This is a genomic window from Porticoccus sp. GXU_MW_L64, assembly GCF_052983295.1.
Genome location: NZ_JBRKJK010000001.1, coordinates 170,262 through 400,947, shown reverse-complemented (window position 1 = coordinate 400,947; position 230,686 = coordinate 170,262). Strand labels below are relative to the sequence as shown.

187 protein-coding genes, 5 tRNA genes, 1 other RNA gene and 1 pseudogene (1 of these 194 running past the window's edge) are annotated in these 230,686 nt (G+C 53.4%); 129 read left to right on the top strand and 65 right to left on the bottom strand.

Going from position 1 to position 230,686, the window contains the following annotated elements:
- The 5 genes in view from ACVBEJ_RS01825 to ACVBEJ_RS01805 are tightly spaced (at most 45 nt apart) and all read right to left on the bottom strand, a layout consistent with a single transcriptional unit that may run on beyond the window.
- Nucleotides 1–103: the beginning of a TusE/DsrC/DsvC family sulfur relay protein gene (locus ACVBEJ_RS01825; protein WP_447127877.1), read on the bottom strand. 209 nt of this gene lie to the left of the window's left edge; only the first 103 of its 312 coding nucleotides appear in the window; it begins with the start codon at nucleotides 101–103; the stop codon falls past the left edge of the window.
- Nucleotides 103–375 (bottom strand): sulfurtransferase complex subunit TusB, encoded by a 273-nt coding sequence (tusB, locus tag ACVBEJ_RS01820; RefSeq protein ID WP_447127876.1) that lies wholly within the window; start codon nucleotides 373–375, stop codon nucleotides 103–105. The genes ACVBEJ_RS01825 and tusB overlap by 1 nt, the downstream gene beginning before the upstream one ends.
- The gene (gene tusC / locus ACVBEJ_RS01815) at nucleotides 375–734 is read right to left on the bottom strand and encodes a sulfurtransferase complex subunit TusC (protein WP_447127875.1); all 360 of its coding nucleotides are present in this window, start codon (nucleotides 732–734) and stop codon (nucleotides 375–377) included. Before tusC ends, tusB begins: the two co-directional genes overlap by 1 nt.
- 1 nt (nucleotide 735) lies before the next feature.
- Nucleotides 736–1,131 carry a sulfurtransferase complex subunit TusD gene (gene tusD / locus ACVBEJ_RS01810; RefSeq protein ID WP_447127874.1) on the bottom strand — a complete coding sequence of 132 codons (396 nt, stop codon included), beginning with the start codon at nucleotides 1,129–1,131 and terminating at the stop codon, nucleotides 736–738.
- A gap of 45 nt (nucleotides 1,132–1,176) precedes the next feature.
- On the bottom strand, nucleotides 1,177–1,884 hold the full coding sequence (locus tag ACVBEJ_RS01805; RefSeq protein WP_447127873.1) for a Bax inhibitor-1/YccA family protein: 708 nt from the start codon (nucleotides 1,882–1,884) through the stop codon (nucleotides 1,177–1,179).
- A 165-nt stretch (nucleotides 1,885–2,049) separates the two neighbouring features.
- On the opposite strand from ACVBEJ_RS01805, the gene ACVBEJ_RS01800 reads away from it, so the two are divergent.
- From ACVBEJ_RS01800 to ACVBEJ_RS01765, 8 genes are all read left to right on the top strand, one after another.
- The gene (locus ACVBEJ_RS01800) at nucleotides 2,050–2,175 is read left to right on the top strand and encodes a hypothetical protein (RefSeq protein WP_447127872.1); all 126 of its coding nucleotides are present in this window, start codon (nucleotides 2,050–2,052) and stop codon (nucleotides 2,173–2,175) included.
- Nucleotides 2,176–2,394: 219 nt separating this feature from the next.
- A complete protein-coding gene (locus ACVBEJ_RS01795) occupies nucleotides 2,395–2,670 on the top strand; it encodes a type II toxin-antitoxin system Phd/YefM family antitoxin (protein WP_447127871.1) in 276 nt (91 codons plus the stop codon).
- The gene (locus tag ACVBEJ_RS01790; protein ID WP_447127870.1) at nucleotides 2,667–2,963 is read left to right on the top strand and encodes a type II toxin-antitoxin system RelE/ParE family toxin; all 297 of its coding nucleotides are present in this window, start codon (nucleotides 2,667–2,669) and stop codon (nucleotides 2,961–2,963) included. The genes ACVBEJ_RS01795 and ACVBEJ_RS01790 overlap by 4 nt, the downstream gene beginning before the upstream one ends.
- Nucleotides 2,964–3,718: 755 nt before the next feature.
- Nucleotides 3,719–7,390 (top strand): DUF4132 domain-containing protein, encoded by a 3,672-nt coding sequence (locus ACVBEJ_RS01785; protein ID WP_447127869.1) that lies wholly within the window; start codon nucleotides 3,719–3,721, stop codon nucleotides 7,388–7,390.
- 13 nt (nucleotides 7,391–7,403) lie between these two features.
- Nucleotides 7,404–8,474: an ATP-binding protein gene (locus ACVBEJ_RS01780; protein WP_447127868.1), complete on the top strand. Its 1,071-nt coding sequence runs from the start codon at nucleotides 7,404–7,406 to the stop codon at nucleotides 8,472–8,474.
- Nucleotides 8,462–10,807: a DUF5682 family protein gene (locus tag ACVBEJ_RS01775; protein WP_447127867.1), complete on the top strand. Its 2,346-nt coding sequence runs from the start codon at nucleotides 8,462–8,464 to the stop codon at nucleotides 10,805–10,807. The genes ACVBEJ_RS01780 and ACVBEJ_RS01775 overlap by 13 nt, the downstream gene beginning before the upstream one ends.
- Nucleotides 10,792–11,907: a VWA domain-containing protein gene (locus ACVBEJ_RS01770; RefSeq protein WP_447127866.1), complete on the top strand. Its 1,116-nt coding sequence runs from the start codon at nucleotides 10,792–10,794 to the stop codon at nucleotides 11,905–11,907. The genes ACVBEJ_RS01775 and ACVBEJ_RS01770 overlap by 16 nt, the downstream gene beginning before the upstream one ends.
- The gene (locus tag ACVBEJ_RS01765; protein WP_447127865.1) at nucleotides 11,907–13,805 is read left to right on the top strand and encodes a hypothetical protein; all 1,899 of its coding nucleotides are present in this window, start codon (nucleotides 11,907–11,909) and stop codon (nucleotides 13,803–13,805) included. Before ACVBEJ_RS01770 ends, ACVBEJ_RS01765 begins: the two co-directional genes overlap by 1 nt.
- Here the strand turns inward: ACVBEJ_RS01765 and ACVBEJ_RS01760 are convergent.
- Together ACVBEJ_RS01760 and ACVBEJ_RS01755 are read right to left on the bottom strand one after the other, a co-directional pair.
- A complete protein-coding gene (locus tag ACVBEJ_RS01760; RefSeq protein ID WP_447127864.1) occupies nucleotides 13,793–15,439 on the bottom strand; it encodes a HEAT repeat domain-containing protein in 1,647 nt (548 codons plus the stop codon). The genes ACVBEJ_RS01765 and ACVBEJ_RS01760 overlap by 13 nt on opposite strands.
- Nucleotides 15,432–15,773: an ADP-ribosylglycohydrolase family protein gene (locus ACVBEJ_RS01755; protein WP_447127898.1), complete on the bottom strand. Its 342-nt coding sequence runs from the start codon at nucleotides 15,771–15,773 to the stop codon at nucleotides 15,432–15,434. Before ACVBEJ_RS01755 ends, ACVBEJ_RS01760 begins: the two co-directional genes overlap by 8 nt.
- Nucleotides 15,774–15,795: 22 nt before the next feature.
- Between ACVBEJ_RS01755 and ACVBEJ_RS01750 the strand changes: the two genes are divergently transcribed.
- The gene (locus tag ACVBEJ_RS01750; RefSeq protein ID WP_447127863.1) at nucleotides 15,796–16,494 is read left to right on the top strand and encodes a hypothetical protein; all 699 of its coding nucleotides are present in this window, start codon (nucleotides 15,796–15,798) and stop codon (nucleotides 16,492–16,494) included.
- Nucleotides 16,495–17,341: 847 nt separating this feature from the next.
- Here ACVBEJ_RS01750 and ACVBEJ_RS01745 read toward each other — a convergent pair.
- From ACVBEJ_RS01745 to rne, 8 genes are all read right to left on the bottom strand, one after another.
- Nucleotides 17,342–17,545 carry a hypothetical protein gene (locus ACVBEJ_RS01745; protein WP_447127862.1) on the bottom strand — a complete coding sequence of 68 codons (204 nt, stop codon included), beginning with the start codon at nucleotides 17,543–17,545 and terminating at the stop codon, nucleotides 17,342–17,344.
- Between the two features lie 310 nt (nucleotides 17,546–17,855).
- Nucleotides 17,856–18,443, bottom strand: a complete 588-nt coding sequence (locus ACVBEJ_RS01740; RefSeq protein WP_447127861.1) for a hypothetical protein — start codon at nucleotides 18,441–18,443, stop codon at nucleotides 17,856–17,858.
- Nucleotides 18,444–18,461: 18 nt separating this feature from the next.
- Entirely contained in the window at nucleotides 18,462–19,088 is a 627-nt protein-coding gene (locus ACVBEJ_RS01735) for a YagK/YfjJ domain-containing protein (protein ID WP_447127860.1), read from the bottom strand.
- Between the two features lie 138 nt (nucleotides 19,089–19,226).
- Nucleotides 19,227–19,682 (bottom strand): hypothetical protein, encoded by a 456-nt coding sequence (locus tag ACVBEJ_RS01730; RefSeq protein ID WP_447127859.1) that lies wholly within the window; start codon nucleotides 19,680–19,682, stop codon nucleotides 19,227–19,229.
- 380 nt (nucleotides 19,683–20,062) lie between these two features.
- Complete coding sequence (locus tag ACVBEJ_RS01725) at nucleotides 20,063–20,554, bottom strand: hypothetical protein (protein ID WP_447127858.1); 492 nt, start codon at nucleotides 20,552–20,554, stop codon at nucleotides 20,063–20,065.
- A gap of 90 nt (nucleotides 20,555–20,644) precedes the next feature.
- The gene (locus ACVBEJ_RS01720; protein WP_447127857.1) at nucleotides 20,645–21,709 is read right to left on the bottom strand and encodes a tyrosine-type recombinase/integrase; all 1,065 of its coding nucleotides are present in this window, start codon (nucleotides 21,707–21,709) and stop codon (nucleotides 20,645–20,647) included.
- A gap of 158 nt (nucleotides 21,710–21,867) precedes the next feature.
- Nucleotides 21,868–21,955 (bottom strand) — tRNA-Ser (locus tag ACVBEJ_RS01715).
- A 72-nt stretch (nucleotides 21,956–22,027) separates the two neighbouring features.
- Nucleotides 22,028–24,970, bottom strand: a complete 2,943-nt coding sequence (gene rne / locus ACVBEJ_RS01710; protein ID WP_447127856.1) for a ribonuclease E — start codon at nucleotides 24,968–24,970, stop codon at nucleotides 22,028–22,030.
- Between the two features lie 686 nt (nucleotides 24,971–25,656).
- Here rne and rluC point away from each other — a divergent pair.
- A complete protein-coding gene (rluC, locus tag ACVBEJ_RS01705; RefSeq protein WP_447127855.1) occupies nucleotides 25,657–26,631 on the top strand; it encodes a 23S rRNA pseudouridine(955/2504/2580) synthase RluC in 975 nt (324 codons plus the stop codon).
- A complete protein-coding gene (locus ACVBEJ_RS01700) occupies nucleotides 26,628–27,284 on the top strand; it encodes an HAD-IA family hydrolase (RefSeq protein WP_447127854.1) in 657 nt (218 codons plus the stop codon). The genes rluC and ACVBEJ_RS01700 overlap by 4 nt, the downstream gene beginning before the upstream one ends.
- Nucleotides 27,285–27,391: 107 nt before the next feature.
- On the opposite strand, the gene ACVBEJ_RS01695 is transcribed toward ACVBEJ_RS01700, so the two are convergent.
- The gene (locus ACVBEJ_RS01695) at nucleotides 27,392–27,970 is read right to left on the bottom strand and encodes a Maf family protein (protein WP_447127853.1); all 579 of its coding nucleotides are present in this window, start codon (nucleotides 27,968–27,970) and stop codon (nucleotides 27,392–27,394) included.
- Between the two features lie 145 nt (nucleotides 27,971–28,115).
- Between ACVBEJ_RS01695 and ACVBEJ_RS01690 the strand changes: the two genes are divergently transcribed.
- From ACVBEJ_RS01690 to ACVBEJ_RS01655, 8 genes are all read left to right on the top strand, one after another.
- Nucleotides 28,116–28,589: a YceD family protein gene (locus ACVBEJ_RS01690; RefSeq protein ID WP_447127852.1), complete on the top strand. Its 474-nt coding sequence runs from the start codon at nucleotides 28,116–28,118 to the stop codon at nucleotides 28,587–28,589.
- 77 nt (nucleotides 28,590–28,666) lie between these two features.
- Entirely contained in the window at nucleotides 28,667–28,849 is a 183-nt protein-coding gene (gene rpmF / locus ACVBEJ_RS01685) for a 50S ribosomal protein L32 (RefSeq protein ID WP_447127851.1), read from the top strand.
- 49 nt (nucleotides 28,850–28,898) lie between these two features.
- Nucleotides 28,899–29,951 (top strand): phosphate acyltransferase PlsX, encoded by a 1,053-nt coding sequence (gene plsX, locus ACVBEJ_RS01680; protein WP_447127850.1) that lies wholly within the window; start codon nucleotides 28,899–28,901, stop codon nucleotides 29,949–29,951.
- Entirely contained in the window at nucleotides 29,948–30,883 is a 936-nt protein-coding gene (fabD, locus tag ACVBEJ_RS01675; protein ID WP_447127849.1) for an ACP S-malonyltransferase, read from the top strand. The genes plsX and fabD overlap by 4 nt, the downstream gene beginning before the upstream one ends.
- 40 nt (nucleotides 30,884–30,923) lie before the next feature.
- Entirely contained in the window at nucleotides 30,924–31,670 is a 747-nt protein-coding gene (gene fabG, locus ACVBEJ_RS01670) for a 3-oxoacyl-ACP reductase FabG (RefSeq protein ID WP_447127848.1), read from the top strand.
- A gap of 176 nt (nucleotides 31,671–31,846) precedes the next feature.
- Nucleotides 31,847–32,083, top strand: a complete 237-nt coding sequence (gene acpP / locus ACVBEJ_RS01665) for an acyl carrier protein (protein WP_289155138.1) — start codon at nucleotides 31,847–31,849, stop codon at nucleotides 32,081–32,083.
- 154 nt (nucleotides 32,084–32,237) lie between these two features.
- On the top strand, nucleotides 32,238–32,525 hold the full coding sequence (locus tag ACVBEJ_RS01660; RefSeq protein WP_447127847.1) for a GIY-YIG nuclease family protein: 288 nt from the start codon (nucleotides 32,238–32,240) through the stop codon (nucleotides 32,523–32,525).
- Nucleotides 32,518–32,856 carry a DUF2288 domain-containing protein gene (locus ACVBEJ_RS01655; RefSeq protein WP_447127846.1) on the top strand — a complete coding sequence of 113 codons (339 nt, stop codon included), beginning with the start codon at nucleotides 32,518–32,520 and terminating at the stop codon, nucleotides 32,854–32,856. The genes ACVBEJ_RS01660 and ACVBEJ_RS01655 overlap by 8 nt, the downstream gene beginning before the upstream one ends.
- A 369-nt stretch (nucleotides 32,857–33,225) precedes the next feature.
- Here ACVBEJ_RS01655 and ACVBEJ_RS01650 read toward each other — a convergent pair whose 3' ends face one another.
- On the bottom strand, nucleotides 33,226–34,359 hold the full coding sequence (locus ACVBEJ_RS01650) for a patatin-like phospholipase family protein (protein WP_447127845.1): 1,134 nt from the start codon (nucleotides 34,357–34,359) through the stop codon (nucleotides 33,226–33,228).
- Between the two features lie 133 nt (nucleotides 34,360–34,492).
- Here ACVBEJ_RS01650 and ACVBEJ_RS01645 point away from each other — a divergent pair, with 133 nt between their 5' ends.
- The 9 genes and pseudogenes from ACVBEJ_RS01645 (at nucleotide 34,493) to ACVBEJ_RS01605 (ending at nucleotide 44,439) form a co-directional block, all read left to right on the top strand.
- Nucleotides 34,493–36,820: a DNA internalization-related competence protein ComEC/Rec2 gene (locus tag ACVBEJ_RS01645; RefSeq protein WP_447127844.1), complete on the top strand. Its 2,328-nt coding sequence runs from the start codon at nucleotides 34,493–34,495 to the stop codon at nucleotides 36,818–36,820.
- A gap of 343 nt (nucleotides 36,821–37,163) precedes the next feature.
- Nucleotides 37,164–37,766: pseudogene (locus ACVBEJ_RS01640) on the top strand (MotA/TolQ/ExbB proton channel family protein); the annotation flags it as partial.
- Nucleotides 37,767–37,891: 125 nt separating this feature from the next.
- Nucleotides 37,892–38,320, top strand: a complete 429-nt coding sequence (locus ACVBEJ_RS01635; protein ID WP_447127843.1) for an ExbD/TolR family protein — start codon at nucleotides 37,892–37,894, stop codon at nucleotides 38,318–38,320.
- 15 nt (nucleotides 38,321–38,335) lie between these two features.
- Nucleotides 38,336–40,219: a lipid A export permease/ATP-binding protein MsbA gene (gene msbA / locus ACVBEJ_RS01630; protein ID WP_447127842.1), complete on the top strand. Its 1,884-nt coding sequence runs from the start codon at nucleotides 38,336–38,338 to the stop codon at nucleotides 40,217–40,219.
- On the top strand, nucleotides 40,209–41,255 hold the full coding sequence (gene lpxK / locus ACVBEJ_RS01625) for a tetraacyldisaccharide 4'-kinase (RefSeq protein ID WP_447127841.1): 1,047 nt from the start codon (nucleotides 40,209–40,211) through the stop codon (nucleotides 41,253–41,255). Before msbA ends, lpxK begins: the two co-directional genes overlap by 11 nt.
- Nucleotides 41,256–41,340: 85 nt before the next feature.
- Nucleotides 41,341–42,114 (top strand): 3-deoxy-manno-octulosonate cytidylyltransferase, encoded by a 774-nt coding sequence (gene kdsB, locus ACVBEJ_RS01620; protein ID WP_447127840.1) that lies wholly within the window; start codon nucleotides 41,341–41,343, stop codon nucleotides 42,112–42,114.
- Between the two features lie 20 nt (nucleotides 42,115–42,134).
- Nucleotides 42,135–42,653, top strand: a complete 519-nt coding sequence (locus ACVBEJ_RS01615; protein ID WP_447127839.1) for a low molecular weight protein-tyrosine-phosphatase — start codon at nucleotides 42,135–42,137, stop codon at nucleotides 42,651–42,653.
- 22 nt (nucleotides 42,654–42,675) lie between these two features.
- Nucleotides 42,676–43,701, top strand: a complete 1,026-nt coding sequence (murB, locus tag ACVBEJ_RS01610; protein WP_447127838.1) for a UDP-N-acetylmuramate dehydrogenase — start codon at nucleotides 42,676–42,678, stop codon at nucleotides 43,699–43,701.
- A gap of 111 nt (nucleotides 43,702–43,812) precedes the next feature.
- Nucleotides 43,813–44,439, top strand: coding sequence for an alpha-ketoglutarate-dependent dioxygenase AlkB family protein (locus ACVBEJ_RS01605; protein WP_447127837.1), 627 nt, complete (start codon nucleotides 43,813–43,815; stop codon nucleotides 44,437–44,439).
- Nucleotides 44,440–44,661: 222 nt separating this feature from the next.
- Here the strand turns inward: ACVBEJ_RS01605 and ACVBEJ_RS01600 are convergent, their stop codons facing one another.
- The 6 genes from ACVBEJ_RS01600 to ACVBEJ_RS01575 all read right to left on the bottom strand — a co-directional run bounded on the left by ACVBEJ_RS01600 (nucleotide 44,662) and on the right by ACVBEJ_RS01575 (nucleotide 51,859).
- Nucleotides 44,662–46,320 carry a BatD family protein gene (locus ACVBEJ_RS01600; RefSeq protein WP_447127836.1) on the bottom strand — a complete coding sequence of 553 codons (1,659 nt, stop codon included), beginning with the start codon at nucleotides 46,318–46,320 and terminating at the stop codon, nucleotides 44,662–44,664.
- A gap of 159 nt (nucleotides 46,321–46,479) precedes the next feature.
- Nucleotides 46,480–48,315: a vWA domain-containing protein gene (locus ACVBEJ_RS01595; protein ID WP_447127835.1), complete on the bottom strand. Its 1,836-nt coding sequence runs from the start codon at nucleotides 48,313–48,315 to the stop codon at nucleotides 46,480–46,482.
- Nucleotides 48,308–49,315, bottom strand: coding sequence for a VWA domain-containing protein (locus ACVBEJ_RS01590; RefSeq protein WP_447127834.1), 1,008 nt, complete (start codon nucleotides 49,313–49,315; stop codon nucleotides 48,308–48,310). Before ACVBEJ_RS01590 ends, ACVBEJ_RS01595 begins: the two co-directional genes overlap by 8 nt.
- On the bottom strand, nucleotides 49,308–49,826 hold the full coding sequence (locus tag ACVBEJ_RS01585; protein ID WP_447127833.1) for a DUF4381 domain-containing protein: 519 nt from the start codon (nucleotides 49,824–49,826) through the stop codon (nucleotides 49,308–49,310). The genes ACVBEJ_RS01590 and ACVBEJ_RS01585 overlap by 8 nt, the downstream gene beginning before the upstream one ends.
- Entirely contained in the window at nucleotides 49,823–50,761 is a 939-nt protein-coding gene (locus tag ACVBEJ_RS01580; RefSeq protein ID WP_447127832.1) for a DUF58 domain-containing protein, read from the bottom strand. Before ACVBEJ_RS01580 ends, ACVBEJ_RS01585 begins: the two co-directional genes overlap by 4 nt.
- Before the next feature lie 99 nt (nucleotides 50,762–50,860).
- Complete coding sequence (locus ACVBEJ_RS01575; RefSeq protein WP_447127831.1) at nucleotides 50,861–51,859, bottom strand: AAA family ATPase; 999 nt, start codon at nucleotides 51,857–51,859, stop codon at nucleotides 50,861–50,863.
- Between the two features lie 247 nt (nucleotides 51,860–52,106).
- On the opposite strand from ACVBEJ_RS01575, the gene ACVBEJ_RS01570 reads away from it, so the two are divergent.
- Together ACVBEJ_RS01570 and ACVBEJ_RS01565 are read left to right on the top strand one after the other, a co-directional pair.
- Nucleotides 52,107–56,939: an NAD-glutamate dehydrogenase gene (locus ACVBEJ_RS01570; protein WP_447127830.1), complete on the top strand. Its 4,833-nt coding sequence runs from the start codon at nucleotides 52,107–52,109 to the stop codon at nucleotides 56,937–56,939.
- 295 nt (nucleotides 56,940–57,234) lie between these two features.
- Complete coding sequence (locus ACVBEJ_RS01565) at nucleotides 57,235–58,302, top strand: quinone-dependent dihydroorotate dehydrogenase (protein WP_447127829.1); 1,068 nt, start codon at nucleotides 57,235–57,237, stop codon at nucleotides 58,300–58,302.
- A gap of 23 nt (nucleotides 58,303–58,325) precedes the next feature.
- On the opposite strand, the gene rmf is transcribed toward ACVBEJ_RS01565, so the two are convergent.
- A complete protein-coding gene (gene rmf, locus ACVBEJ_RS01560; protein ID WP_447127828.1) occupies nucleotides 58,326–58,532 on the bottom strand; it encodes a ribosome modulation factor in 207 nt (68 codons plus the stop codon).
- A 180-nt stretch (nucleotides 58,533–58,712) separates the two neighbouring features.
- Between rmf and rlmKL the strand changes: the two genes are divergently transcribed.
- The 4 genes from rlmKL (at nucleotide 58,713) to ACVBEJ_RS01540 (ending at nucleotide 64,237) form a co-directional block, all read left to right on the top strand.
- Entirely contained in the window at nucleotides 58,713–61,001 is a 2,289-nt protein-coding gene (gene rlmKL, locus ACVBEJ_RS01555; RefSeq protein ID WP_447127827.1) for a bifunctional 23S rRNA (guanine(2069)-N(7))-methyltransferase RlmK/23S rRNA (guanine(2445)-N(2))-methyltransferase RlmL, read from the top strand.
- Nucleotides 61,001–61,237, top strand: a complete 237-nt coding sequence (locus ACVBEJ_RS01550; RefSeq protein ID WP_447127897.1) for a glutaredoxin family protein — start codon at nucleotides 61,001–61,003, stop codon at nucleotides 61,235–61,237. The genes rlmKL and ACVBEJ_RS01550 overlap by 1 nt, the downstream gene beginning before the upstream one ends.
- 178 nt (nucleotides 61,238–61,415) lie before the next feature.
- On the top strand, nucleotides 61,416–64,022 hold the full coding sequence (gene ppdK, locus ACVBEJ_RS01545) for a pyruvate, phosphate dikinase (protein ID WP_447127826.1): 2,607 nt from the start codon (nucleotides 61,416–61,418) through the stop codon (nucleotides 64,020–64,022).
- 2 nt (nucleotides 64,023–64,024) lie between these two features.
- The gene (locus ACVBEJ_RS01540) at nucleotides 64,025–64,237 is read left to right on the top strand and encodes an RNA-binding S4 domain-containing protein (RefSeq protein WP_447127825.1); all 213 of its coding nucleotides are present in this window, start codon (nucleotides 64,025–64,027) and stop codon (nucleotides 64,235–64,237) included.
- 69 nt (nucleotides 64,238–64,306) lie between these two features.
- Here ACVBEJ_RS01540 and ACVBEJ_RS01535 read toward each other — a convergent pair whose 3' ends face one another.
- Together ACVBEJ_RS01535 and ACVBEJ_RS01530 are read right to left on the bottom strand one after the other, a co-directional pair.
- Nucleotides 64,307–64,777, bottom strand: coding sequence for a J domain-containing protein (locus ACVBEJ_RS01535; protein WP_447127824.1), 471 nt, complete (start codon nucleotides 64,775–64,777; stop codon nucleotides 64,307–64,309).
- A gap of 41 nt (nucleotides 64,778–64,818) precedes the next feature.
- Entirely contained in the window at nucleotides 64,819–65,862 is a 1,044-nt protein-coding gene (locus tag ACVBEJ_RS01530; protein ID WP_447127823.1) for a sensor domain-containing diguanylate cyclase, read from the bottom strand.
- 161 nt (nucleotides 65,863–66,023) lie between these two features.
- Here ACVBEJ_RS01530 and ACVBEJ_RS01525 point away from each other — a divergent pair, with 161 nt between their 5' ends.
- Nucleotides 66,024–67,616, top strand: coding sequence for an AbgT family transporter (locus tag ACVBEJ_RS01525; RefSeq protein WP_447127822.1), 1,593 nt, complete (start codon nucleotides 66,024–66,026; stop codon nucleotides 67,614–67,616).
- A gap of 240 nt (nucleotides 67,617–67,856) precedes the next feature.
- Complete coding sequence (locus ACVBEJ_RS01520) at nucleotides 67,857–68,348, top strand: GNAT family N-acetyltransferase (protein WP_447127821.1); 492 nt, start codon at nucleotides 67,857–67,859, stop codon at nucleotides 68,346–68,348.
- Between the two features lie 88 nt (nucleotides 68,349–68,436).
- Here the strand turns inward: ACVBEJ_RS01520 and acnB are convergent, their stop codons facing one another.
- The gene (acnB, locus tag ACVBEJ_RS01515) at nucleotides 68,437–71,052 is read right to left on the bottom strand and encodes a bifunctional aconitate hydratase 2/2-methylisocitrate dehydratase (protein ID WP_447127820.1); all 2,616 of its coding nucleotides are present in this window, start codon (nucleotides 71,050–71,052) and stop codon (nucleotides 68,437–68,439) included.
- Between the two features lie 202 nt (nucleotides 71,053–71,254).
- Between acnB and ACVBEJ_RS01510 the strand changes: the two genes are divergently transcribed.
- From ACVBEJ_RS01510 to ACVBEJ_RS01445, 14 genes are all read left to right on the top strand, one after another.
- Entirely contained in the window at nucleotides 71,255–71,902 is a 648-nt protein-coding gene (locus tag ACVBEJ_RS01510; protein WP_447127819.1) for a glutathione S-transferase family protein, read from the top strand.
- Between the two features lie 177 nt (nucleotides 71,903–72,079).
- Nucleotides 72,080–72,730, top strand: a complete 651-nt coding sequence (gene miaE / locus ACVBEJ_RS01505) for a tRNA isopentenyl-2-thiomethyl-A-37 hydroxylase MiaE (protein ID WP_447127818.1) — start codon at nucleotides 72,080–72,082, stop codon at nucleotides 72,728–72,730.
- A complete protein-coding gene (locus tag ACVBEJ_RS01500) occupies nucleotides 72,727–73,191 on the top strand; it encodes a paraquat-inducible protein A (RefSeq protein ID WP_447127817.1) in 465 nt (154 codons plus the stop codon). The genes miaE and ACVBEJ_RS01500 overlap by 4 nt, the downstream gene beginning before the upstream one ends.
- A gap of 68 nt (nucleotides 73,192–73,259) precedes the next feature.
- Nucleotides 73,260–73,901: a hypothetical protein gene (locus ACVBEJ_RS01495; protein ID WP_447127816.1), complete on the top strand. Its 642-nt coding sequence runs from the start codon at nucleotides 73,260–73,262 to the stop codon at nucleotides 73,899–73,901.
- Nucleotides 73,902–74,047: 146 nt separating this feature from the next.
- Nucleotides 74,048–76,789, top strand: a complete 2,742-nt coding sequence (locus ACVBEJ_RS01490; protein WP_447127815.1) for a TonB-dependent receptor domain-containing protein — start codon at nucleotides 74,048–74,050, stop codon at nucleotides 76,787–76,789.
- Nucleotides 76,790–76,929: 140 nt separating this feature from the next.
- Complete coding sequence (locus ACVBEJ_RS01485) at nucleotides 76,930–77,469, top strand: RNA polymerase sigma factor (protein ID WP_447127814.1); 540 nt, start codon at nucleotides 76,930–76,932, stop codon at nucleotides 77,467–77,469.
- 3 nt (nucleotides 77,470–77,472) lie between these two features.
- Complete coding sequence (locus ACVBEJ_RS01480; protein ID WP_447127813.1) at nucleotides 77,473–78,492, top strand: FecR family protein; 1,020 nt, start codon at nucleotides 77,473–77,475, stop codon at nucleotides 78,490–78,492.
- A gap of 332 nt (nucleotides 78,493–78,824) precedes the next feature.
- Nucleotides 78,825–81,635 carry a TonB-dependent receptor gene (locus ACVBEJ_RS01475; RefSeq protein ID WP_447127812.1) on the top strand — a complete coding sequence of 937 codons (2,811 nt, stop codon included), beginning with the start codon at nucleotides 78,825–78,827 and terminating at the stop codon, nucleotides 81,633–81,635.
- Nucleotides 81,636–81,876: 241 nt separating this feature from the next.
- Complete coding sequence (locus ACVBEJ_RS01470) at nucleotides 81,877–83,427, top strand: tryptophan halogenase family protein (RefSeq protein WP_447127811.1); 1,551 nt, start codon at nucleotides 81,877–81,879, stop codon at nucleotides 83,425–83,427.
- A 2-nt stretch (nucleotides 83,428–83,429) separates the two neighbouring features.
- Nucleotides 83,430–84,152 carry a SapC family protein gene (locus ACVBEJ_RS01465; protein WP_447127810.1) on the top strand — a complete coding sequence of 241 codons (723 nt, stop codon included), beginning with the start codon at nucleotides 83,430–83,432 and terminating at the stop codon, nucleotides 84,150–84,152.
- Nucleotides 84,142–84,903, top strand: a complete 762-nt coding sequence (locus tag ACVBEJ_RS01460) for a DUF6445 family protein (protein ID WP_447127809.1) — start codon at nucleotides 84,142–84,144, stop codon at nucleotides 84,901–84,903. Before ACVBEJ_RS01465 ends, ACVBEJ_RS01460 begins: the two co-directional genes overlap by 11 nt.
- Before the next feature lie 172 nt (nucleotides 84,904–85,075).
- Complete coding sequence (locus ACVBEJ_RS01455) at nucleotides 85,076–86,479, top strand: sugar porter family MFS transporter (RefSeq protein ID WP_447127808.1); 1,404 nt, start codon at nucleotides 85,076–85,078, stop codon at nucleotides 86,477–86,479.
- On the top strand, nucleotides 86,470–87,432 hold the full coding sequence (gene glk / locus ACVBEJ_RS01450; protein ID WP_447127807.1) for a glucokinase: 963 nt from the start codon (nucleotides 86,470–86,472) through the stop codon (nucleotides 87,430–87,432). The genes ACVBEJ_RS01455 and glk overlap by 10 nt, the downstream gene beginning before the upstream one ends.
- Nucleotides 87,433–87,492: 60 nt before the next feature.
- Nucleotides 87,493–88,167 carry a TIGR04283 family arsenosugar biosynthesis glycosyltransferase gene (locus ACVBEJ_RS01445; RefSeq protein WP_447127806.1) on the top strand — a complete coding sequence of 225 codons (675 nt, stop codon included), beginning with the start codon at nucleotides 87,493–87,495 and terminating at the stop codon, nucleotides 88,165–88,167.
- Nucleotides 88,168–88,254: 87 nt separating this feature from the next.
- Here the strand turns inward: ACVBEJ_RS01445 and ACVBEJ_RS01440 are convergent, their stop codons facing one another.
- From ACVBEJ_RS01440 to ACVBEJ_RS01430, 3 genes are all read right to left on the bottom strand, one after another.
- Nucleotides 88,255–88,950 (bottom strand): tetratricopeptide repeat protein, encoded by a 696-nt coding sequence (locus ACVBEJ_RS01440; protein WP_447127805.1) that lies wholly within the window; start codon nucleotides 88,948–88,950, stop codon nucleotides 88,255–88,257.
- Between the two features lie 176 nt (nucleotides 88,951–89,126).
- Complete coding sequence (locus tag ACVBEJ_RS01435) at nucleotides 89,127–89,843, bottom strand: UDP-2,3-diacylglucosamine diphosphatase (RefSeq protein WP_447127804.1); 717 nt, start codon at nucleotides 89,841–89,843, stop codon at nucleotides 89,127–89,129.
- Between the two features lie 74 nt (nucleotides 89,844–89,917).
- Complete coding sequence (locus tag ACVBEJ_RS01430) at nucleotides 89,918–90,427, bottom strand: peptidylprolyl isomerase (protein WP_447127803.1); 510 nt, start codon at nucleotides 90,425–90,427, stop codon at nucleotides 89,918–89,920.
- Between the two features lie 235 nt (nucleotides 90,428–90,662).
- Here ACVBEJ_RS01430 and ACVBEJ_RS01425 point away from each other — a divergent pair, with 235 nt between their 5' ends.
- From ACVBEJ_RS01425 to ACVBEJ_RS01400, 6 genes are all read left to right on the top strand, one after another.
- Nucleotides 90,663–92,318: a glutamine--tRNA ligase/YqeY domain fusion protein gene (locus ACVBEJ_RS01425; protein ID WP_447127802.1), complete on the top strand. Its 1,656-nt coding sequence runs from the start codon at nucleotides 90,663–90,665 to the stop codon at nucleotides 92,316–92,318.
- 182 nt (nucleotides 92,319–92,500) lie between these two features.
- The gene (gene cysS / locus ACVBEJ_RS01420) at nucleotides 92,501–93,880 is read left to right on the top strand and encodes a cysteine--tRNA ligase (protein ID WP_447127801.1); all 1,380 of its coding nucleotides are present in this window, start codon (nucleotides 92,501–92,503) and stop codon (nucleotides 93,878–93,880) included.
- 159 nt (nucleotides 93,881–94,039) lie between these two features.
- Nucleotides 94,040–95,035 (top strand): D-cysteine desulfhydrase family protein, encoded by a 996-nt coding sequence (locus tag ACVBEJ_RS01415; RefSeq protein ID WP_447127800.1) that lies wholly within the window; start codon nucleotides 94,040–94,042, stop codon nucleotides 95,033–95,035.
- A gap of 199 nt (nucleotides 95,036–95,234) precedes the next feature.
- Nucleotides 95,235–96,623: an FGGY family carbohydrate kinase gene (locus tag ACVBEJ_RS01410; RefSeq protein ID WP_447127799.1), complete on the top strand. Its 1,389-nt coding sequence runs from the start codon at nucleotides 95,235–95,237 to the stop codon at nucleotides 96,621–96,623.
- 551 nt (nucleotides 96,624–97,174) lie between these two features.
- A complete protein-coding gene (gene gltS, locus ACVBEJ_RS01405; RefSeq protein WP_447127798.1) occupies nucleotides 97,175–98,380 on the top strand; it encodes a sodium/glutamate symporter in 1,206 nt (401 codons plus the stop codon).
- Nucleotides 98,381–98,409: 29 nt separating this feature from the next.
- Nucleotides 98,410–99,945 (top strand): TAXI family TRAP transporter solute-binding subunit, encoded by a 1,536-nt coding sequence (locus tag ACVBEJ_RS01400; RefSeq protein WP_447127797.1) that lies wholly within the window; start codon nucleotides 98,410–98,412, stop codon nucleotides 99,943–99,945.
- 335 nt (nucleotides 99,946–100,280) lie between these two features.
- On the opposite strand, the gene ACVBEJ_RS01395 is transcribed toward ACVBEJ_RS01400, so the two are convergent.
- The 3 genes from ACVBEJ_RS01395 to ACVBEJ_RS01385 form a co-directional block, all read right to left on the bottom strand.
- Nucleotides 100,281–100,772, bottom strand: coding sequence for a GNAT family N-acetyltransferase (locus tag ACVBEJ_RS01395; RefSeq protein WP_447127796.1), 492 nt, complete (start codon nucleotides 100,770–100,772; stop codon nucleotides 100,281–100,283).
- Complete coding sequence (locus ACVBEJ_RS01390) at nucleotides 100,763–101,026, bottom strand: type II toxin-antitoxin system TacA family antitoxin (protein WP_447127795.1); 264 nt, start codon at nucleotides 101,024–101,026, stop codon at nucleotides 100,763–100,765. The genes ACVBEJ_RS01395 and ACVBEJ_RS01390 overlap by 10 nt, the downstream gene beginning before the upstream one ends.
- Before the next feature lie 80 nt (nucleotides 101,027–101,106).
- Entirely contained in the window at nucleotides 101,107–102,036 is a 930-nt protein-coding gene (locus tag ACVBEJ_RS01385) for a LysR family transcriptional regulator (RefSeq protein WP_447127794.1), read from the bottom strand.
- Between the two features lie 161 nt (nucleotides 102,037–102,197).
- Here ACVBEJ_RS01385 and ACVBEJ_RS01380 point away from each other — a divergent pair, with 161 nt between their 5' ends.
- From ACVBEJ_RS01380 to ACVBEJ_RS01360, 5 genes are all read left to right on the top strand, one after another.
- Nucleotides 102,198–102,719 (top strand): hypothetical protein, encoded by a 522-nt coding sequence (locus ACVBEJ_RS01380; protein ID WP_447127793.1) that lies wholly within the window; start codon nucleotides 102,198–102,200, stop codon nucleotides 102,717–102,719.
- Between the two features lie 3 nt (nucleotides 102,720–102,722).
- Nucleotides 102,723–103,250, top strand: coding sequence for a helix-turn-helix transcriptional regulator (locus tag ACVBEJ_RS01375; RefSeq protein ID WP_447127792.1), 528 nt, complete (start codon nucleotides 102,723–102,725; stop codon nucleotides 103,248–103,250).
- Nucleotides 103,251–104,065: 815 nt separating this feature from the next.
- Nucleotides 104,066–107,035 (top strand): TonB-dependent receptor domain-containing protein, encoded by a 2,970-nt coding sequence (locus ACVBEJ_RS01370; RefSeq protein WP_447127791.1) that lies wholly within the window; start codon nucleotides 104,066–104,068, stop codon nucleotides 107,033–107,035.
- Between the two features lie 98 nt (nucleotides 107,036–107,133).
- Nucleotides 107,134–107,370 (top strand): AbrB/MazE/SpoVT family DNA-binding domain-containing protein, encoded by a 237-nt coding sequence (locus ACVBEJ_RS01365; RefSeq protein ID WP_447127790.1) that lies wholly within the window; start codon nucleotides 107,134–107,136, stop codon nucleotides 107,368–107,370.
- A gap of 151 nt (nucleotides 107,371–107,521) precedes the next feature.
- Entirely contained in the window at nucleotides 107,522–107,770 is a 249-nt protein-coding gene (locus ACVBEJ_RS01360; RefSeq protein ID WP_447127789.1) for a PIN domain-containing protein, read from the top strand.
- Nucleotides 107,771–107,783: 13 nt separating this feature from the next.
- On the opposite strand, the gene ggt (ACVBEJ_RS01355) is transcribed toward ACVBEJ_RS01360, so the two are convergent.
- Nucleotides 107,784–109,574, bottom strand: coding sequence for a gamma-glutamyltransferase (gene ggt / locus ACVBEJ_RS01355; RefSeq protein ID WP_447127788.1), 1,791 nt, complete (start codon nucleotides 109,572–109,574; stop codon nucleotides 107,784–107,786).
- Between the two features lie 266 nt (nucleotides 109,575–109,840).
- On the opposite strand from ggt (ACVBEJ_RS01355), the gene ACVBEJ_RS01350 reads away from it, so the two are divergent.
- The 5 genes from ACVBEJ_RS01350 (at nucleotide 109,841) to htpG (ending at nucleotide 119,145) form a co-directional block, all read left to right on the top strand.
- Nucleotides 109,841–111,160, top strand: coding sequence for a hypothetical protein (locus ACVBEJ_RS01350; protein WP_447127787.1), 1,320 nt, complete (start codon nucleotides 109,841–109,843; stop codon nucleotides 111,158–111,160).
- A gap of 189 nt (nucleotides 111,161–111,349) precedes the next feature.
- The gene (gene ggt, locus ACVBEJ_RS01345; protein ID WP_447127786.1) at nucleotides 111,350–113,110 is read left to right on the top strand and encodes a gamma-glutamyltransferase; all 1,761 of its coding nucleotides are present in this window, start codon (nucleotides 111,350–111,352) and stop codon (nucleotides 113,108–113,110) included.
- 216 nt (nucleotides 113,111–113,326) lie between these two features.
- Nucleotides 113,327–114,889, top strand: coding sequence for an N-acyl-D-amino-acid deacylase family protein (locus tag ACVBEJ_RS01340; RefSeq protein WP_447127785.1), 1,563 nt, complete (start codon nucleotides 113,327–113,329; stop codon nucleotides 114,887–114,889).
- Complete coding sequence (locus tag ACVBEJ_RS01335; protein WP_447127784.1) at nucleotides 114,879–116,972, top strand: CapA family protein; 2,094 nt, start codon at nucleotides 114,879–114,881, stop codon at nucleotides 116,970–116,972. Before ACVBEJ_RS01340 ends, ACVBEJ_RS01335 begins: the two co-directional genes overlap by 11 nt.
- A gap of 247 nt (nucleotides 116,973–117,219) precedes the next feature.
- Nucleotides 117,220–119,145 (top strand): molecular chaperone HtpG, encoded by a 1,926-nt coding sequence (gene htpG, locus ACVBEJ_RS01330; RefSeq protein WP_447127783.1) that lies wholly within the window; start codon nucleotides 117,220–117,222, stop codon nucleotides 119,143–119,145.
- A 96-nt stretch (nucleotides 119,146–119,241) separates the two neighbouring features.
- On the opposite strand, the gene ppk2 is transcribed toward htpG, so the two are convergent.
- The 4 genes from ppk2 to recQ form a co-directional block, all read right to left on the bottom strand.
- Nucleotides 119,242–120,225 carry a polyphosphate kinase 2 gene (ppk2, locus tag ACVBEJ_RS01325; RefSeq protein ID WP_447127782.1) on the bottom strand — a complete coding sequence of 328 codons (984 nt, stop codon included), beginning with the start codon at nucleotides 120,223–120,225 and terminating at the stop codon, nucleotides 119,242–119,244.
- A gap of 78 nt (nucleotides 120,226–120,303) precedes the next feature.
- Nucleotides 120,304–121,137, bottom strand: coding sequence for a PHP domain-containing protein (locus ACVBEJ_RS01320; RefSeq protein WP_447127781.1), 834 nt, complete (start codon nucleotides 121,135–121,137; stop codon nucleotides 120,304–120,306).
- 81 nt (nucleotides 121,138–121,218) lie between these two features.
- The gene (gene arfB, locus ACVBEJ_RS01315; RefSeq protein ID WP_447127780.1) at nucleotides 121,219–121,632 is read right to left on the bottom strand and encodes an alternative ribosome rescue aminoacyl-tRNA hydrolase ArfB; all 414 of its coding nucleotides are present in this window, start codon (nucleotides 121,630–121,632) and stop codon (nucleotides 121,219–121,221) included.
- The gene (gene recQ / locus ACVBEJ_RS01310; protein WP_447127779.1) at nucleotides 121,626–123,449 is read right to left on the bottom strand and encodes a DNA helicase RecQ; all 1,824 of its coding nucleotides are present in this window, start codon (nucleotides 123,447–123,449) and stop codon (nucleotides 121,626–121,628) included. Before recQ ends, arfB begins: the two co-directional genes overlap by 7 nt.
- 313 nt (nucleotides 123,450–123,762) lie before the next feature.
- On the opposite strand from recQ, the gene ACVBEJ_RS01305 reads away from it, so the two are divergent.
- Entirely contained in the window at nucleotides 123,763–124,335 is a 573-nt protein-coding gene (locus ACVBEJ_RS01305) for a lipid-binding SYLF domain-containing protein (RefSeq protein ID WP_447127778.1), read from the top strand.
- 8 nt (nucleotides 124,336–124,343) lie between these two features.
- Here ACVBEJ_RS01305 and ACVBEJ_RS01300 read toward each other — a convergent pair whose 3' ends face one another.
- A complete protein-coding gene (locus tag ACVBEJ_RS01300) occupies nucleotides 124,344–125,513 on the bottom strand; it encodes a methyltransferase (protein ID WP_447127777.1) in 1,170 nt (389 codons plus the stop codon).
- Between the two features lie 226 nt (nucleotides 125,514–125,739).
- Between ACVBEJ_RS01300 and ACVBEJ_RS01295 the strand changes: the two genes are divergently transcribed.
- The 4 genes from ACVBEJ_RS01295 (at nucleotide 125,740) to msrA (ending at nucleotide 130,471) form a co-directional block, all read left to right on the top strand.
- Nucleotides 125,740–126,657: an AAA family ATPase gene (locus ACVBEJ_RS01295; protein ID WP_447127776.1), complete on the top strand. Its 918-nt coding sequence runs from the start codon at nucleotides 125,740–125,742 to the stop codon at nucleotides 126,655–126,657.
- Between the two features lie 147 nt (nucleotides 126,658–126,804).
- Nucleotides 126,805–127,779, top strand: coding sequence for a DUF58 domain-containing protein (locus ACVBEJ_RS01290; RefSeq protein ID WP_447127775.1), 975 nt, complete (start codon nucleotides 126,805–126,807; stop codon nucleotides 127,777–127,779).
- A complete protein-coding gene (locus tag ACVBEJ_RS01285) occupies nucleotides 127,776–129,803 on the top strand; it encodes a transglutaminase family protein (protein WP_447127774.1) in 2,028 nt (675 codons plus the stop codon). The genes ACVBEJ_RS01290 and ACVBEJ_RS01285 overlap by 4 nt, the downstream gene beginning before the upstream one ends.
- Nucleotides 129,804–129,832: 29 nt before the next feature.
- Complete coding sequence (msrA, locus tag ACVBEJ_RS01280) at nucleotides 129,833–130,471, top strand: peptide-methionine (S)-S-oxide reductase MsrA (protein ID WP_447127773.1); 639 nt, start codon at nucleotides 129,833–129,835, stop codon at nucleotides 130,469–130,471.
- Nucleotides 130,472–130,580: 109 nt separating this feature from the next.
- Here msrA and ACVBEJ_RS01275 read toward each other — a convergent pair whose 3' ends face one another.
- The gene (locus ACVBEJ_RS01275) at nucleotides 130,581–131,399 is read right to left on the bottom strand and encodes a sulfurtransferase (RefSeq protein WP_447127772.1); all 819 of its coding nucleotides are present in this window, start codon (nucleotides 131,397–131,399) and stop codon (nucleotides 130,581–130,583) included.
- A 198-nt stretch (nucleotides 131,400–131,597) separates the two neighbouring features.
- Here ACVBEJ_RS01275 and ACVBEJ_RS01270 point away from each other — a divergent pair, with 198 nt between their 5' ends.
- The 4 genes from ACVBEJ_RS01270 (at nucleotide 131,598) to ACVBEJ_RS01255 (ending at nucleotide 136,949) form a co-directional block, all read left to right on the top strand.
- Nucleotides 131,598–132,626 (top strand): phospholipase A, encoded by a 1,029-nt coding sequence (locus tag ACVBEJ_RS01270; RefSeq protein WP_447127771.1) that lies wholly within the window; start codon nucleotides 131,598–131,600, stop codon nucleotides 132,624–132,626.
- Between the two features lie 84 nt (nucleotides 132,627–132,710).
- The gene (locus ACVBEJ_RS01265; protein WP_447127770.1) at nucleotides 132,711–133,037 is read left to right on the top strand and encodes a DUF4286 family protein; all 327 of its coding nucleotides are present in this window, start codon (nucleotides 132,711–132,713) and stop codon (nucleotides 133,035–133,037) included.
- Between the two features lie 34 nt (nucleotides 133,038–133,071).
- Nucleotides 133,072–134,091, top strand: a complete 1,020-nt coding sequence (locus ACVBEJ_RS01260) for a cytochrome-c peroxidase (RefSeq protein ID WP_447127769.1) — start codon at nucleotides 133,072–133,074, stop codon at nucleotides 134,089–134,091.
- Nucleotides 134,088–136,949, top strand: a complete 2,862-nt coding sequence (locus ACVBEJ_RS01255; RefSeq protein WP_447127768.1) for an EAL domain-containing protein — start codon at nucleotides 134,088–134,090, stop codon at nucleotides 136,947–136,949. Before ACVBEJ_RS01260 ends, ACVBEJ_RS01255 begins: the two co-directional genes overlap by 4 nt.
- A 112-nt stretch (nucleotides 136,950–137,061) precedes the next feature.
- Here ACVBEJ_RS01255 and ACVBEJ_RS01250 read toward each other — a convergent pair whose 3' ends face one another.
- The 4 genes from ACVBEJ_RS01250 to ACVBEJ_RS01235 all read right to left on the bottom strand — a co-directional run bounded on the left by ACVBEJ_RS01250 (nucleotide 137,062) and on the right by ACVBEJ_RS01235 (nucleotide 142,403).
- Complete coding sequence (locus ACVBEJ_RS01250; protein ID WP_447127767.1) at nucleotides 137,062–138,672, bottom strand: ABC transporter ATP-binding protein; 1,611 nt, start codon at nucleotides 138,670–138,672, stop codon at nucleotides 137,062–137,064.
- 279 nt (nucleotides 138,673–138,951) lie between these two features.
- Nucleotides 138,952–139,833: an ABC transporter permease gene (locus tag ACVBEJ_RS01245; protein WP_447127766.1), complete on the bottom strand. Its 882-nt coding sequence runs from the start codon at nucleotides 139,831–139,833 to the stop codon at nucleotides 138,952–138,954.
- Nucleotides 139,830–140,768: an ABC transporter permease gene (locus tag ACVBEJ_RS01240; protein WP_447127765.1), complete on the bottom strand. Its 939-nt coding sequence runs from the start codon at nucleotides 140,766–140,768 to the stop codon at nucleotides 139,830–139,832. The genes ACVBEJ_RS01245 and ACVBEJ_RS01240 overlap by 4 nt, the downstream gene beginning before the upstream one ends.
- 3 nt (nucleotides 140,769–140,771) lie before the next feature.
- The gene (locus ACVBEJ_RS01235) at nucleotides 140,772–142,403 is read right to left on the bottom strand and encodes a peptide ABC transporter substrate-binding protein (protein WP_447127764.1); all 1,632 of its coding nucleotides are present in this window, start codon (nucleotides 142,401–142,403) and stop codon (nucleotides 140,772–140,774) included.
- A gap of 287 nt (nucleotides 142,404–142,690) precedes the next feature.
- Between ACVBEJ_RS01235 and ACVBEJ_RS01230 the strand changes: the two genes are divergently transcribed.
- Genes ACVBEJ_RS01230 through ACVBEJ_RS01220 form a run of 3 tightly spaced genes read left to right on the top strand, consistent with a single transcriptional unit; the run spans nucleotide 142,691 to nucleotide 146,516 of the window.
- On the top strand, nucleotides 142,691–144,838 hold the full coding sequence (locus ACVBEJ_RS01230) for an EAL domain-containing protein (RefSeq protein ID WP_447127763.1): 2,148 nt from the start codon (nucleotides 142,691–142,693) through the stop codon (nucleotides 144,836–144,838).
- Between the two features lie 14 nt (nucleotides 144,839–144,852).
- The gene (locus tag ACVBEJ_RS01225) at nucleotides 144,853–146,079 is read left to right on the top strand and encodes a hypothetical protein (RefSeq protein ID WP_447127762.1); all 1,227 of its coding nucleotides are present in this window, start codon (nucleotides 144,853–144,855) and stop codon (nucleotides 146,077–146,079) included.
- 11 nt (nucleotides 146,080–146,090) lie between these two features.
- Nucleotides 146,091–146,516: a hypothetical protein gene (locus tag ACVBEJ_RS01220; RefSeq protein ID WP_447127761.1), complete on the top strand. Its 426-nt coding sequence runs from the start codon at nucleotides 146,091–146,093 to the stop codon at nucleotides 146,514–146,516.
- A gap of 85 nt (nucleotides 146,517–146,601) precedes the next feature.
- On the opposite strand, the gene ACVBEJ_RS01215 is transcribed toward ACVBEJ_RS01220, so the two are convergent.
- Complete coding sequence (locus tag ACVBEJ_RS01215) at nucleotides 146,602–148,695, bottom strand: prolyl oligopeptidase family serine peptidase (RefSeq protein ID WP_447127760.1); 2,094 nt, start codon at nucleotides 148,693–148,695, stop codon at nucleotides 146,602–146,604.
- Nucleotides 148,696–148,861: 166 nt separating this feature from the next.
- Between ACVBEJ_RS01215 and ffs the strand changes: the two genes are divergently transcribed.
- The 11 genes from ffs to ACVBEJ_RS01160 all read left to right on the top strand — a co-directional run bounded on the left by ffs (nucleotide 148,862) and on the right by ACVBEJ_RS01160 (nucleotide 157,915).
- An RNA gene (gene ffs / locus ACVBEJ_RS01210) (signal recognition particle sRNA small type) lies at nucleotides 148,862–148,958 on the top strand.
- Nucleotides 148,959–149,050: 92 nt separating this feature from the next.
- The gene (dnaX, locus tag ACVBEJ_RS01205) at nucleotides 149,051–150,796 is read left to right on the top strand and encodes a DNA polymerase III subunit gamma/tau (protein WP_447127759.1); all 1,746 of its coding nucleotides are present in this window, start codon (nucleotides 149,051–149,053) and stop codon (nucleotides 150,794–150,796) included.
- 8 nt (nucleotides 150,797–150,804) lie between these two features.
- Nucleotides 150,805–151,125 (top strand): YbaB/EbfC family nucleoid-associated protein, encoded by a 321-nt coding sequence (locus tag ACVBEJ_RS01200; RefSeq protein ID WP_447127758.1) that lies wholly within the window; start codon nucleotides 150,805–150,807, stop codon nucleotides 151,123–151,125.
- Between the two features lie 175 nt (nucleotides 151,126–151,300).
- The gene (gene recR / locus ACVBEJ_RS01195) at nucleotides 151,301–151,894 is read left to right on the top strand and encodes a recombination mediator RecR (protein WP_447127757.1); all 594 of its coding nucleotides are present in this window, start codon (nucleotides 151,301–151,303) and stop codon (nucleotides 151,892–151,894) included.
- Nucleotides 151,895–151,896: 2 nt separating this feature from the next.
- Nucleotides 151,897–153,036: a ribonuclease D gene (rnd, locus tag ACVBEJ_RS01190; protein ID WP_447127756.1), complete on the top strand. Its 1,140-nt coding sequence runs from the start codon at nucleotides 151,897–151,899 to the stop codon at nucleotides 153,034–153,036.
- Between the two features lie 7 nt (nucleotides 153,037–153,043).
- Nucleotides 153,044–153,334: a YcgL domain-containing protein gene (locus ACVBEJ_RS01185; RefSeq protein WP_447127755.1), complete on the top strand. Its 291-nt coding sequence runs from the start codon at nucleotides 153,044–153,046 to the stop codon at nucleotides 153,332–153,334.
- A complete protein-coding gene (locus ACVBEJ_RS01180) occupies nucleotides 153,335–153,775 on the top strand; it encodes a YcgN family cysteine cluster protein (protein WP_447127754.1) in 441 nt (146 codons plus the stop codon).
- Between the two features lie 137 nt (nucleotides 153,776–153,912).
- Nucleotides 153,913–154,299 carry a hypothetical protein gene (locus ACVBEJ_RS01175; RefSeq protein WP_447127753.1) on the top strand — a complete coding sequence of 129 codons (387 nt, stop codon included), beginning with the start codon at nucleotides 153,913–153,915 and terminating at the stop codon, nucleotides 154,297–154,299.
- 69 nt (nucleotides 154,300–154,368) lie between these two features.
- A complete protein-coding gene (locus ACVBEJ_RS01170) occupies nucleotides 154,369–155,118 on the top strand; it encodes a putative ATP-dependent zinc protease (protein WP_447127752.1) in 750 nt (249 codons plus the stop codon).
- Between the two features lie 24 nt (nucleotides 155,119–155,142).
- Nucleotides 155,143–156,684, top strand: coding sequence for an inactive transglutaminase family protein (locus ACVBEJ_RS01165; RefSeq protein WP_447127751.1), 1,542 nt, complete (start codon nucleotides 155,143–155,145; stop codon nucleotides 156,682–156,684).
- A 283-nt stretch (nucleotides 156,685–156,967) separates the two neighbouring features.
- The gene (locus ACVBEJ_RS01160) at nucleotides 156,968–157,915 is read left to right on the top strand and encodes an alpha-L-glutamate ligase-like protein (protein WP_447127750.1); all 948 of its coding nucleotides are present in this window, start codon (nucleotides 156,968–156,970) and stop codon (nucleotides 157,913–157,915) included.
- On the opposite strand, the gene ACVBEJ_RS01155 is transcribed toward ACVBEJ_RS01160, so the two are convergent.
- Nucleotides 157,905–158,336 carry an Rrf2 family transcriptional regulator gene (locus ACVBEJ_RS01155; RefSeq protein WP_447127749.1) on the bottom strand — a complete coding sequence of 144 codons (432 nt, stop codon included), beginning with the start codon at nucleotides 158,334–158,336 and terminating at the stop codon, nucleotides 157,905–157,907. The genes ACVBEJ_RS01160 and ACVBEJ_RS01155 overlap by 11 nt on opposite strands.
- Before the next feature lie 74 nt (nucleotides 158,337–158,410).
- Here ACVBEJ_RS01155 and ACVBEJ_RS01150 point away from each other — a divergent pair, with 74 nt between their 5' ends.
- The 3 genes from ACVBEJ_RS01150 (at nucleotide 158,411) to ACVBEJ_RS01140 (ending at nucleotide 160,851) form a co-directional block, all read left to right on the top strand.
- A complete protein-coding gene (locus ACVBEJ_RS01150; RefSeq protein WP_447127748.1) occupies nucleotides 158,411–158,674 on the top strand; it encodes a hypothetical protein in 264 nt (87 codons plus the stop codon).
- Between the two features lie 219 nt (nucleotides 158,675–158,893).
- The gene (locus ACVBEJ_RS01145) at nucleotides 158,894–160,090 is read left to right on the top strand and encodes an NnrS family protein (RefSeq protein ID WP_447127747.1); all 1,197 of its coding nucleotides are present in this window, start codon (nucleotides 158,894–158,896) and stop codon (nucleotides 160,088–160,090) included.
- 14 nt (nucleotides 160,091–160,104) lie between these two features.
- Nucleotides 160,105–160,851 (top strand): ferredoxin--NADP reductase, encoded by a 747-nt coding sequence (locus ACVBEJ_RS01140; RefSeq protein WP_447127746.1) that lies wholly within the window; start codon nucleotides 160,105–160,107, stop codon nucleotides 160,849–160,851.
- A 325-nt stretch (nucleotides 160,852–161,176) separates the two neighbouring features.
- On the opposite strand, the gene ACVBEJ_RS01135 is transcribed toward ACVBEJ_RS01140, so the two are convergent.
- The 5 genes from ACVBEJ_RS01135 to ACVBEJ_RS01115 form a co-directional block, all read right to left on the bottom strand.
- The gene (locus ACVBEJ_RS01135; RefSeq protein WP_447127745.1) at nucleotides 161,177–161,371 is read right to left on the bottom strand and encodes a hypothetical protein; all 195 of its coding nucleotides are present in this window, start codon (nucleotides 161,369–161,371) and stop codon (nucleotides 161,177–161,179) included.
- 41 nt (nucleotides 161,372–161,412) lie between these two features.
- Entirely contained in the window at nucleotides 161,413–161,784 is a 372-nt protein-coding gene (locus tag ACVBEJ_RS01130) for a hypothetical protein (protein WP_447127744.1), read from the bottom strand.
- Nucleotides 161,781–162,326, bottom strand: a complete 546-nt coding sequence (locus tag ACVBEJ_RS01125) for an RNA polymerase sigma factor (RefSeq protein WP_447127743.1) — start codon at nucleotides 162,324–162,326, stop codon at nucleotides 161,781–161,783. Before ACVBEJ_RS01125 ends, ACVBEJ_RS01130 begins: the two co-directional genes overlap by 4 nt.
- Before the next feature lie 31 nt (nucleotides 162,327–162,357).
- Nucleotides 162,358–163,041 (bottom strand): DUF6249 domain-containing protein, encoded by a 684-nt coding sequence (locus ACVBEJ_RS01120; protein WP_447127742.1) that lies wholly within the window; start codon nucleotides 163,039–163,041, stop codon nucleotides 162,358–162,360.
- A gap of 267 nt (nucleotides 163,042–163,308) precedes the next feature.
- Nucleotides 163,309–165,645 (bottom strand): Tex family protein, encoded by a 2,337-nt coding sequence (locus ACVBEJ_RS01115; protein WP_447127741.1) that lies wholly within the window; start codon nucleotides 165,643–165,645, stop codon nucleotides 163,309–163,311.
- 132 nt (nucleotides 165,646–165,777) lie between these two features.
- On the opposite strand from ACVBEJ_RS01115, the gene ACVBEJ_RS01110 reads away from it, so the two are divergent.
- Entirely contained in the window at nucleotides 165,778–166,563 is a 786-nt protein-coding gene (locus ACVBEJ_RS01110; RefSeq protein ID WP_447127740.1) for a class I SAM-dependent methyltransferase, read from the top strand.
- Here the strand turns inward: ACVBEJ_RS01110 and ACVBEJ_RS01105 are convergent.
- Genes ACVBEJ_RS01105 through ACVBEJ_RS01090 form a run of 4 tightly spaced genes read right to left on the bottom strand, consistent with a single transcriptional unit; the run spans nucleotide 166,550 to nucleotide 170,235 of the window.
- On the bottom strand, nucleotides 166,550–167,323 hold the full coding sequence (locus ACVBEJ_RS01105; protein ID WP_447127739.1) for an SDR family NAD(P)-dependent oxidoreductase: 774 nt from the start codon (nucleotides 167,321–167,323) through the stop codon (nucleotides 166,550–166,552). The genes ACVBEJ_RS01110 and ACVBEJ_RS01105 overlap by 14 nt on opposite strands.
- On the bottom strand, nucleotides 167,317–168,330 hold the full coding sequence (locus ACVBEJ_RS01100; protein WP_447127738.1) for a phosphotransferase family protein: 1,014 nt from the start codon (nucleotides 168,328–168,330) through the stop codon (nucleotides 167,317–167,319). Before ACVBEJ_RS01100 ends, ACVBEJ_RS01105 begins: the two co-directional genes overlap by 7 nt.
- Nucleotides 168,331–168,333: 3 nt before the next feature.
- Complete coding sequence (locus ACVBEJ_RS01095) at nucleotides 168,334–169,539, bottom strand: acyl-CoA dehydrogenase family protein (RefSeq protein WP_447127737.1); 1,206 nt, start codon at nucleotides 169,537–169,539, stop codon at nucleotides 168,334–168,336.
- Nucleotides 169,540–169,566: 27 nt separating this feature from the next.
- Entirely contained in the window at nucleotides 169,567–170,235 is a 669-nt protein-coding gene (locus ACVBEJ_RS01090) for a histidine phosphatase family protein (protein WP_447127736.1), read from the bottom strand.
- On the opposite strand from ACVBEJ_RS01090, the gene ACVBEJ_RS01085 reads away from it, so the two are divergent.
- From ACVBEJ_RS01085 to ACVBEJ_RS01070, 4 genes are all read left to right on the top strand, one after another.
- On the top strand, nucleotides 170,227–171,255 hold the full coding sequence (locus tag ACVBEJ_RS01085) for a LysR family transcriptional regulator (protein ID WP_447127735.1): 1,029 nt from the start codon (nucleotides 170,227–170,229) through the stop codon (nucleotides 171,253–171,255). The genes ACVBEJ_RS01090 and ACVBEJ_RS01085 overlap by 9 nt on opposite strands.
- Nucleotides 171,256–171,564: 309 nt before the next feature.
- Nucleotides 171,565–174,324: a TonB-dependent receptor gene (locus tag ACVBEJ_RS01080; protein WP_447127734.1), complete on the top strand. Its 2,760-nt coding sequence runs from the start codon at nucleotides 171,565–171,567 to the stop codon at nucleotides 174,322–174,324.
- Between the two features lie 144 nt (nucleotides 174,325–174,468).
- Complete coding sequence (locus ACVBEJ_RS01075; RefSeq protein WP_447127733.1) at nucleotides 174,469–175,821, top strand: MFS transporter; 1,353 nt, start codon at nucleotides 174,469–174,471, stop codon at nucleotides 175,819–175,821.
- A 35-nt stretch (nucleotides 175,822–175,856) separates the two neighbouring features.
- Complete coding sequence (locus ACVBEJ_RS01070; RefSeq protein ID WP_447127732.1) at nucleotides 175,857–178,574, top strand: GH116 family glycosyl-hydrolase; 2,718 nt, start codon at nucleotides 175,857–175,859, stop codon at nucleotides 178,572–178,574.
- A gap of 599 nt (nucleotides 178,575–179,173) precedes the next feature.
- Here ACVBEJ_RS01070 and ACVBEJ_RS01065 read toward each other — a convergent pair.
- Nucleotides 179,174–179,956 (bottom strand): IclR family transcriptional regulator, encoded by a 783-nt coding sequence (locus ACVBEJ_RS01065; RefSeq protein WP_447127731.1) that lies wholly within the window; start codon nucleotides 179,954–179,956, stop codon nucleotides 179,174–179,176.
- 344 nt (nucleotides 179,957–180,300) lie between these two features.
- Between ACVBEJ_RS01065 and ACVBEJ_RS01060 the strand changes: the two genes are divergently transcribed.
- The 13 genes from ACVBEJ_RS01060 (at nucleotide 180,301) to ACVBEJ_RS01000 (ending at nucleotide 200,044) form a co-directional block, all read left to right on the top strand.
- Nucleotides 180,301–182,799, top strand: a complete 2,499-nt coding sequence (locus ACVBEJ_RS01060) for a TonB-dependent receptor (protein WP_447127730.1) — start codon at nucleotides 180,301–180,303, stop codon at nucleotides 182,797–182,799.
- A gap of 187 nt (nucleotides 182,800–182,986) precedes the next feature.
- Complete coding sequence (locus tag ACVBEJ_RS01055) at nucleotides 182,987–185,737, top strand: GH116 family glycosyl hydrolase (protein ID WP_447127729.1); 2,751 nt, start codon at nucleotides 182,987–182,989, stop codon at nucleotides 185,735–185,737.
- Between the two features lie 44 nt (nucleotides 185,738–185,781).
- Nucleotides 185,782–187,161, top strand: coding sequence for an MFS transporter (locus tag ACVBEJ_RS01050; RefSeq protein ID WP_447127728.1), 1,380 nt, complete (start codon nucleotides 185,782–185,784; stop codon nucleotides 187,159–187,161).
- Complete coding sequence (locus ACVBEJ_RS01045; RefSeq protein ID WP_447127727.1) at nucleotides 187,158–188,030, top strand: SMP-30/gluconolactonase/LRE family protein; 873 nt, start codon at nucleotides 187,158–187,160, stop codon at nucleotides 188,028–188,030. Before ACVBEJ_RS01050 ends, ACVBEJ_RS01045 begins: the two co-directional genes overlap by 4 nt.
- A 225-nt stretch (nucleotides 188,031–188,255) precedes the next feature.
- Nucleotides 188,256–189,704 (top strand): aldehyde dehydrogenase, encoded by a 1,449-nt coding sequence (gene aldA / locus ACVBEJ_RS01040; RefSeq protein ID WP_447127726.1) that lies wholly within the window; start codon nucleotides 188,256–188,258, stop codon nucleotides 189,702–189,704.
- 3 nt (nucleotides 189,705–189,707) lie between these two features.
- Nucleotides 189,708–193,154 (top strand): indolepyruvate ferredoxin oxidoreductase family protein, encoded by a 3,447-nt coding sequence (locus ACVBEJ_RS01035; RefSeq protein WP_447127725.1) that lies wholly within the window; start codon nucleotides 189,708–189,710, stop codon nucleotides 193,152–193,154.
- Complete coding sequence (locus ACVBEJ_RS01030; RefSeq protein ID WP_447127724.1) at nucleotides 193,154–193,909, top strand: carbohydrate-binding family 9-like protein; 756 nt, start codon at nucleotides 193,154–193,156, stop codon at nucleotides 193,907–193,909. The genes ACVBEJ_RS01035 and ACVBEJ_RS01030 overlap by 1 nt, the downstream gene beginning before the upstream one ends.
- Before the next feature lie 107 nt (nucleotides 193,910–194,016).
- Nucleotides 194,017–195,171: an iron-containing alcohol dehydrogenase gene (locus ACVBEJ_RS01025; RefSeq protein WP_447127723.1), complete on the top strand. Its 1,155-nt coding sequence runs from the start codon at nucleotides 194,017–194,019 to the stop codon at nucleotides 195,169–195,171.
- A gap of 10 nt (nucleotides 195,172–195,181) precedes the next feature.
- Complete coding sequence (locus tag ACVBEJ_RS01020) at nucleotides 195,182–195,826, top strand: class I SAM-dependent methyltransferase (RefSeq protein ID WP_447127722.1); 645 nt, start codon at nucleotides 195,182–195,184, stop codon at nucleotides 195,824–195,826.
- A 146-nt stretch (nucleotides 195,827–195,972) separates the two neighbouring features.
- On the top strand, nucleotides 195,973–198,138 hold the full coding sequence (gene fadB, locus ACVBEJ_RS01015; RefSeq protein WP_447127721.1) for a fatty acid oxidation complex subunit alpha FadB: 2,166 nt from the start codon (nucleotides 195,973–195,975) through the stop codon (nucleotides 198,136–198,138).
- 2 nt (nucleotides 198,139–198,140) lie between these two features.
- Complete coding sequence (fadA, locus tag ACVBEJ_RS01010) at nucleotides 198,141–199,334, top strand: acetyl-CoA C-acyltransferase FadA (protein WP_447127720.1); 1,194 nt, start codon at nucleotides 198,141–198,143, stop codon at nucleotides 199,332–199,334.
- 231 nt (nucleotides 199,335–199,565) lie between these two features.
- On the top strand, nucleotides 199,566–199,754 hold the full coding sequence (locus ACVBEJ_RS01005; protein WP_447127719.1) for a hypothetical protein: 189 nt from the start codon (nucleotides 199,566–199,568) through the stop codon (nucleotides 199,752–199,754).
- On the top strand, nucleotides 199,739–200,044 hold the full coding sequence (locus tag ACVBEJ_RS01000; RefSeq protein WP_447127718.1) for a type II toxin-antitoxin system RelE/ParE family toxin: 306 nt from the start codon (nucleotides 199,739–199,741) through the stop codon (nucleotides 200,042–200,044). Before ACVBEJ_RS01005 ends, ACVBEJ_RS01000 begins: the two co-directional genes overlap by 16 nt.
- Before the next feature lie 340 nt (nucleotides 200,045–200,384).
- Here ACVBEJ_RS01000 and ACVBEJ_RS00995 read toward each other — a convergent pair whose 3' ends face one another.
- A complete protein-coding gene (locus ACVBEJ_RS00995; protein WP_447127717.1) occupies nucleotides 200,385–200,693 on the bottom strand; it encodes a hypothetical protein in 309 nt (102 codons plus the stop codon).
- A 167-nt stretch (nucleotides 200,694–200,860) separates the two neighbouring features.
- On the opposite strand from ACVBEJ_RS00995, the gene ACVBEJ_RS00990 reads away from it, so the two are divergent.
- The 7 genes from ACVBEJ_RS00990 to ACVBEJ_RS00960 all read left to right on the top strand — a co-directional run bounded on the left by ACVBEJ_RS00990 (nucleotide 200,861) and on the right by ACVBEJ_RS00960 (nucleotide 210,020).
- A tRNA-Leu gene (locus ACVBEJ_RS00990) sits at nucleotides 200,861–200,945 on the top strand.
- Between the two features lie 53 nt (nucleotides 200,946–200,998).
- Nucleotides 200,999–202,336, top strand: a complete 1,338-nt coding sequence (gene tig / locus ACVBEJ_RS00985; protein ID WP_447127716.1) for a trigger factor — start codon at nucleotides 200,999–201,001, stop codon at nucleotides 202,334–202,336.
- 127 nt (nucleotides 202,337–202,463) lie between these two features.
- Nucleotides 202,464–203,102: an ATP-dependent Clp endopeptidase proteolytic subunit ClpP gene (gene clpP / locus ACVBEJ_RS00980; RefSeq protein WP_447127715.1), complete on the top strand. Its 639-nt coding sequence runs from the start codon at nucleotides 202,464–202,466 to the stop codon at nucleotides 203,100–203,102.
- Nucleotides 203,103–203,194: 92 nt separating this feature from the next.
- The gene (gene clpX, locus ACVBEJ_RS00975; RefSeq protein WP_447127714.1) at nucleotides 203,195–204,484 is read left to right on the top strand and encodes an ATP-dependent Clp protease ATP-binding subunit ClpX; all 1,290 of its coding nucleotides are present in this window, start codon (nucleotides 203,195–203,197) and stop codon (nucleotides 204,482–204,484) included.
- Between the two features lie 627 nt (nucleotides 204,485–205,111).
- Nucleotides 205,112–207,550: an endopeptidase La gene (gene lon, locus ACVBEJ_RS00970; protein ID WP_447127713.1), complete on the top strand. Its 2,439-nt coding sequence runs from the start codon at nucleotides 205,112–205,114 to the stop codon at nucleotides 207,548–207,550.
- Between the two features lie 206 nt (nucleotides 207,551–207,756).
- Nucleotides 207,757–208,029 carry an HU family DNA-binding protein gene (locus ACVBEJ_RS00965; RefSeq protein ID WP_289153335.1) on the top strand — a complete coding sequence of 91 codons (273 nt, stop codon included), beginning with the start codon at nucleotides 207,757–207,759 and terminating at the stop codon, nucleotides 208,027–208,029.
- 116 nt (nucleotides 208,030–208,145) lie between these two features.
- Complete coding sequence (locus ACVBEJ_RS00960) at nucleotides 208,146–210,020, top strand: SurA N-terminal domain-containing protein (protein ID WP_447127712.1); 1,875 nt, start codon at nucleotides 208,146–208,148, stop codon at nucleotides 210,018–210,020.
- 153 nt (nucleotides 210,021–210,173) lie between these two features.
- On the opposite strand, the gene ACVBEJ_RS00955 is transcribed toward ACVBEJ_RS00960, so the two are convergent.
- Both ACVBEJ_RS00955 and gloB read right to left on the bottom strand, forming a co-directional pair.
- Nucleotides 210,174–211,703 carry a LysM peptidoglycan-binding domain-containing protein gene (locus tag ACVBEJ_RS00955; RefSeq protein WP_447127711.1) on the bottom strand — a complete coding sequence of 510 codons (1,530 nt, stop codon included), beginning with the start codon at nucleotides 211,701–211,703 and terminating at the stop codon, nucleotides 210,174–210,176.
- Between the two features lie 49 nt (nucleotides 211,704–211,752).
- Complete coding sequence (gloB, locus tag ACVBEJ_RS00950; protein ID WP_447127710.1) at nucleotides 211,753–212,550, bottom strand: hydroxyacylglutathione hydrolase; 798 nt, start codon at nucleotides 212,548–212,550, stop codon at nucleotides 211,753–211,755.
- Nucleotides 212,551–212,616: 66 nt separating this feature from the next.
- On the opposite strand from gloB, the gene ACVBEJ_RS00945 reads away from it, so the two are divergent.
- The 3 genes from ACVBEJ_RS00945 (at nucleotide 212,617) to dnaQ (ending at nucleotide 214,828) form a co-directional block, all read left to right on the top strand.
- A complete protein-coding gene (locus ACVBEJ_RS00945) occupies nucleotides 212,617–213,411 on the top strand; it encodes a class I SAM-dependent methyltransferase (RefSeq protein ID WP_447127709.1) in 795 nt (264 codons plus the stop codon).
- Nucleotides 213,398–213,829 (top strand): ribonuclease HI, encoded by a 432-nt coding sequence (gene rnhA / locus ACVBEJ_RS00940; RefSeq protein WP_447127708.1) that lies wholly within the window; start codon nucleotides 213,398–213,400, stop codon nucleotides 213,827–213,829. Before ACVBEJ_RS00945 ends, rnhA begins: the two co-directional genes overlap by 14 nt.
- 285 nt (nucleotides 213,830–214,114) lie before the next feature.
- Nucleotides 214,115–214,828: a DNA polymerase III subunit epsilon gene (gene dnaQ / locus ACVBEJ_RS00935; protein WP_447127707.1), complete on the top strand. Its 714-nt coding sequence runs from the start codon at nucleotides 214,115–214,117 to the stop codon at nucleotides 214,826–214,828.
- A 71-nt stretch (nucleotides 214,829–214,899) separates the two neighbouring features.
- Here the strand turns inward: dnaQ and nhaD are convergent, their stop codons facing one another.
- Complete coding sequence (gene nhaD, locus ACVBEJ_RS00930) at nucleotides 214,900–216,333, bottom strand: sodium:proton antiporter NhaD (RefSeq protein ID WP_447127706.1); 1,434 nt, start codon at nucleotides 216,331–216,333, stop codon at nucleotides 214,900–214,902.
- A gap of 154 nt (nucleotides 216,334–216,487) precedes the next feature.
- On the opposite strand from nhaD, the gene nudC reads away from it, so the two are divergent.
- The 3 genes from nudC (at nucleotide 216,488) to ACVBEJ_RS00915 (ending at nucleotide 219,416) form a co-directional block, all read left to right on the top strand.
- On the top strand, nucleotides 216,488–217,282 hold the full coding sequence (gene nudC, locus ACVBEJ_RS00925; RefSeq protein ID WP_447127705.1) for an NAD(+) diphosphatase: 795 nt from the start codon (nucleotides 216,488–216,490) through the stop codon (nucleotides 217,280–217,282).
- 45 nt (nucleotides 217,283–217,327) lie between these two features.
- A complete protein-coding gene (gene sohB / locus ACVBEJ_RS00920) occupies nucleotides 217,328–218,380 on the top strand; it encodes a protease SohB (RefSeq protein ID WP_447127896.1) in 1,053 nt (350 codons plus the stop codon).
- Nucleotides 218,381–218,537: 157 nt separating this feature from the next.
- Nucleotides 218,538–219,416 (top strand): alpha/beta fold hydrolase, encoded by an 879-nt coding sequence (locus ACVBEJ_RS00915; RefSeq protein ID WP_447127704.1) that lies wholly within the window; start codon nucleotides 218,538–218,540, stop codon nucleotides 219,414–219,416.
- Between the two features lie 3 nt (nucleotides 219,417–219,419).
- Here the strand turns inward: ACVBEJ_RS00915 and ACVBEJ_RS00910 are convergent, their stop codons facing one another.
- A complete protein-coding gene (locus ACVBEJ_RS00910) occupies nucleotides 219,420–220,625 on the bottom strand; it encodes a glycerol-3-phosphate dehydrogenase/oxidase (RefSeq protein ID WP_447127703.1) in 1,206 nt (401 codons plus the stop codon).
- Nucleotides 220,622–221,347 carry a glycerophosphodiester phosphodiesterase family protein gene (locus ACVBEJ_RS00905; RefSeq protein ID WP_447127702.1) on the bottom strand — a complete coding sequence of 242 codons (726 nt, stop codon included), beginning with the start codon at nucleotides 221,345–221,347 and terminating at the stop codon, nucleotides 220,622–220,624. The genes ACVBEJ_RS00910 and ACVBEJ_RS00905 overlap by 4 nt, the downstream gene beginning before the upstream one ends.
- A gap of 367 nt (nucleotides 221,348–221,714) precedes the next feature.
- Between ACVBEJ_RS00905 and ACVBEJ_RS00900 the strand changes: the two genes are divergently transcribed.
- From ACVBEJ_RS00900 to ACVBEJ_RS00890, 3 genes are all read left to right on the top strand, one after another.
- A tRNA-Pro gene (locus ACVBEJ_RS00900) sits at nucleotides 221,715–221,791 on the top strand.
- Between the two features lie 39 nt (nucleotides 221,792–221,830).
- Nucleotides 221,831–221,907 (top strand) — tRNA-Arg (locus ACVBEJ_RS00895).
- A gap of 42 nt (nucleotides 221,908–221,949) precedes the next feature.
- A tRNA-His gene (locus ACVBEJ_RS00890) sits at nucleotides 221,950–222,025 on the top strand.
- A gap of 145 nt (nucleotides 222,026–222,170) precedes the next feature.
- Here ACVBEJ_RS00890 and fusA read toward each other — a convergent pair.
- Nucleotides 222,171–224,258 (bottom strand): elongation factor G, encoded by a 2,088-nt coding sequence (gene fusA / locus ACVBEJ_RS00885; protein WP_447127701.1) that lies wholly within the window; start codon nucleotides 224,256–224,258, stop codon nucleotides 222,171–222,173.
- Nucleotides 224,259–224,469: 211 nt separating this feature from the next.
- Between fusA and folD the strand changes: the two genes are divergently transcribed.
- Complete coding sequence (gene folD, locus ACVBEJ_RS00880; protein ID WP_447127700.1) at nucleotides 224,470–225,312, top strand: bifunctional methylenetetrahydrofolate dehydrogenase/methenyltetrahydrofolate cyclohydrolase FolD; 843 nt, start codon at nucleotides 224,470–224,472, stop codon at nucleotides 225,310–225,312.
- Nucleotides 225,313–225,703: 391 nt separating this feature from the next.
- Here folD and ACVBEJ_RS00875 read toward each other — a convergent pair whose 3' ends face one another.
- Complete coding sequence (locus tag ACVBEJ_RS00875) at nucleotides 225,704–226,594, bottom strand: peptidylprolyl isomerase (RefSeq protein ID WP_447127699.1); 891 nt, start codon at nucleotides 226,592–226,594, stop codon at nucleotides 225,704–225,706.
- Nucleotides 226,595–226,614: 20 nt separating this feature from the next.
- Entirely contained in the window at nucleotides 226,615–227,709 is a 1,095-nt protein-coding gene (gene trmA / locus ACVBEJ_RS00870; protein WP_447127698.1) for a tRNA (uridine(54)-C5)-methyltransferase TrmA, read from the bottom strand.
- 67 nt (nucleotides 227,710–227,776) lie between these two features.
- On the opposite strand from trmA, the gene ACVBEJ_RS00865 reads away from it, so the two are divergent.
- The gene (locus ACVBEJ_RS00865) at nucleotides 227,777–228,184 is read left to right on the top strand and encodes a secondary thiamine-phosphate synthase enzyme YjbQ (RefSeq protein ID WP_447127697.1); all 408 of its coding nucleotides are present in this window, start codon (nucleotides 227,777–227,779) and stop codon (nucleotides 228,182–228,184) included.
- Between the two features lie 86 nt (nucleotides 228,185–228,270).
- On the top strand, nucleotides 228,271–230,217 hold the full coding sequence (locus tag ACVBEJ_RS00860; protein ID WP_447127696.1) for an SLC13 family permease: 1,947 nt from the start codon (nucleotides 228,271–228,273) through the stop codon (nucleotides 230,215–230,217).
- Nucleotides 230,218–230,686: the final 469 nt, after the last annotated feature.

Sequence of the window (230,686 nt, the reverse complement as noted above, 5' to 3'; positions counted from 1 at the left end):
GTGTAAGTTGAATGCTTTCCGCCTCCGCCAGGGCGATGGCTATGTCTTCCGACCAATCCTCAAGGTTGATCAAAAAACCCTCTTTGTCGGTAGCGAATGACATCAGTACCAGCTCTGCACGGCATTGGCATCGCAGGCCAATTGCACAAAATCCGGGTAGTCCACCAAGGTAACCTGTGGCGGTACTTTGTTGCTCAGTCCGCGAGCCTGTATGTCGCCTCTCAGGGCAAATACCTTATTGCTGGGCAGTTCTGTCAGTACCCCGTAAACACCGTCTTCCAACAATAGCAGCAGGTCATCGCAGGCCAGGTTGCGGCGGCAGCTTTGGTAGGCTTGATGGTCAAAGGGGGATTTGTTGACGGTGTGCAGAATCATCAAAAGCTCACAATATGGCGGCAGCTGGCCATTAATGTTTTTACGGCGTTGCTGTCCAGCACTTCAAAGCCCCGGTCGATATTGTCCGCAGGCAGATTGCGGGCGTTCAGGGAGTGCGCATCCACATAGCGCTGCTCGATGTCGTATATGGGCAGCGCCGCCGCCATCGCGCCGTTGTTTTTCTGGCCAATATGCGCCGGTTGTTGATCGTTAACCAGTTGGAAAACCCCATCGTCCATAAACAGCACCGACACGCTTTGCCCCAGTGAAGCGGCGGCGAGCGCCGCTTCCAGCCCCTCGCGAGCCAGGCTGGAACCGTAGGGTGCGGTGCGCAGGACAAATAAAAGCCCGTTACTCATGTTAGCGCCCAAAGGTAATGAGCCTGTCGGATTGCAAGGCGGCGTCTGCCAGCTCTCCCAAGCCCTGCAGTTTGAAATCCGGTTCGTCCAGATTGCCACTGTTGTAATCGTAGCGTTCGGCTTCTTCGCTATCGACAACACCGCGCCGCAGGGCAGAAGCGATGCACACAGTGAGGTGCACATTGTACTGTTGCTTGAGGGCTTTCCAGCCTTGGCGAATAGTTTTCTCCCCCTGAGGTGGCGTCAGCAGTTGCGAGCCGCTGTGAACGCCATCGTGGTAGAAAAATACCCGATAAATCTGGTGCCCGCTGGCAAGCGCGGCATTGGCAAAGTTCAGCGCAGATGTGGCAGCCTGGTGGCTGCCGGGTGCGCCTAATACGATCAGGGAGAATTTCATAAGGAGGGGGGAATGAAAAAAGCCCGGCGAACCGGGCTTTTTTGATCAGTCGTCCGCAAAGCCAATCAAATGCAGCAAACTGGTAAACAGGTTGTGTATGTCCAGATACAGGGCAACGGTTGCCATAATGTAGTTGCGCTCACCGCCATTCACAATGCGACTGGTGTCGTAAAGAATAAAGCCGGAAAACAGCAGCACACAAACCGCATTGATGGCCAGGAATGCGCCGGTCAGTTGAATGCCGAAAAAACCGGCGACAATCAGTGCCAGCATCGACAGCAACACAACAATCAGGCCGGTAAACAAAAAGCCCCGCATAAAGCTGAAGTCTTTTTTGGTGTTAATCACATAGGCGGACAGAATCAAAAACACCGCTGCGGTGCCACCCAGTGCCTGCATGATGATTTGCGAGCCGTTGGGCATGGCCAGGTAGTGATTGAGAATCGGCCCAAGGGAGAATCCCAGCAGACCGGTAAACAGGAATACCACCGGCAGGCCCGCTGCAGAGTTGGCCGTGCGAGGCAGTACGAACCAAACCATAACAATGGCAGCAATGCTGGCTCCCAGCGCCAGCCCACGGCTGACTTCCATGGTTGTGGAAAACCAGGCGGCGGCGGCACTGACAAGCAGTGTCATAGACAGCAGCAGGTAGGTGTTTTTCAGAACCTTGTTAATCTCACCCGCAGATTCAATACCGCGAGGTGCTGTAGTTGCAGTGGCTTTACTTGAAACAGAAATGTGTTGTTCCGCCATCTCGGACTCCATAAGGTAAATATCAGGCTTAATCATACAAACCCAAAGCGTTAAATCAAGAGAAATTAACGTTCATTTACCCGTAAAAAACCCTTGTCAGTGCAGGGATATATGAGGAAAACGTAGACAAGACGGTTTTCGTAAACCTGGCGAGGAGCAGTATCTATGGGGATGGCAGTTGATCGCACCGAATTTACGGGCAGCGACTGTAAAAATTTCAGTAAGAAGCTGAATCGCAACCTCACCGCGCTGAAACATTTACTGGGACTGCCGGTGGAGTATTCACAATAAAAAGCCGAGCTCTGGATTTCTCTAGAAGCTCGGCTGACTGTATGGCGGTGGGGCAGTCAGCAGCTAGCTAGTCTCTGGGATATATCAGGGTATATTTCCCTGCAAATGGTCGATTTACAGGGAAGATTTTCAATTTTCAGCCTTTTCTGTACTTGATATGCATCCGCCTACAGTGTAAAAACAGCTAATAATCTGATTATTTTCTGATTTGAGGCGTTTATGTTCCAAAGTACAGATATTCACACTGTTACAGAATTCAGCCGCAAACCAGCCGAGCACATTAAGCGGCTGGCCGAGAGCAAGCGGCCTGAAATCCTCACGGTTAATGGTAAAGCTGCTGTGGTTGTTCAAGATGTAGAAACGTATGAACGGATGGCTGCCTTGGCGGATTATGCCGAGAGTATTCAAAACATACGTCAGGCACTCTCTGAGCCCGGCAGGCCTTTGAGTGAATTCACCAGAGAGTTTGAAGCCAAGTATGGGATTAAGCGTTGAAGAAATATCGAGTAGAAATTAAGCCAACGGCAGAAAATGACATCATTATTCGATACCGACAAATTGCCGTGGACTCACCGCAAAATGCACATAACTGGTATTTCCATATTATTGAGGCAATTGAAAAGCTGGATATATTGGCCGAGCGATGTCCTATAGCTCCAGAAGATGCTGATATCCAGCTCGGTATTCGCCATTTAATCATTGGCAAATATCGAGCCCTTTACCGCATTGTTAATGATACCGTCGAAGTGCTTCACGTTCGCCACTCAAGTATGGAAAGAAAGCTCTGAGCAAAGTGCTCAACATGGAACAGTAGTTGATGAGCACATTCAATAAATAAACTGACGAGCTCAAGCGAATCAACCGGTAAATATTTGGTTTTAGATTGCTTGTTTAAAGTAAATCCAACCCGAGTTCGCAGCTGCCTGAATGGTCTAAAAATTTGTCTCAGTTTCTTCTGTCTGAAATTTTTTGTCTGGCAATAAAAAATCCGAGTTACATCAGCTGGTTATGGCCAAATCCAACCTCAAAATCGCAGTTTGAGAATAACGCGGTAAGTTCGCAGAAATGACGCCTCTAAGGTCAGTTTTGAGGCTTGTTGGAGAGGGTGAAGTGGTCGTAAGTTTTTGATAATTAAAAATAAAAAATCCGAGCTCTGGATTTCTCTAGAAGCTCGGCTGACTGCGTGGCGGTGCTGGCAGTCAGCAGCTAGCTAGTCTCAGATCCATAACAGGGTATATTTCCCTGTAAATGGCCCATTTACAGGGAAACTCTTCAGTTTTTGGCCTTTTCTAACCATAAATCCTCTTTTAGGGCGCTGATGGCGGGCTTTTCGAAAGAATTACCGTATTCTATAACAGGGAATATCACTTCCCTGTTCATGGGTTTCAGAGAGTGTTTTCAGTGAATACAAGTCTCAGTGAACGAGCTATTCTACAAGTTGCTTGAGACTTGCAGTAGACGCAGCTACAGTTTGCTTTAAACGGACTCGTGGGTCGTGTGAAACGGCGATGAGGAATTAAAAATTTCAATAGGGAGTAGTGCTGTGCTAAAGACACTTTTGGGGTTTGGTGGTCATAAGGACCACTCCAGCGTCGCTAACTGTTTTCAGCTATTGGACGGCTTTCAAAAAGGGCTGGCCAAGCGCATCGCAAACTATGTTGTCACTGGAGAGGATGTTGAGGTTCTAGAAGTGCTGAAGAACCTTACGCCAGATCAGTTTTACCATGCTGGTATATCCCTTGGGCCTAATTATATTTCTTACCATTCCAACCGAAACCAGAAAAAAGCTGAACTCGTAGCTAAACACTTTAAAGCTTTTGGCAACAACAAGTTGATAGCTGATTTTGACGTGGCCCGTCGCTTAGGTGCTGTACTCTCGTTTTCAAAACGACCCCAGTCTAATCCTGTTCCTACTAAGGCAATATTGCCAGCCTGGTTGGAGGGTTTGGTTGGCTCGTTGGACAATATTTGGAGTCCTAGCTACAGAAGCGTCAAGATACCGGAATTTATTGGTGGCCAATGGCTGATAGAGGTGGCAGAGCATAACGATGTGTCTACTGATGTCTGGTTGCGGGTCACACTCGAGAGGGCGGACTCTTGGGGAAGTGCTGACACCTTACTGAATCAATTTGTAAAACGACTGGACCCCATTACGCTGCTATCCCGGCCAGATGTGGTGGGTGCACTGGGGTCATTACACTTCAGTGGCCGTGTGACTCTGGCTCAGGCGCTGAATAGTTGTAACAACTTGGATCCAGTGCTTCCCGTGGTGGTGTCGCTGGTAGCAGATAAGAGCAAACAGGTGCGGGAGAAAGCTAAGCTACTGCTGGCCAAGGTGTCTGAAGATAAATTGTTGGCACATATTAAAGAATGTTTTGGCGGCTTGTCGGTTGCCCAACGCAAGGAGCTAGCACAGTGGTTGTCGGTGTTTCTTGAGGACAAAGCAGAGGCATTCCTACTTCGCCTACGCGATACTGAAAGTAGTAAGTCGGTGATTCAGGCCATCGATGATGCATTGGCCAACAAATTGGCGGCTGGCACTGAGTCGGTCGAGTTGAAAATCCCTGGGTTTGAGTCGTTGTCAGTGGATAACGAGTTGCCGAAAGAGTGGTTCGATTTACTTAAGAAGCAGTTAGCGAATCAAGTGCAGCAAGCCTACGAAAAGCTTGAAAGAGCCCGGAAGGAAAAGGAAATACAGGGACATACCCGATATCTGCAAAGTGAGTATAAGCGGCTACAGTCCATCAGTGGGCGGAGTATTGCCGATGCTTTGCAGTTTCTGTCAATTGGTAAAGGTCAAATTAGCAGGGACGTACAGAACCTGATACTCCAGTCGGGGTTGTTAGATAAACCTGAATTTAAAATCGGTTACATTGTCCGCTATATCAAAGCACAAAGAGATCACGGCTGGAGCTTTTCTCATGGTGCTTTTCCTCGTTGGTTACGCAGTCATGGAAATGAAATAACGGATTTACGTCAAGTAGCAGAGCTGATGCATCAAAATAAGATGGATGATAAGGCATTGGCTGACTGGATATTGACCACTCGCTGGGAAAGCGATTTTCGCCTGGTAGAAACTGGTGACATTACAATCTGGCCTTTTTTTGCTGAGAACCCCCAGTATCTGGATGAAGCATTTGGTTTAGTGGAAAGTAAGAGCCAGCAGTATCGACATTATGAGCTGGGCTATGGAATGCTGGTGCTGCGTCAGTTTCCCCAAATACCAGAAAAGTACCTACAACTGATTTATCAATACGCTTTGTCACCTGCCAAAACCTATGGCCCACTGGCCCGAGAAACACTCACTGAGTACGGTTTAGTAGAAGAGCGTGTGATTGCTGCTTTGGCCTCGTCCAAACAAGATGAACGAATCGTTGCGGCAAACTGGCTGGGAGAGTTGAAGTCGCAGGCAGCCGTCGAGCCTTTGGTGAAAGCGGCTCGTAAGGAAAAGCGCGAAACCCCAAAAGCGGCGATGTTAAGCGCACTGCACACCTTGGGGCAGTGTATTGAGGAATATTTGTCATCCCAGGTGCTAACGGATGAAGCGCTGGCGGGATTGAAAAAAGCAATGCCAAAGGGGCTCGCATGGTTCCCTTTTGACGGAATACCGCCACTTCATTGGAATGATGGTTCTCTGGTTGATCGGGCTGTGGCCAAGTGGTGGATTGTATTGGCCTGCAAGCTGAAGCAACCCGAAGGTAATCCGCTGTTCGATCTGTACCTGGCGCAGATCAAGCCGCAAGATCGTGAGGCACTGGGTAGCTTTATTCTGCAGGTGTTTATGGCGCGAGATGTGGTTAACCCCACCGATGATGAAGCCACCGAATACGCTCGCGCCAATCAACAACAGTTGTTCGATAACTGGCAGCAATGGGTACGGTATGACTGGGGCAAAGAGTATCGCGATAAAACCCTTGAAGATGCCTATCAGATTTTATTCCGGGGCCGCAAAGCGGAGTATCTGGGTTCTGCTATAAGCGAAAAGGGTGTTTTAGCGCTGGTAGGGTATGCGGGAGCCGCTGATGCGGTGCAATCCATCAGAGGCTACATGAAGGACCATTACACTCGCCGCCACCAGATAGAGGCCATGCTTAGCGCCGTTGCTCGCAGTGACGATCCGGTAGTTATTCAGTTATTGCTGTCGGTTGCCCGCCGCCACCGCACCAAGTCGGTTCAGGAAAAGGCGAAACTGCTTGTGGATGCAGTCGCTGAACGTAATCACTGGACCAAAGACGAGTTGGCCGATCGCACTATTCCCACGGCCGGATTGGAAGCAAATGGCGAGCAGGTTATTGAATTTGGCTCTCGAATGTTGACCGCCAGTCTCGACCCTGCTTTTAAACTGATACTGAAAAATGAGCAGGGAAAAACTCTTAAAGCTTTGCCAGCGCCGCGCCAAGACGATGACGCGGACTTGGTGAAACTAGCTAAAAAAGAGTTCTCCAGCAGCAAAAAGGAGCTCAAACAAGTTGTTGACTTGCAGGGAGCCAGGTTCTACGAGGCTATGGCCACCAAACGTTGCTGGCACTTTCCTGAATGGAGACGCTATCTGCTGGAGCACCCGGTTATGCGATTGATGATTCAGCGGCTGATCTGGCAGATCGAGGACGAACGTGAGTCGTACTGTGTCGCTATCACTCCCGAGCTGGAACTGATTGATCTGGAAGATGAAGAGCGTTCTCCCAGTGAGGGTGCCAAGATTCGAGTAGCTCACAGTAGTCTGGTGACTGAAGAAGAGGGGGTCGCCTGGCAGAAATATCTGAAAGCAGAGAAGGTCAAACCGCTATTCGAGCAATTTGGCCGCCCAGAGCATATTCTCAAGGAAGCTACACTAGAAGGTAAATTGCTTGATTATCATAAAGGTTGGCTAACCGATACCTTTACTTTGCGCAGTGTTCTCACCAAACGTGGTTACCAGCGAGGTCAAGCTGAAGACGGCGGTTATTTTACACACTACTACAAAGATTACTCGGCCGTGGATTTGCGAGTGATTGTGGAATTCAGTGGTAATGTAGTGCCTGAAGAAAATGTTGAAGCGGTACTGTTCAGTGTTGGCTTTACAGATGGCACTAATTACGGTTGGTTGTCGGATGATGATTATCTGCAGATAAACAAAGTAACTCCCAGTCTGCTGATTGAGGCAATGCTGGACTATGAGGCAGTGGCGGCTGTTGCGGCCTACGATCCCGAGTGGGAAAAGAAGACACCATGGTAAAAGGGGAATAGGAATGTCTGTTGTGATCAAGCAGTCGGCAGAGCTGTTGTACAAAGATGAGTTGGACAGGCTTCGGCAGGAAGATAGTGGTGATTGTCCTCCAGGCTGGCAATTGTCGGGTCAAGCCGTGTGCTCATTTATTTTGGGTGACAAAAAGTTAGGAATCACCCAGAAGTTTTATGGAGACGACGCTCTAGTAGAGCGAGCCGTTGTCACTTTGATGGGACACCAGAGCCTGCTGCTGGTGGGTGAGCCTGGTACCGCCAAATCACTTTTATCTGAGCTGCTAGGAGCTGCAATCAGCGGAGATTCCCAGAAAATTATTCAGGGCACAGCAGGCACGACTGAAGATCACATTAAGTATTCATGGAACTATGCCTTGCTTTTGGCGCAGGGGCCCAATGAGCAGTCCTTAATTCCTGGTGCAATCTACAATGCCATGTCCGAAGGGGCGATTGCCCGCTTTGAGGAGGTGACTCGATGCCCGCAAGAGGTGCAGGATGCTTTAATTTCTCTGATGTCAGAGAAGCAAATATATGTACCTGAACTTAGCAGGGCACAGAGTGCCAAGCCAGGTTTCAATATTATTGCCACCGCCAACTTGCACGATAAGGGCGTTAATGAAATGTCCAACGCATTGCGCCGCCGTTTCAATTTTGAAACGGTGCGACCCATCCGTGACCCTGAATTGGAAAAAACGCTGATCCGATCTCAACTTGCTAAGCGATTCGAAGGGGCTGCTCCGTCTGGCGAACTGGATGATGCCCTGCTGGATATTTTGGTCGCGGTCTTTAACGACCTGCGCGGTGATAAACAAGCAGCGGTCAAGTCGCTAGATGCGGTACTGTCTACTGCTGAAGCGGTGAACGTGGCCTACGCTTGTTGTTTACAGCACCACTATATGGGTGGCGAGCTCGACTCTGGTCATATTGCCCAACAACTGCAAGGTGTGGTCATTAAGGATAAAGAAGAAGAGCGCAAAAAGCTGGCTCACTACCTAGATGTGTTTGTGCGTGAACGAGCCAGAAAAGACGCTAAATGGAAAGCGTTTTTCCAATCAGGTAAATCTTTGTGGATGAACTGACCAGGCAGTTGGTCGCCAGTCGGGAGAAGCTACTGAATCCCGACGATATCAGCTGGGTTCCCATACGTCACCACAGTCCGGCGTGCGCCTTTTATCTGCAGCAACTGCTCGACCGGTATCAACCCGACAAAGTGTTTATTGAAGGTTCTGTGGATTTTAACCGGCAGGCAGCAGCACTTTGTGACCAGAAAACAGTTCCACCAGTAGCGCTCTATGGTGGCGATGGTTTCTACCCGCTCTGTGATACCAGCCCGGAATGGGTGGCGCTGCGTTGGGCTGGTCAGCAAGATAAGCCCTTTCGATTTATCGACCTTCCTCTTAATCACCCTGGCTGGAACCGGGAGCGAGAAGGCGAAGCTCGAGGAGGGTTTTTGCATGAATCCTATCTGCAACACAGTGAGTATGTCACCAGGTTAGCCAGCGAGCTTGGCTGCAGGCATGGCGATGAGTTATGGGAGCGTTGCTTCGAAAATAATGAGTTCGGCGATGCCGAACAGTTTTTTGAAACAGTATTTGATTACTGCACGCTGGCTCGGATGACCTATTCGGCAGAAGGGGTGGATGCTTCAGGTGACGCTACCCGAGAAGCTTTTATGGCGTCGGAAATTAAGCGCCAGTTAGCTCCCGGTGAGCGATGTGTAGTGGTTACTGGTGGTTTTCACAGCTATGGCCTAATGCAGCTCAGCACAGAATGTGATCGCCAGTCGGAAGAGGCGTGTGAAGAAGCACAATACAAGGATAGTTGGCTGATTCGATACAGTGAAGATCGGCTCAGAGCCGGTAATGGATACAGTGCCGGGATGCCTTCCCCGGGTTTTTATTCCAAGAGCCTAAAAGCGCGGGCTCAGCAAAAAGCCGAAGGTATTGAGTACCATTTCTTGTTGGATGTTCTTGCTTCGCTCAGTGAAGAAGAACCTTTAAAGAGCGCATTAAATACCGCATCTAAACAAGCCATTACACATCAGGTGATTGGTTTAGCCAGACTGAGATCTCACTGCCGGGTGGGGTATTTCGACTTGATGGATGGCTTGCAAAGTGTCCTGGTTAAAGGGGAGCTTCATGCACACAACCCACTGATCGCGAGAATTGAAGAGCGATTGGCCGGCAATCTGTTAGGCAGTGTCAGTGACGATCAACCACCATTGCCGCTGGTTGCAGACCTGCACCGGCGATTGAGGCAATTGAAGTTCAAGTTGGATTCTACTAACAAGAAAACCACCAAAATTTCTCTGTACGGGGCACCGGAGTTGTCGACGCGGCGCGCGCTGTTGTATCAGACTCAATTTTTGGAATTGGGATTTGCCGAAAAGGGCAGTGGGCCCAATTGGCGGGATGGAATCAATCTGAATAGGCAGCACGAGGAGTGGCAATATGCTTGGACTCCCTGGGTGGAAGCGCAACTGGTGGACTTAAGTCAGCAAGCTCCTACGTGGGATAAGCTCTTGCAGCAGCGTATTTCACAGCGATTGGATGAAGTAACCACTGAAGATCTGGCATCGCACCAGAGGTTGTTTACCCAGTTGTTGCTCATGAACAGCCTGCAGGATGCAAAGGGTGTCTGGGTGTTATTGGACAGCGCTGTAGCGGACTGTACTGATTGTGAACAGTTATCCCAATTGTTGACCTTGTTGCTCAGGCAACGCCAGGTGAATGCAACGCTATTTGAGACCTACGCTGAGCCGTTGAGGAAGCTTTCGCTTGCTACCTGGGAACAGTTGATGTTTGCCTTGCCAACAATCAATAAGTTGGAGTTGGAGGCCGGCTTGCGTGTGTTGCTGAGTATTCAGGAGCTGACTCGTGAGTTTGAGGGGCTATTTGCGGAGAGCTGGCTCATCCGATGGCAACAACGGCTGCAATGGTTAATTCGCTTTGGCGACCTGTCGTCCGGACTATTGTTTGCTTGCAAAGCGATATTGGCGGAGCACAGGGAAGCGAGCAAAGAGCAAGTAGTTGAAGAGCTGATGCAGCTTTTGGAGATTGACCAGGAATCTGCGTTCGATGCACTTTCTACTGTGATTAAGGTGTACCCTCAGTGGCTCAAGGATAGTGGTCAGGGAAGTGTATTGGCTATGCTGAACCAACTAATTGAGACCTGGCCCGAAGAGCGATTCCTGAAGGGTCTACCGGATCTTCGGTTTCTGTTTAGCCACCTGGACCCGGGACATGTTGAACAGATCAGTTCACAGCTTTGCGCGATCAATGGTTGGGCAACTACGCCAACACTATTCCATGAGGAGATAGACGGTCGGCAAGTCATGCAGGCGCAAAAGTTGTGGGGTGAATTGCTGGAGGAGCTGAGAAGTAGGGGGCTGGACCATTGGCTGGAGAGCTAGAGAGCCGCTGGCGCCTTGTACTGGGGCGCTTCGCTAATAAGAATCTTTCCGATGAGTCGTTGAGCAAAACACAGCGTGCTCAGGATAAAGTGCTTGAGCAATTGTACAAAAAGCGGTTGGAAGGCCGAGGCATGAACGCCTCTGGCACACTGGACGATACCCAGCTCCAGGTAGTGGATTGGTTGAGTAAAACGGATCGCTTGTTCCCCACAAAAGTGAGAGAGAAAATCCAGGCTCACGCGGTGGAGGAGTTTGGCATCAAGGAAGTGTTAAAAAATAAACAAGCCTTACAGCAGTTGGAGCCCAGCCTTGCACTGTTAAAACAGTTGCTCTCTATCCGGACTGAGTTGTCACCGGAACTGCTTCAGGAAGTGCGCCGCATTATCCGCCAAGTGGTTGATGAACTATACGCCAAGCTGAAACCGGTATTCGATCGGAAAATCAGTGGTCGGCTAAATCGCCACCAAAGCTCACCGCTGCCGGTAATGGCCAACCTTGATTGGAAAAAGACCATTCGTCATAACTTAAAGCATTACGACCTGGAGCGTCGCATGCTTATGATTCAACGGGTATTTTTCAGTGCTAGGAATCAGAGGCATATTCCCTGGCGGGTGGTGTTATGCATTGACCAGAGTGGGTCAATGATGGACTCCATTATCTATAGCGCAATCATTGCGGGTATTTTGGCGAAGTTGCCTTCTGTGGATTTTAAGTTGGTTCTGTTTGATACCAGTGTGGTGGACCTTTCGGATCAGGCAGATGACCCTGTTGAAGTGTTGTTGGCGACCCAGATGGGAGGCGGTACCCACATCAAGAAAGCTTGGCAGTATTGTGAATCGTTGGCTGAACAGCCATCCAGAACCATTGTGGCGACTGTCAGTGATTTCGAAGAGGGAGCATCGCCAGCAGAGTTGATTGGCCAGGGAAAGAGCATGATTGAGTCTGGCATAAAGATGTTAGGGATAACGGCCCTGACGGCGGACTCTGAGCCTTTTTACAACACTACCATGACTGCCCGGCTGTCTGCGGTAGGTATGAGTGTGGCATCGCTAAGTCCGGATACGTTTGCCGACTGGCTGGCTAAGGAGATGGAAATCTGATGATTAACTCTTCGCAGCTGGAAATGATTGCCAGTGCTGGAGCATTGCGTAGGGCCCGGAAGTCCCTCGATAAGGCGCCACTGACTTGGCTTGAAATCGATGATGCAAGTCGAAAGTTTGAGTTTGATGGTCACCAGGGAGTGATTTTTCTGGAGCACATTGAAACCAGCCAGTGTAGCTGCCCGGCGACTGGTGTCTGCAAACACATCGTTGCAGCGGCATTGGTACATCTCGATGACGAACCATCGGTTTCGTATGCGCCACCGGTGTTCGAGCTGCCGGAGCTGATACGTGAGTCTGGCAAGTTGGCTGGCCGATACGTATGGAAGCAGTGGAACAGTCGCTGGGAAAAACTATTTGACTCGCAGCAGTCTCCGGACCCTGTGCCTACAGAACAACTGATTCCCAAAGATCTGGACTTTGAACGCAGAGAGGATCATTGCCAGCTAGCCTGGGAAGAGTATAGAGCCGTGATAGGGGATGGAAATGGTATAGCAGCAGTTGTTCTGGAGCAGGGAGGGAATCAATACAAACTGTTGGCGGCTCTTTTGTATATGGCCTGTATGAGGCAAGAAATACACTGGCCGGACTGGTTGCGTCAGGAAGATATTACGAAACAACAATCAGAGGAAGAAAAGCTCAACAGTTGCCAAGCGGATTTAAAGTGGGAAGTGGTCAAACTCTGTGGCCACGGCAGCCGCAATATACGCAGCGATAATTTAATTGAGTTGCTCGCTATGGTGCCGAGACTCAAAACGGCTGGGGCCAAGTCTATGGCTAATAGCGTGTTGGCGTTAGCAGAGCAAGTTGAGAGGCGAGAAAGCGACAAGGGACTGGACCCGTCGACAAGAATTTTCAAGCAACTCGTTGAGTTGTACGCACAATGTGAGTCAACACATATGGTGGATAAGGCTCGTGATAGTGAAGTTGTGGATCTCCACTTACTGTGTCTTGGTGGAATATCCTGGCTATCTGAAAACGGCGCCTTGGGGTTGACCATGTTGTTTTTATCAGCGGATGGCAACTTACATAAAGCCAGCGTATCTAGAAGTCAGCCCGGTGGTGGTTTTTCGGTGAATAATACGTGGCAAAACACCGCTTTGTGGCAGGGTGCTCCGTTAAATCAGCTCATGCCAGGTAAGCAAATATTGCTGAAGCATGCCTCAGTTAACCAGTGGGGCTCGTTAAGCCTAAGTCAGAAAACAATATGTGAACCCATAGAGAATAAAGAGTTTGGTTTGGTTGCTATTGATGATTGGCAACAGCTGAAGAACATTGATGAATACGGGTATGCGTTATTGTCTGTAAAGCGCTGGTTGGCTTGCGATTTTCTGGAGTCTTCCCAGCAACTGGTGATGCAACTTGAAGATCAGAAGGGGCAGTTGCTCTTGGTGAAGCAACGATATTCAGCTGAATTCAAGGACCGAATTGCCAACCTGCAAACGGTGTGGGAGCAGCAACCAGATTATCTGGTGGTCAGGCATATTCGCGAAAGCAGCGAGCATATATTTGAACCTGTCATTATTCACCACAAAAGGTGGGTTTCTCTCGATTTTGAGGAAGCACCTAAGCATCGTCGATCTTTGCTCAACCGGTTCCTCGCCAGAATGGCTGCTAAAGGTGATTCACCGGCAGAGATCGGCGATGACTTGTCAGCGCTCTTTGAACACACTGTGAAGGTTTTGAGCGAGTATCCGGCTATTGCGAAAGAAGAACTACAGGGTATTGCTGAGCGGCTGAAGGCACTTGGTTTAAACGCTATGAGTGAAATCACAAACGATGTGAACTTTACCTCGGAGCAATGCTTACGCCTTGCTTACATGGCAAGTTCATTGTCGCGCCTTAATGCGAAGTGGCCGATTATAGTAGAGTCTCCTTGCAACGATCATGAATCGTAAAATAGCGTCAAAATACCTTTAATCTCTGTTAATGATGTGTCACTAAAAACAGAAGGCCGCCGTGTATTCATTAAGCACTTGAGATTATTAACTTGGTGTTCCTTAGGGGGAATAAACCAATAGCCTTTATTGTGTTTGTGTAACCACAGAGTTAACTCTTTCTCCAAACAGTTATCCTCTGTGTCAGGGGGTCTGTTGTCAGACACTAATATGGCGATAAGCCCTTCCCAACGATCACACCGTTCGATCAATTTACGGACAGTCTTGGCTTGGTAGTTGTCAGGTGCCTCTTCCAAGCTTTGCTTAAGGCGGTTTAGGTCGAGTGAGTCAGTACCAATTAATCCCTGTTTTGCAGCTTTCACCTCAGCAGGAATGCCATGAGTTAATTTTTGGTACAAAAGATCTTGATATCCTTCAACCTTAAATCTGCTGGCCGCAATCAAAGTGGCGTGCCGTATTTTGGGGCTGGCATGGTTAAGGTACGGTTGCAATAGTGGCCAGTCGGAGACACTACCTGTTTCGCCGAGACCTAGAACAGCTGGTAGAAGTTTAGGTGAGTCTTGAGCTAAATGATTTTTGTATAGGGAGTGGCCATTATCTGCACCCTGTTTCTTCAGGTAAAAGCGAGCACACTCTCTAACTCCGCGGCTCGTATCGAGTAAGCAATCGCGCAGTACACCGGTGCTTTGCGCCAGATATTGTTCTGCCAGTAAGTAAATAGATCGCTTACGGACAACATTTAACGGGTCTGACAGTTTATGGCATAGATGCTTGAACAGCTCATCTCCGCTCAATACCTCTGGTGCCAAGCTCAACCCCTTGATTCTGATAATTGGATTCCGACTTTCATTTGCTGCTACCAAAAGCGGCTGTTTGTCTGACAGTAGCCTGTCGCAAATGCCATAAGCCACTCGGGCCTCACGATGGTTGCCACTACTTACACAAAACAACAATTTGGGTTGTGCTTCGGGCGTAGCCAAATGGCTCTCTATGTGTTTGATCAGTTCATGGTGGTCAGTTCTGGATTGATGTTTTAGCTGATCCAGTAGTAGTAAGTATTTGAGTATCTGGTCTATCGACAGTACATCCAGTTGTTCTGACAGCGAGGTGTAGGCAACTAGCCGAATCTTGTTTACCCAGTCATTGGCGCGAACGAACAGCAGTGGAATTGCGTCATTAGGTGAGAGGGCAACCAGCTGTTTCAGCGCCTTTTCGCGAACACGGCCATTGAAATGGCATGACAGTAGAGTGAGAGCCGTTAATTGCTCTTGTCCACTCCAGTTAAATTCGTTGAGTTGTGAAGGTGCGAAGTTGTACCAGGGCTGTAATTTGGGGGATGAATAGCCATAGAAGCGCCGCCGCAAAGCTTCATCCAGCCAGCTCCACTCATGTGGGGGAAGCTTGGCCAATAGCGCCGTGGCTTTTCGCAAAACCGCTTGCTGTAGTTCAACATCTTGGGCCACTATTAGCGGTGCTATATCTGGTAGAGCTGCATAAGACGCCAGGTTGTTTAACAAGGCTACCCGATCTGTTGTTTTCGGCTTTCGAGTAAACAGTGAGGTAATGGTAGTTGGATTATCTTGATATAGCCTGTTTATAGCTGTTTTTTCATTTGATGTTAGCTGTCTATTCATGATCCGTATTGCTGTGAGTGACTTCCATTTGATCTGAGTGTTCGTTTAGCAGAGATAACGCCAGATCTCTTATCTCTTGATGCATGTGAAGCCGATTTAACCAGCCTGAGTTAATGCCTGCAACACCATAATAAGCCCCTGCAATCTGCCCGCATATGGCTGCAGTGGTGTCTGCGTCATTCCCGAGATTGGCTGCAGTCAGAATAGCCTCGTCAAAGCTCTGTGTATGCGCAAAACACCATAGCGCTGCTACAAGGCTTTCAACTACATACCCGGACCCTTTGATTTCATCAATAGCCTTGCTCAGGTAGGCGCCATCCGCTATTTCTTGAATCTTCTTTGTTTCTGGCTGATAGATGCTGCAAGAGAGTATTTCAAAACTGGGTAACGTAGTAAATGTGCCCAGCGATAAAATCGATCAGCCAGTCTTAAAGACTCTTTCTGGGTTACTCAGCAATAGTGGGCATCAGCTGTTAAATATGGCTGATCAGCTCAAATTGGAGGCTACGGAGCGGCAACGATTACTTACAGCTGGCCAAAAAGCGGCTGAAGTCCTTAAGGGATTAGATGTCAGTGTTCAGATTGAGCTGCTCCAGACTTTTAACGTTCGAGTGGAGGTGTCCTCATCTGAGATACGGGTTTCACTAAATCAATATGCTCTCATTAGTCACCTGCACAGTGGGCCTGATTCAAAGGAGCGAGAGCTGGCTGACATTAACTTCTCAATTCCAACCAAACTCAAAAGGGCTGGTATAGAAGAAAAACTGATCATTCCCTTTGACACTGAAGAGACTAACTCTCCAGATCCAACATTGGGCAAAGCTGTACTCAAGGCCTTTCAGTGGCTCCACCAGCTACTGACTGGACAGGTCAAATCCATTGAAGAGATAGCGGCTAAGGAAGGTCTCTGCTCGAGTTACATTGGTCACCGACTTCAGCTTGCGTTTCTATCGCCTCAGGAAGTCACTGCGCTTGTAGAGGGCAGGGCGATCAACATATCTTTGAAGTCATTAAAGGATAAGCAAAAGCTGCCACTCTCCTGGCAAGATCGCTAGCTCAATCCTCCCGTCATTCATCTACCCGAATACAGTTAGTCCATATCAAGTCAGCTCGAATTGGGCTACACGTTTTGCTGTTGCTCAGCTAGAGCAGAATGGCAAATCCAACCTCGAAATCGCGAACTGAGAATATGCGAAGATTTTGGCGGAATTGGCGCCTCAGAGGTCAGTGTTGGGGCTTTTTTGGGTGGGTATAACAGGGGTAAATTTTTGATAATTAAAATAAAAAAGCCGAGCTCTGGATTTCTCTAGAAGCTCGGCTGACTGCGTGGCGGTGGGGCAGGGATTCGAACCCTGGGAGGTATTACCCTCAACGGTTTTCAAGGGCGTCCCGCTACTCATTTGTACACAGCTAAATGCGCTGCAAACCAACTAGCTCCGATACTATCAACGGTCTGCGGTGAGAGTCAAAGAAATAATTTGAGTGAGTATGAGCCCACCTGTGGTACAAAACTGTGACAACTGCTATTTTTTGCTTATCAAGCGCTCAAAAGCGGTAGTCGAACAGCCCGCAGCTAAGAATATGGAGTTTCTTTATGGGAGATTGGATACTGATTTTCGGTGGGGCACTCATGGGCATATTTGCCTGGGAGCTTTACAAGCATGACCGAAAGCAAGAGAGGCGCAGGAAGGAGGATAATGGTCGCACCCTAGATTGGGATGACGACTAGCAAAGCTTGCTAGCCGCTTTGCTCGCGCCCGCTGCCGGTAAAGTCTTTGACTCTGACACCTGGCTTTCGCTCTCTTGGCGGAACAGCCTCACCATGCCGATATTTTACGATCCTTACTAATAGCCCCGGCTCTTTAATGCGGGCTTTCTTCTCAAGTGACCTGACTCTAGCTTTCATATTCTTTTCTCCAAATCATCAAGGCGCTTCTCAAGCTCTCTGGTTGAGCTCATGTCATGGAGGATCTTCAAGATGTAGGCGAACTTGCTGGCGTCTACGACTTCGATCTCACCGTTTCTGGCCTCTCTGAACACTCGCTCAAGATTGTGCTGAATGCCCTCAATTGTTTTAAGTGATGGCAAACGCTTCTTTGTACCCATAGTAAATCTCGATAACTCAGTAAATTAGGGGGCAGGGCAACGATTTGGTATGGGGAAAGCGACCGCTAAGGGCCGCTTTTCTCTGGCTATTCATCATTGTGAACTATCTTGGGGTTGACCACTTGAACACCCCCAGGGCGCAGCCTTCGCATTTCCCGCTCAACATACTTGCGGTAGTTCAGGTCACTACTCATTCGCCTGTTTCCGTACTCATCCTGTGCGAATTGCAGTCGCTTCAGGTAATCATCGTCAGACGTTGGCACTCCATCGATGTTCTGCTGTATTTGATTTAACTGAGATTCAACACTCATTACTTGGCCTCCAATGATTCAAACTCTGCGTCAATCTGCCGCCAGATGTTATTCAAGCTTTCCGCCAGGCTTCTCTGGCCACCAAATAGGTAATCGATAATAAATATTTCCACCCATCGGCCTTCGGTTAACTGGTTGCGGCGAGCCATTGGGTAGGATTTGTGACCCAGGTGCATGAGGAAGTTATCGAGATCAATTTTAGCTTCTGGCTGCCCTTGCTGGAGGCGTATTCTGGCCTCGGTGATTTCGACTCGCTTATTTTTTGCCTTTGCCTGGTAGCTGGTCATTAAACTATGAAACTCGTGGAGCTTCTGTTTAACCTCAAAAGGTGATGCGCCGAACGCCTCTAGCTGCAACTCAATTTCTTTCAGCTGCTCCTGGAGCTTGGGGCTTGGATCAATGGATGCTTGGGCCTCTATGCGAGATCTTTCCTGAATCAAGGCTCTTTCTTCGCCCCTTGCTCGTCGTGTCTCGATATCCTGCCACTGTTCTTTTTTGTTGCTGGCTTGCGATGCCTTACTGGCTAACTCTTTGGCCTCTGCCTTAAGCGCCTGTAATTGCTGAATATCAGCTGATGATAGTTTCATGTTGGTGCTCCTCATGGTTTAAGTATTGTTTTCTGTTGCACTGCGTTTGGTTGCCAGTAGTGCTTTTGACTTGAGCTTGCTGGCTGAGTAGCTCATACCCTGAATGTGAGCATTTTTGCTGCGCTCTTTGGTCAGGTATGAGCACCTGTAAACAGCTTTCTCAATAGCCTCTTTGTCGCCTCGCTTAATGTTCAAGTATGGGTTTGGCGGAATTTTCACCAATCCCAGATCCAGGCAGTCCTGCCAGCGATACCGGATCTTCGATATGACATAGTGCGATTGCTGAACCTTGTGGCCATCAAGCATCAGGGCCACATGCCAATGGATGCCTTTGGCCCTGCTTCTCTCAACGACCCAGAAGTGGCCAACATTTGTCATTCGGTAATGCCCCCTTAGCCATTGCTTAAGCCAACGCAGCAGACTTTCAACATCTCTGTTACTCACCTCTGAATCTTTGTGAGAATTTAGATCAACCCTAAGTAACAGCACTTTGCTGTGGTGCTCTAGGCTACGATTGAATTGTTCGATAAATCTGTCTAACAACATTGGTATGCACCGGTACTCATCATCAGCATTGATTGGATAGGATTTGCCTCCGTATTCGTGCAACTCCGATCGCTTTCTCTTAAATCTCGCTTCGCTCATTGGAACTGCTTTGCAGTGACTCCGTTTATGTGAACTTTAAATAACCTACCTTCGCAATCTTGCCGCTCAACCCTTAGCCCTTGGCATTAAAGGGGCGCAGCGCCAATTGCTTGGATTTTTTCGGTGTAAGATCTTTGTTCACATTTCTGCGCAGTTTTCTGTCAGAACTTTTTGCCTTTGCTTGTAAATTACTGGGTTAAATTCCCCATACCAGCGATGGAGCTGGGATGGCCTACCGTGCCTATTGATATGCCTACACGCTGGCAGATAGTTGAAAATTTCAATTCCAAACTTGATGCACTTTGGCCTCAGGTCTTTAACAACTTGCGGTACATTGATGGCCCCTGCACCCGCAGCTATTTCGTGGGTCAAATTAAATGGATTCGATAGGATGTATGCCAAAACGGATTTTTCTTGCTCTGACTCACCCAGGCTTTTTAGGCATTTCTCTAGTATTGGCTGTGGCACCAGCTTAAAATTACTCATATCGCGGCTACCCCTAATAGCAGTGATTTCTGAGTGGTCTGACTTGTGGCGAGTCAGGCCACTTTTCATGTGACGGTTTAAAAAGGCGTTGATCTTCCCTTTATTCACTGGCGCTCCGCTGCTTGTGTACACAGTTGAGGCACAGCGACTCGATAACTTGGGGTTAAGCTGATCGCCTTTGAGGCTCTGCCAGATATTCAGCAAGACCATCAATGTGGATCAAAAGAGTCTTTCCCATTCGGGAAGTAAACTTAGAAAAGCCGTTGTGCTCTCGATTTCTTAAAAGCCAGCGGAGTTGGTTTTCGGATGCGAGGTCAGGGTAGGTTTGAACAATGTGGTCAACTTTCTTCCACTTGCTCAGATCCTTGTAATCTATGGGGGAACTCATTTGTAAATCTCCTAAATCGTAGAGGTTCGGAACGTTCAGGTGATAATTTATGAGTTGATTAGAGCTAGATGTAGGGGGCGGACTGGACGACGGCCACCCCCTAATTGTGAGATTTTGAGTATGTGTTGATTCGTGTGGTGATGTCGGTTGTAGAAAATTCTACTTGCTTTAGCGCCTTGCCGTAGAGAATGGCAAGTCGGTGAAACGGGGAGTAGGTGTGGCACTTCTTGGGGACTTTCTTGCCCTGCATTTCCCACCAGGCAATGAGCTCTCCCAGCCAATCAGAATCGCAGGGCGAGGGTGCTTGCGGGAAACTGTCAGACAGTTTGTTAGCCTGCCTGACAACCTCTCGTAGCTGATTCATTTCCTCGTCAGTAATACGCCGTAGATGAGGCGGATAATTTTGATTTGTTGCTTTATTGGCGATGAGTAATTTTGTTGCCGACAACCTCAGATCTGCCACTGCTTCCGGAATGATAGAACCAAGCTGTCCATCTGCCTGACTTTGCCTCCGTTTACCCAATAGAGCGCCAGCGATAAGCAAACCTATTGCCGATTCCCAAGGTACTTTTTGTGTTTCAAACTCATTCAAGAGCTCCTCGCTGGATCGCAGATTGACTGGGATTCCGCTCCGATGAAGCTCTAGCAGTAATAGTTCGGCGTCTTCTCTAATGTGTTGCATTTATCCAAAAAGCTCCTGTACTGCAGCTTTAGCTTGATCCTGCTCAAGGTGGGCATATCTCTGTGTTGTGGCGATTGTTGTGTGCCCTAGAACTTCTTTCACTGTCGCCAGCCTTTCCCCGTTGTTCAGCAGTAGGGACGCCGTAGAGTGCCTGATGGTATGGAATCTAACGTGCTCATTAGGGTTGTCAGGATTCCACATCCCGCAGTCTATTCTGGCCCGCTTCCAGATTTCGTGAATTCTGGTTCTTGGCTGTAATGGATTGCGACCAGGGAATACAGGCAACCTGGAAAAGTTGATGGGGATGGCTGCCCCTTTGTCTTGTTGGCTAAACTCCTGTAGTAAATCGTATGCCTCGCCAATAATGGTCAATGTGCGCGGCTTTTTGGTTTTAGTTTCTCTAGTCAGGTAGATTGCACCGTTCTTGAAGTCCACCTGCCCCCAGCGCAGGCTCAGTAGTTCTCCTAAGCGCGCTCCCGTGCAAAGTGCAACACATACTAGAAGCCACATCCTGTCCCAGTGCTGGGCCACACAGGCCGTTCTAAGCGCGGGGATTTCATCAAGGGAGAGCCACCTTTCAAGGGTGTTGTTTTCCTTTCGGTTTTTGATGTCTCTGCATGGGTTTCGATCGAGCCAATCTTGGTCAACCGCATAGCTAAAAACGGCACTCAACTCTGTTTTGTACCGGTTGACTGTAGCAGGTGTGGGCAGCTTCTTGGTTTGCTTGCTTACAGTGGAGGCAATTCGATCTAGGTGATCTTTTATGACTCGCTTGTGTAGATCCTTGAGTTTTAAGGCTCCAATGGCTTCGTTCCAGTATGCGAGCCTGCCTATGGTGGGAATCGACCCCGAATGCGCTCTAATCGCGTCTGAGACGGTTTTGTCGCCACAGCCTAGGGTTGGGTCGTATTTGAGGGCTGTTAGCTCTCCCTCAGTTTTTTTAGCCCATTCCTGGGCTGCCTTTTTGGTGGGGAATGTCGCTGTGCGCTGACGAAAACCTTGCTTGCGGATGATTGCGCAATAAGAGACGCCTTTCTTGCCTTCGCGTTTACGGATGGTAGCCATTAGAACTGTCCTCAAAACTAATCAAATAATTTGAGGCAAATGACAGAACTGGCACGGTGGTGTGCCAAAAGTGTGACAAATGCCTCGCCTTGTTGGTTTGAACGTTCCGAACAGAACTAAGCATTTTTTTGTGTAGCCCTTGTAGTACAAGGGGTAAGTGGCGGTGGGGCAGGGATTCGAACCCTGGGAGGTATTACCCTCAACGGTTTTCAAGACCGCCGCTTTCGACCACTCAGCCACCCCACCGTAAGGTGCGCAATTATAGCGGGTAAAACGAAAGGCACAAGCTCAATTGCGCACGTGCTTGTGCCTTTTTTGTCAGCTCGCCGGGCTGTCCTGGCGCTTGGCGCGGGGGTCGTTGGCCGGGCGGGTGAATTCGCTGGTTTGGACCTGAACTGGCGCCGGTTTGCTGGTGTCCAGTGCCTGGGCGCTGGACTGGCTGGCAGTGATGTTGGTGACTTCTACCTTGGCAATTTTGCGCGGGTTTTTACGCGGGTCATTGCTGGGGCGGGTCAGTTCTTCAGTGGCTGCGGCTTCCACTTGCGGTTGCTCTGCTTCGGCTTGCAGTTGCTGGTCGCTGTCGGTGGTTTGTTCGGCTTCTGCGACTGTTTCCTCGGCACTTTCCTCTACACTCACCTCGGCGGCCACAGCTGCTGCTGGTGCAGATTTTTCTGTAGCTGGTTCCGCAGCTACTGGATCTGGCTCTGCTTGAGCAGGCTCGCTGAAAAGGTCGCTTTGGGTTTCCACCGGCTTTTGAACGGCTACTTCTGCCACATCCGCTTCTGGCTCGTTTTCTACAGCAGTTACAGGTGTTTGCGCTGTTGCTTCCTCGGCTGGCTGTTGTTCAGCGGTCGTTTCGGAAACCTGCTCAACAGGCATTTGTTCAGCAGGAGTTGATTCAGCTGCAGGCAGTTCTACTGGAGCTTGATCGGCAGGTGCAACCTCCACGACAGCTTCTTCAACCGGTGCTTCGGGAGCGGCTGTTTCGACAACGGGTGTTTCAGCTGCAGGAGTTGGTTTAGCTTCTACAGCAGCTTCAGGTTGTACGGACGGTGCTTTTTCGGTGGTGGCATCAGCGCTTGGTGCAGCGGTCATTGCCAGCAGCTCCGGGGACACGTCGCGGCGCTCGCGCTTGCGGCGCGGATTGCGGCGTTCACCGTTGGGGCGGCGTTTTGGCCCTTTATTCTGGCTCTGGCTGTTATCAGCCTGTTGAGTGTCAGCGGTGTTTTGTTGTTCTGGCTTGCTGACCTGTTGTTGGCTGCGCTTGTTTTGGCCTTGAGTGCGCTGTTCGTTCTGACGGCGGTTGTCGCGGTTCTGATTGCGGTCCTGGTTACGATCAGAGCTGCGATTCGAATTGCGATCTTGGCCGCGATCCTGGTTGCGGTTTTGATTGCGTCCACTGCGGTTGTCGTGACTCTGTGCCTGACGATTGCGGCTCTGGTTGCCACGGCGATTGCGATTGTCACCACGACGATTTTGCGAGTGGCGGTTACGGGCTTGCTGGTTGCGGCCCTTACCGCGATTGTTGCGGGTATTTTTCGGTTCTTCCTCTTTGCCAAACAGGGCATTGAGGATGCGCTTCAGCAGGCCGGGCTTTTTGTTGGTCGCTGCCTTGGTTTTGGCGGGCTGCTTTTCCGGAGTGGGTGCCGGTGCGGTGCGCACCATGCCCTGCACCGCAGGCTTGGGCAATTCTGTCGGGGTAACGGGCGCGGCAAGACTGTCGTTGGTAACGGTTTCCGGGGTGATGCTGTCCGCCAGTACGTAGCTGTATTCTTTGCTGACGCCATCCTGTTCGCGCAGGCGCTGCACTTCAAAGTGCGGGGTATCCATGTGGTTGTTGGGTATCACCACCACACGGATGTTGTTGCGCTTTTCAATATCGCTGATTTCGCTGCGTTTTTCGTTGAGCAGGAAGGTGGCGATTTCCATCGGGGTGATGGCGCGAATTTCCACGCTGAACTCTTTTTGCGCTTCTTCTTCCACCAGGCGCAGGATGGACAAGGCGAGAGAGCGGGTGCCGCGAATGGTGCCCTGACCGCTACAGCGGGGGCACACTTTGGAGGTGGTTTCCTCCAGAGAGGGGCGCAGGCGCTGGCGGGACATTTCCAGCAGGCCAAAGCGGGAGATTTTACCCACCTGGACGCGGGCGCGATCAATATCCAGGGCACGGCGCATGCGGTTTTCCACTTCCCGCTGGTGCTTGCTGGCGTTCATGTCGATAAAGTCGATAACAATCAGTCCGCCCACATCCCGCAGGCGCAACTGGCGGGCGATTTCATCGGCGGCTTCCAGGTTGGTCTGGAAGGCGGTTTCCTCGATGTCACTGCCTTTGGTGGCGCGGGCGGAGTTGATGTCGATGGAGATCATCGCCTCTGTGGGGTCGATAACGATGGAGCCACCGGAAGGCAATTTCACTTCCCGCTGGAAGGCGGTCTCGATCTGGTTTTCCACCTGGTAGCGGGTAAACAGGGGGGTGCTGTCTTCGTAATCGCGAATCTTGCTGTGGAAGTTGGGCATTACCTGCTGGATAAAGGCGCGCGCCAGGTTGCAGGCGTCCTGATTGTCGATGATGACCTCGCCAATATCCGGGCGCAGGTAGTCGCGAATGGCGCGAATGATGATGTTGCTTTCCTGGAACAAAAAGTGCGGCGCGCTGGAGCTGTCCGCCTCGTTTTTGATGGTGGCCCAGAGTTGTGCCAGGTAGTCCAGGTCCCATTGCAGTTCTTCCGCAGAACGGCCAATACCGGCGGTGCGAACAATGGCCCCCATGCCTTTGGGAATGTTGAGGTCGCGCATGGCTTCGCGCAGTTCGGAGCGTTCTTCGCCTTCAATGCGGCGTGAAATGCCGCCAGCGCGGGGGTTGTTGGGCATCAGTACCAGGTAGCGCCCCGCCAGGCTGATAAAGGTGGTGAGTGCCGCGCCCTTGTTGCCGCGTTCCTCTTTTTCCACCTGTACGATCACTTCCAGGCCTTCTTTAACCACGTCCTGAATGCGGATGCGGCCCTGGATTTCGTTGGGCTTTTTGCTGAAGTATTCGCGGGAAATTTCTTTCAGAGGCAGGAAGCCGTGGCGCTCGGCGCCGTAGTCCACAAAGGCGGCTTCCAGGCTGGGTTCTACGCGGGTGATTTTGCCTTTGTAGATATTGGCTTTTTTCTGTTCGCGGGTGCGGTTTTCAATGTCCAGGTCGTACAGTTTTTGGCCATCGACCATGGCCACACGCAACTCCTCCGGGTGAGTTGCATTGATTAGCATACGCTTCATGTTTGTGTCCTGTGTGCGTTGTTATGGCACAGCAGGCGGGGCTTACAGTCAGGAAAGAGGGCAGGGCAGAGAAGGCAACAGAGGGCACCATCGGGCAAAGTCGATGGCAATTGCATGGGTTAGTGATGCAGTTTGTCTGTGCTTCTTAACGTTGTTGTCATCTGGGTATTCAGTCGACTTTCGCTGTGATTCTCTGTTGTTGTCCGATGTCTTTGTCTGGGTCGCGCGCACTGGGCTATCTGAGCCCTGTTTACTGTTGTTGCATCGGCTGTATGCCGGGCATGTCGGTTGGCGCACTCGCCATCGGTTATGTCAGGGCAGTCAGCCAGATGTCATATTGTCTGCTGGCTTTCTGCGCTCTGTTTCTGCGTGTTATCTCTGTTTTCTGTTTCTGTTAGGCCCCGCACCTGTGTGCGGTTTCTTTTTGCGCCTGCCAGCGGTGTTCAGGGTGCGGGCAGGGGCGTTAAAATTTGTGTTAAGGGCACATGTTCAGTGATAAATGTGCCATACATTTTCTGTCGATTAACTGTCGCGTGGTCTTTTGGGATATAAACAGCGTCCAGAATCCACGGGACGGCCGACTATAACAACAATTGCTAACCCCTTCAATATAAAGAAGAAAAAACATCACCCAAACGGAGATACCTGTTAGAATGCGCGCCATTTTCAGCGGCCCGCAATAGACAGTGACCGACAGCGATATCCCCAACAAATTTGCCAATGGCCCAAACACTGGCGTGCGCCTGGTTGAAGTCACCGAGGACCAGGACGGTCAGCGCGTGGACAATTTTTTGTTGTCCCGCCTCAAGGGGGTTCCCAAATCGCGAATCTACCGCCTGTTGCGCAAAGGTGAGGTGCGGGTCAACAAGGGCCGGGTAAAACCGGAAACCCGCCTCAGCTGTGGCGATGTGGTGCGCATTCCTCCGGTTCGTGTTTCCGACAGGCCCGCCACTGCCGGCCCTGGTGTGGGTTTGCAAAAATTGCTGCAACAGTCCGTTGTGTATGAAGATGAGCGAGTGCTGGTGATCAACAAGCCCGCTGGTCTGGCGGTGCACGGTGGCAGTGGTATCAACCTGGGGTTGATTGAATGCCTGCGCGCCATGCGCCCACAGCAACACTTTCTGGAGTTGGTGCACCGCCTGGATCGGGATACCTCCGGCTGCATTATGCTGGCCAAAAAACGCAGTGCCTTGCGTTGGTTACAGGATGAAATGCGCAATCAGCGGGTGGTTAAGGAGTACACGGCCCTGGTGAAGGGGCGCTGGCCCGGCGACCGCAAGCGCATTGATGTGCCACTGCGCAAAAATGAACTCAAATCTGGCGAGCGCATTGTGAAAGTTGCCGCCGACGGCAAGGCCTCCGCCACCCGGTTTTCGGTGTTGCGCCGTTTTCAGCGGGCTACTCTGGTCAAAGCCAGGTTGGAAACCGGCCGTACCCACCAGATTCGTGTTCACAGCCAGTTTGCCGGTCACCCGCTGGCCGGGGACAGCAAATATGGCGATGAAGAATTTAACCTGTACATGAAGCAAGCCGGGCTGGAACGAATGTTCCTGCACGCCAGTACATTGCGTTTTCGCTTGCCGGACAGTGAGCAAATCTGTGCAGTAGAAGCGCCGCTGCCTCTGGAGCTGGCGACACCACTAGGGCAACTGAAAGAATGACCGAGCTGTTGATTTTTGACTGGGACGGCACCTTGAGTGATTCCCTGCCGCGCATTGCCTTTTGCATGCAGCGGGCCGCGGAAGACGGTGGTCTGGAGCCGCCAACCACAGAGGCGGTGCAGAATATTGTCGGCCTGGGTTTGTACGAGGCCATCGCCATCCTGTATCCGCAGTTACAGGACGATCGGGTTATTGAACAGTTGAAAACCGATTACTCCCGACATTTTCTGAGTAACGACAAAGTACCATCGCCGTTTTACCCTCGTGTGATGGGGACGCTGGAGCGGCTTCGGGAGCAGGGCTTTTTGTTGGCAGTCGCGACCGGTAAAAGCCGCCGGGGGTTGGATCGGGTACTGGCAGAGAAGGGCCTGGATGGTTTTTTTCACGGCAGCCGTTGCGCCGATGAAACCCGCTCCAAGCCCCATCCGCTGATGATTGAAGAGCTGCTGGTGGAATTTGGCGTGCAGTCCCGGCAGGCGGTCATGGTAGGGGATACGGAATACGACCTGGAAATGGCGGCCAATGCCCAGGTACCCGGGCTTGGGGTCAGTTATGGTGCCCACAGTGTGGAAAGGCTGGAAAAGCATGGCCCGTTTGCGGTAGTGGATTGCTTTTCTGAGGTTGAGGCGGCGATCCAGCGGCTTTGTTTATAAAGCAACGACTCAAAGACACTGGATTGCTTCGCTACGCTCGCAATGACGGCTGGGGAATTTATCCCGGGTAGCAGTGCGCCTGCGCGGGGATGACGAAGTGGCTGGAGTTAAGGTGTCGCTACACCGCTTTGCCGTAACATCTCACACAACCGAATCAACGGTAAGCCCACTAACGCCGTCGGATCGGAACTCTCCACTTTCTTAAACAATGACACACCCAACTGCTCTACCTTAAAACTGCCGGCGCAATCGTAAGGCTGTTCACGGTGCAAATAGCGTTCAATTTCCCCGTCACTTAACTGGCGAAAATACACCGTTGTTGTCACCACGTCTGTTTGTGACTCTCCGCTGGCGCTGTTGTGCAGGCACAGGCCGGTGTGAAAGCGCACGGTATTGCCGGATTGCTGCCGCAGTTGCTGTCTGGCGGTGTCAAAGTCGCCGGGTTTGTGGAGGATCGCGCCATTGCACTCCGCCACTTGGTCAGAGCCGATAATGCAGTGGTTGGGGTGCTGCTCTGCCAATGCGCGGGCTTTGGTTTGGGACAGCCTCAATGCCAGATCGATGGGGGATTCATTGGCCAGTGGTGTTTCATCCACCTGCGGAGACCGGCACTGAAAAGACAGGCCGAGGCGCTCCAGCAGTTGGCGGCGATAGGGTGAAGACGAAGCGAGCAGGATTTGGGTCATTCGGGACTCATTTTTTGGGGCTATTCTAACTGCCAAAACGGTCAAGATAGGCTTTGACTTATGATAGGCAGATCACTAGAATTGCGCGCCTATGTCAACACCCCCCCCGAACAGAGCTCTCCCGGCCATAGTTGATGCACGAAAATTGACTGGTCAGGGTGTGCGCCTGACGGGGTGTTTTGTCGCTTCGCAACTGCCCCGGTTGGCCAGTGCAGTTGCGGCTCTGCCGGAGCCTGTAGAGGTGAGCCTGGATTTCGCCACCGACGAGCAGAATCAACGGGTGGTTACCGGACGGGTAAGCGCCAATGTAACCGTTAACTGCCAGCGCTGCATGCAACCCATGGAACAGCAGTTACAGGCAGAGGTTGCACTTGGTCTGGTGTGGAGTGAGGAAGATGCGCCGCGCCTGAACCGGGATTTGGAACCCTGGGTGGTGGCGGACGACAGCGCTTCTCTCAGCGATATGGTGGAAGACGAATTATTACTGGCGCTGCCCTACGTGAATTATCACCCGCTGGGTGAGTGTTCGGCGTCCAGCCACTACTCTACCGGAGAGGTGGAGGTGGAAGAAAAGCCCAACCCCTTCCAGGTGTTAGAGCAGCTGAAAAAGAAATTGTGAATTGAATAGGCCATGGTGCCTTTTGATTCATATATAGAAAGTACATATAGATAGTAAATAGTCATCAGGAGAACATCATGGCTGTACAACAAAACCGTAAAACCCGCTCTCGCCGCGGTATGCGCCGCTCTCACGATGCGCTGGGCGAAGCCACCCTGTCTACCGACGCAGTAAGCGGCGAAAAGCATCGCCGCCACCACGTGACTGCCGACGGTTTCTACCGCGGTCAGAAAGTGGTTGAAACCGGTCGCGACGACTAAGTTAAGCTCTCCTTTTGCCTGATCGGTCACTGATTGCGGGCACATTTCTTTGACGGGCTTAATCAGTCTCGCTATCGACGCCATGGGCGGGGATTTCGGTCCCCGCGTCACGGTTCCTGCCGCCGCTGATTTTCTCAGCCGCAACCCCAATGTTGGTGTCAGCCTCTATGGTGACGAGGCGCAGATTCGCGCCTGCCTGCAAAAACTTTCCTCAACCTCAGCCTCAACCCCCGAGCGCCTTACCGTTGTGCACTGCGAACAGCAGGTGGACAACGACGAAAAACCTTCTCAGGCGCTGCGCCACAAGCGTGATTCCTCCATGTGGCAGGCGATTAGTGCGGTGGAGCAGGGCGATGCAGATGCCTGTATCAGTGCGGGCAATACCGGTGCTTTAATGGCCATGGGGTTGATACAGTTACGCCTGTATCCCGGTATCGAACGGCCCGCCATCTGCGCCGCGCTGCCCGCGTTAACACGCCGTACCTATCTGTTGGATGCTGGCGCCAATCTGGACTGCACGCCACAACAATTGCACCAGTTTGCTGCTATGGCCAGCTGTCTGGTGCGCACCCTTGATAATATCGACAGCCCTCAGGTGGGGCTTCTCAATGTGGGCTCTGAAGATCAAAAGGGTGCCCGGTGTGTGCGCGATGCTGCGGAACTGTTGGCGCAAGACAAGGCCATCAACTACCTGGGTTTTGTGGAAGGCGACGACATTTATAAAGGCACCACGGATATCGTGGTGTGTGATGGCTTTAACGGCAATGTGGCGCTGAAAGCCGGTGAAGGTGTCGCTCGAATGGTTGCCGAGCGCCTACGCGCCGCTTTCAGTCGCACCTGGTATACCCGTTTGGTGGCTGCCCTGGTAAGGCCGATATTGCTACACTTTCGTCGCTCTATAGACCCGGCCCAACACAACGGCGCCAGCTTTCTCGGCCTGCGCGGGGTGGTGGTGAAAAGCCATGGCTCTGCCTGCCGGTTGGGGTTTGCCCAAGCGTTACAGGTGGCACTTGAGGAGGCGCAAGCCGGGCTGTCCCGGCAGATCGAACAGGCTTTTGCCAGTGACAACAACAATGAAACAACAGCAGAGAATGACTTATGACTAACCAGCTCGCGTTTGTGTTCCCGGGGCAGGGCTCCCAGAAAATTGGCATGTTGGCGGATATCGCCGCCCAGTTTCCGGTGGTGCAGGCCACCTTTGAGGAGGCTTCTCAGGTACTGGGTTACGACCTGTGGGATCGTGTGCAAAACGGTGAGCAGGAACACATCAATCTCACCGAGTGTACCCAGCCGCTGCTGCTTAGCGCCAGCGTCGCCATGTGGCGCGTGTGGCAGGAAAAAGGCGGCGCGCAACCCTCTTTTATGGCAGGCCACAGCTTGGGTGAGTGGTCAGCGCTGGTGTGCTCTGGTGTCGTGGCTTTTGCCGATGCAGTGGATCTGGTGCGCTGCCGCGGCGCTTACATGCAAGAGGCTGTGCCCCAGGGCGTTGGCGCCATGGCTGCCATTATTGGCCTGGATGACGAGGTTATTGTTTCTGCCTGCAAACTGGTCAGCAATGGCGAAGTGGCGGTGCCAGTGAACTTTAATTCCCCCGGTCAGGTAGTGATTGCCGGTCACGCTGGCGCCGTAGAGCGCGCCATGGAAGCCTGTAAAGAAGCCGGCGCCAAGCGCGCCTTGCCACTGCCGGTGAGTGCACCTTTCCATACTCCGCTGATGCGCCCGGCGGCCGACAGACTGGCTGCCCAGATTGAAGCCACTCGTTTTGAAGCTCCGGCGGTACCTGTGATTCACAACGTCAACGCCCAAACCGAATCCGACCCGGCCGCGATCAAGGCACTGATGATTGAACAAATCTACAAGCCAGTGCTGTGGGTGGATTGCACCAAGGCGCTGAAAGCAGCGGGTATCGAGACCGTGGTTGAGTGTGGCCCCGGCAAAGTGCTCAGTGGGCTGTGCAAACGCATCGACCGCACCATCAAGGCGCTGGCTACTGAAGATGTGGCCAGCCTGGAAAACGCATTGGCAGAAGCCTGATGACATAATTTAAGGGGCCTAATTTAAGAGGGGAATAACCATGAGTGAACAAATTTTAGCGGGCAAAGTGGCCCTGGTAACTGGCGCCAGCCGTGGCATTGGCGCTGCCATTGCTGACGAACTGGCCGCCAAAGGCGCTACTGTAATCGGCACAGCCACCAGCGAGGGCGGTGCCCAGCGCATCAGCGAGCGTATGGCGGGCAATGGTGGGCAGGGCATGGTGCTCAATGTCACTGACCAGAAATCTGTGGACGACTTGTTGAAAGCCATTAACGAACAGCAGGGCGCGCCCACCATTCTGGTGAACAACGCCGGTATCACCAAAGACAATATCCTGATGCGCATGAAGGATGACGAGTGGTTCGATGTGATCGACACCAACCTCAGTTCTATCTATCGCCTCAGCAAAGCCAGCGTGCGCGGTATGACCAAAGCCCGCTGGGGGCGCATTATCAATATCACCTCGGTAATTGGCTCCATGGGCAACGTGGGGCAGAGCAACTACGCTGCCACCAAAGCCGGGGCTGCGGGCATGGCGCGGGCGCTGGCCAAGGAGCTGGGCTCCCGCAATATCACCGTGAATTCGGTGGCTCCGGGCTTTATACAGACGGATATGACCGATGAACTGGGTGAAGACGCCAAATCATCGCTGTTGTCCATGGTGCCGCTGGCGCGGCTGGGGCAGCCGCAGGAAATCGCTCAGGTGGTGTCCTTCCTGGCCAGTGACGCAGCCGCCTACATCACCGGCGAAACCATCCATGTCAACGGTGGTATGTATATGGGCTGATTTGGGCATCAAAGTGGCTCCATGTCAGCGCCATTAAAAATGGGTTACGCATTGGCAATTTTCAGGTACAATGCGCAGCCATTGTCGCCAGACAACAGTTATTCAAATACTACAGCCGTAGCAAAATGGCTGGGTAAACAACGTAAAATGCTTACCAATTAGGGGTGATATTACTCATGAGCAGCATTGAAGAACGCGTCATCAAAATGGTTGCCGAGCAACTGGGTGTTAAAGAAGAAGAAGTGAAGCCTGAGTCTTCCTTTGTGGAAGACCTGGGTGCAGATTCTCTGGACACCGTAGAGCTGATTATGGCTCTGGAAGAAGAGTTCGACACCGAAATCCCCGATGAGGAAGCGGAAAAAATCACCACTGTACAACAGGCCATCAGCTACATCAGCGAGAACCTGGACTGATACAGAACGGTTCGATCCGTACAAAAAAAAGCCGCCTTTGCTCGCAAAGGCGGCTTTTTTGCTTCTCCAGCCCGCCCGCTGTCATCCTGAGCGCAGCGAAGGATCTCGCCTTGCAGGTGGGTAAGAGATTCTTCGCTACGCTCAGAATGACAAAATGGCAGATTGGCATCTATATATAATCCGTACCGCGAACAGTGCTCTCTACACCGGCATCAGTACCGATGTAGAGCGTCGCCTTGCAGAACACAATAGCGGCAAGGGTGCCAAAGCCCTGCGGGGCAAGGGGCCATTGCAATTGGTGTACCGTTGTCAGATTGGTGATCATTCACAAGCGTTACGCTTGGAAGCAGCAGTAAAGAAACTCAACAAACAAAAGAAAGAGCAGCTGGTGGCAGGAGAGCTGGACGTTGATCAAGTAGCAGAGCTAGAAAACAATGGATGATATCCAACAGCAAATACAAGCGGAGCGCGATCCGGAGATACTAAAAGCCAAACTCAACCTGGAAACCGCCCGCGTCCACTGGCACGACCTGCAGCGCTTTTTTGCCTCGGGATCGGTGATCGCCATAGCGTCGCAGCTGGATATGACCGAAGTGGCAATGCAGATATCCCTCGATAACAGCGCCCAGATACAACAGTGGATGGCCAGCGGGCAGGTGGCTCAGGTAAGCGATCAACAGGCGCAGGGTTGGTACGCTGATAACAGCGCCCTGTGGACCTGCGTGGTCAAGCCCTGGGTGTTGGTGCAGGAGAAAGCCCATGAATCGAGCTGAGCCGGGTATTGAAACGCAAAGGATGCAGCTGTGTTGTATGGGTTACGAGGGATAGTGTGGTGAGGTATTTCGTTTGTGCTCGCCATTGCGAGCAAAGCGCAGCAATCTCCATCAGCTTATTGCCGCATTCACAAAGTTCTCTGCTACTTTAAACCTGAATCCGTAACTTCAGAGCGGCGCATAGCACAAGCTCTTGATTCCACAGCGGTTTAAAAAATGCCCACTTAACCGATGGGTTAAGCTAAGATTTTTTAATTCCACTGTGAAACCAATATCTTACGCTCTGCATCCACTCTGAAGTTACGGATTCAGGTTAAAAAGATCGCCACGCTGCGCTCGCGATGACGGGGGGCGACTTAATCAGCATTTTCAGCACCCAAAAAACTCCCGAATTTCCTTTTCCTGTTCCATCGCATCCCGGTACCCCATATTCAGCAGTCGGGTACAAAATTCCTTTTCAAACAATAAAAAGCTCGCGGTACTGGCGCCACCGCCCTGGGCGGTGGCGCCGATGGCGCGCATAAACAGTTTCAGGCTGGTGGGCAGGTTGTCCAGGTATTCGGTGGCCATCACGTCGATGGGTTGTGACGGGTTGATCGACAGCGCTTCAATGGGGCGCATATCGCTGATGCCCAGTTCCCGGCGCTCCTCGCTATCGAACTCTTTCACCAGTCGGTTGATGCTGTGCAGGGTTTCCAGGTCGGCTTCCATGGCGTCGATAAAGGCGCTGTTAAACATGTGGCTGACAATCTGGGCAATGGAGGGAGGGTGGTCTGGTTTGGTCATCTCCGGTTTGTGGCGGGGATTGTCGCTGACGCCGATTACAAACAGTTTGCGCGCGCCCAGTTGCAGGGCAGAGCTGAGGGGTTTCAGTTGGCGAATGGCGCCATCACCGTAGTAATGGTCGCCAATTTGTTTGGCCGGAAACAGCGCGGGAATGGCAGAGGATGCCATCAGGTGTTCTACAGTCAAACCCGTGCGCACCCCTACACGGCGCGAGCGCTCCCAAGGGTTATGGCGGTCGGAACCCTGGAAAAACGCCACGGACTGCCCGGTGGTGTAGCTCATGCAGGTGATGCAGAGGGCGTGCAATTCACCGCTGGCAATGGCTTCGTCGATATAGCGAAAGCGCACGGTCTTTTCCAGCAGTTCCTTCAGAGGTGAGTTGTCAAACAGTGCCACCGGGCAACCAAAGGGGTAGCCGCTGTGGAAGAACGACACCATTACCTTGATGGTGTTTTTCAGCACACCCAGGGCGTCGGCGCGGTAAACCTTGTCTGGGGAAATACTGCGCCAGATGTATTCCAGCTTGCGCATGCGCAGGCGAAAATGACCGGGGCGGCCCGCTAGTGCCAGGGCATTGATGCCACCGGTGGAGGTGCCACAGATCACAGGAAAGGGGTTGTAGGTGTCGCGGGGTAAAATTTCCGCCAGCGCTTTCAGTACACCCACCTGGTAGGCGCCGCGGGCACCGCCGCCGGAAAGAATCAGGGCTGTAGACATAAGGTGGTCATCCCGGTTGTTTTTATGGCCCTCTGCTTCTATTGTGGTCTATAAGAAAGGAGAGGTAAAACCTTTTGCTTTAAGGGTACGACTTTATCGGTACGTTTAAGTGCCTCTAAAACAAGGATGTTTTATGACTTATTCCGCAAATCACCCCATCACCCACTGCCTGCTGTTGTTTGCCAGCGGCGTTTTTGGTGTCAGTTTTTTGCCAGAGCTGCCATCGACCTGGCTTGGCCTTCCCGCTGCCGTTATCTCTATTTGGTCCATTGGCCGTTATCGCGACTACCGTTTTCTTGGCCTTTGCCTGGGGGTTGCCTGGGGCCTGTACAGCGGCCAGCAATTGCTCAATCAGCAATTGCCGGAATCCCTTGAGCTGCAGGAGTTTGATGTACGGGGAAGCGTACTGGGCTTGCCACAAAGTGACCATCGGCGCAGCCGCTTTCGCCTACAGGTAGACACATGCACCGGGGTGCTGGACGGCAAGTCGGTGCCACTGAACAAGCTGTTGTTGAGTTGGTACGGTGCCCGCCCAACCCTGAAAACCGGCCAGTATTGGCAGTTGCGGGTCAAACTGCGTCGCCCCCGGGGGTTTGCCAATCCCGGTGGTTTCGATTATCGCCACTGGCTGTTGCAGCAGGGTATATCGGCGACGGGCTACGTGCGCGCGACATCCGCTGAAAACACCCCAACAACAGCTGTTAATCAATTGTTGGGGCAGCGCCAGCCCCCTTTGGCCGGGTTGCGTGAAAACCTCCATCTCCAGATTGGCAGCCTGCCGTTGCCCGAACTGCAGCGGGGGTTGTTGCAGGCTTTGGCCGTGGGGGATGGCTCTGCTTTGGGCCCTGAACAGTGGGCATTGTTTAATCGCACTGGCACAACGCATCTGATGGTGATTTCCGGTCTGCATATCGGCCTTTTCGGAGTTCTCTGTTACGGCCTGGGCAGTTTATTGGCGCGCCCTTTAAATTTGTTGCTTCCCGCCGTGCCTGCGCAATTGTGGGCCTCGTTTTGTGCCTTGTTGGGGGCGGGTTTTTACGCGGCGTTGTCTGGCTTCGGCCTGCCCGCCACCCGTGCTTTTGCGATGGTGGTGGCAGTGCTGTTGGTGCGTTTGTTGCGCAATAATGCTTCGCCCTTTAACCACCTGCAGGCAGCGTTGGCAGCGGTAGCATTGGTAGACCCGCTGGCGGCACACAGCGGCGGTTTTTGGCTGTCCTTTGTGGCGGTGTTTGGCCTGCTCTGGGTGTTTGCGCCTCTGGTGGGACGGCCATCGGGAATTCGGGGCTGGTTGCATCGTTGGTGGCGCCCTCAGTGGACGGTATTTGCGGTGCTGGCACCTCTGTTGCTGGCTGCCTATGGCCAGTTGCCTGTGCTGTCGGTGTTGGTTAACGGCGTGGCGATTCCCTGGCTCAATATCGCCGTGGTGCCCGTTTGTTTGCTGGGGGTGGTGGCTGCTTTTGTGTCTGCGGATGCGGCCCACTGGCTCTGGCAGCTGGCGGGCTGGCAATTGCAGTGGTTTTATCAGGGCTTGCAGTGGTTTGATGGTTATGCCGGGTTGCTGCTCAAGCCGCCTGTGGGGTTTTCTACGGGTTTGCTGGTGTCGCTGATGGCAGCGGCGTTGCTGTTGTTGCTGCCCCGCGGAGTGCCGGGGCGCTGGCTGGGGGTGGTGCCCTTTGTGTTGGTATTTTTTATGGCACCGCCGCAGCCGTTATTGAGAGTCACAGTATTGGATGTGGGGCAGGGGCTGGCGGTGGTGGTTCGCAGCGGTGAGCGCAGCCTTGTTTACGACACCGGTGCGGTTTTCAGCGAACGTTTTAATGCGGGCAGTGGTGTGGTGGCGCCTTTTTTGCGCGCCAGGGGGATTCACCGCATTGATCGCTTGGTGGTCAGTCATGCCGATAATGATCACGCCGGTGGCACCCTGGGGTTGGTTGCGTCTGTGGAGGTTGGTGATATTTGGCTGGGAGAGCCATTGCCCGGTGTCAGTGATGGCAAGCCCTGTCGTGCCGGGGACAGCTGGCGCTGGGGTGAGGTGTTGTTCGAGGTGTTAAGTCCTGTGCAGGAGACGAGGTTTTCCGGCAACAATGCATCCTGTGTGTTGTTGGTGACGGCGGGAAAGCACCGGCTGTTGTTGCCGGGGGATATCGAAGCCAGCCGGGAGCGGGCACTGCTGGATCAGCTGCCGGCGGTGGATGTTGTGGTGGCGCCTCACCATGGCAGCTTTACATCGTCCAGCTCAGCTTTTGTTGAGAGATTACAGCCTGCGCATGTGATCTATTCCGCCGGTTACAAACACCATTTTGGCCATCCGCATCCGAAAGTGGTGCAGCGCTACCGTGCTGTAGGTGCCAGGCAGTGGAATACCAGCAGGGATGGCGCGGTGACTTTTGAGTTGTTGGATGATGGCTGGCAGGTAATCAGGGAGCGATCTGGTTACCGGTTTTTTTGGCAGGGCTATTAAACCGGCAATCTTATAGGTTGCGTTTAATAATGCGGCACAGGGATGTGCCGCCGCTGGCGTAGCCAGCGCGGGTTAATAGTTTTGCTTGAGCAGATTGTGGTGGCTCAGTATTCGGTGGCGCTTTTCCTGACACGCCGTCAATACATCCATGTAGGCTCGTCTGTGGCATCCCTGCCACAGGCGGTCTGGAAAAGCGCCACCGAATACGGATCTTCAGCATAACCATTGTTCTTCTCGCTGCATGGTTTGAGCAGTATGGTCTGGCAGTGATGTGATTGGATAAAACCGCTTGGGGTTATGGTAAAGTGTCGCCTTTCGCAAAAGGACGCACTGGGGGAAATTCGTGTACGAACTGATCGTTGCTGGCGGCTGGTTGATGGCGCCGATACTGCTGTGTTCGGTGGCGGTGGTCACCATTGCGGTGGAACGTTACTGGAACCTGCGCCGGGAGCGGGTGGTACCCAGCAATTTGCTGGCTGAAGTGTGGCACTGGTTGCGCCACCATGAAATTACCCGGCAAAAATTGCAGGAGTTGCGGGACTCGTCCCCTCTGGGGAAAATTCTGGCCGCTGGCCTGAGTAATTCCGAACACGGCCGCGATGTTATGAAAGACTGCATCGAGGAGGCGGCCAATCAGGTGGTGCACGACCTGGAACGCTTTCTCGCGCCCCTGGGCACCATCGCTGCGGTCGCGCCGCTGCTGGGTTTATTGGGTACGGTGATCGGCATGATCAAGGTGTTTACCGCTATTATGCTGGAGGGCACCGGTAATGCTGCCGTGCTCGCCGGTGGTATCTCCGAGGCATTGATTACCACTGCCGCTGGTTTGGCGGTGGCGATTCCGGCGCTGATGTTGCACCGCTATTTTGAGCGTCAGCTGGATGGCCTGGTAGTGGATATGGAGGATCAGGCGATCAAGTTGGTGGGGGCACTGCACGGCGACCGCCTGTTTACGCCCAACCAGTCTGCAGCAGATCAATCCCAGGCTCAAAAAGTCAATCCGGCGCCCCAGCAACGCTCTCGTCGCAACGGTGAATCACGCAGCGCCACTCGCCCGGCGGCGAAAAAGCCGTGAAGTTCAAACGTCAACGCAGTCGCGAACAGGGCGTTAATTTAACGCCGCTGATCGACGTGGTATTTTTGTTGTTGATCTTCTTTATGGTTTCCACCACCTTTACCAAAGAGACTCGCCTGAAAGTGGATTTGCCGGAAGCGGAAGGGTTGGCCAGTTCCGAACCTCCGCGCCTGATCGAAATTCTTGTTGATGGGGAAGGCAATTACAGCGTCAATGGCAAGAGCCTGGTCAATCGCCAGGCGGATACCATTATTGCCGCTCTGCAAGAGGCCTCTGGCGGCGACAACAGTATCCCCCTGGTGGTCACCTGTGATGCCAATGCCAGTTTTCAGGCGGGGGTTACCGCCATGGATGCCGCCGGTCGTGCGGGCTTTGCCAATTTGAGCATTACAACGCGCCGCCCGGACAGTGCGGCTGTGGAATAAAAAGACGGAAATTGAATGGCCAATACCGAGATCGACACCCCCCCCAGCGCGTCTGATCGCCAGCTCTACGCCCGCTTGCTGGGTTATGTGAAGCCCTACTGGTTTATCTTTGTGCTCAGCAGTTTGGCACTGATGCTGTTCTCTGCCATGAATGCGGCCTTCCTGGATCTGTTAAAAATTCTGCTGGATTACCTTTCCCAACTGGGCGGTGAAGTGGAACTCAGTGGCGAAGCCGCAATGCTGGCCACCGACAAGCCCGGTGTGATCGAACAGGCCATTGTTCGCTTTTGGGGGGAGGACAGCTACGCCGACCTGATGGCCAATGCCCAGTTCACCATTCCCGCCATGTTTGTGGTGGCGGCACTGATTCGCGGCCTGGGTTTTTTGGCGGGCACCTACGGTATGGCCTATGTTGCATCCATGTTGGTGCACAATCTTCGCACCGAACTGTTCAACAAAATGACCCGCCTGCCAGCTTCCTACTTTGATACCCAGATGTCTGGCCATATGATCACCAAGCTCACCTACCAGGTAACGCAGGTGAGTGATTCTCTGACCAACGCCATCAAAACTGTGGTTACCGAAAGCTCTCTGGTACTGTTCTATCTGGTGCTGATGATCACCTACAGCTGGCAGCTGACACTGCTGTTTTTGGCGGTGGTGCCGGTGATCGCCCTGGTGGTCACGGTGGTGAGCAAAAGTTTCCGTCTGATCAGCCATCGCATACAGGGTGCCATGGGGGATGTTACCCAGGTGTCTCAGGAATTGGTCAACAGCTACCGGGTGATGCGGCTGTTTGGTGGCGAGCGCTACGAGCGCGGCAGAATGTTTGCAGCCAGCCAGATGAACCGCCGCCAGGTGGTGAAGATGGGCCTGGTGCAGGGGCTCAGCTCGCCGGTGATTCAACTGCTGATAAGCATTGCACTGGGGGCACTGATTTACTGGGCGCTGGAGCCGGGTTTTATCGCCGATTTGAACGTCAAGGTGCTGGTGGTTTTCCTGTTTGCGGCGGGCTCCATTACTCGCCCGGTGCGCAAACTCACCGGCGTGATGGAACCGGTACAGCGCGGCCTGGCGGCAGGTCAGTCGATTTTTGAAACCATCGATGCGGAGGAAGAACGGGACATCGGCAGCTGCCAGCTGGACAGCATCTCCGGCCATTTCAGTTTTGATGGTGTCAGCTTTGCCTACAACCAGCGGGACGGGCGGGTGCTCAGCGACATCAGCTTTGAGGTGGAAGCCGGTGAAACCATCGCCCTGGTAGGCAGCTCCGGCAGTGGCAAGAGCACACTGGTAAACCTGATTCCACGTTTTTACAATTACACGGAAGGCTGCCTGAAATTGGACGGTATTGATATCAATGATATCTGCCTCACCAACCTGCGCAGCCATATTTCCTTCGTCAATCAGCAGATCACCCTGTTTAACGATACGGTGTACAACAACATTGCCTATGGCGAACTGGCGCAACTGCCCAGGGAAAAGATTGTGGCCGCTGCCGAGGCCGCCAATGCCCTGGAATTTATTGAAAAGCTCCCCAACGGCTGGGATACCGTTGTGGGGGATGGCGGCGGATTGCTTTCTGGCGGCCAGCGTCAGCGCCTGGTGATTGCCAGGGCACTGCTCAAGGATTCGCCCATTCTCATACTGGACGAGGCCACATCCGCCCTGGATACCCAATCGGAACGGCGAATCCAGCAGGCTCTAGAACAATTGATGAAAAACCGCACTACCTTTGTGATTGCCCACCGCCTGACCACCATCGAAAACGCCGATCGCATTCTGGTGATGGAGGCGGGGCGCATCGTCGAGCAGGGTACCCACGAACAACTGCTGGCCGCCAAAGGTCGCTACGCCCAGCTTTATCAGCGCGGCTTCGACACAGCCAATGGCGACTAGGCTCGAACAGAGTTGGTACCGGGATGACTGGCTCAGCAAACTGCTGACACCACTGGCAGCGCTGTTTGCTGCTGTTGCCCGTTGCCGCCGCCGCTCTCACCAAACCCAGGCCAGCCAGCGGCCACTACCGGTTGCGGTGATTGTGGTGGGCAATATCAGTGTTGGTGGTACCGGCAAAACGCCCCTGCTAATCACTTTGGTGGCTGCCTTGCGTAAAGCCGGTTACCGACCCGGGGTGATCAGCCGTGGCTACGGTGGCCGCGCACCGGGCTATCCCTTTTTGGTGTCTGAGCAAACTGACCCCGCCGAGGGTGGCGACGAGCCGGTACTGATTGCCAGCCACTGCCAGTGCCCGGTAGTGGTGGACCCGGATCGCCGCCGCGCTGCAGAACACCTTCTGACCCACAGCAATTGCAACCTGATTATCAGCGACGACGGGCTGCAGCACTACCGTCTGCCCAGAGATGTGGAAATTGCCGTAATCGATGGCGCTCGCGGCTTTGGCAATGGCCGCCAGTTACCTGCCGGGCCATTGCGAGAACCGGTTGAGCGTCTCGCCGAGGTGGACTTTGTGGTGTCTAATGGCGAGCCTCAATCAGCCACAGCCAGGCAACTTGAAGAGCTAAAGATCGCCACCATGACAGTGGCGCCATTACCTCAGCTGCGGCCTCTGGGTGGCGATAACAGAACACCGGTTGCCATCCGTGATTGGCCTTTCAATCGCCGGGAAGTGAATGCGGTGGCCGGTATTGGTAACCCCCGGCGTTTTGTGGATACCCTCAAAGACCTGGGTTTTGTGCCTCACCTGCACGCTTTTGGAGATCACCACAAATACCGTGGGGAAGATTTGCAGTTGTCCCCGCAAAGGCCGATCATCATGACAGCCAAAGACGCGGTGAAATGCCATTCGCTGGTCACCGAAGATACTGATGCCTGGGTTCTGGATGTGGTTGCTGAAATGCCAGACCTGTGGCTGGAACAAGTCGTAGCCCGGGTGAAGCAAAGCGAAACCCGGGATCGAACTGTTCACAAATAGGCAGTTCCCGGGTTCCGCTTCGCTCTACCCGGGCTACGTTATTATCTATTTTTTACTTTAAAAATACTTTATAAGTAACTGATAAATGAGTTTTTTAGTCGTAATTCCAGCCCGATATTCTTCCACCCGCCTGCCGGGTAAACCGCTGCGGGATATTGCCGGTCAAACCATGATCGAGCGTGTCTATCGTCAGGCTCAGGCCAGCGATGCCGAGCGGGTGATCGTGGCCACAGACGATCAGCGCATTGCCGATGTGGTTAGCGGGTTTGGTGGTGAACTGTGCATGACTTCGGCGGACCATCCCTCCGGCACCGACCGCCTTCAGGAGGTGGCTGCACAGCTGCAACTGGCAGCGGAACAGATCGTGGTGAATGTGCAGGGGGACGAGCCCCTGATTCCCCCGGCGGTGATTAATCAGGTGGCTGCTAACCTGGCGAGCAATACCGGAGCGGGGGTGTCTACCCTGTGCGAAGCCATCGAAACAGCCTCAGATTTTGCCAACCCCAATATCGTCAAGGTAGTGGCCAACCACAGGGGTATGGCGCTGTACTTCAGTCGCGCCCCCATTCCCTGGCCTCGCGACCACGCCATAGAGCACAACGGTTTGGGAAGTTCATTGCCTGAGGCGCTCAAACCCATGCGCCATATTGGTATTTACGGCTACCGGGTAGAACAGCTCAACCGTTTTGTAGTCTGGCCCGCGGCTCCCCTGGAAACCATTGAATGCCTGGAACAGCTGCGCTTTATGTGGCAGGGCGTGGGTATTCATGTGGCGGAGGCCTGTGCCGCTGTGCCCGGTGGCGTGGATACCCCGCAAGACCTGCAGCGAGTGATTGAACAAATGGCAGCAGGGCAGTGAGAAGCACGCCGGTAAAAGTTTTGTTCGTTTGCCTGGGCAATATCTGCCGCTCGCCAACCGCTCATGGAGTATTTCAGCAGTTTGTGGACAAAGCCGGGCTCAGCGAGCAAATTTTGGTGGATTCTGCCGGTACCGGGGATTGGCATATCGGCCATCCTCCAGATGCCCGCGCCCAGCGCAAAGCGTTGACCAGAGGTTACGACCTCAGCCCATTGCGAGCGCGCCTGGTCAGCAGTGAGGATTTTGCCGAATTTGATTACATCATCGGCATGGACGACAGCAATATGACCAATATGCGGTCTTTTAAGCCGGCGGATTACGGCGGCGATTTCAAACTGTTTCTCAGTTATGGTGATAACAGCGAATACCGCGAAGTGCCAGACCCTTATTACAGTGGTGATGATGGCTTCGAGCTGGTGCTGGATTTGGTGGAACAGGCAGCTGCGGGCTTGCTCGACGATATTTGCAGCCGTTATTCACTCCACACTGTGCCTTCCACGCGGCGTCATCCTGAGCGCAGCGAAGGATCTCAGACTTGACGATAGCCTATCCAGCGTATCTATGAATATCGGTCACAACATCAACCTGAAACCCCACAATACCCTGGCCTTGCCTGCGATGGCCGAACACTTTATGGCGGTGCAAACCCAGGAACAGTTGTACCAGGCTCTGGCCACTGCCAGCACCAACAACTGGCCTGTTACCCTGCTGGGCGGTGGTAGCAATGTGGTTTTGGCGGGGGATATTCCCGGTCTGGTTATTCAGATGGCCATTGCCGGTATAGAGCTGCTGGAAGAAACAGAGCAAGCGGTGCAGGTACAGGTGGGTGCGGGGGAAGACTGGCATCAATTTGTACAACACTGCTTGCAACAGGGCTGGTACGGGCTGGAAAATCTGTCGCTTATTCCCGGCACAGTGGGTGCCGCGCCGGTGCAGAATATTGGTGCTTACGGAATGGAGTTGGCCGAGTGCCTGGTGTCGGTAGACATTGTCGATTTGCAAAACGGCGAATCCACAACCCTGGACCGCCAGCAATGCCAGTTTGGATACCGCGACAGTGTGTTTAAAAACGCCCTTAAAAACCGCGTTGCCATTGTTTCTGTGACCCTGGAACTGTTGAAAACGGCCAGCCTGAAATTGGATTATCCCGCTCTACAGCAAGCGGCTGAAAAACTTTCTGCACAACAATTAACACCGCAAAAAATCAGCGAACTGGTGTGCCAGATTCGCCGCAGCAAATTGCCAGACCCGGCCAGCGAACCCAACGCCGGCAGTTTTTTTAAAAACCCGGTAGTGAGCGGGGAAAAAGCACAACAGCTAAAACAGCAATATCCCGAGTTGGTGGCTTACCCACTGCCCGATGGCAACAGCAAACTGGCCGCCGGTTGGCTCATTGAAAAAGCCGGCTGGAAGGGGCGGCGCATTGGCGATATTGCCATCCACCACCGCCAGGCATTGGTGATGGTGAATTGCGGCGAGGCAAGCGGCGAGCAGTTATTGGCTGTGGCAGGGCAGGTGATGGAATCTGTAAAAAACAACTTTGGTGTTGAGCTGGAAATGGAGCCGCGGGTACTTCCGACCCGGTAGCTTTGTAGGGTGGATTAGCGCAGCGTAATCCACCAAAATCCAGCGACTGAAGCCCTCCGTCATCGCGAGTGAGCGAAGCGAGCGCGGCGATCTTGTCATAACGGAGTGCCAATGTCAGATCTGTTTTCCCAGTTGTCGCAAGAAATTCATTTACCCGGCACTGGCGAACAATGCACACTGCACTACTTTCCCGAATTTTTAACCGCTGCTGAATCCGATCAACTGTTTGCGCAACTGCTGGAAAATACCCCCTGGCAACAGAGCCGTATCCGCATTTCCGGGCGCACCTTACCCATCCCCCGGCTCAACACCTGGTACGGCGATGCCGGTGCCAACTACGGCTACTCCGGAACCCGTCTGCCACTGAACCCCTGGACGCCAGAGCTGATGCAATTGCGCCAGCGGGTAGAAGCCACAGCAAATCACCAATTCAACAGCGCCCTGCTTAACCTCTATCGCGATGGCAACGACAGCGTTGCCTGGCACAGTGACGACGAAGCGGAGCTGGGCCCGGAACCGGTGATTGCCTCAGTCAGTTTAGGCGCACAGCGGCGCTTTCAGCTAAAACAAAAACAGGGTAAGGAGCGCTTTGAATTGCCGCTGTCGTCGGGGGCGTTGTTGGTGATGGCAGGTGCTACCCAAAAATTGTGGCAACATCAGGTACCGAAGGAAAGAGGGCTCACCGGTCAACGGGTGAATATTACCTTGCGCCAAATTGTTTCAAGGTCGGAAATGTAATCAGCAAAGCTATTAACCCGGCAATACAAAAGGCGCCCTGCCTTTTGTATTGCGCGCTCAATAACTTTCACATAAAAGCTTTCACATAAAAGAAAGTAACGCACTTGCTTGGAAGTGCTTGATTTTATTGAGCTTGCGCTGGTTGCGCCAGCGGCGGCACATCCCTGTGCCGCATTATTAAACGCAACCTATAAGGTTGCCGGTTTAATAGTTATAAAAATGTCATTGCTGCGGATAAAGTGGTTTCAAGCCAGCTGTATTTTTCTGTCCATGAGTGTTGCCACCATGCGCCCGGAAACGTTTTAGCTGCGTAGCAATCCAGAATAAGTCCACCTCTGTTTCCCCTGCACCATAAAGCGACTGATCAACAGCGACCAGTTGCTTGTGCAATTCTGGCTCGCCGGTAAGCTGCCCCAGTTTATCCAAAGTGATCGCATTCCGGTTTGGCCAATAGCACTGTGCCCAGCGCAATATGGCTTCCCGTGTTTGTTTGATATCACCGGCCTTGGCGTGGCGCCTTACGATGGTGAACAGTTCTTTTTCATCGCCGGATTGTTGCGTTCTTTCCGGTTTGTTTTCAGAAACAGGCTGCGATTTTCGCTGGCGAAGTTGCAGCAGCAACACGATGGCGATGATGGCCAGGGCGAAATTGATTGCCATGGATAATTTCAAGAGCCAGCCCGGTTGTTGTTCGACGGGTATAGCTGGTGCGGTTTGTGGTTGCACAGCGGTGGGTGTGTAAGTGCTGGTTTGCGCCGGTAGCACTTGCAGGGTTCGCTCTGGCAGGCGGGCGGTTTCCAGTTGTTGTGTTTGGGTATTCCACCACTGCATTTCCACGGCGGGCAGGGTGACGATGCCCGCTTTGTTGGGCACCAGGGCGACGGATTCGGTGCGGCTGGCTACCACGGTGTCGCTGCCCGCTGCCTGTTCCAGTTGCGGCTGATCCGGGTAGCTACGGAAGTCGCCGCTGACGGGCAGGGGTATTTCCGGCAGCAGGGCAGAGGTGGTGCCCATGCCAGTGAGGGTAATCTTACGGGTCAGTGGTTCGCCAACCCGCCATTCCTTGTTGGGGTCAATGGCCTGTTCTGTGAGTTCTACACGGCTGGCGGGCAACCAGTATCTTCCGCTGTTGGCGGGCTGGGGTTTTACGGGCAGGCTGAGTGGCTTGCTGAACTGGCTGAAACGGCGGCCGTTGCGGAAGCGAATGCTGCTGGGGCTGTAAGCGTTAATGCGAAATGGGGGGATGTCCAGGGTGCCACTGGCGTTGGGGAAAATCGCGAATTTCCATTCAACCACTTCGTAGTTGCGCCCATCCAGGGTCGCCTGGTATTCGCTGTGGCCCAGTTGCAATACTTCGCTGTTGGCAATATCTCCCCAGCCGGGTTTGATATTGGCCAGTGGCACCTGGTGGTAGAGGCGGTAAGTGAGCAGCAATTGTTCCTGTACGTACAGGCTGTCTTTGTCCGCCTCCACATCGAGAAACACCGGGTTTTGCTCGCCGGGTTTGGTGGCGGCAGGTCTGACATTGACGCTGATCGGGCGACTGCTTGCGCCATTGATTTCAAAGGCGGGAATGGTCAGCGTGCCGCTGGTTTTGGGGTGCAGGTCAATGCTCCAGGTCAGGGAGGATTCCGACTTGCCGTTGATCCAGCTGTAGTTTTGCTGGCGGCTGGGGGCGGATAGCCGTTCAAAATTGCTGTCGAGAGCAGAGAAATCAGGCTCCCCGGATGGCGCATCGCCCCGGTAGATCACGGTTAATTGCAGGGTTTCATTGGCGCTCAGGGTGGTGCGATCCACAGAGCTGGTGACGGTGGCGGCCGCTGATTGCAGGGCGAACGTGGCCAGTGTGGTGGTGAGCAAAAGGCGTAATAGAAAAATCATTGTTGGTAGTTACCCTGACATTTGTCATCGCGAGCGTAGCGTGGCGATCTCCATCCAGGCGCTTCGAAACCAGGAGATTGCTTCGTTGCGCTCGCAATGACTGGAATACATGGCTCCGCAATGACGGGGGTGTATGGCTTCGCGATGGCGTTCAATGTCTCACCACCGCTCCGGTTGTTGTTGGGGTTGTTGTCGTTGTTGCTGGCGGCGAAATTTTTCCTTTAAAAAGGCACCGGGGTTATCCGGCACTTTGCGTAAAAACTGCTCCATGGCGCGCTCGGCTTCTTCGTCGCTATTTTTCTGGGATGTGCCTTGGCTTGGTTGTTGCTGGTCATCCTGCTGACTGGGTTCGCCATCGGTGCTTTGTTGTTCATTCTGTTGTTCATTCTGTTGCTGTTGCTGATTTTGCTGGTCGCTCTCATTGTTGTTTTGTTGCTCAGAATTGTTTTTTTCAGCGTCCTGTTGTTGGGATTCGTCATTTTGTGACTCACTGTTTTCTGACTGGTTATCTTGAGGTGAACCTGAATCCTGTGACTGCTCTTGTTGCTGTTGCTGCTTGAGCTGTTCCAATAACGCTTTGTTGGCAGTGGCGTTCTGATGCTGGGGGTTTTTCTGCAGCGCTTGATTGTAGGCATCAATGGCTTTGTCCAACTCACCCAGGCGCGCCAGTGCGTTGCCCTGGTTGTACAGGCCATCGGCGCTGTTGTCTTGCTGAAATGCCTCCAGCGCGGTTCGGTAATCCCCCTGACGATAGGCGGCACTGCCGCGCCATTGGGGGGAGCGGAATTGTTCCGCTGCTTGTTCGTATTGCTGGTTGCGAAAAGCGTCCTGGCCACGCTGATCCGGTGTTTTGAGAAAGTCTGGCAACTGCCGTGAAAAGCGCTCCGGCAGTGACGGTTTGTCATCCGCTTGCACGGAGGTGGAGGGCACTAACCCCAACACTAACCCCAACAGCGGAGCGAGCAGCAGGCAGGCCACCAGACCTTTGCGAAACGCCAACAGCGCCAGGGGCAACAACAGCAGAGCCAGCCAGTAGCCCTGGTCGTGCCAGCTGTCGAAGGTGCGTTCCAGTTGTTGCCGTTGCTGTCCCAACGGTGACCCGGTAGCACTGTTGATGTGGCCCAGCAACAATTCCAGGTCGCGGCTGTCGGCGGTGAGGTCGCTGTATTGGCCACCGTTGTTTTGTGCCAGTTGTGCCAGTGGCTGACGGGATAATGTGGGCATAACAATATTGCCGCCACTGTCTTTGGCGAAGCTGCCGTCCGCCAGTGGAATGGGGGCGCCCTGTTCGCTGCCGACTCCCAGAATGGACAGGCGCAGGCCGCTGCCGCGCAGTTGCTGCTGGATGTAAGTGCGCGCGCTGGCGGCTACGCCATCGCTGATCAGCAGTAAATCACCGCCACTGACGCCGCTGTTTTTCAGTATCTTCAGGGCCAGATCGAAAGCGGCTTCGGTATTGCTGCCGGGTGCGCTGAGCAGCGCCGGGGTTAACACTGCCAACTGTGAGGCAATGGTGGCGTTGTCGTCGGTTAAGGGGGTCACCAGGTGGGCGCTGCCAGCGTACACAATCAGTGCGGTTTGCCCCTCGTTGCGCTGTTGCAGAATATCCTGCAACTTGAAACGGGCGCGGGTGATGCGGTCGGGCTTGATGTCTTGGGCCGCCATGGATGGCGATAAATCCAGCATCACCACCAGGGCGCTCTGGTCCCGGTGCAGGGGTTGTGGCAGTTGTTGCCAGGTGGGGCCCGCCAGTGCCAGACAAGCCAGGGTCAGTGCCAGTATCCACAGCCCCAAGTATGAGCGCCGCTTGGCAGTGGGTTGCCCCCTGGATTCCAGCATCAGCGGTAGCCAGCGCGGATCAATCACTTTGCCCCAGTCCCCCGCAGAGGCTCCATTGCGCCCCAGCCACAACAGCAAAATGCCAAAGGGCAGAGCCAGCAACCACCAGGGGCGCAGCCAGTGGAAATCGGTCAATATCTGCTGCCATTCAGCCATAACTGCCTCTCCTTTTGCCGCCAAGTGGTCCCGCCAGCCATAGCCGTTGTGCCAACAGCAGCAGAGCGGCTACTAGCGCCACGCTCAATGGCCAGTGGAACAGCGCTTTGCTGGGGCGCAGGGTTTCCGCTTCCTGTTCCACCGGTTCCAGTTCGTCCAGGTGGTGATAGATGGTATTTAGCTGTTGCACATCTTTGGCGCGGTAAAACTGGCCGCCAGTAAGGTTGGCAATTTCCAGCAGGGTTTTCTCGTCCACCTGATTGCGGCTAAACCAACCGCTGCGGCCGCCGCCAATGCCCACCGTGTAGATTTTGATGCCTAATTGTGCGGCCGCCTGCGCCGCCTCGATGGGTTGCAGGGTACCGTCGGTATTGGAGCCGTCGGTGAGCAGAATCAATACCCGATGATTTTCCGGGCGTTCCTTGAGCTGCTTGACCGCCAGCCCGATGGCGTCACCAATGGCCGTGGCAGAGCCAGCCATGCCCAGTTCCGCTTCCTGCAACAGTTGGTTGACGGTGGAGCGGTCGAAGGTGAGGGGTGCTTGCAGGTAGGCCCGGCCGCCAAACAGAATCAGTCCCAGGCGGTCACCGTTGCGGCGCTCTACAAATTGGCCTACCACCGCTTTGGCCGCCAGAATACGTCGCAATACATCCCGGCCCAGGGGCATATCCGGTTCGGCCATGCTTTCGGAAATATCCACCGCCAGCAGCAAATCCCGGCCGCTGGTGGGCAGTTCGATTTCTTCGCCAACCCACACCGGGCGGGCGGCAGCCAGCAAACAGCCGAGCCAGACGACCATCAACAGCAACCAGGCCCAGGGGTTGCTGCGCTCAGAGCTCTGGGTATCCGCTTCCGCCCGCAGCAATTGTTGATACACCGGCACCGTCAGGGCGGCGCTTTGCCGGACCTGGGCAGGGCGCAGGGCGCGATACAACCAGGGGGCGGGCAGCAACCACAGCAGCCAGCCCCATTGCCATACCAGTGTGGCGGAATCAGCCATCGCTGTGCACCTCGCCGAATTGCAGAACGTTGATGCTGCTGACCCATTGCAAAGCATTGCGTTGTACTTCCTGGACACTGGTTGAGTTCATATCCACAGGTGCGGCGGCATAGAGTTGTTGCTCTATTTGGGCAACCAACTCCGGGTTGAAGCAGTGTTGCCCTTTGTGATTTCGGGCTTGCAACAGCTGCGTGGTAGGTTGGCTGCTGGCCAGGGTGAGTTTTGGGCTGCCGGACGACAGCAGGCAGCGACGCAGGGTGGTGACAAGCTGTTGGCACAGGGTGCTCTGGTTTTGATGGCTGTGGTATTCCGCGAACTGTTGCGCCAGCGCGCGCCGCGCCAGGCGGCGATAGCGGTTGCGCTGCCAGTAGCGCCAGCAAAGCCACAGGCCGAAAGCAATCAATAAAACCACAGCGATCAGCAGCGCCCACAAACCCGGTGCCAGGGGCCACCAGCCGGTAGCTTCCGGCAGATGGATGTCTTTCAGTTGGGCAAGGGGATCGGTATTCATGCCCGCCGCCTCTGTTTGCTGTAGTGGCTGCGAAGCAGTTGCGCGACAGAATCATCGGTGCTGACTTTCAGCAACCCCATGCCCAATTGCGCGCTGAGCTTTTGCAGTTGTTGATGGTGCTCGTCAAACAGGGCGCTGCAGCGCTGTTGCAATTGCCGGTTGCGGCTGTTGATCAGGCGGCGCTCGCCGTTGCTGATAATGGGGTAGATGCCCGCCGGGGGCAGCTGACGTTCCAGCGGGTCGAATACCTGGCAGAGAGTCAGGTCGCAGTGACGGGTGAGGCTGTACAGGTGTTCGCGGCTGGCGTCGTCCATATCGTAAAAGTCGCTGATCACAAACACTGATGTGCCCGGGTGGGCGATGCGGCGGCCTTCTTCCAGTATTTTGGCCAGGCTGAATTTGTCGCGGTCGGCAGCGGGCAGTTGTGAACAGAGGTTGTGCAGGCCGTGAATCAATTGCAGCACGTTGTGGTGGCTGCGTCGGGGGCGCAGGGTGATTTGCTGCCCGGGGCCAAATAGCAGGGCGCCCACCCGGTCGTTTTTACCGACACCGGCCCAGGCCAGTGCTGTCGCCAATTCGCAAACCGCGCTGGCTTTGAGGCGCTTGCTGCCAAACAACATGGCACGGCGCAGATCGGCGACCACCAGTACCGGGCGCTCGCGTTCTTCGCGAAATACCTTGGTGTGGGGTGTTTCGGTGCGCGCGGTTACCCGCCAGTCGATAGAGCGCACATCGTCCCCCGCCTGGTAGTGGCGCACTTCCTCAAAGTCCATACCTCGGCCACGAAAGCTCGAACGCACTTGCCCGGCCAACTGGCTGCCGACAATCTTGCGCGGGAAAAATGCCAACTCGCCAACTCCGTGGCGCAATTGCACCAGGGCGTCGATATTGGCGACGGCGGCGGCGAATTGGGGGTTGGCAGTGGGCTTGGTCATGGTGTGGTAGCCCGCGATGTTTGATCAGTCGGTCGCACGACGTGCGACCCCTCAAAAAGAACTCCAAAGTCAAGCATCACGACAACCTCACCTACGGAGCTACGCCGACGGCACCACTTCCAATAATTTATCAATCACCTGATCCGCGTCGATCCCCCTGGCTTCGCTTTCAAAGCTGAGTATCAGGCGGTGGCGCAGTACGTCGTGGGCGACGCTGCGCACATCGTCGGGGCTGACGTAGTCGCGGCCTTGCAGCCAGGCGTGGGCGCGAGCGCAGCGGTCGAGGGCGATGGTGGCACGGGGGCTGGCGCCGTATTCCAGCCAGTCGCCGATATCGGCGCCCTGTTGTTGCGAATAGGCATCCGGCCGGCGGGTGGCCAGCACCAGTTGTATCAGGTATTCCTCCACATCTTCCGACATGTGTAATGCCGCTACCTGGCGGCGTGCTTGCAGCAGATTGCTTTCGCTGACCACCGGCGGCTGCGGTTGTTGTTGCGCCAGCGCTTCGCCGCGGGTGATGCGAAGAATTTCCCGCTCCGCTTCCGGAGCCGGGTAATCCACCATTACGTGCATCAGAAAACGGTCCATCTGCGCTTCTGGCAGCGGGTAGGTACCTTCCTGTTCGATGGGGTTCTGGGTGGCCATCACCAGAAACAGTTTGGGCAGGGCATAGGTTTTGCGGCCCACGCTGATTTGCCGTTCTGCCATGGCCTCCAACAGTGCGGACTGCACTTTGGCCGGGGCGCGGTTGATTTCGTCCGCCAGTACCAGGTTGTGAAAAATGGGGCCGGGCTGGAATTGGAAAGAGCCTTCCTGATGTCGGTAAATGTCGCTGCCGGTGATGTCGGCAGGCAGCAGGTCCGGGGTGAACTGGATGCGGTGGAAGTCGCCTTCAATACCATCTGCCAGGGTTTTGATGGCGCGGGTCTTGGCAAGGCCGGGAGCCCCTTCCACCAGCAGGTGACCATCCGCCAGCAGTGCAATCAGCAGGCGTCCGGTGAGGTGATTCTGGCCGACAATCTGGCTGTTGAGCCACTGGCGCAGGTCGCTCAAGGGCTGTTGCAGGTCTGGTGAACCAGAAGAGGGCTTGCATTCCATTTAACTATACCGTTGGTTACTTTTTGACAACCCGCACGCCATGTTTGGTAGTGCGGCTGAGGGCGGAAGATTGTAAACTTCCAAGCATTCACTCGCCAGCCCGATTCCCTGCTGTGGTGCGAGATTTGGAGTGTCTTGTCGAGGAGCCTCTAAAAGAACATCAGCGCAGGGAGAAGTTCCGATAAAAGGTTTCAAGCGGTGCGAGCTGAGGACCACATTCAGGCCAGACAATAATCAGGAGAACGGTGTGAATAAATTTCAAGATCACGAGCGTTATCAGCAGGTAGAAGATCAGGTCAAAAAAGACCAGGCCCACTACGACATGGAGCATTTGCTGCCCTTTACCCACAAGCTGTTTTGTCTGTTGCCGGAGTCGGAATACGAAAACACCCCGGTAAAGGATTTGTCGGGTTTTGTGGGGTCTACCTGGGAGTTTATTCAGGAGTACAGCGGCGAAGGCCCAAAAATTCGCGTGTTCAACCCCACCCTTGAGGAAGATGGCTGGCTCAGCCCCCACTCGGTGGTGTATGTGCTCAAGAACGACATGCCTTTCCTGGTGGATTCCCTGCGCATTGAGCTGAACAATCGCGGCATCAATATTCACCAGAGCAAAAGCATCATCACCAAGGTGAAACGGGATGCCAAGGGCAAGGCGGTGGACTTTGGCGATGCCAAGGGCAGCCAGCAGGAAGCTCTGATGATGTTCCTGATCGACTTGCATTCCTCTCAGGAGGAACTGGAAGAGGTGGCCGGCGGACTGGAAGATGTGCTGGCGGATGTGAAAGTGGTGGTTCAGGACTTCCAGCCCATGCTGGATCGGGTAGCGCGTTTGGTGGAGGAAACTGCCGAACTGAAGAAGGGCGTTTCTGCCGAAGATCGCAACGATGCGGTTGAGCTGCTCAAGTGGATGCACGGTGGCTATTACACCTTCCTGGGGTGTTCGGAATACAGCCTCAAGACCGTCAAGGGCAAGCAGCTGGTTACCGAGCTGGAAGATCAGCGTTTGGGACTTTTCCGCCTGCACGGCACCAAGCAGACCAGTGCCGATCTGGAATCCCTCAACCCCGGCGTCAAGGATTTCTACGAGCGCGACGGCTTGCTGGGCTTTACCTATTCGTCAGTGCGTTCCCGGGTGCACCGCAATGTTCACGCCGACTATATTGTGGTGAAAAAACTCAACAAGAGCGGCAAGCCCGTGGGCGAAGTGCGTCTGCTGGGTATGTTTACCTCACCGGTGTACACCATGAAACCGGCGCTGATTCCCGTGCTGCGCAACAAGGTGAAGCGGGTGATAGAGCGTTCCGGCCTGCTGCCCAACAGTCACGATGGCAAGGCCCTGCAGCAATTGCTGGACGTTCACCCCCGCGATGAACTGTTTCAGAGCTCCGACGACGAGCTTTACAAAAACATTATCGGCACCTGGCAGATTAACGAGCGCCGCAAGGTGCGCTTTTTTATGCGCCACGACTTTTACGGGCGTTTTGTCAGTTGCATGGTGTATGTGCCCAGAGACCTGTACAACACCAATGTGCGCCAACGCATCGAGGCCATGCTCAGCGAGCAGCTGGGCGCCAGCGAGCGGGAGTTTTACACGTACCTGTCGGAATCCGTGCTGGCCCGCATCCAGTTTATTTTCAGGGTGGACAGCGATCGCTACAAGTCCGTGGATGTGGCGGATTTAGAGCAGAAAATTATCCAGATTACCCGCAATTGGAACGACGACCTGCGCGAAGCGGTGATCGACCATTACGGCGAAGAAGAAGGCCAGCGTATCTGCCGTGCTTACAGCAATGGCTTTTCCATTCCTTATCAGGAGCATTTTGACCCCCGCGCCGCGCTGGGGGATATCGGCCTGATGGAGAGTATTGACGATAACAATAAAATCGCCATGAGCTTCTATCAGCCGCCGGCGGTGGACAAGGATGTGATGCGCTTTAAGGTGTTCCACCGGGACACGCCCCTGGACCTGTCGTCCATGGTGCCTCTGCTGGAAAACCTTGGCTTCCAGGTTCAGGGGGAGCATCCCTACATTATCGACAGCAGCAAGGGGGAAGTGCACCTGTCGGACTTTACCCTGAAATTCCGCATGGGTATTGGCGTGGATGTGCCGTCGGTACGCAACAACTTCCAGGAGGCATTCCGCGCCATCTGGACCGGTGAAACCGACGACGACTTCTTTAACCGCCTGGTGATTGGCGCGCGCCTGGATTGGCGTTCAGTGGCGATGTTGCGTATGTACGGCCGCTATATGAAGCAATTGGGCTTCAGTCTGGGTCAGCGCTTTATTGCCGACACCCTGTCCAAACACCTGGATACGGCCCGCAACCTGGTGGCCCTGTTCAAAAGCTACTTCGACCCCTGTCACGAAGGGGAGGAGCGTGCCGCGCGTCTTAGCAAAAAGATAGCCGCCGACCTGGATGCGGTGTCCAACCTCAACGAAGACAAGGTGCTGCGTACCTACCTGAACCTGATTAACGCCACTTTGCGTACCAACTTTTTCCAGTGCGACAAAGACGGCAACCACAAGCCCTATATTGCCATCAAACTGGCCACTCGCCAGTTGCAGGAGGCCCCCAAGCCGCGCCCAGAGTTTGAAATCTACGTGTACTCCCCGCGCATGGAAGGTGTGCACCTGCGCGGTGGCAAGGTGGCTCGCGGCGGTTTGCGTTGGTCGGACCGTATGGAGGATTACCGCACCGAAGTGCTGGGCCTGGTAAAAGCCCAGCAGGTAAAAAACGCGGTGATTGTGCCCACCGGTTCCAAAGGCTGTTTTGTGGCCAAGAATTTGCACAAAACCAATGGCCGTGAAGAATTTATGGTAGAGGGCATTGCCTGCTACCAGACCTTTATTCGCGGTCTGCTGGATGTGACCGACAACATTGTTGGCGGCGATATTGTGCCGCCCAAAGATGTGGTGCGCCGGGACGAGGACGACCCATACCTGGTGGTGGCGGCGGATAAAGGCACCGCCACCTTCTCGGATATTGCCAATGAAATATCCGAAGAATACGGCCACTGGCTGGGGGATGCGTTTGCCTCCGGCGGTTCCAACGGCTACGACCACAAAGGCATGGGTATTACCGCTCGCGGTGCCTGGGTAGCGGTGCAGCGCCACTTCCGGGAAATTGGCATCAATACCCAGGAAGATGAATTTACCGTTATCGGTATCGGCGATATGGGTGGCGATGTGTTCGGCAACGGCATGCTGTTGTCAGACAAAATTCGTCTCAAGGTGGCGTTTAACCACCTGCATATCTTTATCGATCCCAATCCGGATGCGGCGGCCACCTTTCCGGAGCGCCAGCGCCTGTTTGATACCCCCCGTTCCACCTGGGCGGACTTCAACAGCAAGCTGATTTCCAAGGGCGGCGGGGTGTTTGACCGCAGCGCCAAGTCCATTGTGCTGACTCCGGAAATCAAGGAATCCTTCGCCATTGAAGCGGACGAGCTGGCGCCCACGGAGCTGATTCACGAATTGCTCAAGTCGGAAGTGGACATGATCTGGAACGGCGGCATTGGCACCTACGTGAAGGCCAGTGACGAAAGCCACGACCAAGTGGGTGATCGCGCCAACGACAGCCTGCGAGTGAACGGCAAAGAGCTGCGCTGCCGGGTGTTCGGCGAAGGTGGCAACCTGGGCCTGACCCATCGGGGCCGCATTGAGTTTTGTCAGAACGGCGGGGCCTGTAACACCGACTTTATCGACAATGCCGGTGGCGTGGATTGTTCCGACCACGAGGTCAACATCAAGATTCTGCTCAACGAACTGGTGGCCACGGAAGACCTGACCACCAAACAGCGCAACGTCTTCCTGGAGAAAATGACCGACGACGTTGCTGACCTGGTACTGGATAACAACTACCAGCAAACCCAGGCCATCAGCGTTGCCGAATTTCATTGCAACAGCAACCTTCCCGAGTATTGGCGCTTTATCACCACGTTGGAATCCAAGGGGCGTCTGGATCGCGCTCTGGAATTTTTGCCCAGCGATGAGGAAATGGGTGAGCGCGACGGTCGCGGCCAGGGGCTGGTTCGTCCGGAGTTGTCCACCCTGATTTCCTACGCCAAGGTGGAGTTGAAAGAGGCGCTGATTGACTCGGATGTGGCGGATAACGACTACATGGCGCAGGCGGTAGAGAGCCTGTTTCCGCAGCAGATGCGCAAGAAATACCTGCCGCAGATTCATCAGCACAGCCTGAAGCGGGAAATTATTGCCACCCAGCTGGCCAATGAATTGATCAACACCATGGGCCTGACCTTCTACATGCGGCAGGTGGAGTCCACCGGCGCCACCGCAGGTGAGGTGCTGAAAGCCTACGCCATAGTCCGCGACATCTTTAAACTGCCGCAGGTGTGGGCGGACCTGGAAGCCCTGGATTACAAAGTGTCCTCGGCACTGCAATTGGAGCTGATCACCATTTACATGCGCCTCGGCCGCCGCGCTACCCGCTGGATTCTGCGCAACTGGCGCGGTTCTCTGGACCCGGCCAAACTGGTTCCGCAGATGCGCATGAAAATGGAAAAAGTGCTCAAGGTGCTGCCGAAAATCATGGTGGGTGATCACAAGGAAAAATGGGATTCCCTGCACAGCAACCTGGTCAGCAACGGTGTCAGCCAGCAGGCCGCAGAACTGGCCGCCAGTTCCAACAGCCTGTACTTCGCTCTGGGTGTGGCGGAAATGTCCATCAATAACAATATTCCGGTGGAGTACGTGATCGAGCTTTATCACTTGATGGGCAATCAGCTGTCCCTGGACTGGTTTGGCGATCAAATTGTTTCCCTGCGGCCTGAAAACCGCTGGAAAGACTTCGCTCGCGAATCTTTTGTGGATGAGCTGGAAACCCACCGCCGCGAACTGACCCAGGCGGTATTGAAGGAGTATGGCCAGCAGAAAGACATTGTGAAAATCCTTCGAGACTGGCACGACAAGCACGAGCAGCTGGTGGATCGCTGGATGGAAACCGTGCAGGAATTGCGCTCCACCACCACTCAGGACTTTGCCATGTACTCTGTGGCTTTACGTGAGCTGCAGGATTTGTCCCGCAGCACCGCTTCTCGCCAGGCATTGATGGCGGAGTAAAAATAAACTGTCGACGTAACAGTCAGCAGTATCCGATAATTGTCATCCTGAGTGCAGCGAAGGATATTGGTTATTAAAACCTGAATCCGTGACTCCAGAGCGGCGCATAACGCAAGCTCTTGATTCCACAGCGGTTTAAAAAATACCCACTTAACCGACGGGTGAAGCTAAGATTTTTTAATTCCGCCGTGAAACCAATATCTTACGCTCTGCATCCACTCTAAAGTCACGGATTCAGGTAAAACTGAGATCCTTCGCTGCGCCCAGGGTGACATATTCATATCAGGACGACTAAATGTACGATCTGGCTCGCAAAGCCTTATTTCTTTTACCCGCTGAAACCGCTCATGAACTGGCGCTGGATTCCATTGGTTGCGCCGAGCGCCTGGGGTTGGGCAAGTTGGCCAAGCCTCCGGTGTCGGCACCGGTCAATGTTATGGGTATCGACTTTCCCAACCCGGTAGGGCTGTCTGCCGGGCTGGACAAAAACGGCGACTATTTCAACGGTCTGGGAACCCTGGGTTTTGGCTTTGTAGAGATTGGCACTGTTACCCCGCGGCCGCAGCCGGGCAACCCCCAGCCACGGCTGTTTCGCCTGCCGGAACACAACGCCATCATCAACCGTTTGGGTTTTAACAATCTGGGGGTGGATCACCTGGTTGAACGGGTAAAATGCCGCCGTTTTACCGGGGTACTGGGTATCAATATCGGCAAAAACTTTGATACCCCTGTAGAAAAAGCAGCGGACGATTACCTGATCGGCATGGAAAAAGTGTATGCCCACGCGGACTACATTACCGTGAATATCTCCTCTCCCAACACACCGGGCTTGCGAGACTTGCAGTTCGGTGAGCAACTCAACGAACTGCTCGCCACTTTGAAACAGGCTCAGACGCGGCTGGCAGACCAATACGGTCGCTATGTCCCCCTGGCAGTGAAAATTGCCCCGGACCTGGACCAGGCGGGTGTCGATGATATCGCCCTGATACTGGTGCGGCAAAAAATCGATGGTGTGATCGCCACCAACACCACCATCTCCCGGGAAGCGGTGGCGGATTCACCATTGGCAGAAGAAGCTGGCGGCCTCAGCGGTGCGCCGGTCAGGGAAAAATCTACCAAAGTCATTGAACGGCTCAACACAGTTTTGGACGGCGCTTTGCCCATTGTTGGTGTGGGTGGCATTGGCAGTGGTGAAGACGCAGTGGAAAAGATTGAGGCGGGTGCCAGCCTGGTGCAGCTGTATACCGGGTTTATTTATCGTGGGCCGAAATTGGTAAGGGAAGCGGCGGACGCAATCGCGTCCTGTAACCGCTTCCAAAGCCTCGTTGCAGGCTCTAGTCAGGGCGTATCGCCCAAAGTGTAAAGCTTAAAATTTTAATGTGCAGTTTATAAATTAGCCGCCTTCTGGTGGCTGGTAAATGAATTGTAGCCAGACCAGTGATCTTCACGACCTTCGCGCCAACCCCGCTGCCATTCGAGGGCGTTGTAGGTGTCGGCAATATGGGGGCAGAAGGTTTTCGATTTACCGTTGTAACCGGCTTGGTAGCCCTTCAGAAAAGCACGGTGTGAAGCATCACGTTTCTGTGTTTTCATGTAGTTTGACCCTCCAGGGATTAGGGTGGAACCGCTGGAATTCGCTTTGCTGTTGTGCCAAAAGCGAGCCGCTACTACAGCAAAAAATCGGGCCCGTGTCGAAGAATATATTTTTTTGAATAAACGAATTTTTATGACCTTTTGGAATGCAAGACTGGCGTCTCGCCGGTGGTGGCAAAAATGACAAGCGAACCTTTTGAGTGGTTGGCAAGCTGTCCCAAGGGACTTGAGCAGCTGTTGGCGGGCGAGCTGAAAACCCTTGGAGCTACCGACATACGGGAGACTGTGGCCGGTGTACTGTGTCGTGCCAACCTGGAAGCAGCCTACCGCATTTGTCTGTGGTCACGGCTTGCCAACCGGTTGTTGTTGCAGCTGGGCAGCTACCCGGTTGATGACGCCGACAGCCTTTATGAAGGGGCAAAAAAAGTTGACTGGTCACGGCACTTTGGTTCTGAGGGCCAGGGTTCTGAGAGCCAGGGTTCTGAAAACAGGGGTTCTGAAAACAAGGGTTCTGAGAAAAGTGCTTCTGAAAAAACCTTTGCCGTGCGCTTTAGTGGCGGCAATAAGCAGATTACCCATACCCAGTTTGGTGCCCGACGCATCAAAGACGCCATTGTTGATCAATTCCACGAACGCGGGGACGAGCGCCCCAATGTGGATGTCAAACAGCCGGATATCTGGATACAGGCACATCTGGCATCGGGAAAGGGGAGTAAGAGCAAGCTGCACCTGGCGCTTGATTTCAGTGGTGATAGCCTCCATCGGCGCCGTTATCGGGTTATAAGCACCAGCGCGCCTCTCAAGGAAAACCTGGCTGCGGCTCTGCTGATACGGGCGCGCTGGCCACATATTGTTACCGCCGGAGGCGCGTTGATCGACCCCATGTGTGGCAGCGGCACTTTGTTGATTGAGGCGGCACTGATGGCGCGGGACGTGGCACCGGGGTTGCTGCGGGAAGAAGCGGGTGATGTTAGCGGTTTTGTGAACTGGCCCGGCCATGACCACGACCTGTGGCAACAGCTATTGGCGGAAGCGCGCCAGCGGCGCAGCGCTGGCGAACAAAAAGATATCCCCGAAATTCGCGGTTACGACCAGGATGGCCGTGCCGTAAAAGCCGCTGTTGCCAATATTGAGCAGGCGGGGGTGGATGATCTGGTGCGTGTGGTGCACAAGCCACTGGCGGAACTCAAACAGCCCACCCACAAGGTGCTCAAGCCCGGCCTGTTGATCACCAACCCTCCCTATGGTGAACGCCTGGGAGAACAAGAGGCACTGCGCGACCTCTATTATCTTCTGGGGGAGCGCTTGAAAGCTGAATTTCCCGGCTGGCAAGCGGCGGTATTTACCGGCAACCCGGAATTGGGGCCGGAAATGAACCTGCGCGCCCACAAACAATACCGCCTGTTTAACGGTGCCATAGCCAGCAAGCTACTGCTGTTTGCCGTGAATGAACAGCCTGCCGCCAGCACCGAGCCAGAGTCACTCAGCGAAGGCGCCAACATGTTCGCCAACCGGTTGCGCAAAAACCAGCGCAAGCTCAAATCCTGGCTCAAGCGGGACGATATTCACGGTTACCGCCTGTACGACGCGGATATGCCGGAGTACGCGGTGGCGCTGGATATTTACAATACGGAGCAAGGCCTTGCGGCTCATCTGCAAGAATACGACCCACCCAAAACTATCGACGAACGGGATGCCCGGCGGCGTTTGCGCGAGGCACGTCAGGGGCTTCAAGAGGTGTTGCAGCTGCCGGATGGGCAGCTGTTTTTCAAGCAGCGCAAACGGCAGAAGGGCGCGGAGCAGTACTCTAGGAAAGAGCAGCGAAAGGAGCAGCAGGGCGCTGACCCTGTGCGCGTGGTGCGAGAAGGGCAGGCTCGCCTGGAAGTGAATCTGCGGGATTATCTGGATACCGGGTTGTTTCTCGACCACCGGCCACTGCGCAAACTGGTGGCGCAAAGAGCAGCGGGCAAGTCCGTGCTCAACCTGTTTTGTTACACCGCCAGCATTACTGTTCAGGCTGCCCTGGGCGGTGCCCGCCGCAGCCTGAGTGTGGATATGTCGCAAACCTATCTGGACTGGGCCCAGCGCAACTTTGCACTGAATAATATGGATGCCAGCCGGCACCAAACAGAGCGGGCGGACTGCCTGAAATGGCTTGAGCAAGCCTCACAGGGGGAACAGCGTTTTGATCTGATCGTGCTGGACCCGCCCACCTTTTCCAATTCAAAAAAGATGGAAGGGGTATTGGATATCCAGCGGGATCACGGCCTGCTGATTCGCCAGTGCGTTCGGCTGTTGGCTCCTGGCGGTGAGTTGTACTTCTCCAACAACTTTCGGCGTTTCCAGATGGATGGCGACGTGCTGAGTTTTCTCGATACCGAAGACATAACCCGGCAGACCATCGACCCGGATTTCCAGCGCAACCCGAAAATCCACAACTGCTGGCGCATCAAACGCAAAGGTGAGTGATGGGCGGCCAGCTGATTCTGTATACCGGGCCCCAGTGTTCCCTGTGTGAAAAAGCCAAACAGGTGATCTGGCCGGTCATTGCTATCACCGGTCACACACTGGTGGAGCGGGATATTACCGATAACGTAGACTGGCTGCGTAAATACCGCATCAGTATTCCAGTGCTGGCATTGGGAGGTCGCGAACTGAACTGGCCGTTTGATCACGGAGGTCTGTATCAATGGCTGGAAGAGTGAAACAATATTCTCTCATTATCCGTAGGGTGGATTAGCGCAGCGTAATCCACCACTATGTGAGTGAGCTGGTGGATTACGCTGCGCTAATCCACCCTACAGACTATACACAAAACAAAAAAATAAATATAAAATAGGTTATTATATATAAAAACACACAATCCCAGTCGAGGGGGAGTTTATGGCCAAGCGGGTATATCTGTTCAACGAAGGCAGTAAAGACGATAAAGAACTATTGGGCGGCAAAGGTGCAAACCTGTGCGAAATGACCAACCTGGGCCTGCCAGTGCCCTACGGATTTGTTATTACCACGCCGACTTGTTGGGAGTTTTTTGAGTCCGGCAACAAGCTGCCAGCGCAGCTGGAGCAGGAATATCAGGTGGCCCTGGAACTGGTGGAGCAGGAGATGGGGGCCCGCTTTGGCGACCCGGAAAATCCGCTGTTGTTCTCGGTGCGCTCTGGTGCTGCGGTATCCATGCCGGGCATGATGAACACCATTCTCAATCTCGGCCTGAACGACGAAATCGCCGAAGGTCTGGCGAAAAAAACCAACAACCCGCGCTTTGCCTACGATTCCTACCGGCGCTTTATTCAGATGTTTGGCGATGTGGTGCTGGGGGTGGATGGCGAGCTGTTTGAACACGAAATAGAAGCCTACAAGAAGGCCCACAACAAGGCGCGGGATGTGGATATGTCCGCCGAGGACTGGCAGGCGGTGATTGCCACCTTCAAAACCATCGCCGACTTCCCCCAGGACCCACAGGAACAGCTGCGGCTGGCCATCGAAGCGGTGTTTCTTTCCTGGCATACCCCCCGGGCCCAGGTGTACAGGGAGATGAACAATATCCCCGAAGCCCTGGGTACGGCGGTCAACGTGCAGGCCATGGTGTTTGGTAACTTCGGTGACGATTCCGGTTCCGGAGTGGCCTTTACCCGCAACCCCTCTACCGGTGAAAAAGTCTTCTTTGGTGAATTTCTGTTCAATGCGGCTGGGGAAGACGTGGTGGCGGGAATACGCACTCCCGAACCCATTGACGCCTTGCAGCAACGCTTGCCGGAGGTTTACGACGAACTCTATCGCACCCAGGCATTGCTGGAGCAGCACTACCGGGATATGCAGGATATTGAGTTCACCGTTCAGCAGGGGCGTTTTTACATGCTGCAAACCCGCAGCGGCAAGCGCACTGGCCGGGCCTCCATCAAGGTGGCTGTGGATATGGTGGGCGAGGGGTTGATCAGTGAAAAAGAGGCGCTGCTGAGAGTGGCCCCGGAACATGTGGAAGCGCTGTTGCACCCCATGCTCGACCCGGCGGCAAAAACCGAGCCTGTGGCCACTGGCCTGCCCGCCAGCCCCGGTGGTGTCACCGGTCGGGTGGTGTTTTCTGCGGATGAGGCAGTGAGCACAGATGCCGCTGGTGAGCAGGTGATTCTGGTGCGCCGGGAAACCACCCCGGAAGATATTCACGGCATGAAAGTGGCGCAGGGAATTTTGACCGAGCTGGGTGGCATGACCTCACACGCGGCGGTAGTGGCCCGCGGCATGGGTGTGTGCGCTATCACCGGTTGTGGCAGCTTGACCATCGACTACCGCGCCGGCACCGCTACCACAGAATCGGGCCTGGTAATCAAACGCAACGATGTGATTACCCTGGACGGTTCCACCGGCGAAGTGATGCTGGGGGATATTGCCAAAGTGGAAGCCAGCGCCAGTGAAGATTTTCAGACCATTTTGTCCTGGGCTGACCGCTACCGTCGCCTGAAAGTGCGCGCCAATGCGGAGACCCCGGAAGACGCCGCCAAAGCGCGGGAACTGGGTGCCCAGGGCATTGGCCTGTGTCGCACCGAGCACATGTTTTTCGGGGCCGACCGCATCGACCACATGCGCGCCATGGTACTGTCGGAAACGGTAGAGGAGCGCAAACAGCATTTGGCCAAATTGCAGGAATTTCAGAAGGCGGACATGCTGGCGTTGTTCAAGGAAATGGCCGGCTTGCCGGTCACCATTCGCCTGCTGGACCCTCCGCTGCACGAATTTTTGCCCCACGATGGCGACAGCCTGGCGGGTTTGGTGGCCAGTACCGGTAAAACCGAAGAACAAATCAAGGCCATCAGCCAGCGCCTGAGTGAAGTGAACCCCATGCTGGGTTTCCGCGGTTGTCGCCTGTCGGTAGTGTTCCCGGAAATTACCGAAATGCAAATCGACGCCATCTTCTCCGCCGCCATTGACGCCGCCGGGCAGGGCTACCGCCCCATGCCGGAGATTATGATTCCCCTGGTGGTGAATGTGCGCGAGATTCGCCTGGTCACAGATATTATCGACCAGCGTATTCGACGCATGCTGGATAAACAGCGTTTCTCCATCCCCTACAAAATCGGCACCATGATGGAAACACCTCGGGCCTGTCTGGGCGCCAAGCGACTGGCTCCGGCGGTGGAATTTATGAGCTTTGGCACCAACGATCTGACCCAGATGACCTACGGCTTTTCCCGCGATGATGCCGGCACCTTTATCCCCAGTTATCTGGATAAAAAACTTATTGAGAGCGACCCTTTTGTGTCACTGGATCAGCGCGCCGTGGCCAAGCTGATGAAAATGGCCATCCGGGATTCCAAGCGCGCCAAAAAAGGCATCAAATATGGCATTTGCGGCGAACACGGGGGCGACCCGGTATCCGTACAGTTCTGCCATAAACTCGGCCTGGACTACGTTTCCTGCAGCCCGTTCCGGGTGCCCGTTGCCCGCATTGCCGCTGCCCAGGCCTGGGTAATTGAAGATGCAGAGGGTTAGCGGTGGAACAGTTTGAGCTGGAGGGGCGGGAGTTTGTTGAGTTGCACAACCTGCTCAAACTCACCGGCCTGGCCCACAGCGGCGGCACCGCCAAGTTGCTGATTGGCGATGGTCAGGTAACCGTGGATGGTGCCGTTGAATTACGCAAACGCTGTAAAATCCGCGCCGGGCAGGTGGTGAGTTTTCAGGGGCAGGATGTGCGAGTGCAGGGGTAGCTCCGCCATAGCGAAGGAACAACGCACAAGATTCTTCGCTGCGCTCAGAATGACAGTGTCAGCTGTGGTCTACGACAGCAGCTTGTCTTTCGCCTGGTTGATACGCGCAGCCAGGTAGTCATTGCCGCCACGATCCGGGTGCAGTTTTTGAATCAGTTTTTTATGGGCGCTGATAATATCTTCTTTACTGGCGCCCGGTTGCAGACCGAGGATTTCCCAGGCTTCCTGTTCGCTGATATTGCTCTGTTGTGGCGGAGCTTGTGTTGTATTTTGCGTGTCGCTGCGGCGCAGCTTGATCAACGGCAGCACCCGCAGCAGCAAACCAAACAAGCCTTTCACTACTGGCACCAGGCTGGCGAATACCACGGCGATCCAGTGCATGCGGCCGGTGATTGCCAGCACCACCAAAATTCCCAATAGCGCCCAGAAAGCGGATTTCAGCAGAAAGCCTTTGCGTTTGTCGCTGGGGCAGGTTTTGAACTTTGCCCACCAGTACCAGGCGGCAAACAGGGCAGTAATCAGCAGAAGCAAGCGGTGCATAAACTATCTCTAACGCAAAAAGGGATAGTGTACATAATTGCTTAGCTACAAACCCGATTGCGACCCTCGTTTTTAGCCCGATAAAGGGCATCGTCGGCCTGTTTGACCAGTTGCGCCATATTCTGAGTGGTTGGCTCGGCAGAGGCAACGCCAATGCTGACAGTGAGTTCCTGAGGGCAGCAGTAATTGCTGCTGACTGCACGGCGGATGCGCTCCGCAGCCTGGCAAGCGGCAGCGCGAGTGGTATTGGGTAGCAATACAGCAAATTCCTCGCCGCCATAGCGGGCCAGCAAGTCACTGTCGCGTACCACCGGAAGCATCAGTTGGGCGACGGTTTTTAATGCCTTGTCACCAATTTGATGGCCGTAGTTGTCGTTAATGTTCTTGAAATTGTCCAGGTCGAGTAACAGCACGGACAAAGGGGCTTCATAACGCTTGTAAATGGCAAACTCCCGTTTCAGCTCCTGCTCGAAAGCGCGCCGGTTTCGCAGCCCGGTCAACTCGTCGCTCAGGCTCAGCGCTTGCAGTTCGCTGTTAATCTGGCTGATGTCGTTGTGGCATCGCTGCAACAGCTGATTTTTGAGTTTCTGCCTGACCAGGGAGCGGCGCATGTCGAACAGAGAGCCAACAAAGCGACCCAGAGCCAAAAGGCTCTGCTGTTGCTCATCGCTCAGCGTCTTCGGCTGGGTGTCGAGTACACACAGGGAGCCCAGGGCATGATTGTCTTTGTTGATAATGGGCACGCCGGCATAAAAGCGAATATAGGGTGCACTGGTCACTATGCCGGCATCTTTGAATATTGGGTGTTGGTGAGTATCGTTGATTACCACCAGGTCATTCTGCAGAATCACGTGGCTGCAAATGGCCATATCCCTGGGGATGTACTCATCTTCAATGCCGAATTTGGATTTTAGCCAGCAGCGGTCAGCATCTATCAGTGCCACGCCGGAAATGGCAGTGCCGCACACTTGCGCTGCTATCTGCACAATGTCGTCGTATTCCTGCTCAGGCAATGTGTCCAGCAGCTGGTATTCCGCCAGAGACTTGATGCGCGCTTCTTCGTTTTCGGGGATAGGGTAGGTCATTAACTATTGATGCCATGGACGATTGACCCAGTATAGTCAATATTTTGACGTAATGGTTCCTTTAGTTTGTCCGGATTTGTAACAATTTGTTTATAGAGCGGTTGAGTCTTAGATAATAAGCCGTATTATCAGCCTCTTTGTTCGCCGTAGTGGAGCAGGTAGTGGATACGAAAAATATTGGATACGACAACAACGCTGCCAAAGGCGGCTGGTTCGCCCGTTTTCTCGGCGTTGTGGAGTGGCTGGGCAATCTGCTGCCACACCCGGTTAGCCTGTTCGCACTGTTTACCCTGTTTATCTACCTGCTGAGCGGCTTGCTGGGATACTTGGAAGTCTCCGTAGCTGACCCGCGCCCGCTGGGGGCGAAGGGCCGTGAGGCGGATGGTGTGATCGAGGTGATATCCCTGGTTAACGCCGAAGGCTTACAGCGGATTATGGCTGGCCTGGTGACCAACTTTACCGGCTTTGCTCCACTGGGTACGGTATTGGTGGCACTGCTGGGGGTTTCCGTGGCCGAGCATTCCGGGCTGCTGTCGGCCCTGATGCGGGGCATGGTGGTGAATGCCTCAAGGCGCACGGTAACCGTGCTGGTGGTGTTTGCCGGTATTATTTCCAACACCGCTTCCGAGCTGGGCTATGTGGTGTTAATCCCCTTGGCGGCGATGATCTTTCATTCCTTGGGGCGTCACCCACTGGCGGGTTTGGCGGCGGCCTTTGCCGGTGTGTCCGGTGGTTACAGCGCCAACTTGTTGCTGGGTACCATAGACCCGCTGCTGTCTGGTATTACCGAAGCCGCCGCTCATATGATCGACCCCGGTTATGTAGTGGGCCCGGAAATGAACTGGTTTTTTATGGTGATCAGTACTTTTCTGATTACCGGCCTGGGGGCATTTGTCACTGAAAAAATTGTTGAACCACGGCTGGGTGTTTACGACCCGAAAGAGGCGACCATCAACCTCGGGGAACAAAAAATCGAGTCGCTGACCAGTACAGAGAAAAAAGGCCTGAAGGCTGCTGCCGTTACCTCCTTGGTGTTTTTCGGTTTGATGGCATTAACCATTGTTCCAGAAAATGGCATTTTGCGTAATGCAGAAACCGGCGGAGTGGCCGGGTCGCCTTTTCTCAAGGGTATTGTGGTTATGATTTTCTTCGGCTTTGCGCTGCCGGGCTTCGCCTACGGCAAGGTCGCAGGCACCATGAAAAACGACCGCGATGTCATCGATGCCATGGCGAAAAGCATGGGCAGCCTCAAGCTCTATATCGTGCTGGTGTTTTTTGCCGCTCAATTTGTTGCTTTTTTCAAGTGGACAAACCTGGGTACGGTACTGGCAGTAAAAGGAGCATCAGCACTGCAAGCCATGGGGCTGGATGGCCCGGAAGTGTTTATCTTCTTTATTATGATGTGCGCGTTGGTCAACCTGTCACTGGGCAGTGCCTCGGCGCAATGGGCCGTTACCGCACCGATTTTTGTGCCCATGTTGATGCTGGTGGGCTTTGCCCCGGAAACCATTCAGGCGGCGTACCGCATAGGTGATTCAGTCACTAATATCATTACCCCGATGATGAGCTACTTTGGTCTGATTTTGGCTATCGCCACGCAGTACAAAAAGAATCTGGGCATGGGCACACTGATCGCCACCATGCTGCCATATTCCATGGTGTTTTTTGTGGGTTGGACACTGTTGTTTTATCTGTGGGTGTTTGTGTTTGGCATGCCTGTCGGCCCTGGGGCAGAGACGTATTATCAGCCATGATTACCTCTGTCGGTTTTTTCTGTTGACAGCGTTAGGCATCAATGAGTAGCATCAAGAAATGAAAAATTCACGCGTCATTTCAATACTACTTTCCCTACAGCTTATGTTGATGAAGCTGGGGGCGTTGATGCGTATGTGATTTAAAAGCGTTTTTATAAAGCCCCTGTAGCTTCGGTTGCGGGGGCTTTTTTTATGGGGTTTATTTTTGTTTTAACAATGAAAAAGTAAGGAATAATCACAATGGAAATTACAATCAGGCATTGCGAAACAAGGGATGCTTTAGCCATTAAAAATATATTGGAACAACCGTCATGTTACGCTGAAACGCTACAGCTTCCTTATCCTTCTTTTGAAAAAAGTGAGAAAATGCTAACGGACACTTCCGATGATTTTTATAGCCTGGTTGCAGAAATAGAAGGGAAAGTCGCAGGCCATATAGGGCTGAGTGTTTGCCCAAGGCCCAGGCGAAAACATGTGGGCAATATCGGTATTGTTGTGAGTGAATGCCACAGAAAATCCGGTGTTGGCAGTGCGCTGTTACAAGCTGTTATTGATTTGTCTGAAAAGTGGCTGGCTATTAAACGCATTGAGCTGGAGGTATACACCGATAACAAACCGGCTATTGCGCTGTATAAAAAATACGGTTTTATCGTTGAGGGCAGTGCAAAAGCGTATGCCTTTCGCAATGGCCGGTACACGGACGTCTACCGAATGGCCAGGGTACTCGTGTAATGCCTCCTATGCCGTAAAATAAAAAGCCCCGGCAGAATAATCTGCCGGGGCTTCTTCGTCTTACGTTTTACATCTCTCGTCTCACATCCTACGCCACTTCCACAATCTGCTCCGCAGCAATCAACTTGCCTTGCTCCGCGCCTTTCTGGAACGACTCAATCTGGTCGAAGTTCATATAGCGGTAAATGTCATCCGCCATGGAGTCGATGTCGCCGGCGTATTGCAGGTATTCCTGCGGGGTGGGCAGTTTGCCCAGTACCGCGCCGATGGCCGCAAGTTCCGCACTGGTGAGATAGACGTTGGCACCGTCGCCCAAACGGTTGGGGAAGTTGCGGGTGGAGGTGGACAATACGGTGCAGTTGGGTGCCACCCGCGCCTGGTTGCCCATACACAGGGAGCAGCCGGGCATTTCGGTGCGCGCACCAACGCGGCCATAAATGTTGTAGTAGCCTTCTTCCATCAGGGTGTGCGCGTCCATTTTGGTGGGCGGGCACAGCCACAGGCGGGTGGATATGCCACCGCCGGCGTGCTGCTCAAGCAGTTTGCCGGCAGCGCGGAAGTGACCGATGTTGGTCATGCAGGAGCCGATAAACACTTCGTCCACTTTGTCGCCAGCCACTTCGCTGAGCAGGCGGGCGTCGTCCGGATCGTTGGGGGCGCAGACGATGGGCTCGGTGACTTCTGCCAGATCAATTTCGATCACTGCAGCGTATTCTGCATCGGCGTCCGCTTCCATCAGGCTGGGGTTGGCCAGCCAGTCTTCCATTTTGCGAACCCGGCGCTCCAGGGTGCGCACATCGCCGTAGCCTTCGGCGATCATCCAGCGCATCAGGGTGACGTTGGAGCGCAGGTATTCGGCAATTTCATCGATGTTCTGCTTGATGGTACAACCGGCGGCAGAGCGCTCGGCAGACGCATCGGACAACTCAAATGCCTGTTCCACGGTGAGGCCATTAAGACCTTCGATTTCCAGAATGCGGCCGGAGAAAATGTTCTTTTTACCTTTTTTCTCCACCGTCAGCAGGCCCTGCTGAATGGCGTAGTAGGGAATGGCGTGTACCAGGTCGCGCAGGGTAATGCCCGGTTGCATGTCGCCTTTAAAGCGCACCAGTACGGATTCCGGCATATCCAGTGGCATAACCCCGGTGGCGGCGGCAAAAGCCACCAGGCCGGAACCGGCGGGGAAGGAGATGCCCATGGGGAAGCGGGTGTGGGAGTCACCGCCGGTGCCGACAGTATCCGGCAGCAGCATGCGGTTGAGCCAGCTGTGAATAATGCCATCGCCCGGGCGCAGGGATACGCCGCCACGGTTCATAATAAAGTCCGGCAGGTTGTGCTGGGTGTCGATGTCCACGGGCTTGGGGTAAGCGGCAGTGTGGCAGAATGACTGCATGGTGAGGTCGGCGGAAAAGCCCAGGCAGGCCAGGTCTTTCAGCTCGTCGCGGGTCATGGGGCCGGTGGTATCCTGCGAGCCCACGGTGGTCATCTTGGGTTCGCAGTAGGTACCGGGGCGGATGCCTTCCACGCCGCAGGCTTTGCCCACCATTTTTTGCGCCAGGGTGTAGCCCTTGCCGCTGTCTACCGGGGCGGTGGGCTTGCGGAACAGATCGGACTCCCCCAGCCCCAGAGATTCCCGGGCGCGGGCGGTGAGGCCACGGCCAATAATCAGGTTGATGCGGCCACCGGCTTGTACTTCGTCCAGCAGCACATCGGATTTCAGCTCAAATTCGGACAGCACTTCGCCGCTTTCGTTGAGAATTTTGCCGTCGTAGGGGCGAATTTCGATCACATCGCCCATACCCAGTTGGTCTACTGGTGCTTCGAATACCAGGGCGCCAGCGTCTTCCATGGTGTTGTAGAAAATCGGCGCCACTTTGCCGCCAATGCAGATGCCGCCACCGCGCTTGTTGGGCACGCCGGGCAGATCGTCACCAAAGAACCACAATACCGAGTTGGTAGCGGATTTGCGTGAGGAGCCGGTGCCCACCACGTCGCCCACAAAGGCCACCTGATGGCCCTGGGCCCTGATTTCGTCGATCTGCTTCATGGGGCCGGTGACGCCGTGTTCTTCCGGGGTCAGACCATCGCGGGTCATTTTGAAGGCGGCGCGGGCGTGCAGGGGAATGTCCGGGCGGCTCCAGGCGTCTGGGGCAGGGGACAGGTCGTCGGTGTTGATTTCGCCGGTTACCTTGAATACCGCTACCTTGATGCTTTCAGCCACTTTGTCCTGGCTGGTAAACCACTCGGCATCCGCCCAGCTTTGCATCACCGCTTTGGCCTGTTGGTTGCCTGCCTTGGCTTTTTCTTCCACATCGTGGAAGGCGTCGAACATCAGCAGGGTTTTCTTCAGTTGAGTGGCGGCCAGTTCCGCCAGCTCGGTGTTGTCCAGCAGTTCCACCAGAGTGGCAATGTTGTAGCCACCGAGCATCATGCCCAGCAGTTCCACAGCTTTGGCTGCATCAATCAGGGGGGAGCTGGTCTCGCCTTTGGCGACCGCCGACAAAAAGCCGGCTTTTACGTAAGCGGCTTCGTCCACGCCGGGGGGAACGCGGTTGGTGATCAGGTCGACAAGAAATTCTTCCTCGCCTGCGGGCGGTTTTTTTAGCAATTCCACCAGGTCGGAAACCTGTTCCGGACTGAGAGGTTTGGCGGGAATGTCGAGCGTGGCGCGTTCAGCGGCATGTTGGCGATAGGCTTCAAGCACTGTGAGCTTCCTTTGTAGGGTGGATTGACGGCCGCAAATTCTACTAAAAACTGGCTTTTGTTAATAGAGGGTTTAGCCATAGGTATAAGGGATATAAACACAGATTATACCCCTGCCTGAGCTGCGATTAACTGGTGGCGGAATTAATCATTGCGTGCATTGTCCACCTATGAGCCAATTGTTCACAATAGAGGAGGTTTTTATGTTCAAACTGTACGGCTTGCCCATCAGCAACTACTACAACATGGTGAAACTGGCTCTGCTGGAAAAGGGCCTTGAGTTTGAAGAACAGGAGGCGGTGCCCAGCCAGCAAGAGGAACTGTTGACTCAGAGCCCACGGGGGAAAATTCCCTTCCTGGAAACGGAACAGGGTTTTCTCAGTGAAACCATCACCATTATTGAGTACCTGGAAGATCTGTACCCGGAGCCGCCGCTGTATCCGCTGGACCCATACCAGTCCGGCAAAGTCAGGCAACTGATTCAAATGCTGGAGCAGTATGTGGAGCTGCCCGCCCGCCGCCTGTTAAGCCATGTGATTTTTGATGGTGAACTGACCGAACAAACCCGGAAAGAAGCGCTGAACAGCATCGAACTGGGCATTCCCGCCGTACAGCGGGTGGCCCGCTTTGACCCGTACATTGCCGGTGACGCTTTTACCGCCGCCGATATTTTTGCCTACTACACCGGCATGCTGGCGGGCTTGTTGACTGAAAAGGTCTACGGTGAAAACCTGATACTGCAATTATCGGGCTATTCCGAATGGCAGGCCATGATTGCCCAGCGGCCACTGGTGCAACAGGTGGATACTGCACACCAGGCGGCGATGATGGAGTTCTTGGCTAATAAATAGTTACGAGCAGATCTGTCATTCTGAGCGTAAGCGAAGGATCCCGGTGTTGAGGTGTGGTTTGAGATCCTTCGCTGCGCTCAGTGATGACGGCACAGCTCACAGCCCGTTGCCAGCAACTCGCAGCTCTATGTACACTGCGGGCTTTATTTTTAGCCGCTATCTGTGCCAATAACCGCCATGACTGACCTCGATGTACTGCTCGACTTCCTGCCCTGCGAAACCCCCGATGCCTGGATAGAAGCCGCCCTGCAAAACCCCCATATTCTGCTGATTGACCACGCCAACTGCGAGCTGAAAGCGGCGCAGTCCGCTCAGGCATTGATCTGGAAGTACGGCAGTTCCCCCGCGGAAGGTTTTGCGCCGAAAAAAGGCCATTACGTGGCCAGCTTTGAACTGCTGAACAAGATGTCAAAACTGGCCCGGGAGGAGCTGCGCCATTTTGAGCAGGTGCTGGCGATTATGAAAGACCGCCAGGTGCCGTATATCCAGTTGTCGGCGGCGCGCTATGCCGCAGAGTTGCGCAAGTTGGTGCGCAGCCAGGAACCGGGCAAGTTGGTGGATACGTTGATTGTTGGTGCCTTTATCGAAGCCCGCTCCTGCGAGCGCTTTGCAAAGCTGGCACCGCATCTGGACCCGGAGCTGGAAAAATTCTACAACTCCCTGCTGAAATCCGAAGCCCGCCACTTTAAGGATTATCTGGGGTTGGCGGCCAAGGTTGCGGAAGCGGATATCCATGAGCATATCCAACGGGTGAGGGACTGTGAGCAGGGCTTGATTGAACGCCCGGACAGTGAGTTTCGCTTTCACTCCGGGCCGGTGGCCGCTTGATAAGCCGGCGGGAAAAATGGCTGATCCGCTGCCTGCTGGTAGTGGCGACCTTACTGTTCGTTACCGGATTGGTCATGCCCATCGCCACCATTGAGCAATTTTTTATCTTTGACAGCACTTTCTCGGTATTTTCCGGCTTGGCTGAATTGCTGGCGGGCAACCAGTTTCTGTTGTTTGCGCTGGTGTGTGGCTTTAGCGTGGTGCTGCCCATTGTGAAAATTGTGGTGATGGCACGGGTGGCGTTTTCCGGACACCTGCAAGGCAAGTCATTGCGGCGCTGGATAGAGTGGATACACCACTACGGTCGCTGGTCCATGTTGGATGTGTTTGTGGTGGCCATGCTGGTGGTGGCGATAAAGCTGGCTGCTATCGCGGATATTCAAACTCACTTGGGGCTGTACCTGTTTGTGGCAGGAATACTTTTGATTATGGGAGTAACAGCCAGGATCACTCGCTGGTAACAGGGAACCTGCGGGTTGCCTTGCAATCATACTAACGCCCCCAATCATTAAATAACTCAGGCGTGCTCATGTTTTTCTCTCCCGACGAATCCACCCAGATTGCTCGCATGCTTCAGGTTTTGAAACGGGGCGAGGAAGTGGCGCGAGACTGCGCTCGTATGCAGGCGAATCTGCAAGCCGAAACAAACCCCAAAGCGGCCAAATTTCTGCGTTCGCAGTCTCGCCAGGAACACTTCCACGCTCAGGTTATTCAAGGGGGAATCCTGTGGGTTGCCCCCAAACAATTTCGCAGCCGTGTGCATTGCCCGGCGATGGAAACCATCTATCAACGCTGCTGCAAGGCCATTGAAAATGGCCGTTATGCAGAATCGGTACTGGCCATACAAATTGTCCTGGAAGGCATGGGCGAAACCGTACTGCGCGCCATCGACAGCCAAATGGAACAACGCCGCCTTGGGCTGAAAAAGCTGCGTCATACCATTGTTCACCAGGAAGTGGCCCACCACACATTCGGCCTGAGAGAATTGCGCCGCGCCATGGAAATGGAAGAATTAGTCCCGCAGGATATGACAGAAACTGCCCAGGAATACCTGCAACTGAGTGCCGAAGTGTTTGCGGAGCTGGATTCCGTATTCGAGTATTTCGACTCCTGCCAGCAGCGCTTTCAACACAGCGTGCAGAGCGCTTTGCCCAACTGGTTGCAGGTTTGAATTGACCTGTCATTAAAGGTACAGTCTGACCACACTATCTAAGGGGTTATTTCTCGGGCCGGAGTTGCCGCTCAGAGAGGGTACTTTATTCTGTGTATTTGTTAAGGTCCGGGCATTGGTTGTGGGGCGCGCTTCTTGCAATAGCTTTGATTGCCTTGCCCGCTATTGGCCCTGCCAGGGCTGATGCCGAGGCAGAAAAGACGCAACATTTTACCTTCGATATTGACCCGCAACCCCTGGACAGCGCCCTGATTGCACTGTCTGTAACCGCAAATATCAACATTCTTGGTAAAACCCAACACCTGCAGGAACTCTCCAGTCCGCGCCTTGAAGGGGTTATGACTCTGGAGCAGGCGCTGGTTCGTATGTTGTCCGGCACTGGCCTGAGCTACAAACGAGTCGATGGGCATTCAGTGCTGATTTTTTCCACTCTTGTTCGTGCCGCACCAGACAAGCCAGAAACCACGAAGGAGCCGCTTGAAGAAATTTATGTGGTTGCCACCCGGCGTTCATCCAATTTGCAGACCACGCCCCTGGCGGTTACTTCGCTGAATCAGCAGACTCTGGCGCAGAACCAGGTTCGCGATTTGCGAGACATCGCCAACCTGGTGCCGGGGCTGGAATTTGTCAACACCAGTCCCCAGGCCGCCGTACTGGTTCAGTTGCGTGGTGTTGGCACCACCAATATCACCGAGATTGCCGATGGCCCGGTGGCGATTCATGTGGATGGGGTGTACAGCCCCCGGTCGCAGAGTGTGGCTGCGTTGTTGCACGATGTGGAGCGGGTCGAAGTGCTGCGCGGGCCCCAGGGCACTCTGTTTGGGCGCAATTCCTCATCGGGCAGCATCAACATTTACAACATCCAGCCAAAACTGGACAGCCGCTCCGCCAGTGTTTACGCCAACTACGGCAATTTTAATCAAACCGCTCTGCGCACCGTTGTGAACACGCCGCTGAGCGATAGCCTGGCCGTGCGCTTTGCCGGTAGCCTGAATCGGCACGATGCCTACACTGGCTTGCTGGACAATTACGCCGGGCTTGGGGTTCACTATCCCGCTGCTGACGAGCCCCTGAGTGACTTCGACAGGGCATTGGACCTGGGTCAGCAGGGGCCGGAAACCGTCGATCAACTTTCCCTGCGTCTTTCCGCGTTGTGGCAGCCCAGCGAGCGCTTTGAGCTGTCCGCCAGCCTGGAAACCTACCGCGACAATGGCACCGGTATTGCCGAGCTGGACCCAACCCTGGTGCAGCAGGGTATTCGCGCGGTGGTGCTGGACAGCCCGACTTTTCTCGACCTGGAAAACAACAGCCTGCGCACCAAGCTGCAATACCGCTTTGCCAATGGCTGGCGTCTTGAATACAACCTGGGGCTGGCGGATATGCGCCGCAGCCAGATTGTGGATATCGACAATGGCCGCGACGGTGCCTTTGAGCAACAGCGTACAGACAGTTCCCGGTTTCGCTTTTATTCCCACGAATTGCAATTGTTCAGCAGTGATACCAAACCGTTTCGCTGGCTGACCGGTATCTACACATCCGGAGAGCGCAATCGCATTGTGTTTGCGGTCGACCAGCAAAATGCCAGCCCGTTGCGCGGCCCCCAGGGGGCTTCCAGCTGGATCAGCGATACGCCGGGAGCGGCGGTGTTTTACGCCATTCAACCTGACCGCCGGGTGGATTCACTGGGGTTGTACAGCCAGGGCAGCTACCAGTTTGCTGACTATCAGCGACTTACCCTGGGTGTTCGCTACACTCGCGATACCAAGTCCGATCGTGGCGGCAGGGCGATTAATTGCAACGTGACTTCTGTATTGGGTCCCTACGTGGAGCCGGGTTCTGTAGCCACTTCCGGGCCGCTGGCAGACCAGTTATTTGCCGATGCAGACACGCAGAACGCCATTGATGCCGGCTTGCCTCACGATCTGGGGACGGATGCAGGTATTGGTTCCCAGCCCTGCTGGGTACGCCAGGTCAACGACTTTTCCGCTACCTGGAGCAATGTCAGCGGCCTGCTGCGTTACGACATGGAGCTCAGAGAAGGCTCGCTGCTGTACGCTTCTGTTTCCACTGGTTTCAAATCCGGTCACATACAGGACAGTGGCAATAATGCCTCGCCGGAAACGGTGCTCAACTACGAGCTGGGGTTAAAAACCGAGTTGTTCGATCATTCATTGCGCATCAACACCGCGTTGTACCTGGCGGAATACGACGACCTGCAATTTTCCAATCAGGATCGTCTGGACACCAACGGCGATGGCATTGTCGATACCGGTAGCAGCACCGTGGTGCGCAATGCTTCCGCTGCCACCATCAAAGGGCTGGAAGTGGAAGCTCAGTGGGCGCTGACCCGGTTTGACCAGATTCAGTTGACGGCAACCCTGACAAGCGCCCGCTTCGAACGCTTTGAAATTCCCGACACCCTGTTTGGCAACCTGTTTAACCCATTTGTATCCGAATTATCCAACGATGTGCTGGACCCGGTGGACCTGTCTGGCAATCGCCCGCCGAGAACCCCCGGCTGGAAGTTCAGGCTGGCCTATGAGCGCCTGTTTCGCACCGCCTTTGGCGACTTCAATGCTTCCGTCAAGGGGGTTTTCTCCGACGATTACTTTCTCGACATCTACAACCGCGACCAGCTGCAGGCAGGGGTGTTTGACATTTTGCCCAGCGGCGGCAGTGGCCTGGGTATTCAAAAAGCCTACGCCACCTTTGACCTGAACCTGCACTACCGGCCCCGCAATGCCAACTGGGATGCCCAGTTGTACGTTAAAAATCTCACCGATGAGGCGGTAAAACTGTCGTCGGGCAACTTTATTACCGAAAACGGCTTTGTAGCCACCTACCAGCCACCGCGCACTGTTGGCGTGGAAATCACCAGCTCATTTTGATTGCCTGACTTTTTTCAATAATTTTTTTCAGCAGGGGGGCGGATTGTATAACCTGGTACGTCTTATGGATGGTAGAGGTTTCAGTTTTACAGAAGCTGTTCTTCGAAACGTGACAAGATACGATCAAAGGTACCTTGAATATGGGTGTAGTTGTGCCGTTGAACCGACATGAACAGGTTATCCATCAGTTGTTCACAGACCACCATGACGAGCTGTGCCGTCATGTGGTTCAGCGTGCGGGTTTGACCTATAGCGAAGCGGAAGATGTGGTGCAAACGGCCTTTGCACAGATTGCAGAGAAGGATTTGGACAGCATCAGCAATCACCGTGCCTTCCTGTATAAATCCAGTTATAACCTGGCGATTGACGTGCAGCGCAAAAAACAAGTGCGCCAGCGTTACGCCACCTCTGTTAATGAACAAAACAGCGACAATCTGCAAATGCAGCCCGGCCCGGAGCGGGTTGTGGAGGGCAGTCGCCAGCTCAATGTAATTGCCCGGGCACTGTGGGGAATGCCTAACAAACGCCGAAAGTTGCTGATGATGAGCCGCTTTGACGGGCTCTCTTACGCGGAAATTTCGCGCCGGGTAAAGCTGTCGGAAACCGTTGTTCGCAAACACATAGCCAAAGCACTGACTGACTGTCAGAAAGCCTTGCAAAACGATGTAAAGCAGGCCTGAGAGATGAAAGATACTGTATTTAAAGCCCTCCCCGATGCCGTCAACCAGCAGGCGAATGAGTGGCTGACCCTGCAAAACTCCGGTGAATTTGCTCCGCATCAGCAAGCAGAGCTGAAAAAATGGCTGGAGGCCAGTGGTGATCATCGCGAGGGTTATCGGCAGGCGCAGATGATCTGGGATGGCCTGGCAGATATGGCCAATACCCCGGAAGCCGGTCGTTTGCGCAATTCTGTAACACAGCCATCCGTAAAAACCGGTGTTTTGCAGTGGCTGTTTACTGCGCCGGCAATGGCACTGGCGGCTTCCCTGGTTGTGGCGGCGGGCCTGTTTTTACTGTTGCCGTCTTTGCAGACAAACAATTCTGCAACGGAAAACTATCTGGCGGCGGCGGGTGAAATTCGTCAGATCACACTGGCAGATAACACCCAGGTGTTGCTGGGTGCAGACTCGGCAATTGAGGTGACTTACCGAGATAATCGCAGAACCGTTTCCCTGCTCCGAGGAGAGGCGTTTTTCGATGTTGCCTCTAACCCCAACAGACCTTTTGTGGTTGACACTGAGCAATTACAAGTTACCGTTGTGGGCACGCGCTTTGAGGTAAGCAAAAGAACGTCTTCGGTCAGCGTAGCGGTGGAGGAGGGCATTGTCGATGTTGCCGACTTGTCTGCGGGTGCCGATATTCCGTCGCGCCTTACCGCTCATCAAAAAGTTGTCAAACACCCCTATACCACCCTGTCAGATATTGTCACCGTGGCCCCTGATGAGGTGGCTTCCTGGCGCAATGGTCGACTGATCTATCGGGATGTTCCGCTGCGGGACATTATTGCCGATGCCAATCGCTACTTTGATGGCACCATTATGCTGACGGCAGACAGTTTGTTCGATCAGCGAATTACCCTGACCGTAAATATCGAAGATATCGCCTCACTGCCAACTTCTCTCGGGAAAATGCTGCCGATAAAATCCACAGCGGTGGATGACCATACGGTTATTCTGGTGCGCGATGGGGCGGGTGCTAAATAACCCTCTGTCATTGCGAGCGCCATCTACCTCTGCTCTTAACGTTTAGGGGTTGTCGAAAAACATCCGTCATTGCGAGGAGCAAAGCGACGCGGCAATCTCGACCAGAATGGCAGAGAATTTGGAAAGTTCGGTAGTGCCTGGCTGGAGATCGCCGCGCTGCGCTCGCGATGACGACATGCCTGCCGGCACACTCCTTTTCTTTAAAACTCATTTTCCTCTGACAATCCCAAAAAAACTTCCCAGAGGGGAGCGGAATTTCTTTTACTGCACGTCTTATTCTCAGATTGGCCAATCTACCACCTACAAAAAGCTATATCTGAGAGGACGGGTAAATGTTAAAAAAAACCAAATTGGCAACTGCTGTTTTTTCTGCTGTAAGCGCAGTGGCAATCACTCACAGTATTCCTGCCCAGGGTTCAGAGGCCCAGGAGGAATTGGTTGTAACAGGCATACGTGGCAGTCTTAAGCGGGCCACGGATATCAAACGCAATGCAGAAGGCATTGTGGATTCCATTTCATCGGAAGACATCGGCAAATTCCCCGACAGCAATATCGCAGAATCCCTGCAACGCATTACCGGTGTTTCCATCGACCGATCTGGCGGTGAAGGACAGGCAATTACCGTGCGCGGTTTTGGCCCGGAATTTAATACCGTACTGATCAATGGCCGCCAGATTGCCACCGAAGAACTGTCCCGGGGTTTTAACTTTGACACCGTAGCCTCGGAACTGGTAAGCGGCCTGGACGTGCACAAAACCGGCGTTGCCAGCACTCAGTCCGGCGGTATTGGCGCCACGGTTAATATTCGCACTGCGCGACCACTGGAAAGCCCTGGCCTGAAAATATCCGCCAGCCTGAAAGGGGTTTACGAAGAAAACAGCAAACAAACCGCGCCGCAGTTTTCCGGTTTGATCAGCAATACTTTTAACGATGACACCCTGGGCGTGCTGCTGTCTTTTTCCCATCAGGAAAGGGATGCACGTATCGATTCAGCCCGCACAGATGGCTGGCTGGAAAATCTCAATGTTCCCCAGGATCAGATTAACGGCGGTGCCGGATTCGAAGGCAATATTTTTACCCCGCGTAATTTTGACTTGCGGGTGGGTACAGAAGAACGTACCCGAACCAACGCCAATCTGGTATTTCAGTATGAGCCCTCTGACGATGTTCAGGTGACTCTGGATTACCTGTACTCCGATTTCGATATTGAAAACGAAACCAGTTCTTACGGCCACTGGTTTACCGGCTCCAACCTGGAGGATGTGGTGCTGGACAGCAACGGCACCGCAGTAGACCTGCGCCAGGAAATAGGGCTGGCAACGGATTTTCATGCCAAGACCTTCGACCGCCTGACAGAAACCGATGACATTGGTGTTAATCTGAAATGGCAGGCCAACGAGTCTTTGAACCTCGCTTTTGACTATCACCGTTCCACCGCTCAACGGGATGCCAACAATGGTGGCGGCGACCAGCTTTCCCTGATCGGCTATGCCAACCGCGTGCGTTTCCAGAGTGACGATTCTGTACTGCCCTGGGCCAGCGAATTTGAAGCAGCCGACCCCACCATTTTCAGCGGCCAGCAGGAAATCGATGGCGTTGCCTATCAAGACGGTGTTACACCTGACGGCGTATTGAATTACCTGGACCCTGCCAACCAGCGTGCCCACGTTATGCTGCGCCGGGGCTGGGCGGTTGACGAAGATGTTGACCAGTTCAAGATTGACGGCGTTTGGGACCAGGGTGCCGATCAGGGTTTGGTGAAAGCCAAATTCGGCATGATGTTCAGCACCCAGGAAAAAGCGCTGGCTCGATGGGACAACGAGGGTGCCGGTATTCACTGTACTTTCTGCGGTTACCCGGACGCCCCGGATATTGCCGATTCCTTCCCCACGGTGTTTAACGCCGGTGACGACTTCCTGGAAGAAGTCAGTGGCAGTGGCCGAACCCCTGCCGTATGGTTGGCCCACGATGGCGAAGCACAGTTTGCTTTTCTGGAACAAATCAGTGGCCTCAACTTTGATGCGGTGCTGCGCGACAATTCCTTCGTGGTTGAAGAAGAAACCGTAGCCACCTATGTGGAAATGGATTTCAACGGCGTACTGGGGGAAATGCCCATTTACTTCACCGCGGGCGCTCGCTATGAAAATACCGACGTTACGGTGAACGGTACGGAAGCACCCATCGAAAGCCTGACCATTCTCGATGCCACCGAAATGCTGGCCTCCTTTGGCGATGCCAGCCCGGTATCAGAACAGTCTGACTACAGCGTGTTGTTGCCGTCCATGAGCATCAAGCTGGATTTGAGTGAAGACCTGGTGGCGCGCTTTGCAGCATCGCGCACCATCACCCGGCCAACACTGGAGAGCATGGCGCCGGTAACAGTTATCGGCACCACGCGGCAGGGGGGCAACCTGACATCGTCTTCCGGTAACCCGGCCCTGGAGCCATTCGAGTCTGACAATATTGATCTGTCACTGGAATGGTATTACGGTGAAACCAGCTACGCGTCCATCGGTTACTTCCGCAAAGACGTGAGTAATTTCATTATTACCGGTACCGAAGACGTCACCTTTACCATCAGCGATGGCACGCAGTTGCTGGACCCATCCACCGGCACGGATACCAGTGCGCCGGACGCTGCCGACTCGGTAGCGGTATTCACCAACACATTGCCCAGCAACGGTGAAGACGCTACGGTCAACGGTCTTGAGCTGGCTGTTCAGCACGCCTTCGGCGATACGGGCTTTGGAGTTATCTTTAACGCCACACTGGTGGATACGGATTCCGAACTGGATCCGGCGGACATCAACCAGACCTTCGCCATCACCGGTTTGAGCGACTCCCTCAATCTGGTGGGTTACTATGAAAACGGGCCGTTCCAAATTCGCCTTGCCTACAATCAGCGGGATGAGTTTTTGCAGTCTCTGACCCAGATTAATGGCGATGGCGTGCAGTTTGTCGATGACTACGACCAGTGGGATTTAAGCGCCAGTTACGATATCAGCGATAGCACATCGATATTTTTCGAAGGCATCAACCTCACTGAAAATGTGGTTACCAAACGGGGTCGGTTCAGCAACCAGTTCCTGCTGGCGGAAGATGCCGGTCGCCGTTTGATACTGGGTATTCGGTCCAGTTTTTAACAGGATTTTTAAATAACGGAACGTGCAAAGGCATCCGTTTAACGGCGGCTGCCTTTGCCAGATTAAAAGTTTGGTGCCATGTATGTAACCCGTATGGCTTGCTGTGACTCGCTGCAAGTACATCCATGTAAGCTCGAGGCCAGCATCCATGCTGGCCACGGTCACAGCAAACCATACGGGTTACATACTGCAAAGTTTGTTGCATGCCAGTTGGTGAAAAGCAGTTTCAGCCGGAGGGTATATGGATAAAAAAATAAAATCAGTGGTTGTGGTTGGCGGTGGTACGGCGGGCTGGATTACAGCCGGGCGCATTGCTGCCGAACACCGGGTAGCGAACAGCGACAGCCAGATCAGCGTAACCCTGGTTGAATCCCCCACTACCAAAATCATAGGCGTGGGTGAGGGCACCTGGCCCACCATGCGGGCAACCCTGTCAAAAATGGGGATTTCGGAAACGGATTTTATTCGTCAGTGCAATGCCACCTTTAAACAGGGTGCCAAATTTGCCCGTTGGGTAAACGGCGACAAAGAGGATTTTTATTACCACCCACTGATGTTGCCCCAGGGCTTTTCTAAAATTGACCTGGCGTCGTATTGGCACAGTGATGGTCAGTACGGCCATGAATCATTCTCCAATGCGGTGTGTTTTCAGGAGCAGCTCTGTGAACAGGGGCTGGCGCCGAAAATGATTACCACACCGGAATACGGCTCCATTGCCAATTACGCGTACCACCTGGATGCGGGCAAGTTCGCCACTTTTTTGCACGACCACTGCACCAAGGTGTTGGGCGTCCAACACATACTGGCGGATGTCACTGCCGTCAAATCAACGCCAGATGGTGATATAGCCTCGCTGACAACCACCGAAGCCGGTGACATCGAGGGTGACCTGTTTGTGGATTGCACCGGGTTCCGTTCCCTGTTGCTGGGGGAGCATTACAACATTCCCTTTGTGGACCACAGCGACGTATTGTTTATTGACACTGCACTGGCGGTGCAAGTGCCCTATCAGTCAGAAGACGACGATATCGCCTGTCACACCATCTCCACCGGACAATCCGCGGGCTGGATATGGGACATCGGTTTGAGTAATCGCCGGGGTATTGGCCATGTGTATTCCAGCCGCTACAACAGCGAAGACAATGCGCGGCAGGAACTGGCCAGTTATGTGGGCGATGGCTTTGATGCAGATGCGGTGCGCAAAATACCCATTAAATCCGGCCATCGGGAGTTGTTCTGGCACCGCAACTGCGTTGCGGTGGGATTGTCCGCCGGTTTTCTTGAGCCTCTGGAAGCCTCTGCCATTGTACTGGTGGAACTGTCTGCCGCGATGATTGCAGAGCAACTGCCAGCGCGCCGCTCGGTGATGGATATTGTTGCCAGGCGTTTTAACGACACCTTCCTCTATCGCTGGGGGCGGATCATCGATTTCCTGAAACTCCATTACATACTCAGCCAGCGCACAGAACCGTTCTGGGTGGATAATCGCCGGGAAGATACCATTCCCGACAGCCTTAAAGAGCTGATGGAAGTCTGGAAATACCAGACACCAGGGGACAGGGATTTTACCAGTAATAACGAAGTGTTCCCCGCAGCCAGCTACCAGTACGTGCTGTATGGCATGGGCTTTAAACCGGATGCGGACTACAGCCGCTACCGGCTGGATGAAACCGAAAACGCCGCAGACCAGTTTGCCAAGAACCGGGAAATTATTGGCAAGACAACCGCTGCTCTGCCCAGGCACAGGGAACTCATCAGCAAAATACACCAATACGGTTTGCAGAGAATATAACCATGAGTCAAACAGTAGCGCTGGATAAAAACCATCACGCCAACCTGCGGGTTATCCCCCAGCAGGCTCAACAACACGGGGCTGAAGAATGTCTGATGCCGGTAGTGATCAGTGAATTTGCCAGGCTCGCTGCGCACTATCCCATTGTAATCAGCAAAAATTCCGATACTGGCCAGTTTGTGTGCAGTGCGCTGCTGGGTTTTGAAAAAGGTGAAAACCTGTTTTGGAAACAGGGGCAGTGGGACGCTGCTTACAAACCATTGAATGTGCAGCGACAGCCGTTTTTTACTGCCGGTAGTGACAATGACATTCTCACAATTAACCAGGATAGCCCGAGCGTCTCCACCACCGAAGGTGAGCGGCTGTTTGATAATAATCAGCAGGAAACCGACTATCTGCAAAACATTCGCACAGTGCTCACAAATTTATTTCAGGGGGAAAAGCACAGCGGGAATTTTATTCAAACATTGGAGCAATTTGAATTGTTGGTGCCCATGACACTGGATATAAAACTTGATAACGGTCAGCCAAAAAAAGTGGAAGGCTTGTATACAGTGAATGAACAGCGTTTGTCGGAATTGCCCGATGAACATTTTTTGTCGCTGAGAAAGCTGGGCTACCTGGGCAGTATTTATTCCATGCTGACTTCGCTGGGGCAGATTTATGCGCTGATTGAGCGCAAAAATAAAATGCTGGAAACCGCAACCGGCTGGTATGGAAGTTAAAGCCGTGGCCCGGAGCTGGCAGCTTAATCACAACCCCAGCATAGAAGTTTTGGACTTTGCCCAGGGCGATCAGCGAGTAGTGGTTGTTAATGATTTGTTGTGCCAGCCTGAAAATATGGTTGAGTACGCTGCCAGCGAAGTGTCGTTTCAGGGGAGGGCTGGGGATTTTTACCCTGGCGTTAAAGCGGCCTGTCCCGATGACTACACAAATTTGCTGAGTGAGTTTTTTTCGGTATTTGTACAGCCGCTTTTCTATCGCGAAATGGGTGAAGATAAAGGTGGCGACAAAAATAGCGTACGCACAGTATCCGCCAGCAGTGATTTTGCCATGGCCACTTTGCCGTCAGAATCTCTGTTGCCCATACAGTCTATTCCGCATTTCGACGCTGTAGACCCGCACCAGTTTGCCGTTGTTCATTATCTGTTCCATTGGCAGGGCGGGGGTACGTCTTTCTACCGCCACAAAGCCACCGGTTTTGAATCACTGAGCAAGGACAACCTGGCCCAGTATCAAAATACGCTGAATCGTCAGGCTACTACCGAAGGTTTGCCCAATCCCGGATATATGCGGGGGGAAAGTTCGCTGTTTGAACACACCGGTAAAGTCAACTCCCGTTTTAACAGGGCCATTTTTTATCGTGGCAATGTGTTGCATTCCGGTGACGTAGGCTGTGCTGGCACACAGAGTGAGGATCCGAAAAAAGGCCGCCTGACCATTACATCTTCATTTATCTGCCATCCACAATCTTAAAAAGCATGAAATATAAGACCTCAGTAGACATAAATCGAGCATTGCTTGCTGTGACTCGCCACCTTACTTTACAGGTAAGTCCCATCCTTGGGGGCTCGAGGCCAGCATCCATGCTGGCCACGGTCACATCAAGCAATACTCAATTCATGTTTTTCGAATTTATGGGGCAGCAATGAATCACAATAACAAAAAATCCGTTTACCTGATTGCTTCAGTGGCCGCCTTGGGAGGCCTCCTGTTTGGCTATGACACTGGCGTGATTGCCGGTACGCAATTGTATTTCAGCAAGTACTTTGGCCTGTCAGCTGCCGAGCAGGGGTGGGCGGTCAGCAGTGCTTTGTACGGCTGCCTGGTCGGTTCCATGGCCGGTGGTTTTCTGACCAGAAAATACAGTCGCAAATACACCATGATTTTTGCCGCGGTGTTGTTTGTGATTTCCGCCTGGGGGTCCGGTGTTGCCGGTTCCCTGACGGAGTTGGTGATATACCGAATTGTCGGTGGCCTGGGTGTGGGTATGGCATCCCTGGCAGCCCCCATGTACATCGCGGAGATTTCCCCATCGGCGCAGCGGGGGAAAATGGTTTCTCTCTATCAGTTGGCTGTGGTGGTGGGTTTTTTCGTGGTGTTTGTGGCCACTTATGTGATTGGCGGTGGCGATACCGGCGGCTTATCTGCCGCGCAATTGGATGCCCTGCACGACCATAATCTGCAACGGGGCTGGCGGGTGATGTTCTGGTCGGAACTGGTTCCTGCCTGCGCTTTTCTGTTGTTGCTGTTCTGGGTTCCCCACAGTCCGCGCTGGTTGGTGTCGGTGGGTCGCAATAGCGAGGCGAAGCGAGTGTTGCAGCGCATTACTCCCAGTGCGGAAGAAGCGGATAACGAATACGCAGACATTCAACAGTCTTTCGACGGTGGCGCTAAAAAAGCGGCACTTTCTGCCATTCTCAAAGGCAGTGGTTTTGTGTTGTTGTTGGGTATTCTGTTGTCGGTGTTTCAGCAAATTACCGGCATTAACGCCATTCTCTATTACGGGGCGGAAATATTCAGCAACGCCCTTGGCTATGGTCCGGAAGATGCACTGAAACAACAGCTTTGGCTGGGTACCGTCAATCTGGTGTTTACCTTTGTAGCGATCTATACGGTGGATCGCTGGGGCAGAAAACCGCTGTTTATCAGTGGTTCCATCGGTATGTGCATTGGCCTTTTGACCTTGGGGTGGACTATCTACACACAGACCATGGGGGTTTTGTCACTGGTGGCCATACTGGTATTTATCGGTTCCTTTGCCATGTCCATGGGGCCGGTGGTGTGGGTCATGCTGTCAGAGATTTTCCCCAACCGGCTGCGCAGCTTTGCCATGTCTGTGGCTGTTGCCGCCCAGTGGTTGTTTAATGCTATTGTTGCCAACAGCTTTCCGGTTATTAATGGCAGTGCGCTTAATCAACAGCAATTTAATGGCGCACTGCCGTATTTTCTGTTCGCCTTCTTTTGCATCCTGGCCATTGTATTTGTATGGCGCAAGGTGCCGGAGACCAAGGGCAAATCACTCGAAGAAATGGAATCATTATGGAAATAGCTCCCATAAATCAGCCGGTGAAAGGGTATATGGTTGCCGACATCGGCGGCACCAATGCGCGCTTTGCCATGGTGGGTGGCGATGGTGTGTTGAGAAACATCAATGTCCTGTCCTGCTCAGACTATCCCCATATAAAAAACGCCATTCTTGAATATATTGCCTCGGTGTCACCCTGGCAGATTGAGGGTATTTGTCTGGCCATTGCCGGCCCGGTAGACAAGGACGAAATTAACCTGCTGAACAACCATTGGCATTTCAGCCAGGCACAGTTGCAGCAGGACCTGAATGTAACGGTTACTGTTATCAACGACTTTACCGCCCAGGCGCTGAGTATTGATGCCTTGCCAGAAGATGGGCTGGAATGGCTGGGAGAGGCCAGACCTTCAGGGGGACAGATTCGCCTGGTGATTGGCCCTGGCACTGGTCTTGGAGTGGCAGGGCTGATGCCGGATAATCAGATTATTCCTTCCGAGGGCGGCCATGTGGGGTTTTCCCCAACGTCTGATCATCAGGTCAAGTTGTTACAGGTACTCTGGGAACAGCGTCATCAGCGTGTGTCGGTAGAGCGCCTGTTGTCGGGGCAGGGGCTGGAAAACCTGTACTGGGCCAACGCCATGCTGCACGGTATGGAAAAAAAGCTCAGTGCCAAACAGATTTCGGCGCTGGCGGATGCCGGTGAAGAACTGGCGCTTCAGGCCGTTGGCGACCTGTTTGATATTCTGGCCAGCACCGCCGGCGATATGGCCATGACACTGTGGGCCAGCGATGGCGTGTATTTGACCGGCGGTGTTCTGGAAAAACTCTACCACCTGTTTGATGCACAGCGTTTTCGTCGCCACTTTGAGGAAAAGGGGCGTTTCAAGTCCTACTGTGCCTCTCTGCCCATTGCCCTGATTCGCGCCGAACACCCGGGTCTTATTGGCTGTTATGCGGCGGCCCGTGCCTATATCTGACGGGAACTGTAAGGGCGCTATACTATCTCAGTAACCACTTTTTGCGTGCTGCTGATAGCCATGATTTCTGTCATTATTCCTACCCTTAACGAACAGCAGGCGCTGCCTGCTACCCTTGATTCCCTGCAAGGGCAGGCAGCTTTGCGGGAAGTGATTATCTGCGATGGTGGCAGCAGCGACAGAACCCTGGATATTGCCCGTAGCTACACAAACCACCTGCCTGAGCTGCAATGCCTGAACGCCCCCAAAGGTCGCGCCTCACAAATGAATGCCGCTGCCAGCAAAGCCGGTGGAGAATGGCTGTTGTTTTTGCATGCGGATACGGTTTTACCGCGCGGTGCGTTGCAGGCCATTGCCAGTTGCAGCGCCGATGCGGGTGTTTTTCTTCACCGCTTTTCCGGTTCTCACTGGGGTTTGCGTTTGATCTCCGCCTTGCACAACAGCCGCTTTCGCCGTACCGGAATTATGTACGGCGACCAGGGCATTTTTGTGCGCGCTGAACTGTTTCTGCAGTTGGGCGGTTACCCGCAAGAATTGATGGAAGATATTCGCTTTAGCGAAAAGCTGCTGGAACACACCAGGCCTGTACAGCTGGAACAGACCCTGATTACCGACTCCCGCAAGTTTGAACAGCTTGGTGTGTGGCGGGCGCTGTGGTGGGTGTTTGTTATTTTATGGCGGGACAGTGGGGATGGCAGGCCAGCCAAACCGGGATTTTTTGCAGAGTATCGTTAATTGTTGTCATCCTGAGCGCAGCGAGGGATCTCTAAGCGTGTGTCTGTTTATGAGATCCTTCGCTGCGCTCAGGATGACAAAGTGCCACTATTCATCAACCTCAAAGCCATTTCCTCCCATAGCCTCCATCACCCAATGATTCTGTGGTGAAAGTGCCAAAGCCTGCTGGTAGTGGGCAAGTGCTTTTTCTGGCTGTTTGAGTTTGCTGTATACCCGACCCAGCCACAGGTGAATATCCACGCTTCCCCAGAGTTTTTTCTGTTCGTCTTCAATGCTTTTCTGGCCCTGCTTTAGCAATTCCAGGGCTTTTTTGCTGCTGCCACCAAATACCCCCGGTGTTTGAAATTTTGCAACCCCAAGCATCAACAGGGCGCGGGGGTTGTGGGGGTTTATTTCCTGCGCTTTGGCCAGTTGCCGGTTGGCTTTTTTGTTCAGGCCAATCACTGAGAAAGGGCTGACGATAATCTTTAAACCGTACAACGCCCCCAACATTACGTGCACTTCTTCTTGTTGCTTGTCGCTGTTTTCAATAACACTGCGGGCTTGCCGAATGGCTTTGTTCAGTACTTTCTTGGCGGCTTTTTTGTCGCCGTTTTGAATCTGTGCGGCGGCAAGGCGATAGTTGAGAAACAGGTTGGTGTACGTGTCTTGCGCTTCGGGCAGTTCTTGCAGGGCTGACACATTGTTCTGCGCGAACAGGGTTTCGATTTGGGGTATATCCGTGGCCGTTGCAGGTAGAGACAAGCTGAGCAGGGCAATGGTCAGTATACGGGCAATCAACATAGGCAGGTGTCAAATGTAATTATGTCATTCTGAGCGCAGCGATCCAGCAGCTTTGCTTGTAAATCAGTGACTTTAAAGACACTGGATTGCCGCGCTGCGCTCGCAATGACGGCTTGGGCGGTTATCTCAGATAGCAGTGTCGCCGTGTTCAGAATGACAGACAACGTTGCTGGCAATCAGTTCTCAATGGCAAAGCTGCACAACTCCAGGTTATTGGCATCTGCTCTCAGTACCCAGCCGTTGTGGTGCCAGTCACCCAGTACAATGCGTTCGCCGCCATTATGACTGTGGCGGGCCGGGCGGTGGGTGTGGCCGTGGATCATGGTATTTACCCGGTACTTGCTGAACAGCTGTTCTACGGTGTGGTTATTCACATCCATAATATTGCTGGCCTTGTTGCTGTTGGCGTTCATGCTTTTGGCGCGCCAGTCGGCGGCAATTTGCAGGCGCTTGTTCAGCGGAATGCGGCGCAGCAGCCAGGTGCCCAGCGGGTTGCGCACCTTGCGGCGGAATTTCTGGTAGTCGATATCGTCGCTGCACAGGGTATCGCCGTGCAGCAACAAGACGGCTGTGCCGTATAAATCAATCACATGGTGTTCCGGCAACAGGGTGCAGCCGGTGGCTTTGGCAAAGCCTTTGCCCACCATAAAGTCGCGGTTGCCGTGCAGGAAGTAGAGGCGGGTGCCGCTGTCGCTGAGTGCGCGCAGGCGGGATTTGATCTCCGCCAGAAACTCCGACGGGTCATCGTCCCCCACCCAGGCTTCAAACAAATCGCCGAGAATATAGAGTTTTTCTGCCTGGCGTGCTTCGCCATCGAGGAAGTTGTAGAACGCCTTGGTAACTTGCGGGCGTTCCGGGGCCAGATGGAGGTCGGAGATGAAAATAGTGCTCATAGACGTTCGACGTTCGACGTTCGACGTTCGACGTCAGCGCCATCGTCCAACGTCGAACATCCAGCGTCAAACGATCACTTATCCGCGTACTCGTCAGAAATACTCACACTCTCAATCACAATGGACTCTGTGGGTACATCCTGATGAAAGCCGGAATTGCCGGTCTGTACGCCTTCAATGTCTTTCACCACATCCATACCATCAGTAACCTTGCCAAATACCGCGTAGCCCCAACCCTGGCTGTTTTTGCCGGTGTGGTTGAGAAAGCTGTTGTTGGCCACGTTGATAAAGAATTGGCTGGAGGCGGAGTGCGGGTCCATGGTGCGGGCCATGGCCAGGGTACCTTCGTCATTGGCCAGGCCGTTGTCTGCTTCATTTTCAATGGGGTCGCGGCTGGGCTGTTCTTTCATGTCGGCATCCATACCGCCGCCCTGGATCATAAAACCCTTGATAACCCGGTGAAAAACAGTACCGGCGTAGAAGTCGTCTTTGCAGTATTGCAGGAAATTGGCGGCGGATTTGGGGGCGTTGTCGAAGTCCAGCTCGATGGCGATATCGCCTTTGTTGGTGTGCAGGGTAATCATGGTTTGTACTCGGTAGGTATGTAAGGTAGATAGGTAAAGTGGCGCTATGGTAAGGCTTGGTGGCGCTGTAGGCAATTTCAGGTGAGACAGGGTAGTGGTGCTGCCGTATAATCCCCAAACTCAAATTCCTGTCATCCTGAGCGCAGCGAAGGATCTCGTAATCAGATACGAGATCCTTCGCTGTGCTCAGGATGACGTAACTGCGCTCAGGATGACGTAAATATTGGTACAAGTAATGTCCGACGACACAAAACCCCTTAACTTTATCCAGCAAATCATCGAAAAAGACCTGGCCGATGGCACTGTCAGTCAGGTGGTGACCCGTTTCCCGCCAGAGCCCAACGGCTATCTGCATATCGGCCACGCCAAGTCCATCTGCCTGAACTTCGGTCTGGCCCGGCAGTACGGCGGGGCCTGCAACCTGCGCTTTGACGATACCAACCCGGAGAAGGAAGAGCAGGAATACGTGGATGCCATCAAGGAAAACGTGCGCTGGCTCGGTTTTGACTGGGACGGCGAAGTGCGTTTTGCCTCCGATTACTTCGACCAGTTTTATGACTGGGCCAAATATCTGGTCAGCGAAGGCAAAGCCTATGTGTGTGAGCTGAGTGCGGAACAGACTCGCGAATACCGTGGCACGCTCACCGAACCCGGCAAGAACAGCCCCTACCGCGACCGCCCCGCAGAAGAAAGCCTGGCTCTGCTGGAAGCCATGCGCAACGGCGAAAAAGACGAAGGCAGTATGGTATTGCGGGCCAAAATCGATATGGCGTCCCCCAATATGAATCTGCGTGACCCGGTGATGTACCGCATTCGCAAGGCCAGCCACCACCGCACCGGCGACAAATGGAACATCTACCCGGCCTACGACTTTGCCCACGGTCAGGAAGATGCCATCGAAGGTGTGAGCCATTCCATCTGCACCCTGGAATTTGCCGCCAACCGGCCACTGTACGACTGGTTTATCGAAAACCTGCCGGTGCCCAGCGAGCCACGCCAGTACGAATTTGGCCGCCTCAATATCAACTACACGGTGACCAGCAAGCGCAAGCTCAAGAATCTGGTGGACGAGGGCCATGTGGACGGCTGGGACGACCCCCGTATGCCCACCATTGCCGGCCTGCGTCGCCGCGGTGTGACCCCGGCGGCGATTCGCAATTTCTGCGATTCCCTGGCGGTGGCAAAGACCGATGGCGTTGTGGACATGGCCCAGTTTGAGTTCTTTGTTCGCGAAGACCTCAACGACAATGCGCCCCGCGCCATGTGTGTGCTGGACCCTGTAAAAGTGGTGTTTGATAATGTGGACGCGGCGGAATCCATGACTCAGCCAGTACACCCCAACAAGCCGGAGCTGGGTGAGCGCAGTTTGCCATTTGGTAAAGAGGTTTATATCGACCGGGCAGATTTCAGTGAAGACACCACCTTGTCTCGCAAGAAGTTCAAACGCCTGGTGCTGGGGGAATACGTGCGCCTGCGCGGTGCCTATGTGATCAAATCGGAATCTGTGGAAAAAGACGCCGCTGGCCATATCACCCAACTGAACTGCTCCATTGTGGAAGGGACCGTGGGCGAAAACCCGCCGGAAGACATTCGCCCCCGTGGGGTCATTCATTGGGTGGATGCCAATAACGCCGTGGATTGCGAAGTGCGCCTGTACGACCGACTGTTTAATGAAGCGGCTCCCGATAGCGGCGATAAAAACTACCTGGACCATATCAACCCGGATTCCCTGCAAGTGCTCACTGGCTGTAAAGCCGAGCCTGGCCTGGCGAATGCGGTGGCTGAACAGCCATATCAGTTTGAGCGGGAAGGGTACTTCACTCGTGATATCAAGGCGCAATCTATGGTGTTTAACCGCACTATAGGATTGAAGGATAACTGGAAAAAGTAATTGTTCGACGTTTGAAGTTCGACGTTTGACGTGATTCGAGGATTCGTCATTCCCGCGAAGGCGGGAATCCATCTGGCTACTTCGTCAGAGGCATGGATCCCCGCCTTCGCGGGGATGACGGAGTTCCAGATTTTTCGTCCAACGTCCAACGTCCAACGTCCAACAAAACGTTGGACTTAAGCATGGCATTAAAACTCTACAACACCCACAGCGGCCAAAAAGAAACCTTCACACCTCTGCAAGAAGGCAAGGTAAAAATGTACGTCTGTGGTCCCACGGTGTACAACCGGGTGCATATTGGCAACGCTCGCCCGGTGGTGGTGTTCGATACCCTTTACCGTGTGTTGAAATCGTTGTACGGCGAGGTTACTTACGCCCGCAATATCACCGATATTGACGACAAAATAATGAAAGCGGCAGCAGAAAACGGTGAGGATATTTCTGAACTGTCGGCTCGCTACGCCCAGGCGTATTTTGAGGATATGGCGGCGCTGAATAACCTGCAGCCAGATATTATTCCCTACGCCACCCAGCACCTGCCGGAAATGATCGCCATGATCGAAAAGCTGATCGCAAGCGGCAACGCCTATGAAGCTGAGGGTCATGTGTTGTTTGCGGTGCAGTCCATGGATGACTACGGCAAGCTCTCCAACCGCTCGCTGGAAGATATGCTGGCAGGGGCGCGGGTGGAAGTGGCGCCGTACAAAAATTACGCTGGCGACTTTGTGCTCTGGAAGCCATCCAGCGACAGCGAACCGGGCTGGGACAGCCCCTGGGGTCGGGGCCGCCCGGGGTGGCACCTGGAATGCTCGGCCATGATTGAAAAGCACCTGGGCGACACCATCGATATTCATGGCGGTGGCCGCGATCTGGTATTCCCCCACCACGAAAACGAAATTGCCCAAAGCCAGTGCGCCCACGGTGGCCAGCAGTTTGTGCGTTACTGGATGCACAACGGTTACGTGAATATCGACGGCGAGAAAATGTCCAAATCCCTGGGCAATTTCCGCATGGTCAACGAGCTGTTAACAGAATACCCCGGTGAACTGCTGCGCTTTGCGCTGCTGTCTGCCCACTATCGCAGCGATGTAAACTTTAATGGGGATATGCTGGACAGTAACTGGAAAGTGCTGGACAGCCTGTACGGTGCACTGCGTGACGCCCAGGGCGTACAAGCCGGGGAAGCGGATTTGACCGACAGCGCGTTTTTGGCGGCATTGCACGACGACCTGAACACCCCGCTGGCCATTAGCGAATTGCACCAGATGGCACGGGAATTAAATAAAGCCAATGACACCGAAAAAGCCGCCTGCAAAAGCCGTCTGCTGGCCGCCGGTGCCATGCTGGGTGTGCTGCAAGGGGATGCGGAACAGTGGTTTAAACAGTCTCGCGGCGCTGATGAAGGTTTGTCTGAACAACAAATTGAAGCCTTGATTGCTGAACGCATAGAAGCAAAAAAATCCCGCGATTTCGCCCGCGCGGATCAGATTCGCGATGAATTACAGGGCGCAGGGATTGTGCTGGAAGATGGTCCGGAAGGCACCAAGTGGCGGCGGGGCTGAGCTGTGTCATTCTGAGCGTAGCGAAGAATCCTGGAGCTTTGCAACAACTGAGATCCTTCGCTGCGCTCAGGATGACAACTATTCTTTACCCCGTCATTGCGAGGAGCGTAGCGACGCGGCAATCTAGCGGCTTTGGCTGCGTTACTCAAAGGTAGAGGTATGTTTCAACTCCCTCAAAGACTCTCCCTCGCCCAGCGCAACACTCCCCTGCAACACCTGCCGCGCCTTTCCTCTGAGGCAGGTTGCAATATCTGGGTAAAGCGCGACGATATGACCGGCTGCGGATTGACCGGCAACAAAGTCCGCAAGCTGGAATTTACTCTTTATCAGGCCCTGCAAGAAGGCTGCGATACATTGATTACCTGCGGTGGTGTGCAGTCCAACCACTGTCGCGCTACGGCCTTGTTGGGAGCGCAGCTGGGGTTAAAGGTACACCTGGTTCTGCGCGGTGATCCCGCAGAAGCAGAAGGCAACCTGTTGCTGGATAAACTGGCAGGGGCAGATATCAGCTTTTATCCGCCCCGGGAATACGTTCCCAATCTGGCAGAAATCCTTTCTCACTGGCAAAACCACTATCAAAATCAGGGCAACAAAGCCTGGGTGATTCCCACCGGCGGCAGTGATGGCATCGGTTTGTGGGGCTATGTGAGCTGTGCTCAGGAGCTGGCTGACGATATTGCTCAGGCGGGTATCACACCGGCGGCGATTGTCTGCGCCTCTGGTTCTGGCGGCACCCAGGCGGGCCTGACCGTTGGTGCGGCCAACGCTATTGGCCATCACATTCCTGTTATTGGTATGGCGGTATCTGACGATCGCGCCTACTTTGAAAACAAAGTGCGGGAAGATATACAGGACTGGCGACAACGCTACGGATTTGCCCAGGCAGATTGGCTGGATACTCTGAATATTCAGGTCAATGCAGATTATGTTGGCCCCGGTTACGGCGTGGCCACCCAGCCGGTATTCGACACCATTAAAAAGCTGGCTGCACTGGAAGGCATACTGTTGGACCCGGTATATACCGGCAAAGCGTTTCATGGACTGCTGGGTGAAATTGCCAAAGGCACATTTACACCCGGTAGTGATATTGTGTTTGTGCACACCGGAGGCTTGTTTGGCTTGTTCGCCCAGCGGCAGCAGTTGGCGTTAGGCTAGGTGACAGGTGACAGGTGACAGGTGACAGGTGACAGGTAAGATAGGTGAGACAGGTGACACTCTGAGCTCCTTTACCACGTCATCCTGAGCTTTTTACCACGTCATCCTGAGCATTTTTACCTCGTCATCCTGAGCGCAGCGAAGGACCTCAAACTTTGCACTGCACGCTGGACTCAAGGTGACAGGCTTGGAGGGCTTTATGTACCTAGTACTCGACCAAGGTGGCCAAAGTTCGCGAGCTGCGGTTTTTGCACAAGGCGGTGAGCTTGTTGAGTTGCACCAGCAGCCGGTCAGCACCCACACCCCCCAGAGCGGGTGGGTAGAGCAAAACCCCGCAGAAATACTCCAATCCCTGCGTCACTGCCTGGCGCAAGTCAAAGATATTGAGGCCATAAAAAGCGCCGCCCTGGTGACTCAGCGTTCCAGCTTTGTGTGCTGGCGTCGGGACAATGGCAACCCCCTGACACCGGTAATCAGCTGGCAGGATACCCGTGGGGCGCAGATACTTGAATCGTTGCAGCTGTGCCCGGACGACATACGCGCACGCACCGGTCTGTTCCCCAACACCCACTTTGGCGCCAGCAAAATGGTCTGGTGCCTGCGCCATGTGCCGGAAGTGATCAAAGCGCAGCAACAGGAGCAGCTTTGTATTGGCCCCATCAGTACGTTTTTGTTGCACCACTTGGCGGTTGAAAAGCCGTTTCTGGTGGACGCCAGCAATGCCCAGCGCACGTTGTTGTACAACATTGCCGAACAGCGCTGGGACAGTGAGTTGCTGAATCATTTTGGGGTGCCAGAAGCGTTGCTGCCGGAAATTGACAGGTGCCAGAATCGTTGCGGGCACCTGGCGCTGAGCAGTTCTGCCGGTTCTCAAAAAACTGTCCCGGTAAAAATAGTGAGCGGTGACCAGAATACCGCGTTTATTGCCCTTGGCCAGGGCCGTGCTGATAACGCTATTATCAACGCCGGAACCGGTGCCTTTATTGGCATGCCGATCGCCACGCCTGCAACTGTTCCCGCGCGCTTGTTACAGACGGTACTGCCAGACTCACGGCACATAGTGGAGGGTACAGTCAATGGTGCCGGGCGTGCGCTGGCAGCCATGGCTCGGCAGTTTGGTTGCGATATAAACGCTATTGCCATTCCCGCCGAGCATGATGTGCTGTTTCTGAACGGCGAAGGCGGCCTGGCGGCACCCTATTGGCGAGCGGGTTTTGTCTCTCGATTTATTGGCCAGGGCACGGCATTGCAAAAACTGGCAGCGGTGCAGGAGAGCATTGTATTTCTGCTGTACAGCAGCTTTCTGGAAGCGGGTGCCCTGGCCGACAATATTCAGCAGCTGACAGTCGCCGGGGGATTGTCGCAGTCGGAACAGTTTTGCCAGTCCATTGCCAATCTGTTTCAAAAGCCGGTATTGCGCCCGGAAGTTACCGAAGCCACCGCATTGGGCGCGGCCATATTGCTGGCAGGTAACCCGCAGTGGCCGGTTAAAAGCCGTTGTTTTGAACCGCAATTTGATGCCGTTGTACAACAGCGATTCCAGCGCTGGCGTGCCGAGCTGCATACTGCCCTGAACGGGTGGCGGTGAATATAACCTTGAGCTATAAGTTTAAAGCAATGAACAGTGCGGTTGTAAATGCGCTGGGTTAGGATAAGCAGCCGGATAGATGTAGCCAGTGGATGGAGATTGCCGCGGCCTGCGGCCTCGCAATGACGGGGCGGGGTTGTCGTCATCGCGAGCGTAGCGCGGCGATCTTGACCAAAGTGGCAGAGGACTTGAAATAATGCCGTAGTTGGATGGAGATTGCCGCGGCCTGCGGCCTCGCAATGACGGGGCGGGGTTGTCGTCATCGCGAGCGTAGCGCGGCGATCTTGACCAAAGTGGCAGAAGACTTGAAATAATGCCGTAGTTAGATGGAGATTGCCGCGGCCTGCGGCCTCGCAATGACGGGGCGGGGTTGTCGTCATCGCGAGCGTAGCGCGGCGATCTTGACCAAAGTGGCAGAGGACTTGAAATAATGCCGTAGTTAGATGGAGATTGCCGCGTCGTTTCACTCCTCGCAATGACGGGAAATTACATCAGGGTAGTGTTAAGCCGCCTGCACACAAAACAACGATCACAACAAAGATAATCTGCTTATGGACATTACCATTAACCTTCTGGGTACTCTGCTGATAGCGCTGATTATTCTGGCCATTGGCTATGTTCTGTGCCACAAAATTCCTTTTCTGAATCGCAACAGTATTCCCGAACCGGTGGTGGGGGGGCTGATATTTTCCATTTTGTCGGCTATTGCCTATTCGGTCTGGGATATTCAGTTCGACTTTGACATGAGCCTGAAAAGCCCGCTGATGGTGATGTTCTTTACCACCGTGGGTTTGGCAGCCAGTGTCAAACTGCTGATCAAGGGCGGCCCCAAGGTGGTGTTGTTTCTGGGGGTGGCCACGCTGATGCTGATTATTCAGAACAGCATTGGCGTGTTGATGGCTACCTCGGCGGATATGCACCCGTTGTACGGGCTGGTGATCGGCTCGGTAACTCTGTCTGGCGGCCACGGCAACGGCGCCACTTACGCAGCGCTGTTTGGCAGTAATTACAACTTGCAGGGGGTGTTGGAAATCGCCATGGCAGCGGCCACCTTTGGCCTGGTGCTGGGCGGCATGATCGGTGGCCCGGTGACCGAGCGCCTGCTGAAAAAATACAATCTGAAGCCCACGGTCAAGCACCTGGAACCAGACGATATGGTGACCTATGACGTGGACGACAAAGACATTGTCACCCCGCGCCGCATGATGGAAACCCTGCTGATTCTGGCCGCCTGTATGTTGGGCGGCGGCTGGCTGCACGGCATAGTGGTGGAGGCGGGTGGGGTGTTGCCTTCCTTCCTGATGCCTCTGTTGCTTGGTGTGGTTGCCACCAACCTGTGTGAAGTGAGTGGCAAATACAAAATCAGCAATGGCGCTATCGACCTGTGGGGCACCATGTCACTGTCTATCTTTTTGGCGATGGCGATGATGTCGCTGCGGGTGTGGGAATTGATCGCCCTGGCGGGTCCCATGTTATTGATTATTGCCGTTCAGGTACTGGCAGTAATGATGTTCGCTTATTTCATTACCTTCCGCATTATGGGCAAAACCTACGACGCCGCGATTATGGCGGGCGGCCACTGCGGTTTTGCCATGGGTGCAACCCCAACTGCGGTGGCCAATATGGAAGCACTGGTAAACCGCCACGGCCCGTCACCCCAGGCTTTTTTGGTAGTGCCACTGGTAGGCGCCTTCTTTATCGACATCACCAATGCGCTGGTGATTCAGTTGTTCCTGGCTTTCCCGTTCGTACTATAGCGTTCGTACAAAAAAAAGGTGCTGCCACCATGAGACGGAAGAACACCATGAAAAAAATGACCGTTGCCGCGCTGATCAGCGCTCTTATTGTCTTGGCGGGCTGTTCTCGCGGCCCGGAAGTCAGCAGCCTGCAGAGCGACCTGCAAGCGCGCCTGAACGCCACCTTTGGTGAAGGCCTTTTTGCAGTCACCAAATTTCGCCGCTATGGTTCCCAGCCGTTATCCGCCGCTGAAAATGACAACCGCGACCGCATTGCCATTTACTACAAGGCGGATCTTGAGCTGCAAAAAGACCACCGTTTTTCCGACTGGAGCGGCCAAAACCGGGCCACTTTCCACCAGGTGCTAGGGGCGGCAGAAAAGGGCGTTGAAGGCGTTGTAGACAAAGGCAACCAACGGGGCGATGTGATTAGCGCCCACGGTTTAAGCGTGTACGCAGACGACAACAACAGCTGGGTGGCTGTGCCGGTGTCTGTTGCTGAATCTGCACAGGTAAGCGGCACTGACAAACCGGGAATGGTGTCGGAAATCGACGCCAGCATCGACCCTCGCGGCGACCAAATGCCAACCAGCTGGCAGCAAAGCGCTGCCGGTGAACTTTCCACTGTCGCCACAGAACTGGATGAGCGGGGCATGACTGTGGAAAGCAGCGCACTGCGTTCCGGTCTGCGTTCATTACTTACTGAAGCCAGCTTGAAGGTGTTGAAACAAAAGGGTGTTAATACACTGGTCAGTGGTACCCGGGGCGGCGATTACTATGCACTGGGCGCAGGCATTGAACAGGCGATGGGGCAGTCTGCGGTTAAAGTGACCGCGGTGCCGTCTACCGGAGCACTGGCTAACCTCGGTTTGCTGCGCCAGCAACTCACTGGCTTTGCCATTACCCAAAGCGATTTGGCCATTGCCGCTTATCAAGGCAGTGGCGCCTTTGAGCGCAACCGCAGCGAATACATTCGCGCCCTGGCCAGCCTGTATCCGGAGCCGGTGCAAATACTGGTGCGCGCAGACGCCGGCATTTCCAGCGTGGCAGAGCTGGCGGAAAAACGCGTCAATATCGGTCCCGATGGCAGTGGCACCCAGGGCAATGCCCGGCAAATATTGACTCTGGCGGATGTGGACTATCGCGATTACAGCACTTATGAACTGAGCATTTCGGTCAGGGAATTGCAGGCTGGCAATCTGGATGCGGTGTTTGTAACCAGTGCCGCCCCCAGTAACTACATGCGCGGCGTTGGTGACAATATCAAAGTGTTGTCACTGGATGAGCAATTGGTAAGCGGTCTGTTGTCCACTCGCAGTGGTTATGTGGCTCACCAGATTCCGGCAGGCACGTATCCGGGGGTTGATACTCCGGTAAACACCGTGGCCGTTACTGCGGTGTTAGTGGCTGACATGGAAACCCCGGATGAACAAGTGGAAGCTGTGCTGAAAGGCTTGTTTGACAGCGCAGTAGAGCTGAGCGCATTCGGCGAACGCGGCGCCAGCCTGGACCGCAACAAGGCGCTTTCCGGAGTGGCGATACCACTGCATCCGGTGGCGGAAAAATATTATGCGGAGAGCAAGTAAATCCTTGTTCGCAGATATGTAGCCCGGGTGAAGCGCCAGCGCAACCCGGGGCAACCCGTAGGCAAGTGATCTTAAAATCCCCGGGTTTCGCTTGCGCTACACCCGGGCTGCGTTAAAGCCCCCCAATAGGGGATTCGTACCACCTCGCGCGCGAAGGCTTATAGCCAAATGGTTGGCAACCAAATTTAAAAATCTCGTCATCGCGAGCGAAGCGCGGCGATCCAGTGGCTTTATGTATATCCCGGCGAGTTAAAAGACTCTGCATTGTTTTATGCTGCGCTCAGCCTCAAGGCTATTCAAATTGCTGCCCTCAAAGGCTTTTCGCCGGTGGGGGTTCACGGCCCTTGAATAGATTTTATGGGCAGCATCAGTGTCATCGAATCTATGGGTGAAACTTTAAATCCGTACTGCTCATAAAAAAACTTGGCATTATCGGAAATTGCATGTACCAGTACAGCGCGTAATCCAACCTCTTTGGAAACTCTCAAGGTGCGAAGTAAGGCGTCTCTCAATAGAGCGGCACCAAGATGCTTGCCTTGCATGGTTTTGTCTACAGCCAAGCGCCCCAAAACCATTACCGGAATTGCAGTTGGCATATTCCTGGCAATGTTTTTTGGCGCTTCAAGGCGTTCGACGCTGCCACTCGCCAGAGCGTAGTAGCCAACGACATGATTTTTCAGGCATGCCACAAATGTACGACTGGCTCCACTGATTTGATTTTTTAAGGCGCGCTTTATCAGCCAATCGTTGAGTGAATCAACACCACAATCGAATTGTCCTGGCAGGTGCTTGTCGTTGAGAGGTTCTGGTTCAGTAATCACTTCCATTGTGATTTATCAGCCAATAGTTTTTTCAATTTGGTATTTTGGGGTGGAGTTTCAGCAAGGGCTTGTTCAAATGCGTCAAAAGCATTGTCATCCAGTTGAAAGAGTCGCTGATCAAGAAGCACATTTTCTGCTTCCCGGCAGGCAACCTCTAAAATAAAAACGCTGCGGTCTTTATTCATAACATCAGCTGCTTTGGTAAGCAGTGCGTGCTGTTCAGGTTCAGCACGCATGTTGATAGGGGCAGTTTTAGCCATGGCGGGCACCGGTTGTGTATCTAATCGATACACATTCTAGTGCGCTAAAGATCACCGTGCAAGTCGATTTCCTATACCGTTTACGCTGGCCCTTTATGCAAGGTTTCCTGATTGAGTCGGTGTAAATCTTCAAAAGCGGTTTTGATGTATTCGAGAAAATCTTCCGACGCTTTCGACAGAGGGTGGTTGCCGTGGTAGAAGCACTTTAGTTCAAAATTTACCGGTGGTGTAAAGCCGTGGCTGACCACGTTTTCCATGCCCAGGGCATTGGCGGTAAATTCATCCAGAATGGAATAACCCAGCCCCCGCGATACCAGGCTTTTCGCCATATAGTAAGTTTGTGCGCGAATAAACGCATCGGGTATCGGATGTTTGTCCTCAGTAAAGCGCTCGTTCAGAAGGTCACCAAGAGGGCCGCTGTCGAAAATGGAAATGTAATTCTCGGCGGAAATATCTGACAATTTGATTCGATTGTCGCTATCGGCTGTTGTCACTCCGCCAGTGGATACATGCACCAACTCCCCGGAGCCAATTTGTCGTGACTCAATGCCCGGGTGGTCGCGGTCAGTAAATACCACGCCCAGGTCGTTCTCATGCTCGTAAAGAGAATCGATCAACTCACCGTAGTGTTTGGTTTGCACGTCAAAAGTAATTTGCGGGTATTTGGCGTGAAAGCGCTCAATAGCCAGTGGTAACAGGTTCAGTCCCAATGCCGGCATGCACACCACACGGATATGGCCGTGAGTGTGTTCTTTTAAATTTTCGGCGGTCTTTTTAATGGTGCCGATCTGCTGATAAATTTTGCGCACTTCCTCAATCAGGGAATGCGCTTCAGAGGTAGGCACCAATTTGCCCTTAACGCGCAAAAATAATTTAAAGCCCAGCTGCAACTCAGCGTGACTCAGAACTTTACTGACCGAGGGTTGAGAAACGTGTAAAAGGCGGGCGGCATCGGAAATGGAGCCGGTGTTGTATACAGCGTGAAAAACTTCAATATGTCGTAAGCGCATGTTTCAGAAAATCTTTGTTATTGTGTATAGCCTATAGTTATACCTTTCAAGGCTTTAGTCAATCAATGAATTACCCTTAAAGGGGGGGAGGTGAGCCTTTCCCAGGACAATACGGCTTATTTCCGCCCGAAAAGCTAACAGAAAAGAAAGGCAAAACTACTATGGCTATATCGAAAAAACGCTTGCAAGAGATTGATGCAATTAAAGACGAGAATATTGATTACAATGATATCCCGGAATTGGATAAAGCCTTTTGGAAAAGGTCGAGCTGCGCATCCCTCCACCCAAGCAAGGTGTTTTTATGCGCCTTGATGACGATGTTTTGCAGTGGTTTAAAAGTCAGGGCAAAGGCTACCAAACGCGCATTAACAGCGTACTGCGTTCATATTACGAGGCGCACAAATAATTGCCTTGCACATGGGGCAGGGAAGCGGGGCTCAGTAGGTTTTTTTCAGGGTACCCCCCCCGAACCTGTATTCGCAGAAAAGGTTGGCGTGTTGAACGCCACGGACATGCTTGGGGTAAAATTTACTGCCCGTATAACGATAAGGAATGCCGATGTGGTGAGTTTTGTATTACCAGTATTTGGAGCACGCCCAGAAGTGCAACAAATCATGCCAGGCAAATTAAACGTGTCGTTGATAAATGTACCGGAAAATCAATGGGTAGTGACCAGAGGTTAGATGATGAAAACATTTGAGTTTACCCTGAAGTTCAGCCTCCCTGAAAATGGAACTGGTCCAAAGTCTTATATCGAGCATCTGGGTGCAGCAGGGTGTGACGATGCGTTAATTGGTGTGGGGAAAACCGGGCGTATAGTTTTAAACTTTGATCGTGAGGCATCCTCAGCGCTTAAAGCTGTTTCCAGCGCGATTTCTGACGTTAAAAGGGCAATCCCGGGGTGCCAGCTTGTCGAGGCTGCTCCGGACTTGGTGGGGTTGACAGATATAGCAAACATTGCCCAATGCAGCCGCCAATATATGCGTAAGTTAATGCTTGATAGTAAGTCAGGCTTTCCTGCCCCCATCTATGAAGGAAAGTCCGTATTGTGGCGGTTATCGAAGGTGCTCATCTGGTTGCGAGATGACAAAAAATACCAGTTTGACAGTACACTGTTGGACGTGGCGAAGACCAACATGCAATTCAATGTAGCCAAAGAAGCACAAGATATTGATGCTGAAATAAAAAAGAATATTTATAAACTGGTTTCGTAAATAGCCTGCTTCCCATGTGTGTGCACGAATGGCGTGCTGGTATCTGTGATAACCACCCAAGCTGTCATTGCGAGCACAGCGCGGCAATCCAGTGTCTTTTCCCTCCTGTTCAAAAGCAAAGTCGCTGGATCGCCGCGCTTCGCTCGCGATGACGGTATTTCCCGACCTCCGTCATTGCGAGGAGCGAAGCGACGCGGCAATCTCGACCGAATCGGCAGAGGACTTTGGGGATACGGTGATAACAAAATGGAGATTGCCGCGCTACGCTCGCAATGACAGGAAATATCACCACCCTTTCTGTCATTGCGAGGCCGCAGCAACCTCCATGGGCTCACTGCCAGCTTGGACAGCAATGCGCACAGGGGGGAACCCATCTAATTCGGCACCTCTACACCCATGGACGCCTAGCTTCGTGAAAATGACGATTCTTTTGAGTTAAATGACTCTCGGCTATATAAAAACCAGGATCCAGCCTTGCACATAGGGCAGGGAAGCGGGGCGCAGTAGGTGTTTTTCAGAACATTATTAAACGCAACCTATAAGGTTGCCGGTTTAATAATTTTTCATAACCTGAGGTTATGCACTGCAAAAATTTAGTCAATCAATAAATTACCCCCAATGGGGAAGATTCCCGCTTCCTCGCAAACATTCAAAATATCCCATCTATTACTATTGGTTATAGGCAGCTAACGAGTGTTAGTGGTAAAGCCAACGGTTTCTGTCTAAATTTATTGTCGGCGTATTTAAAAACGTCTGCTAATGATGGTTTAAACCGATCTTTCAAGTATCAAGAAGTAAACGAGGGGTAATAAAAGATGGCTATATCCAAAAAGTCAAAACTCAGTTCGCTGTTTGCAACCGGGCTGACATCCTGCTGCTCTCTGCTGGTAATGGCGCCGTTGTCCATGGCGTTTGCGGAGGAGGGTGATGACGATGTGGTAGTTGATGAAGAAATTGTTGCGGTTGGTTCGCATATTCGCGGCGCCAAAACCACTGGCACATTGCCAGTAACTTCTCTAGGTAAGGCAGATTTGGATTCTATTGGTAGTGTCACTACCGATGAGCTGATTGCCGCACTTCCTCAGTCGGGTGCACAGAACTTTACTGGTGAGTCTGCGGGCCCCAACAGTGCACGTGGTGATGTATCCAGTGTGAACCTGCGTGGTTTGGGGTCTGGTAACACTCTGGCACTGCTCAACGGTCGCCGTATGGTACTTCACCCCACCACTCAGTCTGAAAACTCCATTCCGGTACAGATTGTAAATATCAATGCGATTCCCGGTTCTGCGATTGAGCGCATTGAAGTGCTGCGCGATGGTGCCGGCCCAATTTACGGTGCTGATGCCACTGCTGGTGTACTGAATCATGTTATTGATGGAGACTATGAAGGTCTGAAAATTGGCCTTCGCTATGGTCAGTCAGATGGTACTTCGCTGGATGAAACATCTTTCGATTTTAAATGGGGCACTACCTTCAATGAAGGTGCTACCAATCTGACTATTGCTGGTAGTATTTACGATCGAAGTGCATCCTTGCGAAGTGAGCGTATCTACACGGCCTCTAATGATCGCCGGCCTATTGCTCCAGAACCTTTTAATGCCAGCTCTCGCTTTAATAACAACTCCAGTGATTCGCCTTGGTTGCAATTTGACCCTCGCGACGCAAATGGTGACAGAATAAGTGTGACTGTTGGTGATGTGTCTGCCAACCGTTTCCATACGCGCCCTTGTGATGGTTCAGCCAATGATCTTGCTCAATTGGGCAATGGTGTTTGTTTGGGTGAAGGAAGCCTACCAACCTCACTGCGTTTTGATGAAGGGTCTTTTGGAACCCTTACTCCTGAATCTGAGCGCTTTAATATCTTTGCTTCGGTCACTCATGAGTTGGAGTCCGGTGCAGAGTTTTTTGGTGAGTTAAACTATTACGATGCAAGCTCGTCTGCCACACGGGGTGGTTCAGGGATTTTGGCATCAGGCACAATCGCAGTTGGTGAAAACAACCCCTTCAACCCATTTGGTTCAGGTGCTGGCAGGCTGGCTGGGTTGGATGTAAATGAAGTTCCTCTGACCGGAATACGCAGTACAAGTGAGAACTACAGGGTATTTGAAGTAGGCGGTCGTACCATCGATGTAGATTCTGACATCTATCGAGTTTTGGGTGGATTCAGGGGCGAATTTGATGACTGGAGCTGGGAGTTTGCCGGTTTGTACTCTGAAGCAAATACTGTGGATGTAGAGGGCAACCGCACCCGTACATCGGCGCTTCAGGCTGCTCTTAATAGCGCTGATCCCGCTACCGCTTATAACCCGTTCAATGGTGGAGATCTGAACAATCCGCAGACTGCTGATACTACTCTTAATACCAATGTGGCTGACGCTTTACGAGTAGATGCAACTCGCGATAGTACCGCGACACTTGCATTGTTTGACTATAAGCTGTCCAACCCTGAATTATTCACTCTGCGTGAGCAGCCAGTCGGTGCAGCCTTTGGCTTTGAGTGGCGTAGAGAAGAAGTTAGTGATGATCGTGATGCTCTGATCGATGGTAGTAACCCAATTATAAATGGCGTTGGCGTCGCGTCTGATAGTGATGTGGCGAATACCAACCCGACACCGGACTATGAAGGTAGCCGCCAGGTGTTTTCTGCCTATGGTGAGTTGCAGGGTTCATTGATCAGTGTTGACGATGAAATTCCATTGGTTCAGGCATTGGATTTCCAGTTGGCAGCCCGCTATGAGAGCTTCTCTGATATTCAGGATGAAGTTCTGGTTCCCAAATTGGGTTTAAGCTGGGAAGTCAATGACTGGTTGATGTTCCGTGGCGCTTACACCGAAGGTTTCCGTGCGCCAAATTTGGAGACAACAAACCAAACAGCTATTGTTCGGGAAGCAGAGAACCTGCGGGATATTCAAGCCTGTCTTGATCAAAACATCATTAATTCTGTCAGCGATTTTGCAAACTGTACCATTGAAGTAAACGTTACTGATACCCGCGGCGGTAACCCAAACCTGAAACCGGAAGACAGTGAGTCAACCACTTGGGGTTTTGTGTTGCGCCCTTGGGAGGGAATGACCTTTACCACAGACTTCTGGAGAATTGAGCAAACAGGTATTGTTGGTGCCATTACTACTCAATCACAACTGGATATTGATGCGGTTCTTAGATCACAGAACTCCTTCAATCCAAATGTAACACGTGACCCTGTTACAGGATTGGCTGTCAGCACATTCAGTGGCTTTGTAAACCTGAATACTCGTAATATCAAAGGTTTTGATGTTAGCTTGACTCAAGACTTTGATACTGATGCTGGCCTTTTCCGCCTGAAAACGGACTGGTCTTTCGTCAGTGAGTTTACTCAGGTTGGTGGTTCTGAAACCCAGGGGCTTGCCGATGCCGGTATTTCTACCAATAATGCCGGGTCGCTGATTCGAGATGAAGAAAACCCCTATAGTCGCGGTGCTGCTTCCGTACAGTGGAACAACAATCAATGGGGGGCCTCTCTGTTTGCCCGTTATATCGGTCGAGTAGAAGACCCAGATTTGAGAGCTACTATCGATGGTGTTTCTGTAGCTTATGTTGTTGATGACTATGTTGAAGTTAATGGCTCAGTAAACTACCGCTTTGAAAATGATGGTTTCTTGAACCAGAGCACCTTGAAAGTTGGCATCAATAACATGTTTGATGAAGAGCCACCTCTGGCTGATGAAGTGACCGGTTATATCCGCGAGCTGCACACCAGTAAAGGCCGTTACTTCTACGTGTCTTTGGTGAAGGAATTTGATTAATTGAATTAAATTTCTCAATCCGAAACCTCTAAAAGCCCCGGTTCGCCGGGGCTTTTTTGTCAACGTTATTGTCCTTTGCTTGAACATGGAGCTCTATAATGTCGGCAGCAACAATTACCAGTAAAGGCCGGATAACCATCCCCAAAGACATCAGGATGATGTTGGGCCTGGAGTCCGGGGACAAGGTAAATTTTCTTGTCGATGATCAGGGTGTAGTCAGCTTTGTCCCTATGACAAATGATGTGACAACCTTAAAGGGGATTGTAGATAAACCCAAAAAGCCGGTCAGTTTGGAAGATATGAAGGCTACAGTAAAAGCCAGAGGAGGGCGGTAATGAAAGGGCTGGATACCAATGTATTAGTGCGATACCTGGTTCAGGATGACAAAAAAAGCAGGCAGCATTGGCATCCCGGTTTATTGAAATTCAGTGTGCCGATGAGTCTCCCTGTCACATTGGCTAGATTGTTTTATGTGAGCTGGCATGGGTGCTGGAACGCAATTACCAGCAATCCAGGGAGAATATAGCAACTATTATCGAACAGTTATTGCAAGTGGGTCAGCTAGAAGTGTCTGCGCCGGAAACTGTATGGCGCGCCCTGGATGATTACAGAAAATCCAATGCAGATTTTCCCGACCATCTCTTAGCCAGGGTTAATGAATCAAATGGCTGCCAGTCAACTGTTACCTTTGATAAAAAAGCATCTAAGCAGCCATCTTTTGAATTGTTGAAATAGCTGTTGTCCTGATTTATTTCACCCCAACTGACGCCGCATCCGGGCGTCGGCTATCCGCAGCTCCCAACTGTTTGTCACCATCCAGGTGGATAGATTGTGTGCTACCCATAGTCGCCCCAATCTTGATTTTATGGCCGCGCTTTTCCAGCTCTTTAACCACATCCGCCGGGTGGCCTTTTTCCAGCTCAAGATTTTCTGATATGCCTTGGTAGATGCGTGGCTGCTGGGTGGCATCGGCGATATTCATGCCGTGGTCGATAACGTTCATCAACACCTGCGCTACCACTGGCATAATGCGCGCGCCACCGGGTGAGCCGCTGACAATCAATGGTTTGCCATCTTTTAGCACAATAACCGGGGCGATACCGGAAATGACCCGTTTGCCGGGGCGCAGTACATTGGCCAGGCTGGCCTTGCTGTTGCGCGCTTTGCTGTTATCTACTTTCAAGCCAAAGTTTGCCAGGTGGTCGTTGAGAATAATGCCGGTGTCTTTGGCTACCACATAGGCGCCAAAGGATGAGCTGATGGTGTAGGTGTTGCTGACCGCATTGCCGTCTTTATCTACCACTGAGTAGTGCGTTGTGTCGCGGCTTTCGTGGCGCAGTGGGTCTCCGGGCAATATATCTGTAATCGGGCGCGCGCGATTTATATCGATACTATCTGCCTGCTGTTTGGCGTAGGCCTTGCTGCCCAGGCCCGCTTCCGGAACTCGGTGGTGTGGATATCCACCCATGTATTTTGTGCGATCCACAGATACCAGCTTTTGTGCTTCTGCCAACAGATGAATACTGTCGGCACTGTTGGGCCCGTATTCAGCAATGGGAAAATTCTCCAGAATATTCATCATTTGCTTAAAGCCAATGCCGTTTGATGGGGGAGGCATATAAGCCATCTGGTAGCCCCGATAGCTACCCCAAATGGGCTCCCGCTCATTAACCCGATAATTGGCCAGATCTTCCATGGTGATAACACCGCCGCTGGCTTCCATATCGGCAACAATTTTTTTCGCGATATCGCCTTTATAAAAAGCATACGCACCGCCTTGTGCAATTTTTTTAAGCGACCAGGCGAGGTCGGTTTGTTGCAGGGTTTCACCTGCTTGTGGCGGGGAGTTGTCTGTTTTGTAAAAAATACTCGCAAGGGCATGATCCTTAACCAACTTATCCCGCATTACCGTCAGCGCATAGGAGAGGTCGGGAGTTACCATAATGCCGTTTTCTGCGAGGGCGATAGCTGGTTTAAGCAATGTTGCCCAGGGCAATTTGCCGTAGTTCTTGTGGGCGTGATAAAAGCCTGCGACTGTGCCAGGTATGCCGACACCCAGATGACTGTGGCGTTTGTTTTTGTCTAAGGTGCCGTCGGCGGCAGCCAATAATTCGGGAGTGATATTGGCCGGTGCCTGACCGTAATATTCAATGGCCAGGGTTTTGTTTTCTTGGGCCAGGTGCACCAGCATAAAACCGCTACCGCCGATATTGCCGGCTCGGGGCAGGGTAACCGCCAGGGCAAAACCTGTTGCCACGGCAGCATCTACCGCATTTCCACCTTGTTCAAGTATGCTGGCTCCCACTTGCGACGCCAGTGTGTTCTGGCTCACCACCATGCCCTTGTTTGAAACTACTGGGTGGTTGATGCTGTTGTAGCGAATTAAAAATTGGCTGCTGTTACCCGGTTTTTCTTTTGTCGGCTTTTCAGCGCCGATAGAAGTAGAACAAGCAGACAGGAAAAAGCTGAAAATCAGCAAGAGTGTGAGTTTGGCGATTGCCGTAGGGCTCAGGTGGTTTAGTGATTTTTTTTGAATCATTTTCCCTCCGCTGATCGATGTGAAATGGCAGTCTATAGCGATTGCTGTTTGAGGAGCAATAAACTGTACAGAAAATCGCTTATAGCCAAAAGGCATATCCACTCAAAACAGTAATAATAGAAAAACCTCTCCCAACAACTAAGATACATTTGAATAGTTTAGCTTCCATCCGAGGCTTGGGGGAGTACGCCTCCTCCTTTTTTATTTTATGATGATGGCTGAATAATATTGGTCATTGCAGGCGATGGGTACACAGGGGGATTTTTATGAACGACCACGAATTTGAAACTGAATACGGTTCGGCAATTAACAATAATGTGGAATACGAGCAACTGGCAAAAGCCGCCATTGCCAACGGCTATCTACAGCCTGAAAAACCACTGGTGGGTTTTATCAATATTGAGGGCGTGCGAAAAACAGCCGCCGACCTGAAAGCCGCCTTTCCCAGCCATTTTAGTCATCACTTTGCGGTCAAGGCCAACGGTATGACATCGGTGTTAAGCCTGTTGCGCGAGTGTGGCATCCTGGCGGAAACTGCCAGCCCCGGCGAATTGCAGCAAGCCCTGAAAGCAGGGTTTACCGGCAAAGACATTGTGTTTGATGAGCCGGCAAAAACCGAATACGTGATTCGCGAAGTGATTTCCCTCGGTGCCACACTGCACATCGATAATTTCGAGGAAATGGAGCGGGTGCGCACCATTATGGCGGAGCATGCTGATTATTCCGGCGAGGTTGGCTATCGCATCAACCCCCAGGTGGGCAGCGGTAAAATCAAGGCCATGAGTACCGCCGGTGCCCACTCCAAATTTGGCGTGCCGCTGGAAGACGACGGCAATCGTGAGCGTATTATTAAGGATTACCTGGCACACCCGTGGATGAAAACTGTACACACTCATGTGGGTTCTCAGGGCTGCCCGTTTGATTTGATTGCCCAGGGTCTTAACAAGGTAGTGGCGCTTGCCAAAGAAGTGAACGAGCGGGCTGGTGAGCAGCGTATTGAATCCATCGATATCGGTGGTGGTTTGCGGGTTAATTTTTACAGCGACAAGGTTACTCCAACCTTCCAGCAATACGCAGATTTCCTGAAGGAAAATGTCCCCGATCTGTTTACCGGCGAGTTTCGTATTAAAACCGAGTTTGGCCGTTCTACCATGGCCAAGAACGGTTGTATTCTAGCGCGGGTGGAGTACGCCAAAAACAGTGGTGGCCGTCATATCGCCACCACCCATGCCGGTTCGCAAATTGCTGCTCGCACCACTTTTATGCCGGAATCCTGGCCTTTGCGCCTGTCGGCCTACACGCCGGAAGGGGAGTTTAAAAATGATGACTGTGTTGAGCAGGATATTGCCGGCCCTTGCTGTTTTGCCGGCGATGTCGTGGCCCACCAGCGAAAAATGCCAAAACTGGAGAGCGGTGATTGCATCATGTTGCACGATACCGGCGCCTATTACTTCTCCAATCCGTTTTACTACAACTCTTTGCCTACTGCGGCGGTTTATGGCTATACCATCAATGATGGTCAGGTAGAGTTCGTTCAGTACCGCCGCCAGCAGACGGTGGAAGAAATGATGGCGATTATTGGTTAGTGAGTTTTTCTGTCATCCTTCGCTGCGCTCAGGATGACGGAACATATTAATTGCTGTCATTGCGAGGTCGCGCAGCGACCGCGGCAATCTTTTCAATTTGGCAACCAGTTTTGGGAGATTGCTTTGTCGTTTCACTCATCGCAATGACGGGCTGGGTTCTTATAAAAATATCAAAACAGGATGGTAGCAATGAGTAAGTTTTCTAAAACCCTGACAGGATTTCTTTCCCCGCTATTGGTATTACTGCTTGGGGTTTCCCCCCTGGCCAATAGCGCCGGCAGCCACGTAGATAACAGTGCCGCCATTATTCGCTACGACACCATTCACCACCCGGTTATTGGCACTGGCGGTATGGTGTCCAGCCAGCGCATGATCGCCAGTGAAGTTGGGGCTGAGATACTGCGCAAAGGTGGCAACGCCATCGACGCGGCTGTCGCCACCGGCATTGCTCTGGCGGTTACTTTGCCCCGCGCCGGTAATCTCGGTGGTGGTGGCTTTATGGTGATTCACCTGGCGGAAGAAAATAAAAATATCGCCCTGGATTATCGGGAAATGGCACCCGCTGCTGCCCACCGGGACATGTTCCTGGATGCCGACGGCAATGTTGACAATCGCAAAGCCCAGTTCAGTCATTTGTCTTCCGGCGTTCCCGGCACCGTCGCTGGCCTTGCTCTGGCGCTGGAAAAATACGGCACCATGAAGTGGAAAGACGTGGTCAAGCCCTCTATCAGGTTGGCGCAAAAAGGCATTGTGGTTTCCTACGACCTGGCAGAGAACCTGAAAAAACGCCAAGTCTGGCTCACCAGTAATGCTGCCACCGCAAAAGCCTATTACAAGAAGGGCGGCGTGCCCTACGAGCCCGGTGAAATTCTGCGTCAACCAGAGTTGGCCTGGACCCTCAAGCGCCTGGCAAAGTACGGCCCGGAAGAATTTTACAAAGGCAAAGTAGCCGAAAAAATTGCTGCCGATATGAAAGCCAATGGCGGCTTGATTACCATGGAAGACCTGGCCAATTTTAAAGTGGCAGAACGGGATGTCGTCTCTACCGACTATCGCGGCTATGAAGTAATTTCCATGCCCCCTACCAGTTCCGGTGGTGTGCATGTGATGCAAATGCTCAATATTCTGGAGCACTTTTCCATTGGCGACATGGGTGCGGGCAGTGCGGATGCAACTCACTTGCTGGCAGAAGTGATGAAACTGGCCTACGCGGACCGCAGCGAACACCTGGGCGACCCGGATCATTACCCGGTGCCCATTAAAGGGCTGACCAGCAAGGCCTACGGCAAACAGCTGGCGGCTAAACTGTCTTTGGACAAGGCCCTGTCATCGGACGAAATCAAGCCAGGGAACCCGGCTCCTTACGAAAGCCCGGACACCACCCACTTTTCGGTGATGGACAAGTACGGCAATGCGGTATCAAACACCTATACCCTGAACTTTTCCTACGGTTCCGGCATTGTTATTCCCGGTACCGGTATTTTGATGAATAACGAAATGGACGACTTCTCCTCCAAGCCCGGTGTGCCCAATGCCTTTGGTTTGGTGGGTGGCGAGGCCAATTCCATCCAGCCCACCAAGCGTCCGCTGAGTTCCATGACGCCAAGCATGATCCTCAAAGACGGCAAGCCCTTTGTGGTTACCGGCAGTCCCGGTGGCAGCCGTATTATCAGTACCGTGTTGCAGGTACTGGTGAATGTGATGGACCACAATATGAATATGGCAGAGGCCATTCACGCCCCGCGCATTCACCACCAGTGGCTGCCGGATCAGTTGGAGCTGGAGCCAGGTTACAGCCCGGATACCATCAAGCTGCTGAAACAAAAAGGCCAGAAGGTCAAAAAAGGTCAGACCATGGGTAGCGTGCAAACCATTATGTGGAAAGATGGCCGCTTTTATGGCGCCTCTGACCCCCGCCGCCCGGATGCGGGTACGGTAGCGGTGCAATAAATGAAAATATGGGCACTTCTAAAAATGCACTATTTTCGCGCCTCTCCGTCATTGCGAGGAGCGAAGCGACGCGGCAATCTCGATCAGAATGGCAGAAGGTCTGGAAATACGGAAGTTATTGGATGGATGCCGCCGCGCTTCGCTCGCGATGACGATTTCTTCGGGTTTCGTCGCCAGCCATTGGACCGAAGAAATCCAATTTTCTCAAAAGCAGTATTGGCATTACTCGGTTGTTTTCTACTTTTATCTGCCTGTAAAAGTGATAACCAGGGTGACGCACTCAACCTCGATACCCTGATTATCAATGGCAAGGTATACGCCGGTAAAAACCAACCGGCCAGTAAGGTGGCAGTTGGTGTAAAAGGGGATCGCATCGTGTTTGTGGGCGATGCCAGCACTCGCGAGATCAACGCGGTTCGTACTATTGATGCGGCGGGTAAAGTGGTTTCCCCTGGATTGGTTGACCCCCATACCCATACCATCGAGGAATTTACCGATTTGCGGGACAAGTCCCGCGCGGCAAATCTTGCCTACCTGATGCAGGGGGTCACAACGGTTTTTTACGGCAACGATGGTTTTGGCTATATCCGCACCGGTGACCTGATCGACTCTTTGAACAAACGCGACATAGGTACTAATGTGGCGTTTTTTGTTGGCTTGGGAAAAGTCCGCACTCAGGTAATGAAAACGGAAAACAGAAAGCCTACCTCTGAAGAACTGGAACAGATGAAGGCTCTGGTTGCCGAGTCTATGGAGGGTGGTGCACTGGGCTTTTCAACCGGTCTTTCCTATGTGCCGGATACTTATGCAGATACGGAAGAAGTGGTGGCTCTGGCCAAAGTAGCATCGTCTTATGGCGGTGTTTACGAAACTCATATTCGCGATGAAAGCAGCTATACCATAGGCGTTATTGAAGCCCTAAAAGAAGCATTGGAAATATCCCGGCGCGCTGATATTCCACTTAACGTGGCTCATATCAAGTGCCTGGGCGTGGATGTCTGGGGCAAAAGTGGTGAGATGGTTCGCCTGATTGAAGAGGCTCAAAAAGAAGGACTAAAGGTTACTGCAGACCAATACCCTTGGACCGCTTCCGGCGTCAGAATACGTCGGGCTTTGGTGCCGCCAGAGTATCTGGAAGGGGGCTTTGAAGAGTACCGCAAGCGCTTGCAAGACCCGGAACTGTTGCCGGAAATCAGAACGGCGATGACTGAAAATCTTCGTCGTCGCGGCGGTGCGTCTTCTTTACTTTTTGTGAAATCAGACGACAAAACCATCCTTGGGAAAACCTTGCAGGAACTGTCTGATGAGCGGGGCAATGACCCGGTTTCCACAGCCATTGATGTGATTGTTGCCGGTTCAACCCGGGTGGCATCTTTCAATATGCATGAAGACGATATCGCCAACTTTATGGTCAAGCCCTGGGTAATGAGCAGCTCGGATGGCAACGATGGCCACCCACGCAAGTACGCCAGCTACCCGAGAAAATACCAAAACTACGTGAAAAGCAAAGCCATTATCAGCGAGCAGGATTTTATTTATCGCAGCTCAGGCATGGTGGCAGACACGTTTAAAATTGCCGACAGAGGTTACCTGAAAGAAGGCTATTTCGCCGATATTGTGATTATCGACCCGGATAACTATCAGCCAGTGGCAGATTTTAAAAACTGGAACAAGCTCTCCAAAGGCGTGTTGTATGCTCTGGTAAATGGTGAGTTGGTCATCGATGACGGCAACTACATCGGTGCCCTGGCGGGCAGGGCGTTGCGCCGTGCAGACTGATAGGGCAGCCGTGTGCGATTTTTATCGGCACCGTGGCCGGGTTGCCGGTTCCATGCTGGCGATATTGTTACTGGTTGGTTTTGTCGTTGTTACCGTTGTTGTTAAAGACCCAGATAAAACGGCAACAGCGCCAACCATTTCCCTGTCCGGCACGGTTACGGATGAATTGGGCAAGCCTCTGACCTTTGGCGCACTGAGCGTAAACGGCGTATCCCTGGCGACCATTGAAAACGGCCAGTTTCAGGTGTCAGTAGACAGTAACCCGATGTATCAATTGCGTTTTGAAGCGCCCAGGTTCTATCCCATCACTCACACGTTCTCTCGCAATGAGCTGCTGCAGGGCGATGGCAACTCTTTTTCTCTGGTTCTGCCCCCCGTCACTTTGGTAGCTCGCAAACCCGGCCGCACTCTGTTTGCCTTTGGCGGTGATGTAATGGCCGGACGGCGCTACTACAAACCGCTCACTGGTGACCAACCATTAATTCGCCCGGAAAGCGAAACGGCAGATACTCACAATCTGCTGGAAAAGATCAAACCGTATTTGCTGGATGCGGACATTGCATCGGTCAATCTGGAAATTGTTGTTGCCGAACAAAAGCCGCAACTGGAAACCCCAAAAAGCGTGACCTTCTACGCGCGCCCGCCCCTGGTAGATGCTCTGAAGCAAGCGGGAGTGGATTACGTTACCCTGGGTAACAACCACGTTTACGATTTTGGCGATGAAGGCGTTGTGCTGACGCAAAAATATCTGGATCAGTACCAGATGCCGTATTCCGGTGGTGGCCTCAATGAAGCGGAGGCGCTTAAAGCTCATCAGATGGTGCACGGCGACAATCGTTTTCAGATGCTGGGTTATGTGGGCTGGCAGGGTAATTTCAGCCCCAACCAGGTGGCAGAGGCCGGCAAAGGTGGCGCCGCCTGGGGCAGCGAAGCCAATATTGAGGCCACCGTAAAGCGGGAAGCGGCCACCGGCAATCCGGTGGTGGTGCAGTACCACGGCAGCAACGAATACAGCTACGAACCCACAGGGGAAACCGTAAACCGGGCGAAGCTGGCCATTGATTCCGGTGCCGATCTGGTGATTATTCATCACCCCCATGTGGTGCAGGGCTTTGAAATCTACAAGGGCAAGCTGATTGCTTATTCCCTGGGCAACTTTCTGTTTGACCAGTATTTTCAGGAAACCCATCGCTCCGCCATGCTCTATGTGTGGATGGATGGCGAGCAGTTTGTACACGGCGAAGTGGTGCCCTTGTATGTGCACCACTATCAGCCCACCCCGGCGGTGGGTGCGGTCAGGCAGCATGTACTGCGGCGTATTGCTCATCAATCCAGCCTGGCGGGGTTGAGTATGGGCAGCAGTGGGGGGCACAGCACCATTCGCCCGGCGGGTTCGGTTCCATTGGCAGACGCTCAAACGGAAGCCATCTCTCTTGTGAGTGGGCAGTGGTCGGGAAGTATTCTTGCAAACTGGCGGCAACGGCTGGTGGCGGTAGAGGAGGGGTCAGTATGCCAGCTGGGTCGCGATCTTCTGGTTACTGGGGATTTTGATTCCACACCTGCATTGCCGGCAGACCCCGATACCTGGAATTTCAGCGATGGCAGCGGGGTTGCAAAGGGTGAGTTTGATGGCTTGGCTGCGCAATTGGCAAAAGGGCGCAGTTACATGGTAACCCGGGGTTTTCACCGTTTGGTGGAAGCAAAAGACGATGGGCAGCACTCGCTTACCGGTGTTATTCATTCCCAGCAGTCTCAGGTGTTGGAAGTCTGTTTGGAGTACGCGCCTAAAGCGCAATCTTTTGCGGTTTCTTTGGATAATGCGCCCATGCAATGCCTGGGCACCATAAACACCGGCAACGGCGACTGGAGCAAGTTCAGCTTCGATCTGCCGCCAGTAGATAAACAAACCTACAAAGGTTATCGGCTACGCCTGCAAAGCAAGCAAGCGTTGTCTGCCCCGGTATGGCTTGATGACCTTTCCTGGGTGGCGTGGCAATCAACAGCCCCATGCAAAGCACTTTCTGTGGCGGCAAATGTGGATCGCCTGAAAATCGTTACCCGTAGCCCGGGTGGAACGCAGTGAAATCCGGGAGACCACTCCGTATCAAATTCTGCCCCGGGTTTCACTGCGTTCCACCCGGGCTACGGGCTAAAAACCCTCTTTCCTGTCATCCTGAACGCAGTGAAGGATCTCAATGTTTAATCCGACATCGGGATCCTTCACTGCGCTCAGGATGACGTAAGGGCACCCCGTCTCCCACCTCCCTTGAAACTCTGAAATTCGCCCTTATCTAGCTGTCATTGGTTTTTTAGATACGGAGCAAAGCACCATGAGCGATACCGCCAGCCAAACCTCAACGCAAACTGAAACCCACGGTTTCCAGACCGAAGCCAAGCAACTTCTGCACCTGATGATCCACTCCCTGTACAGCAACAAGGAGATTTTCCTGCGCGAGTTGATTTCCAATGCCTCCGACGCCGCCGACAAGCTGCGCTTTGAAGCCCTGGAAAACGCCGACCTGTTCGAGAGCGACAGCGACCTGAAAGTGCGTATTACCGCCGACAGCGAAGCCAAAACCATCACCATCAGCGATAACGGCATCGGCATGTCGAGGGACGAGATCATTGACAACCTCGGCACCATCGCCAAATCCGGCACCGCGCAGTTTTTGTCCTCCCTGAGCGGCGACCAGAAATCCGATTCCCAACTGATCGGCCAGTTCGGTGTGGGCTTTTACTCCGCCTTTATCGTTGCCGACAAAGTGGTGGTGGAATCCCGCCGCGCCGGTGACAGTGCCGACCAGGGGGTGCGCTGGAGCTGTGAGGGGGAAGCGGAATTCCAGGTGGAAAACATCGAGCGGGCCGAGCGCGGTTCCGCCATTACCCTGCATCTGAAATCCGATGAAAGTGAATTTGCCAACGACTTTCGCCTGCGCAGTATTGTGAAAAAATACTCGGATCACATTGCGGTGCCGGTGGAAATGGTTAAACCGGATTATCCCACTGGTGAAGAAGACGACAATGAAAAGCAAGACAAGGCCGTTGAATTCGAAGTGGTCAACAGCGCCAAGGCCATGTGGACCCGCTCTCGCAGCGACCTGAAAGACGAAGACTACAAAGAGTTTTACAAACACATCGGCCACGACTACCAGGACCCGCTGGTGTGGAGCCACAACCGGGTGGAAGGCAAGCTGGATTACACCAGTTTGCTGTACGTGCCGTCTCACGCGCCCTTTGATATGTACAACCGGGATGCGCCCAAGGGCCTGAAGTTGTACATTCAGCGCACCTTTATCATGGACGATGCCGAGCAGTTCCTGCCCCTGTACCTGCGTTTTGTCAAAGGCGTGGTGGACTCTGCGGACCTGCCTCTCAACGTGTCCCGTGAAATTCTGCAACAGACCCCGGCGGTGGACAGCATTCGCTCGGCGCTTACCAAGCGGGTTCTGGATATGCTGGGCAAGCTGGCCAAGAAAGATGGGGACGAATACCAGACTTTCTGGAATACCTTTGGCCCGGTGCTGAAAGAAGGCCCGGCAGAAGATTTTGCCAACAAGGAAAAAGTCGCCGGCCTGCTGCGTTTTGCCTCTACCCACACCGGCAACAGCGATCAGACCGTGGCGCTGGCAGACTATGTTGAACGCATGAAGGAAGAACAGGACAAAATTTACTTCCTCACCGCCGACAGCTACAGCGCCGCTCAGAACAGCCCCTACCTGGAAGTGTTCCGCAAGCACGGCATCGAAGTGCTGTTGCTCACCGACCGCATCGACGAGTGGCTGATGAGCTACCTCACCGAGTTTGACGGTAAATCCTTCCAGGATGTGGCCCGCGGCGAGCTGGACCTGGGCAAGATTACCGGGGAGCCGGAAAAAACTGAGGAAGAAAAGTCCTCTGAACAGCCCAGCGCATTGGTGGAAAGAGTCAAAGAACTGCTGGGCGACACGGTGGAAGACGTACGCACCAGTAACCGCCTGACCGACTCACCGGCGGTTCTGGTGGTGGGCGATCAGGATGTGGGCATGCAAATGCGCCGTATTCTTGAGGCCGCTGGTCAGGACGTGCCGGAAAGCAAACCCATTCTGGAGATTAATGCCGATCACGACCTGTTGAAACAACTGGACGTGGAACAGGACGAAGATCGCGCTGGGGATTTGGCGCAACTGATGTTTGAACAGGCGCAACTGGCCGCCGGCGAGCAGCTGGAAGATCCGTCTGCGTTTGTGCAGCGGCTCAACAAACTGCTGTTCAAATGATCCAGTAGCCGGGTAGAGCGCAGCGGCACCCGGGGGCATATTTCGAATAAAATTCATCCCGGGTGCCGCTGCGCTCTACCCGGGCTACTGTCTGTTTTAACGCCGCAGTTTCGGATGCAGCGACTTGCCAAGAATATGTTCGCTGTTACCAATCACATGGGCGCTGTGGCCGACAATTAACGGGTCCGGGCCTTTTTCAATTTCCCTGTCTTTTCCTGTGTACGGCAAACTGGCGAGAAAGTGCGCCATGGTGTTGAGCCGTGCGCGTTTTTTGTCGTTGGATTTGATCACCGTCCAGGGCGCATCGGCGGTGTCGGTGTAAAAAAACATGGCTTCCTTGGCCTCGGTGTAATCGTCCCACTTGTTCAGTGACGCCTTGTCGACGGGTGACAATTTCCACTGTTTTAACGGGTCGTTTTTGCGGGCGTCGAAACGTTTTGCCTGTTCTTCCTGGGTCACCGAAAACCAGTATTTAAACAGGCGAATGCCGGAGCGGGTGAGCATGCGTTCAAACTCCGGGCACTGGCGCATAAATTCCAGATACTGGCTGGGTGTGCAGAAGTCCATGACCCGTTCTACGCCGGCGCGGTTGTACCAGGAACGGTCGAACAGCACGATTTCACCGGCAGAGGGCAGGTGTTGTACGTAGCGTTGAAAATACCACTGGGTGCTTTCTGCTGCTGTGGGTTTTTCCAGCGCCACCACGTGTGCGCCCCGAGGGTTGAGGTGCTCCATAAAACGCTTGATGGTGCCACCCTTGCCAGCGGCATCCCGGCCTTCAAAAATAATGACGATTTTCTCACCGCTTTCCTTGGCCCAGCGCTGTGCTTTTAACAATTCGGTTTGCAAAAACGCCTTGTGTTGCTCGTAGCGGCTGCGGCTCAGTTTGTTTTTGTAGGGGTATTCTCCGGTTTCAAAAGAGCGGCGGATGGCTTCATTGTCGTGGCGTAACTCCGCCAGGCGGTGACGGCCATCGGCTTGTGTACTGGCGGCCGGTGGCAATTGAGCTTGTTGCAATGCGGTATCGAATTCGTTGCTGCTGGTATTCGTGTTGCTATTGGGTTTGGCGGGGGTGTCCATAGGTTCTCCGTGGGCTGTTTTATCCCTTAAGTATAGGAGTTTCAGGGGTGCCAGACGCTGTTTGGCTGTTGATGCAGATCAAATAAACCGGTTACCAATTATGGGGAGTACGGTATCTGTCTTTGGTGGTAGCGGCGATTGCTGACCCAGTTCCGCCCAATGGGTATCCGGGTGGTGAAAATCGGAGCCGCAGGACGCCAACAGGCCCGCTTGCTGGCAGATATCCGCCATGCGGCGGCTGTCTTGGGGTATCTGCTTGCCCGATACCACCTCCATGGCCTGACCGCCGAGGGTTTTAAAATCCTCTATCAGCGACAACAGCTTGGTGCGGGTGAGTTTGTACTTTAGCGGGTGCGCCAGCACCGCTGTGCCGCCAGCGTCGACAATCCATTGAATCGCCTGCGCCATGGTTGCCCAGTGCTGTTTGACATCGCCGGGCTTGCCGTCGCCAAGGTATTTTTTAAACACCTGCTGATTGTCTTTCACCTGGCCGCTGGCAACCAGGTAACGGGCAAAATGCGGGCGTCCCAGTTGGCCGTTATTGGCGATTTTTTTTACTTCTTCCAGTGGGCAGTTGAGGCCACAGCGCTGTAATTTGGCAGCGATTTGTTGCGCACGCTGTTGGCGGGCAGCGCTTTGCTGTTCGACGGCTTCTGTAATGGATGCTGAGTCAATATCAATGCCCAGGCCAACAATATGCACAGCTCGTTTGTTCCAGGTGGTAGAGATTTCAATGCCGGGAATCAGGGTCAACGGGCAGCTTTTGTAATCAATCTGCCGGTAGGCCGCCACAGTATCGTGGTCGGTAATGGCCAGGTGAGTAACCCCATTCCGATGCGCCCGCTGCACCAGTTCAGCGGGCGTCAACGAGCCATCCGATGCGGTGCTGTGGCAGTGCAGGTCGAATTTCATAAATTAACCCCGCTGTCATCGCGAGGAGCGCAGCGACGCGGCGATCTCCTGGCTTCGGAGTGGCTGGCCGGAGATCGCAATTTAATCACTCACCTTGCCGCGCATGGCTTTTAATTTGCCCCGTTTCGCCTTGCTGTCCAAACGCCGTTTTTTGGAGGCCTGGGTGGGCTTTGTGGGGCGGCGTTTTTTTTGCACGGTGGTGGCGGCGACAATCAGTTCCCGGAGGCGGGCGAGGGCGGCGTCGCGGTTTTTTTCCTGGGTGCGAAATTCCTGGGCTTTGATTACCACGACTCCTTCCTTGGAAATACGCTGGTCGCGGTAGGCCAGCAAGCGTTGTTTGTAAAATTCCGGCAGCGATGAGGCCTGAATATCAAACCGCAGGTGGATGGCGCTGGATACTTTGTTGACGTTCTGGCCACCGGCACCCTGGGCGCGAATGGCGCTGAAGTGCAATTCGTTGTCCGGAATTACAACGTTGTTGGAGAGGGTCAACACGGGGCATGCTGCCGCAGTACGTCGAGAAACTCGACGCCGAATTTATCCAGTTTCGATTGACCCACGCCGGTGATATGCAGCAATTCCGCTTCTGTGGTGGGTTGATATTCCATCATTTCCATCAGGGTGGCATCGTGGAACACCACGTAGGGTGGCACGCCTTGTTCGTCCGCCAGTTGCTTGCGCCGCGTCCGCAGTGCTTCCCACAGTTGCCGGTCGTCGTCACTGACGTTACTGCTGGCCGGTTTGCGTGCGGGCTTGCGAAGTGGGGATTTATCCACCACATCCAGGCGCAGGGTCAGGGTCATTTCACCGCGCAGCAGAGGGCGGCTGGCTTCGGTGAGTCGCAGGGCGTTGTAGCGTTCGGCGTCGGCCACCAGAAAACCCTGCACCACCAGTTGTCGCACCACAGAACGCCACTGGCTGTCGGTCAAATCGCTGCCAATGCCAAAGGTGCTTAACTGGTTGTGGTTCCACTGGATGATTTTGTCGTTCTGTTTGCCACGCAGAATATCGATCACATGGCCGGCTCCAAAGCGCTGACCACTGCGATACACTGCCGACAGCAGCTTTTGCGCCGCCTCGGTGCCGTCCCAGGTCTGCGGCGGTGTCAGGCAGATATCGCAGTTGCCGCAGCCACCGTCTGGCTGTTCTCCACGGTAGTCTTCACCAAAGTAAGCCAGCAGAGAGCGGCGGCGGCATTCGGTGACTTCGCACCAGCCTAATAAGGCATCCAGTTTGCTGCGTTCGATGCGCTTTTGCTGATCCGGGGCGGTGGAGCTGTCCATCATTTGTACCAGGCGCACCACGTCTTGCAGGCCGAATACCATCCAGGCATCGGCGGGCTCGCCATCGCGCCCGGCGCGGCCGGTTTCCTGGTAGTAGGCTTCCATGCTTTTGGGTAAATCCAGGTGCGCCACAAAGCGCACATCCGGTTTGTCGATACCCATGCCAAAGGCGATGGTGGCCACCATCACCACCGCGTCTTCCCGCAGAAAGCGCTGCAGGTGTTCGGCGCGGGTGTCGGCGGGCAAACCCGCGTGGTAGGGCAGGGCGGTCAGGCCGCGACTGCACAGCCACTCGGCGGTGGCTTCGACTTTTTTGCGCGACATGCAGTAGATAATGCCGGCGTTGTCTTTGTGACCGATCAAAAAGCGCAACAGCTGTTTTTTGGCATCGCTTTTGGGTTGCACGCTGTAGCGGATGTTACTGCGGTCAAAGCCGCTGACAAAATGCCTGGGATTGTCCAGTTGCAGGCGCTGGGGAATTTCCTGCTGGGTGCGTGGGTCGGCGGTGGCGGTGAGTGCCATGCGCGGCACGCCGGGAAAGTGATCGCGCAGAATATGCAACGCCAGGTAGTCCTGGCGAAAGTCATGGCCCCATTGAGACACACAGTGGGCTTCGTCAATGGCGATCAGCGAAATGGTCAGGGATTCCAGCAAACTGAGTGTGCGTGGCTGCAACAGGCGTTCCGGGGCGATGTAGAGAATATCCAGTTCTCCCCGGTGCATTTTTTCGACGATTTGCTGCTGTTCGGCGGGGTTTTGCGTGGAGTTGAGAAAGGCAGCCTCAATGCCCAGCTGCACCAGTGCCGATACCTGATCCTGCATCAGCGCAATCAATGGCGACACTACAATGCCCAGGCCATCCCGCACCAGGGCAGGTATCTGGTAGCACAGGGATTTGCCGCCGCCAGTGGGCATCAGTACCAGAGTGTCGCTGCCGTCGAGTGCGGCTTCTATCACTTCCTGCTGGGGGCCGCGAAAGGCCTCGTAGCCGTAAGTTTCCCGAAGTATGTTGTGGGCCTGTTCAATCATGGCGGCATTATAGCTGCCCCGGCAGAGGATTACGCGCTGACTCCTGTTGATATGCCAAATACGTGGCGCTGGGCATGAATCTGGAGTGGCTTGCTGTGACACGCTGCAAGTACGTCCATGTAAGCTCGAGGCCAGCATCCCTGCTGGCCACGGTCACAGCAAGCCACTCCAGATTCATGCCTTCAAATTTTTTGGACAGCCGTAGGGTAATGGATTAGCCGCGAAGCGGTGTAATCCACCGTACAGTTTTGGCACTGACTCTGGCAAAGTCGGTTATAGTTAGCGGGAGCCGACACCGAACGAGGTATTTACTATGAAAACCGCACTGACTGCTGTCCTGATCACTCTTGCTCTGTTTGTTGCTGGCTGCTCCAGCATCAAAGGAAATACGGTGCAAGAGCGCCGTGGCTATGTGGAAAATATGCGCAGCGATGCCCTGCGCGATCTTTACAAGGAACACCCCAAGGCGCGTCAGCAAATTGCCGACGCTGCCGGTTACGCCGTATTCAGTAATATCAATACCAATTTGATTTTTGTGACTACCACGGGTGGCTACGGGGTGGTGACCCGCAAAGGCGGTGGCAAAACCTATATGAGAATGGCCGGTGGCGGCCTGGGCATTGGCGCAGGGTTGCGGGATATGCGCCTGGTGCTGATTTTCAGGAAAGCGCACGATCTGGAAAACTTTGCTGACAATGGCTGGGATGTGTCCGGTCAGGCCGGTGCCACCGCCCAGTCGGATGATCAAGGCGGTTCCGTCAACGTGGTGAAATCCGTGGATTTTGATATTGTCAGTTATGAACTCACCAAAGCCGGAATTGCTCTTGAAGCCACAGTGGATGGGATGAAGTTTTGGCAGGATAAGGAGTTGAATTCACGCGATTAAAACGTATGTTACCTTTCGAACTCCCTGGTAACCACCGTTCGCAAAACCACAAATTTGCTATTGCTGGCGGCTGTTTGGCAGTGTCCAAACAGCCGTTTCAGTTTTACGTGGTACCCCAAATGCCGATTGCCAATTACCCACAGCTCCCCGCCGGTTTTTAAAACGTCTTTGGACTCTCGAAACATCTGCTCGGCAATATGGCTGGTAATGGCATTTTGTTGGTGGAAGGGCGGGTTGCAGAGGATCAGGTCGGCAGTGTTTTGCTCCACACCTTGCAGGCAGTCGGTTACCCGAAAATGTCCCGTGCGGCCCGGACAGTTCAGTGAAAAATTACGTTTTGCCGACGCCACCGCCATAAAGGATTCGTCGGTAAAAACAAGCTCTGCGCCGGGGTTTTTCTGCGCGGCGACAATTCCCAGTAATCCGTTGCCACAGCCCAGGTCGACAATGGTTCGATAACGCTCGTTTTGGGGCAAGTGCTGAATAAAAAAACGGCTGCCGATATCCAGCCCGCGCCGGGAAAATACATTGGCGTGGTTGTGCAGTTGCAAACCCGGTTCTGTCAATTCCAGCTGTTTTGGGTAGGGGGATTTTGCTGTTTTCGTTGTGCTGTTCGCTCTCGAACTATCCACCCTGGCAAAGGCCAGCCGCGCTTTCTTTTTGGCCAGCGAGGTGGTGGTTGTGCCAATCAGTTTTTCAAATACATTCAAGTGGGAACTGTGCAGGTGTTTTACCATGGCCGCTGCCACAATTCGGGTGTTTGAATCGATGTGGTTTTGCAGGCGGTGGAGTTGATCTTCCAGCAGGGCGAGGCTTTTGGGGATTTTGATCAGCACCGCATCAAACAGGGTTTCGGGTTCAGGCCAATGTAAAGAATCCCGCCATTCCACCGAGTCGGTTGACAGTCCATTTGCAGCCAGGTTTTGTGCTGTTCCCTGCTGCGACAGCCAGGAGTCACCAATCGTCACTATCGGAGTGCTTGGGTAAGCTGTGCGCAGGGTCACAGCCAAAGCGCCAAAGCTGTCGTTCAATATCAGTATCGGCCCAGCCAGTTGTTGATCGGCGATGTGGTTTATCAGGTATTCATCGGCAGCATCCCAGGCGCGCAAGGTTTCCCGCTGCCGTTGCGGGTAGCGGGAAAGGGCCAGGGAAGCATTGGGGGAATGATAGGTTTCCATTGGCAAGCAGTTTTGTTTTTATTGCGGTCAAAAGGGCGCAGTATGACAGTTTTTCGAATAACAATAAGGAGCACTTCTAAAAATGCACTATTTCCGCGATAGCGGCGTTGGTGTCGTACTCGAGTCCTCATGTATGTCTTATACACTGCGGGTCTGCGTGCGCCACCGCCTTGCTCTCGCGAAAATATCACTATTTTTAGAAGCGCCCTAAGGAACAACAAACAGAATGAAACCCGTTACCGATAAAATCGTCGATGCCGTAAGCCAGGTGCTGATGGGCAAAGAACCCCAGATTCGTCTGGCGCTGGCCTGCCTGTTGGCGCGCGGACACCTGTTGATTGAAGACTTGCCCGGTATGGGCAAAACCACGCTGGCGCACACTCTGGCGGCGGTGCTGGGGCTGGATTTCAGCCGCGTGCAATTTACCAGTGACTTGTTGCCTGCGGATATTCTCGGCGTGTCGGTGTACAACCGCGACAGCGAGCAATTCCGCTTTCATCCGGGCCCGGTTTTCAATCAACTGCTGCTGGCGGATGAAATTAACCGTACCACCCCGAAAACTCAAAGTGCCTTGCTGGAAGCCATGGCCGAACAGCAGGTCACCATAGAGGGGGAAACACGGGAGCTGCCAACGCCGTTCTTTGTAATTGCCACCCAGAATCCCAGCCATCAATCCGGGACATTTCCACTGCCGGAATCGCAGTTGGACCGTTTTTTAATGCGCTTGTCCCTGGGCTACCCGGATCAGGCGGCGGAGCGCAAATTACTCAGCGGCCTGAATCCGCGAACATTGCTGAAAGACGTGAAACCGGTGATAGAGCTGCCACTGTTGTTGCAGTTGCAGCAACAGGTGGAACAGGTAAAAGCCTCCGCCAGCTTGCTGGATTACCTGCAACGGCTCACCGGCCAGTCCCGCAGTGAACCGGGGTTTGAATTTGGCGTATCCCCCCGTGGCTCTCTGGCCTGGCTGCACAGCGCCCGTGCCTGGGCACTGTTGGAAGGGCGCGACTATGTGATTCCCGAAGACCTTCAGCAAGTGGCCGCTGCTGTGCTGGGGCACCGCCTGCGAGGTACTAACGAATTGGCGGGAATCCCTGGTGACCAGTTGGTGTCGAAGTTACTCGACAGTGTGGATATTGTTTAGGGCACTTCTAAAAATGCACTATTTCCGCGATAGCGGCGTTGGCGTCGTACTCGAGTCCTCATGTATGCCTTATACACTGCGGGTCTGCGTGCGCCGCCGCCTTGCTCTCGCGGAAATATCACTATTTTTAGAAGCGCCCTTTAAGCTATGAATGAATCGGGTTTTATCCGCCGTCACTTTGCCCACTGGCTCAATCAGCGCCTGCCTGCGGCGCGGCGTATTCGCCTGAATCAGCAACGGTTGTTTATTCTGCCCACCAGGGGTGGTTGGGGATTCCTCGGGTTGATCGCGGTACTCTGGTTGCTGGCCACCAATTACGAAAACAGCCCGATTTTTGCCATTGCCTGCTTGCTGAGTGCCCTGTTTGTTACCGCCATTCTTCACAGCTACGCCAATCTTGCCGGGTTGGAAATTTCCTTTGTGGCCGCCGAGCCGGTATTTGCCGGCCAGCGCATGTTGTTTCGCATGGCCGCCTGTTGCGCCGATAAACGCCAGCGTCAGGACATTGCTTTTCGCTTTGGCCACGGTGATCACCAGGTATTGAACCTGCTGGACAGCATACGGCAGGAAGTTCTGGTGCCGTTGGATAGTCGCGACAGAGGGTGGTTGCGGCCGGGGCGGGTAACGGTGGAAAGCCGTTACCCGGTTGGCCTGTTGCGGGTGTGGACTTATCTGGATCTCAACTGCTGCGGACTGGTGTATCCCCGGCCATTGCCTGGAACTGCTGTGGCTTCGCCCCAGGCCAGTGGTGCCGCAGGGCAAAAACAGGCCACAGTGGGCAGCGATGATTTTGCCGGGTTTAAAAAATATCAGCAGGGCATGCCATTACAGCACCTGTCCTGGAAGCACTACGCCCGCGAGCGCGGGCTGTTGGGCAAAGAGTATGCTGACGCCATTGATGAACGCCTGTGGCTGCGTTGGCAGGACTATCCGGGGCTGGACCGGGAAGCACGCCTGTCGCGCCTCTGCGCACGGGTGTTGGAAATCTCCGCTCAGCCGGTGGAATACGGTCTGCAACTGCCCGGGGTTGAGGTGTCTCTGGGGCAGGGCGACAGCCAACGCCAGGAAGTATTGCGCCAACTGGCCCTGTTTGAGATTGCCGATAACGAGGGCAGCCTGTGACCCCTCAGTGGCAAATGCCCCGCGCTGGCCTGGTGTGGTTGCTCTGTGCTCAGGCAGCCATTGCTGCTGGCCTGTCTTCTGCCCTGCCCGGGTGGATACTGTTATTACTGGTGGTTAACTTTGTGTGGCGCCTGCAGGTACACAGGGGGCTGTGGCGCTATCCTGGTCGCTGGGCCAAGGTATTTTTACTGCTGGCCACCATCGCGGGGATGCTGGTGTCCTTTCAGCGTTTTACCGGCCTGGAACCCCTGACGACCTTGTTGGTGAGTGCGGCCAGTTTCAAGTTGCTGGAAATGCACCGCCGCAGGGATGGCATCAAACTGGTGTTTGTCTGCTATTTCACCGCCGTATTGCAATTGCTGTACGAACAAACCATTGCTGTTGCCGCGTATACCCTGCTTTGCGTGCTGCTGGTTACCGCCGCGCTGACCGGTATTTACCAACGGGCAGAAGGGCGGGGCAGCAATTGGTCGCCCTTGCAGCGCAGTGCAGTGATGCTGTTGCAGTCCCTGCCATTGATGGTGGTGCTGTTTTTGGTGCTGCCGCGTTTGCCTGCGTTCTGGGGAGTGCCGGGCCAGCAGCAGGCGTCTACCGGGGTGAGCGGGGAAATGTCCCCCGGGGATTTTTCCCGGTTGGGTAAAAACGGTGATCTGGCGTTTCGGGTGGCCTTTGACGAAGGTACACCACCCCCGGCCCAATTGCTTTACTGGCGCGGGCCGGTACTGACTCACTTTGATGGCCGCCGCTGGAAGCAGATGGACCCGGTGGGATTTCGTGACGGAGGCCATGTGGTTTGGGGTGGCAATGCACCGGCACACCCTGGCCAGCACTGGCAGGAGCGCATTGACAAGGGTGGTCAGCGGCGCGATTACACGCTGATTATGGAGCCCACTCAGCGGCCCTGGCTGTTTGCCTTGCCAGCCCCGCAATCTGCGGAATCCGATGTGGGGCTTACCCGTGAGTTGCGGCTGGTGAGTCAGCAGCCGATAAGTACCAAAAAGCACTACTCGGTCAGCTGGTGGCCCCAGTACCGCTATTTTGCCGATAAATTGGTAACCTGGCAGCGGCGCAAAGTTCTGGAAATTCCCGAGGGTTATAATCCCGGAGCCAGGCAGCGGGCGCTTCAGTGGCGCACCGAAACCGTCACGGAAGAGTCTTACATCCAACGAGTGTTGCAGTGGTTTAATCGGGAGTTCACCTATACGTTGGAGCCGCCACAGCTGGGTACTCACAGCGTGGATGAGTTTTTGTGGCAGACCCAGCGGGGGTTTTGCGAGCATTTTGCCAGCAGTTTTGTATTTCTGATGCGTGCTGGCGGCATACCGGCAAGGGTGGTTACCGGTTATCAGGGGGCCGAGCGGCACCCGGATGGCTACCTGTTGGTGCACCAATACAATGCTCATGCCTGGGCCGAGGTGTGGCTGCCGAACAAGGGCTGGGTGCGGGTAGACCCCACCGCAGCCGTAGCACCAGAGCGCATTGAACAGGGCGCGGAAAGTTTTTTCAGTAACAGTCAGAGTGCATTGACGGAAGGTGGGTTTTCTCTGTCGCGGTTTCGTCATATTGATTTGTTAAACCAACTGCGGCTGCAACTGGATGCGCTGGATTACTACTGGAGCAAGTGGGTACTGGGATACCAGAGTCAGCAAAAGTCGCTGTTGCAACGTTGGTTGGGTGAAGTCAGCTGGCGCAGCATTGGCCTGTTGCTGTTGGCCACAGGAGCTCTGGTGATTGGCGCGGTGCTGTTGTGGTTGCTGCGCGGCAGTTTACAGGCCCAGCGCCGCACACCCTTGCAACGGTCGTTTGAGCGCCTGTGCGGTAAACTCGCAAAAGCGGGCTGGCCGCGTCGCTGTGGTGAGGGGCCAAGGGCTTATCTGCAACGGTTGCAGGGTGGGCAAATGAACAAAAAAACAGCCAATGGCAACAATGCGTTGATGGCGTTGAAATTGTACGAACAAATTTGTTACGGGGAGCAACTCCAATACACCGAGGCGTTTTATCGGGAGGTAAAACGGTTTCGGTAGGCCGGTAAGCCAGAAAGGAGTACCAAACGATGGAAAATGATCGACACAAACAGCAGATGGTCAGCGCCAGTTCTGCGCTGCCGGGTCGAACCACAGCGGTAACGGTACCCGCCGAACACTACGTGACCGGCAACGACATGCAAACCCCGTTTCCGCTGGGTATCCAGCAGGCCATGTTTGCCATGGGGCCATTCTGGTTGCCGGAATTTCTCTATTGGCAGCAGGACGGCATCTACGCTACCGCCGTGGGCTATGCCGGTGGGTATACACCCAACCCCCGCGCCGACGAAGTGGCCAGTTCGCAAACCGGCCACGCGGAAGTGGTGCTGGTGGCCTATGATGCTTCCGAAATCAGCTATCGACGCCTGCTGAAAATCTTTTGGGAATGCCACAACCCCACCCAGGGAATGCGTCAGGGCGAGCACGTGGGAACCCAGTATCGGTCGGCGATTTTCTGTTTTGACAATGAACAGCTGCAACAGGCGGAAGCAAGCCTGGCGCATTACCAGAAGCGGCTATCCGAGAAGGGCTTTGGCGATATCACTACCGCAGTGGAAATGGCTCCTGAGTTCTACTATGCCGATGCGGAGCAACAGCAATACCTGGCAAAAAACCCCGACGGCGAAGCCGAGCTGGAGGGTACGGGCGTAAAGATTCAGTGGGATTGATTGGCTGCGGGCATTAGTTTGTAACGTCATTCTGAGCAAAGCGAAGAATCCCGTATCTGACACCAGGGCTGGGATCCTTCGCTGTACTCAGGATGACGGCATCCCGACACTACTCTTGATACGAACACCAATCACTCCAACTCCCCGCATAGAGCCTGGCATCGTGAATGCCGGCCATTTCCATTGCCAGCAGGTTGACGCAGGCGGTGACGCCGGAGCCGCAATAAACCACGATTTCTTTGTTTTCCGCCACCGGTGCCCAGCGTTGTTTCTGATGACTGGGGCAGCGGGCAAAGCCCTGTTCGTCGGTGACTTCCTGCCAGGGGAAATTGGCGGCGCCGGGAATGTGCCCGGCGATGGGGTCAATGGGTTCCTGCAAGCCTTGATAGCGAGGTGTTTCCCGGGAGTCGATCAATATTCGCCGGGGGCTCTCCAGCTGCTCACAAACGTTGTGGTAATCCACTGTCCAGCCTGTCTGGGGCCGGGCTTCAAAGTTGCCTTGTTGTGGCACTGCCGGCGCTTCTTTTGATAGCGGCAATCCCTGTTGGCGCCAACCGCTGTAGCCACCATCGAGTACGTAAACCTCGGTGTGGCCAAAATAGCGCAGCAGCCACCAGAGCCGGGAAGCGTAGGCAAATCTGTGGTCGTCGTAGGCAATTATGGTGGTATCGCCGCTGACGCCAAAGCTGGACATGGTGTTTGAAAATTGCTCCGGGCTCGGCAATGGGTGACGGCCACCGTGTTTGGCTTTTGCGCCTGAGAGATGGCTATCCAGGTGAAGATAGTGGCTGCCGGGTATATGGCCCTCGTTGTAGGCCAACTGGCCTTGCCCGGTATCCGCCAGATTAAAGCGGCAGTCGAAAATAATGAGATTGTCTGTTTCCAGCGCGTTGAGTTCATCAACGGAAATCATGGGTGACGAGGTCATGGTAAGGGTCCCAGTGGTACACTGCGTTAAGGGCACTTCTAAAAATGCACTATTTCCGCGATGGCGGCGTTGGTGGCGTACTCGACTCCTCATGTATCCTTTATACACTGCGGGTCTGCGTGCGCCACCGCCTTGCCCTCACGAAAATATCACTATTTTTATAAGTGCCCTTGAGTCTACCAAACCAAAGGAAAGGCAGTGAAGATACCGTTATTTATTGTCGCCATTTTTGCAACTCTGCAAGCTCAGGGAACCACACCTCAGGATGATATGCAGGCCTGCCTGGTGGATGCCCTGGCCACTGCCGCTGATAATGTCACGGTGGGGGAATTGCGCCAACAGTGCCACAACAAGTTGACCATACAGGAGCAATTCCAGTTTTCCGACGTTCTGGCCAACACCGCCTTGAAACGCCGTATAGCCCAGGAAATATCCGCCTCCGATAACCCATTCGCCCTGATTGCTCACCGCCCGACCTACTTTCTTACCGGCGTGTACAACGGCGGCATTGACGAGTCGGTCAACGTTCAGGAAGGGCAGTTGGATGATGTGGAAGCCCAGTTTCAGATGAGTTTTAAAATTCCCCTCTACCGCGGACTGTTTCGCGAGGTGCCGTTGCTGAAGGAGGTGTTTGGAGAAAACGGCAACCTCAGTTTTGCCTACACCAACCGCTCATTCTGGCAGGTGTACAACAGCGAGCTGTCGGCACCGTTTCGGGAGACGAATCACGAGCCGGAAATGATCCTGTCATTTTACAACGACTGGCAGTGGGGCAAGTTGCGCAATGTGGCCAACCAGTTTGTGTTTAATCATCAGTCCAATGGCCGCAATGTGCCGTTTTCCCGCAGCTGGAACAGGGTGATGATGGATTTTATCTTTGAGTATGGCGACAATTTTGCGTTCTCCCTCAAGCCCTGGTACCGGCTCCCGGAGCCCCTGAAGATGGACCCGTTGGAAACCACCGGTGACGACAACCCGGATATTACCCGCTTCCTCGGTCACTTCGAGTGGCAGGGGGTTTATGATCGCGGTGGTCACAGTATCAGTTTGATGGTGCGCGACCCGATTACCGCGGAAGGAGCATATGAACTGGGCTGGAGCTTTCCCATCAATGATCGCTTGCAGGGTTATATGAAGTACTTTAACGGCTACGGGGAAAGTTTGATTGACTATAATGTGAAGCACGAAACCATTGGTATCGGATTTCAACTGACCGATTGGCTCTAGGAGTGCTGCAGGTTAATTTTGCCGGGCACTGCGCCAGTGAACTTAACAAAATTAAATTGAAGAATTACTTGGAGGAAGCACTCTGTGTTAATTTATGAAGTAAATCTCACTGTGAGTCGGGATATTGCGTCAGACTATCGAACCTGGCTGCAAACCCACATTGAGGACATGCTAAAGAATCCCGGCTTTCATGCCGCTAAATTCTATCAGCGAGACGCTGACCAGGCGGGAGGGGACGGTGAGTGCTGGACGGTGCACTATTTTGTCGAAAGCCGCGCAGCTCTCAATGAGTATCTGGATGGCCCTGCAATTGCCATGCGTGAAGACGGTATCAAGCGCTTTGGTGGCAAATTCAGCGCCAATCGCAGGGTGTTGGAACCGTTGGAGAAGTTTGTCGATGAGAATGACTGAGTAATGGTCACAGCTCATTGCTAAAGGACAAATAATGATAATAAACCGATTCTGTGCGCCTGTTGTTGCACGTTGTGTGTTGTTCGGTGCGGCGCTTCTGTCCGGACTGTTTGCCGGATTCAATTCCCGGGCTCAGGACTCAAATTCAGCTGAACCTGAAGGTTCAGCCTACCTCAACTTCATCAAGCCGCTGCCACAATCACTTCCGGTAAACCGGGAAAAAGCATTGTTAGGGCAGCAACTTTTCCATGATTCAGGCCTGGGGGCGGGGCGCGCCTCCTGCGGTACCTGTCACAGTGTGGAGCTCTGGGGCAGTGACGGGCTGAAAAAATCCATCGACGTTCGCGGCGGATTTGACGACATGAACACCCTGACGGTGTTTAACGCCGTGTTCAATTTTCGCCTGATGTGGAATGGCGCTGTAGATGACCTCCATGGGCAAGTGGATGCAGTGGTGAACAATGATCGCCACATGGGAGCCGGCTGGACGGTGGCTTTGCAATATGTGCGCAGTAAAAACGATTATCAGCAACAATTTAAAAAGCTGTACGGGGGTGTGATTGATAAAAGCAGCATCACCGATGCCATAGTGCAGTACGAGCGTACCCTGATTACCCCAAATGCCCCGTTTGACCGCTTTCTGCGCGGAGACAACAACGCCATCAATGAGCAGCAAAAACAGGGGCTGAAACTTTTTATAGATTACGGCTGTATCGCCTGCCATCAGGGAATCAATGTGGGCGGAAATATGTTTGCGCGTTTTGGCGTGTTTGTCGAGCCGTACAAAACAGTGGTGGCAACCAATGAATTTGATCTGGGGCGTTTTAATGTAACTGGCGTGGAATCGGACCGTTTCGTAATGCGAGTGCCCAGCCTGAGAAATGTGGCCAAAACCGGGCCTTATTTTCACAGTGGTTCTACGGCCAGGTTGCAGGATGCCATCAAAACCATGGGTTATTACCAGTTGGGGCGCAAGATTCCCGATGAGGAGGCGGAATTAATCGCTCGCTTTCTCGAATCCCTCACCGGTGAAAAGCCGGAGCCGTTGCAATGATGATCAATCGCAGCCTGTTTGTACTCTTGTTGTGCGCGGTATTTGTGCTGATCTGGGTGGCTTTGACGGCCAACGTTGAGGAAGATGAGCGCCTTCTGGAAGGTCTGGCACAGCTGCGCACCACTGATGCCAGGCTCAACGAAGAAGTTGGTCGCAGCTACATCGGTATTTCTGTAAATTACGATGAGCTGATCAAATACCTTGATGAACTGCGCAACAGGTCCAGGGAGTTTGCTGATCAGGTCGCTGATATCGAAGGCACACAAAGTCGCCTGAAAAACTTCACACAAACCCTTGCGGATAAAGAACAGCGAATTGAGGAGTTTAAATACCACAACTCGGTGATGCGCTTGACCTGGCATCACTACCCTTCACTGAGCCTGAGCACCCTGAAGGTGCTGGAAGAACAGGTGTCCTCCGGCGACACTGCCCGTGCAGAGTTGTTGTTGCTGGCTAAAAATCTGGTGATGTCTACCTCCCTGATGGTGAACAGCAATCAGGGTGCAGAGGTGGTGCGTGAATATCTGGCTAGCTTTACGCAAAAGCGCCACCAGTTTGGTGACAACGAGCAGGAACTCGACCTGCTGAGCAGTTACTCGGAAAAAATTCTCCAATACCAGGGCAGCCTCGACAGTTTGACCAAGCAGATTTACGCTCATCGACTGGAACAGGCCATGGATCAGATGGAGCGGTTTTTGCTGCAAAAAAGACAGGCGTCGGAAAAACGCATTGAGGCATTGCGTATTGCCGCTTTGCTGGGAGCGATTTTGCTGAGTGGGGTGATGATCTATCTGGTGAGAAGAATCTCCCGCACCTCCCGCAAACTCGATGAGTCCAAACAACAGGCCGATTTTCAGCAATACGTTCTCAATGAATACGCCATGGTAACCATTATTGATACCGATGGCATGATTCGCGAGGTGTCGGATCGCTTTTGTGAAAAACTGGGTTACTCGCGGGATGAACTGGTGGGCAAGCCGCGCACGGTATTGTTTTCCAGTGAACATGACGTGGATTTCTATAAAAAGATCTGGGGCAAGATAAATACCGGGGAGAGCTGGAAAGGGGAAACGTGCCTGGATTGCAAAAATGGCGACAAGTTCTGGTCCATCACCACCATTGTTCCCAAGCGCAATTCAAAGGGCAAAATTGTTGAGTTTATTTTTATACGCGCAGATATCAGTGACCTGAAAAGGGCAGAGGCGGAAATATCTGCATTGGCGCGTTTGCCGGAAGAAAACCCGGAAGCGGTGTTGCGTATCGATGATCAACACAAGGTGGCCTATGCCAACAAGCCTGCCGAACACCTGCTGAATCATTGGGGGGTTGGCCGAGGTGAGCGAGTACCGGAAACCTGGCAGTTGTTGTTTGACGACCTGCGGCGTACCGGGCGTGATCAGGAAGTGGAGGTGGAGTCCGCCGGGCGCTGCCTGCTGTTGTTGATTATACCGGTGGCGGATACGCCTTATATCAACATATACAGTCGCGATATTACCGCCCGCAAAAAGGCCGAAAAAGAACTCGCTTACATGGCCTACCACGACGACCTGACCGGCTTGATCAACCGCGGTGCGTTTGAGCAGGAATTGAATGCTGCGGTGATGAGTGCGGCCAATGGCGTTCTGGTTCATACCCTGATGTACATTGATCTCAACCAATTCAAGATTGTCAACGACACCTGTGGCCACATGGCGGGGGATGAGCTGCTGAAACAGGTGACGCGGATTTTCAATGACGCAGTGCGTGGCAGTGATATTGTCGGTCGCCTGGGCGGTGATGAATTCGGCATTATTTTGTGGGGCTGCGATGTGGATGCGGCGACAAAGGTGGCCGAAAAAATCACCGGCATCATGCAGGGGTTTCGTTTCCCCTGGAACGATCTGTTTTTTGATGTGGGCGCCAGCATCGGCATTGTCCGGGTTGATGATTCCGGCAGCGGTGTTGAAGATCTGATGGGCAAGGCAGATGTGGCCTGTTACTCCGCCAAGGAGGATATGGGCCGGCACATTCATTTGTATCAGGAGCAGGCATCGGAAGCCTCGGTTCGCCACAATGAAATGCACTGGGTGTCAAGAATCCCCAAAGCGCTGGAGAACGATCAATTCTGTTTGTTTGTACAACCTATTGTGGCGTTGAAGCAAGAGGCGTCACGGCCTCGCTACGAGGTGCTGGTGCGGATGCGCGATGAAGACGGCGAGTTCATTCCCCCTGGTGCTTTCCTGCCGGCGGCGGAACGCTTTAAACAAATTACCCTGATCGACAGTTGTGTTATCAACAAGATTTTTGAGTTTATGGCGCAGCATGCCAGCTATATCGAAACCCACAATCCGATATTTTGTGTCAACCTTTCTGGCTGTTCCCTTGGGGATGTGGATATCCTGGAACTGGTGACTAAAAATTGTGAACAACACCCTCGGCTTATGCAGAATTTGCACTTCGAGGTGACGGAAACATCGGCGGTAAAAGATTTTGCCGTTACCAGCAGCTTTATCGAACAATTCCTTATTCTGGGCTGTGATGGCATATCACTGGATGACTTCGGCAGTGGCATGTCGTCTTTTGCGTACCTGCAACAGCTGCCCGTGGACGCGGTAAAAATCGACGGTTCTTTTGTGAAAGGTATGGTCGGTAACGAAGTGAATTATTCCATTGTCAAATCTGTTCATGCCATTGGTAACGCATTGGGCATGGAAACCGTGGCGGAATGGGTGGAAGACCGTGAAACCATCAGGCTGTTGAAAAAAATTGGCGTGGATTACATTCAGGGCTACGTGGTTTCTGCTCCATTCCCTATTGATAACCTGCTGGACAGCAAAGACTGGGAGCAGTTCTCCGCGGTGGTTTGTTCAGATTATTAAACCGGCAACCTTATAGGTTGCGTTTAATAATGCGGCACAGGGATGTGCCGCCGCTGGCGTAGCCAGCGCGAGCTCAATAAAATCAAGCACTTCCGCGCAAGTGCGTTAGGTTCTATTGCCGGGTTAATAATAGTTCTGAACTGGGCACAGCTTCCATCAGCCGCCGGCAGTATTCCGTTTGCGGTTGGCTGAACAGCACCTCGGTCTGTTCTGTTTCCATCAGTTTCCCCTTGTACATCACCGCCACCCGGTCACAGAGCATGCGCACCACAGACAGGTCGTGGGAAATAAACATCATGGTCAGCTGGCGCTCCTTGCACAGCCGCAGAATCAGTTCCAGTATTTGCGCCTGTATGGTTACGTCCAGGGCCGAAACCGGCTCGTCAGCCACGATAAATTCCGGCTCGCTGGCAATGGCGCGGCCAATGGCGATGCGCTGACGCTGGCCGCCGGAAAATTCATGGGGATACTTGCGCACAAATGCCCTGGCCAGCCCCACATCGTCCATCAGCGCCAGCACTTTTTCTGTCACGTTTTTGCGGTTTGCCAGGCCGTGGTACAGCAGGGGTTCTGCCAGGGTGTCGAATACCGTCATGCGCGGGTTAAGAGATGCGTAAGGGTCCTGAAAGATCATTTGCATCCGCGGCCTTAATGGTTGCATCTGACGGTTGTTGTATCCCTGGATGTGCTGGTTATCGTAGGTAATTTGGCCGGAAACTCTGGCGGAATGACTGCTAATCAGATTCAGCAAAGCGCGCCCGGTGGTGGATTTTCCCGAACCGGATTCACCCACAAGGCCGAGAATTTCGCCGCGGTAAATATCCAGGGTGACGTCGTTCACCGCTTTGGTCCATTGACCTTTGCCACTGGCGAATTGCACCGCCAGATTGCTGCAACTGACCAGTGGCTTGTGGTCCGCTGTGCTGGTGGCCTGTTTGCCCCCCTGGGGAATGGCAGCCAGTAATTGTTTGGTATACGGGTGTTGAGGTGCCGTAAAAATAGCTGTGCGATCTGCCTGCTCGACAATTTTTCCCTTTTGCATTACCGCCACTTTGTCGGCAATCTCCGATACTACTGCGAGATCGTGGCTGATAAACAATACGGCGATATGGTGGCGTTGTTGCAGTTGATGGATCAGCTGCAACACTTGTGCCTGCACGGTAACGTCCAGTGCGGTGGTGGGTTCGTCGCAAATCAGCAGTTTGGGTTCTGTAATCAGCGCCATGGCAATCATCACCCGCTGGCGCATGCCACCAGAAAACTGATGGGGGTAGTCGTTGTAGCGCTGTTCTGCGGGGTTGATGCCCACTTCTTCAAGTATGGCAATGGCTCGCTGGCGGGCTTGGCTGCGGGTAATGTTGCGGTGTTCCAGCAGGGGTTCGATCAGTTGTTCGCCCACGGTCAGGTGCGGCGTGAGGCTGGTCATCGGGTCCTGAAAAATAATGGCAATGTCGTTGCCTCGCACCTGGCGCAATTCTCTGGCACTCATTTTCAATAAATCGCGGCCATCGAACAGGGCTGTACCGCTTTCTATTTTCCCCGGTGGCTGGGGAATCAGATTGAGCAGGCTGTAGCAGCTGACGGATTTTCCGGAACCGGATTCGCCGACAATGGCGAGGGTCTCACCACGGTCGATGGAAAAACTGACATCGTCCACCGACTTCACCACACCGTTGCGGGTGTGGAAGTAAGTTCGTAGATTGTTTACTTTTAATAGTGCCATAGCGAATTAAATATAAATTATGACCAATGTGGCCTTCAGCTGGTAAAGGTTTTCAGGCACGCTGTGAATACATCCTTGTACGCTCTTTGGCCGCTATCCCTGCGGCCAACGGCCTGAAAACCTTTACCAGCCGAAGACCTTCCGGTGGCAGACTGCGAGGTATGAGTTGGGTATTGTTTGTTATGACCGCGGCCAGCATGGATGCTGGCCACGAGCCCCCATGGATGGGTTCACGGCGTGTCATAACAAACAATACCCGGCTCATGCCGGACTATCTCATCAATCCTTACTCGCTTTAGGATCAAGAGCATCCCGCAAGCCATCACCCAAAAAATTCAAGGCAAACAAGGTGATGGACAGCGCCAACCCCGGAAAGATTAACAGCCAGGGGTATTCTTCCATGGTTTCCACACCGTAGTTGATCAACAGACCCCATGAGCTCTCCGGTGGTTGGATGCCGAGCCCCAGGAAGCTCAAAAACGCCTCCAGCAACATCACGTTGGGAATGGTGAGGGTGGTGTACACAATCACCGGTCCCAGGGTGTTGGGAATGATATGGCGGCGCAGGATGGCCCAGCGGGACAGGCCGATGGCGGTGGCGGCTTCTACAAACTCCTGATGGCGCAGGTTTTGTACCTGGCCGCGCACAATACGGGCCATGGTGAGCCATTCCACCGCACCAATGGCGAGAAACAACAGCAGAATGTTTTTGCCGAATATTACCATCAGCAAAATAATAAAAATCATAAAGGGCAGGGCGTAGAGAATATCCACAAAGCGCATCATGGCGGCGTCAATGCGGCCACCCATATAGCCCGCTACAGCGCCGTAAAGCACGCCGATAAGCAGCGCTACGCCGGTGGCTACAAAACCTACCGCCAGGGAAACACGACCACCGTAGAGAATGCGAGTAAGCAGATCGCGGCCAAAGGTATCGGTGCCCAGCCAGTGATCCCATGAGGGCGGGGTAGCGCCCAGTTCCAGGTTTTGCTGGTCGTAGGAGTACGGGGCCAACCAGGGGGTCAGCACTGAGACCACAACCAGCAGGCTCAATACGCCGAGGCCAAACAGTGCCAGGCGATTTTTGCCCAGCCGTACCCAGGCGTCTTGCCACAGGCTGCTGCCTTTTTCCGCAGGTAAGGTGGGTGTACTACTGGTCATTGCCCACCTCCCTGGTATTGCTGTCGCAGTTTGGGGTTGAGCCATACGGAGAGCACATCTGACAGCAAATTGAAGACAATAATCAGAGTGGCGAACAACACGGTGGTACCCATAATCAGAGTGTAATCCCGATTAAAAGCCCCCTGAACGTAAAGGCGGCCCATGCCGGGAATCTGGAAAACGGTTTCCACCACAAAGGAACCAGACAGCAAGCCTGCGAAGGCGGGGCCCAAAAACGCCACCACTGGAATCAGGCCACCGCGCAGCCCGTGTTTGAAGACTATGCGTGATTCGGGTAAGCCTTTGGCGCGGGCGGTGCGAATGTAATCCTGGGACATCACCTCCAACATGCCGCCTCGGGACAAACGCGCCACATAAGCAGCGTAGGCCGCACCCAGGGTAATGGCAGGGAGGATTTTGTCGCTGGGAATGGTTCCCCAGCCGGAAATTGGCAACCAGTCCAGCCACAAACCAAATACCAGTACCAGCAACGGCCCCAACAAAAATGAAGGCATGCAAATGCCCATCATGGCCACCGACATGGGCACGTAGTCTTGCGCGCTGTTGGGGCGCAACGCCGCCACCACGCCGGCGCTGACACCAATCAGTACTGCCACCAGCATGGCGTAAAACCCCAGTTCCGCAGTGGCGGGCAATCCGGCGGCAATCAGCTCATTTACCGTGCGGCCTACGTACTTGAACGACGGCCCAAACTCACCCTGCAACAGGTTGCCCAGGTAATTGACGTACTGCTGCCACACCGGTTTGTCCAACCCGTAGAGCGCACCGAGTTCGGCATACACCTCTGGCGGCATGGCTTTGTCGGAGGCCAGCGGGTCGCCGGGGGCGGCGCGCACCAAAAAGAAGGTCAGGGTGACTACCGCAAAGAGCACAGGAATGGCTTGCAACAGACGTATCAGGGTGAATCGCAACATCAATTACGGCTCGCTTTGGTGGTGTGGTGCGGGTTCGAGGTAGAAATGACTGAAGAACGGTCTATCCAACAGGTTTGACGTAACCCCTTTCAGGGACGGGTGCACCAGGTGGCGGGTGGCGTAGGTGTAAATGGGAATGGCCGGCAATTCGTCGAGCAGGATTTTTTCCGCTTTCATCAGCAGGGCGTAGCGTTGTTCGCGACTGGTGGCGCGGGGCGCCTGTTCCAATATCAAGTTATCGTATTCCGGGCTGTGCCAGCCGGTGCGGTTGTTGCCGCCGTCTTTCAGCCACATGTCCAGAAAGGTGTTCGGGTCCAGGTAATCGCCAATCCAGGACGCGCGTGATATTTGAAATTCCCCACGCTTTTCCGAATCCAAGTATACCTTCCAGTCTTCATTGCGCAGGGTAATATTGATGTTCAGTTCTTTCTTCCACATCTGTTGGATGGCCACGGCAATTTTGCGGTGATTTTCAGAGGTGTTGTACAGCACTTCCAGGGTGTCGATGCCCTCGCCGTTGGGGTAACCCGCCTCTACCAGCAGCTGTCGTGCACGTTCCGGGTTGTAACTGAGGCTGGATTCCGCAGTATACCCGGCAGTATCCGGTGGCGTGATGCTGTACGCGGGCAATTGCCCCTGTTTGGTAATGCGCTCGACAATTTGCTGACGATCAATGGCCAGCGCCAGGGCCCGCCGCACTTTGATGTCGTCAAGTGGTTTTACCCGGGTGTTAAGGCGGTAAAAATAAGTGCCCAGGTAGGGTTGATTGCGCAATTGCTGCGGTGCGTTCTTACGGTAGAAGGCGGTTTTATCTGCGGGAATTTCGTAAGTGTGATGCAGCTGCTCGGCGCGAAACATTCGTTCCTCGGTGGTGATGTTTTCCGTGGGCAAAAAGCGAATGCCGTTGAGGGCCACCTGGTCTGCTTTGTGGTAGTGAGGGTTTTTATCCACCGCAATGTAGTTAAACAGTTTCCATTCCGACAACTGAAAAGCGCCATTGCTGACCAGGTTCCCCGGCCGCGTCCAATGGCTGCCCCGACTCCAGGGGTCGCCGTGGGCTTCGATAGCGCTGCGGGGCACCGGGTAATAACTGTGATGGCTGAGCAGGCCAAGAAAATAGGGAGTGGGGTTTTCCAGCTGTATTTGCAGGCTGTGCGGGCCCATAACGGTAATACCCACCTCGTCAAAATTGCTGATTTCACCGCGCAGGTAAGGGGCGGCGTTTTTGATGGGGTAGTACATATAGCTGTACTGGTTGCCCAGCTTGGGATGCATGGCACGCCACAGACTCCAGCGAAAATCTTCGGCGGTTACCGGCTTGCCATCGGACCAGCGCGCCTCTGGGTTTAAATAGAATTGGTAGGTAGTGCCATCGTCGCTGACTTGCCAGCGTTGCGCCACACCGGGCACTGGCTCCAGGCTTTGTGGGTGGCTGTTTACCAGGGGTTCGAACAAGGCTTCCTGAATATAGGATTCCGACACGCCGGTGGTAATGTGAGGGTCCAGTTCCTGAGGCTCGGTGCCGTTACCCCAGTAGAGAATGCCCTCACGGTTGCCTCGCTCCACGTTGGTTTCACTGTCGTTGCATGCGGCTAGCAGAAGAAAGCCAACCAAGAGGAGGATTGTTTTTTTCACGGCCATTTTTCGCAGTTACAGATTTTGCTGCAAGCATAACTGCACCATAGCCGCAATAACAGGGAGTTGAGTAAAGATCAGGAGTAAAGTTTTGTTGAGGTTGAGTCTGTTGTCGTTTTAAAGGTGTTTGCATTTTGTGAATGTATGTATTGACATTTTGGGCTGTTTGTGGGAAAAGGTTCCCGCGCAAAATTTGTTGTCAGGTAAAAAAGGGACAGCATGGAGCAGAGCAGAAAGCGCATAACTACATAATAAATGCTTGTATCTTGACATTTTGGCACGGAATATTGAGCTTACGCAGACGTGGGGGGCATAGCTGGAACCTGGATTCGCTGAAATGGCGAATTCTTTCGGTTGTTCTGGTTTCCGCTGTTGGTTTTGCTGTTTATCTATGGATACATATAGCCGAAACCCGTCCCCAGGCTGCCCTTCTCGAGCAAATACGAAATCAACACTACCCCTTGCAAGCTCAATTGCAGCAAGCCATCTTCAGCCTGAAGCAAACACAGGCGGAGCTGGAACAGTCGGCTATTACCGGAGAGCCAGACAGACTGTTCGAAGCGAAGAAGCACGCTGAAACCTTTCAAAATACTCTCGACACAGTGTTTGTGCTGGGTAAATTCCCAAAGAGCGCTATCGATAATATCCGGGAACCTTTTGATAATTACTTTGGCAATGGTTATGAGCTGGCATCAACGATGGCGGTTACCATGCATCCACCAGAAGATGTCATCGCCAGAGTGCGTGAGAATCAAAATGCATTTCGTCAGGTAATGGCGCTTCTGGAGTCTTTTGAGCACAAGGAAAAAACAGCCTTTACCACCAGCGTTGACAATGTAACGGAACGGGCTAACGCTTTAATACGCAGAGTATTTGTTACCGGCATGGTGACAGTTGTTCTGGTGTTTCTTGTTGCCGCTTTTCTTATTCGCAGCGTGCTTGGTCGCATAGGTTTCATGGTAAACACACTGCGTACCATTGCAGAAGGAACAAGCGATACCAGTGCCAGAATTCCCATTACCAAACAGGATGAAATGTCTGAGCTGGCCTATTGGTTTAACTCTTTTATCGACAAGCTGGAACAAAGCGGCAAAGAGCTGGAGCGACTGGCCTATACCGACACACTGACCGATTTGCCAAATCGTCGCTCTTTCAATCGAATTCTCAAGAGGGAGATGGAAGGCTGTTTGCGACATCCAGACAGAGCGCTGAGTATCCTGTTCATGGATTTGGACAATTTTAAGTACGTCAACGATCACCTGGGGCACGATGCCGGCGACATTTTGTTGGCAGAAGTCGCCAATCGCCTTCAGGGAACGCTGCGTGCCCGTGATCAGGTTGCCTTGAATCGAAGTGGTGGCGAATCGGTAGTGGCCAGGATGGGGGGCGATGAATTTATGTTGCTGCTCAGTGGTTTGCGCCATCCCAGTGATGCCGGAATTGTGGCCGAGCGCATACGAAAAGCGGTTTTGGAGCCGGTAGTTATTGAAGGTCAGAGCCTTAATGTGGGTGTCAGCATCGGTATTGCCAGCTATCCCGGTACGGCAAAAACAGCAGAAGACCTCACCATCAATGCAGACCTGGCCATGTACGAAGCAAAGAAATCAGGCAAAAACAGTTACTGTTTCTTTGATGAGGACGTTGGAATTGCTGCCCAGCAGAATTTAAAAATAGAAAATTTGCTCCGCCAGGCATTGCGAGAAGATAAGCTGGATTTGTACCTGCAACCTAAATTTTTAATAAGTACCGGAAAGCTGTCAGGGGCGGAAGTGCTGCTGCGATGGAATAGTGAGGAACTGGGCTTTGTGTTACCCGGTGTTTTTATTCCTGTTGCCGAAAACAGCAATCTGATTTGTGATCTTGATCACTGGGTTTTGGAAAAAACCTGCCAGTTGATCAATCGCTGGCAGAGGGACAATATTTTCACATTGCCGATTTCCATGAATATTTCCGCTAAATTGGCAGGATCAAAAGACTTGGTGGGCGCTGTTGAAAAAACACTTGAGAAGTATCCATTGCTGGAGAGATCTCTGGAGCTTGAGATTACCGAAACATCAGTTATCGAAAACTTCGACAATGTTGCAATCAACATTCATGGTCTTAAAGCGCTGTTTGTCAAAGTGGCGTTAGATGACTTTGGTGCCGGGCACTCTTCCTTGTCGTTACTGAAGCATTGTGATGTGGACACCCTTAAAATTGATCGCGGTTTTGTGGGTGAAATGGAATCGGTCAAAAATTCCCGCTCTATTGTTGAGTCGTTGATATTGTTGTCGAAAAAAATAAACGTAGAAGTCGTGGCTGAAGGTGTTGAAACAGAATCTCAGTTAAAAATTCTCAAAGACATCAACTGTTGTTGTGCACAGGGTTATCTTCTTGCTCGCCCTATGCCGTTGTCTGACTTTGAAGATTTTGCAAAAAAACAATCCTCGATATAACCACTGGTGAATGTATGGATATATGTGGTGAACATTTTATAAAGCCGAAGCACGGGTCTTTGCTGGCTTGTCTGTTTGTGTTTTCGCTGCCACTTCAGGCAGAAATACAATGGCAGGGCAATGGTTTTGGATCCGTTGTGGCGAGCAAGCTCGACGATAACTCAATAAACCAGATGAATACCTTTTCCCGGGATACATCGGATGATTCTGTCAAGCTCAGTCCAAATACCCGACTTGGCTACCAGCTCAGCGCGCACTTTAATAAGCGTTTCAGTATGACAGCTCAAGCAATAACTCAAGGGAACAGGGATTTTGATATTAACCTGGATTGGTTGTATGCAAGCTACAAAGTTGATGAAAACCTTCAACTCAATATCGGCCGTTTTCGTCGCCCCACTTATACTTATTCAGAATATCTGCATGTGGGTTATTCCTATCCCTGGATCAGGCCACCAGTAGAGGTTTACTCTCTGGATCTGGAGTTTTTTACTCGGGTTGAGGGGGTGAGCTTGTTTTATCAACGCCCGGTTGGTAGTTGGCTTGCCAGTGTTCAAACCTATTATGGAAGGAGCTCCGATACGGCAAAATTGGCTTTCAATGAAAATGTTGACTTTCGAACACGCAACGACCGAGGCGTGTTATTTACTGTCGAAAAAGACGCTTTTAACGCCAGATTGGGCTACCACAAGTTGCCCGACACCACGATTGGTTTGCAAAGCAGTGGGGTGGTTTTACTCCAAAGCCTCAGGTCTGTGGGGTTTTCCAATATTGCCGACGATTTGGAAATCAGAAACAGGAATATTAACTTTTACAACTTTTCTGTTGGTGTGGATGTTGAGAATTACTTTGTTAACGCGGAATTTACCCAGACAGAGATAGGTAGAAGCCTGGGGCCGGATGAAAAATCCTGGTATGTAACGGCGGGCCACAGAATTAACGCTTTTACCCTGCACTATACATACGCCGATCGCGGTCGTGACAATGAATATCTGTTTTCTCAGCCAATACGTCTGTTGGCGAATAACATTCCACCTGCAGCGGCAGCTCCCTTGCTGGAGCTTGCCACTGCAGTGGATTTTGCTGTCATAAGTTCCGACACCGATCAGTACAGTCACACACTGGGTCTGCGCTACGACTTTGATGCGCCTTATACATTGAAAGTTGAAGGGCAGCAGATTAATGACAGGCGTTTGGGGTTGAGTAATTATCTGTTGAGCGTTGCGGTAGACTTTGTCTTTTAGTGGTGAAAACTGTGAAAAATAATCTATTTGTTGTTTCTTTTTGGTTCTTGTGTGCCTCGCCATTGATGAGTTATGGCGAAGACCTGGTGGTGATTTCGAACCCTGAAATAAAGGGGGAGGTAAGCTCCTCTGATGTGGCGCGGATTTATCTGGGTAAGGTCAATCAGTTTCCTGATGGCAGCCCGGCGGAACCATTGGATGTTAGCCCGTCAGATCCCAACTATGAAAAGTTCGCCCGAAAAGTGTTAAAAAAATCTCCCAGCCAATTGCGGGCTTATTGGGCCAAGCAGATTTTTACCAGTCGTGCCTCACCGCCAAAAACACGTAAAAATCAAAAAGAATTGCGCAAGGCAGTGGCAACAGATAAACGCTATTTGTCCTACATTGACTCCGGGCAGGCAGATGATTCGGTGCGTGTTGTACTCAAGGTTGAATAGCTGATATTCAGATAAACAGACCTTAAACCAAAACGGCGGCCCACAGGCCGCCGCTTTGGTTATTTCTGTTGCAAGAGGTTCACCATCAGTGGTGCCCGCAGCAACTCTCGTGAGCGTCACCGACTTCGCGGGTGCTGGCCAGTGGGGTTGGCTTGGGTTTTTCCAGCCTTTTCTCGTGTTTCAAATCCTGCTCCGGTGGTTTGCCGCCGGGACCTTTCAGGTAGTGGTCCATCCAGCGCAACAGGCGCAGGGAGTAGTCATACTTGCCGCCCACTTTGCGGTTGCCGTGACCCTCTCCGGGGTACAGCACCAGGCGTACCGGGGCGTTGTTCAGGGTTTTCAGGTAGCGGTACATTTCCAGCGATTGTGCCGGGTGTACACGCGGGTCGGCTTCGCCGTGCATGATCAGCAGGGGCGTGCGGTGCTTTTGAGCGTGGTAGATGGGACTGCGCTCCAGCATCCACTGGAAGTCCTCCCAGGGCCAGGCACGGGAGTGCACCAGGTACATTTCGTTGGCGATGTCGGTGGTGCCGAATTTTGACAGCTGATTGGAAATGCCCACAAACATCACCGCCGCCTGGTAGTGTTCGCTCAGCGCGGTGGCACTCCAGGCAGAGGCGTAGCCGCCGTAGGAGCCGCCGGTAATGCCCACTTTGGTGGGGTCTACCATGCCCTTGTCCACCAGGTGATCTTTACCCGCCACAATATCGAGAAATTCCGGGTCGGCGTATGCGTGCTGACCTTCTTTGGAGAAGTCGACGCCACGGCCGGTACTGCCCCGATAGTTGGGCCACAGGCTGAAGTAGCCTTTGGCGGCGAATACATGGGCGGGCTCGGAGTAGCGGCTGTGCCAGCCGTTGGAAATATGCGCTTCCGGGCCACCGTGGATAAAGTTAACCAGGGGGTATTTCTGGCCCTTTTGGTAATCCAGCGGGTACACCAGAACGCCCTCAATCTCGGTGCCGTCTTGTGCTTTCCAGGTAATGCTTTCCTGTTTGCCGAGGGCAATGTCGTCCAGCCAGGGATTGCTGTTACTGAGGCGGGTCACTTTGCCGCCCTGATACCAGAATGCCTCTCTCGGGTGGTTCGGAGCATCGGCAATAAAGGCAAAGCCGCGACCTTTTTTCGGGGTCGACAGGGAACGTGCGATGCGCTCGCCAATATTGAGTTGTTTGCCTTTGCCCGCTTTGCCGGCTTTCAGAATCACTATTTCGCTGCCGGTGCCAATATGGTTGACAGCCAGCAGGTCACCGCCGGGCAGGAATTCGATATCCTGAGTATGAGTCAGCAACCCCGGTTGCAGCTCCGTGGTTTTACCGCTCTTGTAATATTTGACAATGCCCTCGCGAGGGTCATGTGTATCTTGCGAGCCGATATAGGCCACATCGTTGCCATTGGGCGCCCAGTGTCCGGCACCTACTTTACCATCGCCATTCAAGGTGGCCTGCACTTTGCCATTGCTGCCGAGAATAACCACTTTGGGCTTCATCAGAGTGTCGTCCACCAGCGGGGTGGGGGAGACGGTGGCGATGATGCTGTTGCCTTTGGGGTTATAGGCAATGCGCATCAGGTGGCCGTCTACTGAAATTTGCTCCGCTTGGGCGTTTTTGTCGCTAAGGTCGAGGCGGTACAGCTGATTGTATTTCAGTTGCTCCTCGTACACTTTTGGTTGGAAGCCTTTGGCGATCAGCTTTTCCTGGTCTTTGGGAGCGGTGGGGATAGTCAGCAGCAACGCCTCTCCCGAGCTGTTGATGTCGTAACCGACAATGTCCGATGTGTGGGTGTAAACCAACACCGATTCGCCTCCACCCAGGGGGATGCGATAGAGGCTGATGAACTTGTCGTTGTGGCGCTTTGCCAGATAGTAGAGCTGCTGGCTGTCTGCAGACCATTTGACGCCAGCCACATTGACACTGCCGGAGATAAACGGGCGTGAGTTGCCCTGGGTGTCAGTGATGTGCAGCTCGCCCCAGTCGGGGCCATCGTCGTCTTTATAGGGAGTGCGTTGCACGCTTTTGGTGTAGGCGACCCATTGGCCATCCGGAGAGCTGGCCACGGAAGTGACCTGGGATATTCTGGCAATATCATCCAGATTCATGGGGCGTTTATCCGCCAGTGCCAGCGGATGAAGCAATAGCGCGCCAACCAGCGCCAGCGAGGTAATAAAGATATTAGGCACCTGTGCCTCCTTGGTGGTTATTCTGGAAATAAATTCTTGTTGGGAGCGTTTTACCCGAACGAGTATACCTTATAGGGACTGTTAGCAGGGCGATTGGCCGGTTAAAACATAACCTTGATTTGTACCGGTAAAGTACCCATAATTCCGCGCTCTCAATGGTGGCCCCCGTCGGTCCCCTCGCAATGACGACCTGTAAACCCCGCCAGGCCCGGAAGGGAGCAACGGTAGCAGTGAATTCATGTGCCGGGGTGTGGCTGGCGGGGGCTGCCGCCTTTTCAGATGTCAGTCGACAGAAGACAGTGGACAGAAGACAGGTATAATGCCTGACTTGTATTTCCACTAAAGAGCTCCCCATATGAGTTATCAGGTTCTTGCCCGCAAGTGGCGCCCGCGTATTTTCCGTGAAATGGCGGGGCAGGAGCATGTGTTGCAGGCATTGATCAATGCTCTTGATAACGAGCGTTTGCACCACGCCTACCTGTTTACCGGTACTCGCGGGGTGGGTAAAACCACCATTGCGCGGATTCTCGCCAAGTGTCTCAATTGCGAGCAAGGCGTCAGCTCTGCACCCTGTGGCGAGTGCGGCGCCTGTGTGGAGATCGCCGAAGGTCGCTTTGTGGATCTGATCGAGGTGGATGCGGCTTCGCGCACCAAGGTGGAAGACACTCGCGAGCTGCTGGAAAATGTCCAGTACGCGCCCACCCGGGGCCGCTTCAAGGTGTACCTGATCGACGAGGTGCACATGCTCTCTACCCACTCCTTTAATGCACTGCTGAAAACCCTGGAAGAACCGCCACCTCACGTGAAGTTTCTGCTGGCGACCACCGACCCGCAAAAACTGCCGGTGACCATTCTTTCCCGCTGCCTGCAATTCAACCTGAAAAACCTCAGCCCGGAGCGCATCAGTGAGCACCTGAAATTTGTGCTGGGCGAAGAATCCGTGCCCTTTGAAGACGCCGCCCTGTGGCAGCTGGCCCGTTCCGCCGATGGCAGCATGCGCGATGCCCTGAGCCTCACCGACCAGGCCATTGCCCACGGCGGTGGCAAAGTGGCAGAGGCAGAAGTTAACGCCATGCTGGGTACTATTGATCGCAGTTGGGTGGTGGAATTGTGCAGTGCCATTGCCGACGACGATGGTGATCAGGTGCTGTCAGTGGTGGCGCGGATGGCAGAGCAGGGACCGGATTACAATGCGGTATTGGCCGACATGCTGGGCTTTTGGCACCGGGTGGCCATTGCCCAAACCGTGCCCGAGGCGCTGGACAATCGTCACGGTGATTTCCAGCAGGTGACAGACGTGGCCAAGGGCATGGAACCTGAAGCCGTGCAGCTGCTTTATCAGATTGCCTTGTTGGGGCGTCGCGACCTGCCCCTGTCACCAGACCCGCGCAGCGGTTTTGAAATGGCCCTGTTGCGGCAGCTGGCCTTTAAACCCGGCAACAGTGAGATGCGCCCTCCGTCCTCATTGGCTGAACAACCAACCGGGGAGGGCCCCCCGGCAAAAAAGCCTCTTAGCCGGACTGCGCAAGCGGTTGCAGACAAGCCCGCCACCACCCCGCGTCGTTCTCCAGAGCCGCCACCTGCCCTGGCAGTGCCCGTTGAGGTGGCAATGCCGGAGCCGGTACACACTGAGTCAGCGCTAGCAGAATCAACATTAGCAGCGTCAGAGCCGCAAGCCGAAGTCGAGCCCAGTGTGGAAAAAGTGGCGTCCGGTATCGAGCTGGCGGAACAGTGGCCAGATATTTGTCGGCAGCTAAAGCTGGGCGGTGTGCTGGGCAATACGGCCGCAAATCTGGTGGTAACTGCGCGGGATGGCAATGATTTTCACTGTACCCTGGACAAGCAATACAGCTCTCTGTACGAAGACAGCCAGCAACAGCGGCTGGCGGATGCATTGCAACAGTACTGTGGCAGCCCTTGCAGCGTCCGTATTACCGTGGGGGCAGTCAGCGCTGAAACCCCACGCATGCTCAACGAGCGCGCCCGTGCCGACTGCATGGCCGCTGCTGTGCAAGCCATGCGCGATGACCCGTTGGTACAGGATTTAACCAAACAACTGGATGGCCGCCTGCTGGAAGACAGCGTGCGGCCCATAGAATAGAGGTAACCATGAAAGGCCTGAACGATTTAATGAAACAAGCCCAGCAGATGCAGGAGCGCATGCAGCAAATGCAGGAAGATGCGGCCAATGCGGAAGTGGAAGGGCAGTCCGGTGCCGGCATGGTCAAGGTGGTAATGACCGGCCGCCATGACGTGCGCAAGGTAACCATCGATCCAGACCTGATGTCGGAAGACAAAGACATGCTGGAAGACCTGCTGGCCGCCGCCATCAACGATGCCGTGCGCAAGGTGGAAGCCGCCAGTAAAGACAAAATGTCGGAACTGACCGCCGGTATGCAAATGCCTCCGGGATTCAAGATGCCGTTTTGATTGAAAGCCGGACGTCAGAAGTCTGAAGTCGGAAGCAACGTACTAAACCCAGTTGGGCGCAGCCCAACAGCGTCAGACATCCGACGTCAGACGTCCAGCCTGTCCTTGCGAAGCTCGGGCTTCAAGTTGACAAATTACTTGAAATTAAATCCATAAACTATTGATAGGAAAAAATTTGTTCGGAAGCCTGATCGACGAACTGATTGATGCCCTGCGGCAACTCCCCGGTGTCGGCCCTAAATCCGCACAACGCATGGCGCTGCAATTGCTGGAGCGCAACCGCTCTGGCGGTGTGCGTTTGGCAAAAGCGTTGGACGCGGCCATGGAGGGGGTAGGGCGCTGTCGCCAGTGCCGCACCTTTGCCGAAGCCGAACTGTGCAACATCTGCAGCAGCCCGCGCCGCGACCCCAGCCAGCTGTGTGTGCTGGAAACCCCGGTGGATCTGTTTGCCATTGAGCAGGCGGGCACTTACCGGGGACGTTACTTTGTGTTGATGGGCCACCTGTCACCTATCGACGGTATTGGCCCGGAACAACTGGGCATCAATCAATTGATGGAACAACTGCAAGGCGGCGAGGTAAAAGAGCTGATCCTGGCCACCAACCTCACCGTTGAAGGGGAGGCCACCGCCCACTTTATCAGCGAGCGGGCCAAGCCCCATGGGGTTACCGTCAGCCGTATTGCTCACGGCGTACCACTGGGCGGCGAGCTGGAATACGTGGATGGTGGCACCCTGGCCCACGCCTTTACCTCTCGCAAGCCACTGTGACCATGATTGAACTTCAAGACAACCTGATCGAATGGGTAGATAGCGATAGCCGCCTGGCGGAGCTCTGTGATCAGTGGAGTCAGCTGAACCACCTGGCGGTGGACACGGAATTTATCCGTACCGATACGTTTTATCCCATCCTCGGTTTGTTGCAGGTGTCTGACGGTGAGCATTGCTGGTTGGTGGACCCGCTGGCCATCAGTGATATGTTGCCTTTCGCCGAATTGCTGGTGGACCGCAGAGTGGTAAAAATCTTCCATGCCTGTTCCGAGGACCTGGAAGTGTTGCGTCACAGCATGGGTGTGATTCCCCGGCCCATTATCGATACTCAGGTGGCCGCCGCTTTTGTCGGTTACGGCTTTTCCAGGGGATATGCCGCCCTGGTGGGTGATGTGCTCGACATTGAGCTGGATAAACACGAAACCCGCTCCGACTGGCTGCAACGGCCGCTGACAGAAGCGCAATGCCGCTATGGTGCGGAAGACGTGTACTATCTGGTGGAAGTGTATCGCCGTCTGCTGGCGCAACTGAAACAGCGTTTGCCCTGGGTGCAAAGCGATATGACTGAATTGCTGACCAGGGCGGGCAGCGAGGGGAATGTGGCTGAATACTACCGCCGCATCAAGGGTGCCTGGCAACTGAATGCCCAGCAGCTAACCCTGTTACAAGCCCTGGCGGAATGGCGGGAAAACACCGCGCGGGAGCAAAACAAACCTCGCAACCGGGTTATTAGCGATAAACAGCTGTTGGATATTGCCCGCAAACGGCCCACGGATATGGCCGGGTTGGGGGGCTGCGGAGTCAGGCACCCCGGGTCCCAGCGGCGCTATGGCGATGCGGTGTTGCTCCTGGTGGACGAATTCAAGTCCCTGGAGCCGGAGCATTGTCTCGAACTCTTGCCACAGCCCCTGCCCAGGGAAGCGGGTGTGTGGATCAAACAACTGCGAGCCATTCAAAACCAACTGGCCGAGGAGTTACAGCTGGCACCGGAAATTCTCGCCCGCAAAGCGGATCTGGAGGCCATCGTCGCTTCCGCCTACAAGGGCGCAGCCCAGGTGCCGGAGCACTGGCGTGGCAACTGGCGGGAACAGGTGCTGGCGGAAAAAATGCTTGGCGCACTGCCGCAATTGGCACCGTCGTGAGCTGTCCATGAAAACCATTTGCACTATTTACAAAAGTCCCCGGGAAGGTGAGCTGTATTTGTATGTGGACCACCGGGATCAGTTGAGCCGGGTGCCCGAAGCGCTGCTGGAACGGTTTGGTACGCCTCAACGGGTGACCACATTGCCGCTGGCGCCAGAGCGCAAGCTGGCTCGCGCCGATACGGTAAAAGTGTTGGCGGCCATTGCCGAAAACGGCTACTACTTGCAACTGCCTCCCGCAAAAGAGGACTATATGCAGGAAGTAAACCTGCACAATCACAAGCTGGCGGGCAGGTAATTGCAGGCTTTCTGGGAACACAAATCTCTGGCTCAGATGACCCGCCAGGAGTGGGAAGCCCTGTGCGATGGCTGCGGCAAGTGCTGCCTGGTGAAGCTGGAAGATGACGACGATGGCAAGGTGTATTACACGGATGTGGCCTGCAAACAACTGGATTTGCGCAGCTGCCGCTGCCGGGATTATCCCAATCGCAAACAGTTGGTACCGGAGTGCCTGTGCCTCACCCCGGTGGATGTCGAGCAGTTCCACTGGCTACCCGCCACTTGCAGCTACCGGTTGCTGCATGAGGGTAAAGATTTACCCCGTTGGCACCCATTGGTGAGCGGTGACCGGGAGGCTGTGCACAACGCTGGTAAATCGGTGCGGGGCAGGGCGGTTTCGGAAATACACATCCACCCGGATGAGCTGGAAGATCGGGTGGTTTACTGGGTGGATGGATAACCCCCTGCTGTCATTCTGAGCGCAATAACTCAAATATAGCGTCATCGCGAGCGAAGCGCGGCGATCCAGTGGCTTTGATATTGCCGCGCTCACTTCCATTATGACGGGGTTCAGACTTGAATCCGGGAGATTAAATTATGTACACAGAAAGCAATTATTTTTGGGGGCTGGTGGGCTATTACCTGGGAGCACTGGTGGTGCTCTGGTACGTCTGGTGGCTGCTGTCGAAGCTGGCCTGGCACCATGTTCGCAATGTGCTGCTGCTGTTTTGTGCGGCCCTGCTGTTAACGCCGGTGCAGGCGTATTCGGACCCCAATCTGCAGCACCTGGCGCCCGCATTTTTGGTGTTCTTGTTTGAAGGCTTGATACTCGGTACCGAACAGGATGCAAGCCGGGCCCTGATACCTATGTTGTTTGTATTTACATTGCTGTTGGCTGGCTATGGCGGTTGGCTGTGGTGGTGTAATAAACAGGCAGTATCCGGGCAGGCCGAGTCGGGGAATAGTGACGCGGAGCAAGTTTAAGCGGTTGATTTAGGCTATTATGCGGCCTCTAAATTATTGAATGACGCCTGTGTGGGGGCACGGTGATTCATGGATGCTATTAAAAAGCGCTTTTCCTTATTGGCTGTAGCTGCCCTGAGTACATTGCTGGGGGCCTGTTTGACGGCCACCAATGCACAAAAGAACGCTCCGCAACAAACAGCGCCACAACAAGCAGCGCCACAACAGCCGCAAGCAGCTGCTCCACAAAAGCCGGTGGCCAACGCTGCGCCAGCTGCTGGCAAGCCCCAACCAGTAGCTGCTGCGCCAACGGTTGCCGCGGTTATTGCCAAGCCCGCCCCCAAACCTGTGATCAAGCCAGTAATCAAACCTCAGCCCCAATCCCAACCCAAGCCCGTTGTAAAACCGCCCAAGTATATGGGCGAGAAAAAACTGCTGGTGGTTGGCAGTGTGGAGCGCCTGACACTCAGCCCGCCGGGGCTAAAGTTGAAGGCGCGTATCGACACCGGTGCTGAAACAACCTCCCTGCACGCCGATCCCATTGTGCGTTTTGAGCGGGATGGCAAACGCTGGGTGCGTTTTACCTTGCAAGCCGGGCACGATATGGAGCCTGTTGTATTGGAGCGCCCGGTAGAGCGGCGGGTGCGCATCAAACGCCACGATGCGGATTCACAGCGCCGCTATGTGGTCAAGTTGTGGCTGCAACTGGGGGAAATCAAGGAGCATGTGGATGTCACCCTGACGGATCGCTCCGATTTTGAATACCCGCTGTTGGTGGGTCGCAACTGGCTCACCGATACCGCAGTTGTCGATGTCAGCCGTCGCTACGTCATCAAGTAAACCTGTTATCAATAAGGGCAAGCCATGCACTCGTCGCGAATACAGTTAATTGTGGTGGCGGGCTTGCTGATTTTGGCGGGCGTTGGCCTCACTCTCTACAAAGCCATAGAGTTGGGCTTCCCCTTGTGGCCGGGGGAGAATCGCAAGGTCTGGACCCTGGAATCAAAAATTTCTTTTACCCCGGCTGATGGCCCGGTAGAGGTGTCTTTGGCGTTACCCGAGCCCATGGCGGGTTGGAAACTGCTGGACGAAAATTTTGCCTCTGCCGGCTTCGGGTTCGCCATTCAGGGGGCGGGCAGCGAACGCCGCGCGGTTTGGAGCCGCCGCTCTCTGGATGAAAAAACCACTCTGTATTACAAACTTCAGCTCTATCGGGAGCAGCCTGCGGCGTTGCCTGTCATGGCGCCGAAAGCCATTCACCCGCCGAGTTTGCCAAAGCGTCGCCAACAGGTTGTGGATCATCTGGTGGCACTGATTACCGAAAAGTCCCTGGACGATGCCAGTTTTACCCGCCTGCTGATCAGCGAATTTATCCGTTCCCAGCCCAGTCAGGAAGTGAGCTTTCTGCTGTCTGAACACAACCGCAAAGCGCTGCCGGCCATGGAGGAGGTATTCGCTGTGGCCGGTATTGCCAGCCAGCGGGTGAAGGGGGTGTATTTGGAAAATGGCCGCCGCCGCCAGCAGGTGAGCGATTTGCTGGAGGTGTATTTGGGCGATAAGGGTCAGGGGGGCGACTGGCTGCTGTTCGACCCGGAAAGTGGAGAAATTGGCCTGGCGGATAACTTTTTTATCTGGCAGCGGGGCGGGGGCTCTACGCTGGATGTGATTGGCGGCAATCGCTCGCGCCTGGAGTTCGCCATGGTAGCCAATTCCCTGCCGGCAAAAACCGTGCTGCTGATGGAGCCGGAGGTGGCCAGTGTGCCGCTGCTGGATTTTTCCATCTACGCCTTGCCGGTGGAGCAGCAGGGGGTGTTCAAAAATATTCTGCTGGTGCCTATCGGTGCCTTTTTGGTGGTGTTGCTGAGGGTGTTTGTGGGGCTGCGCACGGCGGGTACCTTTATGCCCATTTTGATTGCGCTGGCGTTTATTCAAACCACGCTGGCCACCGGTTTGTGGGTTTTTCTGGTGGTGGTCAGTATCGGTCTGTGGATTCGCTCCTGGCTGAGTCACCTCAATTTGCTGTTGGTGGCGAGGGTGTCAGCCGTAGTTGTGGTTGTGGTGCTGCTGATGGCGGCTTTCAGTATTGTCAGTTACAAACTGGGCATTGATCAGGCGCTGACGGTAACGTTTTTTCCCACCATTATTTTGTCCTGGACTATCGAGCGCATGTCGGTGCTCTGGGAGGAGGAGGGCGGCAAGGAGGTGTTTATCCAGGGCTTCGGTAGTCTGGTGGTGGCGGTGGCTACGTATCTTCTGGTGAGCAACCGTCTTATCGAGCATCTGACGTTTAATTTCCCCGAATTGATGTTGAGTTTGCTGGGGGTGATTTTGGTGCTGGGGCAGTACAGCGGTTATCGCTTGAGCGAGCTTTACCGGTTTCGTTACTTGAAGGAGCAGGTGAAGTGATTTTGCTCGGTGCTGAGTGCAGGGCGGGGAACGGTATCAGAACCGCCGACAGCATGGATGCTGTCGACGAGCATACATGGACGTACTTGCTGCGCGTTCTGATACCGTTCCCCGTTCTGCGCGGGTGCGAAGCGTTGATTCCCGGCAGTAGCTCCCTTAGGTGTTTCCTGACACGCCGTGAATACCTCCATGTAGACTCGTCTGCGGCTTCCATGCCGCAGGCGGTCTGGAAACACCTAAGGGAGCTACTGCCTTGCTCCGGTAGATTCGGAGGAAGTTTTAAATGCCTTTAATCTGGCCCTCCGAACTTCGCAAGCTGGGTATTGTGGGCATGAACCGCCGCAATGTGGAATACATTGCTCGCAATAACGAACGCCGTTGTTATCCCATGGTGGATAACAAATTAAAAACCAAATTGGCGGCGACGGAATACGGTATTGATGTGCCGGAGCTGTATGGTGAGGTGCGTTACCAGTATCAGGCTCGCCGTCTGGAACAGATAATCGGCGACCGGGAAACCTTTGTCATCAAACCCGCCCAGGGCTGTGGTGGCAAAGGTATTCTGGTGATTGTGGGTCGCAATGGCAGTCGTTTTGTCAAACCCAATGGCCGCGAACTCTCCCTGCGGGAACTGAAGGGCCACGTTTCCAATATTCTCAGCGGATTGTTCAGCCTCGGTGGTCGCCTGGATGTGGCCATGGTGGAAGAGCTGGTGAACTTTGACGACCGCTTTGCCAATTACAGCTACGAAGGTGTGCCGGACGTGCGTGTGGTGGTGTACAGGGGTTACCCGGTAATGGCCATGCTGCGCTGTTCTACCCGTGAGTCCGATGGCAAGGCCAATTTGCACCAGGGAGCGGTGGGGGTGGGTATTGATATTGTGTCGGGCACCAGTATTTGCGCAGTGCAGCACAATCGCACTGTGGAGCGGCACCCGGACACCGGGCACTCTTTCGACAATCTGGTTATTCCCCAGTGGTCAAAAATGTTAAAGCTGGCGGCAGGTTGCCAGGAAATGACCGGGCTGGGATATCTGGGGGCGGATGTGGTGCTGGATGCAGACCGCGGGCCGCTGATTCTGGAAATTAACGCCCGTCCGGGGCTGGCCATTCAGATTGCCAATCGGGTGGGGTTGCGTAAGCGTTTGACCGAAATTGACCAACTGAAGCCCGGCCAACGGGATGTGGATTCCCGCATTGCCGACAGTGTCAGGTTGTTCGTCAAGCGCTGAGTTGTAGTATCTGTTTTAAATGCCTGGGTGACGTCACCAGGTCGGCCAGCGTGAAGTGATCAAGTTCTGCCAAAAATGCATCGCGGGCATTATTGAGTGCCTGTTTGAGGCGGCAGCAGGGCACGATAGGGCAGTCTTCGCCCTCGCAATCGACAATCTCCAGACTTTCCTCCAGGGTGCGAACCACGGTGCCCACACCAATATTTTCAGGCTGTTGGCCCAATTGAAATCCGCCGCCTTTGCCTCGGGTGGTGGTTAGCCAGCCCTGGTGCGCCATACGATTGACAATTTTCATTACATGATTGCGCGAGATTCCAAACACTTGCGCTACTTCTGAAATGCGGGCTTTGTCGCCTTCCGGCTGTAAGGCTGCGTACATCAAAACCCTGAGCCCATAATCGGTGAAGCGGGTCAGTTGCATGGTAACTCCTGTAGACATTTATTAAAGATGCATCTATTATGCATTTATTTAAAGATGCATGGGAGATAAATGTTATGTGTGACAGCACCATTCTCAATCGACTGCAAAAGCTGAACAAATCCGGGCGCTGGATGGTGGCGTTCAGTATTGGTTTGACCGTGCTGGGAGTGTGGGTGGCCTATGGCCTCGACCATCGCTTGAGCCTGACACAACAGGTACTGGCTCATCTGGTGGTGATTATTTTTCCGGTGGGTTTGAAAATTGGCTATGTGATAATGCTGTATGCTCAACAGCAACTTCGGCAGTGTTCCGATTTACGGCTGTCCCAAATTCACTGAAGCATGACTACAGTAGTGCTATAAACCCTTGGCGCTGGGTATGAACCTGGAATGACTTGCTGTCACACGCTGCAACTTTTTTGTGAGAGAAAGCATCCATGTAAGCTCGGAGCCAGCATCTTTGCTGGCTACGGTCACAGCAACTCACCCCAGGTTCATCCCTTCGGAGTTTGCAAGCAATAACGCTCCTAACCTGTTTATTAATTCTGGATTTCACCAATGGCAGTTATCAATATCTCCGAACCGGCCAAAGGGCCAGCCTTATGGCAGCTTGCTTTTCGGCCCTTTTTTCTTTCAGGGGCGTTGTTTGGGGCTTGTGCAATAGCCGCGTGGGGATTGTTTCTCTCCGGGGTTGAATGGGTGCCTGGCAGCAGCCTTGGCCCAACCCAGTGGCACGGCCATGAAATGTTGTTTGGGTTTGGCCTGGCCATTGTTTACGGTTTTTTGCTGACTGCGGTGCAAACCTGGACCGGGGTGCCCGCTGTCAAGGGCGGCCAGTTGGCCCTGTTGTGGGGCTTTTGGCTAGCGGCCAGGTTGCTGTGGCTGGTTCCCTGGGAATTAAACGCCGAGCTTATGCTGGCCTGTACAGCGGCAGCAGATTTGTCGTTTCAGTTATTGGGCTTGTTCTGGCTGCTGCGGCCAATATTGCTGGTCAAACAGTGGCGCAATATGGCGGTGGCTGCGGTGCCGGTGCTGATGTTAGTTGTCAATTGCCGTTATTATCTGGCGGCTGCGGAGGGGGAGTATCTGCAACAGCAACACAGTCTGCAGGCCATGATCTGGCTGTTTGCCGTTATGATGAGTGTGATCGGTGGCCGGGTGATTCCTTTCTTTACCGCCCGCAAACTGGGGGTTGAGCAGCCAATCAGACGTTTGTGGCTGGAAGTGGGGTGCCACCTTTCGTTGCTGCTGTTGGCGCTACAGGCGCTTATTGGCTTTTATCTGCCCGACATGGTGTTGCCGTTACTGGCGGCGCTGTTGCATCTGCTGCGCTGGGGCAGTTGGCAAAATATCGGCTTGTGGCGGGTGCCGCTGCTGTGGTCGCTGCACCTGGCTTACCTGTTTATCCCGGTGTTTACCATCGCCTGGGGGCTGTCGGGGGTGTTGAACTGGTGGACATCAGATGTTCTTCACCTGCTGGCTATCGGCGCTATCTCGGGGATGATTCTGGCCATGATCGCACGGGTGTCGCTGGGACACACCGGCCATGAATTGCGCAGTTCTGTTGCCATGAATTGTGGGTTCGCGTTGGTGACCCTGTCGGCACTGTCCCGTTTTCTGCCGGTTTTTGTATCGTCCTGGCGGCTGCCACTGTACAACCTGTCGGCACTGGCCTGGACGTTGGCGTTTGTTATCTTTCTAATTGGCTACTGGCGTATTCTTACCAGTAAACGGGTGGACGGGCGTCAGGGATAACAGCGAGGTGATTTATGGAAGGTTGGGTAGAGGCAACAGTCGTTGAAAATAAGCGTTGGAATCAACGGCTGTGCTCGCTGAGAGTCACAGCGGATGAACTGCCCGATTTCCGCGCCGGGCAGTTTTTGCGCCTGGGGTTGGAAGTGGGTGGCGAGCTGCTGGCCCGTCCGTACTCCCTGGTCAATGCTCCCCATGAAACAGCGGCGGAGTTTTACTTCAACAAGGTGGACGAAGGGCCGCTGTCGCCACGGCTGCACGCTCTGGAAAAAGGTGACAAGCTGTGGCTGTCAAAAATGGTGGCGGGGTTTTTAACCCTGGATGATATTCCATCCGGCAGGCGTTTGTGGATGCTTGCCACCGGCACTGCACTTGGGCCATTTCTGTCAATTTTAAAAACCGATCAGGTCTGGCAGCAATATCAGCAAGTGATTCTGGTGCACGGCGTGCGCAGTGCCGATGAGTTGGCTTATGGTGATTTGATTGGCGACATTCAAGAACAGCAAGGCGAGAACTTTGTGTTTCTGAAATCGGTGACCCGTGAGGTTGTTGTCGATACCCTGTCGCAGCGAATCCCCCATGCCATTGCCGCTGGCCATTTAGAGGCATTATTGGGCGTGACAATAAACCCGGACGAAGATCGGGTGATGCTGTGTGGTAACCCGGGGATGGTAGAAGGTTGTGTGGAACAGCTGGAATTAAAGGGCCTGATACGCCACCGGCGCAGGATGCCGGGGCAGGTGGTTATGGAGGTTTATAAGTAGTCAGGCCTACGACAATTAATAATAGAATCATTGCTGTCCCACAAACTCGAACAACATGAATTGGGTCTTGCTTGATGTGACCGTGGCCAGCATGGATGCTGGCCTCGAGCCCCCAGGGATGGGTTCACGGCGTGTCACAGCAAGCAAGACCCAATTCATGTCTGCTGAGAACTTAAACCCTTTGACGCCCTTGTATTTCCCACGGTTTAGGAACTCTGGGCTCAAAGTTTGTGGGACAGCAGTGTAATAGAATGACTTTTTAGGGAAACAACATGGATTTTGTTGAATATAGATACGAAGACTCAGGCGTTGGGTTTGAAAGACTTCATTTAATTCCCTCAATCAAAGCAATATCTTTTTTTAGCAGGTCATTAACCATAACGCTGAGGTCAACACCTTTGGCTTTGGCTTTAAAATAGCTCAAAACGTCACTATCAAGATATACCGGCAAATTCATAACTGCGTCAGGGTTATGAAACTTGCCCCGTTCGCCATTGGAAAAATCATATTCTTTAGACATTGCTTTTAACCTTCATACTGCACCGGCCATCCTTGTCTGCTTCAAATCCATTCCCGATAATTCGCCCAAATTACCGTTCCGGCAACCACCAGTAATCCAACCGCCACAGCTGCCAGTTCAGGTAAGCCCAGGGTTGCCCCAGATATTTGCGTTACCCATTGATTGATTGAGGTCGCAAAGGAAGGTAGCAAAGTGGCGGCACAGCCAGCGCCCAATATCGTCGAACCGAGAATAATGCCGCTCTTTTTGCCGTTGCTGAGGCGGCTGCCCGGTTGCGCGGGAAGGCCGGCGATCACGTTGTCGCTAAAGCCACCGTCCTTTAAATATGGTTCGGTGGCACGGGCGGCCCTGAACAGGGCGTCCAGTTCGTCTGGCTGCGAGTTGTTGTGATTGTCTGAGATAGGTGCGTTCATGGTGTCACCGTTGTCTGCCAGGCAGAGAGTAGCACTTTCAGTTTTTCCCGACCACGTTGGATATGGCTTTTTACCGTACCCAGTGGGCTGTCCAGTATTTGAGCTATTTCCTGGTGGCTGTGTTCCCGCTGCAAATGCAGGTGCAGGGCCATGGCCTGTTCTGGGGGCAGTTGCGCCAGGGCTCTGGAAATATCCCGGTGAAGGTCCGTCTCGACCGCAGGGCTGTGGTTGTCATGGCTGTCTTCGTTTTCCGATAGCGGCTCTGTGGGTTTGCGAGAGCGGTAGTAACTGGCGAACTGGCGGTAGGCAATGCGGTACAACCAGGTGTAAAAATTGGCGTCGCCGCGAAAGCTACTGAGATTGGCGAAGGCCTTGATAAAGGTTTCCTGGGCCAGATCATCCGCCAGCGCCTCGTCCCAGCCAGTGAGCTGACGCAGGCTGTAGCGCAGCTGTGACTGGTAGCGGTTGACCAGTTCCCGGTAGGCGCGCTGGTCGTTGGCGGTGAGAACCCTGGCAATCAGGGTTCTGTCGTCGTTGGTCATGGATGCAATCTCCAGGAATTCGTTCCAGGAATTACTGTTCCAAACCGTCGCTTTTTTTGCTTTCCAGCTTCCACACAAGCAGTTGTGCCAAGCCGATAAACAAGGGAATCATACTGATGGCAATGGGTGGGTTTTTCCCGGTGACCAGGCCAAGAGCCATCAGCCCCAGAGCAATGCCAACCATGACCATGCCTTTGTGCAGGTTGCTTTTGGGGTTTTCCTGCTTGTGCAGGCCTTGCAGCACTTCGGCGGGAATATCTTTACCCGCAGCCACGTAGTTGCCGATGGTTTCATGGGTCAGACGGCGCTTTTTGAAGGAGCTATACAGAGCGATGGCAACAATAATAATTGGCCCGCCAAATATCAGGACAATCGCTGTGAGACCAAGGAACATTTCGGGAATAGAGGGGCCATTGTCACTACCACCGACTTTGATATTGATTTCTTCCAGTTCTTTCAGGGCTTCCCTGGCATCGTAAAGCCCTTCCCGCAGTTCTTCCTTTTCCTCATCGCTGAGATTGGAATTTTCTTCATCTATTTTTTTGCTGATGCGTTCAAACAGACGATCAATTTTGTCGTCCTTGCTGCTTTTTTCCCTGTCTTGCTCTGGCAGGGCTGTTTCAACTTGTTCTTCAACGGGTGTTTGTTCCTGTTCCGCCCAGGCCGTTGGGGTGCAGACTGCAAGTGCCAGCAGAGATGCAATAAGGATTTTCATGGTGTTCCTCGCTTCTTTCGGATATTTACAGGTTATTGACGATTGTAGCCGCTAAAGCCGCAATCGCCCCTACGAACACTTAGACGCGGGGAGGAGGGGGTTTGGATGCAGGAAGATTAAAAAAACTGCAGGCTATTATAGGTTGTGTGGTTTTGTCATCCTGAGCGCAGCGAAGGATCTCTCAGGCTTCACAGTCAAGAGATTCTTCGCTGCGCTCAGAATGACAGACTGCACTGTACTTCTCGCAGCCCGTAGCCCGCAGCAGCTTTACAGGCGCTTGCCTTTACTATTCTTCGCCTGGTTAAACAACGCTGCCATAGTACCGGTAGCCGCTGGTTTTTGTTGGCGCTGTTGGGGTTTGCGGTGATTGCCTGAATTGCGCGGCGCAGATGAGCGCTTATTGTCCTGCCCGGGCTGGTCATCCAGACGCATAGACAGGCCAATGCGTTTGCGGGGGATATCCACTTCCATCACTTTCACTTTGACGATATCGCCGGTTTTTACCACTTTGCGGGGGTCTTCCACGTAGCTGTGGGAGAGGGCGGAGATATGCACCAGACCGTCCTGGTGAACGCCGATGTCCACAAAAGCACCGAAGTTGGCCACATTGGTGACGGTGCCTTCCAGCACCATGCCCGCTTCCAGGTCTTTCAGGGTTTCCACCCCTTCCATAAAGGTGGCGGCTTTGAATTCCGGGCGTGGGTCGCGGCCGGGTTTGTCCAGTTCACGGATAATATCGGTGACGGTGGGAATACCGAATTGGTCGTCGGTGTAATCCGCTGCTTTCAGACTGCGCAGGGTGGCGCTGTCGCCCAGCAGCAATTTGATGTCTTTGCCCTGCTTGCTGGCGATGCGTTCCACCACCTGATAGGACTCCGGGTGTACCGCCGAGCTATCCAGAGGGTTGTCGCCGTTGGCAATGCGTAAAAAGCCGGCGGCCTGCTCAAAGGTTTTGTCGCCCAGGCGCGGGACTTTTTTCAGTTCCTTGCGGTTTTTGAATACGCCGTTGGCGTCCCGGTAGCTGACGATGTTATCGGCGATGGTCTGGTTCAGGCCGGATACCCGCCGCAGCAAAGCGGCAGAGGCGGTGTTTACCTCCACGCCCACGGCGTTTACGCAGTCTTCCACCACCGCGTCCAGACTTTGTGCCAGCTGGCTCTGGCTGACATCGTGCTGGTATTGGCCTACGCCGATGGATTTGGGTTCAATTTTTACCAGTTCTGCCAGTGGGTCTTGCAGGCGGCGGCCAATGGAAACCGCGCCGCGAATGGTTACATCCAGGTCGGGAAACTCTTTGGCGGCAAATTCCGAGGCGGAATACACGGAGGCACCGGCTTCGCTGACCATGATTTTTTGCAGTTTCAGCTCCGGGTGGCGTTTGATCAGCTCGCCAGCGAGTTTGTCGGTTTCCCGTGAGGCGGTGCCGTTGCCGATGGCCACCAGTTCGGTATTGTGTTGCTGGGCAAGTTTGGCCAGCACAGCGATGGATTGATCCCACTGATTTTTGGGGGCGTGGGGGAAAATGGCCCCGTGGTCCACCAGTTTGCCGGTGGCGTCGATCACCGCCACTTTCACCCCGGTGCGCAGGCCCGGGTCCAGAGCAATGGTGGCTTTGAGTCCGGCGGGGGCGGCCAATAGCAAGTCACTGAGGTTTTCCGCAAATACTGTAATGGCCTCGGTTTCCGCCTGTTGGCGCAGGTCGCCCAGCAGGTCGGTTTCGATATGGGAGTGCAGCTTTACCCGCCAGGTCCAGCGCACTACTTCGGCCAGCCAGTTGTCTGCCGGGCGGCCCTGGTCGCGGATATCAAAGTGCGCAGCAATACGGCTTTCGCAAAGGTGTTTGCTGGTGGGGCTGGCGTCTTCTGATGGCGGCAAATCCACTTTCAGGTGCAGAAAACCTTCGCGGCGGCCACGAAACATGGCTAACGCCCGGTGGGATGGGGTCTTTTTTACCGCTTCTGTGTGCTCAAAGTAATCTTTGTACTTGTTGCCTTCCTGTTCTTTGCCGGGAGCAACCGCACTGGTCAGTACACCCTGGTCGAGTATTTGCTGACGCAGTTGCCCCAACAGTTCCGCGTCTTCGCTGAAGCGTTCCATCAAAATAAATTTGGCACCGTCCAGGGCGGCTTTGGCATCGTCGATTTTATGTTCCGGGTTCAGGTATTTGGCCGCCTCGATTTCCGGTGTCAGGGTAGGGTCGTTAAACAGCGCGTCTGCCAGCGGCTCCAGGCCCGCTTCAATGGCAATTTGCCCTTTGGTACGGCGCTTGGGTTTATAGGGCAGGTACAGGTCTTCCAGACGGGTTTTGGTATCGGCGGCGAGAATGCTGGTTTTTAACTCAGGAGTGAGCTTGCCCTGTTCGTCAATGCTGTTAAGAATGGTGGCGCGGCGTTCTTCCAGCTCCCGCAGGTAACCCAGGCGATCCTGCAAATTGCGCAATTGGCTGTCGTCCAGTGCACCGGTCACCTCTTTGCGGTAACGGGCGATAAAGGGCACAGTGGCGCCTTCGTCCAATAATTCCACTGCGGCATCCACCTGGCGGGTGGTGACGCTGAGTTCGTTGGCAATGGTGTTTACAATGGACTTAAGGGTTGCAGCAGACATAGACGCAGACATAAGTAAAGCGGGCCGTTTAAAAATAGAAAGGCGGCGATTATTAACCAAAGCCATGGTTCGAGGTAGTCTTGTTTTTGTTGGGCAAGTGTGGTTTTGCGGAGGCGGTTTGATGGGACAGCAATGACTAAACAGATAAAAATTTCTCCCCTGTTTAAAAAAATCGAACAGCTCCAGGGCAGCACTCCATGGGGGCATATTCTCGATGTGGGCACAGGCCCCAAGTCGCTGTCATGGATCAACCGCTTGCCGAGCCAGCGCTGGACGGCGGTCACAGCTCAGGAGTCAATGATTGACAGTGCCCGCCACGCTCTCGCAACACCTCCGCGAGAAGCGGATCGGTTGGTTCTGGGCAATTGGGCAGACGACTCGCTGTTGCAGGGCGAAACCTTTGATACGGTGTTACTGGATTACTTTATCGGTGCCGTCGACGCCTTTGCGCCCTATTTTCAGGAGGCGCTGCTGCACCGTTTGGCAGAGCGTGTGCGCGGCACACTGTATGTTACCGGCCTGGAACCCTATGTGCCGGTGGTGGCCGATGACCCGGTTGGGGAGTTTGTGGGGGACCTGGGGCGGCTCCGTGATGCCTGCATGTTGTTGGCCAGAGACCGCCCCTACAGGGAGTATCCGGCTTCTTGGGTTGCCGCACAGTTGCGCAATGCCGGCTTGCAGGTAACGGATACCCGGTTTTTTTCCATTCGCTACCGCAGCCAGTTCCTGTCGAGCCAGCTGGGTTTATGCGAAGATCGTGTGCAACGCTTTGCGGACCCGCAGCTGACCGCAGCCATGGTTGCACATATTGCGCAAATGCGCCGCCGTGGAGAGGCCCTTATCGAGCAAAACGACGGCCTGCGTTATGGCCGCAATTATGTGTTGCGTGCGGTGCCAACTGTGGTCACAGAGAGCTGACCAGGTGGCCACCGTCCACAGCCAGGGCAACGCCGTTGATAAAAGAACCCGCATTGCTGGCCAGTAACAAGAGAGGAGCATCCAGTTCGTGAAGCTCACCCAATCGCTGAGCCGGTGTTTGTTGGATAAACTGCTGGCCTTTGGGTGATTCAAAGAAGTCCTGGTTTAATTCTGTTTTGAAGTATCCCGGACAAAGGGCGTTAACCCGAATACCCTTTCTGCCCAATTCCAGGGCCATGGCCTTTGTCATTTGTACAACCGCCGCTTTGGAAGTGGAGTAGGTGCTTTCTCCTATAGCCACTCGAAGGCCGAGGATAGAGGCTATATTGACAATGCTGCCATTGCCTTCAGCGGCCAGCAATTCTTTGCTAAACCTGTTCGCGACACGCCAGACGCCGCTGAGGTTTGTGTTTATTACTCTTTGCCAGCTGTCTTCATCCACATTGGTAAAGCGCCTGGAGTTGGCCACACCCGCGTTGTTGATAAGAATGTCCGCAGGTCTGCCAAGCTTTTCTGTTATTGATGAGAAAGCACTTTCAACGCTGGCGGGGTCGGTAACGTCAAGCTGTACCGCAAGCGCCTTGCCCTTGGCCTTTTCAATGTGTTCAACTTGCTGTTGCAATTTTTCAGTGCGTCTTGCTGCCAGCACCACATGGGCACCTGCCTGAGCCAGAACTCGTGCGAAGTGGGCACCGAGGCCACTGGATGCGCCGGTTACCAGGGCAACCCTGTTATCCAGTGTAGTCTGTTGATCTAACATAGTTGTGCAGCCATTTCTGTTAAAGGTCTGGTCAATTCGCCCATTTCAAGGGCCTTGGAGCTGGATGCGTTACCATCCAACGCCCGCTTTTTAACCCCTTGCAGAATAGCAGCAAAGCGGAAAAAGCTGAAAATCAGGTAGAAATTCCAGTTGGGAATCGCTTCGATATTTCGGGCCTGGCAGTACCAGCTGACGTACTCTTGCTCGCTGGGTATGCCCAATTCTGCTCGATCAATACCGCCGAGCCCGGGCATCACACTATCGTGGGCCATACGCAGTTGCATGCATTGATAGGCCAAGTCGGCGAACGGGTGCCCCAATGTGGACAATTCCCAATCCAGCACCGCCAGAACGTTGGCTGCGTTTGCGTCGAACAGCATATTGTCCAAGCGAAAGTCGCCGTGAACCAGAGAAGTGTGGCCATCATCTTCGGGCATGTTTGCTGGCAGCCAGTCGATGAGCTTTTCCATGGAGGCGATGTGTTCGGTCTCTGAAGCGCGGTACTGTTTTGTCCAACGACCGATCTGGCGTTCGTAGTAATTGCCTGGGCGGCCATAATCGGACAGACCCACCGCATCAATATCAACGCTGTGCAGGCTGGCTAGTACCCGGCTCATTTCCCGGTAGATGGCTGTGCGCTCTTCGGCAGACGCTTCCGGCAGGGATGGGTCCCACATCACCCGGCCTTCCACATATTCCATCACGTAAAAAATACTGCCGATCACACTTTCATCGGTGCAAAGGTGGACCATATGGGGGACTGGAACATCGGTAGTTTCCAGTGCCTTCATCACTCGGTATTCCCGGTCAACCGCGTGGGCAGACTTGAGCAGTTCCCCCGGTGGCTTGCGGCGCAATACGTAACGCTGCTTCGGAGTGGTGATTAAAAAAGTCGGGTTGGACTGGCCGCCGGCAAACTTTTCTGCCGTCAGTGGGCCCTGAAACTCTGGGATTGCTTCTTCCAGATAGCCCCCCAGAGTTTGAATGTCGAACGTAAAATCAGACAAAACTTAATTCTCTGCATACCGGTTAATAATTTGTTTGCCCAGAGCCATCATATGTACTTGGTCTGGCCCGTCTGCCTGACGGCACCAGCGCGCGTAATTAAAGGCTTCGGCCATTGGATAATCTTCTGTGAAACCTCCGGAACCGTGAATTTGCATGCAGCGGTCAATCACATTTTGGGTGATGGTCGGCACCGATATTTTGGCTGCTGCAATAAAATCCCGAGCTTCTTTTGCGCCAACTTCATCAATTCTCTGTGCGGTTTTCAATGTTAACAGGCGAGCCTGTTCGATTTCTGAAAAGCATTTTGCGATATCTTCACGTACAGATTGATGCTGGCTGAGTGTTTTGCCAAAAGTGGTGCGTTGTGTGGAGCGTTTGCAGGCCAACTCCAAAGAGCGCTGGGCACAGCCAATCAGGCGCATGCAGTGGTGAATTCGGCCTGGCCCTAAACGACCCTGGGCAATTTCGAAACCTCTGCCTTCTCCAAGCAACAGATTGCTCGTTGGTACACGTACATTATCGAATACTATTTCTGCGTGGCCAATAGGGGCGTCGTCGTAACCGAAAGTGGTCAGTGCTCGCTCAACGCTAACACCGGCAGTGTCTTTGGGTACCAAAACTTGAGATTGTTGCAGGTGACGGTTTGGGTTGTCTGGGTCGGTTTTTCCCATCACAATAAATATTTTTGTACGCTCGTTCATGGCGCCAGTAATAAACCATTTGCGGCCATTGATAACGTATTCATCACCGTCGCGAACAATGGATGTTTCAATATTGGTAGCGTCGCTAGAAGCAACAGCAGGTTCGGTCATGGCGTAAGAGGAACGAATTTCTCCGTTGAGAAGGGGCGTTAGCCACTGTTCTTTTTGTTCTTCGGTTGCGTATTTCAGGAACACCTCCATGTTGCCGGTATCTGGTGCATTGCAGTTGAACACCTCCGGTGCCCAAAGAACACGCCCCATAATTTCTGCCAACGGCGCGTAATCCAAATTGCTCATGCCGCCAAACTCTTTCGGCATGAATAAATTCCACAACCCCTGTTCTCTGGCGATTTCTTTTAGCTTGTCGATAATTGGCAATGGTGCCCAGCGATTTTCTGCGGATGCCAGTTCCTCCTCAAAAATCTTTTCAGAGGGGTAAATGTGCTCATCCATAAAGGTGGCAAGGCGGTTCGTCAGATCCTGTTGTCGCTCTTTATATGCATTCATAATATTGCCAATTATGTTTAATAGTTATTAGAGGTAAGTAATAGCCTGGCTATTACCAGAGTGTTCCAAGTGCCCAATGCAGTTAAAACAATCCAGCGTAAAGTGTTGCCTGTTGTAAAGCAGGGTACTTTTGCTGCTGTTCCTTATCTGCAGGCTCATATTGCGTACTGATTCATTCTTCAGCCCCAGTGCGTGTCCCAGCATGACTGAGATTGGACCCCCCGAAGTAACAATCAGTACCTGTTTTTTATTGGCGTTACTAACAGCCTGGAAATTCTCGATAACCTGTTGTCGAAAGTATTGCCAACTGATTGTTGTCCCTGCCAAATGTCCTTCCATCCAGTACCCTAATGCCCGGGTTATATTTCTGTAGTAACAGGATTGCGGGCTTCCTTCGTTAGTGACCTCATCGGGGTACTGTTTTTGAAATGCGGTCAGCAGGTCCTGAAAATCGTATTCATTAAAGCCGTCGTTCTCTATTTCTTCAGGCGAATTACTCAGGCCGTTCAAAACGTTGACTGCGGTCTGTTTGTGTCTGACCATGGTGCCGGTAACAAGTAGATCAAATTCCTTCTGCTGCTGTTTGAAGTGCTGGCCAAGGTAAGTTGCTTGCTGCCCACCGAGTTCCGTAAGCTGATCGTAGTTGTCACTGCCAAAGCTGGCTTGTCCGTGCCTGACTAATGTAATTTGCGGCATTCGTATCAATCTTTTACAACGGTTGAAGAATTATATAGTTCCGTTCAACATCATATCAGTTTATTTTCGTTATATGTTATTATTCATGAAATCAATAAAAGTAAAGGTGGTGTTATGCGTTTGGGGCGTCTGGATCTGAATTTGTTTGTTGTGTTTGATGCTGTATATAGAGAACGGAGTGTCACCAAAGTGGCACAGACGCTGAACCTGACTCAGCCTGCCGTCAGTAATGCGTTGTCGCGCTTGCGTGAAATGTTTGATGACCCCCTTTTTGTACGAACTTCGGAAGGCATGATGCCAACGCCAGTGGCGGACACGGTGGTTGGTGATGTGAAGTCGGCGCTTGCGTTGTTGGAAAAAAGTGCCGGTATTAATGCCCACTTTTCTCCAGAGAGCGCCGAAAAATTGTACCGACTGTCAATGAACGACCTTGCTGAGTCGCTGTTTTTGTCGCCACTGTATGCAGAGCTTAAAAAGCGAGCACCCAAGATGTCGCTCAGTAGTTATTATATCGATCGACAGTCCGCAACGGCGGATTTGAAGTCGGCTGCCATTGATTTTCTGGTGGATACGCCTTTAGTACGTGCCAAGGAGTTTCACTTTCAGGAGGTGATAAAGCTGCCCTATGTGTGTGCCGTTCGGCAGGGGCATCCCCTGGCATCCAAGAAACTCACGTTGGATCGGTATATCGAGTCGGAGCATATTCACGTGTCCAGCCGCCGCAAAGGACGTGGCCAGGCAGATGTGGCAGTGAACAAAATGGGCCTGCAGAGAAACATTGGGATGCGGGTAAAGGATTACCTTGTGGCGGCGCGAGTAACCCGGACGACCGACCTGGTGTGGACCGCCCCTAAAGTGTTGGCGGAGAGCCTGCCTTTGGTGGTAAAGCCCCTGCCATTTGATGTAGAGCCTTTGGAGTTGATCCTGTACTGGCACAAAAGCGCGGATACGGATCCGGCAAATCAGTGGTTTCGGGATTTGTTTATCAGTGCAACACGCGGTATGGGTGACAGTCTGTGATGGGAAAGGGGTTGTGTGTATCTGTATATATGTCGCAGATGCATATTTATAGGTCGTAGATATATCGCTTATTAATTTTATGAATAATTATATATAACAAAAATAAATTTCCTTGATGTTTGAAGCAGGTCTATAGTCAGTTGTTAGTTTCATGGGCAGTTTAATCGTTGGCAGTGCCTGGTTTTACGGCCCAAGTAACTAACTCAGTGCATGTTTTGTCCGCTTTTTACCAAATACAGAGATGGTAAAAGCGGGGGGTTTCAAAACGTGTTCGGTAGGTTAAAAATTCCTGTTTAAGAGGGGAGTATAATGAAAAAGGTTGCAAGAAATTATTTGTCTGCGTCTATTTCGGCAGTTCTGATGGGTTCGGCGCTTGCGTCGGTATCCGCTGTTGCTGAAGAAGAGAAAAAGGTTAATGTATTGGAGGAGATCGTTGTAGAGGCTCGTCGCCGCGAAGAAAGTCTGCAAGATGTGCCTCTCTCAATTTCGGCAGTATCTGAAAATACACTAAAGAATCGCGGTGTTGACGATATTAAAGATATCTCTGCTTTCTCACCGGGCCTGAATATTGAAGGTGGTGTGGATAATAATACCAGCCGCTTCTTTATTCGTGGTGTGGGTACTGCAACACCAACATTTGGTAACGAGCAGTCGGTTCCTTTGTATATTGATGATATCTATACGCCGCTTGGTATCGGTAGCAATATTGATGTCTTCTCTGTTGATCGTGTAGAAGTTCTGAGTGGTCCTCAGGGTACGCTCTATGGTCGTAACAGCCTGGGTGGTGCGGTAAAAATTTACTCTAAGCAGTTCAGTGATGAAGCTGAGGGTAGTGTTGGTATTACTTTTGGTAGTTTTGGCCAACGTAATATCAAGGGTGAATTTATGACGCCTGTTATCCAAGATAAGCTGTTCTTTGGTGCGGGTTATGCGTCTATTCAGAATGATGGCATCCAACGCAATGTCTTCACCAATACACGTAGCTGGGAAGATGATAAAGAGTTGTATCGCATTCGCCTGGAGGCGCGCCCATCTGATCAGTTGACACTGAAGTATAGCTATGAAGAAAATACCTCTGAAGGTGCGGCTAAGCAGTTACGTCGTCGTCCTGGTACGGGCCCAAGTGTCGATTCTATATTCGGTGAGATTGGCTGGGAAGGGTTTTTGCAAGCTGTGATTGATGGCTACAACGCTGCTGCTACAGACTTGCACGCATTGGGTCTGTCTGGCTTCAGTGCGGCCGACTATCCTTTGTTGCCAGATGCTCCTGCTCAATTTACTAGTATTGCTGATGCTGCCGCTGCTCGTGGTGTTGATCCTAATGATGTGGATAACATTTTCTCTGATGTCACAGGCGATAACACAGTAGAAACTGAAAGTCATTCTTGGTCTGTAAATTTTGCACTTAACGATAATTTGAATTTGAAATATCTGGGTTCAGAGTTTGAAATCTTCAATACTCGTCTACTTGATATCGATGGTTCTGTTGAGGCATATTTCCCAGGTTTTGAGGAATTTGAGTACGAATCCAGCAGTCACGAGTTCCGTTTGGAATACAGTTCGGACAGGTGGGATCTTTCTGCGGGTGTGTATCTGTATGAGGAAGATCACACGGCCTTTCAGAGCTTTCACAACCTCTTTGTCGGTTTTGGGGCGGTTGCAAATATTCAAGCTGCTGTAGATGCTGCGGAGGCAGCAATTAATGCAGGCGAAACTCCCGATCTGAGTGCCATTCCTAATACGCCATTAGCCGCAGTGACAGACCCATTGGGGCAGGTTTCAGGTTTGAACATTCTTGAGTTGCGCCAGAACCTGCGTCAGAACACTGAGTCAACGGCTTTTTATGCAAACTTTGGTTTTCAGGCTACTGAAAAGCTGCGCTTGAGTTTGGGTGTACGTCATACTCAAGATGAAAAAATTGGTGAAACACCTGTTGGTAACAACGATGGTGGTCCAGGGATTATTCTACCTTTCAGTATCTCTCCAGGAACGGGTAATTATGCGCCTGTCGGTGGCATACAGCAGTTTTTTGATGGTGATGATAACCTGTCGCAGTTTGCGCTGGATAACTTTGCTGCCGTGAATGGCGATGTGCCGCGTACTAATGTTGCTCCGCTAAATGAGCGATTTGGAAATCTTGGTACTATTAATGCTGAGTTCGATGAGACAACGATTGAATTCACAGTTGATTATTCGGTTAATGATGACTCTCTGGTTTATGGTTCATACAAACAGGGCTTTCAGAGCGGCATAATTGTACCTATTGATCAAGGTGTTACTTTTACTGACGGAGCTGGGCAAACAGTTACAGTTAACGCTTCGCCTGTGACTTCACCGCAACAGATTGATGCGCTCGAGCTAGGCTTTAAAACAGTAATTAATGATCGCGTTCGTTGGAATAGTGCGGTTTACTATTACGATTGGTCGGATTTGATTTTAATCCAGACGCTGCCAACGCTGCCGGGCGAAGCGACTTTCGGCACTCTGGGTGTTCCTACTAGTAATGCGACTGCTTCCTCCTACGGTGTAGAGACAGATATACAGTGGCTGGTAAATGATAACTTAAGTATCTTTGCTAACCTCGGTTATAACAAGTTCTCGCTGGATTCGGCGAGCAATGTAAATCTGGCAACTGGAGAAGTGACCGATACCACGGCTGACTTTGTTGATGAGTTCCCTGCAGCTACTCCTGAACTCAAGTTTGTGCTTGGTGGAGAATACCGTCATAACCTCTCCAGTGGTGGAGAGTTACGCTGGTGGGCGACGGCTTCTTGGCGTGATGACATTAGCACCAACTCCCAGTCATCCTTCCAAAATGCGGGTATCAACCTGCTGACTGTTGCCCAATTTGAGGAAAGCAGTGATTGGATCAGCCCATCATTCACCAAACTGTCCGCTGGTGTTACCTATACCAATGGCGACTGGCGCGTTGATCTGAGTGGTGACAACTTGCTTGATGAACGCCGTGCTGAGGGGGCTATTAACGCAAGGCCAGGATTTTTCTTCGGAACCCTTGAAAACTACAATAAACCACTGACTTGGGCTCTTTCAGTTTCTCGTGACTTCTAATGAGTTGCTGAGAAACAATCAGTCCTCTAAAAAGGAGGTGCTTCGGCTCCTCCTTTTTTTTGTCGAAATAAATAAGAACCACCGCTACATTAGGCGGGTGGGAAATGCCTTCATTAAAGTAATGATTATTCGGGGTGAGTAGCTATGCTAACAAATGGTATAAAAAGTTCGTCGCTGGTCGCCTATGCATCCCCCACCTTTTGTCTGATGTTTTTGGTGGGCCCTGCTCAAAGTCTGATTCAAGGTGTATATACCCAGCATTTCGGTCTTCAACTTGCTGATCTTGCCAGCATTATTCTTATTTGTCGGCTGTTCGATGCCTTTACTGACCCGGCCATTGGCTTTATTTCAGACCGCACGCGCAACCGTTTGCCCGGTGGCCGTAAATTTATGGTGGTGTTTGGTTCCATCGTTTCCCTGGTTGCGGTGTATTTTCTGTTTATACCCACCAGTACGCCGGTGACACCCGGCTATTTCTTTATCTGGTTTTTGCTCTGTTATCTGGGCTGGACTCTGATTGAAATCCCCCACTTGTCCTGGGGTTCGGAGCTGTCCAAAGATTATAAAGACCGTTCCACGGTGTTTACCTATCGCGCTTTCTTTTACTATCTGGGCTACATCGGCTTTCTGGCGCTGCCGTTCCTGCCGATTTTTGACGAAGAAGGCTATACCCCGCAAACCCTGGTGGTGGCGTTCTGGGTGGTGGCCATTATGTTCCCCATTACGGTATTTTCCGCAGCGCGCTATTGCCCACAGGGTGAGGGGGCATCGGAACATAAAAGAACCAGTGCGCTGCACGCGTTCAAAGCACTGGTGTGGAACAAGCCTCTGCGTGTATTTTCCGTTGTCTTTATTCTGATCGGCCTGGGCATTGGCCTGCAAACCGGTATTGCTTTCCTGTACATCACCAGCTTTCTGGGGCTGGCGGAAAGTGCGCCCATTATCTTTGTGGCCAGCTTCCCCCTGGCCATTATTGCCTTGCCTATTTGGTTGAAAATTTCCAAAACCATTGGCAAGCATTACGGCCTGATGCTGGGCACACTGCTGACGTCTGGAACCTTCTTTATATTGGCGACCCTTACGCCGGGGCCGAATATCTTCTGGACGTTCTTTATTCTCAATGCCGCGATCCACTTTCTGCAAAGCTCCTGGATATCCATTGGCCCATCCATGTTGGGTGATATCATCGACTACGATCAGTCGGTGACCGGTGAAGATAACAGCGCCACGTACTACGCCTTCTTTACGTTTATTCGCAAAGTCTTTGAAGGTGTGGGTGGTGGGCTTGGTTTGTTCATTGCCGCTAAGTACGGCTTTGAGCCGTCTAACTTGGTCATTAACGACGACGTAATTTTCAGTATGCAACTGGTGATGGGTTATCTGCCGGGTATCATATTTATTATTGTGGCTTTGGCCAGCTTTAAATCGCCGATAACGGCCAAGAAGCACAAAGAGATTCTTGAAAAAATTGCCAGCCGTAAAGCGGCCGAACAATAGCAAACATTCAGTAAATTGAGATTGGAGTTGTTTAAGTGAGCGAACAAGTAGAAGGTGCAGCAACATCGGATTGCTGCAATGGCGGTTACTGCGGTAAGAACGGAACCCCAGAATTTACCCAGATGATTCCGGCAGACAAAGCGCTGTCTCCGGAGTGGGTGAAATCTCTGTATGAGCGCGGTGAGCCAAAAACCTACCGCGGCGATGAGCTGAAATACATCGGCATGCCGGTCAGCGGTATTTGTACAGGACAGGTTTATCTGGGTGGTGATGGCCAGTTGTGGCACTGGGACGTGTTCAAAGCCTACGGCGGTTCTGGCGAAATTATTGACCCCCGGGGCTATCACTACAAAGAGCCCGTCTCTGTTAAATCGCCCATGGATCAAGGGTTTGCTCTAAAAATTGAAACCGCTGATGGTGGCTCGCAAGTGCGCAGGCTGGATGCCAGTGGCTTTGCCAATGTCGGTTTTCAAGGCCAATACCCAATTGGTCGTGTTGAATATGGCGATGCTGATGCCCCTGTTACGGTGGTTTTGGAGGCGTATTCACCGTTTATTCCTCTGGATGAAAACAACTCAGGCCTGCCGGCCACGGTTGTTGAATACAGTGTGACCAACACCAGCGACAAACCCATCGAAGTCTCTCTGGCTGGCTGGCTAGAAAATAAGGTTTGTCGCTACGACGACGAAGCCGGCAAAGGCATTCGCCGCAACGACGTGAGCACTAGCGGCAACGCACTGCTGCTGAGTTGTTTTGCCGATCAGGCGGAAGGTGCCGAATGTCCATCCACCCTGGAAGGCTACGGCAATATGACCCTGGCGTTGCTGGACAGCGCCGATTCTGATTTGTCCTGCGCGGTTATCGATAGCGCTGCGGAAACCGTTGAAGCGCAGGTGTTTGAGCAGTTGGAGCAAACTGCGGCGGCTTCTGCATCCCAGCCATTTGGTACAAAAACCGTTGGTGCTTTGGGCCGTACACTTGAATTGGCGCCGGGGGAAACCCAAACCGTTAAATTTGCCATTTCCTGGTACTTTCCCAAATACAGTGGCGGTTACGTGTTCCACTCCACCATGGAAAGCCTGCCGGATCTGGAAAAGCTGCGTCGTCACTACGCCGCACAATTTGAATCCAGCCTGGCGGTGATTGAGTATCTGGCAGAGAACTTTGCCGACCTATCCAGTAAAACGCGTCTGTGGACGGACACCTGGTACGATTCCTCTCTGCCGCACTGGTTTCTCGATCGTATCTTCCTGAATACTTCAACACTGGCTACCCAAACCTGTCACTGGTTTGATACCGGGCGCTTCTGGGCCTGGGAAGGAGTGGATTGTTGTCAGGGTACCTGTCAGCACGTTTGGCAGTACGCGCAAACCATTTCCCGCTTGTTCCCGGCGTTCGAGCGCTCGCTGCGTGAGGATATCGACTTCGGCATTGCTTTCTGTGAAGACGGCTCTATTGAATATCGCGCCGACTGTAATATCGGTGGCGACGTGGATATGAAATCGGAAAACAACGCCGACGCTTTCTTTGCCGCCGATGGTCAACTTGGCACCATCATTCGCGTCTACCGTGAGCACAGCATGTGTGCGGACAGTGGCTTTTTGACGCGCATTTGGCCGAAAGTGAAAAAGTCCATGGAGTTTATGATGACCCTGGACAAAAACGAAGATGGCCTACTGGACGATCCGCAGTTCAATACGCTGGACACCAGTTGGCACGGGGAAATCCCCTGGATTAGCTCCCTGTTCCTGGCCGGTTTGGCCGCCTGTAAGCAAATGGCCACCGAAATGGGCGACAGTGAATTTGCCGAGCGCTGCAACACCCGTCTGGAAGCCGGTCGCAAGAACATCGTCGAGCAACTGTATAACGGCGAATACTTCGTACACCAGCCAGACCCCAGCCGTCCAGAGGCCATGAACCTCACCGAAGGTTGCTACATCGACCAGGTGTTCGGTCAGGGCTACGCTGCACAACTGGGCCTGGAACGCGTGATTCCAGAAGCGGAATCCGTATCGGCGCTGAAATCCCTGTGGAAGTACAACTACACCCCGGACGTTGGCCCTTACCGGGAAAAATTCAAGGAAGTGGAAGGCGGCCGCTGGTACGCCATGCCCGGCGAAGGCGGCCTGCTGATGTGTACCTGGCCGAAAAACGACTGTAACCGCGCTGACTTTGAACAGAAAATCCTCGGCTTGGATGTAACTTCTGAAGGCTACCTCAACGAATGCATGAGTGGCTTTGAGTATCAGGTAGCCTCACACATGATGGCCGAAGGGCTGGTGGAAGAAAGCCTGGCCGTAACTCGCACCATTCACGACCGTTACAACGCTAGAGAACGCAACCCCTGGAACGAAGTGGAATGCTCCGACCACTACAGCCGCGCCATGGCCTGTTACGGCGTGTTCCTCAACGCCTGCGGTTATCACTACCACGGGCCGAAAGGCGAGCTGTCTTTTGCGCCCAGACTGACCCCGGAAAACTTCAAAGCAGCGTTTACTGTCGCTGAAGGCTGGGGCAGCTATTCACAAAGCGCGTCTGATAGTAGTTTCTCTGCTCAGGTGGAGCTGGCTTACGGCTCGCTGGAGCTCAATAAAGTGACATTGCGGGCAGCTGCCAATGGTCGTGATATACAGGCTAGCATCAATGGTTCGGCGGTGGCTTGTGAGGCGAGTGCGGCGGATGGCACAGTAGAAATACGCTTTGCCCAGCCGGTGATACTGGCTGAAGGCGATACGCTGACTATTGCTGCCTGATGAATCAGCGCTGACCGGGCTTTCCTGAGTGTTGGAGTACTTGATAATAATCCGTTAATTTGGCCATTACTTGTTCAAGTTCTTCATCGCTCAGGGGACGCTCGTAGATCAGCAGCCGTGCCATTGTGCATCTTCGATGCCGTTTTGGGTGTCGGCAAAGGCGTGGTGATCATCGTGAACCACCCCCCAGAAGCCTTCGAGTGTCCACCGGTACCTTGTCCGCCATAGGCGTTGGTGTTTCTCAGACTACCAAAAAAGCGTGGGTTTTGCTGGTGGGAGAGGTCTGATTGTAGCGCGCTAATGCACAAAGCCAGGCGTAGCCGCTGCTACTGGTGAGGTGGTCAAAGGCGATTTCGTGAGCGTTCACCAGTTCCTGACGTTTGAATTGAACGGTGGGTAATGCCCCGGTGGCCTGTTCAGGCAGGCCGTTATCCGGGTTATCGCGGCCAACAGGGCTTGGTGCGAAGTTCTGAGCGGCAAAGGCTTTTACCTGATTGGCTCAGCAGGTTACCTGGACTCTACTGTCGGTTTCAACGCCCTTGCGGGGGTTGAGGTCCAGAACCAGTCCGGAGGTGATAATGCCGGGCATACAGTAGGCACTATTCTTTTAAGACAGCAAATTTCAGGGTGTCGGATATTTGTGTGGCGGTTTCCACGAGTCTGGCAGTTGCCACTTCTTTTTCCGATTCCAGCGTCAGATGTTTGATAAAAGGAATTACCAGACTGGCGATGGCGCGGTCGCCGAATGGGTCAAGGATTGGGGCGCAGATGTCGGTGACTCCGGCAATTTTGTTATTGGGGCGAATTTCGTAACCGGTGGCGCGAATTTTCTTCGCCCGACGTTTGTAGACATCGCTGTTAAAGTCATCGTCTTCGAAACTTTTAAAGCGCTCCAGCCATTCGCCCTGCACATCTTCTGGCAGGTAAGCGAACATCACATGGCCTGCCGCTGTGGGAACAATTTGTTCCTGATGGCCCATTCTTACGGAAAAGCCCAGATAGCCCGGTGCCTCCATATTGGCGATGGTGATGATATGTTCGAATTGTGCCACCGCAAGATAGCAGCATTGGTCAGTGGTGGTCGAAAGCTGCCGCATCAATGGCAGGGCAACTTCCTGAAGGCTGCGGTTGGGGGGGTGGTTTATGCCCATTTCAAACAGCTTGATGGTGAGCATAAAACGGTCGGACTCTTCGCGACGATAAATATAGCCTCGCTGCTCCAGCGTTGAGACCATTCTGAATATTTCGCTACGGGTTCTGCCAAGGCTGTTGGCAATATCATTCATTGCCATTGGAGTTTTTTCCTGACACAGAAGTTCAAGAATATCCAGGCCTTTGTCCAGTGCTGGTGTTTTGTATTTTTGTGTTTCCCTGTTTGCCATGACTGCCCCAAAAGTAGTGCGAAAGACGTAATGCTAATTATTTTTTAAATAAAGTTTTTTAAATCAATTAGTTAATGTTTATCTCTGTTTTCTGAATAGAAACCTGAATGGCTGTTTTTCAGAAAATAATTGCTGGGCATGATGCTATCTCAGCGAGCAATTATCCGCTACTGGTCGTGCTACTTCACTGCAAAAATAATATTGACATATGCAAAGTGAAGGTTTAGCTTATCAGTTCATATATGATTTTAATATTCGTATATGAACAAAAATATGACCTAGACAAAGTTCTTGGCCGACTCTTGGCCAAGAACTCTTTTTTAAAACCTTGGGGAGGCGTAATAGTGAATTTAAAAAAAGACAGACTCGGCATGTATGTCGCGCTCATAGCTGCTGGTTCTGCTGGCGTTGTTGCAACCGCCAATGCGGAAGAACAGAAAAAAAGTGCTAATGTGCTGGAGGAGATTGTCGTAGAAGCACGGCGAGTCAAGGAAAGCCTTCAGAAAGTTCCACTGTCAATCAACGCATTTAACGAAGACTTTCTGGTCGATGTTGGTGTTGATGATCTGGATTCCATTCAAACGTTGACTCCTGGCCTGACGGTGGCTGGTGGTTCAGACGGTAATTCTGCCCGCTTTTATATTCGTGGTGTGGGTACTGGTACTCCTTACGTAGGCGTAGAGCCTGCTGTTCCTGTTTACATTGACGATGTATACACGCCATCCGGGTTGGGCACGGCACTTGATCTTTTCTCGCTTGATCGTGTCGAAGTGCTCAAAGGTCCTCAAGGCACCCTTTATGGTCGTAACGCCTTTGGCGGCGCAGTTAAGGTATACAGCAAGAACATTGCAGTTGATGAGGCACAAGGCTATGTGTCTGTGTCTACCGGCACAGAAAGCGCTCGCAACATCAAAGCGGAATTTACTGCCCCTGTTGTTGCCGATAAGTTGTGGTTGAGCGGTGGCTATGCCCACCTGGAACATGACGGCTATCAGCGTTTGACCAGTGGTGCTGAGGGTTGGGCAGAAAATGCTGACATCTACAAGCTGAAAGCGTTGTTCACTCCGACCGACCAGCTGAGCATTACTCTGACTTACGATGAAACCAACAAGCTGGCACCGACCAAGTATTCCAAGCTTACCCAGCAGGGAACCGTTGGTACCTGCTTGGACATCGACCCTGTTAATGGCCCTGACTTTGCCTTCTCTTTTGCGGATTTGTCTGCGTTCTGTCAGCCGTCTATCGGTGGGCCCGAGCTGGTAGGTGCGGAGCCTATTCAAGGCAATACTATTGCAGATATTGACACTATTGAGTCAGATGTAATTGCAGATGCTCTGGTGGAGTTGCAAAGCTTTACCTGGACTTCTGAGTACACATTTAGCGATTCTGCCAGTGTCAAATACATTGGTTCCAGCCGTGACACCCGTCAGGTTCGTGCATTTGATATTGACGGTACAGTAGCGCCTTTCCTGGCTGTGATTCAGGATTTCCGTTTCGATTCAGAGAGTCATGAGATACAGCTGAACCTGGACTACGATAATTTCCGTGTAGTGACTGGTGTGTTCTCCTATGAGGAAAGCTCCAGCGTTCCTACCCTGGACACTCCCAACCAGTTTTTAGGGCAGGGGTCTGAGCTTGTTACCAACTTCCTCGGACAATCTTCCGGTTCAAATCGTGGTGGATTCGCGAATCAGTTCCAGGAACTGGACTCTTTTGCCGTGTACGCCAATGTCAATTTTGACCTGACTGAAAAACTGTCGTTGGGTTTGGGCGCTCGTTATACCGAAGATGAAAAGGTCGCAACGGCCGATGATGGTTTCAGTTTTACCGGCGGTGGTTTTGCTTTTACCGGTAACATCATTCCCGGCGCCATTTCTGAGCCTGTCGGTGTGGATAATGTCACGCCTCTGACACGCTTCTTTGACGTTTCCGATGAGTACAGCGAAACAACAGTAGAAGCAGTTCTGGATTACCAGCTGACAGAAGACAAGCTGTTGTTTGCCTCTTATCGTCAAGGCTTTCAGGGCGGTCAGCTGTCTACCTTCTTTGCTGGTGGTGTTGACGCCGATGGCAATGTAACAGGTACATCTACAGATTCGCAGGTGCTCAATGCCTATGAAACAGGCTTTAAAGGGACATTTCTGGATGGTCGCGCTCAGTTGAATGCGTCTATTTATTACTACGACTTTGAAGACCTGATCGTTGGTGTGAACACTCCGGTAGATACTCTGGTGAGTGCAACCGGCTTTGCCAGCCTGCCAACTAATGCCGGTGGTGCCACATCCAAAGGTATTGATGGCGATTTCCGCTTCCTGATTAATGACAACCTGACTCTGCGTGGCGGCTTTGCATTTATTGACTTCGACATTAAAGAAGTCATCAGCTTTGATGGCGACGGCAACCCGCAAAATATTGCCGATACCTTTATCGACACCTTTTCTGTAACTCCGGAAACCGAATTTAACCTCGGTCTGGATTACGAGACTGATATAGGCGATGGCACTTTGGCGGGTTACTTAAGTGTTCACTATCGTGATGAGATTGGTATTGACAGTCGTGCGGAAAACGAAACTTCCGGTGTCAGCCTGGTGCCTGCTACAGGAATTGAAGCCATCGACTCCAACTGGATCAGCCCTTCGCTGGCTACTGTTAATGCCGGGCTTTCCTATGAAGTGGATGACTGGAAAGTCTGGTTTGCTGGTCGCAACCTTACTGACCAGCGCCGTCCTGTAGCTACAATTTTCAATGTACCTAACGTGGCGGGAACACCCTTTGTATTTGGTGTTAATCAGCAGTTCAACGAACCCAGAACCTGGGAGTTGGGCATTACCCGTAGTTTCTAACAGCTGATCTGGCAGTAACTTTGCCACAAACAAGCACGGAAATTCGCGGTTGGGTTTCCGTGCTTCTTTCTTTGATATTGGCTTTACAGAATGCACTGGCATCAATGGGTATGTATGCCGTTATGTCTGACGCAGGATCCAGGGCTTGTTGCTTCTTTTTTTACACTCTGAGATAGATAGAATAGCTATGAATTGTACAGAAATCGCGAAAGAAAATACCTCCTGCTGTGACACCGGTGGAAGTTGTTCATCCCCGAAAACAAATCTGGCGAAGTTTACCCAGATGATTCCGCAGGAGAAAAACCTGTCCCCTGAGTGGTTGCAATCCCTCTATGAACGTGGTGCGCCAGAGGTGTACTCTGGTGACGACCTGAAATATATCGGTATGCCGGTTAGTGGTATCTGCACAGGCCAGGTTTATCTGAGTGGTGATGGTCGCTTGTGGCACTGGGATGTGTTTAAAGCATATGGTGGTTCTGGAGAGTTGATAGATCCTAGAGGTTATCACTACGCTAACCCGGTAGAAGTCAAATCGCCTCTTGATCAGGGTTTCGCCCTGCGTATTCAGCAGGGAGAACACACACAGGTCAGGCGTCTGGATGCCAGTGGCTTCAGCGACGTGGAGTTTGAGGGTCGTTACCCTATTGGCTATGTGAGTTATAAAGATACGGGTTGCCCAGTTGCTGTAGAGCTGCAGGCGTTTTCTCCATTTACGCCAATGGATGATGATAATTCCGGCTTGCCCGCCACGGTTATGGCCTACCGTTTGAAGAACACCAGCGATAAGCCAGTATCGGTAACCCTGGCAGGCTGGTTGGAAAACAAGGTTTGTCGTTACGACGAAGAAACAGCCTCCGGCGTGCGCCACAACACAGTGGCGGATTCGGGGAGTGCCGTTCGATTAAGCTGCTATGCAGACTCGGAATCGGATCAAGACTTGTCTGAGTTGGACGGTTTTGGAAACATGACTCTCAGCCTGCTGACCAGAGATTATGGTCATTCAGGGTGCGCTCACTTGCGTGGCGATACAGGGTATGACGCCATAGTGGAAACTGTATTTGCCGAATTATTGCCAGAAGTTAATCAGGACGAGAGCCGTCAGCCTTTTGGTACAAAAACCGTAGGTAGTATTGGTTGTGAGTTGACGCTGCAACCCGGCGAAGAAAAAGAAGTGTGTTTTGCTGTTGCCTGGTATTTTCCGGCGTATTGTGGCGGTTATGTCTTCCACTCTACTCTGGAAGATATTCCCGATATTGAATCTTACCGGCGCTATTATTCCACTCAATTCACGTCCAGTGAGGCCGTCACTGAATACGTAGCGGAAAACTATACAGCGCTGGCTGGGAACACGCGGCTTTGGGTGTCCACCTGGTATGACTCAACGTTGCCATACTGGCTGCTAAATCGCACCTTTATAAATACCTCTACCCTGGCTACACAAACCTGCCACCGGTTTGATAACGGTCGCTTTTATGCCTGGGAAGGGGTGGACTGCTGTCCGGGTACCTGCCAACACGTGTGGCACTATGCCCAGGCTGTGGCGCGATTATTTCCGCAACTGGAACGTTCAGTGCGTAAAGACATCGACTATGGAATAGCCTTTGCTAACGATGGCTCCATTGGCTATCGGGCGGAAGCCAGTGATCACAGCGAAGGCGTTAACATGAAGTCGGAAAATAATTCCGATGCGTTTTTTGCCGCCGATGGCCAACTGGGTACTATTATTCGCGTGTACCGCGAGCACAGCATATCCCCCGATAGTGAATTCCTGACGTCTATCTGGCCAAAAGTGAAAAAATCCCTGGAATTTATGATTACACTGGATCCTACAGGTCAGGGCCTGCTGAACGCTCCTCAGTTCAATACTCTGGACGTTACCTGGCACGGCAAAATTCCCTGGATAAGTTCTCTGTATCTGGCTGCTTTGGCTGCGGGCAAAGCGATGGCGGGTGAGATGGAAGACAAAGATTTTGCGCAGACCTGTGACCGCTTGCTGCAGGAAGGCCAGAAACGCATTGTCGATGAACTGTTCAATGGCGAGTACTTTATCCACCAGCCAAACTCTGAATACCCGGAGTCCATGGATCTTACCGAAGGTTGTTATATTGATCAGGTATTCGGTCAGGGTTATGCCATTCAACTGGGGTTGGAACGAGTGGTTCCCAGGGATCAAGCCGTCTCTGCCCTTAAAGCCCTGTGGAAATACAACTACGCGCCGGACGTTGGCCCTTATCGGGAAAACTTCAAAGAAGTAGAAGGTGGACGCTGGTACGCCATGCCCGGTGAAGGTGGCCTGTTAATGTGTACTTGGCCCAGGGAAGATTGCAATCGTGCGGAGTTTGAGCAGACCTTGCTGGGGCTGGATGTGACCTCTGAAGGTTATTTAAACGAATGCATGACTGGCTTTGAGTATCAGGTGGCTTCGCACATGATAGCCGAGGGCTTGATAGAGGAAGGTCTGGCAATAACTCGTACAATCCACGATCGTTATCACCCGTCCAAGCGCAACCCCTGGAATGAAGTGGAATGTTCCGATCACTACAGCCGGGCTATGGCAAGCTACGGAGTGTTTCTGAATCTTTGCGGCTTTACGTATCACGGCCCCAAAGGCCAGATTGGCTTTAATCCTCGACTGACTCCGGAAAACTTCCGGGCGCCCTTTACCGTTTCACTGGGCTGGGGTACGTTTGCACAAACAATCGTGGACGGTCAGCACAACGCAAGCATCCGGTTGAGTTACGGTGAATTGCAGCTGTCTCAAGTGACGCTGACAACAGATAATGGCTCGGACATTGATGATGTTTACGTGTCACTGAATCAGGAGCCACTTACCATTGAGTACACCCATGCGAGCAGCGAATTATCTGTATCGCTGGATAGTAACATCAGGCTTTGTGCCAATGATTGTGTAGATATTCACATCCAATATAAAAAATAAACAGGAAATACATATGCTCCAGTGTGATTGCCGGGAGGGAACCAGTGAATAAGAAGTTGCTGCTGTACGCTCTGCCGGTTTTTTGCCTGGCAATAATGATCGGGCCTGCGGGTAGTATTATTCAGGGGGTATATACCCGAGAATTTGGCCTCAAATTATCAGACATTGCTTTTTTTATTGTTATCTGTCGTTTTTTTGATGCTCTGACGGATCCGGCCATAGGCCTGTTTTCTGACCGAACCCGGAATCGTCGGGGTGGCCGTAAAACCTGGATTGTTGCCGGTACGCTGGTGTCAATTGTGGCCTGTTATTTTCTGTATATCCCCCCGGAAAATGTTACGCCGTTCTATTTCTTTATTGCATTCCTGTTTTGCTATCTAGGTTGGACGCTGATCGAAATCCCTCACCTTGCCTGGGGCAGTGAGTTATCGCGCAGCTATCACGAGCGCACGCGAATTTTTAGTTATCGCATGGGGTTGCTGTTTTTGGGGGCGTTTGCCTTTTTTGCTCTGCCGCTGATTATTGCTGCCTTCGATGTAGTGGTTCACGGCGTTCAATGGTCAGACGCCAGTAAAGAATACGACGGGCGTACACTGGAAGTGGCGTTCTGGGTGCTGCTTGTCCTGTTTCCGTTAACGCTATTTTTCTGCCTTAAATACTGCCCGGCAGGAGAGGTGGTTGAGACGCAAGAACGCCCCAATATGCGCACTACACTGAAAACCCTCAAGTGGAATAAGCCGCTTCAGTTTTTTGTGTTGGCAATGGCCATTTTCTTTATTGGCAACGGTATGCAGGTGGCTGTTGCCTATCTGCATTTAAGTAGTTATTTGGGGTTGGCTGAATCAGCGGCGATTATTTATGTGGTGTGTTTCCCACTGAATATCATATGTATTCCACTGTGGGTTAAGCTGGCAAAGCGCATAGAAAAACATCGAGCTTATGCACTTGGCGCGTTGATGAATACCATTGGTTTCGTTGCCCTTGGTTTTATTGAGCCGGGAGAATCAGCGTTCTATCAGTACTTGATCGTATTTGGCTTTTTGCAAATGGCTCAAGCGGCCTGGTGGGCACTGCCAACCGCCATGCTGGGTGACATTTCCGATTACGGTACATACAAAAGCGGTGTCGAGCAGTCGGCCACTTATTACGCCGTACACACGTTTATGTACAAATCTTTTCAGGGGCTGGGGGGAGCCGTTGCCTTTTCACTGGCAGCCTTGTTCGGGTTTGATCCGTCGCTGGATATGCACGATGCAGAATCTGCGTTTGGTATTAAAGCGGTGATGGGGTTTATTCCCGCAATTTTGACTTTCGCTGTTACTATACTGATTCTGTATTTCCCCATTACTGCCCATCGTCATGGGGTTATCAGGAAATACCTGGATAAACGCCAGTCCCGTCTCCTCGGCAAAGTTGTACCGTGACAATATCAGTTAGTGTTTGCACACAAACTGCATCGGAGCTGGGCGAAGGCCCAGTCTGGCATAATGGTGATTTTTACTGGATAGACATAACCGGTCAGCGCTTGAATAAACGCTCTGCAACCGGGGAGGAGTCCTGTCTGTTGCAAACGCCTTCAATGATTGGTTGTGCGGTTCCTGCGCAGGGTGACAGCTTTTATCTTGGTCTTGAAGACGGTATTTATCATTTTGATGGCCGCAACTGTCAGCCAGCGGGCCATTTCAGGATGGCTGACCCGGCACTGCGTTTTAATGACGGCAAGTGCGATGCCCGCGGTCGCTTCTGGCTCGGTTCTATGGATAAACTCCATGAGCAGGAACCACTGGGCGGCCTGTATGTTGTCGACGCCGGGTTAAATACCACACAAGTGCTCAGTGGTATTACCGTTTCCAATGGGTTGTGCTGGAGTGCGGACGAAAGCTGTTTTTATTACGTGGATTCTCCCACGCGAAACGTCTGCGCATTTGACTACAACCCGGAAACTCTGCAACTGGAAAACCGCAGGTCAATTTTCAGCGTCCCGGAGCCAGCCTACCCTGACGGTATGACCATCGATGATGAGGGTATGCTGTGGCTCGCTCTGTGGGATGGCTATGCGGTATTGCGGATTGATCCATCCGATGGCCAGATTCTTGAAAAAGTGGACGTTCCCTGCCGCAAGGTTACGTCTGTGTGTTTCGGGGGCGCTGATCGGAATGAGCTTTATATCACCACGGCTTCATTGGCAATGGCAGACTCTGACTGGCAGGCGTATCCGAATTCCGGCCGTTGTTTTGTGTGTCAGCCCGGTGTAACCGGGGCCAGGTCCAAGACATTTAACGGGCTGTGTTGAATTCTGTGGCAGCGGGCCTTTACATATTTATTTTTTATTGATATTGATGATAAATAACCATCAATAAAATAAATTTTATGAATACTTGCCGCCTCGCTAAAATTCATATCATGTAATCATCTGCAACATTGCGCCTAGTGCGTCTGTTGTTATAAAACCGTGTCCACCTGTTAGTGATCGTTCGGTGGTACTGGTTTTCATATATGCGTTCTCAAGGAGACAACTATGTCTGCACCACTTTCTTACGATAACTACATCAATGGTCAATTTGTCGCAATCGATAGCAAGCTGGAGGTATTCAATCCTGCTGACGATCAGCTGATCGGGCACATACCCAATAGCTCACAAGCGGAGGTGGACGCGGCAGTAGCTGCAGCAAAGGCGGCACAGAAAGCTTGGGCCAGCCGTGGCGCGGTGGATCGCTCTCAGGTGCTGTATCAGGTGGCGGACCAGATACGTGCCAATGCCGATCATCTGGCACGCACCATCAGCCGGGAGCAGGGCAAGGTGATGCCCCTTGCGCAGGCAGAGGTGGACTTTGCCGCAGCGTATTTTGACTATACCGCAGAATGGGCGCGCCGCATTGAGGGTGAAGTGATTACCAGTGACCGCCCAAATGAACACATGTTCCTGCGCTACAAGCCCATCGGCGTAGTAGCGGGCATTTTGCCCTGGAATTTTCCGTTTTTTCTGATTGCTCGCAAGATGGCACCGGCTCTATTAACCGGCAATACCATTGTGATCAAGCCCAGTCAGGAAACACCCATCAATGCTCACGAATTTGCCAGGCTGTTGGAAAATACCGACATTCCCGACGGCGTATTCAACCTGGTGAGTGGCCGTGGTTCCGTTATCGGCTCGGCATTGTCCCGTCACCCGGATGTGGGGCTGGTGACCTTTACCGGCAGTATTCCCACGGGTCGCGCCATTATGCGTGACGCGGCAGAAAATATTACCAAAGTGAATCTGGAATTAGGTGGTAAAGCACCGGTACTGGTAATGGCCGATGCGGATGTGGATTTGGCTGTGCAGAAAATTGTCGAGTCCCGGGTTATCAATTCCGGCCAGGTGTGTAACTGCGCCGAGCGTGTGTATGTGCAGCAAGGTATTCAGGACGAGTTTCTCGATAAACTGACCAAAGCCATGTCGCAAGTACGCTACGGCAACCCGCTGTTGTCCCATGATGCCGGTGAAGAACTGGATATGGGGCCGCAGGTAAGCGCTACTGCGGTATCGGAGATATCCGCTATGGTGGATGCTGCCCGCGACAAGGGTGCAGAAGTGCTCACTGGTGGCCAGGCGCCAGACCGGGAAGGCAATTTCTACCAACCTACGGTACTTGCCAATTGCAGTGACGATATGGCGGTGATGCGCGATGAAATCTTCGGCCCGGTGTTACCTGTGCGGGTCATCTCCGATTTGGACGAAGGCATTGCTCTGGCCAACGACAGTGTTATGGGGTTGACCTCATCCATCTTTACCAACGATTTGAACGCTGCCATGAAAGCCAGCCGCGAACTGGAGTTTGGTGAAACTTACGTAAACCGTGAACACATGGAAGCTTTCCAGGGCTACCACGCTGGCGTCAAACAGTCCGGCATTGGTGGTGCTGATGGCAAGCACGGTCTGTACGAGTTTATGGAAACACACGTTACTTACATTCAGGAAACTTGATTGATGTCCAAAGACCCAAAGAAAGTATCTCTGGATGACAAGTACACCCAGAACGGCCGGGTGTACTTAACTGGCACCCAGGCACTGGTGCGCTTGCCGATGATGCAGCGCGAGCTGGACCAGAAAAACGGTTTGAAAACCGGTTGCTTTATCTCTGGCTACCGGGGCTCGCCCCTGGGTGGTCTGGATTTACAGCTGCTGAAAGCCGAGGATTTCCTCAAGAAAAACGACGTCGTTTTCCAACCTGGCGTTAACGAAGAAATGGCTGCCACTGCCGTTTGGGGTTCACAACAAGTGGGCCTGCGGGACGAAAGTGAGTTTGATGGTGTATTCGGTATCTGGTACGCCAAAGGCCCGGGTGTAGACCGCACCGGTGATGCCTTCCGTCACGCCAACCTGTCTGGCACTTCCCCAAACGGTGGCGTAATTGCCCTGCTGGGGGACGACCACACCTGCGAATCTTCCACCACCTGCCACCAGAGCGAATTCGCCATGGTGGACGCCATGATGCCGACATTAAATCCGGCGGGTGTGGAAGAGATTGTCGAATACGGCCTGCACGGTTGGGCCATGTCTCGCTACAGCGGCTGCTGGGTGGGCATCAAATGCGTGCACGATACCGTGAGTTCCACCGTGTCGGCGGACTTATCCCTGGATAAGTTCAACAGCGTGATTCCCGAAGATTTTGAACTGCCGGAAGACGGCGTCAATATTCGCCTGGGAGATATGCCGCGCCCACAGGAAGTGCGTCTGCACCGCTACAAACTGAAAGCCGCCCAAGCTTACTGCCGAGCCAACAAACTCGACCGGGTGGTGATGGACTCCAGCAACGCCAAATTGGGTATTGTGACCACTGGTAAATCCTACCTGGATGTTCGTCAGGCTTTGTCGGATCTCGGCATCGACGAAGCCCGCGCCGAACAGTTAGGACTGCGCGTGTACAAAGTGGGCATGGTTTGGCCGCTGGAACAGCAAATGGCCAAACAGGTGTGTCAGGGCCTGGAAACCGTATTGGTGGTTGAGGAGAAGCGCAACCTCATCGAGCATCAGCTAAAAGATGCCTTCTACGGCCAGGACGATGCCCCCATGATCATCGGCAAATCCGATGAGCAAGGTAACGAGTTGCTGCGCAGCATCCTTGACCTGAACAGCAATATTGTCGCCTCTACCATCGCCGAAGCCATTCTCGCCAAAGTGGACGATGCTGAGCTGAAGAATCGCTTGGCGGATATTCACCAACTGGAAGCCCGTGAAGAGCCACAGGCCTCCATGAAGCGCACCTTCTATTTCTGTGCCGGTTGCCCCCACAGCAGCTCCACCAAACTGCCGGAAGGCAGCCGTGGCATGGCTGGTATCGGCTGCGCCTGGATGTCGCAATTTATGGATCGCAACGTCGACGGCTACAGCCAGATGGGCGGCGAAGGTGGTACCTGGATTGGCGAAGCCCCGTTTTCGGGTACGGACCATATTTTCCAAAACCTGGGTGACGGAACTTACTTCCACTCCGGCAATATGGCGATTCGTTCCACTGTGGCAGCGGGCACCAATATCACCTTTAAAATTCTGTACAACGATGCGGTGGCCATGACCGGCGGTCAGCCCCACGACGGCACTTTGAACCCTCACAGCATTGCCTGGCAGGTTTACAGCGAAGGTGTGAAAGCGGTGAAAGTGGTCACCGATGAACCGCACAAGTACCAGAATATTAACTGGCCTCCAGGAACCAAGGTGTATCATCGCCGAGACCTGAATGCAGTACAGCGTGAGCTGCGGGGCATTCCTGGCACTACCGTATTGATATACGACCAGACCTGCGCTGCGGAAAAGCGCCGCCGTCGCAAGCGCAAGTTGTATCCCGACCCCGCCAAGCGCCTGTTTATCAACAGCAAGATATGCGAAGGCTGTGGCGATTGCGGTGTGGCGTCTAACTGTACCGCCATACTGCCCAAAGAAACCGAGCTTGGCCGCAAGCGCGAGATCGACCAGTCCGCTTGTAACAAAGACTATTCTTGTGTGAACGGTTTTTGCCCCAGCTTTGTCACCGTACTGGGTGGTAGCCTGAAAAAAGCCGAAGCGGAAGAACAAATCACCATGATGCCGCCGGAACCTGCAGTTGCCTCACTGAACCAGGGGTATAGTGTGGTAATTACCGGCGTTGGCGGCACTGGCGTAGTCACCGTGGGCGCGCTGTTGGGTATGGCCGCTCATATTGAAGGCAAAGGTTTTGCGGTTCTGGATATGACCGGCCTGGCCCAGAAGGGTGGGGCGGTAATGTCCCACTTGCGCCTGGCGCCCACATCGCAGGATATTGGCACCATACGCATTGCCTCTGGTGGTGCCGATTTGGTACTGGGTTGCGACTCGGTGGTGACTGCCGGTGGTGAAGCGCTGGAAACCATGCGTAAGGACAAAACCCAGGTGCTGGTGAATTCGCAGGAAGTGATGCCTGGCGACTTTACCCGCAACGCCGATCTGGAATTCCCGGCGGAAGAATTGCAATCACTGCTGGAAAACTGGGTAGGTAAAGAGCAGGTGGAGTTTATTGCCTCTACCGATATGGCAGTGAAATACCTGGGTAATTCCATCGGCGGCAATTTGCTGATGCTGGGTTATGCCTACCAGAAAGGCCTGATTCCCCTGTCGGCGGATTCCATTAACCAGGCCATTGAAATCAATGGTGCAGCGGTGTCTATGAACCAGCAGGCCTTCCTGCTGGGGCGGCAGCTGGCGGCCGGAATGATCAATGCCGACAAGCTGTCATCCACTGAGAAAAACCTGGCTTTCGATAGTGATGACCGCAATGCCATCGTCGCCCATCGCAGCGAGTTTTTGGTGGATTATCAGGATGAAGCCTACGCCCACCGCTACAGGGCGCTTGTGGAGCAGGTGGCGAACAAAGAAGCTGAGCTGGGTATTGGCTTGCAGGCACTGTCTACTGCAGTGGCCAAATACTACTTTAAGTTGCTGGCCTACAAAGATGAATACGAAGTGGCACGGTTGTACTCCAGTCCAGAATTTATGCAGAACTTGAAAGGCACATTTACTGGCGACGTTAAATTAAAGTTCAATTTGGCACCACCTTTGATTTCCAAGCGCGACAAAGTCACTGGCAATTTGATTAAACGCGAGTTCGGTAGTTGGATGTTGTCTGCATTCAAATTGCTGGCACCGTTGAAGAAGCTCCGTGGCACGGCACTGGATGTGTTTGGCTATACCGCCGAGCGCAAAATGGAGCGTCAGTTGATTGCTGACTACGAAGCCATGCTGGAGAACATCCTCGGCAAGCTGACGGCGGCCAACTACGATACCGCAGTGGCGTTGGCGGAATTACCGGAACAGGTACGGGGTTTTGGCCACGTGAAGGAAGATCATATCGCGCGTATGCGAGCAGAAAAGAGCCGCTTGCAAACCCAGTTTGCCATGGCCGATCAAATAGTTAAGGTCGCTTGATGGGCAGACCGGCAGCCATTCTCGCCCCCTGGCTATTGGCTGCTGGTGTTTGCAGCGCGCCTGCACAAGCGGATTCGCTTGTGCAGGATAGCCTGTATACCGTTTCTCGAGTGTCGCCAGAGGGGGTTACCATCGATGGTCGTGTGGACGATGCTGCCTGGCAAAATGCGCCTGTACTATCAAGCGAGTTTCACTATCCCTGGCGAGAAGAGTCGGTTCCAAACACGCGTTTTCAGGCGCTTTGGGACGATCAATACCTGTACTTCGTATTTGTTGCACATGACGCGGATATCGTTGCCCTGGACCAGCTGACACAAGAGTTGGACATCGGCAATGAGGACCGTGTGGAACTGTTTTTCGCGCCCGGTGTGCTGGAACAGCCGGTGAAATCCGAAAACGGAACTGAGCTGCCCCGTTATTACGGCATAGAGATCGATCCCAAAGGCCGCGTGCTGGATTTTTCGGCACAGTACCACCGCAAGTTCGACTTTGATTGGACAATGCCTGGCCTGGACGTGGTGGCGTCTGACAGTGAATCTCGCTACCAGGTTGAAGCGCGTATTCCATTACAAACACTGCGCACTCTGGGTTTGCTGTCTGCAGAAAATACCTTGATGGCTGGTGTGTTTCGGGGAGAGTTCAGTCATACCGATGCCGGTCTTGTCAGCCGTTGGATCAGTTGGGTTAATCCTCAGGTTCCGCAGCCGGATTTTCATGTCAGCAGTGCCTTTGGTTTATTTCGTTTGACTCAATAGTTTTTTCAAAAAAACACTATTTAACAAATAGTTTCCATAGCATTGGCGCTGGAAAAGGTGTCGCGGTGCTATTTGAGAGAATCTGGTTTTTAGGAGGCATAAGTAAGATGCTTAACTTTACTTTTCACAATCCCACCCGTGTTCATTTTGGCGAAGGCCAAATTACCAATATTGCGAATGAAATTCCCCGGGATGCAAAAATATTGATGACCTACGGCAGTGGCTCCATCAAACAAAATGGCGTCTATGATCAGGTGCGTGAAGCCCTGAAAGAGCATGAAAATGTCATCGAGTTTCCAGGTATTGAGCCTAATCCTACCTACGAAAAAATGATGCAAGCAGTTGCCCTGATCAAAGAGCACGGCATCACCTATATTCTCGCTGTAGGTGGTGGCTCGGTTATTGATGGATCAAAATTCGCTGCAGCTGCGGCCTGTTATCAGGGCGACGATCCCTGGGATATTCTGGCCAAGGGCGCTGCGGTAGAAGCTGCATTGCCGCTGGGTTGTGTGCTGACATTGCCCGCCACAGGCACCGAAACCAATATTGGTGCGGTGCTTACCCGCGATGGCAGTAAGTTACCCTTTGGCAGCCCGCATGTCACACCCCGGTTTGCTATTTTGGATCCGAGTATAACCCTGACTTTGTCTGACCGGCAGATATGCAATGGCGTTGTTGATGCTTTTGTGCATACTCTGGAGCAGTATTTGACATACCCGGTCAATGGAAAGGTTCAAGATCGCTTTGCAGAAGGATTGTTGCAGACGCTGATTGAAGAAGGTGGCTCGGTGTTCGAAAACAGGGAGGATATAGATATTCGCTCCAACATTATGTGGTCTGCTACGCTGGCATTGAATGGACTGATTGGCTCCGGTGTTCCCCAGGATTGGAGTAGCCACGGGATCGGGCATGAGTTAACCGCAATGTTCGGTATAGACCATGCCCGCACTCTGTCGATAATTGTGCCGGCCAACTTGAAATTGCGAAAAGAAGCCAAGCGAGAAAAACTATTGCAATACGCTGAACGGGTATGGGGTCTTACTGATGGTGAAGATAGTATAAAAATAGACCAGGCAATCCAGTTTACGGAAATTTTTTTCCAAGATTTGAATATGCCCACTCGACTCTCCCACGAAGGAGTAGCGAAAGATGCAATACAGGATTTGATCAACAGCCTGAAGAAGCATGGCATGCTCAACCAGGGAGAGAAAGGGGATGTTGACCTGGCCACCTGTGAAGAAATTCTTATAGCGGCTTTATGAGTGTCATACTTTGAATTTATGCCCACTGTGCTCTGCGGCAGACTGTCAGCCATATCATCAGGACAAGTTCCACCACTACCTGTGCTGTAACCGCTGCCAGTTGGTATTTGTACCACCGAACCAGCACTTGTCCCCTGAACAGGAAAAGGCGGAGTACGATCTTCATCAAAACGACATTGACGACCCCGGTTATCGTCGCTTTCTCAGCCGCCTTTTCACTCCGCTGTCAGAACGCTTGCCAACAGGCGGCGAGGGTCTGGACTTTGGCTGTGGCCCCGGTCCGGCGCTGGCGGCGATGTTTCGGGAGGTGGGCCATTCCATAAGTTTGTACGACTGCTTTTATTACCCGGACAGCCGTGTTCTGGACAAACAGTACGACTTTATTGTCGCCACCGAAGTGGTGGAGCATTTGTCGCAGCCCGGTTTGGAGCTACAGCGCCTCTGGGGTCTGCTAAAACCGGGTGGTTGGCTTGGGGTGATGACCAAGCTGGTGATTGATCGGGATGCTTTCCGGCAGTGGCACTACAAAAATGATAAGACTCATATCTGCTTTTTCAGCCGCGAGACTTTTCAGTGGTTGGCGGGACAGTGGGGCGCTAGCGTGGAGTTTGTGGGCGCTGATGTGATTTTGTTGCAGAAACCCGTCACCGAATAAAACCGCAGAGTCACAAACAAGGCAGTAAATATTTACGAAACCATGGTCGTAATTCTGGTCACGATATGACACTCGCATTACACTCAAGTCGTTAGGCCTAAAATTGGAACCCTTAATTCGGAATCCTTAATTCGGAAGAATACGTTATGAATGACACTCTCTATAAAGGAGAAGCGCTGTCGGTGGTTGTGCAGGAGTCAGGCATTGCCGAGATGTGCTTTGACAACCAGTCGGATTCAGTCAACAAATTCAATCAGCAAACCGTGCGCGAGCTCGGCGAAGCGCTGCAAGTTCTGCAAAGCGCTTCCAGCGTAAAGGGGTTGCTGGTGACCAGTGGCAAGTCGGTATTTATCGTCGGCGCCGACCTTATGGAGTTGTCGCAGTTGAATGCGGATGGCCTGCGCGCAGTTTCCAGGCAGAACAACGACAACTTCAGTGCTTTGGAGGATTTGCCGTTTCCCACTCTGGTGGCCATTAATGGCTTTGCTCTGGGTGGCGGTTTTGAATGTTCCCTGGCTTGCGATTTTCGGGTGATGAGCACCGAAGCGCAGGTGGGGTTGCCGGAAACCAAGCTGGGCATTATCCCCGGTTGGGGTGGCACCGTGCGTCTGCCCCGGCTGATTGGTTTTGATAATGCCGTTGAGTGGATTGCCAGCGGCGGCCACAAGCGCCCGCCACAGGCGCTGAAAGACGGTGCTGTTGACGCGGTACTGGCACCGGAGCAGCTGCGGGACGAAGCCCTGAAGATGCTACAGCGTGCCATCGACGGCCAGTTGGACTACCACAGTCGCCGCAAACGCAAAACCGGCCGCCTGCAATTGAATGCGGTGGAGCTGCAGATGGCTGCCACCACCTGCCGCGCACTGGTGGCGGCGAAGGCGGGCAAGCACTATCCGGCGCCATTAGTGGCGGTGGATTTGATGACAAAAGCGGCGTCTTTGGATCGAGAGGGCGCTTTGGTGGAAGAATCAAAAGCCTTTGCCAAGGTGGGTGAAACACCTCAGTGCCGGGCGATGATTGGCCTGTTTCTCAATGACCAATACCTGGGCAAGGTGGCCAAAAAACTGGCCAAAACTGTCGATAAGCCAGTGACCTCTGCCGGGGTTCTGGGGGCCGGCATTATGGGTGGTGGTATTTCTTATCAACACGCCTTGAAAGGGATGCCGGTGGTGATGAAAGATATTGCTCAACCCGCCCTGGAACTGGGTTTGTCGGAAGCCAATAAATTGGTCAACAAGCGGGTAACCAAAGGCCGCCTGACGCCGCTGAAAGCCGGTGAAATCCTCTCCCGCATCAATCCCACACTGCACGATGTGGAGCTGTCCAGCGCCGATCTGGTGGTGGAAGCGGTGGTGGAAAACCCCAAGGTCAAAAAGCAGGTGTTGGCCGAGGTGGAGCAGGTAATCGGCAACGATGCCATCCTTACCTCCAATACCTCCACCATTTCCATCACCGAGTTGGCGGAAGGCCTGCAACGGCCAGAGCAATTTTGCGGCATGCACTTCTTTAACCCGGTGCACGCCATGCCACTGGTGGAAATTATTCGCGGCGAAAAAACCGCCGATGCCACCGTAGCTGCGGCAGTGGCTCATGTATTGGCGCTGGGCAAAAAACCGGTAGTGGTAAACGATTGCCCGGGCTTTTTGGTTAATCGGGTGCTGTTCCCGTCGGTGCTGGGTTTTGATGCATTGTTGCGGGCTGGCGCCGATTTTCAGCAGGTGGACAAGGTGCTGGAAAAATGGGGCTGGCCCATGGGCCCGGCTTATTTGCTGGATGTGGTGGGTATTGATACCTCGGTACACGCACTGGGTGTGATGTCCAAAGGCTTCCCGGATCGTATGAGTGGTGCAGAGGATTCCCCATTACAGCGGCTGTTTGCCGCCCAACGCCTGGGGCAAAAAACCGGCGCCGGTTTTTACCGTTACGAGGCGGATAAAAAAGGCAAGCCGAAAAAACTGGTGGACGACTCTGTTTATGACTTGCTGGGTGGTGGTCAGGCCATTGAGCCGCGGCAATTCAGCGATGAGGAAATCGTTGCCCGCTTTATGGTGCCCATGTGTACCGAGATGGTTCGTTGCCTGGAAGATGGCATCGTCGCCTCACCATCAGAAGCGGACATGGCGTTGATTTACGGCGTAGGCTTCCCGCCATTCCGCGGCGGTGTGTTCCGCTGGCTGGATGAAATTGGCCTGGATACTTTTTGCGCAATGGCGGAGCCCCTGGCAGAACTGGGCCCCCTTTACCAACCCACTGAAGCCATGGCTGCTATGGCGGCCAGTGGCAAAACTTACTACGGATTGAAGGAGGCGTAATCATGGCGTTGAACTCAAATGAATTATCCGCTCGCGATGTGGTGATTGTTGATTACGCCCGTACTGCCATGGGCCGTTCCAGGAATGGCTGCTTCCGCCACCTGCGTGCAGACGATATGTCGGCCCGGTTGGTTGAAGGCTTGCTGGACCGCAACCCCAACGTGCCGGAAGATGAAATCGACGACCTGATCTGGGGCTGTGTGATGCAAACCCGGGAGCAGGCCTTTAACGTGGCCCGCAATATTGTTCTCGGCACCCGCCTGCCACATACCATCACCGGCATGACGGTGAACCGCCTGTGCGGTTCATCCATGTCGGCACTGCACACCGCTGCGGCCAATATTATGGCGGGCCTGGGTGATATTTATGTGGTTGGTGGGGTAGAGCACCTGGGGCACATTCCCATGGATCACGATGTGGATATCAACCCGGCGCTGAGCCTGTCGGTGGCCAAGGCCGCCAATATGATGGGCTTTACCGCAGAATACCTGGCCAAGTTACACGGCATCAGCCGCAAACAGCAGGATCAGTTTGGCGTGCGCTCCCACCAACGGGCTGCTGCCGCTACCGAAAATGGCTGGTTTGACGGTGAAATTATCCCCATGGAAGGTCACAACGCCGAAGGCGGGCTGATTTCAGTGACGGCGGACGAAACCATTCGCCCGGAAACGGATTTTGAAGGGCTATCGGCATTGCGACCGGTGTTTGACCCCAAACACGGCACCATCACCGCAGGCACTTCATCCCAGCTGTCTGACGGTGCCTCTACCATGTTGGTGATGTCCGCAGAGCGGGCACAGGCACTGGGTGTGGAACCGGTAGCGCGCATACGCTCCATGGCACTGGCAGGGGTAGACCCTTCCATTATGGGTTACGGCCCGGTACCCGCTACCAAAAAAGCATTGAAGCGCGCCGGCCTGAAAATCGACGATATCGACTGCGTGGAATTGAACGAGGCGTTTGCGGCCCAGGCATTACCGGTACTGAAGGATCTGGACCTGCTGGCCAAAATGGATGACAAGGTCAACCTGCACGGCGGCGCCATTGCCCTGGGGCACCCGTTTGGCTGTTCCGGCACACGCATTACCGGCACCTTGCTGGGAGCCATGAAGCAACACGGTGGTACTTTGGGTGTATCTACCATGTGTATTGGCCTGGGGCAGGGGATTACGACGGTGGTGGAGCGGTTGAATTAAAAGTTTGCTTTCCCGTGTGCACCATGAGGCACTGGGGTTTCCAGACACACTGTGAATGCTTCCTTGTACGTTCTTTGGCCGCTATCCCTGCGGCCAAAGGTCTGGAAACCCCAGCAGCCCACGGTGTGTGTGGGACGTTTGGCAGTAATCCAAAATAATAAGCTTTTCGGCCTCTTTTCATTCTTGTAAGAGTATTGGTTATGATAATGGTGTATGTATAGGAGATCGACCATGCTGACCGCAAAGCAAGAAGCGCAGGAAATGATCCAGAATCTGCCGGAAAACAGTACCATCGAAGATATCCAATATCACCTGTATGTATTGGAAAAAGTACGCCGTGGGATGGAGCGTATTGATACCGAAGGTGGTATCAGTCAGGAAGATGCTGAGAAACGGCTAAATAAATGGATCATGAAGTAACCTGGTCACCAGAAGCACTGGAAGATATCGAGGATATTGCTGGCTACATTGCCAAAGATTCCCCGCAATACGCAGAATCTGTGGTTGCGCGCCTAATAACCGCTTCCCGGAATTTATCCCACCTACCACTGCGAGGCCGAGTTGTGCCCGAGCTTGGCGATGAGCACTATCGGGAATGCTTTATCTATAGTTACCGAATGATCTATTGGGTGGAGGAGCAAGAAGTAAAAATTGCAGCTGTCATCCACGGTGCCAGATCCCTGGAATTAGTGGATCGTTTTGATGGATAACGAATAAGAGACTGATTTATTTTCCTAATCCTGCGTGTGTAACATGAGCTATTGAGGTTTCCAGACACGCTGTAAACACTTCCCTGTGCGCTCTTTGGCCACTATCCCTGCGGCCAAAGGTCTGGAAACCCCAGTACTTCATAGTGCTGAAAGTTCGCAGTAACCCGATAAATTGAGGTCAAAATCTATTCGGTTGACCTATCGGTGTCAATAATGAGAGTGCCCGGATGGGGAAGGCCGCGTTGGTTGTGAGGCCCATACTCATTTATGGCTTTGCTGCCTTCGTTAGCAGGGCCGAAATTAGCCGCCAAATCATAAATTATGACCACCATGTGGTGGATTACTGCGGATGACCTAACTCATTGAGTTTGTCACCCAGCTCCTCGGCTTTTTCTTCCGCAGCGTCTTTGACTTCTTCCATTTTGTCCTCAGCCGCATCTTTGATTTCTTCAACTTTGTCTTTCGCAGCTTCTACGGCTTCTTCACCAGCGGTTTTGCCCTGGTCAACCAGATCGTTGGCTGTGGTTTGTGCTTCTGCCGCTTGCGGTGCTTCGGCGGCAGGTTGGGTGCTGGTGGCAGAGTCGCCGCTGCAGGCAGCAAGCAGTGCGGCCAGGCTGAGTGCGGTGGTTATGCAGATTATCTGTTTCATGTTTTTCCCCTTTGTAATCAAATTTTTACATTCACAACTTTGCCTGTCTCGGCAGGCTGATTTGCCCCCAAATCCTAGCGGATTATCAAGCGGTTGCCCAGTGCCATGGCCTGTGGCAAAATCTGCCCCCTTTTTTGCGGGGGTCTGCTGCCAGATTGCCGTAAATCGCGGAAGTGGTGGAATTGGTAGACACGCCAGATTTAGGTTCTGGTGCCGCAAGGTGTGGGGGTTCAAGTCCCCCCTTCCGCACCATTTTATCGGACCTCAGGGTCTTACATGAGAAAGCAATACGCTAGAGGAACAACATGCAGGTTTCCATTGAAACAACTTCCGGCCTTGAACGTCGTCTGACGGTAGAGGTACCCGCCGAGCGCGTCGACAGCGCGGTAGACGCCCGTCTGCAAAAAGAGGCCAAGACCATCAAAATGAACGGCTTCCGCAAGGGCAAGGTGCCTTTCAAGGTGGTCAAACAACGCTACGGCAAGTACGTGCGCCAGGAAGTGATGGGCGAAGTGGTGAGCCAGTCTTTTTACGAGGCGGTTTCTCAGGAAAAGCTGCGTCCTGCCGGTCAGCCTTCCTTTGAACCCCTGAAAGGTGAAGAGGGTGAAAACCTGGAGTATGTGGCCACCTTTGAAGTGTACCCGGAAGTGACGCTGGGGGACCTGAGCAAAATCGAAGTGGACAAGCCGGTTGCGGAAGTGACCGACGCCGATATCGACAAGATGATTTCTGTGCTGCGCGAGCAGCAGTCCAGCTGGGCTGTTGTGGAACGCGCCGCAGCGGATGGCGACCAGGCGACTATCGATTTCACTGGCACTAAAGACGGTGAAGAATTTGAGGGCGGCAAAGGCGAGGGTTACAACATTGTGCTCGGTTCCGGGCAGATGATTCCCGGATTTGAAGACGCCATTGTTGGTCTGTCCGCCGGGGAAGAAAAAACCGTTTCACTGACCTTCCCGGAAGACTACCACGCCGAAGACCTGAAAGGCGCTGATGTTGAGTTTGCTATCACCCTCAATGAAGTATCTGAACGCCAGCTGGCCGAGCTGAACGATGACTTCTACGCCGGTTACGGCGTCAGTGAAGGTGGCGAAGAAAAATTCCGCGAAGAAGTGCGCAACAATATGGAGCGCGAGCTGAAAAACGCCGTCAACAACAAAGTCAAAAACCGGGTAATGGAAGAACTGGCCAAGCTGCACCAGGTGGATTTGCCCAAATCACTGGTGAGCGGTGAGATTCAGGGTCTTAAACAGCAAATGCTGCAGCAGTATGGCGGCGGGCAGAATCAGAATATCGACCTCTCCATCATTCCGGATGATATGTTCAAAGACCAGGCCGAGCGCCGCGTTACCCTGGGGCTGATTGTTGCCGAAGTGGTAAAAGCCAACGAAATCAGCGCCGACGCCGACCGTGTACGCGCCCAGGTCGATGAAATCGCCAGCACCTACGAACAGCCGGAGCAGGTGGTTGAGTACTACTACGCCAATCCGCAATTGCTGGATGGCATCCAGTCTGCGGTTCTGGAGGAGCAGGTGGTGGAGCATATTCTGGACGGGGCCAAGGTGAACGAATTGGCCGTGTCCTACGAAGACGCCCTGAAGCCGGATGAGCAGCCCCAGGCGGAGGAAGAATCCGAAGGCTGATAGTCCAGGCGATGCACAAAAGGCGAGCTGCTTACCCGGCTCGCCTTTTTTGTGGGTTGGCAGCGTTCCTTTTGACAGGCAACGGAGATAGAATGCCGAATCAGTTATTCTTACCTGGATCAACAGAATGATAAATAATTCAGTTCCTCCCTTTGGCGACAACTCTATGGATATACAAAACGTCGGCCTGGTGCCGATGGTGGTGGAGCAAACCTCACGGGGTGAGCGTTCCTACGATATTTATTCGCGCCTGCTGAAAGAGCGGGTGATTTTTCTGGTGGGGCCGGTGGAAGACCATATGGCCAACCTGATTGTGGCGCAAATGCTGTTTCTGGAATCGGAAAACCCGGACAAAGACATTCACCTGTATATCAATTCCCCCGGTGGTTCCGTTACCGCTGGCCTGTCTATTTACGACACCATGCAGTTTATCAAGCCGGATGTGAGCACCATGTGCATTGGTCAGGCAGCCAGCATGGGTGCCTTTTTGCTGGCAGCCGGTGCCGAGGGCAAACGCTACGGCTTGCCCAATTGCCGCACCATGATCCACCAACCCAGTGGCGGCGCCCAGGGTCAGGCTACAGATATCCAGATTCAGGCCGAAGAAATACTGAAGCTGAAACAGCGCCTCAACGAAATCATGGCCAAACACAGCGGTCAGGAGCTGGACAAGATCGTTGCCGACACCGAACGCGACAACTTTATGAGCGCTCAGGAGTCCATGGAGTACGGCCTGATTGATCAGGTTCTGGACAAGCGCCCGTAGAGCCGCTAGTCTGAATCAAATTATTTTTATGTTGTTTTTGTAAGTGCTTGTTTTGAATTGATATTCAAGGCAAGCAAGCATGGGAAAAAGCTATGACCAAAGAAACCACAGGCGACGGCGACGACGGCAAGCTGCTGTATTGTTCGTTCTGCGGTAAAAGTCAGCACGAAGTGCGCAAACTGATTGCCGGCCCCTCGGTGTTCATCTGCGACGAATGTGTTGACCTTTGTAACGATATTATCTCTGAAGAAGTTCAGGAAACCGAAGGGGAGCCGGTTCGCGATGACTTGCCCACCCCGGCGGAAATCAACGGCTCTCTGGATCAATACGTTATTGGCCAGAAGCGCGCTAAAAAGATTCTCTCGGTAGCGGTATACAACCACTACAAACGCCTGCAAAGCGATGGCAAGGGCTTCAATGGCGAAGTGGAACTGGGCAAGAGCAATATCCTGCTGGTGGGGCCAACCGGCAGTGGCAAAACCCTGCTGGCAGACACGCTGGCGCGGTTGCTGGATGTACCCTTTACCATTGCCGACGCCACCACGCTTACCGAAGCGGGTTATGTGGGTGAGGATGTAGAGAACATTATTCAGAAGCTGTTGCAGCGCTGCGATTACGATGTGGAAAAGGCCCAGCGCGGCATTGTTTACATCGATGAAATCGACAAAATTTCCCGCAAATCCGACAATCCTTCCATTACCCGCGATGTGTCCGGTGAAGGCGTTCAGCAGGCCCTGTTGAAACTGATTGAAGGCACGGTGGCTTCGGTTCCCCCCCAAGGTGGTCGCAAGCACCCGCAGCAGGAATTCCTGCAAGTGGACACTTCCAATATTCTGTTTATCTGCGGCGGCGCTTTTGCCGGTTTGGAGAAGGTGATTCGCGATCGTTCCGAGAAGGGCGGTATTGGTTTCAGCGCGGAAGTAAAGTCAAAAGACGAGCAAATCAGTATCGGTGCGACTCTGGCGGATGTGGAGCCGGATGATCTGGTACGCTTTGGCCTTATCCCTGAGTTTGTTGGTCGCCTGCCGGTAACCGCTACTCTTGAGGAACTGGACAAAGACGCACTGGTAAGCATTCTGGTGGAACCCAAAAACTCTCTCAGCAAACAGTACAGTGCACTGTTTGAAATGGAAGGGGTGGAGCTGGATATTCGCGCCGATGCCCTGGAAGCCATCGCCGAGAAAGCCCTGGAGCGCAAAACCGGCGCCCGCGGCCTGCGTTCCATAATGGAAAATACCCTGCTGGAAACCATGTACGAAATTCCCTCCAAGGAAGACGTGTGCAAGGTAGTAATTGATGCGGCGGTGATTTCCGGTGAGTCGGAACCTCTGTTGGTGTACGAGAGCGTGGAGCAGCCCAAGGCGGCGGGTAGCGAAGAATAATCGCTCCCGGCAGCAAATCTGAAATGCCAGTCAGCGAAAGTTGGCTGGCATTTTTTGTGTTTTAACCTGAATCCGTGATTTCAGAGTGGATGCAGAGCGTAAGATATTGGTTTCACAGCGGAATTAAAAAATCTTAGCTTCACCCATTGGTTAAGTGGGTACATCTTTGATTAAGAAAGTTGAACCGCTGTGGAATCAAGAGCTTGCGTTATGCGCCGCTCTGGAGTCACGGGTTCAGGTTTTAAATCTGGCTCCGAGCCTGGGTGGTGCAGGACCTTTTGCGACACGTTGTAAATACCTCCATCTAAACTCGTCGCCAGCATCCTTGCTGGCGGCGGTCACAAAAGGTCCTGCACCACCCAGGCTCTCAGAGGTTAACCCCGAGCTGGTCTGCATTGCATGACGGTACTCCGATGCAAGCCTGTAAGCCCGGTGTGCTTTCTGTGACCGTGGCCAGCAGGGATGCTGGCGACGAGCCTCCAGGGAGGGATTTACGGCGTGTCACAGAAAGCACACCGGGGTTGCGGGCGTTTCTTTGGCACCAAACTGACAAAAACCCCCGAAATCCGGTTGATATCTCTCCTTATAATCCCCATATTGCAAGGCATACGTAGTAGAGGATAAGTAATGGGACAGGAAACTTACGAACCACTAGATACTCCGGCAGATAACAACGTGTTGCCTCTGTTGCCCCTTCGCGATGTGGTGGTGTATCCCCACATGGTCATTCCCCTGTTTGTCGGGCGTGAAAAGTCCATCGTTGCCCTCGAGCAGGCGATGGCATCGCAAAAACAAATTCTCTTGGTGGCCCAGAAAGAAGCCGCCGCCGATGACCCGGGTCCCGACGATATCTACCGGGTGGGCACCGTTTCCACGGTCCTGCAATTGCTGAAACTGCCGGACGGTACCGTCAAAGTGCTGGTGGAAGGTGGTGAACGGGTGTCCGTGGATGATGTGGTTGAACGGGATGATCACTTTCAAGCCCGTGTAACGCCAATGAGTGTGGGGGAAATGGACGAGCGCGAAGCGGATGTGTTGATGCGTTCAGTCATCAACCAATTCGAACAGTACGTCAACCAGAGCAAGAAAATCCCCTCGGAAGTGGTGACCACCCTGGCGGGTATCGACGAGGCCGGGCGTCTGGCAGACACCATTGCTGCCCACATGACTCTGGCTCTGGAGCAAAAACAGGAAGTACTGGAAGTTGCCGACGAGAAAGCCCGTATCGAACATCTGCTGGGGCTGATGGAGTCGGAAGTGGATCTGTTCCAGATCGAGCAGCGTATCCGTGGCCGGGTGAAAAAGCAGATGGAAAAAAGCCAGCGTGAGTACTACCTCAACGAGCAGATGAAGGCCATCCAGAAGGAACTGGGGGATATGGACGATGGCGGCAACGAGCTGGAAGAGCTGGAAGGCAAGATCAAGCAGGCGGGCATGCCAAAGGCCGCGTTGGAGAAGACCGAAGCGGAATTGAACAAATTAAAACTGATGTCGCCCATGTCTGCGGAGGCGTCGATACTGCGCGGTTATATCGACTGGATGATCAGTGTGCCCTGGAAAAAGCGCAGTAAAGTACGCCACGACCTAGCCAGGGCAGAGCGTATTCTCAATGAGGACCACTACGGTCTGGAAGAAGTGAAAGAGCGCATCCTGGAATTTCTGGCGGTGCAGAAGCGGGTCAAGAAGCTCAAGGGGCCTGTGCTCTGCCTGGTGGGGCCACCGGGAGTGGGTAAAACCTCGCTGGGGGAATCCATCGCCCGCGCCACCGGTCGAAAATTTGTGCGTATGGCCCTGGGCGGCGTGCGTGACGAAGCGGAAATTCGCGGTCACCGCCGTACCTATATCGGTTCCATGCCCGGCAAGATGATTCAGAAAATGTCAAAAGCGGAAGTAAAAAATCCGCTGTTCCTGCTGGATGAAATCGACAAGATGGGTATGGATCACCGCGGTGATCCGGCTTCAGCGTTGCTGGAGGTACTCGACCCCGCCCAAAACCATAATTTTAATGATCACTATCTGGAAGTGGACTACGACCTCTCCGAAGTGATGTTTATTTGTACCTCCAATTCCATGAACATTCCCGAGCCGCTGCTCGACCGCATGGAAGTGATTCGTATACCGGGTTACACCGAAGACGAAAAAATCAATATCGCCAAGCGTTACCTGGAACCCAAACAGCGCAAAGCCAATGGACTCAAGGACACAGAGCTGGATATTGGTGAACAGGCCCTGCAAGACATCGTGCGTTACTACACCCGCGAGGCCGGTGTGCGCGGCCTGGAAAGGGAGCTGGCGAAGGTGTGCCGCAAGGTGGTAACCGAGCATGTAAAAGCCAATAAAGGCAAAGAGTTATCCACCAGTGTCGGCCCGCAACAGCTGGAAGATTTGCTGGGTGTGCGCAAGTTTGACTTTGGCCGCGCTGAAGAAGAAAGTCAGGTTGGCCAGGTAACCGGTTTGGCCTGGACTTCAGTGGGCGGAGAACTGCTGACCATTGAATCCTCTGCGGTTCCCGGCAAGGGAGGCGTGATCAAAACCGGCTCCCTGGGGGATGTGATGCAGGAGTCCATCCAGGCGGCGCTGACGGTAGTGCGTGGCCGCGCCCAGGGTCTGGGTATCAAGAAGGATTTTCACCAGAAAAACGACCTGCACATACACGTGCCGGAAGGGGCCACACCCAAGGATGGCCCCAGTGCCGGTGTTGCCATGTGCACTGCGTTTGTGTCCGTATTGACCGGCATTCCGGTGCTGGCAGATGTGGCCATGACCGGAGAAATTACCCTGCGTGGTCAAGTACTTAGAATCGGTGGCCTGAAAGAAAAACTGCTGGCGGCCCACCGGGGTGGCATCAAAACCGTGATTATTCCTCACGACAATGAGCGGGACCTGAAAGAGATTCCAGACAACATCAAGGCGGACCTCGACATCCATCCGGTAAAATGGGTCGACCAGGTTTTGGAGATTGCCTTGCAGGTGGCACCAACCCCTCTGAGTGACGAGGAATTTGCTGCCAGTGAGCCGGTGGCCAGTAAAAATACAGGCTCTGAGGGACGCATTAGCACACATTAATCGCAGCATGTGCTTGACCGGCATACCCACTATTGGTATAAATTTGCGCCTACTGTCGACGGCTGTACACACGTATACAGACCTCCAAAGGATTGTAGAAAATATAACCGGGCTTACCCATCCGTAGGCCTTTAACCAAAAAGCATGAAGCCATAAGATTGCTTATAAAACTTCATGACTTTTCATAAAATAAAGGGGTTACTCTTGTGAATAAAGCTGAACTGATTGAAGCCATTGCTGCCGAGGCAGACATCTCCAAAGCATCCGCCAGCCGTGCGCTGGATGCTGCCACTGGCGCTGTAGCGGGTGCCTTGAAAAAAGGTGACCAGGTTTCCCTGGTAGGTTTTGGCACTTTCTCTGTTAAACACCGCGCTGCCCGCACTGGCCGCAACCCGCAGACTGGCGCTGAAATCCAGATTGCCGCTGCCAATGTACCCAGCTTCAAAGCTGGCAAGGCACTGAAAGACGCCGTCAACTAAATACAGAAGTCACGCGGCTTTTAACCGCAACGCTTCAACAAGGTGTACCCGATGGGTGCACCTTTTTTGCATTACAGAGTTCTATAATTTTTTCATAACCGTTTTAAGGGCACGTCATGCTGCAGAACATGCGCGACAACCTGAAAAGTTTTGGCCTGATTATCGTGGTCATTATTTCCATCCCCTTCGTGTTTACCGGTGCGGAGCAATTTTTCACCTCTGGCTCCAATGAGCCCCAGGTGACGGAGGTAAATGGCACCGCCATTACCAGTGGCGACCTGGCTCGAGAGGTGCAGCGCCTGGGTATCGACCCACAGCAACTGGAAACCATGGGAGAGGGCGTTCGTCAGCTGGTCCAACAGCAGGCCCTGAACTCGATCATTACCCGTATTGGCCTTCAGGATGCTGCTCAGGAGGGCGGTATGGTGGTGTCACGTAAAGCCATCAATGACAACCTGCGCAGCGAGCCTGCCTTTCAGGTCGATGGCAAGTTTGATCCCGACCAGTATGTTTTCGTGTTGCAACGTGCTGGCTATACACCATCGTCATTTGTGGGGGACATGGAACGGCAAATGCTGGCAGGGCAGTTTGCACAGGGCCTGGTAAACAGCGACTTTGTCAGCCCCCTGGAGGTTGAGGAGGGTGCTGCGGTATCCGAGCAAACCCGTGATTTTTACTATCTGACTGTGCCTGTTGCGGCTACTCTGGACAGCGTGGAGATCGACCAGGAAAGTCTGCAGCAGCGCTACGACGCATCCAAACAACAGCTGCAAATTCCGGAGCAGCTGGTGGTGGAATACATTGAATTAAACCTTGAGGAGCTGGCGGCCAGGCAGGTTGCATCGGAAGATGAAGTACGCCAGCGCTATGAGGAAGAAGTTGCCCAAGCAGGCAACAATGATGATCAGCAACGCCGACTGTCCCATATTCTGATTAACCAGGGTAGCGATCAAGAACAGCAGCAATTGATTGCCGACATCAAAAGCAAACTGGATGCCGGTGGCGCCTTTGACGAGCTGGCCAAAGCTCAGTCACAGGACGCTGGTACCGCCAACCTGGGTGGTGACTTGGGCTTTATTGACCCGGCCATTCTGCCCGCTGAACTGTCCGCTGCAGCGGCAGCCCTGAAATTGAATCAGGTGTCTGCGCCGGTAAAAACCGATATGGGTTATCACCTGGTGACGGTCACCGACCTGCAACAGGTTGAATTGCCTACCTTTGAAGCCCAGCAACAGCGTATTGCTGAGGAAATCAAGCGAGAGCTGGCGGAAACCCAGTTCGCCGCTTTGTTGGGTAAACTCAAGGAGGCGGCCTACGACACGTTTGGTGATGATAGCCTGCAAAAAGTAGCTGTCGAATTAAACTTGGACATGAAACTCTCCCAACCCTTTGCTCGCACAGGTGGCAGCGGTATTGCCGCTGAACCGGCCATCGCTTCCGCCGCCTTTGGCGACCCGGTGTACAAAGACGGTTTTAGCAGTGACGTACAGGAACTGGTTCCCGGTGAGCGCGCAGTGGTGGTAAAACTGAAAGAGAAAATCCCCGCTCGCACCCAGACTCTGGAAGAAGTGAAAGATGAACTGTTGGCCGAGCTGAAGCAGGAACGTGCCAGTGAACAGGTAATATCCCGAGGCAACGCCCTGAAAGCCCGCGTCATCGCCGGGGAAAGCATCGAGGCGGTGGCCAAGGCCGAGCAGCTGGAATGGCAGGTGGGCCTGAATACGCCGCGCTCTGGCGGCAACGTAGACGCCACCGCGCGCAATCACGCCTTTACCATGATGGCACCCGCCGAGGGAGCCGCCAGGGTAGACAGCGTCACCAGTGGCGGCGGTGATTACATCCTGATACAGCTGGACGCTATCCACTATCCGGATGTGAGCAAATTACCTGTCAGCCAGCGCCAATCAGTGAGCAATACGTTAAAGCAAACCTCGTCCACTCGCAGCTTTGCCGCCTATCAAAAACGGATTCTGGATCAGTTGTCGAATTAAAAGCATCGTTGATGCAGTACAAAAAAGCCCGGGTAAATGCCTGGGCTTTTTTGGTTTGGACGTTTGAAGTTCGACGTTTGACGAAGTTGGCTTGTCACCTACATGCTCCTTGTCCAACGTCCAACGTCCAACGTCCAACGTCCAACGTCCAACTCAAATACCCCGGATATCCACAAACAGTGTGAGCTTCTGGCCCGGTTGCAGGTATTTGCCGGGGTTGAGTTTGTTCCAGGACAAAATATCTTTGACACGCACATTAAAGTGGCTGGCAATACGGGACAGGGAGTCCCCGCGCTTTACCCGATAGTTTAACTTGCGGTTGGTGGTGCGAATCACCGGCTTGTAGCTGCTGACCTGAAGCTGCTGGCCAGGTTTTAAATACTCGTTCGGCGCCAGGTTATTCCAGGCGCGCAGATTTTTCACGCTTACCTTGTGGCTGCGGGCAATTTGCCACAGGGAATCGCCGGAAGCCACCGTGTAATAGCTGTGACGGGTCTGGATAGGTGTCACACCCGCGCCGGGAATGCGCAATACCTGGCCGATGCTGAGTCGGTCGGATTTCAGGTTGTTCTCCCTTTTCAGGTCAGCCACGGTCACTTTGTGTTTTTTGGCAATGCGCCCGAGAATATCGCCGGACTTAACCCGGTACTCACGGGTGGCCAGCCATTGTTCTTTGGGTACCCGGGCAATGGCTTCCTCAAAGCGTTCGACTGCGGCAACCGGTAACAGCAGCCGCTGATCACTTCCGGGAGCGGTGCTGAGGCGGTTATAGGCCGGGTTGAGGCGGTACAGTTCTTCGCTGCCAATGCCGGCCATCAGCGCGGCCTGCTCCAGATCCATCTGGGCACCGAAGCTGACTTCACCAAAGTAGGGTTCGTTGGCGATTTCAACCAGAGTCAATTTGTGTGCTTCAGGATTGGCGATAATGCGAGACAGCGCCAGCAGCTGCGGCACATAGGCCCGTGTTTCCCTGGGCAGCTTGAGCGACCAGAAGTCAGTGCCTTTACCGGCTCTGGCATTGCGCTTGATGGCGCGTTTTACGGTGCCCTCGCCACTGTTGTAGGCAGCCAGTGCCAGCAGCCAGTCGCCGTCGAACAGGCCGTTCAGATAGTCCAGATATTCCAGCGCCGCGCGGGTGGATTCGGTAACGTCCCGGCGGCCATCCTGCCACCAGTCCCGTTGCAGGCCAAAACGTTTGGCAGTGCCGGGAATAAACTGCCACAACCCAGCGGCGTGACTGTGGGAGTAGGCGAACGGGTCGAAGGCGCTTTCCACGGCCGGTAACAGCGCCAGCTCCATGGGCATGTTGCGGGCTTCCACTTCGCCGACAATGTGGTACAGGTAGCGTTCCGAGCGTTTCAGCACCCGGTCAAAATACGAGGGGTGGGAGGCGTACCACTTTTCCTGTTTGTCGATGCGCGGGTCCTGATGCTTTGCCACCATGGTCATACCGGCCCGCAACCGGGCCAGCAAATCCACTTCTTCTGCGGGAGCTTCTACTGAATTTTTTTCTGGCTCCACCGGCATTTCCGGCAGGGTAAGGGTAGGCACCAGCTCGGCAAGGGAGATGGCCTGGGGCAGGGTGGGCTGCACAGGAGTTTGCGCCTGTTTGCTCGGCTTGAGCTGGCTGCAGCCGGTGCTGATCACAGCGGCAACAACAAGGGCGATAGGCTTAATGCGCATTATGAGAAAGAATCCATAAGTTTTTGTTTTTATAGCGACTGTTAGGCATTTATAGCACAGAGGGCCGTTGTGTCACGAACCCATCCTTCCATTTGCGAAGTAGCGCAAATGTTTCCACTTCATCCACGGTTTTTACATTGCTGTGCTCACAGGCCCGCCGTTGAAGGCTGCCTATACTGCAGCGCAAAAACGGGTTGGTCAATTTTTCCAGGCCGATGGTAGTCGGCAAGGTCGGTTGAGCCTGTTGGCGCAACTGCTGGCAGTGCGCCAGGCGTTGGGCCAGCTGTGTATTGTCCGGCTCAGCGGCCAGGGCAAATTGCATATTGGCCAGTGTGTACTCGTGAGTGCAATACACCTGAGTATGCTCCGGCAGCGCTGCCAGCCGTTGCAGGGATTGATGCATCTGCTCTGCTGTGCCTTCAAACAGGCGGCCACAGCCTGCGGCAAACAAGGTGTCGCCACAAAACAGCAGTGGAGTGGCTGTATCGATAAAGTAAGCGATATGGTCCAGAGTGTGCCCCGGCACCTCGATAACCTCAAAGCTGCCGTTAGCAAAACTTACACGGTCGCCATTTTTTAAAGGTTGGGTAATCCGGGGTATTTTGGGGTTGTCAGGCCCATAAACAGGAACTCTGTAGTGGCTGAGCAGGGTGTCGATACCACCGGTGTGGTCCCAGTGGTGATGCGTGATAAAAATGGCTGCCAAGTCGAGTTGTTGAGACTGCAGGTATTCAAGCACCGGCTGGGCATCACCCGGGTCCACAACAGCTACGGCATCGCTGTTTTCGGGCTGGATAACCCAGATATAGTTGTCGTCAAAGGCAGGGATGGGGTGAATGTCAAACATCGGTTAACAGCTACTGGCAAAAATGGTAGTTTATCAGCCCCTTCTTGTTGAGTCACAGAGTACCGGGTGCAAAAACAGCTAGCAAAATATTTCCGCCCCTACCCGTTGGCGGAATCACAGCATGTGTTGCAACAGTGGTTGACAACCCCTGCCGGTGAATACCTGCTGGGAAAAGAGCGGGAGCTGTTGGCTCGTTTGCCCCATCTGCATGGCTATCACATGATGGAGCTGGGTTTGTCTCCGCAAGGCAGTTTGTTGGAACAATTCGATAACCTGCACCGTTTCACCCTGAGTCCGACAACCAGCCGCGCTGCTGGAGCGGTGGCGGAGTTGACGGCATTGCCGTTGCCCAGTGACACCATTGAAACGGTGATTGCCCATCATATTCTGGAGTTTTCCCCCAAGCCGCACATGGTACTTAACGAAATGGCCAGAGTGGTGGCTCCCGGCGGGCATATTGTGCTGTTTGTACTCAACCCGTTCAGTGTGCGCGGGCTGCTGAAGTGGCCAATGGCGCTATTCAGCAAGTTCCCGCTGTATCGCCACCACTCCCTGCGGTTGGGGCGGACGATTGACTGGTTGCGGCTGCTCAGCTTTAAACCGGTTGCGGTAAAACGGGGCGGCTTTGGGTCTTTGCAGGAGCACAGCGACAGTACCTGGCTACGTCGTTGGGGCTACGGCCTGGGCCTTCCCGGTGGGGCTTTTTACACCATAGTGGCCCGCAAGCAGGTGGCCAAAGTGATTCCGCCGAAAGCGGATTTGTTAAAAAATCTCAAAGTGCCCAATCTCGGCTGGCAGCATCACAGGGTGCCAGCACCGGAACAGCGCGTGGCCGTTGTAGAAAATTATGAAGACAGTTGAAGTGTTTACCGACGGCGCCTGCCGCGGCAATCCAGGCCCCGGAGGTTGGGGTGCATTACTGCGTTACGGCGATGTGGAGAAAGAACTTTACGGTGGCGAGCCCGATACCACCAACAATCGCATGGAGTTGATGGCTGCCATACGCGGCCTGGAAGCATTGAGCCGCCCCTGTGAGGTGGTGTTGACCACCGACTCCCAGTATGTGCGCCAGGGCATTACCAACTGGCTGGAAGGCTGGAAGCGCAAAGGCTGGAAAACCGCCAGCAAGCAACCGGTAAAAAACCAGGATTTGTGGCAACTGCTGGATCAGCAGGCCAGCCGCCATCAGGTCGACTGGCGCTGGGTGAAGGGACACAGTGGTCACCGGGAAAATGAAATCGCCGATCAACTGGCCAATCGCGGCATTGATGAGTTGTGATTAGTAGTCGTCATTGCGAAGGAGCGAAGCGACTGTGGCAATCTCGTGACATCGGAGTGCGCTGCTCGAGATCGCCGCGCTGCGCTCGCGATGACGATACTATTAACCCGGCAATACACAAGGCGTCCTGCCTTTTGTATTGAACTTGCGCTGGCTAAGCCAGCGGCGGTACATCCCTGTGTCGCATTATCAAATGCAACCTGTAAGGTTGCCGGTTTAATATAAGTGGAATAGCCTGGGTTTTGCTGCGACTCGGATTGCATTCTTACCAAAGGAACTTTGTACATGAGACAAGTCGTACTGGATACCGAAACCACCGGTATCGAAATTTCCCAGGATCACCGCATTATTGAGATCGGCTGTGTGGAACTGGTGGATCGCAAGCTCACCGGCAAACACTATCACCAATACATCAACCCGGAGCGGGAAGTGGATCAGGGGGCGTTTGAAGTACACGGTATTTCCAACGAGTTTCTGGCGGACAAACCCCTGTATGCCCAGGTAGCTCAAGAGTTTCTGGAGTTTATCGATGGCGCCGAACTGGTTATCCACAACGCCCCCTTTGATGTGGGCTTTATGGACCATGAATTCGGCAAGCTGAAAGGCAAATACAAAAAGACCCGCGACTACTGCACGGTGGTGGACACTCTGGTGATGGCCCGCCAGAAGCACCCCGGGCAGAAGAACAACCTGGATGCGCTGTGCAAGCGCTATCACATCAACAATGCTCACCGAGAGCTGCACGGCGCACTGCTGGATGCGGAGATTCTGGCGGAAGTGTACCTGGCCATGACCGGTGGCCAGGTTACCCTGGGGCTTGGAGGCAAGGGCGGCAGCACCGCTCAATCAGGCGAACAGCAGATACGCCGCCTGGACAGCAATCGCCCGCCACTGGCTGTTATTGCTGCCAGCGAAGCAGAGCTGGCAGAGCACCAGCGCAAGCTGGAGGCAATTCAGAAATCTTCAGGTAGCTGTATTTGGCTTGCAGGGGACAGGTGACAGAAAACAGAAGGCAAAACCCATTCTGTAAGCAGGCGCAGCCTGCGCCCTGTCTCCTGTAGGCTGTCGCCTTAAACCGGAACCCCTTGCAAACCACCGTTTACCAAAAAGTGCGCCCAGATACTGGCCGCGTAACCCAGGGCGATGGCCCAGCTCCATTTCAGATGGCTGAAAAAGGTGTACTGACCACGGGCCTGGCCCATCAGGGCAACACCGGCTGCGGAACCTACTGACAGCAGACTGCCGCCAACACCAGCAGTGAGTGTAACCAGCAGCCACTGGAACAAATCCATCTCCGGCATCATGGTCAGTACCGCAAACATCACTGGAATGTTGTCCACAATAGCAGAGGCGAAGCCGACAATAATGTTGGCGTTGGTGGCACCCAGGTCGTTGTAGAAGAACTCCGAAGCCAGTGCCAGGTAGCCAATATAGCCCAGGCCACCCACCGCCAGAATCACGCCGTAGAAGAAGAACAGGGTATCCCATTCTGAGCGGGCGACTTTGCTGAATACATCGAAGCCGTGCTCGCTGTCTTCGGACTGGCCGCCCTGGGCTCCCGGTGTATTGGTAATATCCACCGGCAGTTTTTCTTTTTTCTTGATGAAGAAGCCATACAGTTTCAGGTAACCCAAACCAAACATCATGCCGTATACCGGTGGCAGCTCCAGGTAGTTGTGAAAGCAAACCGCAGTGGCAATGGTGAAAATAAACAATACACAGATACCCATGCCGCCAAATTTGATGGCGGTGATGCCCTCCTGGGCAGAGCTTGGGCTGCCGTTGGGCAAGGCAAAATGCATGATCGCGGCAGGCACGGCAAAATTTACAATAGACGGGATCACCAGATAAAAGAACTGTCCGAAAGGCACCACGCCTTTCTGCCACACCATCAGCGTGGTGATGTCACCAAAGGGGCTGAAGGCACCACCGGCGTTGGCAGCCACCACAATATTGATACAGGCAATAGCAACAAATTTCGGTTGCCCCTGGCCCACCGCCAGTACCACCGCGCACATAATCAGGGCAGTGGTCAGGTTATCGGCGATAGGGGAAATACAGAACGCCAGTATACCGGTTAGCCAAAACAGCGCTTTGTAGGAAAAGCCTTTAACCACTAACCAGTCCCGCAGGGCGTCGAACACATTGCGCTCCAGCATGGCATTAATGTAGGTCATGGCCACCAACAGAAAGAAAAACAGCTCGGCGTATTCCAGAAAATTGTGGCGAATGGCAATGGACGCCAGGTGGTGATCGCCAATGCCGTAATAGCAGTAGGCAGCAATCAGAATCCATATAATGCCGGCCGCAACCAGCACGGGCTTCGACTTGCGCAGGTGTATCTGTTCCTCAAAAATGACAAAAGTATAGGCAATGGCAAAAATAACAATTGCCGTATAGCCTATCCAGTGATCGGTGAGACCCAATGCGGCGGGGGCTTCACCAGAGGCCATGGCCATACCGGGAAACAGCAGGGTAATGAGGGCAGTGAAAAGAATTTTCATTTGGTAGCCTGGACAGGTTGTATAGTGGAGGGGATTTTTGGCGCGCGAATTATACTGACAGCCAGGCATTGCAGCCAGCAGATTGTTAAAAATACTTTTAAAAAGCTGTTCAGTGAAGCAGCTCTCCACCTTTGATTAGGGGAAAAGCGAAATAATGACCACAACTAAGCCAGCTACTTGTTTTTTACTTGTCTGCGAAAAGCACATTATTGCGCCCGCCTGCAGCAGTGGCAGACCTTTATGGTCAACGGCAGATGCCCGGCCCTGGGTTTTACAACAGGAAAAGCAGATAACCGTTGGTGAATATCAGGGGCAGCATTGCCACGCCATTGAATTGAGTGAGCCGGTGGCTGAGAAAATGGTGGCGGCAGGTGCGGAGCTGTTGCCGTTGCGTTCATTGCTGGAGCAAGGGGAGGCGCTGTTTGCCTTGGCTGGCAGGGCGGTACAGTTGCTGGACAGTTATAAAGAACACCGTTACTGCGGGCGCTGTGGCAGCAAAACCCGCCAACTGGATGGCGAGCACGCCATGCACTGCGAGCGCTGTCAGCACTCCTGTTATCCGCGCCTGTCACCCTGCGCCATTATGTTGGTAACCCGTGGCGACCAGTGCCTGCTGGCCCGCCATGGGGGGCGCGGTGACTACTTTACCTGCCTGGCGGGGTACGTGGAGCCGGGGGAGCAGGTGGAACAGACCGTGTGCAGGGAGGTACAGGAAGAAGTGGGGGTATCGGTAAGCGGATTACGCTATTTTTCCAGTCAGTACTGGCCCTTTCCCGGTCAGTTGATGCTGGGATTTTACGCCGAATACGACCATGGCGACATCACTCCGGACGGCATAGAAATTGTCGAGGCAGATTGGTTTCACTACAGCGACCTGCCGCCACACCCCAATCAGCACACCTTGTCCGGGCAGTTGATTCGAGGCTTTGTCAGTCGTTGCAGTAAATAAGCTATACTGCGCCGCTTGTTTGTACAGAGCTGTTGGAGAACTGTGTTGGAATTTTTGATGGAATACGGCCTGTTTCTGGCCAAGGCAATCACCTTTGTGGTGGTGGTTGCCCTTATCGTCGGCATAATCAGCAATTTGGGGCAGCGCCACCGCAAAGGTGACAAAGGTCATATCGAAGTATTGCCGTTGAATGAATTTGCCGAGCAGATGCACCATGTGGTGAAAGACGCTGTGCTCGACCCGGAGCAACAAAAAGCCGAGCGCAAAAAGCAGAAGAAAGCCGACAAAGACAAACAGAAAAAGCAAAAACAGGCGCAAAAAGACGGCGAACCAGAAGCCCGCAAGCGGGTGTTTGTACTGGCTTTTGATGGTGATATTCAAGCATCGGCGGTTTCCCAGTTGCGCCAGAGTATTACCGCTGTACTGGCAGAAGCCACCGACAAAGACGAAGTGGTGTTGAAGCTGCAAAGTCCCGGCGGCGCGGTACACAGCTATGGTCTGGCGGCCAGCCAGCTGGATCGTATTCGCAAAAAGTCCATCCCCCTGACTATCTGCGTCGACGAAGTGGCCGCCAGTGGTGGTTACATGATGGCTTGCGTGGGCGACCGCATACTCAGTGCCCCCTTTGCCATGATCGGTTCCATCGGTGTTATCGGGCAGTTGCCCAACTTTAATAAACTTCTCAAAAAACACGATGTCGAATTTGAGCAGCACACCGCCGGTGACTTCAAGCGCACCCTTACCATGCTGGGCGAAAACACCGATGAAGACCGGCAAAAATTTCGTCAGGACCTGGAGGAGATTCACCAGCAGTTCAAGAGCTATGTGGCAGAGCGTCGCCCCGACCTGGATATAGAGCAGGTAGCCACCGGCGAAGTATGGCTGGGAAGCAAAGCTCAGGCGTTGGGACTGGTGGATGAAGTGGTGACCAGTGATGAATATCTCAGTGGCCAAATGGCGGATGCGGATTTGTACGAAGTGTCCTTTGTACAAAAGAAGAATATTCAGGAAAAGCTGGGTCTGGCGGCAGAACAGGGCGTAGAAAGGGGCTTGCTGCGGTGGTGGCAGAAGCTCAGCGGGAATCGTTTTTATTCCTGAGTGGGCATCACTGGTTTGAGATTGCTTCGCTGCGCTCGCAATGACGAGGGTAAAAATAACCTGTCATTGCGAGGAGCCACAGGCGACGCGGCAATCTTGACCGTTGTGGCAGAGGACTTCGCGCTCGATGGCGGGTTGTTGGAGGAATACATTTTCCATGAGCAGATACCTTTTACTGGCATTGACGTTGTTGGCTCTGGCCACACTGGTATCTGCCTGCTCGACCTTCAAGGTGTTTCGCGAACACCGCCAACAGTTCAACCAACATATCGCTGGCAACAGCGATATTCACTTTGACCGTATCGAAAGCCCCCAGGGAACTCTCCACTATGCCAGTGCTGGCGATTCACAGCTGCCGGCACTGGTGCTGATTCACGGCACACCGGGCAGCTGGTCAGATATGTCTGCCCTGATGATCGAGCCACAATTGCGCAGCCGCTTTCAGGTGATTTCCATTGACCGCCCGGGCTGGGGGCAATCTACGGCGAGTGATGGCCATTCGCCGTTGGCGTTTTCTTATCAGGCAAGCCAGATAGGATTATTGTTGCAACAGTTGCGGGAGCAAAACCCGGCGGGACCGATCATCGTTGTGGGCCATTCGCTGGGCGCCTCCCTCGCTCCCCGGGTTGCGGCGGACTTCCCCCAACTGGTCGACGGCCTGCTGTTGTTGTCGGGCACCTATAACCCGGAGCTGGGCAAACCCCGCACACATCACCGGGTAGCAAAATGGCGTTTGGTAAAACCTTTGATTGGCGAGCCACTGCGCAAGGCCAACCGGGAAATGCTGGTTTTGGAAAAACACCTGACGGAAATGAACGGGCGCTGGGAACAGCTGAACATTCCAACCACCATGATTCATGGCCACAAAGATTTTCTGGTGAGTAAAAAAAACATACCGTTTATTCGAAAAGTGCAGGCCCACAACCCCAACCTGACGGTAATAGAACTGAAAAAGTCCGGCCACTTTACCCACTTGCAACAACAGCCGTTAATTGTGGATAGTGCCGTCGAGTTACTTGCCAAAGTGCAGCAATAAGGCTCAGGAGTCTTTATCTTCTGGCTGTTCTCGCGGCAAAGGTAATTCAGACGTATCCGCCACCCGGTTTCGCAACCCCAGCATACGTTCCAAATGCGGAATCACTCGCTGGGCGGTGGCGCGATAGCCAGTGAGTTTGCCGCCATACAGGGCCAGGTAATTGCCCGCAGTCACCAATTGAACTTCCCGACTTCTTGAAAACGCCGCCCCCTGTGCTTTGGGCAACACCCGCAAGCCGGCAAACTGACCGCTGGGCTCCTGGGTGTTTTCGGGAAAGTAGTGGGCGATCACGGCTTTCAGGTAGTCGACTTCTTCTTGCAGCGGCTGGCATTCGTCCGGGTGACCACGAAACAGGGTTTCCGTAGTACCCACCAATGTTTGTCCCTGCCAGGGCAGAACAAATACTACCCGGCCATCCTGAGGGGCCTCCAGGTAATAGCAATGCTCTGTAAACGGCGTTGAATACAACAGGTGGGTGCCCTGTACCAGCTCCACATCCAGGGCAGGGGGCTTGGGTTGAATGGCGTTGGCCACCAGATTCACCCAGGGGCCGGCAGTGTTCACCAGGCAACGGCTTTTAAAACGCCGGTTGTTCCCTTCAACCTGCGCATCAATCAGGTAATTGCCGTCGTGCCACTGGGCTTTCTTCAGCCGTGTCTGGCACAACAGATTGGCACCCAACTGTTCGGCGGAGTGGGCAACCGCCCGGGTCAGTGCCTGGTCGTCGGTTTGTGCATCACTGTAGCGAAAAATATCGGTTAGCTCGTTTCGTTCAAGCTCATCAAAGCGGCTCAAGTTTTTTCCGGGAAAGTGCCGAAAGCGGTTGTCACTGCCGCCACCGGCCAGCAGATAATAAAGGAATAAACCCAGGCGTAACTGCCAGCTTTTGCGCTTGGATGTGCGGTACAGGGGGATATGAAAATGCTGCCGATGTACCAGCCCCGGGGCCAACTTCAGCAACAGCTCCCGTTCCTTGAGACTCTCCCATACCAGGCGAAGCTGGCCACTTTCCAGATAACGCAAGCCACCGTGAATCAATTTGCTGGATTTGCTGGAAGTGCCATTACCTATATCGCCCCGCTCCAGAAGCAGGACAGAATAGCCTGCAGCGGCAGCAGCCTGAGCTACACCCGCGCCCTGTATGCCGCCACCGATAATGGTGACATCGAATAGACTGTTTTGTGACAAAAGAGAGTCCAGTGGTTTCATGGGTTGTCGGTTAACAAGCCGCCAATATTAAAGGTTTCCACCATATCTGCCCCCCTGCGTAACCAGTCAATAGCCCTTTGGGGGTTGCCGATTTCGTACACCACCAGAGTGCTGCTCAATGACTCCAAATCGGCATCCGCAGGAATATGCCGCTGGTTGCAAAACACATGGCCTTGGGACAGTTGTTTCACCAGGGGATGTTGCAAGTCTTCCCAGCCTTCCAGCACCACGCCTGCCTGCCAGCCCCTTTGCTGCGCCGCCGCCGCAAATTCTTTATGGAAGCTGATCAACACCACTTGTGTCTGGGCCGGAGCGAGCAGAGCAGTCAATTTGTCGAGGGCCGCGTCAACCCCCACAAAGGCCAGACCGCTGCGCTTGGCCTCTACAAAAAAGCGCACATTGGAGTGTGCGAGCATGATTGGCAGCAGGGCAGACAGGGGGGCAATCCGTTCATTGTCGAACCGGGCTCCAAAGCGCTCCGATTCATTGGCGGGCAGTTGAACAAGCTGATCAAGGGTCAGGTGGTGCAGCTCTTTATCCACGCCGCTGACCCGCAGCAGATTGCTGTCGTGGTAGATCACTGCCTCGCCGTCTTTACTGAACAGCACATCCAGCTCAATATTCAAGGCTCCGGCAGCAATCGCCCCCTCGATTGAGGCCAGGGTGTTCTCCGGATAGTGGTGCTGAAAACCGCGGTGGGCAACCAGTCGTTGCGCGAGCATAAGTGTTCCTTTGATGTTAAACCGGCAACCTTACAGGTTGCGTTTAATAATGCGGCGCAAGGATGTGCCGCCGCTGGTGCAGTCAGCGCGAGCTCAATAAAATCAAGCACTTCCGCGCAAGTGCGTTACTTTCTTTTATGTGAAAGTTATTGAGCGCCAATACAAAAGGCAGGACGCCTTTTGTATTGCCGGATTAATAGCTTTTTACCGTAACAGTTATCATGTCACAAAGTGGTAAAGTCGCTGTTACATAGACACCTGTTTGGGCCAATAATTTGATTGACGGCAGATAGTTGCATCAGTATTATGCGCACCTTCCTGAAACGGCCCCGGATGTGCTTTACGTCAGCGGTTGTAAGGAGTTTGTCGGGGTATAGCGCAGTCTGGTAGCGCGCCTGCTTTGGGAGCAGGATGTCGGGAGTTCGAATCTCTCTACCCCGACCAATTCATTCCTTTGGGAGTGTCCGGCAGTAAATGTGTTGAGCGCCCGTAGCTCAGCTGGATAGAGCATCCGCCTTCTAAGCGGATGGTCGCAGGTTCGAATCCTGCCGGGCGTGCCATATTTGGTCAAAGTTGTCGGCGTAATGCTGCAAATCTCTACGGTGGCTGTAGCTCAGTTGGTAGAGTCCAGGATTGTGATTCCTGTTGTCGCGGGTTCGATCCCCGTCAGCCACCCCATATTTTCCTATAAAATAATTGCCAAAGGTGTGTTGATTGGTGCTGTTATCGGTACGATCATTTCCTTGTTCATCTAACTTATCTAAAAACAAAAACCCCGGCAGCTTGCACTGCCGGGGTTTTGCGTTTCAGGATTTAAGAAGATTTACTTCTTGGCTTCCTGACGCTCTTTCTCTTTGGCGATTACTTCTTCAGCTACGTTCTGCGGGCAGGGCAGGTAGTGGCTGAATTCCATGGAGAACTGGCCGCGGCCAGAGGTCATGGTGCGCAGGTGGCCAATGTAGCCGAACATTTCTGCCAGCGGTACGTCGGCTTTGATGCGAACGCCAGTGGTGCCGGGCTCCTGGTCTTTGATCATGCCGCGACGACGGTTCAGGTCGCCGATAACATCACCTACGTGATCTTCCGGGGTGAACACGTCCACCTTCATGATCGGCTCGATCAGTTGCGGGCCGGCTTTGGGCATGGACTGACGGAACGCGCCTTTGGCGGCGATTTCGAAGGCCACTGCTGAGGAGTCAACGGCGTGGAAGCCACCGTCGAACAGCTCGATTTCAACGTCCAGCACCGGGAAGCTGGCCAGCGGGCCGGTTTCCATCATGCCTTTAAAGCCCTTCTCGATAGCCGGGAAGAATTCCTTAGGTACGTTACCGCCCACAACCGTGGATTCGAACTGGAAGCCGGAGCCGGGCTCGCCGGGCTTGATGCGGTAGTCGATTTTACCGAACTGACCGGAACCACCAGACTGCTTCTTGTGGGTGTAGCTGTCTTCGATCAGCTGGGTAATGGTTTCGCGGTAGGCAACCTGTGGTTGGCCCACTTCCAGCTCCACACCGTAGGTGCGCTTGAGGATATCCACTTTAATATCCAGGTGCAGCTCGCCCATACCTTTGAGGATGGTTTCGCCGGAATCTTCGTCGGTTTCCACCTGGAAGGAGGGGTCTTCGGCCACCATTTTACCGATGGCAACGCCCATTTTTTCGGTGGAGCTCTTGTCTTTCGGAGATACCGCAATGGAGATTACCGGGTCCGGGAAGACCATGGGCTCCAGAGTACAAGGGGCTTTCGGGTCACACAGGGTGTGGCCGGTTTGCACGTTCTTCATACCGACAACAGCGATAATGTCACCGGCCTGGGCGCTACTCAGTTCGGTGCGGTCGTCGGCGTGCATTTCCACCATGCGGCCGATGCGCTCGGTTTTACCGGTGTAACTGTTCAGCACCGTGTCGCCCTTGTTCATCACGCCGGAGTAAATGCGAATAAAGGTCAGGGCGCCAAAACGGTCGTCCATGATCTTGAACGCCAGGGCGCGCAGGGGTTCTTCTTTGGATACGGTAGCCACTTCGCCAGTGGGCTCGCCTTCTTCGTCGGTGAGCGGCTGGGCGTCTACTTCGGTGGGGCTTGGCAGGTAGTCAACCACTGCGTCCAGCACCAGCTGAATGCCTTTGTTCTTGAACGCAGAACCACAGTAGGTGGGGAAGAACGCCAGGGTGCGGGTGCCTTCGCGGATGCAGCGCTTGATGTCGTCGATGGAGGGCTCTTCACCTTCCATGTAGGCCATCATCAGGTCGTCGTCCATTTCTACGGCAGTTTCGATCAGTTGCTCGCGGTACATGGCGGCGTCGTCCACCATTTCGGCGGGGATGTCAGTGACTTCGTAGTTTTCCGGCTGCCCGGAATCGTCCCAGATGTAGGCTTTCTGGCTCAGTACGTCAACAACGCCTTTGAAGTCGTCTTCGATGCCGATTGGCAGGGTCATCACCAGCGGGTTGGCGCCCAACACTTTCTTCACCTGTTCAACAACGCGGTAGAAGTCGGCGCCCATGCGGTCCAGCTTGTTGACAAAGATGATACGAGCCACTTCGGATTCGTTGGCGTAGCGCCAGTTGGTTTCGGACTGGGGCTCAACACCGCCAGAGCCACAGAATACGCCAACGCCGCCATCGAGCACTTTCAGGGAACGGTACACTTCAACGGTGAAGTCAACGTGCCCCGGGGTGTCGATGATGTTCATGCGGTGGTCGTTCCAGAAACAGGTGGTGGCCGCAGACTGAATGGTGATGCCACGTTCGGCTTCCTGTTCCATAAAGTCCGTGGTGGCGGCACCGTCGTGCACTTCACCGGTTTTGTGAATTTTACCGGTGAGCTTGAGGATACGCTCGGTGGTGGTGGTTTTACCGGCGTCTACGTGGGCGAAGATGCCGATGTTGCGATACAGGGATAAGTCAGACATTTCTATTCTCGAATGTGCTGTTAGTGAAACTGGGTTGACGGCTGCCCCGATAAAAACACAGGAGCCCCCGGCCAAAATAGCGCGCAATTATACAGGAAGTTGGCGGCCAGAACAGGCCCTCAAGAGGAGAAAATCGTCCCTTCACAGGGGGCGGTTGCCGTGAGAAAATTACGCCCCTTGCCATGCCCACAACTCCACAGCGGAACCTCACATGACTGCACTTGTTCTCGACGGCAAAGCCGTTGCCAAACAAACCGAAACAGAACTCAGCGAGCGCGTTGCCGCCCTGAAAGCCAAGGGCGGGGATACCCCCATTCTGGCCACCATTTTGGTGGGCGCAGATCCGGCCTCGGCCACTTACGTGCGCATGAAACAAAATGCCTGCAAGCGGGTGGGCATGGAATCCATTGCCGTGGAAATGCCGGAGCAAACTACCACCGAGCAACTAATGGCAAAAATCCACGAGTTGAATAACAACCCCAATTGCCATGGCATTTTGTTGCAACACCCGGTGCCAGCGCAGATTGACGAGCGCGCCTGCTTCGACGCCATTGCCCTCAATAAAGACGTAGACGGTGTGACCTGCCTGGGCTTTGGCCGTATGGCCATGGGCGAGGCAGCCTACGGTTCTGCCACTCCACAGGGCATTATGCGCCTGCTGGCAGCCTACGATATCGACCTTAATGGCAAGCACGCCGTGGTAGTGGGCCGCAGCCCGATTCTGGGCAAACCCATGGCGGCCATGCTGCTGAACGCCAACGCCACCGTCACCATTTGCCACTCCCGTACCCAAAATCTGGCAGAGCACGTCAAGCAGGCGGATATTGTGGTGGGCGCTGTGGGTGTGCCGGAACTGATTAAAGCCGAATGGGTTAAAGACGGTGCCGTGGTGGTGGATGCGGGTTATCACCCCCCCGGTGTGGGCGATATTGAATTGGGCCCGCTGGTAGATCGCGTGGCGGCCTATACCCCGGTTCCCGGTGGCGTTGGGCCAATGACCATTAACACCCTGATACTGCAGTCGGTGGATGCGGGGGAAAGAAAGCTCAAATAAGAGCTTACAGGGTGATTTTATTAGGCGTGCTAGGGGGCGTTCTCAATTAGTGAGTTATTGCTGTTGTGCCTGAAATGGCGCCAGACAAGGCATGAGGAGAGTGGTTTGGTATTTTCTTTTAAACGAAAAGCAAATAAGCGACGAATAACACAGTATGGCGCCATTTCAGGCGCAACCCGAAGGGCTGGGCCCATTTTGTCCCTCAGCGGTGTTGCCGTTCGCTCATGTAGAGCGACTACGCAGCACTCACGGCGCCTAGCTGAGAGCCAAAATGGGCTCCAGCAGCAACAGCTCACTAATTGAGAACGCCCCCTAACCTGTAGCGGGCTTTGCCCGCGACCTGTAGGTGGCGTAGCCACCGTCCTGTAAACTGTAGGCCGAAGGCCGTCCTTTATTGAATTTCCACCGGCGGAATAATATTGCCAATGCCAATACGCCCTGTCGGATCGTGGAAGAATTCATGACTGCGGTAGCGGCGGGATTGTACCCAGCGTTGGAAGGCTTCGGTATCGGTACGCATCACCTTTAACCGAGTTCGCTCAGCTTCTTTTATCTCACTGCCCAGACGCACACTGATAATTGGTTCTTGTTCTTCAGCGGTTTCATAAAACCCCAGATTACCCGTACCGCGTGGCAGGCTGGATAGGTGTTCCATACCCCAAATAACGCGTCCTACCAAGGTCAGGTTTTTGTCCAGGTGCCTCGGTGCGTGGCCGGTAACCGCATACAGGGATGAGCCGTCTCCGCTGTCGAGATCGGTATTCCTGCTAACACCCACAATGCCATAGCAGTGCAGCATCCAGTAGCGCTTGTCGTCGTAGCCAACGGGGAATCCGTGGCTGAAGCCCACGTAGTCGGCGTAGGCATCCCGGCTTTCAATGGGGGCAATTTCGTTACCTTTCAGGGGCTTGAATATCTCGGCCTTCAGCGACGTTTTTGCGGAACCAAGGTTTTTGATTGCGTTGGGGTTTTCAGAGTCCGGGTTGCCCCACTGGGCTACATAGTTGTCCTGAGAGCGGGTAACGGTCAAACCGTCGAAGTAACGTTCCTTGACCATCGTGCGAATGTTGGCGATGTGTTTGGGGGCAAAAGCGGGAGCCAGTTCAATAATAATTTCACCGCTGCGGGTTTGCATATACAGCAGGTTGGCCGGGTCTGGCTGCCGCCAGTCTGACGGTGCCAGTGATGCCATCACGTCAGCGGTGGTGGGGCTCTTGTCAGCGTCAGCGGAGGCAAGCAGGTTGACGGCAACTGCCATTATTCCCGCAAGCAATTTTGTCATTATTTTCACCGATACCTCCGTTAATTTTTGATGAGCAGAGCGCCGCACTCCAGATGGTGGGTGTAAGGAAATTGATCGAAAGCGGCGAATTTTTCAATGCGGTGGGTTTCGCTCAACGTTTCCAGGTTGCTTTTCAGGGTTTCCGGGTTGCAGGAAATATACAGAATCTGCTCAAAGCGTTTGACCAGATTCAAAGTGCCATCATCCAGCCCGGCCCGTGGTGGGTCTACAAGCACCGTGGAAAAATTATAACTGTCCAGGTCGATGTCTTTAAGGCGGCGGAAGGGCCGCACTTTGTTGAGGGCATCGGTAAAATCCTCGCTGGACATGCGCACAATATCGATATTGCCAATGCCATTTTGTTCCATGCTCCAGTGGGATGAATTTACCGAAACTTTTGAAATTTCTGTGGCCAGAACCCGATCAAAATTCTGCGCCAGGGGAATGGTGAAGTTGCCATTGCCACAGTACAGCTCAAGAAGGTCGCCGCCATTACTTGCAGATTGATGGCTTTTGGTGCTTTCTAGTGCCCAGGCCAGCATTTTTTCATTGATTCCGGCATTGGGTTGGGTAAAACCGGTTTCCACCTGTTTGTATTTGTATGTGCTGCCGAACACGTTCAGTTCTTCAATCACGTAGTCCCGTTCCAGCACTACTTTCTGCTTTTTGCTGCGGCCAATAACCGGCGCGCCCAACTGCTCACTGAGAGCCCGGGCCTGGGTTTGCCAATCTTCACTTAATGGTTTGTGGTAAATCAGCGTTACCAGAGCATCCCCTGTTGTAGTGGTTAAAAATTCCACCACGTACAGTTTGCGGCGCAACAGTTCATTGCCGTGAATGCCATCCAGGACCTTGGGCATCAGTTGGTTGATTTTTTCTGAGCCGATGGGAAAACCGCTGATGGGAACAGGGCGGCTGCCACCGGGTTTGTGCATGGCGTAAAACGATTGCTCGCCTTCGTGCCAGATACGAAACTCTGCGCGCATGCGAAAATGGCTGGGTTCTGACGGGTATACCGCCACATCCGGCAGCGTTAAACTGGCGAAGTCCTGTTTCAGCTTGGCAATTTTCTCATCCAGTTGCTGCTGGTATTGGCTGGTGTCCAGTTTGTCCAAGGTCTTGTCCACTTTGGTTGGGGTGCGGCATTATACGGTACAGTTTCAGGAAAGATGAGGGGGCAAGGTGATTGAGTCTGTTTCAGTGGCGGCATCCGGCCAGGGGCTGCACGATATAACTTCTGAAATACAGCATGCAGTCGCTTGCGCCGGCTGTGCAGAGGGGCTTTGTACCCTGTATATCCAGCACACTTCTGCGAGTTTGTTGATCCAGGAAAATTACGATTCATCCGCCAGAGTGGATTTGGAAAACTGGCTCAACCGCCTGGTGCCGGAGAACGATCCACTTTATACGCACAGGGCAGAAGGCCCTGACGATATGCCCGCTCATATCAAGGCTGCATTAACGGCCACCAGTCTGTCGATACCCGTTATCGATGGGCAATTGGCGCTGGGCACCTGGCAGGGCATCTTTTTGTGGGAGCATCGTCACCAGGGGGGCAATCGCCAAGTGTTGTTACACATTGGTCTTTAACTACCCCGAAGGCGCTGTCGACAATTGCGCTTTACCCTGTAATTATGTGGGGTTACAGGGGGCACGAAAAATAATCGGGAGACAGTGTGGAAAAGAATAAACGCGCAATCACCCTCAGCGTTGCCGCTCTGCTGTTTCTATTGCTGGGGTTATATCTCGCCCGCGTTGCCCCCACCATTCAGATCGCCTGGGTGCTGGGCATTTTACTGCTCACCGTTTACCTGTTTACCTTTGAAGTAATTCCCATAGATATTGCCGCCATTACGGTGATGGTGTTTTTGGGGCTTACTACGTTGATCGCACCGGTGATGGGGTTGTCTGCCGGGCTTACCGATATCAACAATTTGTTTGTCGGGTTTTCCAGTAACGCCGTGATGTCCATTATTGCGGTGATGATTATTGGCGCCGGCCTGGATAAAACCGGTGTGATGAACAGTGTTGCCAAGCACATGCTCAAACTTGGCGGCAGCACTGAAAAACGCATTATTCCGATGATCTCCGGTGCCGTTGGGGTGATTTCCGGGTTTATGCAAAACGTGGGGGCAGCGGCGTTGTTTCTGCCGGCGGTGGGGCGTATTTCCTCCCGCTCCTCCATACCCATTTCACGTTTGCTGATGCCCATGGGCTTTTGCGCCATTCTCGGTGGCACCCTGACCCTGGTGGGTTCCAGTCCGCTGATTCTGCTCAATGACCTGATTGATAATTCAAACCGGCAGCTGGCAGCCGAGCAGCAAATGGAAAACTTCGAGCTGTTTTCCGTTATGCCCATTGGTCTCGCCATGATCGCCGTGGGCATTGCCTATTTTGTGTTTTTTGGCCGTTATGTGCTGCCCGCTGGCAAGGAGTCGAGCCGCAAAGCCACTCGCTCTGCCAGTTATTTCCGGGAAACCTACGATCTGGATTACAGCATCCGGGAAATGCGCGTTCCCCCCGGTAGCCCGTTGATCGGGCAGACTCTGGACGACTTTGAAACCCGCTACAGTGTCAGAACCATTGCGGTGACCTCTGGCAAGCGCCTGAGAATGGGGCAGGGTGGCCTGTTGCTGGATATGAAAATTGAAGAAGGTGACGTGGTGGCCTGGATTGGCGATGCCAAAGCCTTGTTCAATTTTGCCCAGGAAATGAACCTGGTAATGCGGCCCCGCCTGATGTCTTTTGCAGAGGCCCTGTCCCCCGGCCAGGCAGGTCTGGCAGAAGTGGTTGTGCCGCCTACGTCACCCATGGTTGGCCAGTCCGCCCGAGACTTGGGCATGCGCAGCGAACACGGGGTATCCACATTGGCCATTGTGCGCAGTGACGGCACTCTGCGCGAGGGTCAGGATGTACGCAATAATCCCTTCGAGCCCGGCGACACTCTGGTGGTGTATACCGACTGGCAAAGCCTGCAGCGTATAGATGTCGATAAAAATCATATGGTGGTCACCAGTTACTATCCCCGTGAGGATGTGCGCAGCGATAAAGCCACACACGCACTGATATTCCTGGCCATTGCTCTGTCACTGGTGCTGTTTACGGATTTGCGGCTGTCGGTAGCATTGCTGGTGGGGGCCTTGGGCATGATTCTCAGTGGTGTACTCAGCGCGGAGGAGGCCTATCAGTCGGTTAGCTGGAAAACGGTGTTTTTGCTGGCCAGCCTGATACCTTTGGGCGCAGCGGTGGAAACCACCGGCACCGCCGCCTGGATTGCCGACGAGTTACTGGGGTTTATCGGCGAAACCTCTCCCTGGGTGTTACAGCTGACCATCGCTATTTTGGCCACTCTGTTTACCCTGGTAATGTCCAACGTGGGGGCCACGGTATTGTTGGTGCCCCTGGCCATCAATATTGCCCTGACTGCCGGAGCCAACCCCGCAGTGTTTGCACTGACCGTTGCCCTGGCAACCTCCAATTCCTTTCTGATACCCACTCACCAGGTGAATGCTTTGATTATGGGGCCGGGTGGCTACAAAGTGGCTGACTTTGTACGCGCCGGCGGCATTATGACGGTACTGTTTTTGGTGGTGCTGATGGTGATGTTGAATGTGTTGTATTAGCTGTTTGGGTGGCGATCGATAGCCGGTGATGCTTTTCCAGACACGCTGTAGATACGTCCATGTAAGCTCGGATGCGACATCCTTGTCGCATACGGTCTGGAAAAGCATCACCGGCTATCGATCTTCATATCTGCCTGTATACCCCCACCGAAATTGGGTAATGGGTAATTCTTGCATGAACGCCTGAACAGGTGGTTGTAGGGTGGATTAGCCGCAGAGCGGCGTAATCCACCAGGCGGCGGGCGAAATTTGTCGCTCAAGCACAAAGCTCTCAATCATAAAAGGTGGTCATTGCTCTGGCAGCCACACCATAAGGGGTAGCGGTTTCCAGACCCGCAGCGAGTACATCCATGTATGCTCTTTGGCCGCATCCCTGCGGCCAACGGTCTGGAAACCGCTACCCCTTATGGTGTTTCAAGTGAGGTGGTACTTCTCAGAAAACACAACGAAGTTATTAACCCGGCTGGCT

Coding starts and splice junctions, on each gene's coding strand:
- ACVBEJ_RS01740 (WP_447127861.1), bottom strand. CDS start 18,443: ATGAAACTATCATCAGCTGATATTCAGCAATTACAGGCGCTTAAGGCA.
- ACVBEJ_RS01120 (WP_447127742.1), bottom strand. CDS start 163,041: ATGAAAATCCTTATTGCATCTCTGCTGGCACTTGCAGTCTGCACCCCA.
- ACVBEJ_RS01470 (WP_447127811.1), top strand. CDS start 81,877: ATGGATAAAAAAATAAAATCAGTGGTTGTGGTTGGCGGTGGTACGGCG.
- ACVBEJ_RS01465 (WP_447127810.1), top strand. CDS start 83,430: ATGAGTCAAACAGTAGCGCTGGATAAAAACCATCACGCCAACCTGCGG.
- ACVBEJ_RS01795 (WP_447127871.1), top strand. CDS start 2,395: ATGTTCCAAAGTACAGATATTCACACTGTTACAGAATTCAGCCGCAAA.
- ACVBEJ_RS01645 (WP_447127844.1), top strand. CDS start 34,493: ATGACTTATTCCGCAAATCACCCCATCACCCACTGCCTGCTGTTGTTT.
- fabD (WP_447127849.1), top strand. CDS start 29,948: ATGACTAACCAGCTCGCGTTTGTGTTCCCGGGGCAGGGCTCCCAGAAA.
- tusB (WP_447127876.1), bottom strand. CDS start 375: ATGATTCTGCACACCGTCAACAAATCCCCCTTTGACCATCAAGCCTAC.
- ACVBEJ_RS01495 (WP_447127816.1), top strand. CDS start 73,260: ATGTTTTTCTCTCCCGACGAATCCACCCAGATTGCTCGCATGCTTCAG.
- ACVBEJ_RS01320 (WP_447127781.1), bottom strand. CDS start 121,137: ATGAAATTCGACCTGCACTGCCACAGCACCGCATCGGATGGCTCGTTG.
- aldA (WP_447127726.1), top strand. CDS start 188,256: ATGTCTGCACCACTTTCTTACGATAACTACATCAATGGTCAATTTGTC.
- ACVBEJ_RS01390 (WP_447127795.1), bottom strand. CDS start 101,026: ATGGCTAAAACTGCCCCTATCAACATGCGTGCTGAACCTGAACAGCAC.
- fabG (WP_447127848.1), top strand. CDS start 30,924: ATGAGTGAACAAATTTTAGCGGGCAAAGTGGCCCTGGTAACTGGCGCC.
- ACVBEJ_RS01245 (WP_447127766.1), bottom strand. CDS start 139,833: ATGACCAGTAGTACACCCACCTTACCTGCGGAAAAAGGCAGCAGCCTG.
- ACVBEJ_RS01520 (WP_447127821.1), top strand. CDS start 67,857: ATGGAAATTACAATCAGGCATTGCGAAACAAGGGATGCTTTAGCCATT.
- msbA (WP_447127842.1), top strand. CDS start 38,336: ATGGCCAATACCGAGATCGACACCCCCCCCAGCGCGTCTGATCGCCAG.
- ACVBEJ_RS01805 (WP_447127873.1), bottom strand. CDS start 1,884: ATGGCGGAACAACACATTTCTGTTTCAAGTAAAGCCACTGCAACTACA.
- ACVBEJ_RS01475 (WP_447127812.1), top strand. CDS start 78,825: ATGTTAAAAAAAACCAAATTGGCAACTGCTGTTTTTTCTGCTGTAAGC.
- dnaQ (WP_447127707.1), top strand. CDS start 214,115: ATGAGACAAGTCGTACTGGATACCGAAACCACCGGTATCGAAATTTCC.
- ACVBEJ_RS01275 (WP_447127772.1), bottom strand. CDS start 131,399: ATGACCTCGTCACCCATGATTTCCGTTGATGAACTCAACGCGCTGGAA.
- ggt (WP_447127788.1), bottom strand. CDS start 109,574: ATGATTCAAAAAAAATCACTAAACCACCTGAGCCCTACGGCAATCGCC.
- ACVBEJ_RS00995 (WP_447127717.1), bottom strand. CDS start 200,693: ATGAAACAGATAATCTGCATAACCACCGCACTCAGCCTGGCCGCACTG.
- ACVBEJ_RS01550 (WP_447127897.1), top strand. CDS start 61,001: ATGGGCGGCCAGCTGATTCTGTATACCGGGCCCCAGTGTTCCCTGTGT.
- lon (WP_447127713.1), top strand. CDS start 205,112: ATGGGACAGGAAACTTACGAACCACTAGATACTCCGGCAGATAACAAC.
- ACVBEJ_RS01655 (WP_447127846.1), top strand. CDS start 32,518: ATGGATGATATCCAACAGCAAATACAAGCGGAGCGCGATCCGGAGATA.
- ACVBEJ_RS01605 (WP_447127837.1), top strand. CDS start 43,813: ATGTCAGATCTGTTTTCCCAGTTGTCGCAAGAAATTCATTTACCCGGC.
- ACVBEJ_RS01745 (WP_447127862.1), bottom strand. CDS start 17,545: ATGGGTACAAAGAAGCGTTTGCCATCACTTAAAACAATTGAGGGCATT.
- ACVBEJ_RS00910 (WP_447127703.1), bottom strand. CDS start 220,625: ATGAAACCACTGGACTCTCTTTTGTCACAAAACAGTCTATTCGATGTC.
- ACVBEJ_RS00955 (WP_447127711.1), bottom strand. CDS start 211,703: ATGCGCATTAAGCCTATCGCCCTTGTTGTTGCCGCTGTGATCAGCACC.
- ACVBEJ_RS01115 (WP_447127741.1), bottom strand. CDS start 165,645: ATGTCTGCTGCAACCCTTAAGTCCATTGTAAACACCATTGCCAACGAA.
- ACVBEJ_RS01380 (WP_447127793.1), top strand. CDS start 102,198: ATGGCTATATCGAAAAAACGCTTGCAAGAGATTGATGCAATTAAAGAC.
- tusD (WP_447127874.1), bottom strand. CDS start 1,131: ATGAAATTCTCCCTGATCGTATTAGGCGCACCCGGCAGCCACCAGGCT.
- folD (WP_447127700.1), top strand. CDS start 224,470: ATGACTGCACTTGTTCTCGACGGCAAAGCCGTTGCCAAACAAACCGAA.
- ACVBEJ_RS01765 (WP_447127865.1), top strand. CDS start 11,907: ATGATTAACTCTTCGCAGCTGGAAATGATTGCCAGTGCTGGAGCATTG.
- ACVBEJ_RS01700 (WP_447127854.1), top strand. CDS start 26,628: ATGACCGAGCTGTTGATTTTTGACTGGGACGGCACCTTGAGTGATTCC.
- ACVBEJ_RS01240 (WP_447127765.1), bottom strand. CDS start 140,768: ATGTTGCGATTCACCCTGATACGTCTGTTGCAAGCCATTCCTGTGCTC.
- ACVBEJ_RS01750 (WP_447127863.1), top strand. CDS start 15,796: ATGCTGCAAGAGAGTATTTCAAAACTGGGTAACGTAGTAAATGTGCCC.
- acpP (WP_289155138.1), top strand. CDS start 31,847: ATGAGCAGCATTGAAGAACGCGTCATCAAAATGGTTGCCGAGCAACTG.
- ACVBEJ_RS01300 (WP_447127777.1), bottom strand. CDS start 125,513: ATGGAAACCTATCATTCCCCCAATGCTTCCCTGGCCCTTTCCCGCTAC.
- ACVBEJ_RS01000 (WP_447127718.1), top strand. CDS start 199,739: ATGGATCATGAAGTAACCTGGTCACCAGAAGCACTGGAAGATATCGAG.
- fusA (WP_447127701.1), bottom strand. CDS start 224,258: ATGTCTGACTTATCCCTGTATCGCAACATCGGCATCTTCGCCCACGTA.
- ACVBEJ_RS01030 (WP_447127724.1), top strand. CDS start 193,154: ATGGGCAGACCGGCAGCCATTCTCGCCCCCTGGCTATTGGCTGCTGGT.
- ACVBEJ_RS01125 (WP_447127743.1), bottom strand. CDS start 162,326: ATGACCAACGACGACAGAACCCTGATTGCCAGGGTTCTCACCGCCAAC.
- rlmKL (WP_447127827.1), top strand. CDS start 58,713: ATGACAAGCGAACCTTTTGAGTGGTTGGCAAGCTGTCCCAAGGGACTT.
- ACVBEJ_RS01510 (WP_447127819.1), top strand. CDS start 71,255: ATGTTCAAACTGTACGGCTTGCCCATCAGCAACTACTACAACATGGTG.
- ACVBEJ_RS01005 (WP_447127719.1), top strand. CDS start 199,566: ATGCTGACCGCAAAGCAAGAAGCGCAGGAAATGATCCAGAATCTGCCG.
- ACVBEJ_RS01460 (WP_447127809.1), top strand. CDS start 84,142: ATGGAAGTTAAAGCCGTGGCCCGGAGCTGGCAGCTTAATCACAACCCC.
- ACVBEJ_RS01370 (WP_447127791.1), top strand. CDS start 104,066: ATGGCTATATCCAAAAAGTCAAAACTCAGTTCGCTGTTTGCAACCGGG.
- gloB (WP_447127710.1), bottom strand. CDS start 212,550: ATGTTTGACATTCACCCCATCCCTGCCTTTGACGACAACTATATCTGG.
- ACVBEJ_RS01435 (WP_447127804.1), bottom strand. CDS start 89,843: ATGAGCACTATTTTCATCTCCGACCTCCATCTGGCCCCGGAACGCCCG.
- tig (WP_447127716.1), top strand. CDS start 200,999: ATGCAGGTTTCCATTGAAACAACTTCCGGCCTTGAACGTCGTCTGACG.
- ACVBEJ_RS01585 (WP_447127833.1), bottom strand. CDS start 49,826: ATGAATACCGATCCCCTTGCCCAACTGAAAGACATCCATCTGCCGGAA.
- htpG (WP_447127783.1), top strand. CDS start 117,220: ATGAGCGATACCGCCAGCCAAACCTCAACGCAAACTGAAACCCACGGT.
- ACVBEJ_RS01090 (WP_447127736.1), bottom strand. CDS start 170,235: ATGCCGCAAATTACATTAGTCAGGCACGGACAAGCCAGCTTTGGCAGT.
- ACVBEJ_RS01735 (WP_447127860.1), bottom strand. CDS start 19,088: ATGAGCGAAGCGAGATTTAAGAGAAAGCGATCGGAGTTGCACGAATAC.
- ACVBEJ_RS01535 (WP_447127824.1), bottom strand. CDS start 64,777: ATGCACCGCTTGCTTCTGCTGATTACTGCCCTGTTTGCCGCCTGGTAC.
- lpxK (WP_447127841.1), top strand. CDS start 40,209: ATGGCGACTAGGCTCGAACAGAGTTGGTACCGGGATGACTGGCTCAGC.
- ACVBEJ_RS01480 (WP_447127813.1), top strand. CDS start 77,473: ATGAAAGATACTGTATTTAAAGCCCTCCCCGATGCCGTCAACCAGCAG.
- ACVBEJ_RS01590 (WP_447127834.1), bottom strand. CDS start 49,315: ATGGCTGATTCCGCCACACTGGTATGGCAATGGGGCTGGCTGCTGTGG.
- ACVBEJ_RS01255 (WP_447127768.1), top strand. CDS start 134,088: ATGATGATCAATCGCAGCCTGTTTGTACTCTTGTTGTGCGCGGTATTT.
- ACVBEJ_RS01385 (WP_447127794.1), bottom strand. CDS start 102,036: ATGCGCTTACGACATATTGAAGTTTTTCACGCTGTATACAACACCGGC.
- rmf (WP_447127828.1), bottom strand. CDS start 58,532: ATGAAAACACAGAAACGTGATGCTTCACACCGTGCTTTTCTGAAGGGC.
- ppk2 (WP_447127782.1), bottom strand. CDS start 120,225: ATGGACACCCCCGCCAAACCCAATAGCAACACGAATACCAGCAGCAAC.
- ACVBEJ_RS01290 (WP_447127775.1), top strand. CDS start 126,805: ATGAATGAATCGGGTTTTATCCGCCGTCACTTTGCCCACTGGCTCAAT.
- ACVBEJ_RS01185 (WP_447127755.1), top strand. CDS start 153,044: ATGAAAACCATTTGCACTATTTACAAAAGTCCCCGGGAAGGTGAGCTG.
- ACVBEJ_RS01365 (WP_447127790.1), top strand. CDS start 107,134: ATGTCGGCAGCAACAATTACCAGTAAAGGCCGGATAACCATCCCCAAA.
- ACVBEJ_RS01600 (WP_447127836.1), bottom strand. CDS start 46,320: ATGATTTTTCTATTACGCCTTTTGCTCACCACCACACTGGCCACGTTC.
- ACVBEJ_RS01130 (WP_447127744.1), bottom strand. CDS start 161,784: ATGAACGCACCTATCTCAGACAATCACAACAACTCGCAGCCAGACGAA.
- ACVBEJ_RS01135 (WP_447127745.1), bottom strand. CDS start 161,371: ATGTCTAAAGAATATGATTTTTCCAATGGCGAACGGGGCAAGTTTCAT.
- fadA (WP_447127720.1), top strand. CDS start 198,141: ATGGCGTTGAACTCAAATGAATTATCCGCTCGCGATGTGGTGATTGTT.
- ACVBEJ_RS01650 (WP_447127845.1), bottom strand. CDS start 34,359: ATGTCTACAGCCCTGATTCTTTCCGGCGGCGGTGCCCGCGGCGCCTAC.
- ACVBEJ_RS01375 (WP_447127792.1), top strand. CDS start 102,723: ATGAAAACATTTGAGTTTACCCTGAAGTTCAGCCTCCCTGAAAATGGA.
- ACVBEJ_RS01530 (WP_447127823.1), bottom strand. CDS start 65,862: ATGACCTACCCTATCCCCGAAAACGAAGAAGCGCGCATCAAGTCTCTG.
- ACVBEJ_RS01145 (WP_447127747.1), top strand. CDS start 158,894: ATGGCAGTTATCAATATCTCCGAACCGGCCAAAGGGCCAGCCTTATGG.
- ACVBEJ_RS01400 (WP_447127797.1), top strand. CDS start 98,410: ATGAGACGGAAGAACACCATGAAAAAAATGACCGTTGCCGCGCTGATC.
- ACVBEJ_RS01080 (WP_447127734.1), top strand. CDS start 171,565: ATGAAAAAGGTTGCAAGAAATTATTTGTCTGCGTCTATTTCGGCAGTT.
- gltS (WP_447127798.1), top strand. CDS start 97,175: ATGGACATTACCATTAACCTTCTGGGTACTCTGCTGATAGCGCTGATT.
- ACVBEJ_RS01150 (WP_447127748.1), top strand. CDS start 158,411: ATGTGTGACAGCACCATTCTCAATCGACTGCAAAAGCTGAACAAATCC.
- msrA (WP_447127773.1), top strand. CDS start 129,833: ATGGAAAATGATCGACACAAACAGCAGATGGTCAGCGCCAGTTCTGCG.
- ACVBEJ_RS01035 (WP_447127725.1), top strand. CDS start 189,708: ATGTCCAAAGACCCAAAGAAAGTATCTCTGGATGACAAGTACACCCAG.
- murB (WP_447127838.1), top strand. CDS start 42,676: ATGAATATCGGTCACAACATCAACCTGAAACCCCACAATACCCTGGCC.
- ACVBEJ_RS00915 (WP_447127704.1), top strand. CDS start 218,538: ATGAGCAGATACCTTTTACTGGCATTGACGTTGTTGGCTCTGGCCACA.
- ACVBEJ_RS00875 (WP_447127699.1), bottom strand. CDS start 226,594: ATGACAAAATTGCTTGCGGGAATAATGGCAGTTGCCGTCAACCTGCTT.
- ACVBEJ_RS01170 (WP_447127752.1), top strand. CDS start 154,369: ATGGATGCTATTAAAAAGCGCTTTTCCTTATTGGCTGTAGCTGCCCTG.
- ACVBEJ_RS01660 (WP_447127847.1), top strand. CDS start 32,238: ATGGCAGATTGGCATCTATATATAATCCGTACCGCGAACAGTGCTCTC.
- ACVBEJ_RS01595 (WP_447127835.1), bottom strand. CDS start 48,315: ATGGCTGAATGGCAGCAGATATTGACCGATTTCCACTGGCTGCGCCCC.
- ACVBEJ_RS01105 (WP_447127739.1), bottom strand. CDS start 167,323: ATGTTAGATCAACAGACTACACTGGATAACAGGGTTGCCCTGGTAACC.
- rpmF (WP_447127851.1), top strand. CDS start 28,667: ATGGCTGTACAACAAAACCGTAAAACCCGCTCTCGCCGCGGTATGCGC.
- rnd (WP_447127756.1), top strand. CDS start 151,897: ATGATTGAACTTCAAGACAACCTGATCGAATGGGTAGATAGCGATAGC.
- ACVBEJ_RS01055 (WP_447127729.1), top strand. CDS start 182,987: ATGAATTGTACAGAAATCGCGAAAGAAAATACCTCCTGCTGTGACACC.
- glk (WP_447127807.1), top strand. CDS start 86,470: ATGGAAATAGCTCCCATAAATCAGCCGGTGAAAGGGTATATGGTTGCC.
- dnaX (WP_447127759.1), top strand. CDS start 149,051: ATGAGTTATCAGGTTCTTGCCCGCAAGTGGCGCCCGCGTATTTTCCGT.
- tusC (WP_447127875.1), bottom strand. CDS start 734: ATGAGTAACGGGCTTTTATTTGTCCTGCGCACCGCACCCTACGGTTCC.
- ACVBEJ_RS01575 (WP_447127831.1), bottom strand. CDS start 51,859: ATGGAATGCAAGCCCTCTTCTGGTTCACCAGACCTGCAACAGCCCTTG.
- ppdK (WP_447127826.1), top strand. CDS start 61,416: ATGGCCAAGCGGGTATATCTGTTCAACGAAGGCAGTAAAGACGATAAA.
- ACVBEJ_RS01200 (WP_447127758.1), top strand. CDS start 150,805: ATGAAAGGCCTGAACGATTTAATGAAACAAGCCCAGCAGATGCAGGAG.
- ACVBEJ_RS01720 (WP_447127857.1), bottom strand. CDS start 21,709: ATGGCTACCATCCGTAAACGCGAAGGCAAGAAAGGCGTCTCTTATTGC.
- nudC (WP_447127705.1), top strand. CDS start 216,488: ATGACCACAACTAAGCCAGCTACTTGTTTTTTACTTGTCTGCGAAAAG.
- ACVBEJ_RS01425 (WP_447127802.1), top strand. CDS start 90,663: ATGTCCGACGACACAAAACCCCTTAACTTTATCCAGCAAATCATCGAA.
- ACVBEJ_RS01780 (WP_447127868.1), top strand. CDS start 7,404: ATGTCTGTTGTGATCAAGCAGTCGGCAGAGCTGTTGTACAAAGATGAG.
- kdsB (WP_447127840.1), top strand. CDS start 41,341: ATGAGTTTTTTAGTCGTAATTCCAGCCCGATATTCTTCCACCCGCCTG.
- ACVBEJ_RS01110 (WP_447127740.1), top strand. CDS start 165,778: ATGACTAAACAGATAAAAATTTCTCCCCTGTTTAAAAAAATCGAACAG.
- ACVBEJ_RS01580 (WP_447127832.1), bottom strand. CDS start 50,761: ATGACCAAGCCCACTGCCAACCCCCAATTCGCCGCCGCCGTCGCCAAT.
- nhaD (WP_447127706.1), bottom strand. CDS start 216,333: ATGAAAATTCTTTTCACTGCCCTCATTACCCTGCTGTTTCCCGGTATG.
- ACVBEJ_RS01075 (WP_447127733.1), top strand. CDS start 174,469: ATGCTAACAAATGGTATAAAAAGTTCGTCGCTGGTCGCCTATGCATCC.
- ACVBEJ_RS01440 (WP_447127805.1), bottom strand. CDS start 88,950: ATGTTGATTGCCCGTATACTGACCATTGCCCTGCTCAGCTTGTCTCTA.
- ACVBEJ_RS01565 (WP_447127829.1), top strand. CDS start 57,235: ATGTACGATCTGGCTCGCAAAGCCTTATTTCTTTTACCCGCTGAAACC.
- ACVBEJ_RS01095 (WP_447127737.1), bottom strand. CDS start 169,539: ATGAATGCATATAAAGAGCGACAACAGGATCTGACGAACCGCCTTGCC.
- ACVBEJ_RS01800 (WP_447127872.1), top strand. CDS start 2,050: ATGGGGATGGCAGTTGATCGCACCGAATTTACGGGCAGCGACTGTAAA.
- ACVBEJ_RS01140 (WP_447127746.1), top strand. CDS start 160,105: ATGGAAGGTTGGGTAGAGGCAACAGTCGTTGAAAATAAGCGTTGGAAT.
- ACVBEJ_RS01430 (WP_447127803.1), bottom strand. CDS start 90,427: ATGATTACCCTGCACACCAACAAAGGCGATATCGCCATCGAGCTGGAC.
- ACVBEJ_RS01155 (WP_447127749.1), bottom strand. CDS start 158,336: ATGCAACTGACCCGCTTCACCGATTATGGGCTCAGGGTTTTGATGTAC.
- ACVBEJ_RS01260 (WP_447127769.1), top strand. CDS start 133,072: ATGATAATAAACCGATTCTGTGCGCCTGTTGTTGCACGTTGTGTGTTG.
- ACVBEJ_RS01295 (WP_447127776.1), top strand. CDS start 125,740: ATGAAACCCGTTACCGATAAAATCGTCGATGCCGTAAGCCAGGTGCTG.
- ACVBEJ_RS01760 (WP_447127864.1), bottom strand. CDS start 15,439: ATGAATAGACAGCTAACATCAAATGAAAAAACAGCTATAAACAGGCTA.
- ACVBEJ_RS01065 (WP_447127731.1), bottom strand. CDS start 179,956: ATGGCAAACAGGGAAACACAAAAATACAAAACACCAGCACTGGACAAA.
- rnhA (WP_447127708.1), top strand. CDS start 213,398: ATGAAGACAGTTGAAGTGTTTACCGACGGCGCCTGCCGCGGCAATCCA.
- ACVBEJ_RS00960 (WP_447127712.1), top strand. CDS start 208,146: ATGCTGCAGAACATGCGCGACAACCTGAAAAGTTTTGGCCTGATTATC.
- ggt (WP_447127786.1), top strand. CDS start 111,350: ATGAGTAAGTTTTCTAAAACCCTGACAGGATTTCTTTCCCCGCTATTG.
- rne (WP_447127856.1), bottom strand. CDS start 24,970: ATGAAGCGTATGCTAATCAATGCAACTCACCCGGAGGAGTTGCGTGTG.
- ACVBEJ_RS01455 (WP_447127808.1), top strand. CDS start 85,076: ATGAATCACAATAACAAAAAATCCGTTTACCTGATTGCTTCAGTGGCC.
- ACVBEJ_RS01485 (WP_447127814.1), top strand. CDS start 76,930: ATGGGTGTAGTTGTGCCGTTGAACCGACATGAACAGGTTATCCATCAG.
- ACVBEJ_RS01165 (WP_447127751.1), top strand. CDS start 155,143: ATGCACTCGTCGCGAATACAGTTAATTGTGGTGGCGGGCTTGCTGATT.
- ACVBEJ_RS00905 (WP_447127702.1), bottom strand. CDS start 221,347: ATGCTCGCGCAACGACTGGTTGCCCACCGCGGTTTTCAGCACCACTAT.
- ACVBEJ_RS01160 (WP_447127750.1), top strand. CDS start 156,968: ATGCCTTTAATCTGGCCCTCCGAACTTCGCAAGCTGGGTATTGTGGGC.
- ACVBEJ_RS01395 (WP_447127796.1), bottom strand. CDS start 100,772: ATGGAAGTGATTACTGAACCAGAACCTCTCAACGACAAGCACCTGCCA.
- miaE (WP_447127818.1), top strand. CDS start 72,080: ATGACTGACCTCGATGTACTGCTCGACTTCCTGCCCTGCGAAACCCCC.
- ACVBEJ_RS01250 (WP_447127767.1), bottom strand. CDS start 138,672: ATGGCACTATTAAAAGTAAACAATCTACGAACTTACTTCCACACCCGC.
- ACVBEJ_RS01225 (WP_447127762.1), top strand. CDS start 144,853: ATGGATATATGTGGTGAACATTTTATAAAGCCGAAGCACGGGTCTTTG.
- recQ (WP_447127779.1), bottom strand. CDS start 123,449: ATGATTGAACAGGCCCACAACATACTTCGGGAAACTTACGGCTACGAG.
- ACVBEJ_RS01445 (WP_447127806.1), top strand. CDS start 87,493: ATGATTTCTGTCATTATTCCTACCCTTAACGAACAGCAGGCGCTGCCT.
- ACVBEJ_RS01695 (WP_447127853.1), bottom strand. CDS start 27,970: ATGACCCAAATCCTGCTCGCTTCGTCTTCACCCTATCGCCGCCAACTG.
- ACVBEJ_RS01350 (WP_447127787.1), top strand. CDS start 109,841: ATGAACGACCACGAATTTGAAACTGAATACGGTTCGGCAATTAACAAT.
- ACVBEJ_RS01025 (WP_447127723.1), top strand. CDS start 194,017: ATGCTTAACTTTACTTTTCACAATCCCACCCGTGTTCATTTTGGCGAA.
- clpP (WP_447127715.1), top strand. CDS start 202,464: ATGATAAATAATTCAGTTCCTCCCTTTGGCGACAACTCTATGGATATA.
- fadB (WP_447127721.1), top strand. CDS start 195,973: ATGAATGACACTCTCTATAAAGGAGAAGCGCTGTCGGTGGTTGTGCAG.
- ACVBEJ_RS01410 (WP_447127799.1), top strand. CDS start 95,235: ATGTACCTAGTACTCGACCAAGGTGGCCAAAGTTCGCGAGCTGCGGTT.
- clpX (WP_447127714.1), top strand. CDS start 203,195: ATGACCAAAGAAACCACAGGCGACGGCGACGACGGCAAGCTGCTGTAT.
- cysS (WP_447127801.1), top strand. CDS start 92,501: ATGGCATTAAAACTCTACAACACCCACAGCGGCCAAAAAGAAACCTTC.
- ACVBEJ_RS01175 (WP_447127753.1), top strand. CDS start 153,913: ATGTACACAGAAAGCAATTATTTTTGGGGGCTGGTGGGCTATTACCTG.
- ACVBEJ_RS01415 (WP_447127800.1), top strand. CDS start 94,040: ATGTTTCAACTCCCTCAAAGACTCTCCCTCGCCCAGCGCAACACTCCC.
- ACVBEJ_RS01305 (WP_447127778.1), top strand. CDS start 123,763: ATGAAAACCGCACTGACTGCTGTCCTGATCACTCTTGCTCTGTTTGTT.